The 230,686-nt window shown below is 35.4% G+C and carries 238 protein-coding genes, 19 tRNA genes, 3 rRNA genes, 1 other RNA gene and 7 pseudogenes (1 of these 268 running past the window's edge); 206 read left to right on the top strand and 62 right to left on the bottom strand.

Features of this window, described 5'->3' with window-relative positions:
* Positions 1-128: 128 nt before the first annotated feature.
* Positions 129-473 carry a YgzB family protein gene (locus tag ACTSKG_RS17125; RefSeq protein ID WP_464755754.1) on the bottom strand — a complete coding sequence of 115 codons (345 nt, stop codon included), beginning with the start codon at positions 471-473 and terminating at the stop codon, positions 129-131.
* Between the two features lie 132 nt (positions 474-605).
* Between ACTSKG_RS17125 and ACTSKG_RS17130 the strand changes: the two genes are divergently transcribed.
* The 26 genes from ACTSKG_RS17130 (at position 606) to ACTSKG_RS17255 (ending at position 12,948) form a co-directional block, all read left to right on the top strand.
* Positions 606-1,469 (top strand): nucleotidyltransferase-like protein, encoded by an 864-nt coding sequence (locus tag ACTSKG_RS17130; RefSeq protein WP_464755755.1) that lies wholly within the window; start codon positions 606-608, stop codon positions 1,467-1,469.
* Between the two features lie 466 nt (positions 1,470-1,935).
* Positions 1,936-3,489: ribosomal RNA gene (locus ACTSKG_RS17135) — 16S ribosomal RNA — on the top strand.
* Positions 3,490-3,587: 98 nt separating this feature from the next.
* Positions 3,588-3,664: transfer RNA gene (locus ACTSKG_RS17140), tRNA-Ile, on the top strand.
* A 15-nt stretch (positions 3,665-3,679) separates the two neighbouring features.
* Positions 3,680-3,755: transfer RNA gene (locus tag ACTSKG_RS17145), tRNA-Ala, on the top strand.
* A 248-nt stretch (positions 3,756-4,003) separates the two neighbouring features.
* Positions 4,004-6,929, top strand: a 23S ribosomal RNA gene (locus tag ACTSKG_RS17150).
* A gap of 128 nt (positions 6,930-7,057) precedes the next feature.
* Positions 7,058-7,173: ribosomal RNA gene (gene rrf / locus ACTSKG_RS17155) — 5S ribosomal RNA — on the top strand.
* Together the 16S, 23S and 5S rRNA genes with 18 tRNA genes alongside form the textbook arrangement of a ribosomal RNA operon.
* A 10-nt stretch (positions 7,174-7,183) precedes the next feature.
* A tRNA-Asn gene (locus tag ACTSKG_RS17160) sits at positions 7,184-7,258 on the top strand.
* 5 nt (positions 7,259-7,263) lie between these two features.
* Positions 7,264-7,355: transfer RNA gene (locus tag ACTSKG_RS17165), tRNA-Ser, on the top strand.
* Between the two features lie 28 nt (positions 7,356-7,383).
* A tRNA-Glu gene (locus tag ACTSKG_RS17170) sits at positions 7,384-7,458 on the top strand.
* A gap of 84 nt (positions 7,459-7,542) precedes the next feature.
* Positions 7,543-7,618: transfer RNA gene (locus ACTSKG_RS17175), tRNA-Val, on the top strand.
* Between the two features lie 39 nt (positions 7,619-7,657).
* A tRNA-Met gene (locus tag ACTSKG_RS17180) sits at positions 7,658-7,734 on the top strand.
* A 3-nt stretch (positions 7,735-7,737) separates the two neighbouring features.
* A tRNA-Asp gene (locus ACTSKG_RS17185) sits at positions 7,738-7,813 on the top strand.
* 256 nt (positions 7,814-8,069) lie between these two features.
* A tRNA-Phe gene (locus tag ACTSKG_RS17190) sits at positions 8,070-8,145 on the top strand.
* A gap of 7 nt (positions 8,146-8,152) precedes the next feature.
* Positions 8,153-8,228, top strand: a tRNA-Thr gene (locus ACTSKG_RS17195).
* A gap of 9 nt (positions 8,229-8,237) precedes the next feature.
* A tRNA-Tyr gene (locus tag ACTSKG_RS17200) sits at positions 8,238-8,321 on the top strand.
* A gap of 10 nt (positions 8,322-8,331) precedes the next feature.
* Positions 8,332-8,405, top strand: a tRNA-Trp gene (locus tag ACTSKG_RS17205).
* Positions 8,406-8,429: 24 nt separating this feature from the next.
* Positions 8,430-8,505: transfer RNA gene (locus tag ACTSKG_RS17210), tRNA-His, on the top strand.
* A gap of 33 nt (positions 8,506-8,538) precedes the next feature.
* Positions 8,539-8,614: transfer RNA gene (locus ACTSKG_RS17215), tRNA-His, on the top strand.
* A gap of 1 nt (position 8,615) precedes the next feature.
* Positions 8,616-8,687, top strand: a tRNA-Gln gene (locus tag ACTSKG_RS17220).
* Between the two features lie 7 nt (positions 8,688-8,694).
* A tRNA-Gly gene (locus tag ACTSKG_RS17225) sits at positions 8,695-8,769 on the top strand.
* Positions 8,770-8,779: 10 nt separating this feature from the next.
* Positions 8,780-8,853 (top strand) — tRNA-Cys (locus ACTSKG_RS17230).
* A gap of 31 nt (positions 8,854-8,884) precedes the next feature.
* Positions 8,885-8,967, top strand: a tRNA-Leu gene (locus tag ACTSKG_RS17235).
* A gap of 518 nt (positions 8,968-9,485) precedes the next feature.
* Positions 9,486-9,629: a hypothetical protein gene (locus ACTSKG_RS17240; RefSeq protein ID WP_464755756.1), complete on the top strand. Its 144-nt coding sequence runs from the start codon at positions 9,486-9,488 to the stop codon at positions 9,627-9,629.
* Positions 9,630-10,028: 399 nt separating this feature from the next.
* Entirely contained in the window at positions 10,029-11,465 is a 1,437-nt protein-coding gene (gene proS / locus ACTSKG_RS17245) for a proline--tRNA ligase (protein ID WP_464755757.1), read from the top strand.
* 123 nt (positions 11,466-11,588) lie between these two features.
* The gene (locus ACTSKG_RS17250; RefSeq protein WP_464755758.1) at positions 11,589-12,101 is read left to right on the top strand and encodes an RNA polymerase sigma factor; all 513 of its coding nucleotides are present in this window, start codon (positions 11,589-11,591) and stop codon (positions 12,099-12,101) included.
* Positions 12,088-12,948 (top strand): hypothetical protein, encoded by an 861-nt coding sequence (locus ACTSKG_RS17255; protein WP_464755759.1) that lies wholly within the window; start codon positions 12,088-12,090, stop codon positions 12,946-12,948. Before ACTSKG_RS17250 ends, ACTSKG_RS17255 begins: the two co-directional genes overlap by 14 nt.
* 50 nt (positions 12,949-12,998) lie before the next feature.
* Here ACTSKG_RS17255 and ACTSKG_RS17260 read toward each other — a convergent pair whose 3' ends face one another.
* The 3 genes from ACTSKG_RS17260 to ACTSKG_RS17270 all read right to left on the bottom strand — a co-directional run bounded on the left by ACTSKG_RS17260 (position 12,999) and on the right by ACTSKG_RS17270 (position 14,932).
* Positions 12,999-13,397, bottom strand: coding sequence for a hypothetical protein (locus ACTSKG_RS17260; protein ID WP_464755760.1), 399 nt, complete (start codon positions 13,395-13,397; stop codon positions 12,999-13,001).
* A gap of 326 nt (positions 13,398-13,723) precedes the next feature.
* The gene (locus ACTSKG_RS17265; RefSeq protein WP_464758055.1) at positions 13,724-14,239 is read right to left on the bottom strand and encodes a hypothetical protein; all 516 of its coding nucleotides are present in this window, start codon (positions 14,237-14,239) and stop codon (positions 13,724-13,726) included.
* Between the two features lie 3 nt (positions 14,240-14,242).
* Positions 14,243-14,932, bottom strand: a complete 690-nt coding sequence (locus tag ACTSKG_RS17270) for a B3/B4 domain-containing protein (RefSeq protein ID WP_464755761.1) — start codon at positions 14,930-14,932, stop codon at positions 14,243-14,245.
* 56 nt (positions 14,933-14,988) lie between these two features.
* On the opposite strand from ACTSKG_RS17270, the gene queG reads away from it, so the two are divergent.
* The 14 genes from queG (at position 14,989) to ACTSKG_RS17340 (ending at position 22,170) form a co-directional block, all read left to right on the top strand.
* Positions 14,989-16,128 carry a tRNA epoxyqueuosine(34) reductase QueG gene (gene queG / locus ACTSKG_RS17275; protein WP_464755762.1) on the top strand — a complete coding sequence of 380 codons (1,140 nt, stop codon included), beginning with the start codon at positions 14,989-14,991 and terminating at the stop codon, positions 16,126-16,128.
* 12 nt (positions 16,129-16,140) lie between these two features.
* Positions 16,141-16,614, top strand: a complete 474-nt coding sequence (gene trmL, locus ACTSKG_RS17280; protein ID WP_464755763.1) for a tRNA (uridine(34)/cytosine(34)/5-carboxymethylaminomethyluridine(34)-2'-O)-methyltransferase TrmL — start codon at positions 16,141-16,143, stop codon at positions 16,612-16,614.
* A gap of 297 nt (positions 16,615-16,911) precedes the next feature.
* Positions 16,912-17,094, top strand: coding sequence for a multidrug ABC transporter ATPase (locus tag ACTSKG_RS17285; protein WP_464755764.1), 183 nt, complete (start codon positions 16,912-16,914; stop codon positions 17,092-17,094).
* A gap of 40 nt (positions 17,095-17,134) precedes the next feature.
* Positions 17,135-17,971 (top strand): aldo/keto reductase, encoded by an 837-nt coding sequence (locus ACTSKG_RS17290; RefSeq protein ID WP_464755765.1) that lies wholly within the window; start codon positions 17,135-17,137, stop codon positions 17,969-17,971.
* Between the two features lie 241 nt (positions 17,972-18,212).
* Entirely contained in the window at positions 18,213-18,488 is a 276-nt protein-coding gene (locus ACTSKG_RS17295; RefSeq protein WP_464755766.1) for a hypothetical protein, read from the top strand.
* A gap of 13 nt (positions 18,489-18,501) precedes the next feature.
* On the top strand, positions 18,502-19,029 hold the full coding sequence (locus tag ACTSKG_RS17300) for a hypothetical protein (protein ID WP_464755767.1): 528 nt from the start codon (positions 18,502-18,504) through the stop codon (positions 19,027-19,029).
* 80 nt (positions 19,030-19,109) lie between these two features.
* Positions 19,110-19,424 (top strand): hypothetical protein, encoded by a 315-nt coding sequence (locus ACTSKG_RS17305; protein ID WP_464755768.1) that lies wholly within the window; start codon positions 19,110-19,112, stop codon positions 19,422-19,424.
* A gap of 79 nt (positions 19,425-19,503) precedes the next feature.
* A complete protein-coding gene (locus ACTSKG_RS17310; protein WP_464755769.1) occupies positions 19,504-19,635 on the top strand; it encodes an NUDIX domain-containing protein in 132 nt (43 codons plus the stop codon).
* 81 nt (positions 19,636-19,716) lie between these two features.
* Entirely contained in the window at positions 19,717-19,974 is a 258-nt protein-coding gene (locus ACTSKG_RS17315) for an NUDIX hydrolase (RefSeq protein ID WP_464755770.1), read from the top strand.
* An 88-nt stretch (positions 19,975-20,062) separates the two neighbouring features.
* Positions 20,063-20,536 (top strand): NUDIX hydrolase, encoded by a 474-nt coding sequence (locus ACTSKG_RS17320; RefSeq protein WP_464755771.1) that lies wholly within the window; start codon positions 20,063-20,065, stop codon positions 20,534-20,536.
* A gap of 150 nt (positions 20,537-20,686) precedes the next feature.
* Complete coding sequence (locus ACTSKG_RS17325) at positions 20,687-20,917, top strand: hypothetical protein (RefSeq protein WP_464755773.1); 231 nt, start codon at positions 20,687-20,689, stop codon at positions 20,915-20,917.
* A 23-nt stretch (positions 20,918-20,940) separates the two neighbouring features.
* Entirely contained in the window at positions 20,941-21,180 is a 240-nt protein-coding gene (locus ACTSKG_RS17330; protein ID WP_464755774.1) for a hypothetical protein, read from the top strand.
* Between the two features lie 101 nt (positions 21,181-21,281).
* On the top strand, positions 21,282-21,737 hold the full coding sequence (locus tag ACTSKG_RS17335; protein WP_464755775.1) for a GNAT family N-acetyltransferase: 456 nt from the start codon (positions 21,282-21,284) through the stop codon (positions 21,735-21,737).
* Positions 21,738-21,816: 79 nt separating this feature from the next.
* The gene (locus ACTSKG_RS17340; RefSeq protein WP_464755776.1) at positions 21,817-22,170 is read left to right on the top strand and encodes a hypothetical protein; all 354 of its coding nucleotides are present in this window, start codon (positions 21,817-21,819) and stop codon (positions 22,168-22,170) included.
* Between the two features lie 343 nt (positions 22,171-22,513).
* Here the strand turns inward: ACTSKG_RS17340 and ACTSKG_RS17345 are convergent, their stop codons facing one another.
* From ACTSKG_RS17345 to ACTSKG_RS17355, 3 genes are all read right to left on the bottom strand, one after another.
* Positions 22,514-23,170, bottom strand: a complete 657-nt coding sequence (locus ACTSKG_RS17345; RefSeq protein WP_464755777.1) for a CatB-related O-acetyltransferase — start codon at positions 23,168-23,170, stop codon at positions 22,514-22,516.
* Between the two features lie 258 nt (positions 23,171-23,428).
* Complete coding sequence (locus ACTSKG_RS17350) at positions 23,429-23,899, bottom strand: DinB family protein (protein ID WP_464755778.1); 471 nt, start codon at positions 23,897-23,899, stop codon at positions 23,429-23,431.
* A gap of 505 nt (positions 23,900-24,404) precedes the next feature.
* Positions 24,405-24,635 (bottom strand): hypothetical protein, encoded by a 231-nt coding sequence (locus ACTSKG_RS17355; protein ID WP_464755779.1) that lies wholly within the window; start codon positions 24,633-24,635, stop codon positions 24,405-24,407.
* Positions 24,636-25,033: 398 nt separating this feature from the next.
* Here ACTSKG_RS17355 and ACTSKG_RS17360 point away from each other — a divergent pair, with 398 nt between their 5' ends.
* Positions 25,034-25,186: a hypothetical protein gene (locus ACTSKG_RS17360; protein WP_464755780.1), complete on the top strand. Its 153-nt coding sequence runs from the start codon at positions 25,034-25,036 to the stop codon at positions 25,184-25,186.
* A gap of 301 nt (positions 25,187-25,487) precedes the next feature.
* Here the strand turns inward: ACTSKG_RS17360 and ACTSKG_RS17365 are convergent, their stop codons facing one another.
* Genes ACTSKG_RS17365 through ACTSKG_RS17375 form a run of 3 tightly spaced genes read right to left on the bottom strand, consistent with a single transcriptional unit; the run spans position 25,488 to position 27,287 of the window.
* A complete protein-coding gene (locus tag ACTSKG_RS17365; RefSeq protein WP_464755781.1) occupies positions 25,488-26,336 on the bottom strand; it encodes an RluA family pseudouridine synthase in 849 nt (282 codons plus the stop codon).
* A 52-nt stretch (positions 26,337-26,388) separates the two neighbouring features.
* Positions 26,389-26,859, bottom strand: a complete 471-nt coding sequence (locus ACTSKG_RS17370) for a thioredoxin family protein (protein ID WP_464755783.1) — start codon at positions 26,857-26,859, stop codon at positions 26,389-26,391.
* Positions 26,856-27,287 (bottom strand): disulfide oxidoreductase, encoded by a 432-nt coding sequence (locus ACTSKG_RS17375; RefSeq protein ID WP_464755784.1) that lies wholly within the window; start codon positions 27,285-27,287, stop codon positions 26,856-26,858. The genes ACTSKG_RS17370 and ACTSKG_RS17375 overlap by 4 nt, the downstream gene beginning before the upstream one ends.
* A gap of 131 nt (positions 27,288-27,418) precedes the next feature.
* On the opposite strand from ACTSKG_RS17375, the gene ACTSKG_RS17380 reads away from it, so the two are divergent.
* The 5 genes from ACTSKG_RS17380 (at position 27,419) to ACTSKG_RS17400 (ending at position 33,179) form a co-directional block, all read left to right on the top strand.
* Entirely contained in the window at positions 27,419-28,960 is a 1,542-nt protein-coding gene (locus ACTSKG_RS17380) for a GNAT family N-acetyltransferase (RefSeq protein WP_464755785.1), read from the top strand.
* Between the two features lie 18 nt (positions 28,961-28,978).
* On the top strand, positions 28,979-30,700 hold the full coding sequence (locus ACTSKG_RS17385) for a phospho-sugar mutase (RefSeq protein WP_464755786.1): 1,722 nt from the start codon (positions 28,979-28,981) through the stop codon (positions 30,698-30,700).
* A gap of 514 nt (positions 30,701-31,214) precedes the next feature.
* Positions 31,215-32,330: a GAF domain-containing sensor histidine kinase gene (locus ACTSKG_RS17390; RefSeq protein ID WP_464755787.1), complete on the top strand. Its 1,116-nt coding sequence runs from the start codon at positions 31,215-31,217 to the stop codon at positions 32,328-32,330.
* 11 nt (positions 32,331-32,341) lie between these two features.
* Entirely contained in the window at positions 32,342-32,989 is a 648-nt protein-coding gene (locus tag ACTSKG_RS17395; protein ID WP_464755789.1) for a response regulator, read from the top strand.
* Positions 32,990-32,996: 7 nt separating this feature from the next.
* Positions 32,997-33,179: a hypothetical protein gene (locus ACTSKG_RS17400; protein WP_464755790.1), complete on the top strand. Its 183-nt coding sequence runs from the start codon at positions 32,997-32,999 to the stop codon at positions 33,177-33,179.
* On the opposite strand, the gene ACTSKG_RS17405 is transcribed toward ACTSKG_RS17400, so the two are convergent.
* Both ACTSKG_RS17405 and ACTSKG_RS17410 read right to left on the bottom strand, forming a co-directional pair.
* Positions 33,158-34,036 carry a cation diffusion facilitator family transporter gene (locus ACTSKG_RS17405; RefSeq protein WP_464755791.1) on the bottom strand — a complete coding sequence of 293 codons (879 nt, stop codon included), beginning with the start codon at positions 34,034-34,036 and terminating at the stop codon, positions 33,158-33,160. The two genes, ACTSKG_RS17400 and ACTSKG_RS17405, sit on opposite strands and share 22 nt — an antisense overlap.
* Before the next feature lie 69 nt (positions 34,037-34,105).
* Positions 34,106-35,446, bottom strand: a complete 1,341-nt coding sequence (locus ACTSKG_RS17410; protein WP_464755792.1) for a hemolysin family protein — start codon at positions 35,444-35,446, stop codon at positions 34,106-34,108.
* A 259-nt stretch (positions 35,447-35,705) separates the two neighbouring features.
* Between ACTSKG_RS17410 and chrA the strand changes: the two genes are divergently transcribed.
* The 7 genes from chrA to ACTSKG_RS17445 all read left to right on the top strand — a co-directional run bounded on the left by chrA (position 35,706) and on the right by ACTSKG_RS17445 (position 44,369).
* Positions 35,706-36,839, top strand: a complete 1,134-nt coding sequence (chrA, locus tag ACTSKG_RS17415; RefSeq protein ID WP_464758056.1) for a chromate efflux transporter — start codon at positions 35,706-35,708, stop codon at positions 36,837-36,839.
* 468 nt (positions 36,840-37,307) lie between these two features.
* On the top strand, positions 37,308-39,050 hold the full coding sequence (locus ACTSKG_RS17420; protein WP_464755793.1) for an ABC transporter ATP-binding protein: 1,743 nt from the start codon (positions 37,308-37,310) through the stop codon (positions 39,048-39,050).
* The gene (locus ACTSKG_RS17425) at positions 39,047-40,786 is read left to right on the top strand and encodes an ABC transporter ATP-binding protein (protein WP_464755794.1); all 1,740 of its coding nucleotides are present in this window, start codon (positions 39,047-39,049) and stop codon (positions 40,784-40,786) included. The genes ACTSKG_RS17420 and ACTSKG_RS17425 overlap by 4 nt, the downstream gene beginning before the upstream one ends.
* 528 nt (positions 40,787-41,314) lie before the next feature.
* Positions 41,315-41,554, top strand: coding sequence for a helix-turn-helix domain-containing protein (locus tag ACTSKG_RS17430; protein WP_121445920.1), 240 nt, complete (start codon positions 41,315-41,317; stop codon positions 41,552-41,554).
* A complete protein-coding gene (locus ACTSKG_RS17435) occupies positions 41,544-41,894 on the top strand; it encodes a DUF2178 domain-containing protein (RefSeq protein ID WP_464755795.1) in 351 nt (116 codons plus the stop codon). Before ACTSKG_RS17430 ends, ACTSKG_RS17435 begins: the two co-directional genes overlap by 11 nt.
* Before the next feature lie 457 nt (positions 41,895-42,351).
* A complete protein-coding gene (locus tag ACTSKG_RS17440) occupies positions 42,352-43,599 on the top strand; it encodes an MFS transporter (RefSeq protein WP_464755796.1) in 1,248 nt (415 codons plus the stop codon).
* Positions 43,600-43,916: 317 nt separating this feature from the next.
* A complete protein-coding gene (locus tag ACTSKG_RS17445; protein ID WP_464755797.1) occupies positions 43,917-44,369 on the top strand; it encodes a hypothetical protein in 453 nt (150 codons plus the stop codon).
* 490 nt (positions 44,370-44,859) lie between these two features.
* Here ACTSKG_RS17445 and ACTSKG_RS17450 read toward each other — a convergent pair whose 3' ends face one another.
* Entirely contained in the window at positions 44,860-45,063 is a 204-nt protein-coding gene (locus tag ACTSKG_RS17450; protein WP_464755798.1) for a YheE family protein, read from the bottom strand.
* 72 nt (positions 45,064-45,135) lie between these two features.
* Between ACTSKG_RS17450 and ACTSKG_RS17455 the strand changes: the two genes are divergently transcribed.
* From ACTSKG_RS17455 to ACTSKG_RS17480, 6 genes are all read left to right on the top strand, one after another.
* Complete coding sequence (locus ACTSKG_RS17455; protein ID WP_464755799.1) at positions 45,136-45,525, top strand: ferritin-like domain-containing protein; 390 nt, start codon at positions 45,136-45,138, stop codon at positions 45,523-45,525.
* Between the two features lie 66 nt (positions 45,526-45,591).
* Positions 45,592-46,734 (top strand): DUF445 domain-containing protein, encoded by a 1,143-nt coding sequence (locus ACTSKG_RS17460; protein ID WP_464755800.1) that lies wholly within the window; start codon positions 45,592-45,594, stop codon positions 46,732-46,734.
* A gap of 15 nt (positions 46,735-46,749) precedes the next feature.
* Positions 46,750-47,094: a YlbF family regulator gene (locus ACTSKG_RS17465; protein ID WP_464755801.1), complete on the top strand. Its 345-nt coding sequence runs from the start codon at positions 46,750-46,752 to the stop codon at positions 47,092-47,094.
* Positions 47,095-47,212: 118 nt separating this feature from the next.
* Positions 47,213-47,992 carry an enoyl-CoA hydratase gene (locus tag ACTSKG_RS17470; RefSeq protein WP_464755802.1) on the top strand — a complete coding sequence of 260 codons (780 nt, stop codon included), beginning with the start codon at positions 47,213-47,215 and terminating at the stop codon, positions 47,990-47,992.
* Between the two features lie 181 nt (positions 47,993-48,173).
* The gene (locus tag ACTSKG_RS17475) at positions 48,174-48,734 is read left to right on the top strand and encodes a sigma-70 family RNA polymerase sigma factor (protein WP_464755803.1); all 561 of its coding nucleotides are present in this window, start codon (positions 48,174-48,176) and stop codon (positions 48,732-48,734) included.
* Complete coding sequence (locus ACTSKG_RS17480) at positions 48,721-49,737, top strand: anti sigma factor C-terminal domain-containing protein (protein WP_464755804.1); 1,017 nt, start codon at positions 48,721-48,723, stop codon at positions 49,735-49,737. The genes ACTSKG_RS17475 and ACTSKG_RS17480 overlap by 14 nt, the downstream gene beginning before the upstream one ends.
* Before the next feature lie 74 nt (positions 49,738-49,811).
* On the opposite strand, the gene ACTSKG_RS17485 is transcribed toward ACTSKG_RS17480, so the two are convergent.
* Complete coding sequence (locus ACTSKG_RS17485) at positions 49,812-49,997, bottom strand: YhzD family protein (protein WP_464755805.1); 186 nt, start codon at positions 49,995-49,997, stop codon at positions 49,812-49,814.
* Positions 49,998-50,136: 139 nt separating this feature from the next.
* On the opposite strand from ACTSKG_RS17485, the gene ACTSKG_RS17490 reads away from it, so the two are divergent.
* From ACTSKG_RS17490 to yhaM, 5 genes are all read left to right on the top strand, one after another.
* Positions 50,137-50,346, top strand: coding sequence for a helix-turn-helix transcriptional regulator (locus ACTSKG_RS17490; RefSeq protein WP_464755806.1), 210 nt, complete (start codon positions 50,137-50,139; stop codon positions 50,344-50,346).
* Positions 50,339-50,650: a DUF2178 domain-containing protein gene (locus tag ACTSKG_RS17495; protein ID WP_464755807.1), complete on the top strand. Its 312-nt coding sequence runs from the start codon at positions 50,339-50,341 to the stop codon at positions 50,648-50,650. The genes ACTSKG_RS17490 and ACTSKG_RS17495 overlap by 8 nt, the downstream gene beginning before the upstream one ends.
* Positions 50,651-51,014: 364 nt before the next feature.
* Positions 51,015-52,223, top strand: coding sequence for a metallophosphoesterase family protein (locus ACTSKG_RS17500; protein WP_464755808.1), 1,209 nt, complete (start codon positions 51,015-51,017; stop codon positions 52,221-52,223).
* A gap of 3 nt (positions 52,224-52,226) precedes the next feature.
* On the top strand, positions 52,227-54,938 hold the full coding sequence (locus ACTSKG_RS17505; protein WP_464755809.1) for an ATP-binding protein: 2,712 nt from the start codon (positions 52,227-52,229) through the stop codon (positions 54,936-54,938).
* A 1-nt stretch (position 54,939) separates the two neighbouring features.
* Positions 54,940-55,878 carry a 3'-5' exoribonuclease YhaM gene (gene yhaM, locus ACTSKG_RS17510; RefSeq protein WP_464755810.1) on the top strand — a complete coding sequence of 313 codons (939 nt, stop codon included), beginning with the start codon at positions 54,940-54,942 and terminating at the stop codon, positions 55,876-55,878.
* Positions 55,879-56,011: 133 nt separating this feature from the next.
* Here the strand turns inward: yhaM and ACTSKG_RS17515 are convergent, their stop codons facing one another.
* Entirely contained in the window at positions 56,012-56,941 is a 930-nt protein-coding gene (locus tag ACTSKG_RS17515; protein WP_464755811.1) for a peptidylprolyl isomerase, read from the bottom strand.
* A gap of 137 nt (positions 56,942-57,078) precedes the next feature.
* Between ACTSKG_RS17515 and ACTSKG_RS17520 the strand changes: the two genes are divergently transcribed.
* On the top strand, positions 57,079-57,183 hold the full coding sequence (locus ACTSKG_RS17520) for a YjcZ family sporulation protein (protein WP_464755812.1): 105 nt from the start codon (positions 57,079-57,081) through the stop codon (positions 57,181-57,183).
* Positions 57,184-57,364: 181 nt separating this feature from the next.
* On the opposite strand, the gene ACTSKG_RS17525 is transcribed toward ACTSKG_RS17520, so the two are convergent.
* The 6 genes from ACTSKG_RS17525 to ACTSKG_RS17550 form a co-directional block, all read right to left on the bottom strand.
* Entirely contained in the window at positions 57,365-57,550 is a 186-nt protein-coding gene (locus tag ACTSKG_RS17525) for a hypothetical protein (protein ID WP_387586201.1), read from the bottom strand.
* A gap of 69 nt (positions 57,551-57,619) precedes the next feature.
* Positions 57,620-58,165, bottom strand: a complete 546-nt coding sequence (locus ACTSKG_RS17530) for a DUF3267 domain-containing protein (protein WP_464755813.1) — start codon at positions 58,163-58,165, stop codon at positions 57,620-57,622.
* A gap of 108 nt (positions 58,166-58,273) precedes the next feature.
* Positions 58,274-58,816, bottom strand: a complete 543-nt coding sequence (locus tag ACTSKG_RS17535; RefSeq protein WP_464755814.1) for an HTH-type transcriptional regulator Hpr — start codon at positions 58,814-58,816, stop codon at positions 58,274-58,276.
* A gap of 406 nt (positions 58,817-59,222) precedes the next feature.
* Entirely contained in the window at positions 59,223-59,579 is a 357-nt protein-coding gene (locus ACTSKG_RS17540) for a YtxH domain-containing protein (RefSeq protein ID WP_464755815.1), read from the bottom strand.
* Positions 59,580-59,683: 104 nt separating this feature from the next.
* Entirely contained in the window at positions 59,684-60,208 is a 525-nt protein-coding gene (locus ACTSKG_RS17545; RefSeq protein ID WP_464755816.1) for a tryptophan transporter, read from the bottom strand.
* A 119-nt stretch (positions 60,209-60,327) separates the two neighbouring features.
* A complete protein-coding gene (locus ACTSKG_RS17550; RefSeq protein ID WP_464755817.1) occupies positions 60,328-60,753 on the bottom strand; it encodes an HIT family protein in 426 nt (141 codons plus the stop codon).
* A gap of 120 nt (positions 60,754-60,873) precedes the next feature.
* On the opposite strand from ACTSKG_RS17550, the gene ACTSKG_RS17555 reads away from it, so the two are divergent.
* The 7 genes from ACTSKG_RS17555 to ACTSKG_RS17585 all read left to right on the top strand — a co-directional run bounded on the left by ACTSKG_RS17555 (position 60,874) and on the right by ACTSKG_RS17585 (position 65,715).
* A complete protein-coding gene (locus ACTSKG_RS17555; protein ID WP_464755818.1) occupies positions 60,874-61,623 on the top strand; it encodes an ABC transporter ATP-binding protein in 750 nt (249 codons plus the stop codon).
* A complete protein-coding gene (locus tag ACTSKG_RS17560) occupies positions 61,607-62,803 on the top strand; it encodes an ABC transporter permease (protein WP_464755820.1) in 1,197 nt (398 codons plus the stop codon). Before ACTSKG_RS17555 ends, ACTSKG_RS17560 begins: the two co-directional genes overlap by 17 nt.
* A 154-nt stretch (positions 62,804-62,957) precedes the next feature.
* Complete coding sequence (locus ACTSKG_RS17565; protein ID WP_464755821.1) at positions 62,958-63,509, top strand: hypothetical protein; 552 nt, start codon at positions 62,958-62,960, stop codon at positions 63,507-63,509.
* 195 nt (positions 63,510-63,704) lie between these two features.
* On the top strand, positions 63,705-63,974 hold the full coding sequence (locus tag ACTSKG_RS17570) for a hypothetical protein (protein WP_464758057.1): 270 nt from the start codon (positions 63,705-63,707) through the stop codon (positions 63,972-63,974).
* Between the two features lie 310 nt (positions 63,975-64,284).
* The gene (locus ACTSKG_RS17575; protein WP_464755822.1) at positions 64,285-64,617 is read left to right on the top strand and encodes a hypothetical protein; all 333 of its coding nucleotides are present in this window, start codon (positions 64,285-64,287) and stop codon (positions 64,615-64,617) included.
* 208 nt (positions 64,618-64,825) lie between these two features.
* Positions 64,826-65,356, top strand: coding sequence for a GNAT family N-acetyltransferase (locus ACTSKG_RS17580; protein WP_464755823.1), 531 nt, complete (start codon positions 64,826-64,828; stop codon positions 65,354-65,356).
* Between the two features lie 104 nt (positions 65,357-65,460).
* Positions 65,461-65,715: a hypothetical protein gene (locus ACTSKG_RS17585; protein ID WP_464755824.1), complete on the top strand. Its 255-nt coding sequence runs from the start codon at positions 65,461-65,463 to the stop codon at positions 65,713-65,715.
* A 184-nt stretch (positions 65,716-65,899) separates the two neighbouring features.
* Here the strand turns inward: ACTSKG_RS17585 and ACTSKG_RS17590 are convergent, their stop codons facing one another.
* Together ACTSKG_RS17590 and ACTSKG_RS17595 are read right to left on the bottom strand one after the other, a co-directional pair.
* Positions 65,900-67,069, bottom strand: coding sequence for a M20 metallopeptidase family protein (locus ACTSKG_RS17590; RefSeq protein WP_464755825.1), 1,170 nt, complete (start codon positions 67,067-67,069; stop codon positions 65,900-65,902).
* A gap of 243 nt (positions 67,070-67,312) precedes the next feature.
* On the bottom strand, positions 67,313-67,801 hold the full coding sequence (locus ACTSKG_RS17595; protein ID WP_464755826.1) for an antibiotic biosynthesis monooxygenase family protein: 489 nt from the start codon (positions 67,799-67,801) through the stop codon (positions 67,313-67,315).
* Positions 67,802-68,002: 201 nt separating this feature from the next.
* Between ACTSKG_RS17595 and hemE the strand changes: the two genes are divergently transcribed.
* A complete protein-coding gene (gene hemE, locus ACTSKG_RS17600) occupies positions 68,003-69,055 on the top strand; it encodes a uroporphyrinogen decarboxylase (RefSeq protein WP_464755827.1) in 1,053 nt (350 codons plus the stop codon).
* A 16-nt stretch (positions 69,056-69,071) separates the two neighbouring features.
* Positions 69,072-70,004 (top strand): ferrochelatase, encoded by a 933-nt coding sequence (gene hemH, locus ACTSKG_RS17605; protein WP_464758059.1) that lies wholly within the window; start codon positions 69,072-69,074, stop codon positions 70,002-70,004.
* Between the two features lie 577 nt (positions 70,005-70,581).
* On the opposite strand, the gene ACTSKG_RS17610 is transcribed toward hemH, so the two are convergent.
* Positions 70,582-71,526: a nuclease-related domain-containing protein gene (locus ACTSKG_RS17610; protein WP_464755828.1), complete on the bottom strand. Its 945-nt coding sequence runs from the start codon at positions 71,524-71,526 to the stop codon at positions 70,582-70,584.
* Positions 71,527-71,667: 141 nt separating this feature from the next.
* On the opposite strand from ACTSKG_RS17610, the gene ACTSKG_RS17615 reads away from it, so the two are divergent.
* The 6 genes from ACTSKG_RS17615 (at position 71,668) to ACTSKG_RS17640 (ending at position 78,049) form a co-directional block, all read left to right on the top strand.
* Positions 71,668-72,612 (top strand): YncE family protein, encoded by a 945-nt coding sequence (locus tag ACTSKG_RS17615; RefSeq protein WP_464755829.1) that lies wholly within the window; start codon positions 71,668-71,670, stop codon positions 72,610-72,612.
* Complete coding sequence (locus ACTSKG_RS17620) at positions 72,609-73,283, top strand: response regulator transcription factor (RefSeq protein ID WP_464755830.1); 675 nt, start codon at positions 72,609-72,611, stop codon at positions 73,281-73,283. The genes ACTSKG_RS17615 and ACTSKG_RS17620 overlap by 4 nt, the downstream gene beginning before the upstream one ends.
* Positions 73,280-74,653 carry a sensor histidine kinase gene (locus tag ACTSKG_RS17625; RefSeq protein WP_464755831.1) on the top strand — a complete coding sequence of 458 codons (1,374 nt, stop codon included), beginning with the start codon at positions 73,280-73,282 and terminating at the stop codon, positions 74,651-74,653. The genes ACTSKG_RS17620 and ACTSKG_RS17625 overlap by 4 nt, the downstream gene beginning before the upstream one ends.
* A gap of 5 nt (positions 74,654-74,658) precedes the next feature.
* Positions 74,659-75,129 carry a FixH family protein gene (locus tag ACTSKG_RS17630; protein ID WP_464755832.1) on the top strand — a complete coding sequence of 157 codons (471 nt, stop codon included), beginning with the start codon at positions 74,659-74,661 and terminating at the stop codon, positions 75,127-75,129.
* A 93-nt stretch (positions 75,130-75,222) separates the two neighbouring features.
* A complete protein-coding gene (locus ACTSKG_RS17635) occupies positions 75,223-75,792 on the top strand; it encodes a TetR/AcrR family transcriptional regulator (protein ID WP_464758060.1) in 570 nt (189 codons plus the stop codon).
* Positions 75,793-75,859: 67 nt separating this feature from the next.
* Positions 75,860-78,049: a YhgE/Pip family protein gene (locus tag ACTSKG_RS17640; RefSeq protein ID WP_464755833.1), complete on the top strand. Its 2,190-nt coding sequence runs from the start codon at positions 75,860-75,862 to the stop codon at positions 78,047-78,049.
* Positions 78,050-79,069: 1,020 nt separating this feature from the next.
* Here ACTSKG_RS17640 and ACTSKG_RS17645 read toward each other — a convergent pair.
* Positions 79,070-79,600 carry a hypothetical protein gene (locus ACTSKG_RS17645; RefSeq protein WP_464755835.1) on the bottom strand — a complete coding sequence of 177 codons (531 nt, stop codon included), beginning with the start codon at positions 79,598-79,600 and terminating at the stop codon, positions 79,070-79,072.
* Positions 79,601-79,857: 257 nt separating this feature from the next.
* Here ACTSKG_RS17645 and ACTSKG_RS17650 point away from each other — a divergent pair, with 257 nt between their 5' ends.
* The 5 genes from ACTSKG_RS17650 (at position 79,858) to ACTSKG_RS17670 (ending at position 85,354) form a co-directional block, all read left to right on the top strand.
* Complete coding sequence (locus ACTSKG_RS17650; RefSeq protein ID WP_464755836.1) at positions 79,858-81,207, top strand: transposase; 1,350 nt, start codon at positions 79,858-79,860, stop codon at positions 81,205-81,207.
* Between the two features lie 1,558 nt (positions 81,208-82,765).
* Entirely contained in the window at positions 82,766-83,335 is a 570-nt protein-coding gene (locus ACTSKG_RS17655; protein WP_464755837.1) for a hypothetical protein, read from the top strand.
* Positions 83,336-83,603: 268 nt separating this feature from the next.
* Positions 83,604-84,320 (top strand): nucleotidyltransferase domain-containing protein, encoded by a 717-nt coding sequence (locus ACTSKG_RS17660; protein ID WP_464755838.1) that lies wholly within the window; start codon positions 83,604-83,606, stop codon positions 84,318-84,320.
* A 102-nt stretch (positions 84,321-84,422) separates the two neighbouring features.
* Positions 84,423-84,764 (top strand): hypothetical protein, encoded by a 342-nt coding sequence (locus ACTSKG_RS17665; protein ID WP_464755839.1) that lies wholly within the window; start codon positions 84,423-84,425, stop codon positions 84,762-84,764.
* 146 nt (positions 84,765-84,910) lie between these two features.
* Entirely contained in the window at positions 84,911-85,354 is a 444-nt protein-coding gene (locus tag ACTSKG_RS17670) for a hypothetical protein (RefSeq protein ID WP_464755840.1), read from the top strand.
* Positions 85,355-85,581: 227 nt separating this feature from the next.
* On the opposite strand, the gene ACTSKG_RS17675 is transcribed toward ACTSKG_RS17670, so the two are convergent.
* Complete coding sequence (locus ACTSKG_RS17675) at positions 85,582-86,817, bottom strand: IS110 family RNA-guided transposase (protein WP_464758061.1); 1,236 nt, start codon at positions 86,815-86,817, stop codon at positions 85,582-85,584.
* A 1,075-nt stretch (positions 86,818-87,892) separates the two neighbouring features.
* Between ACTSKG_RS17675 and ACTSKG_RS17680 the strand changes: the two genes are divergently transcribed.
* Entirely contained in the window at positions 87,893-88,774 is an 882-nt protein-coding gene (locus ACTSKG_RS17680) for a methyltransferase (RefSeq protein ID WP_464755841.1), read from the top strand.
* A 337-nt stretch (positions 88,775-89,111) separates the two neighbouring features.
* Positions 89,112-89,513: a hypothetical protein gene (locus ACTSKG_RS17685; protein WP_464755842.1), complete on the top strand. Its 402-nt coding sequence runs from the start codon at positions 89,112-89,114 to the stop codon at positions 89,511-89,513.
* Positions 89,514-89,654: 141 nt separating this feature from the next.
* Here the strand turns inward: ACTSKG_RS17685 and ACTSKG_RS17690 are convergent.
* Positions 89,655-90,541: pseudogene (locus ACTSKG_RS17690) on the bottom strand (IS110 family transposase).
* A gap of 138 nt (positions 90,542-90,679) precedes the next feature.
* Here ACTSKG_RS17690 and ACTSKG_RS17695 point away from each other — a divergent pair.
* Positions 90,680-90,880 (top strand): annotated as a pseudogene (locus tag ACTSKG_RS17695) (cupredoxin domain-containing protein); the annotation flags it as partial.
* Between the two features lie 292 nt (positions 90,881-91,172).
* Positions 91,173-91,907, top strand: a complete 735-nt coding sequence (locus ACTSKG_RS17700; protein ID WP_464755843.1) for a polysaccharide deacetylase family protein — start codon at positions 91,173-91,175, stop codon at positions 91,905-91,907.
* 90 nt (positions 91,908-91,997) lie between these two features.
* Here the strand turns inward: ACTSKG_RS17700 and ACTSKG_RS17705 are convergent, their stop codons facing one another.
* The 3 genes and pseudogenes from ACTSKG_RS17705 to ACTSKG_RS17715 all read right to left on the bottom strand — a co-directional run.
* Complete coding sequence (locus tag ACTSKG_RS17705) at positions 91,998-92,219, bottom strand: integrase (protein WP_464755844.1); 222 nt, start codon at positions 92,217-92,219, stop codon at positions 91,998-92,000.
* Positions 92,220-92,735: 516 nt separating this feature from the next.
* Complete coding sequence (locus tag ACTSKG_RS17710; protein ID WP_464755845.1) at positions 92,736-94,124, bottom strand: VanZ family protein; 1,389 nt, start codon at positions 94,122-94,124, stop codon at positions 92,736-92,738.
* Positions 94,125-94,260: 136 nt separating this feature from the next.
* Positions 94,261-94,923: pseudogene (locus ACTSKG_RS17715) on the bottom strand (transposase); the annotation flags it as partial.
* 940 nt (positions 94,924-95,863) lie between these two features.
* Here ACTSKG_RS17715 and ACTSKG_RS17720 point away from each other — a divergent pair.
* Together ACTSKG_RS17720 and ACTSKG_RS17725 are read left to right on the top strand one after the other, a co-directional pair.
* A complete protein-coding gene (locus ACTSKG_RS17720; protein WP_464755846.1) occupies positions 95,864-96,319 on the top strand; it encodes a GNAT family N-acetyltransferase in 456 nt (151 codons plus the stop codon).
* A 190-nt stretch (positions 96,320-96,509) separates the two neighbouring features.
* The gene (locus ACTSKG_RS17725; RefSeq protein ID WP_464755847.1) at positions 96,510-96,974 is read left to right on the top strand and encodes a VOC family protein; all 465 of its coding nucleotides are present in this window, start codon (positions 96,510-96,512) and stop codon (positions 96,972-96,974) included.
* Between the two features lie 632 nt (positions 96,975-97,606).
* Here ACTSKG_RS17725 and ACTSKG_RS17730 read toward each other — a convergent pair.
* The gene (locus tag ACTSKG_RS17730) at positions 97,607-98,560 is read right to left on the bottom strand and encodes an ATP-grasp domain-containing protein (protein WP_464755849.1); all 954 of its coding nucleotides are present in this window, start codon (positions 98,558-98,560) and stop codon (positions 97,607-97,609) included.
* Position 98,561: 1 nt separating this feature from the next.
* Positions 98,562-99,620, bottom strand: coding sequence for an LLM class flavin-dependent oxidoreductase (locus ACTSKG_RS17735; RefSeq protein ID WP_464755850.1), 1,059 nt, complete (start codon positions 99,618-99,620; stop codon positions 98,562-98,564).
* A gap of 265 nt (positions 99,621-99,885) precedes the next feature.
* Between ACTSKG_RS17735 and ACTSKG_RS17740 the strand changes: the two genes are divergently transcribed.
* Entirely contained in the window at positions 99,886-100,656 is a 771-nt protein-coding gene (locus ACTSKG_RS17740; RefSeq protein WP_464755851.1) for a DeoR/GlpR family DNA-binding transcription regulator, read from the top strand.
* A gap of 49 nt (positions 100,657-100,705) precedes the next feature.
* Positions 100,706-101,053 (top strand): NIPSNAP family protein, encoded by a 348-nt coding sequence (locus ACTSKG_RS17745; RefSeq protein WP_464755852.1) that lies wholly within the window; start codon positions 100,706-100,708, stop codon positions 101,051-101,053.
* A 326-nt stretch (positions 101,054-101,379) separates the two neighbouring features.
* Here ACTSKG_RS17745 and yhfH read toward each other — a convergent pair whose 3' ends face one another.
* Positions 101,380-101,505, bottom strand: coding sequence for a protein YhfH (yhfH, locus tag ACTSKG_RS17750; RefSeq protein ID WP_464755853.1), 126 nt, complete (start codon positions 101,503-101,505; stop codon positions 101,380-101,382).
* A gap of 123 nt (positions 101,506-101,628) precedes the next feature.
* Between yhfH and ACTSKG_RS17755 the strand changes: the two genes are divergently transcribed.
* From ACTSKG_RS17755 to ACTSKG_RS17785, 7 genes are all read left to right on the top strand, one after another.
* Positions 101,629-102,621 (top strand): lipoate--protein ligase, encoded by a 993-nt coding sequence (locus tag ACTSKG_RS17755; protein ID WP_464755854.1) that lies wholly within the window; start codon positions 101,629-101,631, stop codon positions 102,619-102,621.
* 137 nt (positions 102,622-102,758) lie between these two features.
* Positions 102,759-103,460, top strand: coding sequence for a response regulator transcription factor (locus tag ACTSKG_RS17760; RefSeq protein WP_464755855.1), 702 nt, complete (start codon positions 102,759-102,761; stop codon positions 103,458-103,460).
* A 1-nt stretch (position 103,461) separates the two neighbouring features.
* The gene (locus ACTSKG_RS17765) at positions 103,462-104,508 is read left to right on the top strand and encodes a sensor histidine kinase (RefSeq protein ID WP_464755856.1); all 1,047 of its coding nucleotides are present in this window, start codon (positions 103,462-103,464) and stop codon (positions 104,506-104,508) included.
* Positions 104,468-105,241, top strand: coding sequence for an ABC transporter ATP-binding protein (locus ACTSKG_RS17770; protein ID WP_464755857.1), 774 nt, complete (start codon positions 104,468-104,470; stop codon positions 105,239-105,241). Before ACTSKG_RS17765 ends, ACTSKG_RS17770 begins: the two co-directional genes overlap by 41 nt.
* On the top strand, positions 105,213-107,150 hold the full coding sequence (locus ACTSKG_RS17775; protein ID WP_464755858.1) for an FtsX-like permease family protein: 1,938 nt from the start codon (positions 105,213-105,215) through the stop codon (positions 107,148-107,150). Before ACTSKG_RS17770 ends, ACTSKG_RS17775 begins: the two co-directional genes overlap by 29 nt.
* 111 nt (positions 107,151-107,261) lie before the next feature.
* Complete coding sequence (locus ACTSKG_RS17780) at positions 107,262-108,824, top strand: fatty acid--CoA ligase family protein (RefSeq protein WP_464758062.1); 1,563 nt, start codon at positions 107,262-107,264, stop codon at positions 108,822-108,824.
* 610 nt (positions 108,825-109,434) lie between these two features.
* On the top strand, positions 109,435-111,411 hold the full coding sequence (locus ACTSKG_RS17785) for a S9 family peptidase (protein ID WP_464755859.1): 1,977 nt from the start codon (positions 109,435-109,437) through the stop codon (positions 111,409-111,411).
* Between the two features lie 324 nt (positions 111,412-111,735).
* Here the strand turns inward: ACTSKG_RS17785 and ACTSKG_RS17790 are convergent, their stop codons facing one another.
* Complete coding sequence (locus ACTSKG_RS17790; protein ID WP_464755860.1) at positions 111,736-113,100, bottom strand: amino acid permease; 1,365 nt, start codon at positions 113,098-113,100, stop codon at positions 111,736-111,738.
* Positions 113,101-113,228: 128 nt separating this feature from the next.
* Here ACTSKG_RS17790 and ACTSKG_RS17795 point away from each other — a divergent pair, with 128 nt between their 5' ends.
* Genes ACTSKG_RS17795 through ACTSKG_RS17810 form a run of 4 tightly spaced genes read left to right on the top strand, consistent with a single transcriptional unit; the run spans position 113,229 to position 115,984 of the window.
* Positions 113,229-113,756 (top strand): GNAT family N-acetyltransferase, encoded by a 528-nt coding sequence (locus tag ACTSKG_RS17795; protein ID WP_464755861.1) that lies wholly within the window; start codon positions 113,229-113,231, stop codon positions 113,754-113,756.
* Positions 113,753-114,478 (top strand): ABC transporter ATP-binding protein, encoded by a 726-nt coding sequence (locus tag ACTSKG_RS17800; RefSeq protein WP_464755862.1) that lies wholly within the window; start codon positions 113,753-113,755, stop codon positions 114,476-114,478. The genes ACTSKG_RS17795 and ACTSKG_RS17800 overlap by 4 nt, the downstream gene beginning before the upstream one ends.
* Complete coding sequence (locus tag ACTSKG_RS17805; protein WP_464755863.1) at positions 114,475-115,230, top strand: ABC transporter permease; 756 nt, start codon at positions 114,475-114,477, stop codon at positions 115,228-115,230. The genes ACTSKG_RS17800 and ACTSKG_RS17805 overlap by 4 nt, the downstream gene beginning before the upstream one ends.
* Position 115,231: 1 nt before the next feature.
* On the top strand, positions 115,232-115,984 hold the full coding sequence (locus tag ACTSKG_RS17810) for a hypothetical protein (protein ID WP_464755864.1): 753 nt from the start codon (positions 115,232-115,234) through the stop codon (positions 115,982-115,984).
* 244 nt (positions 115,985-116,228) lie between these two features.
* Here the strand turns inward: ACTSKG_RS17810 and ACTSKG_RS17815 are convergent, their stop codons facing one another.
* The 3 genes from ACTSKG_RS17815 to ACTSKG_RS17825 are packed head-to-tail and all read right to left on the bottom strand — an operon-like array spanning position 116,229 to position 117,921.
* Positions 116,229-116,762 carry an HAD-IIIA family hydrolase gene (locus ACTSKG_RS17815; protein ID WP_464755865.1) on the bottom strand — a complete coding sequence of 178 codons (534 nt, stop codon included), beginning with the start codon at positions 116,760-116,762 and terminating at the stop codon, positions 116,229-116,231.
* Positions 116,750-117,751 (bottom strand): S66 family peptidase, encoded by a 1,002-nt coding sequence (locus tag ACTSKG_RS17820; RefSeq protein ID WP_464755866.1) that lies wholly within the window; start codon positions 117,749-117,751, stop codon positions 116,750-116,752. Before ACTSKG_RS17820 ends, ACTSKG_RS17815 begins: the two co-directional genes overlap by 13 nt.
* Before the next feature lie 29 nt (positions 117,752-117,780).
* On the bottom strand, positions 117,781-117,921 hold the full coding sequence (locus tag ACTSKG_RS17825; protein WP_464755867.1) for a hypothetical protein: 141 nt from the start codon (positions 117,919-117,921) through the stop codon (positions 117,781-117,783).
* A 651-nt stretch (positions 117,922-118,572) separates the two neighbouring features.
* Here ACTSKG_RS17825 and ACTSKG_RS17830 point away from each other — a divergent pair.
* The 13 genes from ACTSKG_RS17830 (at position 118,573) to ACTSKG_RS17890 (ending at position 129,794) form a co-directional block, all read left to right on the top strand.
* Positions 118,573-119,055, top strand: a complete 483-nt coding sequence (locus tag ACTSKG_RS17830; protein ID WP_464755868.1) for an N-acetyltransferase family protein — start codon at positions 118,573-118,575, stop codon at positions 119,053-119,055.
* 815 nt (positions 119,056-119,870) lie between these two features.
* Entirely contained in the window at positions 119,871-120,218 is a 348-nt protein-coding gene (locus tag ACTSKG_RS17835; protein ID WP_464755869.1) for a VOC family protein, read from the top strand.
* Positions 120,219-120,588: 370 nt separating this feature from the next.
* Entirely contained in the window at positions 120,589-120,759 is a 171-nt protein-coding gene (locus ACTSKG_RS17840; protein WP_464755870.1) for a hypothetical protein, read from the top strand.
* Between the two features lie 104 nt (positions 120,760-120,863).
* Entirely contained in the window at positions 120,864-121,364 is a 501-nt protein-coding gene (locus ACTSKG_RS17845) for a GNAT family N-acetyltransferase (protein ID WP_464755871.1), read from the top strand.
* A 918-nt stretch (positions 121,365-122,282) separates the two neighbouring features.
* Positions 122,283-123,113: a sugar nucleotide-binding protein gene (locus ACTSKG_RS17850; protein ID WP_464755872.1), complete on the top strand. Its 831-nt coding sequence runs from the start codon at positions 122,283-122,285 to the stop codon at positions 123,111-123,113.
* 156 nt (positions 123,114-123,269) lie between these two features.
* Positions 123,270-123,752, top strand: a complete 483-nt coding sequence (locus tag ACTSKG_RS17855) for an HIT family protein (protein WP_464755873.1) — start codon at positions 123,270-123,272, stop codon at positions 123,750-123,752.
* Between the two features lie 134 nt (positions 123,753-123,886).
* Complete coding sequence (locus tag ACTSKG_RS17860; protein WP_464755874.1) at positions 123,887-124,693, top strand: aminoglycoside adenylyltransferase domain-containing protein; 807 nt, start codon at positions 123,887-123,889, stop codon at positions 124,691-124,693.
* A gap of 107 nt (positions 124,694-124,800) precedes the next feature.
* Positions 124,801-125,379, top strand: coding sequence for a histidine phosphatase family protein (locus tag ACTSKG_RS17865; protein ID WP_464758063.1), 579 nt, complete (start codon positions 124,801-124,803; stop codon positions 125,377-125,379).
* A 126-nt stretch (positions 125,380-125,505) separates the two neighbouring features.
* Entirely contained in the window at positions 125,506-125,928 is a 423-nt protein-coding gene (locus tag ACTSKG_RS17870) for a hypothetical protein (RefSeq protein WP_464755875.1), read from the top strand.
* A 677-nt stretch (positions 125,929-126,605) separates the two neighbouring features.
* Positions 126,606-127,244 (top strand): class I SAM-dependent DNA methyltransferase, encoded by a 639-nt coding sequence (locus ACTSKG_RS17875; RefSeq protein ID WP_464755876.1) that lies wholly within the window; start codon positions 126,606-126,608, stop codon positions 127,242-127,244.
* A gap of 12 nt (positions 127,245-127,256) precedes the next feature.
* Positions 127,257-127,727, top strand: coding sequence for an S-ribosylhomocysteine lyase (locus ACTSKG_RS17880; protein WP_464755877.1), 471 nt, complete (start codon positions 127,257-127,259; stop codon positions 127,725-127,727).
* A complete protein-coding gene (locus tag ACTSKG_RS17885) occupies positions 127,727-128,659 on the top strand; it encodes a PLP-dependent cysteine synthase family protein (RefSeq protein WP_464755878.1) in 933 nt (310 codons plus the stop codon). Before ACTSKG_RS17880 ends, ACTSKG_RS17885 begins: the two co-directional genes overlap by 1 nt.
* Before the next feature lies 1 nt (position 128,660).
* Positions 128,661-129,794: a bifunctional cystathionine gamma-lyase/homocysteine desulfhydrase gene (locus tag ACTSKG_RS17890; RefSeq protein WP_464755879.1), complete on the top strand. Its 1,134-nt coding sequence runs from the start codon at positions 128,661-128,663 to the stop codon at positions 129,792-129,794.
* Between the two features lie 477 nt (positions 129,795-130,271).
* On the opposite strand, the gene ACTSKG_RS17895 is transcribed toward ACTSKG_RS17890, so the two are convergent.
* Positions 130,272-130,517: a hypothetical protein gene (locus tag ACTSKG_RS17895; protein WP_464755880.1), complete on the bottom strand. Its 246-nt coding sequence runs from the start codon at positions 130,515-130,517 to the stop codon at positions 130,272-130,274.
* Between the two features lie 179 nt (positions 130,518-130,696).
* Here ACTSKG_RS17895 and ACTSKG_RS17900 point away from each other — a divergent pair, with 179 nt between their 5' ends.
* Positions 130,697-131,539, top strand: coding sequence for a DUF2268 domain-containing putative Zn-dependent protease (locus tag ACTSKG_RS17900; RefSeq protein ID WP_464755881.1), 843 nt, complete (start codon positions 130,697-130,699; stop codon positions 131,537-131,539).
* Here ACTSKG_RS17900 and ACTSKG_RS17905 read toward each other — a convergent pair.
* The gene (locus ACTSKG_RS17905) at positions 131,529-132,239 is read right to left on the bottom strand and encodes a class I SAM-dependent methyltransferase (RefSeq protein WP_464755882.1); all 711 of its coding nucleotides are present in this window, start codon (positions 132,237-132,239) and stop codon (positions 131,529-131,531) included. The genes ACTSKG_RS17900 and ACTSKG_RS17905 overlap by 11 nt on opposite strands.
* A gap of 218 nt (positions 132,240-132,457) precedes the next feature.
* On the opposite strand from ACTSKG_RS17905, the gene ACTSKG_RS17910 reads away from it, so the two are divergent.
* From ACTSKG_RS17910 to ACTSKG_RS17970, 13 genes are all read left to right on the top strand, one after another.
* Positions 132,458-132,820 carry a hypothetical protein gene (locus tag ACTSKG_RS17910; protein ID WP_464755883.1) on the top strand — a complete coding sequence of 121 codons (363 nt, stop codon included), beginning with the start codon at positions 132,458-132,460 and terminating at the stop codon, positions 132,818-132,820.
* A gap of 42 nt (positions 132,821-132,862) precedes the next feature.
* Positions 132,863-133,417 carry a GNAT family N-acetyltransferase gene (locus ACTSKG_RS17915; protein ID WP_464755884.1) on the top strand — a complete coding sequence of 185 codons (555 nt, stop codon included), beginning with the start codon at positions 132,863-132,865 and terminating at the stop codon, positions 133,415-133,417.
* Between the two features lie 32 nt (positions 133,418-133,449).
* Complete coding sequence (locus ACTSKG_RS17920) at positions 133,450-133,860, top strand: hypothetical protein (protein ID WP_464755885.1); 411 nt, start codon at positions 133,450-133,452, stop codon at positions 133,858-133,860.
* Positions 133,861-134,044: 184 nt separating this feature from the next.
* Positions 134,045-134,272 carry a hypothetical protein gene (locus ACTSKG_RS17925; protein ID WP_464755886.1) on the top strand — a complete coding sequence of 76 codons (228 nt, stop codon included), beginning with the start codon at positions 134,045-134,047 and terminating at the stop codon, positions 134,270-134,272.
* Positions 134,269-134,766: an NUDIX hydrolase gene (locus tag ACTSKG_RS17930; protein ID WP_464755887.1), complete on the top strand. Its 498-nt coding sequence runs from the start codon at positions 134,269-134,271 to the stop codon at positions 134,764-134,766. The genes ACTSKG_RS17925 and ACTSKG_RS17930 overlap by 4 nt, the downstream gene beginning before the upstream one ends.
* Positions 134,767-134,829: 63 nt before the next feature.
* Positions 134,830-135,147 carry a hypothetical protein gene (locus ACTSKG_RS17935; RefSeq protein WP_464755888.1) on the top strand — a complete coding sequence of 106 codons (318 nt, stop codon included), beginning with the start codon at positions 134,830-134,832 and terminating at the stop codon, positions 135,145-135,147.
* A gap of 44 nt (positions 135,148-135,191) precedes the next feature.
* Complete coding sequence (locus ACTSKG_RS17940; protein WP_464755889.1) at positions 135,192-135,407, top strand: hypothetical protein; 216 nt, start codon at positions 135,192-135,194, stop codon at positions 135,405-135,407.
* A gap of 51 nt (positions 135,408-135,458) precedes the next feature.
* Positions 135,459-136,283, top strand: coding sequence for a class I SAM-dependent methyltransferase (locus ACTSKG_RS17945; RefSeq protein ID WP_464755890.1), 825 nt, complete (start codon positions 135,459-135,461; stop codon positions 136,281-136,283).
* 170 nt (positions 136,284-136,453) lie between these two features.
* Entirely contained in the window at positions 136,454-137,191 is a 738-nt protein-coding gene (locus ACTSKG_RS17950; RefSeq protein ID WP_464755891.1) for a hypothetical protein, read from the top strand.
* Positions 137,191-137,742 (top strand): hypothetical protein, encoded by a 552-nt coding sequence (locus tag ACTSKG_RS17955; RefSeq protein WP_464755892.1) that lies wholly within the window; start codon positions 137,191-137,193, stop codon positions 137,740-137,742. The genes ACTSKG_RS17950 and ACTSKG_RS17955 overlap by 1 nt, the downstream gene beginning before the upstream one ends.
* 37 nt (positions 137,743-137,779) lie before the next feature.
* Positions 137,780-138,268: a GNAT family N-acetyltransferase gene (locus tag ACTSKG_RS17960; protein ID WP_464755893.1), complete on the top strand. Its 489-nt coding sequence runs from the start codon at positions 137,780-137,782 to the stop codon at positions 138,266-138,268.
* A 546-nt stretch (positions 138,269-138,814) separates the two neighbouring features.
* Positions 138,815-139,381, top strand: a complete 567-nt coding sequence (locus ACTSKG_RS17965) for an RNA polymerase sigma factor (protein WP_464755894.1) — start codon at positions 138,815-138,817, stop codon at positions 139,379-139,381.
* The gene (locus ACTSKG_RS17970; protein ID WP_464755895.1) at positions 139,359-140,942 is read left to right on the top strand and encodes a DUF4179 domain-containing protein; all 1,584 of its coding nucleotides are present in this window, start codon (positions 139,359-139,361) and stop codon (positions 140,940-140,942) included. The genes ACTSKG_RS17965 and ACTSKG_RS17970 overlap by 23 nt, the downstream gene beginning before the upstream one ends.
* Positions 140,943-141,036: 94 nt before the next feature.
* Here ACTSKG_RS17970 and ACTSKG_RS17975 read toward each other — a convergent pair whose 3' ends face one another.
* Positions 141,037-141,915: a LysR family transcriptional regulator gene (locus ACTSKG_RS17975; protein WP_464755896.1), complete on the bottom strand. Its 879-nt coding sequence runs from the start codon at positions 141,913-141,915 to the stop codon at positions 141,037-141,039.
* Positions 141,916-142,052: 137 nt separating this feature from the next.
* Here ACTSKG_RS17975 and ACTSKG_RS17980 point away from each other — a divergent pair, with 137 nt between their 5' ends.
* The 7 genes from ACTSKG_RS17980 to ACTSKG_RS18010 all read left to right on the top strand — a co-directional run bounded on the left by ACTSKG_RS17980 (position 142,053) and on the right by ACTSKG_RS18010 (position 147,280).
* A complete protein-coding gene (locus ACTSKG_RS17980) occupies positions 142,053-143,021 on the top strand; it encodes a DMT family transporter (protein ID WP_464755897.1) in 969 nt (322 codons plus the stop codon).
* Positions 143,022-143,185: 164 nt separating this feature from the next.
* Positions 143,186-144,220 carry an ABC transporter permease gene (locus ACTSKG_RS17985; protein ID WP_464755898.1) on the top strand — a complete coding sequence of 345 codons (1,035 nt, stop codon included), beginning with the start codon at positions 143,186-143,188 and terminating at the stop codon, positions 144,218-144,220.
* A 1-nt stretch (position 144,221) separates the two neighbouring features.
* On the top strand, positions 144,222-144,896 hold the full coding sequence (locus tag ACTSKG_RS17990) for an ABC transporter ATP-binding protein (protein ID WP_464755899.1): 675 nt from the start codon (positions 144,222-144,224) through the stop codon (positions 144,894-144,896).
* Positions 144,897-145,150: 254 nt separating this feature from the next.
* Positions 145,151-145,516, top strand: a complete 366-nt coding sequence (locus ACTSKG_RS17995) for a DUF2089 family protein (RefSeq protein ID WP_464755900.1) — start codon at positions 145,151-145,153, stop codon at positions 145,514-145,516.
* A gap of 12 nt (positions 145,517-145,528) precedes the next feature.
* The gene (locus ACTSKG_RS18000; protein WP_464755901.1) at positions 145,529-145,915 is read left to right on the top strand and encodes an SHOCT-like domain-containing protein; all 387 of its coding nucleotides are present in this window, start codon (positions 145,529-145,531) and stop codon (positions 145,913-145,915) included.
* Between the two features lie 8 nt (positions 145,916-145,923).
* Positions 145,924-146,205: a hypothetical protein gene (locus ACTSKG_RS18005; protein ID WP_464755902.1), complete on the top strand. Its 282-nt coding sequence runs from the start codon at positions 145,924-145,926 to the stop codon at positions 146,203-146,205.
* A gap of 193 nt (positions 146,206-146,398) precedes the next feature.
* Positions 146,399-147,280, top strand: coding sequence for a DMT family transporter (locus ACTSKG_RS18010; RefSeq protein WP_464755903.1), 882 nt, complete (start codon positions 146,399-146,401; stop codon positions 147,278-147,280).
* Between the two features lie 191 nt (positions 147,281-147,471).
* Here the strand turns inward: ACTSKG_RS18010 and ACTSKG_RS18015 are convergent.
* The 3 genes and pseudogenes from ACTSKG_RS18015 to ACTSKG_RS18025 all read right to left on the bottom strand — a co-directional run.
* Positions 147,472-147,711, bottom strand: a pseudogene (locus tag ACTSKG_RS18015) (FMN-binding negative transcriptional regulator); the annotation flags it as partial.
* A gap of 24 nt (positions 147,712-147,735) precedes the next feature.
* The gene (paiA, locus tag ACTSKG_RS18020) at positions 147,736-148,251 is read right to left on the bottom strand and encodes a spermidine/spermine N(1)-acetyltransferase (protein ID WP_464755904.1); all 516 of its coding nucleotides are present in this window, start codon (positions 148,249-148,251) and stop codon (positions 147,736-147,738) included.
* 26 nt (positions 148,252-148,277) lie between these two features.
* The gene (locus ACTSKG_RS18025; RefSeq protein WP_464755905.1) at positions 148,278-148,730 is read right to left on the bottom strand and encodes a MarR family winged helix-turn-helix transcriptional regulator; all 453 of its coding nucleotides are present in this window, start codon (positions 148,728-148,730) and stop codon (positions 148,278-148,280) included.
* Positions 148,731-148,843: 113 nt separating this feature from the next.
* On the opposite strand from ACTSKG_RS18025, the gene ACTSKG_RS18030 reads away from it, so the two are divergent.
* From ACTSKG_RS18030 to ACTSKG_RS18075, 10 genes are all read left to right on the top strand, one after another.
* On the top strand, positions 148,844-149,434 hold the full coding sequence (locus tag ACTSKG_RS18030) for a YczE/YyaS/YitT family protein (protein WP_464755906.1): 591 nt from the start codon (positions 148,844-148,846) through the stop codon (positions 149,432-149,434).
* A 201-nt stretch (positions 149,435-149,635) separates the two neighbouring features.
* A complete protein-coding gene (locus ACTSKG_RS18035) occupies positions 149,636-150,559 on the top strand; it encodes a DUF1835 domain-containing protein (protein ID WP_464755907.1) in 924 nt (307 codons plus the stop codon).
* 175 nt (positions 150,560-150,734) lie between these two features.
* Complete coding sequence (locus ACTSKG_RS18040; protein WP_464755908.1) at positions 150,735-150,911, top strand: asparagine synthase; 177 nt, start codon at positions 150,735-150,737, stop codon at positions 150,909-150,911.
* Positions 150,912-150,982: 71 nt separating this feature from the next.
* Positions 150,983-151,306 carry a DUF378 domain-containing protein gene (locus ACTSKG_RS18045; protein ID WP_464755909.1) on the top strand — a complete coding sequence of 108 codons (324 nt, stop codon included), beginning with the start codon at positions 150,983-150,985 and terminating at the stop codon, positions 151,304-151,306.
* Between the two features lie 116 nt (positions 151,307-151,422).
* Positions 151,423-151,857 (top strand): NUDIX hydrolase, encoded by a 435-nt coding sequence (locus ACTSKG_RS18050; RefSeq protein ID WP_464755910.1) that lies wholly within the window; start codon positions 151,423-151,425, stop codon positions 151,855-151,857.
* 19 nt (positions 151,858-151,876) lie between these two features.
* Entirely contained in the window at positions 151,877-153,370 is a 1,494-nt protein-coding gene (locus ACTSKG_RS18055; RefSeq protein ID WP_464755911.1) for an amidase family protein, read from the top strand.
* Entirely contained in the window at positions 153,360-154,106 is a 747-nt protein-coding gene (locus ACTSKG_RS18060) for a class I SAM-dependent methyltransferase (protein ID WP_464755912.1), read from the top strand. The genes ACTSKG_RS18055 and ACTSKG_RS18060 overlap by 11 nt, the downstream gene beginning before the upstream one ends.
* 12 nt (positions 154,107-154,118) lie before the next feature.
* A complete protein-coding gene (locus ACTSKG_RS18065; RefSeq protein WP_464755913.1) occupies positions 154,119-154,967 on the top strand; it encodes a hypothetical protein in 849 nt (282 codons plus the stop codon).
* Positions 154,968-155,165: 198 nt separating this feature from the next.
* Positions 155,166-155,963 carry a class I SAM-dependent DNA methyltransferase gene (locus tag ACTSKG_RS18070; protein WP_464755914.1) on the top strand — a complete coding sequence of 266 codons (798 nt, stop codon included), beginning with the start codon at positions 155,166-155,168 and terminating at the stop codon, positions 155,961-155,963.
* Positions 155,947-156,411 carry a hypothetical protein gene (locus tag ACTSKG_RS18075; RefSeq protein ID WP_464755915.1) on the top strand — a complete coding sequence of 155 codons (465 nt, stop codon included), beginning with the start codon at positions 155,947-155,949 and terminating at the stop codon, positions 156,409-156,411. The genes ACTSKG_RS18070 and ACTSKG_RS18075 overlap by 17 nt, the downstream gene beginning before the upstream one ends.
* Before the next feature lie 34 nt (positions 156,412-156,445).
* On the opposite strand, the gene ACTSKG_RS18080 is transcribed toward ACTSKG_RS18075, so the two are convergent.
* The 3 genes from ACTSKG_RS18080 to ACTSKG_RS18090 are packed head-to-tail and all read right to left on the bottom strand — an operon-like array spanning position 156,446 to position 159,523.
* Positions 156,446-158,008 (bottom strand): YndJ family protein, encoded by a 1,563-nt coding sequence (locus ACTSKG_RS18080; RefSeq protein ID WP_464755916.1) that lies wholly within the window; start codon positions 158,006-158,008, stop codon positions 156,446-156,448.
* Positions 157,998-158,609 (bottom strand): DUF4166 domain-containing protein, encoded by a 612-nt coding sequence (locus tag ACTSKG_RS18085; protein ID WP_464755917.1) that lies wholly within the window; start codon positions 158,607-158,609, stop codon positions 157,998-158,000. Before ACTSKG_RS18085 ends, ACTSKG_RS18080 begins: the two co-directional genes overlap by 11 nt.
* Before the next feature lie 11 nt (positions 158,610-158,620).
* A complete protein-coding gene (locus ACTSKG_RS18090; protein WP_464755918.1) occupies positions 158,621-159,523 on the bottom strand; it encodes a DoxX-like family protein in 903 nt (300 codons plus the stop codon).
* Positions 159,524-159,631: 108 nt separating this feature from the next.
* On the opposite strand from ACTSKG_RS18090, the gene ACTSKG_RS18095 reads away from it, so the two are divergent.
* Together ACTSKG_RS18095 and ACTSKG_RS18100 are read left to right on the top strand one after the other, a co-directional pair.
* Complete coding sequence (locus tag ACTSKG_RS18095; RefSeq protein WP_464755919.1) at positions 159,632-160,138, top strand: NUDIX domain-containing protein; 507 nt, start codon at positions 159,632-159,634, stop codon at positions 160,136-160,138.
* A 32-nt stretch (positions 160,139-160,170) separates the two neighbouring features.
* Positions 160,171-160,578, top strand: coding sequence for a hypothetical protein (locus ACTSKG_RS18100; protein ID WP_464755920.1), 408 nt, complete (start codon positions 160,171-160,173; stop codon positions 160,576-160,578).
* A 251-nt stretch (positions 160,579-160,829) separates the two neighbouring features.
* Here the strand turns inward: ACTSKG_RS18100 and ACTSKG_RS18105 are convergent, their stop codons facing one another.
* Both ACTSKG_RS18105 and ACTSKG_RS18110 read right to left on the bottom strand, forming a co-directional pair.
* Positions 160,830-161,366 (bottom strand): MFS transporter, encoded by a 537-nt coding sequence (locus tag ACTSKG_RS18105; RefSeq protein WP_464755921.1) that lies wholly within the window; start codon positions 161,364-161,366, stop codon positions 160,830-160,832.
* On the bottom strand, positions 161,366-162,781 hold the full coding sequence (locus tag ACTSKG_RS18110; RefSeq protein WP_464755922.1) for an FAD-binding protein: 1,416 nt from the start codon (positions 162,779-162,781) through the stop codon (positions 161,366-161,368). The genes ACTSKG_RS18105 and ACTSKG_RS18110 overlap by 1 nt, the downstream gene beginning before the upstream one ends.
* A gap of 379 nt (positions 162,782-163,160) precedes the next feature.
* On the opposite strand from ACTSKG_RS18110, the gene ACTSKG_RS18115 reads away from it, so the two are divergent.
* Both ACTSKG_RS18115 and ACTSKG_RS18120 read left to right on the top strand, forming a co-directional pair.
* Entirely contained in the window at positions 163,161-163,355 is a 195-nt protein-coding gene (locus ACTSKG_RS18115) for a hypothetical protein (protein WP_464755923.1), read from the top strand.
* A gap of 39 nt (positions 163,356-163,394) precedes the next feature.
* On the top strand, positions 163,395-163,883 hold the full coding sequence (locus ACTSKG_RS18120; RefSeq protein WP_464755924.1) for a HEAT repeat domain-containing protein: 489 nt from the start codon (positions 163,395-163,397) through the stop codon (positions 163,881-163,883).
* Between the two features lie 183 nt (positions 163,884-164,066).
* Here ACTSKG_RS18120 and ACTSKG_RS18125 read toward each other — a convergent pair whose 3' ends face one another.
* A complete protein-coding gene (locus ACTSKG_RS18125; protein WP_464755925.1) occupies positions 164,067-164,843 on the bottom strand; it encodes an enoyl-CoA hydratase-related protein in 777 nt (258 codons plus the stop codon).
* Positions 164,844-165,001: 158 nt separating this feature from the next.
* Between ACTSKG_RS18125 and ACTSKG_RS18130 the strand changes: the two genes are divergently transcribed.
* Together ACTSKG_RS18130 and ACTSKG_RS18135 are read left to right on the top strand one after the other, a co-directional pair.
* Positions 165,002-166,231 (top strand): EAL and HDOD domain-containing protein, encoded by a 1,230-nt coding sequence (locus ACTSKG_RS18130; protein WP_464755926.1) that lies wholly within the window; start codon positions 165,002-165,004, stop codon positions 166,229-166,231.
* Positions 166,232-166,393: 162 nt separating this feature from the next.
* The gene (locus ACTSKG_RS18135; RefSeq protein ID WP_387585510.1) at positions 166,394-166,759 is read left to right on the top strand and encodes a YhjD family protein; all 366 of its coding nucleotides are present in this window, start codon (positions 166,394-166,396) and stop codon (positions 166,757-166,759) included.
* Here ACTSKG_RS18135 and ACTSKG_RS18140 read toward each other — a convergent pair.
* Positions 166,756-167,298, bottom strand: a complete 543-nt coding sequence (locus ACTSKG_RS18140) for a competence protein ComK (protein WP_464755927.1) — start codon at positions 167,296-167,298, stop codon at positions 166,756-166,758. The two genes, ACTSKG_RS18135 and ACTSKG_RS18140, sit on opposite strands and share 4 nt — an antisense overlap.
* Before the next feature lie 176 nt (positions 167,299-167,474).
* Here ACTSKG_RS18140 and ACTSKG_RS18145 point away from each other — a divergent pair, with 176 nt between their 5' ends.
* From ACTSKG_RS18145 to ACTSKG_RS18160, 4 genes are all read left to right on the top strand, one after another.
* A complete protein-coding gene (locus tag ACTSKG_RS18145; RefSeq protein WP_464755928.1) occupies positions 167,475-167,711 on the top strand; it encodes an IDEAL domain-containing protein in 237 nt (78 codons plus the stop codon).
* Between the two features lie 118 nt (positions 167,712-167,829).
* Positions 167,830-169,812: an excinuclease ABC subunit UvrB gene (gene uvrB, locus ACTSKG_RS18150; protein ID WP_464755929.1), complete on the top strand. Its 1,983-nt coding sequence runs from the start codon at positions 167,830-167,832 to the stop codon at positions 169,810-169,812.
* Positions 169,813-169,816: 4 nt separating this feature from the next.
* Positions 169,817-172,708 carry an excinuclease ABC subunit UvrA gene (gene uvrA, locus ACTSKG_RS18155; RefSeq protein ID WP_464755930.1) on the top strand — a complete coding sequence of 964 codons (2,892 nt, stop codon included), beginning with the start codon at positions 169,817-169,819 and terminating at the stop codon, positions 172,706-172,708.
* Between the two features lie 77 nt (positions 172,709-172,785).
* Positions 172,786-173,928: a DUF4097 family beta strand repeat-containing protein gene (locus ACTSKG_RS18160; protein WP_464755931.1), complete on the top strand. Its 1,143-nt coding sequence runs from the start codon at positions 172,786-172,788 to the stop codon at positions 173,926-173,928.
* 576 nt (positions 173,929-174,504) lie between these two features.
* Here ACTSKG_RS18160 and ACTSKG_RS18165 read toward each other — a convergent pair.
* Positions 174,505-175,056: an N-acetylmuramoyl-L-alanine amidase gene (locus ACTSKG_RS18165; protein ID WP_464758064.1), complete on the bottom strand. Its 552-nt coding sequence runs from the start codon at positions 175,054-175,056 to the stop codon at positions 174,505-174,507.
* A gap of 131 nt (positions 175,057-175,187) precedes the next feature.
* Between ACTSKG_RS18165 and hprK the strand changes: the two genes are divergently transcribed.
* Genes hprK through ACTSKG_RS18190 form a run of 5 tightly spaced genes read left to right on the top strand, consistent with a single transcriptional unit; the run spans position 175,188 to position 179,069 of the window.
* Positions 175,188-176,123, top strand: coding sequence for an HPr(Ser) kinase/phosphatase (gene hprK / locus ACTSKG_RS18170; protein ID WP_464755932.1), 936 nt, complete (start codon positions 175,188-175,190; stop codon positions 176,121-176,123).
* A gap of 24 nt (positions 176,124-176,147) precedes the next feature.
* Positions 176,148-176,957: a prolipoprotein diacylglyceryl transferase gene (gene lgt / locus ACTSKG_RS18175; protein ID WP_464755933.1), complete on the top strand. Its 810-nt coding sequence runs from the start codon at positions 176,148-176,150 to the stop codon at positions 176,955-176,957.
* A gap of 17 nt (positions 176,958-176,974) precedes the next feature.
* Positions 176,975-177,913, top strand: coding sequence for a nucleoside recognition domain-containing protein (locus tag ACTSKG_RS18180; protein ID WP_464755934.1), 939 nt, complete (start codon positions 176,975-176,977; stop codon positions 177,911-177,913).
* Positions 177,910-178,566, top strand: coding sequence for a pyrophosphatase PpaX (gene ppaX / locus ACTSKG_RS18185; RefSeq protein ID WP_464755935.1), 657 nt, complete (start codon positions 177,910-177,912; stop codon positions 178,564-178,566). The genes ACTSKG_RS18180 and ppaX overlap by 4 nt, the downstream gene beginning before the upstream one ends.
* Positions 178,563-179,069 carry an acyltransferase gene (locus ACTSKG_RS18190; protein ID WP_464755936.1) on the top strand — a complete coding sequence of 169 codons (507 nt, stop codon included), beginning with the start codon at positions 178,563-178,565 and terminating at the stop codon, positions 179,067-179,069. The genes ppaX and ACTSKG_RS18190 overlap by 4 nt, the downstream gene beginning before the upstream one ends.
* A gap of 576 nt (positions 179,070-179,645) precedes the next feature.
* Here the strand turns inward: ACTSKG_RS18190 and ACTSKG_RS18195 are convergent.
* The gene (locus tag ACTSKG_RS18195) at positions 179,646-180,509 is read right to left on the bottom strand and encodes an alpha/beta fold hydrolase (protein ID WP_464755937.1); all 864 of its coding nucleotides are present in this window, start codon (positions 180,507-180,509) and stop codon (positions 179,646-179,648) included.
* A gap of 1,163 nt (positions 180,510-181,672) precedes the next feature.
* On the opposite strand from ACTSKG_RS18195, the gene sspO reads away from it, so the two are divergent.
* Positions 181,673-181,843 carry a small acid-soluble spore protein O gene (gene sspO / locus ACTSKG_RS18200; protein ID WP_464755938.1) on the top strand — a complete coding sequence of 57 codons (171 nt, stop codon included), beginning with the start codon at positions 181,673-181,675 and terminating at the stop codon, positions 181,841-181,843.
* Positions 181,844-182,103: 260 nt separating this feature from the next.
* Here the strand turns inward: sspO and ACTSKG_RS18205 are convergent, their stop codons facing one another.
* Both ACTSKG_RS18205 and ACTSKG_RS18210 read right to left on the bottom strand, forming a co-directional pair.
* Entirely contained in the window at positions 182,104-182,595 is a 492-nt protein-coding gene (locus ACTSKG_RS18205) for a DinB family protein (protein ID WP_464755939.1), read from the bottom strand.
* A gap of 119 nt (positions 182,596-182,714) precedes the next feature.
* Complete coding sequence (locus ACTSKG_RS18210; RefSeq protein WP_464755940.1) at positions 182,715-182,912, bottom strand: hypothetical protein; 198 nt, start codon at positions 182,910-182,912, stop codon at positions 182,715-182,717.
* A gap of 373 nt (positions 182,913-183,285) precedes the next feature.
* Here ACTSKG_RS18210 and ACTSKG_RS18215 point away from each other — a divergent pair, with 373 nt between their 5' ends.
* The 14 genes from ACTSKG_RS18215 to ACTSKG_RS18280 all read left to right on the top strand — a co-directional run bounded on the left by ACTSKG_RS18215 (position 183,286) and on the right by ACTSKG_RS18280 (position 196,376).
* Positions 183,286-184,464, top strand: coding sequence for an ATP phosphoribosyltransferase regulatory subunit (locus ACTSKG_RS18215; protein WP_464755941.1), 1,179 nt, complete (start codon positions 183,286-183,288; stop codon positions 184,462-184,464).
* Entirely contained in the window at positions 184,457-185,086 is a 630-nt protein-coding gene (hisG, locus tag ACTSKG_RS18220; RefSeq protein WP_464755942.1) for an ATP phosphoribosyltransferase, read from the top strand. The genes ACTSKG_RS18215 and hisG overlap by 8 nt, the downstream gene beginning before the upstream one ends.
* An 8-nt stretch (positions 185,087-185,094) precedes the next feature.
* Entirely contained in the window at positions 185,095-186,378 is a 1,284-nt protein-coding gene (gene hisD, locus ACTSKG_RS18225) for a histidinol dehydrogenase (protein ID WP_464755943.1), read from the top strand.
* Between the two features lie 11 nt (positions 186,379-186,389).
* Complete coding sequence (gene hisB, locus ACTSKG_RS18230; RefSeq protein ID WP_464758065.1) at positions 186,390-186,971, top strand: imidazoleglycerol-phosphate dehydratase HisB; 582 nt, start codon at positions 186,390-186,392, stop codon at positions 186,969-186,971.
* An 18-nt stretch (positions 186,972-186,989) separates the two neighbouring features.
* Positions 186,990-187,733 (top strand): 1-(5-phosphoribosyl)-5-[(5-phosphoribosylamino)methylideneamino]imidazole-4-carboxamide isomerase, encoded by a 744-nt coding sequence (gene hisA / locus ACTSKG_RS18235; protein ID WP_464755944.1) that lies wholly within the window; start codon positions 186,990-186,992, stop codon positions 187,731-187,733.
* Entirely contained in the window at positions 187,727-188,482 is a 756-nt protein-coding gene (hisF, locus tag ACTSKG_RS18240) for an imidazole glycerol phosphate synthase subunit HisF (protein WP_464755945.1), read from the top strand. Before hisA ends, hisF begins: the two co-directional genes overlap by 7 nt.
* Positions 188,479-189,105, top strand: coding sequence for a bifunctional phosphoribosyl-AMP cyclohydrolase/phosphoribosyl-ATP diphosphatase HisIE (gene hisIE, locus ACTSKG_RS18245; RefSeq protein ID WP_464755946.1), 627 nt, complete (start codon positions 188,479-188,481; stop codon positions 189,103-189,105). Before hisF ends, hisIE begins: the two co-directional genes overlap by 4 nt.
* Before the next feature lie 154 nt (positions 189,106-189,259).
* Positions 189,260-190,786, top strand: a complete 1,527-nt coding sequence (locus ACTSKG_RS18250; protein ID WP_464755947.1) for a tetratricopeptide repeat protein — start codon at positions 189,260-189,262, stop codon at positions 190,784-190,786.
* Between the two features lie 70 nt (positions 190,787-190,856).
* Positions 190,857-191,807, top strand: coding sequence for a thioredoxin-disulfide reductase (trxB, locus tag ACTSKG_RS18255; RefSeq protein ID WP_464755948.1), 951 nt, complete (start codon positions 190,857-190,859; stop codon positions 191,805-191,807).
* Between the two features lie 981 nt (positions 191,808-192,788).
* Positions 192,789-193,286, top strand: coding sequence for an NUDIX domain-containing protein (locus tag ACTSKG_RS18260; protein ID WP_464755949.1), 498 nt, complete (start codon positions 192,789-192,791; stop codon positions 193,284-193,286).
* Positions 193,264-194,148, top strand: a complete 885-nt coding sequence (rapZ, locus tag ACTSKG_RS18265) for an RNase adapter RapZ (RefSeq protein WP_464755950.1) — start codon at positions 193,264-193,266, stop codon at positions 194,146-194,148. The genes ACTSKG_RS18260 and rapZ overlap by 23 nt, the downstream gene beginning before the upstream one ends.
* A 4-nt stretch (positions 194,149-194,152) precedes the next feature.
* Positions 194,153-195,112: a gluconeogenesis factor YvcK family protein gene (locus tag ACTSKG_RS18270; RefSeq protein WP_464755951.1), complete on the top strand. Its 960-nt coding sequence runs from the start codon at positions 194,153-194,155 to the stop codon at positions 195,110-195,112.
* A gap of 45 nt (positions 195,113-195,157) precedes the next feature.
* Positions 195,158-196,099: a DNA-binding protein WhiA gene (gene whiA, locus ACTSKG_RS18275; protein ID WP_464755952.1), complete on the top strand. Its 942-nt coding sequence runs from the start codon at positions 195,158-195,160 to the stop codon at positions 196,097-196,099.
* Positions 196,100-196,118: 19 nt separating this feature from the next.
* Positions 196,119-196,376: an HPr family phosphocarrier protein gene (locus ACTSKG_RS18280; RefSeq protein ID WP_464755953.1), complete on the top strand. Its 258-nt coding sequence runs from the start codon at positions 196,119-196,121 to the stop codon at positions 196,374-196,376.
* A gap of 583 nt (positions 196,377-196,959) precedes the next feature.
* On the opposite strand, the gene clpP is transcribed toward ACTSKG_RS18280, so the two are convergent.
* Entirely contained in the window at positions 196,960-197,556 is a 597-nt protein-coding gene (gene clpP / locus ACTSKG_RS18285) for an ATP-dependent Clp endopeptidase proteolytic subunit ClpP (protein ID WP_464755954.1), read from the bottom strand.
* A 164-nt stretch (positions 197,557-197,720) separates the two neighbouring features.
* On the opposite strand from clpP, the gene ACTSKG_RS18290 reads away from it, so the two are divergent.
* The 4 genes from ACTSKG_RS18290 (at position 197,721) to ACTSKG_RS18305 (ending at position 200,017) form a co-directional block, all read left to right on the top strand.
* Positions 197,721-197,792 (top strand) — tRNA-Arg (locus tag ACTSKG_RS18290).
* 299 nt (positions 197,793-198,091) lie between these two features.
* Entirely contained in the window at positions 198,092-198,670 is a 579-nt protein-coding gene (locus ACTSKG_RS18295) for a LemA family protein (RefSeq protein ID WP_464755955.1), read from the top strand.
* Positions 198,670-199,482: a TPM domain-containing protein gene (locus ACTSKG_RS18300; protein ID WP_464755956.1), complete on the top strand. Its 813-nt coding sequence runs from the start codon at positions 198,670-198,672 to the stop codon at positions 199,480-199,482. Before ACTSKG_RS18295 ends, ACTSKG_RS18300 begins: the two co-directional genes overlap by 1 nt.
* A gap of 88 nt (positions 199,483-199,570) precedes the next feature.
* On the top strand, positions 199,571-200,017 hold the full coding sequence (locus ACTSKG_RS18305; protein ID WP_464755957.1) for a GNAT family N-acetyltransferase: 447 nt from the start codon (positions 199,571-199,573) through the stop codon (positions 200,015-200,017).
* Positions 200,018-200,108: 91 nt separating this feature from the next.
* Here the strand turns inward: ACTSKG_RS18305 and ACTSKG_RS18310 are convergent, their stop codons facing one another.
* Both ACTSKG_RS18310 and ACTSKG_RS18315 read right to left on the bottom strand, forming a co-directional pair.
* A complete protein-coding gene (locus ACTSKG_RS18310) occupies positions 200,109-201,272 on the bottom strand; it encodes a hypothetical protein (RefSeq protein ID WP_464755958.1) in 1,164 nt (387 codons plus the stop codon).
* Positions 201,247-201,771: an RNA polymerase sigma factor gene (locus ACTSKG_RS18315; protein ID WP_464755959.1), complete on the bottom strand. Its 525-nt coding sequence runs from the start codon at positions 201,769-201,771 to the stop codon at positions 201,247-201,249. The genes ACTSKG_RS18310 and ACTSKG_RS18315 overlap by 26 nt, the downstream gene beginning before the upstream one ends.
* 147 nt (positions 201,772-201,918) lie before the next feature.
* On the opposite strand from ACTSKG_RS18315, the gene ACTSKG_RS18320 reads away from it, so the two are divergent.
* The 7 genes from ACTSKG_RS18320 to eno all read left to right on the top strand — a co-directional run bounded on the left by ACTSKG_RS18320 (position 201,919) and on the right by eno (position 209,602).
* Positions 201,919-202,152, top strand: coding sequence for a glutaredoxin family protein (locus tag ACTSKG_RS18320; protein WP_464755960.1), 234 nt, complete (start codon positions 201,919-201,921; stop codon positions 202,150-202,152).
* Between the two features lie 368 nt (positions 202,153-202,520).
* A complete protein-coding gene (locus tag ACTSKG_RS18325; RefSeq protein ID WP_464755961.1) occupies positions 202,521-203,570 on the top strand; it encodes a sugar-binding transcriptional regulator in 1,050 nt (349 codons plus the stop codon).
* 1 nt (position 203,571) lies between these two features.
* Complete coding sequence (gene gap, locus ACTSKG_RS18330; RefSeq protein WP_464755962.1) at positions 203,572-204,579, top strand: type I glyceraldehyde-3-phosphate dehydrogenase; 1,008 nt, start codon at positions 203,572-203,574, stop codon at positions 204,577-204,579.
* Between the two features lie 236 nt (positions 204,580-204,815).
* Positions 204,816-206,000 carry a phosphoglycerate kinase gene (locus tag ACTSKG_RS18335; protein WP_464755963.1) on the top strand — a complete coding sequence of 395 codons (1,185 nt, stop codon included), beginning with the start codon at positions 204,816-204,818 and terminating at the stop codon, positions 205,998-206,000.
* 14 nt (positions 206,001-206,014) lie between these two features.
* Positions 206,015-206,776 carry a triose-phosphate isomerase gene (gene tpiA / locus ACTSKG_RS18340; RefSeq protein WP_464755964.1) on the top strand — a complete coding sequence of 254 codons (762 nt, stop codon included), beginning with the start codon at positions 206,015-206,017 and terminating at the stop codon, positions 206,774-206,776.
* The gene (gene gpmI, locus ACTSKG_RS18345) at positions 206,769-208,307 is read left to right on the top strand and encodes a 2,3-bisphosphoglycerate-independent phosphoglycerate mutase (RefSeq protein ID WP_464755965.1); all 1,539 of its coding nucleotides are present in this window, start codon (positions 206,769-206,771) and stop codon (positions 208,305-208,307) included. Before tpiA ends, gpmI begins: the two co-directional genes overlap by 8 nt.
* A gap of 2 nt (positions 208,308-208,309) precedes the next feature.
* Positions 208,310-209,602, top strand: a complete 1,293-nt coding sequence (eno, locus tag ACTSKG_RS18350; RefSeq protein WP_464755966.1) for a phosphopyruvate hydratase — start codon at positions 208,310-208,312, stop codon at positions 209,600-209,602.
* A gap of 499 nt (positions 209,603-210,101) precedes the next feature.
* Here eno and ACTSKG_RS18355 read toward each other — a convergent pair whose 3' ends face one another.
* Positions 210,102-211,640 (bottom strand): hypothetical protein, encoded by a 1,539-nt coding sequence (locus tag ACTSKG_RS18355; protein ID WP_464755967.1) that lies wholly within the window; start codon positions 211,638-211,640, stop codon positions 210,102-210,104.
* Between the two features lie 197 nt (positions 211,641-211,837).
* Here ACTSKG_RS18355 and secG point away from each other — a divergent pair, with 197 nt between their 5' ends.
* The 13 genes and pseudogenes from secG (at position 211,838) to ACTSKG_RS18420 (ending at position 221,677) form a co-directional block, all read left to right on the top strand.
* Positions 211,838-212,065, top strand: coding sequence for a preprotein translocase subunit SecG (gene secG / locus ACTSKG_RS18360; RefSeq protein ID WP_464755968.1), 228 nt, complete (start codon positions 211,838-211,840; stop codon positions 212,063-212,065).
* Positions 212,066-212,225: 160 nt separating this feature from the next.
* Complete coding sequence (locus ACTSKG_RS18365) at positions 212,226-212,972, top strand: alpha/beta hydrolase (protein ID WP_464755969.1); 747 nt, start codon at positions 212,226-212,228, stop codon at positions 212,970-212,972.
* Positions 212,973-213,014: 42 nt separating this feature from the next.
* Positions 213,015-215,324, top strand: coding sequence for a ribonuclease R (gene rnr / locus ACTSKG_RS18370; RefSeq protein WP_464755970.1), 2,310 nt, complete (start codon positions 213,015-213,017; stop codon positions 215,322-215,324).
* A gap of 46 nt (positions 215,325-215,370) precedes the next feature.
* A complete protein-coding gene (gene smpB, locus ACTSKG_RS18375; RefSeq protein ID WP_387585970.1) occupies positions 215,371-215,838 on the top strand; it encodes an SsrA-binding protein SmpB in 468 nt (155 codons plus the stop codon).
* Positions 215,839-215,964: 126 nt separating this feature from the next.
* Positions 215,965-216,318: a transfer-messenger RNA gene (gene ssrA / locus ACTSKG_RS18380) on the top strand.
* Positions 216,319-216,468: 150 nt separating this feature from the next.
* A complete protein-coding gene (locus ACTSKG_RS18385; protein WP_464755971.1) occupies positions 216,469-217,170 on the top strand; it encodes a phage integrase N-terminal SAM-like domain-containing protein in 702 nt (233 codons plus the stop codon).
* A pseudogene (locus tag ACTSKG_RS18390) lies at positions 217,155-217,325 on the top strand (tyrosine-type recombinase/integrase); the annotation flags it as partial. The gene ACTSKG_RS18385 and the pseudogene ACTSKG_RS18390, both read left to right, overlap by 16 nt.
* Positions 217,326-217,356: 31 nt before the next feature.
* On the top strand, positions 217,357-217,620 hold the full coding sequence (locus ACTSKG_RS18395) for a hypothetical protein (RefSeq protein WP_464755972.1): 264 nt from the start codon (positions 217,357-217,359) through the stop codon (positions 217,618-217,620).
* A gap of 600 nt (positions 217,621-218,220) precedes the next feature.
* On the top strand, positions 218,221-218,376 hold the full coding sequence (locus ACTSKG_RS18400) for a hypothetical protein (RefSeq protein ID WP_464755973.1): 156 nt from the start codon (positions 218,221-218,223) through the stop codon (positions 218,374-218,376).
* A 215-nt stretch (positions 218,377-218,591) separates the two neighbouring features.
* On the top strand, positions 218,592-219,824 hold the full coding sequence (locus ACTSKG_RS18405; RefSeq protein ID WP_464755974.1) for a hypothetical protein: 1,233 nt from the start codon (positions 218,592-218,594) through the stop codon (positions 219,822-219,824).
* 74 nt (positions 219,825-219,898) lie between these two features.
* Positions 219,899-220,066, top strand: a complete 168-nt coding sequence (locus ACTSKG_RS18410; protein WP_464755975.1) for a hypothetical protein — start codon at positions 219,899-219,901, stop codon at positions 220,064-220,066.
* A 156-nt stretch (positions 220,067-220,222) separates the two neighbouring features.
* Positions 220,223-220,690, top strand: a complete 468-nt coding sequence (locus ACTSKG_RS18415) for a hypothetical protein (protein WP_464755976.1) — start codon at positions 220,223-220,225, stop codon at positions 220,688-220,690.
* A gap of 135 nt (positions 220,691-220,825) precedes the next feature.
* Positions 220,826-221,677: a hypothetical protein gene (locus ACTSKG_RS18420; RefSeq protein ID WP_464755977.1), complete on the top strand. Its 852-nt coding sequence runs from the start codon at positions 220,826-220,828 to the stop codon at positions 221,675-221,677.
* A gap of 515 nt (positions 221,678-222,192) precedes the next feature.
* Here ACTSKG_RS18420 and darG read toward each other — a convergent pair.
* Entirely contained in the window at positions 222,193-223,245 is a 1,053-nt protein-coding gene (gene darG, locus ACTSKG_RS18425) for a type II toxin-antitoxin system antitoxin DNA ADP-ribosyl glycohydrolase DarG (RefSeq protein WP_464755978.1), read from the bottom strand.
* Between the two features lie 72 nt (positions 223,246-223,317).
* Here darG and ACTSKG_RS18430 point away from each other — a divergent pair, with 72 nt between their 5' ends.
* Positions 223,318-224,322, top strand: coding sequence for a DarT ssDNA thymidine ADP-ribosyltransferase family protein (locus tag ACTSKG_RS18430; RefSeq protein WP_464755979.1), 1,005 nt, complete (start codon positions 223,318-223,320; stop codon positions 224,320-224,322).
* Between the two features lie 555 nt (positions 224,323-224,877).
* On the opposite strand, the gene ACTSKG_RS18435 is transcribed toward ACTSKG_RS18430, so the two are convergent.
* Positions 224,878-226,095: a flagellin N-terminal helical domain-containing protein gene (locus tag ACTSKG_RS18435; protein WP_464755980.1), complete on the bottom strand. Its 1,218-nt coding sequence runs from the start codon at positions 226,093-226,095 to the stop codon at positions 224,878-224,880.
* A 218-nt stretch (positions 226,096-226,313) separates the two neighbouring features.
* Here ACTSKG_RS18435 and ACTSKG_RS18440 point away from each other — a divergent pair.
* Positions 226,314-226,499 (top strand): annotated as a pseudogene (locus tag ACTSKG_RS18440) (GMP synthase (glutamine-hydrolyzing)); the annotation flags it as partial.
* A 395-nt stretch (positions 226,500-226,894) separates the two neighbouring features.
* On the opposite strand, the pseudogene ACTSKG_RS18445 reads toward ACTSKG_RS18440, so the two are convergent.
* Positions 226,895-227,122: pseudogene (locus ACTSKG_RS18445) on the bottom strand (tyrosine-type recombinase/integrase); the annotation flags it as partial.
* Between the two features lie 5 nt (positions 227,123-227,127).
* Positions 227,128-228,861 carry a DNA/RNA helicase domain-containing protein gene (locus ACTSKG_RS18450; protein WP_464755981.1) on the bottom strand — a complete coding sequence of 578 codons (1,734 nt, stop codon included), beginning with the start codon at positions 228,859-228,861 and terminating at the stop codon, positions 227,128-227,130.
* A gap of 145 nt (positions 228,862-229,006) precedes the next feature.
* On the opposite strand from ACTSKG_RS18450, the gene ACTSKG_RS18455 reads away from it, so the two are divergent.
* Positions 229,007-229,891, top strand: a complete 885-nt coding sequence (locus tag ACTSKG_RS18455) for an HNH endonuclease (protein WP_464755982.1) — start codon at positions 229,007-229,009, stop codon at positions 229,889-229,891.
* A gap of 41 nt (positions 229,892-229,932) precedes the next feature.
* Positions 229,933-230,686, top strand: the 5' end (the start) of a protein-coding gene (locus tag ACTSKG_RS18460) for an AAA family ATPase (protein ID WP_464755983.1). The gene runs 1,829 nt beyond the window's last position; only the first 754 of its 2,583 coding nucleotides appear in the window; it begins with the start codon at positions 229,933-229,935; the stop codon falls past the right edge of the window.

The raw sequence follows: 230,686 nt of genomic DNA on the forward strand, positions 1-230,686 counted from the left end.
TATAGAAATTTAGCATCTGAATAATTAATTATAGTTGTAATCAAAATCTTTCTATTAAAAGTTACAACTACTTTAAATTGTGTAATCCTTAAAAATATAAACATCTTGCTAAAAGCAAGATGTTCATATTATCTCTTTCTATTTAAAGATTGATCGAATTCTTGTCCTTCAAGGTTTGGATCTAGCGTTAATGGTTCTTTGCAATACATACACATATCTACTCTACCTAATACTTTTGTATGCTTCCCACAGTTTGGACAAACAACTTGAACAGCTTTAGTAGATAGTAAACCAATCCAACCATAAACAGCGGTACTAGCTATGATAGATACTACACCGAGTATCATGAAGATAGCAACAAGTACTGGATGCTCTTTAAAAATTATTGCACCGTACATAATGATGAATCCGAAGAATACGAGACCAAGTGCAAATGAACGTATTCGATTTATTTTGTTTTTATATGGTTTCATTTTTCATCCTCCTAATTTCTACATACACTATATCATATTTTTAGTTTAAAATAAGAAATTGAACTATTATATAGAAGGAGATACAAAATAGTTGTCGAAAAACTTATAATATGAAATAAAGGAGGCGCCATTTTGGAAACATTATTGAGACCCATTTATCAAGAAAGAGCAAGTGAAGTAAATACATTAGGAATTATTTTTGTAGAAAAACGTGAAGAAGTTAGTCCGATTACAGATACGTTTGATTCCATTTTATTTATATTGACTAAGGACGCCGATCAACCTATTTTCACAAAACATTATACGTTTAACGATAAAAAAGCAGCGATGCATGTGATTACAGAGAAACAGTTAAGAAAATGGTTATTGCTAGGAACTAACCCTAAGTTAGTAGATTGGTTAATTAATGGACGGGTAGTTTTTGATCGAAATGAGTTTATAGAAAATTTAAAGAGAGAGTTAGATGAATTTCCGATTCAGGGAAGAAAAGCGAGAATGGGGATTGAGTTTGCTAAACTAAGTAGAAGATATTTAGAAGCAAAATTGTTTTTCGAACAGCTGAATTATTTAGATGCGTATAATCATATAGTAGAGTCTCTCCATCATTTAGCACGCTTAGCGGTCTTCGAACATGGAATGCATCCTGAAGTTATGGTTTGGAAACAAGTAAAACAATTAGATCCATCTATTTATAAATTATATGATGAGCTTATTTCTAGTGAAGAAACTCTAGAAAAGAGATTAGAACTTTTATTTCTAGCAAGTGAATTTTTAATTCATTCTAGAATAAAAGAAGGCTCACAACATATATTAGAAGTACTTGACTTGAAAGAATTTTGGACAATCCAAGAGATTCACGAGCAAGAAGAACTTAAAAATTACTCAGTAGATCTAGAAGTTTTTATTGAATTTTTAGTAGATAGAGGACTTATATTTATCGAAAAACGACCTACTAAAAGCAATGAAATCATGCATAGATTCTATAAAGTAAAGTAATCTAATAAAGATGAAAAAAGCGGGCAATAAATTTGTTCGTTTTTTTTGTTGACAATATTATAGAATCCATTGTATTATAATAAGCGTCGTCAAAAACGTTACAAAAATATTGACGAAAAAGTTTTTTGAAAAACTTCTTGACTCATCGGTTGAAAGATGATAAATTAGAGAAGTCGCAAAAAACGACACAACAAAAATGAACATTGAAAACTGAACATGCAAAACGTTAAGACATACAGCTTGAAAGACTAACTTTGTTAGTTTGATAGCAAAACAAAAATGACATCATTTAATGATGATGCCAGCAAAACAAAATGAGCTTTTAAACTAGTTCTATTTTGTTGATTCTCGAGACGTTGTGCAGTGCGAGGAAGCAAGTGAGAGAGGGAGGAAGCGTACTAACGTACGTGACCGACCGAACGAGCGCAGCTGACAAAAGCAATGTGCGGCGTATCGCGAATCAACTTTTATGGAGAGTTTGATCCTGGCTCAGGACGAACGCTGGCGGCATGCCTAATACATGCAAGTCGAGCGAATGACGAAGAAGCTTGCTTCTTCTGATTTAGCGGCGGACGGGTGAGTAACACGTGGGCAACCTGCCCTGTAGATTGGGATAACTCCGGGAAACCGGGGCTAATACCGAATAATCCATTTCCTCACATGTGGAAATGTTAAAAGACGGCATCTCGCTGTCACTACAGGATGGGCCCGCGGCGCATTAGCTAGTTGGTGAGGTAACGGCTCACCAAGGCGACGATGCGTAGCCGACCTGAGAGGGTGATCGGCCACACTGGGACTGAGACACGGCCCAGACTCCTACGGGAGGCAGCAGTAGGGAATCTTCCACAATGGACGAAAGTCTGATGGAGCAATGCCGCGTGAGTGAAGAAGGTTTTCGGATCGTAAAACTCTGTTGTGAGGGAAGAACAAGTACGAGAGTAACTGCTCGTGCCTTGACGGTACCTCATTAGAAAGCCACGGCTAACTACGTGCCAGCAGCCGCGGTAATACGTAGGTGGCAAGCGTTGTCCGGAATTATTGGGCGTAAAGCGCGCGCAGGCGGTCCTTTAAGTCTGATGTGAAATCCCACGGCTCAACCGTGGAAGGTCATTGGAAACTGGGGGACTTGAGTACAGAAGAGGAAAGCGGAATTCCAAGTGTAGCGGTGAAATGCGTAGAGATTTGGAGGAACACCAGTGGCGAAGGCGGCTTTCTGGTCTGTAACTGACGCTGAGGCGCGAAAGCGTGGGGAGCAAACAGGATTAGATACCCTGGTAGTCCACGCCGTAAACGATGAGTGCTAAGTGTTAGGGGGTTTCCGCCCCTTAGTGCTGCAGCTAACGCATTAAGCACTCCGCCTGGGGAGTACGGTCGCAAGACTGAAACTCAAAGGAATTGACGGGGCCCGCACAAGCGGTGGAGCATGTGGTTTAATTCGAAGCAACGCGAAGAACCTTACCAGGTCTTGACATCCCGCTGACCGTTCTAGAGATAGATCTTTCCCTTCGGGGACAGCGGTGACAGGTGGTGCATGGTTGTCGTCAGCTCGTGTCGTGAGATGTTGGGTTAAGTCCCGCAACGAGCGCAACCCTTGATCTTAGTTGCCAGCATTCAGTTGGGCACTCTAAGGTGACTGCCGGTGATAAACCGGAGGAAGGTGGGGATGACGTCAAATCATCATGCCCCTTATGACCTGGGCTACACACGTGCTACAATGGACGGTACAGAGGGTCGCAACCCCGCGAGGGTGAGCTAATCCCATAAAACCGTTCTCAGTTCGGATTGTAGGCTGCAACTCGCCTACATGAAGCCGGAATCGCTAGTAATCGTGGATCAGCATGCCACGGTGAATACGTTCCCGGGCCTTGTACACACCGCCCGTCACACCACGAGAGTTTGTAACACCCGAAGTCGGTGGGGTAACCCTTACGGGAGCCAGCCGCCGAAGGTGGGACAGATGATTGGGGTGAAGTCGTAACAAGGTAGCCGTATCGGAAGGTGCGGCTGGATCACCTCCTTTCTAAGGATAATATCGGAATACAGATTTTTATCTGTATCTTAACGTTTTGCAGTTCAGTTTTGAATGTTCATATATACATATATATGGGAATTCTAAGAGGGCCTATAGCTCAGCTGGTTAGAGCGCACGCCTGATAAGCGTGAGGTCGATGGTTCGAGTCCATTTAGGCCCACCATACCTTTTAAGTTTCGGGGCCTTAGCTCAGCTGGGAGAGCGCCTGCCTTGCACGCAGGAGGTCAGCGGTTCGATCCCGCTAGGCTCCACCAAAACTTTTTACTTGTTCTTTGAAAACTGGATAAAACGACATTGAAAGAAACAAATTCAAGAAATTCAATTTGTAATCACATTAGTGATTATTTTTTGTGTAGTAATTATTTACTAACTTTTTTGTTGGGTTTCAAGACACAAGTAATTCGAGGAAACGAGCGAAGGAGCAGCGGAGCGTACTTACGTACGTGAGCATGCGAGTGAGCGAAGTTGACGAAGAAGTACGATGTGTATTGGAAGTCAAAATGGTTAAGTTAATAAGGGCGCACGGTGAATGCCTTGGCACTAGGAGCCGAAGAAGGACGGCACTAACACCGATATGCTTCGGGGAGCTGTAAGTGAGCTTTGATCCGGAGATTTCCGAATGGGGAAACCCACTGTTCGTAATGGAGCAGTACATTTGCGTGAATACATAGCGCATCTGTGGCAAACCCAGGGAACTGAAACATCTAAGTACCTGGAGGAAGAGAAAGAAAAATCGATTCCCTGAGTAGCGGCGAGCGAAACGGGAAGAGCCCAAACCAAGAGGCTTGCCTCTTGGGGTTGTAGGACACTCTATATAGAGTTACAAAGGAATGAGCTAGACGAAGCGATCTGGAAAGGTCCGCAGGATAGGGTAAAAGCCCCGTAGTCAAAAGTTCATTCTCTCTTGAGTGTATCCTGAGTACGGCGGAACACGTGAAATTCCGTCGGAATCTGGGAGGACCATCTCCCAAGGCTAAATACTACCTAGTGACCGATAGTGAACCAGTACCGTGAGGGAAAGGTGAAAAGCACCCCGGAAGGGGAGTGAAATAGATCCTGAAACCGTGTGCCTACAAGTAGTCAGAGCCCGTTAATGGGTGATGGCGTGCCTTTTGTAGAATGAACCGGCGAGTTACGATTACATGCAAGGTTAAGTTGAGAAGACGGAGCCGCAGCGAAAGCGAGTCTGAATAGGGCGAATGAGTATGTGGTCGTAGACCCGAAACCAGGTGATCTACCCATGTCCAGGATGAAGGTAAGGTAACACTTACTGGAGGTCCGAACCCACGCACGTTGAAAAGTGCGGGGATGAGGTGTGGGTAGCGGAGAAATTCCAATCGAACCTGGAGATAGCTGGTTCTCTCCGAAATAGCTTTAGGGCTAGCCTCAAACGTTAGAATCTTGGAGGTAGAGCACTGTTTGGACTAGGGGCCCATCCCGGGTTACCGAATTCAGACAAACTCCGAATGCCAATGATTTATGTTTGGGAGTCAGACTGCGAGTGATAAGATCCGTAGTCAAGAGGGAAACAGCCCAGACCACCAGCTAAGGTCCCAAAGTATTTGTTAAGTGGAAAAGGATGTGGCGTTGCTTAGACAACCAGGATGTTGGCTTAGAAGCAGCCATCATTTAAAGAGTGCGTAATAGCTCACTGGTCGAGTGACGCTGCGCCGAAAATGTATCGGGGCTAAACAAATCACCGAAGCTGTGGATTGATACCTATGGTATCAGTGGTAGGAGAGCGTTCTAAGGGCGTTGAAGTCAGACCGGAAGGACTGGTGGAGCGCTTAGAAGTGAGAATGCCGGTATGAGTAGCGAAAGATGGGTGAGAATCCCATCCACCGTATGACTAAGGTTTCCTGAGGAAGGCTCGTCCGCTCAGGGTTAGTCGGGACCTAAGTCGAGGCCGATAGGCGTAGACGATGGACAACAGGTTGATATTCCTGTACCACCAAACCACCGTTTGAGTAATGGGGGACGCAGAAGGATAGGGTAAGCGTGCTGTTGGTTATGCACGTCCAAGCAGTAAGGTGTGAGTGTAGGCAAATCCGCACTCTGTAACATTGAGCTGTGATGGCGAGGACTTAGTCCGAAGTTCCTGATTTCACACTGCCAAGAAAAGCCTCTAGCGAGGTGATAGGTGCCCGTACCGCAAACCGACACAGGTAGTCGAGGAGAGAATCCTAAGGTGAGCGAGAGAACTCTCGTTAAGGAACTCGGCAAAATGACCCCGTAACTTCGGGAGAAGGGGTGCTCTTTTGGGTGTATAGCCTAGAAGAGCCGCAGTGAATAGGCCCAGGCGACTGTTTAGCAAAAACACAGGTCTCTGCAAAACCGTAAGGTGAAGTATAGGGGCTGACGCCTGCCCGGTGCTGGAAGGTTAAGAGGAGTGCTTAGCGCAAGCGAAGGTGCGAATTGAAGCCCCAGTAAACGGCGGCCGTAACTATAACGGTCCTAAGGTAGCGAAATTCCTTGTCGGGTAAGTTCCGACCCGCACGAAAGGCGTAACGATCTGGGCACTGTCTCAACGAGAGACTCGGTGAAATTATAGTACCTGTGAAGATGCAGGTTACCCGCGACAGGACGGAAAGACCCCGTGGAGCTTTACTATAGCTTGATATTGAATTTTGGTGCAACTTGTACAGGATAGGCAGGAGCCTTAGAGCCCGGAGCGCCAGCTTCGGAGGAGGCGTCGGTGGGATACTGCCCTGGTTGTATTGAAATTCTAACCCATACCCGTAACCCGGGTAGGAGACAGTGTCAGGCGGGTAGTTTGACTGGGGCGGTCGCCTCCTAAAGTGTAACGGAGGCGCCCAAAGGTTCCCTCAGAATGGTTGGAAATCATTCGAAGAGTGTAAAGGCAGAAGGGAGCTTGACTGCGAGACCTACAAGTCGAGCAGGGTCGAAAGACGGGCTTAGTGATCCGGTGGTTCCGCATGGAAGGGCCATCGCTCAACGGATAAAAGCTACCCCGGGGATAACAGGCTTATCTCCCCAAGAGTCCACATCGACGGGGAGGTTTGGCACCTCGATGTCGGCTCATCGCATCCTGGGGCTGTAGTCGGTCCCAAGGGTTGGGCTGTTCGCCCATTAAAGCGGTACGCGAGCTGGGTTCAGAACGTCGTGAGACAGTTCGGTCCCTATCCGTCGTGGGCGTAGGAAATTTGAGAGGAGCTGTCCTTAGTACGAGAGGACCGGGATGGACACACCGCTGGTGTACCAGTTGTTCTGCCAAGAGCATCGCTGGGTAGCTATGTGTGGACGGGATAAGTGCTGAAAGCATCTAAGCACGAAGCCCCCCTCAAGATGAGATTTCCCATTACGCAAGTAAGTAAGATCCCTCAAAGACGATGAGGTAGATAGGTTCGGGGTGGAAGCGTGGCGACACGTGCAGCTGACGAATACTAATCGATCGAGGACTTAACCAAATATGAATTTGAATTCATCAATGTCTTTTATCCAGTTTTGAGAGAATATTAAAGAGATTTTATTTAAAAAAACTATTGAAGTTTTCTCTAGTTATGGTATAATTAATCTTGTCTTTCAAGTTAATATGTCTAGTGATGATGGAGAAGAGGTCACACCCGTTCCCATACCGAACACGGAAGTTAAGCTCTTCATCGCCGATGGTAGTTGGGGGTTTCCCCCTGTGAGAGTAGGACGTCGCTAGGCGTAATAATATTCCGAAGTAGCTCAGTGGTAGAGCAATCGGCTGTTAACCGATTGGTCGTAGGTTCGAGTCCTACCTTCGGAGCCATTTTTGGAGAGCTGTCCGAGTGGCCGAAGGAGCACGATTGGAAATCGTGTAGGCGGGTAACACTGTCTCAAGGGTTCAAATCCCTTGCTCTCCGCCAGATATTTACTCTCTTATTACATAATAATGGCCCCTTGGTCAAGCGGTTAAGACACCGCCCTTTCACGGCGGTAACACGGGTTCGAATCCCGTAGGGGTCACCATTTTCAAAGTACTTAATTAGGTAAGAAACTAATTGAACGAATGAAGTTAACGCAGAAATGCGCAGCTTATTATGATTTTACCCAGGAGGATTAGCTCAGCTGGGAGAGCATCTGCCTTACAAGCAGAGGGTCGGCGGTTCGAGCCCGTCATCCTCCACCATTAAGTTTTAGAAAACTTAATTAGTAAGTATATTATTGTCGCGGGGTGGAGCAGTTCGGTAGCTCGTCGGGCTCATAACCCGAAGGTCACAGGTTCAAATCCTGTCCCCGCAACCAAATGGTCCCGTGGTGTAGCGGTTAACATGCCTGCCTGTCACGCAGGAGATCGCCGGTTCGATCCCGGTCGGGACCGCCATTTTTTAGAGATTTGAGATAAGCGAGAAGGTCGAGGAAGCGATTGAGTGAAGGAAGGAGCGTACCTGAGTACGTGACTGATTGAACGAATGAAGCTGACAAAGAGATTCGAAGCTTAGCGCAAATCGAATAGAGATTTAGGATTAGCAAGCAGATCAAGGAAGCAATCGAGCGAAAGAAGGAGCGTACCTAAGTACGTGACTGAGAGAGCGAGTGCAGCTGACGAAGAGATGCGACGCTTAGCGTAAATCGAAGTAGGCTCAGTAGCTCAGTCGGTAGAGCAAAGGACTGAAAATCCTTGTGTCGGCGGTTCGATTCCGTCCTGAGCCACCATTTTTAAGCCGGAGTAGCTCAACTGGTAGAGCAACTGACTTGTAATCAGTAGGTTGAGGGTTCAAGTCCTTTCTCCGGCACCACTGTTTAGTGGAGGGGTAGTGAAGTGGCTAAACACGACGGACTGTAAATCCGTTCCTTAGGGTTCGGCGGTTCGAATCCGCCCCCCTCCACCATTTTTATTTTAGGGGCATAGTTTAACGGTAGAATAGAGGTCTCCAAAACCTTTGATGTGGGTTCGATTCCTACTGCCCCTGCCAAATTTACAGTTAACTTGAATAATGGCGGTTGTGGCGAAGTGGTTAACGCATCGGATTGTGATTCCGACATTCGTGGGTTCAATTCCCATCAGTCGCCCCATATTCCTAATTAGTTAGCTTTTTTTTATTTGTGGCGGTCGTGGCGAAGTGGTTAACGCATCGGATTGTGATTCCGACACTCGGGGGTTCAATTCCCCTCGATCGCCCCATTGGGGTATAGCCAAGCGGTAAGGCAACGGATTTTGATTCCGTCATGCCCTGGTTCGAATCCAGGTACCCCAGTTTTTTTGCGGAAGTAGTTCAGTGGTAGAACACCACCTTGCCAAGGTGGGGGTCGCGAGTTCGAACCTCGTCTTCCGCTCCAACTATTAAATGGCGGCATAGCCAAGTGGTAAGGCACAGGTCTGCAACACCTTTATCACCGGTTCAAATCCGGTTGCCGCCTCCAATTTTTATAATAATAACATGTCTTTTATTTTGCCGGTGTGGCGGAATTGGCAGACGCGCGGGACTCAAAATCCCGTATCCTCTGGATGTGTCGGTTCGACCCCGACCACCGGTATTCAATAAAAAGCTTACAAGCGTTGATGTACAAACGTTTGTAAGCTTTTTTCATTTCATATTTTGTTTTTGAAATTAGGTTCTAACGATTAATTTTCAATTTTTTGCACAAATATGCAAAACCACCAACTTCCTATGGAAGGTAGTGTCTTTTATATGGAAGCGACAAATAATGCCCGAACTCTACCAGTATTCCAGATATGACCTAAAGTCATACTCATCAAAACTTCTAACACTTATTAGAGGTCTTTTTTTCGTTAGTAGGCAGTAAAAATAGCAATCTCGATTTTAAACAGGTGCAAATTAAGTAAGTCGAAGCAGCGTATATGAAGTTGCTGGCCTTTTACAGTTTATTAATTTGTTCCTATTTAGTCTTGGAGAACTATTTATAAATTTTAAGTTTCATTAAGAAGAAGTAAGGGAAAATACTAATATATATGTTAGCTTGGTGAAAGTGATTTACTGGATGGGTTAACAATAAAATATAATTTAATAGCAGAGAAATTGGAGGAACTAAAGATGATAAAAAAATATAACTTCATTATGGATGGAAAAATTATAGATGTATATGCTTCATCAAAAGTAGAAGCATATAAAAAAGCAAAGACTATATATTATGAAATGGGTAAGGAAGAAAGTTCACTCAAAAAGAATTGTGTTTAAATGGTTTTGAGAAAATTTTTCACTATTCGCCATATAGTCATTCTTTTGAGTAATAGGAAAGTACACATATAAAAAAACAGCACCATAAGATTCAGATTGTATTAACTTCGACTATTTGGTATATTATTAGGTATATACAATCTGCGATGTGATCAAGTAAATAAGAATTGTGAGACAGAAAATATAGCAGCTTGCTGAGAGCTATATCACCGCTTCTTGTTGAAACCTACCACGGAGATGTTATGCAAACATAACCGTTTCGTTGTCGTTATCCAACGTTTGAGATAGTTCGTTAAATTGACGGACTAATTAAAGGTGGTACCGTGTCTATCCAGTGTAAAGACGCCCTTTTTATAGGGGAGTTTTTACACTTTTTTTATTTTAAAGGAGGAAAAGTAGATGTCTACACAACAAAATGATTTTACAAAATGGTATATCGACACAATTCAAAAGGCGGATCTAATGGATTACACACCAGTTCGTGGGTGTATTGCGTTTAAACCGGATGGCTTTGAAATATGGGAACATATTCAAGATGAAATGAACAGACGTTTTAAAGAAACTGGACATCGTAATGCTTATTTCCCAATGCTTATTCCTGAATCTTTCTTCCAAAAAGAAAAAGATCATATTGAAGGATTTGCTCCAGAGCTACCATGGGTAACAGAAGCAGCTGGTGAAAAACTAGAAGAGCGTTTAGCACTTCGCCCAACTTCTGAAACGATGATTGGTCATTTGTATTCGGATTGGATTAAAAGTTATCGTGATCTACCAGTATTAATTAACCAATGGGCAAACGTGTTCCGTTGGGAAAAGAAGACTCTTCCTTTCATTCGTACTTCTGAATTTTTATGGCAGGAAGGACATACTGCTCATGTCGATGAAGAGGATGCACGTAAAGAAACAATGCAAATGCTTAACATCTATAAAGAGGTTGTTGAAGAGCTTTTGGCAATTCCAGTATACGATGGTCAAAAGACACCTTCTGAACGCTTTGCAGGGGCTGTAGATACGTTTTCGATTGAAGCAATGATGAAGGATGGAAAAGCTGTTCAAGCTGGTACTTCTCATTACTTAGGAACAAAATTTGCAGAAGCATTTGATATAAAATATTTAAATAAAGAAAACAAGCATGAGCACGTGCATACTACATCATGGGGTACTTCTACTCGTTTAATCGGTTCTGTAATTATGGTCCATGGTGATGAGCAAGGACTTGTTTTACCACCACGTGTTGCTCCAACACAAGTTGTATTAATACCAGTAGGACCTTGGAAAAAGAATCCTGCTATAATGGAAAAATTAGATGAAATCTATGCTGAGTTAAAAGCAAAAGGTATTCGTGTACGTTTAGATGACTCAGATCAGTCTCCAGGTTACAAATTTAATGAGTGGGAGCTAAAAGGTGTTCCAGTTCGTGTTGAATTAGGACCTCGTGATTTAGAAAACAACCAAGCACTACTTAAAGCACGTGATGAGAGTGATAAAGAATCTGTAGACATTCCTAATCTAGTGGAGCGTATTGAAGTAGAGCTAACATCAATGCAAACACGTTTACTAGAAAAAGCTCGTGCATTCCGTGATCTGCATTCACATACAAATGTGGATTCATTAGACCAATTAAAACAACATCTTACGGACTCGACTGAAAAGGGAGAAATTCCAGGTTGGATTCTTGCGGGATGGTGTGGCGACGATTCTTGTGAGGAACATGTGAAAGAAGAGACTAAATTTACAACACGTAATATTCCATTTAATCCACCAGTTGAAAAGGCTACATGTATTAATTGTGGAAAAGAATCAAAACATACAGTTTGGTTCGGGCGTGCGTATTAATTAAATAGTAAGAAACAAAAAATCAACCATTACATTTGATATGGTTGATTTTTTATTTATTCAAAATTTCATGTAAGATAAAAGAAATACGATCGTCTAATTTGTAAAGGAAGGGGGGATCCCTTGGAGAGGAATTTGATAGAAGAATGGTTTGATTTATACGAAAGAGATATTACAAGCTTTCTAGTGTACTATACTGGATCAATGGATGTGGAAGATCTAGTACAAGAAACCTTTCTTCGTGCATTGAACAAAATTTCAAGATTTAACGAAAAGGCACATCCGAAAACTTGGTTAATATCTATTGCAAGAAATATGGTAATTGATCACTATCGTAGGAACCGTGTCTGGAAAAAATTGAGGCACCTCTTTTTTCACGAACAATTTTTCTTGTTTGATATGGATCAGCGTATTCTTCTAAATCAGCAAAATACTTTTTTATATAAAGCTATTAATAGCCTTCCAGCTAATTATAAAGAAGTAATTATTCTTAGAGGGATTTTGGATATGTCATCCAAAGAAGTAAGTAGCATTATGAAAAGTAACGAGAACAACATAAATGTACTGTATCACCGTTCGTTAAAAAAATTGAAGATAATGTTGGAGAAGGAGGGGTATGAACATGGAGGATTTTAATAAACTGCAAGAGGAGTTAAAAAAACTTCCTAAATATTCACTTGAGATTGAACAACGAGAGAAAGTTTTACATTCCTTAAGAAAAAAGAAAACTTTCATCCTAACTCCGATTATCGCAGTCATAGGTATCTGTTCTATTCTTTTCTTTCTTCTTTTAACGTATGAGGATAATAACAAACTAAGCGCACAGATGGGTACAGTTTTTACTTTACCAGACAGAGATCAAGAAGTAGTAGGAGTAGAAGGAAAGATAGGAATTCTTGTTTTTAAGGAGCAATTTGTTGCAGAAGACATGAGAAGAGGATCAAAGATAATGCTATATTTTTGGGGAGATCCAAATAAGCTCGTTGGTAAGAATTACTTGGTTGAAGCAGAGAATAAAAAAGGGGAAAAAATTGAACTGTCTCGAGGGATTCTTTCGGCTGGCTTATACAGCGAGGATGCTCATACATTAACGAGCTTTGTCCCATTTCCAAATGAGGGGGAATGGCAGTTATCTTTTTTGATTGAAGATGAAATGCTGGAGCAATTTACTATTAACGTATTCCCACCTTTCCCTAAAACAGAGCATTATACATTACTTGATTCTCCAAAGGAAATCCCAGTTGGTGAAGAATTTGAATTATATATAGAGAGTACAATCGGCGAGAAGGAGCAAATAGAAGTCCAACTACTTGATGATAAAGGGAATATTAAACAAGAGACTATTTTTCAAGGAGAGGGATTTAATATTGATGCTAGAAGCTCACAGGATATTTACTATTATAAAGGGAAAATTACATTGAAGGAGCATGGAACTTGGAAGCTCATTATTGACGGAGAGCAAACAAGTTTATTTAAAAATTAGAATAATAAAACATCCTCGCATACCTAATAGTATAGGCAGGCGAGGATGTTTTAGCTTATAAATTTTTTCTCATTATTAATAACAAAATAAGACACAACTACTATTAGAAGTGCGCTTATAGGAATTACAGTTAAAATTCTAGCTAATATTTCTGGAGTCATTTCAAGTACAGAGAAAATAAGAGCACCGTGGACGAGTATAAAAAGAGTACCAAAGAATAAACCACTCATTAAAGTCAGGTTGACACTATTTTCGCCTATAACGCCTAACACAAAGGGGACAGCGCATAATATGAAAAGAAATAAATAATTCAAATCACCTAACCCATCGACCATTAAATATTCCCCAAAATACAATTTAAATAAAATAGCAGTTCCATACACGAGTACAAACATACCAATAATACTTTTAATTGCTAAGGCTAGTTTCTGAAAATCCAGTATTCCCATCCTTTCTTTTTATGAATATAAGGTCCGAGAATTCGCTAATAACTTATTGTATGTACTCGCAACAGTTGTTATTAAAACCTCGTTTGAGATATTAAATATAATTGTTAAACTCATAATTTTATATATTAAAACGCTCCCCCACAAAAGTGGAAAGGAGCGTTTTTCATAGTAGGAAACCAAAAAGTAAACTAATTGGTTGACGTTTGCAAAAGATAGTCATTAGTCATTAGTAACAAAGTGAAAAGTTAGAGGTCATTGGTTTGTCTAATCATTTTGAAATTGATTTCCTAACTATGCCTTGGCAAGGAGTCTCACCTTACCAAGGATTATGCATACTTTGCATCATCAAAAGGAATGCTTACGGAGTAGTTTTTTGCATTGATAATTCCTGATAATTTATTTGCATCTTTTTCGTATTGCAATGCGTTTAACCTATATTCCTCAGGGTTGAATAGAGCAACTTGGACATAGGTAGCACCTTCCCCATATCCATATTGGACTCGTTGTTTCTCAGAAGCACCCAATTGCTTGTATATCCTTGCTTGTGCACGCATTTGCGTAGCTAGTTCTATTGCTTCTACAATTGTATAATCTTTGTCTTTAAACAGTACTGTATTGCTGATGTTTGCTTCATAAATGAGTTTATCGAGCGTACGTATATCTTTTCTCGTTCCAGTTATTTCGTTGTCCACAACTGATACTGTTCTAGGTCCCACTTCAGGAATAGTATCCTTTTCTATAATTGTGAAAGCTACTCGAATAATTTCTTCTTCTAGTTCATGTACTCTTTTTAATAAGAGACTTTTTAATTTTACAGCTTCTGCTAATGAGATATTTGCCATCATTTATAACCTCCATTCTTTATTGTCATCGTTTATAATAGTAGAGAGCGCAACTCCTCCATGAATTTGGGTAAACATTGCGCCCATCGATTCAACTAGTTTGCGACTATCTTCTAAATCGCTAGAAGGTCGTAGAAAAACAATTTGTAAAGCATTTGACGTATCTTCGGTTACAGCAGTTCTTACAGAATCAACAAATGGGCTACCGAATGGACCGAGCTTATCCTTTAAAGTAAGTATATGTTGTAATTTATTCTCTCTCCCATTTAACCCTTCATACTTCATTTCCTCACTGCCAAGTGAAATAGTAATATCCCCTTGAATCTTTTCTAAATCATAAATTCCCATCGGTATTTCATATCGCATGGAAAAGAAATTATTTAGGTCAACAGCGGAATGCATTGGTGTGATATAATTTTGTTTTGCAATTCGTCGATACAATGCTTCAACAGAAGGACGGTAACGGTTAGGATCTGCACCTAGTTTTTTCCATAATGATCGCCATTCTTTAATCCCCTCAAATTCTGTTACAGACTTTTCTTCCAATTCAAAGAAAAGTTGCTCTTGAAATAATTGAAGACGTCCCTTAAGCATTTGAGGAGAAGAGGAAACAACAATTTTGGTATAATGAATAATGCCTATTTTAATAGTAGGATCAATTTGCAATAAAGAATCATCTAGTTTTACAATCATATCGACCATCCTAACACAATATTTTCTTTAGTTTAGCATAAGAAAGGGGAACAATTGTGAATATCAACCAATTTCAAGAAAAACTAATTGAATATGCTGCATCCATTGGAATTGATAAAATTGGTTTTACTTCTGCTTCTCCATTTCATGAATTAAAAAATAGATTAATTCGACAACAGGAGCTTGGGTTTGCTTCTGGTTTTGAAGAACCAGATATAGAAAAAAGATCGCATCCAGATCTTTTACTTTCTGATGCGGAAAGTATTATTTCAATTGCCATTGCTTATCCTGCTAAAATGAAAGATGCACCTTCTAGCAAAGTAGGGGCAAGACGTGGGATTTTTGCAAGAGCTTCCTGGGGAATGGATTATCATACTGTTTTACGTGAAAAACTTGCCCAATTAGAATTATTTATATTAACACATATACCTGATGCAAGGTTGCGTTCTATGGTAGATACAGGTGAATTATCGGATCGAGCTGTAGCAGAACGTGCCGGAATAGGTTGGAGTGCTAAAAACTGTGCTATCATTACTCCTGAATTTGGATCTTATGTGTATTTAGGTGAGATGATTACATCTATTCCTTTTGCACCAAGTGAGCAGATGGAGGAGCAGTGTGGGGATTGTACACTTTGCCTAGATATTTGTCCGACAGGGGCACTAATAGAAGGTGGGCAATTGAATGCACAGCGTTGTATTGCTTTTATAACGCAAACGAAAACAATGGTTCCAGATGAGTTTCGAGCTAAAATAGGGAATCGAATTTATGGATGTGATACATGTCAGACCATTTGTCCGAAAAATAAAGGGAAAGCTAATTTACATCAGGAAGCGTTTAAGCCTGACCCAGAGCTTGTAAAGCCATTATTACTACCATTATTGAGTATGACTAATCGAACGTTTAAAGAAACGTATGGGCATATGTCCGGAGCCTGGAGAGGAAAGAATCCTATTCAGCGTAATGCTATTATTGCGCTTGCCCATTTCAAGGAAGTTTCTGCCGTACCAACATTAATCGAGCTAATGGAAAATGATACTCGTCCGGTTATTCGTGGGACTGCTGCTTGGGCAATTGGAAAGATTCACACTGTTGAGGGATTGGATGCACTGAGAAGAGCTGAACAAAACGAAAAAGTAGAAGAAGTAATAGAAGAAATACGAAAAGGTCTACAGTTTTACACATTAGAGAAATAGGAAGTGGAATAGTTGAGTATTAATATAGTATTATATCAACCAGAAATCCCCGCAAATACTGGGAATATTGCTAGAACATGCGCAGGAACAGGATCAAAATTACATCTAATTCGACCGCTCGGATTTTCAACAGATGATAAAATGTTAAAACGTGCAGGACTCGATTATTGGGAGCATGTCGATATCACATATTACGATGGATTAGATGATTTTTTTGCGGCACATCCGAAAGGTGAATATTATTTAATAACAAAGTTTGGGGCGAAACCACATACAACATATGATTTTAGTGATGTGGAAAAAGATCATTTCTTTATTTTTGGACGTGAAACAAAAGGGTTACCTCGTGAGTTTATCGATGCACATCCAGATCGTGCTTTAAGAATCCCGATGAATGATAATATTCGTTCATTGAATTTATCAAATACAGCGGCGATACTTATTTATGAAGCGTTACGTCAGCAAGATTATCCTAATTTACATTAAAAAAACGGACATGTCTTTTTAGACTTGTCCGTTCTTAGTATTATTACTTGTCAGATGCACCTGGTTTGTCTTCGTATCCTGCTTTAAAAATTGCAACAAGGAACGCTACGATAACACCAAGAATAAGGATAAGATTCATATTGAGCTCCTCCTCTAATATATTCTGTACTAAGTATACCCTATTTATTATTAAAAAGAAATATTGCGGGAAAGTGAAATTATGTCTAAAATCGTTCTTTTCAAAGTTGCATCAATCGTTTTATTCTACTAGGATATAGAAAAGGAGTGATTTTTTAAATGAGCAATTTGAAAAATGGTCCAGAAAACGGTTCGATGGCAACAAATATGGAAGAAGTGAAACAGTTAGGAAAGCAAATGGAGAAGCTGAGAGATGATAATGGTTTGGAATTAGATAATCGGGTATCAGACCCAGCGCAATCAGACGATACTTCTTCCATGAAGCAAAGAAAAAACGACTGATTCATTTCAGTCGTTTTTCTCATAAGAAAGGATGAGTTCAATGAAATTACATAAGGATTCTACAAAACAGTTGGCAAATGGGGTAGAAATGCCACGTATTGGTTTAGGTGTATATAAAATGACAGAGCCAGATATAGCATTACAAGCAATTTCAACAGCTTTGGATAATGGTTATCGTCATGTCGATACAGCTTCTCTTTATGCAAATGAGCAACAAGTTGGAGAGGCGGTACGAAATTCATCCATTCCACGAGAAAATCTTTTCATTACAACAAAAGTATGGAATAAAGATCAAGGGTATGACCAGACGTTAAAAGCATTTGAAAAGTCATTGGAATTATTAGGACTCGATTACATAGATTTATATTTAACGCATTGGCCAGTAAAAGAGACTTTCATAGATACGTACCGGGCAATTGAACGTTTATATGAAGAGAAGCTAATCCGTGCAACTGGTGTCTCTAATCATCATCAACACCATCTAGAAGCAATTGCAGCAAAAGCAAATATTAAACCAATGGTCAATCAAATCGAATGTCATCCTCGGTTAACCCAATTTGACCTAAGAGAATATTGCAATGAACAAGGAATTGCAGTTACTTCATGGTCACCACTTGCAAGAGGTGGGTTACTAAACGAACCGACATTGCAACGAATTAGCGAAAAATACGGAAAATCGCCAGCTCAAACAATCATTCGCTGGCACTTACAACATGATTTAGTCGTTATTCCAAAATCAGTGACACCTGCTAGAATTGCTGAAAATCTGAATGTATTCGATTTTGAATTATCGTTTGAAGATATGAAAAATATCGATGCACTAAACTTGAATGAGCGTACTGGAGCAGATCCAGATAATTTTAGTTTTAAATTTTAAATTGAAACATTATAGTCTTGTTTTCTTCATAGTGAGAAAGCAAAGCTATAGTGTTTTTTTTTGAAAGCATTTAACAGGGAAAGTGGGAAGACTAGATGACTTAAAGGAGAATTGTACTTTTCATATTATCAAGGAATATTTACCAAATATGAAACTTTTCAACTTATACAAACGTATTATAGTGAACTGTTTGGCTTTTCTAGTTTATTAAAAAAAATAACAGTTCAGGTGAGGGTAATTTATGGGATTATTTTTTGAAAAAGTTACGAGAAAAAAGAGCGCAAAACCAATTGTTATTCTAAGAGCAGCAATGCTTGTTGCAATGTTTACATTTTTGATAATGACATTATTCAATGATTTAAATATGTACTTTCTGAGATATGTCTTAGTAATAGCAGGTGTTTTCTCTATTATGGATGGAATCGAAAGTTACTTTCATAAACAAAGTCGCAAGGTTATTCTAACTGAAATGAGTGTAGGACTAGTTTATTTCATCCTTTCAATTTCAATAAAATAGGGGGAAGTCACTTATGAAAATGAAAAAGAGATTTGGGGTATTTTGGTGTTTCATGATTAGTTTGTTCTTATTATGTGCATGCCAAGAAGGTACTGAGGAACCTGCAATTCACCTTTCAAGCGGTTCTGTACAATTAACTCCGATTTATTATGGTGATCGATATAACGAGGATGAAGCTCAAATCGAGAAGAATATTCAATACTTCATGGTGGGTAAGCGATTTGATGAACTACCAAGCGTTATTTATGGTGAACAAATTCAAATACAGGCTCAAAACTTTAGTACGAAGAACTACGAAATCTATGATTACCTATTAGATGGAAAAGGGAATATTATTTCTGAATATGAAATGGTTCCAACTGTAGTAAAGGTAATGGAACAAGGAATAGCTACCTTCACTTTTGAACCCTCTCACAATGCAGAAGAATATGCCGATTATGCAATTGATCATCAATTAGCTCATTGTATTTTAATAAGATCAAAAATTAATAAGAGCGTTTTTGCATTTGCGACTTTAATTTTAAGTGAGGAAGAAATATAAACTTTTCTATTTTAGGAGAAATAATTTATCTTGTTGCTAACAAGTTACCATCCTACAAGAACAAAGAGAGGTAGAGAATTATGACAATATTGCTTTATTTCATCGTTTTTATGATTATTAGCTTGATTGTTAGTATTGTATTATTGGTTATTTACAAAGACAATGAAAAGTTGGATAAGGGATTTGTATTTCCTTATTTTAAATTAAGTTATAGAAGAAAGACGATTCGAACACTATGGACTTTTCCTATAATTTTTGTTGGACTTATTGTTATATATCTTTATGGAGAACTAAATATTATGTGGAATCTAATTTTAATAATGGTTACTTTGTTTATTGCCTTTTTACAACTAGCGTACAATTATAAAAAATGGAAAAAATATGAACGTAGTTAATCCAAGGAACTTTTTAACTGATATGCAATATAAGTAGAAAAGAAGATTGAAATAAATCCTGTTGATAGGAGAGAATTCAATGCCAAACCAGTTTCATCATTTAGCAAGAGCGGTCTTTCTACAAAATAATAAAGTTTTAATTGCACAAGCCACAGGACATACAAATACCTTTTTACCTGGTGGACATATTGAATTTGGTGAAAGTGCATAAGATGCATTGATAAGAGAGATCGGAGAAGAAATAGGTATTAAATGTAGTGTGGTTAGTTTTCTTCGACTAGTGGAACATAAGTTGGAGAAAAAAGGTATATTAAATTGCGAAATAAACCAGGTATTTGAATTGAAAAGCGATGAATTAAGTACAAGTTATAATCCGAATTCAAGCGAATCTCATCTTAAGTTTTTCTGGTGTAATGGGGATGAATTGGATACTAAAAACCTACAGCCATATCCATTTAGGGCTCTAATAAAAAAATATTTAGAAGGAAATAAAGATGTTTGGTGGGAGAGTACATTAAACTCAGAAATTGATGATTCAAACAGAAATTGAGCAAGAGGGGAAGAACAGGTTCTAATTGTTCCAACTTGCTTGATAGTTCTAATCTAAAAAGAAAACTGTGGTCTAGGAGGCTTGCATTATGGGATACATAGAAGATTTAAGGAAAATAGTAGGTCATAGACCATTAATATTTGTAGGTGCTGTTACTGTTATCATCGATGAAATGGGCAGGTTATTAATGCAACAACGAAAGTTTCCGCATGGTTATTGGGGAATAACTGGAGGTTTAATGGAATTAGGAGAATCCACAGAAGATGTTGCCAGAAGGGAAATTTTTGAGGAGACTGGTCTAACAGTCGATAAGCTCAATCTAATAAATGTTTATTCAGGACCACAAAACTATATAAAAGCTGAAAATGGCGATGAATTTTACGTTGTTACAGTTGCTTATTATACGGAGGGGTTCAAAGGGGAATTAAACATAGATAAGTCTGAATCTATTAAGTTTGAGTTCTTTTATCCAAATGATTTGCCAAAGAATATTGTTAAAAGTCATAAAGTTATTTTAGATGAATTTTTGACTAAACATTATCTAGATGAAGTACGAACATAGAAATGAAATTATCTAACAGAAAGAGTACATGTCAATATGTAGGAGAGGTTTGATGAAAAAGGAATAACACCCATCTCTATAGAATATATCAGTATTCATGGAAATTTATTGGGAGGTAATTTTATAAAAAAACTAGTTGGTGTTTTATTAGTGATATTCGGTGTAATGGGCATTTTAATTGGCTTAATTCCTTATGTAATTAATTTTCCATATACTACTTCAGGTGAAAATTCTGGTCCTAAAAACTTTTGGGAGCTTGTTATTTACCTTTCTTATGATGGATGGTATTTACAATTTGGAATAGCAATGCTTTTCGTTGGTTTTTTATTTCTTTATAAATTAAGAAAGAATACTACTCAAAATAAGATAGTTCTTAAATAATTTTGGTTGAAGGGGGAAAATTAGTGAAGAAGAAATACAGTCCATTTTTCATTTTAGGTATTGTAGTTGGAGTTAGTGTTCCTATTATGAATGGAATACTTATATGGCTAAGGATACCTACATATGATCAGTTACTTCAAATGACACTAGGAAAACCAAACACGCTAAATATAGTGATAGCAATTCTAGTAACATGCATCCTCATTTATTTAATCTACTTGATACCTTTTAGCGTATTTAAACGAAATAAAAAATTAGTTTGAGGAGCGGCATGGAAAAAGCTTTTCTAACACAAATAACTTGTTTTTAGCTTCTCGGAAGAATATTAGAGTCATTATATAAAATCTTATGGGGGAATACATCTATGTATCAGTATTTTAATGGACTTGTTATTAGAGAGGGAACAAAAGGGATCCCCGCAGATTATGTTGAATATCTGTTTAAGGATGCAGGTTGGGTTAGAAATATACCAGATTGGCAGAAAGAAAAGTTTACCCTTATTTTTGAAAACTCAACGTGGGCTTTTACTGTGTGGGATAAGGAAAAAATGATTGGTATGGTTAGAGTAATATCGGACCAGATAATGGCAGCTAACATAATGGATTTAGTAGTACTATCTCCATATCGTGGTAAGGGTATTGGTCAAAAGCTTGTAGAGTTATGTGTTCAAAAACTTCCACATGGTGATTGGTTCGCTCATACTTCATCTAATAATTTTAGCTTTTATGAGAGATGCGGATTCGAGGTAAAGGATTTATCCACCAATGGAACTTGTGCATATTATGGATACATACAAGCTAGAAAAGATGGCCACAGATAAAAAGAGGATTTAATTATCGAGTATTTAGTAGCTATGTCAGCGTATTTATAAAGGCCATTAAAAGAGGAGAGTATTGAATATGAAATTAAAAATTTTATATTTAACAATATCGGTGTTGTCATTATTGCTGGTTGTTGGTTGTTCGAATGATAACAGTTCAGGTAATACCTTGGATAATGAAAATTATGAAAGCGTTAGAGAAATTGTATGGGATTTTATAGTAGAACAGGGTTGGGGTCATAATTACTTAAAAGATAATTGGAGTAATGCAACAGTAAAGAAAACAATTGCTGATGATCACTATAAAACTTTAGATGCATCTTATAATGGAAAAGAGATATTGATTGTTAGTTTAGAAGATGCAGTAGCATCACCATTAATATTTGTTGATCCTAAAAACAATAAAGTAATTGGCTATATGCCAGGTGAATAAATTTTATAGCTAACTTTATTTATTCAACAAACGGAGGTTAGTGCAAGAAGGCTATAATAAATAATGAAATTTTTTAGATTTTGAGTAACTTAAATAAGGGGGTATTATCGATGAAGTATCATGAACTGATACATAAATGTGATTTTGTAAAAGCAAAAGACATGGCTTTTCAGATTGATTCCAAGCAGTTTAGTTGAACTTGAGGTTTTATGTAGGATTGACAAAAACTGTGCAGTGATGAGTTTTCACTCTAAAAAAAGCCCCTTCTTAATTAGCTATTAAGAAGAGACTATGGGTTATTAAAATTATTCGTATTTATTCTATGAGATGATTTAAAAATCCGTTATGGTTTAATTTCCCTTTGATAAAAATCATATAATTGGTTGATAGAAGAACTGGACAAGATATGACTGGCACATTCAATTTTCTCACGTTCCCAATCGAACCAACGCATTTCCTTCAACTTTTCGATTTCTTTGTCTGTAAATCGTTTCTTTATCTCTTTAGCAGGGTTGCCTCCTACTATCGTATATGGTGGAACATCTTTTGCAACAACCGATCCAGCCGCAACAATGGCACCTTCACCTATTGTCACACCGGGCATAATCATTGCATTCATGCCAATCCAGACATCATTTTCGATGATTGTATCCCCTTTTGGTTTGTAAGAAGTTTCAATTTGCTCCACAAACGGATAGACGGTAATCCATTCAGAATGATGATTATGATTTCCACCCATTAAAATAATTACACCACTTGCAATGCATACGTAATTTCCTATAATCAATTTATCTAAATGCCAACCATGGTCTTCGATGGGGTTAAATAAATTTTTTGATTTTTCATCTCCCCATAAGTATCTAACACACCCATCTTCAAAATCATGATTATCGTAATAACCAGAGTAGTAGGAGTATTCACCTACTTCAATCATTGGGTTGGTGACAATATCTTTTAAATACTTAATTTCAGACCAGTGGTTAAATCGATGTTGTTTCATTTTTTTTCCCTCGCTTCTAAGTAGTATAAATCAATTTTTTACTTAGAAGCTTAATGCCGTAGCAACATTCTTAAACCGTTTCAAACGACGAACCATCGTCCTCATCCTTTTCCTATTTGTTGAGGAGATTGTAACAAATGAATCATCTGTTCGTCAAATCATATTGCAAAGTTCGACCATAAAGCGTCGTAGTAGACACAACTGTACGGTATAAAAAGTATAGGTGTACCACCTAAGTGATAACACCTGTGAGATAAATTAATCCCAAACTGAGGGTCTTGGAATGCCCGCTGTTCTTAAGTAATCAAGCAGTTGGCCAGTATGGATAGATTCATGATAAGCAACTCTTAACAACATATCACCCAAGTCTCTTATGTAGCCTACATCAGAGCGGTCAATTTTAATATTGGCTAAATCTTTTTCAGAAAATAACCTAATTGTTTCTAAGAACCGATTTCTATAAGGTTCGGCAAATTCTAATTCGGCATTCACAGTGGTAAAAGGCTGTTTTTCGAAAGGAGAATCAAACACTGACAGACTGCCCTTATTTTGGATTGCTAGATGGTAATAATGTTCACTTTCTAGAACGTGCCTAATCATTTCTAGACTAGTCATTGCTTCGTCATCCGGTTTCCATTGTAGTTTTTCTTGGGGAATAGCTGTCCAAACCTTAATACTTCTTCTTCGTACTTCGATAAAATTTAAAATAATTAATTCAACTGAGTTCAAAAATTTCACTCCTTTTATTAGTATGTTTTGAATATACACGAATAAGTGTTCGATTAAAAGGCATGATCTTAATAAATATATTATTGCGCAGTTCGAAACAAACTGGACTTGATTAAACATAAAAAGGACCTTCAGAATGAAAGTCCTTAGAACAACTAAAGGCTCGGCTCGGGCAATAGAAGGTTGGATTTATGATGCCTCACAGTTGTTAAAAACATTATATTCATTGCTTGTAAAGATATAAGAGCTGAAACCTTGAAGATAGTTCGACCAAACTGTAATAAGATATTTCCGATGTCGGGTTGAAACAAAGTTAAACTGTTTTTAAGCAAGTCGTACCGATTTGAAGAAAGTTGAACCGTTTATAAAAAAAGATGTACTGGATTATCTAAATGTCGATTTTTCTTTTCGGTCTAAAGAGGCAGGCTAGTTCAATAGTCAGTAAAGCCTTTTTAGGTGCACAAAAGCTGTTTGGATTAATATATTTAAACAGCTCATATTTACCTTAATACATTGGAGGTAATGGAGTTCCCTGCGGTCTCCACCAAGATTCAACGATTTTCCAAGAATCATTATAGCTGTAACCTTTTCCCATTAAATATCCAATAGAAACTGCTTCTGTTAATGCGTGATCAAATCCCAGGTATTGTGCTTCTCGTAATCCGTGTCTAACAGCTGGACTTATGATAGCAAGAATTTGTTGTTGAGGATTAGATGGCTGGTTGTCGATATTCATTTAATACTCCTCTCTTTTGATTATAGTAATAGCAAGTAAAGGGTTCAAAATAATTTATGCAGATATGGGAAGAATGTAATAGGCAATAAACATGTCCGTTTAATTTTCAGTATAGATTGATAACAAGTTCAGTGTAATAGCTGTCCAATCCAAAGGAGAATGAACATGACAAATCAGGAGCTTATCCAAAAAACTATGAAGAATTAGATGAATGGATGGAAGGTCAAGATAATTTAGTTCCAAGTGATAGTTTAAGAGAGTTTGAAGTAGAAATAAGCGAGCGTCGTTTGTTTATTGAACAAAATGGAAAAGTAAGTAGGATTGAACATTGTATTTTGACACAGAAGCACACTCAATAGGGGGAAAAGGTATGCCTGAAAAACTATCTTGCGTACGGAATGAGTTTTGGATTATTAGGTGGTGTACTTTTAAGTTTAGTTGGAATGATGTTAGAAAATGTATTTATTCAAGTTGGAGGCTTTGGAATAGGGTTAACATTAGGAACATTTATAGGTGCTTTGTTTTATTCTATTGAAACAAGAAAGAGGTAAGCGTAAAGTTGGCATTGTGTGAATAATTGTACTTAACCTAACCAGATATTTTAGTTCAATAAGACCCACTAAAAATAATTAAACATTTTTATAAAAACAGTTTCTAAATCACAGCTAAAGATGCCATTTTATCAATCTTATTTTCAAAAGTATTCATATATTTTATAAAAAGCACTGCAAGTCGCAGTGCTAATAAGGGTTATAAATACTATATTAATTTAGTGATAAGAGCCAAGTTCTTTTTGTACTTCTAATAATAATTGGTGATTTGAAACTAAGCCTCTTTTTCCAATACTTTTCCTTATCTTTTATCTTCCACAACGATCAATTCACCTGTAATCGGATGTACAAATTGTACTTTGAATGCGTGAAGTTCATAAGTTTTAGTAGGTGATTTCTTCGCTCCGTATAAATCGTCTCCTACAATCGGGTGACCTAGATGGGCAAAGTGCACGCGAATTTGATGGGTGCGTCCAGTTTCAAGAATTGCATGTACTTTTGTAAAATTAGGATTTCTGCCGACTACTTCATAGTGGGTAATAGCAATCTGACCTGATGGAGACACTCTCTTTCTAGTTGCATGGTGTCGATCAACGCCAATGGCAGCTCGAATTGTGCCGTGGTTGTTTTTTACCTGTCCTTCGACAATCGCTTCATACGTGCGAATGATTTCTTTATTTTCTAGCATGCGATCAAGCATCCCTTTGACGATAGGATTTTTCGCAACAACGATTAGCCCTTTTGTCCCTTCATCAATACGATGTACATGCTCTCCATAAGCTTGTCCTTTACTAGATAGATAATGATGAACCGTATTCATGAATGTGTGGTTTTGACCTGCTTCATTTGGATGTGTAGCAGCACCACGAGGCTTCGATGCAATTAGTAAATACTCATCTTCATAGGCAACGTAAAGAGGTATTTGATCGGAAGAAAGATAATTAGAAGCATCTCCCTCCCATGTAAAAACTAGTATATCTCCTTTTTGAAGCGGTGCTTTCCATTGCATTAATTCTCCATTTACATCACTAACTGCTTTTTGCATACGTAAATCATGGATAAGCTTTTTACCGAGCTTCCATTTTTGTTGAAAAATTATATCAATTGTAAGTCCATCCTCTTGTACTTCATAACGAAATGTATGTATCATTCTTCTCTCTCCCTTTAAAAAAGGCCATGTCATTTTGACACGACCGTTTCGATTATTTTAACACTACTTCATCAAAAAAAACTTGAATTTCATCATCTGGATGAGAACCAAATAATCTAGCTACTTCTTTTCCATCTTTAAAATAAATCAATGTGGGTGTAGCCTCTATTGAATAGTCATCCCAGCCTTGTTCATATTCAAGTACATTATATTTTACAATTTCTACACCATTTTTCTTTGCAAGGGGAACTAATCTCGGAGTCATTTCCTGACAGTGAACGCATTCGGGACTAAAAAAGTAAACAGTAACCGGTTTACCACTATTAATTTTTTCTTTAAGCTTATCTGGCATGATGATATTCTGGTAGTTTGGATCTTTTAGTAAATCAATAGTAGATTGTCTTAAATTAGTTTTATCATAAGGGTTGTCCGCTAATTTTGTTTTGTTTGATTGGTTCGTTAATATAATAATTAGAGCAAAAACAACAACGATGATTCCACCAAATATAGCTAATTTTTTCATACTCCAGTTTCCTCCTTTAAGCTTCTTAAAACTAATACACTACTAATAATGATTAAAATAAATGCTACAAGTGCTAAAAAGGGAATCGTAATAAATCCTAAATAATTAATATAGTCACTGGTACAAGGTACTCTACCACAAGCAGGTGCGGAATCTTGCATAAAACTTATTTTTTGAATGCTATAGTGATACGCGGAAATACAACCACCTATTATAGAGAAAATGAGCGTAGTAACTGCAATTTTCGGATTTTTTTGCGCATATGCTATTACTATAATGATGACAAGTGGATACATAAGTATGCGCTGATACCAACATAATTCACATGGCTCGTATTGCCGGATTTCCGAAAAATATAAGGAACCGAGTGTTGCAGTAAAAGCTACTGTCCACATAAATAACAATAAATTTTCAATTTTTTTTGTCATAGAATGCTCCTTTAAAATACTTTGAACTCAAATCAAAGTATACGGGTTCTTTAAAAGTATGTAAAATATTTTATCTGTTTCGGAAAGAGGGATATAATAGAGGATACTTACTTAAAAGAGGAGCGATTAGAATGTCTGAAGAATTTGATCTATCTCAATTTGAAAAAAGTATGGTTATAAGACAAACGTCTTTTTCAGATATAGATGCTATTTTAGAAATCCAACGCCTTAGTTTCCCTGGAATGGATCCGTGGGAGGTAGCTCATTTACGCAGTCACTTAACTATTTTTCCAGAAGGACAATTAGTTGCAGAACTAGATGGCAAAGTAATTGGATCTTGTTCAAGTTTAATTATTAACTTTGATGAGTACGATGATCGCCATTCTTGGTCAGATGTGACGGATGCAGGTTATATTACGAACCATAATCCTGAAGGGTATAATTTGTATGGAATTGAAGTAATGGTACATCCGGATTATCGAAGAATGAAGGTAGGGCAACGTCTATATGAAGGAAGAAAAGATATTGCCAGACAGTTTAATTTAAAATCCATTATAATTGGCGGACGTATTCCGAACTATCATAAACATGACGAAGAAATGTCACCGAGAGAGTATGTGACAGCTGTATCACGTCATAAATTATATGATCCGGTACTCACGTTCCAGTTAATGAATGGATTTACGTTAATGCGTATTAATCCAAACTATTTACCGGACGATAAAGCATCCGCTAAATACGCTACTTTGATGGAATGGAATAACGTAGATTATATTCCACTTTCCAAGCGTCATTTTAAAACGAGTTATCCTGTTCGAATTTGTGCAGTGCAATATATGATGCGAAAAATTAATTCGTTTGATGAATTTGCAAACCAATGCGAGTATTTTGTAGATGTCGCTTCTGATGCTCAATCCGATTTTGTTGTGTTTCCAGAAATTTTTACAACACAACTAATGTCTTTCTTAGATGAACCTTCACCTAGCCAATCAGTTCGTAAGTTAACGGAATATACTCCGCAATATATGGAATTATTTTCTGATTTAGCTGTGCGTTATAATATTAATATTATAGCTGGTTCACACTTTGTAGAAGAAGAAAATGAAGAAATCTATAATATTGCATATTTATTCCACCGAGATGGTTCTATAGACAAGCAGTATAAAATCCACATTACACCGAATGAACGTAAATGGTGGGGCATTAGTGCAGGAGATTCTGTGCAAGTGTTTGATACAGATTGTGGGAAAATTGCTATTCAAATCTGTTATGATATTGAATTTCCAGAGCTTGCACGAATTGCGACAGATATGGGTGCAAATATTATTTTCACTCCGTTTTGTACGGAGGATCGTCAAGGATACTTACGTGTTCGTTATTGTGCACAAGCTCGAGCAGTTGAAAACCAAATTTATACGGTCATCTCTGGTACAGTAGGAAACTTACCACAAACCGAAAATATGGATATTCAATACGCACAGTCTGCTATCTTTGCTCCTTCTGATTTTGAATTTGCAAGGGATGGAATTGTAGGAGAAACAGAACCTAATTTAGAAATGGTTTTAATCGGAGATGTTGATTTAGAAATTTTAAGACGTCAACGTCAAGATGGAACAGTTAAGCATTTGAAAGATCGTCGTCATGACGTATATGGTATAGATTATAAGAAGTAAGAAATGAGGTTTCACTAAATGTCATATAAACAGTTATTCGAACAATGGAATAGCTTCTCTGAATTAGAGCCTATTTGGAAAGAGGATCTTGAGTTATTAGCAGAAGATGAGAAACGCCTGGAGGATGCATTTTACCGTGATTTGGAGTTTGGAACTGGCGGAATGCGAGGGGAAATTGGAGCTGGAACGAATCGTATGAATACGTATACGATTCGTAAAGCTACCTCCGGATTAGCTGGATATATAAAAGCAGCAGGAGCGAATGCGATGAGTCGTGGAGTAGTCATTGCTTACGATAGCCGTAGATTTTCTCCAGAGTTTGCACGTGAAGCAGCAAATACATTAGCTTCTAATGGCATTAAAGCTTATTTATATAACGAGCCTAGAACGACTCCACAGTTGTCTTACTCGGTTCGCAAGCTACATGCATTCATGGGAATTGTTATTACGGCAAGTCATAATCCTCCTGAATACAATGGATATAAAGTATACGGAGAAGACGGTGCCCAGTTAAATTTGAGCGATGCAGATGAAGTTATTTATTATGTCAATAAAGCTGGGAATGCTCTCCAAATAAAACTTAACGCTATCGACGAAAGACTTATTATATATTTAGATGAAGAAATAGATAAAGCTTATATGAATGAATTGAAAACAGTGCAAGAAAATCCGACCCTTGCTGCTACTACTGAATTAAAAGTAGTATTTACTCCACTACACGGGGCATCCGGTCACAGTGTGAGCCAAATATTAAGTGAGTGCGGCTATAAACATATCCATTATGTAGAAGAACAAATGGAGCCAAATGGAGAATTCCCTACAGTGAATTCTCCAAATCCCGAAGAACATAGTGCTTTTGAATATGCCATTCAATATGGTGAAAAATACGATGCCGACATTCTAGTTGCTGCAGATCCTGACGGAGACCGTGTTGGACTAGCAGTGAAAACTGAAGAAGGATATAAGCTTTTAACTGGCAATCAAACAGGTGCTATTTTAATCGAATATTTATTAACACAAAGAAAAGAAAAAGGTGAAATGCCCGCTAGAGGTCGTGTTTTTAAAACGATAGTAACATCTGATTTAGGAAGAGTTATTGCAGAGTATCATGGTGCAAGTACAGAAGATGTATTGACCGGTTTTAAATTTATTGGTGAAAAGATTAAGCAATATGAAGAATCAAAAGAATATGAGTTTTTATTTGGCTATGAAGAAAGTTATGGCTATTTAGTAAAAAGCTTTGCTAGAGATAAAGATGCAATACAAAGTGTACTCGCGATAGTTGAAGCTGCTGCTTACTATAAAGAGCAAGGATTGACTCTAGTTAATGTTTTACATGCCCTATACGAAAGACATGGCTATTATTTAGAAGGACTAGTATCTGTCACGAAAAAAGGTGTAAGTGGATCAAATGCTATTAAAAGCTTACTAGAACAAATTCGTTTAAATCAAATATCTGAAATTGCAGGAGTAACTGTACTATCACATGAGGATTATTTATCTTCTCTGCGAACGTTTACAGATGGTCGAGAAGCGGAGCAGCTTTTGTTACCAAAATCGAATGTGATCAAATACTTCTTAGCTGATGGTTCATGGGTATGTGTAAGACCAAGCGGAACGGAACCGAAGATTAAATATTATTTCGGTGTGACAAGTGAGTCCGAGGCGGAAAGCATTGAAAAGCTACAAACATTAAAAATTGCATTTACTACCGAAATGAATAGATATTTAAAAGAATGAATGATGAAATCCGGGAAAGAGGTATAGTTACTCTCCCGGATTTTTTTTCAGCCAAAAGTATGATGCCTAGTTTTTACAGTCATGTAACAATAGATGTAAGATGAAATACATAGGAATGCCAAATAATTTAGAAAAACGTTGAATCGGCTCCCTTTCCGCGGGCGTTGCTTTAGCCTCCTCGCTTCGCTCCGGGGTCTTCAGCTAACGCTATTCCCGCTGGAGTGTCGCCTTTTTCAACGATTTTCTAATTAGAGTGCAATAATAGATAAAGTTTCCATTCTATTTTTTCGAGAACTTTGAAATATATTAAGTAGTGGAAGGCGGCGACTCCAGCGGGAAAAGCGTGTCCAGGTGAGACCCCGCAGGAGCTTGCGACGAGGAGGCTCACGGACCGCCCGCGGAAAGCGTCCGCCTGTAACGGTAACCACCATTATAAGCTAACATAGCCATTAGTAAATTTATTTAAAATTACATTTTTTCTGTACCCTTACCACATAAATGGAGGAATTTTTACATGCAATCGAACGAACTCTCTAACATAGAGTTATTGAAGGAAATTGCAGAATTTCTAAATGAAGAAACAGATATGGAACAAATGCTGCAAGGAGCACTTCAAAAGTTATTAGAAGGAACTGTTTTTGAGACAGGATGGATTTTCTTTATCGATAAAAGAGGAAAGCAACAGCTTATTTCACATAAAAACTTGCCGAATGCACTTAAGCAAAATGATTGCAGGCATTTGCAAAAAGGTGGATGTTGGTGTGTTTCTAGATTTCAAAATGGAGATTTGAAAAAGGCATCTAATATTATTGAGTGTAAACGAATTGTTAACGCACAAAAGAAGAAAAATGAAGCTACGGATGGAATCACGCATCATGCAACAGTTCCTCTACAATCTGGGCATGAGAGTTTTGGTCTTTTGAATGTTGCCACGCCAAATACGATTCGATTTTCAGAAGGTGAACTTGCATTACTCGAGTCCGTTGCATTTCAAATTGGATCTGCTATTAAGCGAATATATTTGACGAAACAAGAACAACAAGTTGCGCTAGCGCAGGAAAGAAATCGCTTAGCACGTGACTTGCATGACTCCGTCAATCAATTATTATTTTCGGTCACTTTAACTGCTCGTGGAGGAGTTGAAATGACGGAGCAGCAAGAAATTAAGGACACATTTAAAGAAATACAATATTTAACACAAGATGCTTTAACTGAAATGCGCGCACTTATTTGGCAACTGCGTCCGAAAGGGTTAGAAACAGGAATAATTGAAGGCATTAAAGGTTACGGCGATATATTAGGATTAACACTTAATGTTAATGTGAAAGGAGTCATAAACTTACCTGCAAGTATTGAAGAAACGTTATTTCGCATTGCACAGGAAGCATTAAACAATATCCGTAAGCATTCTGGTGTGTTAAAAGCAGAGCTTTATTTAACGGTTACTCCTACAGATGTATTGTTAGTGATAAAAGATGAAGGTTGTGGATTTCATATGAATGAATCGAAGAAATTACCTTCTATTGGTTTACAAAGCATGCGGGACCGAGCGCATTCCATTGGAGGATCGGTTGATTGGGTGACGGAATGGAATAAAGGAACGGAAATTTTAGTACGGTTACCTTATTAGGAGGGATTTACATGATTCGAGTATTAATTGCAGACGATCATCATGTAGTAAGAAGAGGTTTAATGTTCTTTTTAAAGACCCAAAAAGATATGGACATTATCGGGGAAGCGAAGAATGGAAAAGAAGCAGTAGAAATGACAGAGACCCTAAAGCCAGATGTAATATTAATGGATCTTGTTATGCCTGAAATGGATGGTATCCAAGCAACGAAGCGTATAAAAACAAAATATCCAGAAATTCAAATATTAATGCTTACAAGCTTTTCTGATCGGGATCACGTTATACCAGCATTGAGAGCTGGAGCAGCAGGTTATCAATTAAAAGACATTGAACCAGATGATTTAGCAGAAGCTATTCGTAAATTAATGCGAGGGGAAAATACATTACATCCAGATGCAACAACACAACTGCAAAAGGAATATGAACCAGTCGAATTATTACCACATGAAGAATTTTCCTTAACACCAAGAGAACAAGACGTGTTGTCAGAACTGACAAAAGGAAAAAGTAACCGTGAAATAGCATCGTCTTTATTCGTAACAGAAAAAACAGTGAAAACACATATATCTAACATATTTGCTAAGCTACAAGTACAAGATCGAACCCAAGCTGCTCTATATGCAGTAAAACATGGGCTAACAGAGCCAAGCGGGCAATAAAAACACGGTGAGCCGCAGTCATGATGCGGTGCACTGTGTTTTTTGTTATGAGAAATGGGGAATCGATCAATCATTCACGATAATCGATCAATCACTCCAAACAATCGATCAATCTTTCACGATAATCGATCAATCATTCCAAACAATCGATCAATCATCGAAAATCCATCACGATTTTTTCTCAAAGTGAGGCTCGATATGCACTTGAACAACCGAAAAAGGTTTTACTTTCATAATGTTTCTCTCAATTTCTTCGGTTATTCGGTGACTTTCAATTACATTTAGATTAGGGTCTACTGTAACAGTTAAATCAATAAGCATTAAATTTCCATGCATTCTTCCTTTAAAATCCTTTAAAGTTTCCACTCCGTGTATAAGCTTTACAACAGTCGACAGAGACTCAACTTCTTCCACATTAAATCCATCCGATAATGTATATGCTGCTTCATGAAAAATGTTATAAGCTGTCACCATAATAATAATTCCTACTATTAAAGCAGTTACACCATCTAGTATTGGAAATCCTAACATAGAACCAACGATACCAATAGTTGCGCCTATACTTACAAGTGCATCTGAACGATTGTCGTATGCGGCTGCTTTTAATGCAGAACTATTAATACGAGTACCTAATTTCAAATTGTATTTATAAACAACATACATAACTAGGGCGCTTATAAATCCTACAATCGCAGTGAAGTTAGAAGGAACCTGTTCAATTGGATTTGCTAGATGTTGTACGGCTTGAATAATTACTTGGATACCAATCGCTGCCATAATAAATGCAGCAATTAAGGAAGCGATGGTTTCTGCCCGTAAATGACCATATTGATGCTGAGCATCCGGTGGTTTTTGTGAAATTCTTAGGCCAATTAATATTGCAAGAGAGGAAATAATATCCGTAAAATTATTTAAACCATCCGCTTTTAAAGCTTCAGAGGAACCAAGAAAACCTACAATTAGCTTAAATGCACTTAACAAGAAGTAAATACAAATACTAACCCAAGCACCTTTTTCCCCTTCACGTAAATTTGTATAAAGTTCCAAAGTGTTTCCTCCTCGCAACATATTTAGGCATATGAAAACGACTCCCAGTATGGGAGTCGCTATCTATTATTATTCATTTAATGAATCTTCATCTAAGTTTTCTTCGGAAGGAGCAATTTTTATGATTTCTAGGTATTGAATATGATGTCCGTCAATATCTTTAATCATAAATTCAAAGCCTTGTTCGATTATTTTCTCACCTTTTACAGCATCAAAGCTTTTAGTCATAAACCAACCGCCAATTGTATCAATGTCCTCTTCGTCAATGTTAATGCTTAGAAGGTTATTCACATTTTCAATCAACATTTTTGCATCTACAATATAATGGTTTTCTCCGACTTTTTGAACTTCTGGAAGTTCGTCTGTATCAAATTCGTCTCGAATATCGCCGACAATTTCTTCGATAATATCTTCTATGGTAACAAGTCCAGAAGTACCACCATATTCGTCCATTAAAATAGCCATATGAATTCTTTCACGTTGAATCTTAAGTAATAAATCAGCGATAGGCATCGTTTCAATTACGCGGATAATCGGTTGCATATAATCACTCACTGGAGTTGTGGCATTCTCAGGATTTTTTATATAAGCAGTTAATAAGTTCTTCATATTAACAAGTCCAATAATGTGATCTTTATCGCCATCTGTAACTGGATATCGTGTATATTGTTCCACACCTATTAGTTCAAATACCTCATTTAATGTAAAATCTTTATCAATTGAAATAATTTCAGTTCTAGGAACCATTATTTCTTTTGCTATTCGATCATCAAATTCAAAAATTTTATTAACATATTTGTATTCGGCTTGATTAATTTCTCCACCTTTAAAACTTTCGGAAAGAATCATACGAAGTTCTTCTTCTGAATGGGCTACTTCTGATTCTGATACCGATTTTAAACCAAATACACGAACCGCTAGGAAACGTGCAGAGCCATTCATACCTCTGATAACTGGGTACATTACATGATCAAAAATAATTAAAGGTTTAGCAACAGCTAGTGCTATTTCCTCCGCTTTTTGAATAGCAAATGTTTTTGGAGTTAATTCCCCAACTACTACATGTATAAAGGTTACGAGTGAAAATGCAATGATAAATGAAAGTACTGAGGTAATACTCTCTGGAAGAACAAAAAATTCAAAAACTGGATGTAGTAATGCTTCTATGGTCGGTTCACCAAGCCACCCTAATCCTAAAGCAGTAATTGTGATACCGAGCTGACAAGCGGATAAATATTCATCCAGATTGGAAACAAGTTTTTTTGCATTTAACGCATTCTGGTTCCCTTCAGCAATAAGCTGATCAATTCTAGTCGTTCTTACTTTAACAATTGCAAATTCACTTGCAACGAAAAATGCAGTGAATGCGATTAAGACAGCAAATGCTGTCAATCGTATGGCTATGTCCAAATAATTACTTTGTTCCTAACCCAAATGGGGGGTAGAACAAAGTGTACACCTCCTGTTTTCTAAAAAATAGTTTATAGTTTTAATAATAAAATAATGCAAAGTAAAATACAAATCTTTCTGCTTACAATGGATATTTTTACATTACAACTCTTTATACAGTGAAATTTACAAAAACTTAAAACGAAGTTTACTAGTTTTGTATGATAATAAAAGAGATAGGATGGTGGGAAAATAATTGGAAAACAAATATGTTGAAATAATGAAAGCGGCAGTAAAACTTGGTCTAACATCATTTGGGGGTCCCACTGCTCATATTGGCTATTTCCGAGAAGAATATGTGAAGAAACGTAATTGGTTGGATGATAAATTATACGCTGACATTGTGGCTTTATGTCAGTTTTTACCCGGTCCTGCATCCTCTCAAGTAGGAATTTCGATTGGTATATTAAGAGGGGGATTATTAGGGGGGATTATTTCATGGCTAGGATTTACGATACCATCTGTCATAATTCTTATGTTATTTGCGATGTTTATAAGTTCTACTGGTTCATTTGATAGTGGGTGGATTCAAGGACTGAAAATTGTCGCAGTAGCGGTTGTTGCACATGCATTAATAGGAATGCAAAGGTCTCTTGCACCAGATCGTATGAGAATTTCCATTGCTATTGTTTGTGCCATATGCAACTTACTCATTCCTACTGTAGTAGGACAAATTGGAATTATTATTGCTGCAGGTTTGTTTGGATATTTTCATTATAAAAAAGAAACTGTAGAACCTGTACCTAAAATGTCACTCACTTTTGGTAAAAAAACTGGAATTATTAGTTGGATAATATTTTTTACCTTACTTATTTTATTACCAATTTTAAAGCCTTTTTTAAAATCGGATTACTTTTCCATGTTTGATATTTATTATCGTGTAGGTTCTATCGTATTTGGTGGAGGTCATGTAGTTTTACCAATTCTTCAGCGGGAAGTGAATATTTCATCGGATGTGTTTCTTGCTGGATACGGATTAACTCAAGCTGTTCCTGGACCACTCTTTACGATTGCAGGTTTTTTAGGACAAGTTACAGAAGGCGCTATAGGTGTTTTCATTGCAGTTATAGCAATATTTTTACCTTCTTTTTTGTTAGTAATTGGGACACTCCCTTTCTGGTCACATATTCGCTCCAAAAGAGGAATTCAAGCAGCATTAAAAGGTGTTAACGCTTCAGTAGTAGGAATATTACTTGCTGCATTATATAACCCAGTTTTCACAAGTGCCGTGAAAACTCCCGCAGACTTTGTCATAGTACTAATAACATTTACACTACTTAATGTGTATAAATGGGCACCTTTTAAAATAGTATTAATAAGTGCATTACTTGGAGCAGTGATGCATATCATATAACTTAATTTGGTTAAACATGGAGAAATTTTTCTTGGTAGTTGAACGAAGGAAGGAAATAAGCAATAACGAATTTGAAATTATTCCTTTTTTCAAAAAGTATTGACAATGGAAATTTCCATGTGCTAATGTTAAGGGACACTAAATAAAAAAGAAATGGAGGTATGAAAAAATGATTCGTTTAAAAGAAATAGCAAACAATTTAATAATTTCTTCATACCTACCATTTGACGTAAAATGATTGTTGAATAGACTTTTCTGGAAATGATTTTGTCTATTTTAAAGCACATTACCGTAATATGGGTAATGTGCTTTTTTGCGTTCATTCGCTTCCAAAATTTGGTGTTAATATTAGGTGAAGGAGTGTTGAATATGAGTATTCAGCGAACAAGACAAATTTTATTAAAGGAATCTTTAGAAGGTGGATAGCGAAGTCACACATAGAGAGAAAGAAGAAATGAGGGGTAGAGAATGTTTTCTGTATTATTTAAATTGAAATGGTTTTTTAAAGATCATTGGAAGCGATATACTGTCGCTGTAAGTTTACTAATTGTAGCAAGTGCATTTGAAGTGTTACCACCATGGATAGTAGGTGGAGCAATTGATACAATCACGATGGGAAAAATGACAAGTGAATCATTAATGCAATATGTATTATATTTTGTAGGAATTATTATTGTCGGTTATGGATTGAATTTTGTATGGCAATATCAATTATTTGGTGGCTCCATTACGATTGAACGTATTTTACGATCAAAGTTAAATCGAAAATTTTTGAACATGACACCAACTTTTTATGAAAAAAATCGTACGGGAGATTTAATGGCTCGTGCAACGAACGATTTAAATGCAGTTGCAACAACGGCTGGCTTTGGAATTATGACGTTAATTGATTCAACCATGTATATGGCTGCACTTATACTTGCCATGGGTTTCATTATTTCATGGAAATTAACTATTTTCGCAATCTTACCTATACCGATACTTGCATTTATCATGCAATATTTAGGTAAAATCATTCACGAAAAATATATGGTTTCACAAGATGCATTTGGTGATTTAAATGACCGAGTATTAGAATCGATTGCTGGTGTCCGAGTTATTCGGGCTTACGTGCAAGAACGAGCAGATGAAAAGAAATTTGCTGATATGAGCGAAGAAGTGTATCAAAAAAATATGGTTGTGGAACGAATTGATGCCCTGTTTGGTCCAATTACAAAAGTTGGAACTGGTATCAGTTATGTAGTAGCACTAGGATATGGTGCTTATCTGGTTTCAAGAGGCGAAATGACCGTTGGGAATTTAATCACTTTTAATGTTTACTTAGGTATGGCTATTTGGCCAATGTTTGCTATTGGGGAATTAATAAACGTTATGCAACGTGGAAATGCTTCGCTAGATCGTGTGCAAGAAACACTAGATTATGAGGCAGACGTTAAAGATCCTGTTAGTCCAGTTCACTTAAAGGATGTTACATCAATTGGATTTGAAGAGGTTGGATTCCAATATCCTTTATCTCAAGTAAAAAATCTTCAAAATCTTCGAGTGAACCTTCAAAAAGGTCAAACCCTTGGGATTGTTGGGAAAACTGGTTCAGGAAAAACAACCTTTATGAAGCAATTATTAAAGGAATATCCAATTGGGGCTGGTCAACTAACAATTGGAGATATCGCAATATCGGATCAAACAAAAGATCAAGTTTTAGAATGGATTGGATACGTTCCACAAGATCATGTTTTATTCTCTAGAACTATCCGCCAAAATATTCTTTTTGGGAAAGAGGATGCGACGGAAGAGGACCTAGAAGAAGCAATTCGACTAGCTCATTTCCAAAAAGACTTGATGAACTTACCGATGGGATTAGAAACATTAGTAGGAGAAAAAGGTGTCTCTTTATCTGGCGGGCAAAAACAACGTGTTTCAATTGCTCGGGCACTTATTAAAAATCCTGAAATTTTACTTTTAGATGATTCGCTTTCTGCAGTAGATGCAAAAACGGAAGCGAAGATTATTGAAAATATACAAAATGAACGTAGTGGTAAGACAACAATTATTACGACGCATCGATTGTCTGGAATTCAACATGCTGACCATATTATTGTTTTAGATGAGGGACTAATTGTGGAAGAAGGTACACATGAAGAACTTCTTTGTCAAAATGGTTGGTATAAAGAGCAATACGATCGTCAACAGCTTGAGGGGGTGTCGTCATGAGTACAGGAAAACGACTCTACCATTATGCGTTATTTTATAAAAAACCAATTATCCTTGGTTTAATCTTTTTAACGATTGCAGTGTTTGCAGATTTAACCGGTCCATTCATTGCAAAGAGAATTATCGACCAGCATATTACAGATGGATCTATTGATCTACAGCCAATATTAATACTATTAGGTGTGTTTTTTAGCTTAACTATTGTAACTGCAGTTTTTAGATATTTTATGTTTATTAATCTACAGGTTGGTGCAAACCGCATTGTACAAAAGCTACGAAATGATGTATTTCAACATATACAAACATTGCCAATACAGTATTTTGATAACTTACCTGCTGGTAAAGTAGTAGCACGTGTAACAAATGATACAGAAGCAATTCGTAATTTATATGTGCAAGTATTATCACAGTTTGCGACTAGTATTATTTCTATTACAGGTGTTTATGTGGCACTGTTCATATTAAATGCGAAAATGGCTGCAATGGCACTATTTGTTGTTCCAATCGTATATGTTTGGATGATTGGATATCGAAAATATGCTTCAAAATATAATCATATTGTTCGAACAAAAATTGCTGATTTAAATGCGATGTTGAATGAATCGATCCAAGGGATGTCAATTATTCAAGCGTTTAAACGAGAGAAGCAAATGGAACATGAATTTGCAGAAATGAATGAAGAGCATTACCGCTATCAGAAAAAATTACTTATGCTTGATTCGGCTACGGCTTTTAACTTAGTTAGTGTACTTCGCTCAATCATGTTTATAATGTTTATCTGGTATTTTGGAAGCCAGTCAATGGAACCGAATGCAATTGTTTCAGCTGGTATGCTCTATGCATTCGTAGATTATACGACTCGATTATTTAATCCTATTACAGGAATTGTTAATCAATTCTCTCAACTAGAGAGATCACTTGTTGCAGGAAATCGTGTATTCGGTTTACTTGATGAATCAGGAGAAACAGTGAAAGATGAACGGATGGATCGATACGAAGGAAATGTAGAGTTTCAAAATGTTTCTTTTGCTTACAAGGAAAAAGAATATGTCTTGAAAAATTTAAACTTTGTAGCAAATAAAGGAGAGACGGTGGCACTCGTTGGTCACACTGGTTCTGGTAAAAGCTCGATTATGAACCTATTGTTCCGTTTCTATGACCCAACAAAAGGAAAAATTTTAATTGATGGCATTGATATTACGACACTGCCAAGACAAACAATTCGAGATCATATGGGAATTGTATTACAAGATCCGTATTTATTCTCCGGAACAATTGAATCGAACGTAAGCCTAAATGATCCAAGAATTTCCCGGGAGAAAGTAGAAGCTGCTTTGGAAGCAGTTGGTGGCGAACGTGTGTTGAAAAATCTTGAAAAAGGATTGGATGAACCAGTTATTGAAAAGGGAAGCACATTATCTTCTGGTCAAAGACAATTAGTTTCATTTGCAAGAGCACTTGCATTCGATCCGGCCATTCTTATTTTAGATGAAGCTACATCTAATATTGATACGGAAACGGAAGAAATAATTCAGCATGCAATGGATGTATTAAAAAAAGGAAGAACTACGTTTATCATTGCACATCGACTTTCTACTATTAAAAATGCAGATCGTATTTTAGTATTAGATCGTGGAGAAATCGTTGAGAGTGGTACTCATGACGAGTTGTTACAGCTACAAGGACGCTATGAGCAAATGTATAAATTACAAGCAGGAGTACCTCAAAACGTGTAATACGTTTAGGGGTATTCCCTTTTTTTATAGGTAGCATATATATTTTTATGCAGGAATAGGCGGATTTCCGTTTCAGGTGGACGAATTCCGCGGGGTGAGCGATGAACCATCACCGCCGCTTAAGCGTCCGTTGTGATGTTTCAACTTTCTGACAGAGGAACAAAGGCTAAGAGCGCTACATCGTGTGGCAACCCCTTCGTGACCAACATCCTGTTGGCCCCCGCTGGAGTCGCCACTTTTCACACCAATCCATTAAGTGAGTAGTACATAGCAAGAAGAGTCATATAGGTAATATTATTACCCGATTGCACTACTGAATATCAAGAAATGTACCACCAAAAACCATAAATTACACCAGATCGATATGTGAACCTGACGGAATCAGAATTTCGTCAGGTTCTTTCTGCATACTGACTGTTGTTAAATCAAAGTAATTTTATTAAAAATAAAGATATTTAATTATTTTGTATAAGTTTACTTTACTTTTGTAAAAAATGAATTTATAATTTGATTTAAGAGGTGATGGTCATGAAGAAAGATTTTGGTGATTCGATATCAAATAAGGTTTATGAATATCGTGTACTTGCCAGAATGTCTCAGCAAGAATTAGCAGAGAAAGTCGGGGTTTCCAAACAAACCATCTTCGTCATGGAAAAGGGAAATTATGTCCCGACTCTGCTGTTAGCTTTTCGAATTGCCGAATTTTTTAATGTTGATGTAAACGATATTTTTACTTATGAGAAAGGAAATGATCAAAATGAAAATTAAGTCTATTTCAGATATCCCTAACGCAATTTTTAACCCTTTAAAGTCTTGGGCTGAACAATCTACAGGAAATTGGAATATTCTCATTGGAGTTGGTTTTTTACTGTTCATAGGTAGTGCGATTTTTGCTTATGTATTTTATAAGAAGATTGGGCAAGACGACGAACGGACAAATAAAATCTTTTTGAAAAGCAGTTACTTTATGCTGTGGGCAATTATTCTATGTGACATGATTTTTCCTAAAGACTATATGTGGAACATTTTTTTCTTGTTCAAATATGCGTTAGCAATTTTAGCTGGTGGAATTTACATGGCTATCCAATATAAAAAGGATTTGTCGTAGGAGAAAGAACGCGGATCAACCCACTCCAAAAGAAATTCGAGATCAGCAGATTGGTGACTTGTGCAAACAACTAAGCTTATGATATTCAGTGGTGCATTTCACGATATAGTAGCGAAGTCGCGGACGAAATTGCATCTTCGTCCGCTTTTAAATGTGTATGAAAGGATTTATTCTCTCATTATCCAAACCTAATGCATTATGTCTTTTCCTATTGCAAGAAGGCGTCGGACAAACACCCGCCACAAGATTACCGAAAAAGGCTCGTGAAGTGACGATGTCACTTCACGAGCCAAATTACTACGATAATAGTGTATTTGAGGTTTAGTCCAAAGCACTCTAGAAATAGAGAAGATAAGATGAACTTAAAAAACTTTCTCTTTTCTAAATTTTCTTGAGTTTTTCTGACGGACATCGTATATTTAGAGAGTCGAAATAAAAGTAACGGAAGAGGAACCATATGATGCAGTGGCTACAAAACTGGAAATCAAATATTACTTCATTTAATAAAAACATTCGCTTATTTATGCTGGCAAACATTCTCATTCAAATTGGAATGGGCGTTTTTTCAGTTATGTATAATTTGTATATTAAAGAGCTTGGATTTCCAGAAACGGTAAATGGGAACGTAATCTCTATGACGTCACTTGCTACTGCTATTATGTTAATACCTGCAGGGTTTTTAAGTGATCGATTTGGTCGAAAAGGTATGATTATTCTTGGAACAATTGTGACGGTCTTAACATTATTTTATCGAAGTGTAGAAGTAGGAGAAAACGCACTTATATATGCTGCTTTTTTTACAGGTCTTTTTATGGCACTCGTTCAAGTATCTGGTGTCCCATTTCTTGCTGAAAATTCGAACGCTAGTGAACGTATGCATTTGTTTAGTATTCATTTTTCTTTAATGACGATTGCAAGTGTCGTAGGGAGTTTAGGTGGAGGCGTGATAGCAGATGCTTTACATTTCTACGCGGGTATGTCTGTACAAGATTCGATTAAGTGGGTATTAATCTTTGGGACCTTTATTTTCGCTTTAGGATTATTTCCTTTATTTCAATTAAAGCCCACAGTGAAAGTGGAGGAAATTACAACAGTAATAGAGAAAGAAATACCAAGCAATTTCAAACGTAATATTACGGTTATAGTACTCTTTGGATTTGCAAATTTGCTTATCGGTACGGGATCAGGTTTAGTGATTCCTTATTTAAATTTATATTTTTCGAATCGGTTTGATGCTTCTAACTCTTACGTTGGTTTAATATTATCTTTGGGATCTGGAATGACAGCAGTTGCAATGCTTATGGGGCCAGCGCTCGTAAAAAAGGTTGGTCAAGTTCGTGCACTTGTTATTTTTCAACTTCTTTCGATTCCATTTTTATTTCTAACTGGTTATACCACTTCTCTTGTTGTAGCTTCAATCGGATTTTTACTACGACAAGCATTAATGAATGCTGGGAACCCGATTCAAAGTGCCATTGCAATGGATCTAGTTCACGATAAATATAAAGGACTCGCAAACTCGGTAAACCAAATGGTATTCAATTTAGGATGGGCTACAATGGGACCCGTATCAACAGGACTGGTGATGGCATATGGGTTTTACTGGGGTTATGCGTATACGTTTACAATAACAGGTATTTTATATATTATTGCTTCCACTTATTTTTATATTTTATTTGGAAGAAAGAAAATAGGGACTGTATAAAGAGAGCGCAAGGATTTTACTTTGCGCTTTCTTTTAAAAGTATGAAAAATTGAGTTCGGAACAAGACACTGTCCGCGGTCGAACAACCTGGCATCTTCCCATGCTTCACTTCGTTCGGGGTCTCGTCTGTCTCGCTTTTTCCGAATAGCAAATGAATAAACAATTGTAAAAAGTATGTGAAAGTATTGGTTTCACATACTTTTTTTAAAGTAAAAGGGATTTCTTTAATATATGTTGAATCACTATATGGAAAACTTAAATAAAATGTCTTTATTTAACTAAGGGGCAAGAAATAAGATAGAGAAAAGAGGGAAACATTGAAACGGAAATTATGGGGAATGGGTATTTTGTTCGCGCTCATTTTAGCTTATTTGGGGCATGAAGTATACATAAAGCTAAAAATTCAACATTTAGGAGAAGTTGCAGATGAAATAGGTATTTTAGATCTACATTCATTAAATCATATGTTTTTAGTAAAGTATCCATCAACCGATGTTTATGATACGAGGGATAAAGAGGAAGTGCAGCAATACTTAGCAAACTTTTTAGATATGAAAATTCGAACAGTGAGGAAGGTGAAAGAGACAGAAAATCATTACAAGCTGACTTTTGAAAATAAGGATGGCTATCGAATGCAATTAACGCTATATGAAAATGGCACAGGGCAAGTATCAAGTGTGTTCAAGGTGATTGGTACGACCGTGTTTATTGAAATGGAGGATGAAGCATTTACGGAGCATTTTTATCCGTTGTTTTTAAAAGCAAACTAATTTTATAATGAAAAACAATTGAATGTGGCATATGTACAAGTACGAAATGCAATAATTTATTTGTGTCTTACATAATTGGGTAGGATTGCGGAATTTTATTTTTATCTTAGTATACATTGAATCAGTGGGTAGATTATTGAGTAGGTAGAACTTGAGAAAAATAGATAGCATCCATTGATAAAGTAGCTCTGAGCGGACGAAATTGTATCTTCGTCCGCTTTTAAAATAATAGGAAAGTATCTATTCTCTCATTAACCAAAACTTACGCACCTTGTCTCTACACATTTCAAGAGGGCGACGGATAAACATCCCCCACAAGATTACCGAAAAAAATGGATCGTAAAGTGACACAGTCACTTCCCGATCCATAGCACTAACGGTAATTGTGTAGCCAAAATTCTTTTTGCGACGAGTAACCACGGAGCAAATGTTTCATCCAAAGCACTCAGGAATAGGTGATGACAAAATGCATTTTAAGGACGCGTTTTTCTTAGTCATATACATGAAATAGCATCAATTCATGAATCATTTTTTTTACTGTTTCTTCATCTGCTGGTGCTTCGCCAATCCACTTTATCGTGCCATCCGCCTCATATTCACCTGTATATCTAGTTTGTTTATAGAAGAATGAAATGGCCCAACCAGGTAATTGCTTATTTTCAAATAGAGGTTTAAAGCTAAAATGTTGTAACAAAATAATCAACCTTTCATGTGTCATAAATTGCTCGCATACATTAGTAGAAATGACTAGTGAAGGAGCATCCAATTGTTTGTTGAGAAGTTAGAAAAAGCAATCCAAAATGAATATGCTGATTATCATTACTACAAAGATATGTATAATTTAACCGATGACCCATACTGGCAAGGATTTATTCAGCATGTATATGAGGACGAGAAAAGCCATTATGAAATGTTTCAACAACTCTATTATATGCTGACGGGGACATTTGTTCAAAACTTTCAAAAACGTACTCCTTGCCTAGATTTGAAAATTTGTGCTAAAGAGGCTGTTAGAGATGAATTGGAAGGAGCAGAAGTGTACAAGGAAATGTTACTTTTAATACCTGTTCAACAAGCATATGCACCATTATTTGTCGCAATGCATGATGAAACAGAGCATGCCATCCGATTTTCTATGATGTTTAATGCGTTGTAAAATATTTTAGTGTTTGTCCTTCCTCTGCTATAATAAGTGTGAAGCTAGAGGAAAAAGGTGAAATAGATGGGGTTATTATGGACGATTGTATTTATGGCAGTAGTCGGTGCAGCTATTGGGGCAGTTACCAATCATTTAGCAATAAAAATGCTTTTTAGACCACATGAAGCAAAATATATTGGGTCTTGGCGAATTCCGTTCACACCAGGGTTAATACCAAAAAGACGTGATGAACTTGCCAAACAATTAGGAAACACAGTGATAAATCACTTATTAACTCCCGACATCTTTAAACGTAAATATTTTAATGATGAAATGCAAGATAAAACGACAAAATTAATCGTTCGTCAATTAAACGAAAAAGTTCTTCTTTCCGATAAAACTATTGAAGACTGGCTGAAGCTAGGTGGTATTGAAAACGTTTCAAGCATTGCAAATAAAAAAATCAGCGAACAAGTGGACATTCATTTCGAGCAGTTAAAAAGTCGTTTTGAACATGAAACAATTCGTCAACTAGCTCCGTTAGATTGGCAACAAAAAGCAGATAGCAAAGTAGGAGAAATAGTCACCTATATTCTTGGAAAAGGGGAAGACTTTTTTCAATCCGAAGAAGGAAAAATGACAGTAAAAAATTTAATTGATGATTTTCTTTCAACTAAAGGAACACTTGGAAGCATGATTCAAATGTTCGTTGGCGAATCTTCCTCACTTGCTGGGAAAGTGCAACCAGAAATTCTCAAATTTTTAAAATCACCTGGGACCAAAGGGATGTTAGAGAATATAGTCCGAAATGAATGGGAAAAGCTAAAAGATCGACAGATTGTGGAGATTATGGACGGTTTTGATTTTGAACCGGTTATTTCAAATATAAAGACATATTTAACAAAACAATTAGCAATTGAAGAACGATTAAGTCATAGTTTAGTTCACTATTTCCCAGAAATAACAGATTGGACGCAAACTGTACTTGTCCCAAAATTAACTTCATTTGCATTCTTAGAAGCAGAAGCAAAGCTCGAAGAAGTATTGCATAAAATGAAATTAGAAGATATGGTAAAAGAACAAGTTGATTCTTTCCCAGTTGCGCGTTTAGAAGATATCGTACTTGGTATTTCAAAACGAGAATTTAAAATGATTACTGTTTTAGGCGGAGTTCTAGGAGGTCTCATAGGAGTTGTCCAAGGATTAATCGTCTTTATTACAGGCTAAAAAGGAGCTAATAAAATGATCAATATTTATGATGATATTAATAAATTAGAAGCAACACTACGTCAAACGAATGAATTTTCTCAAGTGAAGGCAGCTGTTGAATCTGTAAAGGCTGACGCAGAGGCTTTAGCATTATTTCAAAGTTTCCGTAAAATTCAAATGTCCCTTCAAGAAAAGCAGATGAAAGGCGAGGAAATTTCCGGAGAAGAAATTGAATATGCACAAAAAACAGCTCAGCTTGCCCAAGCAAATGAGAAAATTTTTCACATGCTTCAAGCCGAAATGGCTTTAAGTCAAATAATTGAAGAAGTAAATCGCGTATTAATTAAACCCGTTCAAGAATTATATGAAGGCATTTAAATAATGAAGTATCTCCCACAAATGATTGTGGGGGATTTTTTTGTTTTAGCAGGAAAATTGTAAAGGGTGACGAATATATAAAGAATGAATACTCATTCACTTGGAAAGGAGAATAGATATGTATAAAACATTATTAGTAGAAAAAAAAGAGCGAATGGCAATTTTAACTCTAAATCGTCCCGAGGCAATGAATTCGATGAACGAAGTGATGATGAAAGAACTTGCGGATTGTTTGGAATCTATTAAAAATGACACTTCCGTTCAGGTTCTATTGATAAAAGGAGAAGGAAGGGCATTCTCTGCAGGTGGAGACATTAAAGCAATGATGGATACAGAAAGTCCATTCAATATGAATGAAGTTATGAAAGAGCTTGCTCGAATTGCAAAAACATTGTATACCCTTCCACAAATTACAATTGCTTCTGTTCACGGAGCAGCAGCGGGACTAGGGCTTAGTGTTGTACTTGGTTGCGATGTAATTATTGCAGAAGCAAGTAGTAAGCTAGCAATGAACTTTATTGGTATCGGACTTATTCCTGATGGAGGAGGGCATTTCTTCCTAAAGGAAAGAATAGGGGTACCAAAGGCAAAGCAGCTAATATGGGAAGGGGAAATATTTAAAGGAGTAGAAGCAAAGGAATTAGGATTAGTTGATAAAATCGCAACGGATGGTTTAGGCTGGTCTACAGCGTTATCTTATGCACAAGATCTACTCGAATCTCCTATTGCTGCAATGATTGCTTCAAAAGAGATTCTGCATGCTATCAAATTTAAAGAACTAGAATTGATAGTGGAAAAAGAAGCAATTAAACAAACTGCTATGCGTAATACAATAGATCATATAGAAGGAATAAATGCCTTTGTTGAAAAACGTAAACCCGAGTTTAGAGGAGAATAAGAAAATGGGGGAGATCAATGCTAGTTGGTCTCCTCTTTTTAATGGTTTATTGGGGTAAATTGAGGTTAGTTGGAAAAATTATAAGCTGAAGTAAATTCAGGGATATTATTTTTTGAAATTGATATTTAGACTGTAACAATAAGCCTAATGGAACGTTTTAAGTGGGAAGGGAGGTAGAAAGTTGAAGAAAACTAAAACTAGGCATGACGAGTTGGAAGCAGTATATTTAGCTTTCTCCAAGCCTCTCTACTTTTATTTGTTGAAACTAACTGGCTCCGACATAATGGCGGAAGAGCTTATGCAAGAAACATTTTACAGAGCAACTTTATCATTGGATTTATATGATGGTGGACAAGTGAAAAGTTGGTTATTTAAAGTAGCACGTAATGCATATATGGATGAATGGCGTAAAAAAAAAAGGTGGGGATGGGTTCCTTTTTATAATCATCTTTCCAATTCTACCGATTTTATTAGTCCTTACGGTGCTCCAGAGGATGAATTATTTGTAAAGGAAGTGGCAGATGAAGTAAAAGATATATTGGAGCTGCTCCCTGAAAATTATCGAACCATTCTTTATTTGAGAGAATATGAACAATTTACATATGAAGAACTGGCTAGGACATTAGGTATTTCTTTAGATCAAGTAAAAGTAAATTTGTACCGAGCAAGACAAAGATTTAAACAACTAGCAGAACGGTTAGGCAAAGATTTTGAAAGGGGTGGAAATGATGGAGTGGAATGATGAGAAAGCTCAACAAATTGTTGATAAACATAAGAAAAGATTTTCATGGAGGCTTTCGTTAAATATTGTACGAGTACTTATAGCTATTTTTCTTATTTATTCCGTTTATATGATTGCAATATCTATAACTTATGACAAAAGTAGTATTGGAAAACGAACAGAGTTTTATCAAAAGTTAGCAATAGACTGGACTTATCCAGGAATCTCAACTGATCTTTCTACAAGATTCTCCAATGAAATTACGCCATTTTTAACACAAAAAATAGAGTTTCCACTTGTAAAAAGAATTGGTAAGGAAGATTATGTTGTTTCACAATTAAAATTGAGAAAAACACTTATTACTGCATTTACACAAGTAGTAGTAGAGAAAACTTATCCATACAATTCAATGGAACAAGGCTTTAATTTTGATTTACCTTATAATCCAAACTCTAATCGTAAACTAGACGGAAGTGAACACCCTAGGGCTTGGGATACTTTGGAAAAAATCCACGAGGGCAATGTAGCTGAGTTGGCATTTTCTACTGAAGAGTATTTTTCTCCAAAAGAAATAGTACAGCTCTTAACCCCATATAATTTAGATATCGTTTGGATGCCTTTATATATGGGGGAAATGAAGCAATTCACAGAAGGTGGTTGGGGTGGAGGCGGTAATTCAATGAGTTTATACCCGTCCTGGGGATTGTCAGGGGCAAGAATTACTGATGCTGATTTTAATAGTAATTCTCTAACTAGAACATTGGATCTAACATCTATTGAAAATAGTCAACAAACAATGCTCGACAATATGAAAATGATGCTCAAAGGGAATAAAAAACTAGCAGAAGTACTGCTAGGCACAAATCATCTACAAGAAAGATATGATTACTTACATGAAGAAGGATTCCAAGCATACGGTGCAGTTGTTACTGGCCCGGTAAAAGAGTTATTAAAATTAAAAGAGTTAAAGGAAATTCGTAGCGTTCAATTAGGCGAAATTACTTATTGGAACTGGAATGAATAAAAGAGCACAAGGAATCATCTTGATTATAAATAAAAAATGGATGAAAACCAATTCGGTTTTCGTCCATTTGCTATTTACACATGAAATAAAATTAGCTTTCCAGCACTGTTTACTAAGCGATGTGTTGCTTCTAGCAGTCCTTTTTCTTCGATAGCCGCTTCGCCTTTTTTCTTCGCTTCGTCATCATTTTCAAATGACCAAGTCTCTTCCACAATCAGCTTCCCGGTTGGTTCAAATGCAGTAAATTTATATGTTTTCAAGAAATAACACCCCTTTATCATTCTTATTTATATTATACATAAAAAAAGCCAAATGAAAATGTATAGTAAGCTTGACAACAAAAATAAAAGTAAAGTATGCTTTACGTAAAGCTAGCTTTACAAAAAGGAATGATACTGCATGAAGAATTTTGTACGAGAAAAGAGAATAGGTTTTGGGATGACACAAGATGAACTATCAGAGAAGTTAGATGTATCTAGACAAACCATTATTTCATTAGAAAAAGGAAAGTATAATCCATCAATCACATTGGCTTTTAAACTTTCAAGACTGTTCCATTGTACGATTGAAGATTTATTTATATTTGAGGAGGATAAAAAAGATGTATGAAGAATTTGATTTGTTTTCATTTTTAATTGGATTACCTTTGGCTATTATCATCATGATTATTGTCTTCACGATAAATCGAAGAATTGGTAAGAAAAAACGTTGGTTTGATGAGCGCTACACTAAGATCAATGAAAAAGCACGATCGATTTCCTGGATTTACTCTACATTTGCTATTTTAATCGCTTGGATGATTATCATTTTTATGGAAGGACCAGGATTATCATTCTTTATAATGACGGGGATTTGGCTTGTTCATATGATTTCTTACACAATAGGGGCAATTATTGCTAATAAAGATAACTAAGTTGGGGGTTATGTATTGTGAAAAATAATACAAAATGGGCATTGATAGCTTCCATAAGTACGCTAATTGTAATTCCCTTAATATTTTTCATTATCTCATTGCTTACAGGCCAATGGAATTATCTAATATTTAGTTTACCACCTTCATTCACCGCAGGATTTACAGGGTTATTTACAGTTAGGCAAATAAAAAGAAAAAGAGTACTAAAATGATTTGCTGAAAGTTAATGGCATTATAGCCACGTTTCAATCAAAGATTATATATAACTAACTTTCTAAAAAGATTGTGCACATTCATTTGTCTACAGTCTTTTCTTTATGATAAAATAAGAACAAATATTCGTTTTTGGATAGGGGTGTATTGAATGAAAGGGATCCGTTTTCTTCATGTTGCAGACTTGCATTTGGACAGTCCATTTAAAGGAATTTCCGCTATTCCCCAAAATAGATGGAGAGATATTCGAGAAAGCACATTCCAAGCTTTTACAAATATAATAGACTATGCGCTTGATAGTAAACCTGATTTCATCTTAATTGTTGGTGATATTTACGATGGAGAGAATAGGAGCTTACGTGCACAGCATTTATTTCAAAAAGGGATGGAAGCGTTACTGACAGAGGGAATTCCTGTTTTTATATGTTACGGAAACCATGACCATTTAAGTGGAAATTGGGTGAGATTTCAGCTTCCTGAAAATGTACAGGTTTTTGGTGAGGACGTGGAAACGAAGACGCTAGAAGTGAACGGGAAAAAGGTACATATAAGTGGATTCAGTTATAAAGAAAGACATATTCGTGAAGCAAAGCATGTCTATTATCCGGTGGCAGATGGACAAGATTTTCATGTTGGTATGTTACATGGTAGTGTCGACGGTAATAACGAACATGATGTTTATGCACCTTTTCGTAAAAATGATCTGTTATCGAAACAATATGATTATTGGGCACTAGGACATATTCATAAACGTGAAATGCTACACGACGATCCTCCCATTGTTTACTCCGGTAATACACAAAGTAGACATAGAAAGGAAAAAGGGATGAAAGGATTTTACGAAATAACCTTAACAAAAGGACAAGCAGATCTTCAGTTTATACCTTCTTCTGCTTTTATTTACGATGAAATGGAAGTATCCTGCGATGGAATAATCCATGCAAATGAATTAATTGCTCGAATAGAGGAATCCATGATAACGTACAGTGCATCTAATGGAAATGCAATAATAGAACTGACGCTCACGAATATAGTCAAAGATACGGAAGAACTATTGCAATCGTCGACAATGGAAGAGTGGCTCTCTATTATTCAAGAGAGTATCCGTATAGAAAATCATTTTATCATCGTACAAAAGCTCAAATTTGATTTACCACAAGAGCCATTAAAAGAAGCAACAATGATTGTACAAATGATAGAAGAGTGGAGTACATCAAATTGGAAACATGCTTTAAAGGAACTATATCAACATCCAAAAGGAAGTAGATACCTAGATCCAATCGAAAAAGAATTCATGGAAGAAACGATAAAAGAAGTGGAACAGTTACTGACCAAAGTTGTTGCAAAAAGGAGAGAATAAAAGATGAGAATAGAAAAACTCCATATATACGGCTTTGGGAAACATGAAAACGTACAAATAGATTTAGCATTAGGAATGAACGTCTTTTATGGTGAAAATGAAGCAGGGAAATCTACTATTCAGCAATTTATTTTGCATATCCTCTTTGGTTTTCCACAAAAAAATGCACAATTATTAAGATATGAGCCTAAAAGCGGAGCTTCGTATGGTGGAAGAATTCAACTAATTGATAAGCGATTAGGTCGAGTTGTAATTGAGCGTGTGAAGGGTAAAGCGAGTGGCGATGTGACTTTATATTTTGAAGATGGAACACGTGGAGGAGAAAAAGAGTTAGAAAGCTTACTACATTCCTATAAACGTATAGATTTCGAAGCTATTTTTTCTTTTTCATTGCTTCAACTACAAGGATTTGAAAAAATGACAGAGGAAGAGCTTACTCGTACTTTGTTATCCTCTGGGACAACTGGCATGGATACTTTGTCCAACGTAGAAGCTCAATTTGTAAAAGAAATGGGAGAGCTATTTAAACCAAGTGGGAAAAAACCAATCATTAATCAAAAAATAGAGGAAATTAAAGCGTTAGAAGATGAATGGATGTCGCATTTAGAGGAAGTAGATAAATATGAGACTTCTATTAAAAGAATTAAAGAAATCGATTTACTATTGGATAAATCGAACAAGCAAGAAAATCTTATCACTACGAAATTACAGAGATTTATGCAGTGGAAGCAATTAAAACCAATCAAAGAAAAGGAAATAGAAATAAGAGCTGCTTTAGATAGAGTTCAACATCAAACCTTCCCAACAGATGGAATCCGTCGATTTGAAAGTATAAAAGATAAAGAAATAAATGTAAAAATTGCAACGGAACAATTAAGTGAAAGTCTAAAAAAATTGACTAATAGTAGTTCGATAATGTCGTTGGATCAACTAGATTCTATACAAACCTTCTTAGCATACGAAACAGAATGGCATCAATTGAAAGCAAATAGAGTACAATTAGAGGAAGAACAAACGAAGACATTGCAAAACCAAATGCAACAGTTAGCACTTCTTGGAATAGACTGGGAAAGGAATCTTAATGAAATTGTTAGAGCTGATATATCCCTTCAACAAGAAGAAAAACTAGTGTTGTTATTAAAAAAGCGGGAACAGTTAGAAAGTGAATTACAACAAGAAAAACGATTAGTTCAAATGAAATCAGAGGATCTAAGATTGCACTCAGCGCGTTTGAAAGAATTGAACCATAGTAAATCTTCTTCAACAGAGAAAAATAGTCTTAATTTCAGTAACTTTGTGTTTAGTGGAATCATTATTCTTTTAGGGCTTATCCTTAGCTTTCTAGAATCTAACTGGTTAATCGGGCTAACTTTCCTAGTAGTGAGTGTAATTGTCTTCATTGGTTTTTCTTATTTTCAAAGACTGTCACATCAGCCTAGTGATACTAGAACATACGAAAATTTATTGAAAAAAGAAGAGCAAACTTTGTTAACCCAAATTAGTCAGTTGGAGAATACAATTCGGGGGTTAGAACTGGAAAATCAAAATATCGAACAAGATATGCAATTATTTTTAAAAAGATATCATTTAAACAATCAGGTTTCACCAAATTTATTGAAGGAGTTATTTAATCGACTTCGTATTATTCAAGAGCAACAAATACAATTAGATCAAATGGAAACAAATTTGTATGGCGTAAGAAATAGAATGCAAGAACTTTTTGTACAAGCAAAAAATATTGCCAATATTTCTTTGGTCGAGGATATGCTTTTCCACCAGCTTAGAGACTACTATTTAAGCGAAAAGAAAAAGTTGGATGAGAATGAGTCAATGCTCCATAAAATAAGACAAATTTCATTAAAACAAGATGAGAATAATTCCTTACTTCATGCATATGCCCAAAATATACAAGAACTTTTCCAAGAAGCGAAAGTAGAATCAGAACAGGATTTTTACACTGCGTATAATCTTTTCGAACAAAAACTATCTTTAGAAAAAGAATACAAGCAGCTACAAATTCAACTTGGAGATAATGGGATGGCTTTGGAAGAGTTTAACGAAACATTCGAAAGTGAAAGTAAAGAACAGTTAGACGAGCTTAAAAATATTCGCAATGAATTAGTGGAAGAAAAAGCATCTTTACAATACAAAACAAATAAACTATTAGGAGAAGATCACCAAAGTGAGATTCTACAAAAGAAGGAACAGAAAAAAGCAGAACTTCAAGAATACGTAAAAAGATGGGCTGCCTATAAATCAGTCGTAGAAGCTATAAAACAAATGATGGTACAATTAAAAGAAGAACGCCTTCCGGAAGTACTTGAAAAAGCACAGGATTATTTTAAGTTGCTGACGGGGAGGGCATATGAACAACTAGTGTTAACACCAGAGGGAAGCTTTGAAGCAATAAAAGCGAACGGACAGCGTTTTATGATTATGGAGCTCAGTCAAGCTACAAAAGAGCAAGCTTATATCTCTCTTCGGATTGCACTCGCACAATCATTAAAAAATACAGCTCCTTTTCCAATTATTATGGATGATCCATTTGTACATTTCGATCGTTTCCGTTTAGAACAAGTGGTACAATTAATGCAGGAGCTACAAAAAGAACAACAACTACTGTATTTTTCATGTCATGACAATATGCAATATGTATGGAAAGAAGCGCATGTTGTACAAGTAGCGACATATAAGCCGGAAGTGGAGGAGATGTGAAATGAAAGGCATTACACAACTACGAGTAGGGGATCCAGTAGATCAATTCTTACTAATTAAACAATCAACAAAGGGTATTACTACGGTTGGGAAACCGTTTATGTCGCTTGTATTACAAGATAAAAGCGGCGATATTGAAGCAAAATTGTGGGATACTAATGATGAACATGAAAAATTATTCGCCGCAAGCCAAATCGTACGGGTTGGTGGTGAAATTCAAGATTATCGTGGAAAGTTTCAGCTTCGAGTGAAAAGTATTCGCCCAGCCAAGTCGGATGAATCAATATCGATTAATGATCTTGTTCCTTCTGCTGAGAAGTCGAAAGAAGAATTGATGGAAGAGTTAATGCAATTTTTCTTTGAAATGAAAAATCCGTTAATACAACGGATTACTCGTCACTTATTGAAAAAACATCAAATCGCATTTATGACTTTTCCAGCAGCAACAAAAAATCATCATGATTATGCATCTGGATTAATCGACCATGTTGTTTCTATGTTGAAGCTTGGAAAAGCGTTATGTGAACTTTATCCAACGCTAAACAAAGATCTATTATTTGCCGGAATTATATTGCATGATATTGGAAAGGTATTAGAACTTTCTGGACCTGTAGCTACAACGTATACAATTGAAGGTAACTTACTTGGCCATATTACTATAATGGTAAATGAAATTTCAAAGGCAGCGGATGAGCTTCAAATTGAAGGAGAAGAGGTTATGCTTCTTCAACATATGGTGCTGAGCCATCATGGAAAAGAAGAGTGGGGTAGTCCAAAACGTCCAATGGTTAGAGAAGCGGAAATCTTGCATTATATTGATAATATCGATGCTAAAATGAACATGCTGAATCGTGCATTAGATAAGACGAATCCGGGTGAGTTTTCGGAGCGTTTATTCCCGTTAGAAAACCGTTCTTTCTACAAACCAACATTTGAATAACAAAAGAAAAAAGCGTAAAGGTATATGCCCTTTACGCTTTTCTCTATTTAGAATACAATATCTCAACAAGTAAGTATTACCATATTAAGAATAAGACATCACAGCTTTTCAGAAGTGCTTTTGTTTGTAAAGCTTATTTTGAGCTTTCAGTAGTACCATCATCTTTAGTAGTACCATTGTCCGCTTCTTTTGGTGTATCTGCTGATTTTAAAATGCTATCAAGCGCTGTTTTTAAGTCTGCATCTTTAATCTTAATATCAGCATCTTTCATCATTTTTGCAACTTTAGGTAATAGAGTTGTTTTATCAGCTTTTTCAAGTTTTAATTGTTTCTCAAGTTCAGGTTTTTTATCTTCAAAAGATTCTTTAATCGTACGTTTATCTGTTACTTCAATAATGTGATATCCGAAATCTGTTTTTACTGGATTACTAATCACGTTTTTCTCTAGTTTAAATGCTACTTCTTCGAAAGCAGGAACCATTTGGCCTTTACCAAACCAACCTAATTCCCCACCAGTCGTTTGAGCTGCTTCTTCCGTAGAATATTTTTTTGCAACTTCTGCAAAGTCTTTACCTGACTCAAGTTCAGCTTTTACTTTTTTAGCAGTTGCTTCATCCTTAACTAAAACGTGACGAGCATTTATTTCATTTTTAATATTTTCGTATGCAGTTTTAACTTCCTCATCTGAAACTTTAATATCTTCAGTTAAAGCTTTTTCTTGCAATAAGTTAAGTTTTAAATATTTTTTGTATGAGTCTTCAGTATAACCTTGTTGAGCTAGCATTGCTTCGAAGTTATCGCCTAATTTTTCTTTATCTGTCTTGAATTCAGCGTCTACCTCTTCTTTTGTTACTTTATACTTTGAGTCAAGTACTTTTTCGATCATTAGAAGTTGAAATGCTTGATCACCAATAGATGATTTCATTTCTTGATACAAGTCATTTTGAGTAATATCTCCGACTTTTGAAGTAGCTATTACTTCACTGCTAGTTGCAGAATTATTACATGCTCCTAAGGCAAGAACGGATGCTGCAAGTGTGAATGTTAATACTGTTTTTTTCATGAAATTCTCTCCTAACTTCTTCGTGCTGCAGTAGTTACTATAACATAAACGAAATAAAAATAAAAATGGTTCCCATTCATTTGCCTACCGAGTTTTTTAAATATCGCATAGGATACATTGAAAAGGAGGTGTTTTAAATGGGTGGTGCATATGGCGGCGGTTATGCTGGTGGTTCAGGTTTTGCTTTGATCGTTGTTCTATTTATTTTATTGATCATTGTAGGGGCAGCGTTTATCTACTAATGAAAGGATGAACTAAGATCGTAAACTCGATCTTGGTTCTTCTTTTCATCCTCTTGAATAAAAAGAAATGACCCATCATTCTCTAAATGAATTGGGTCAATTTTTTCTCATATTACAAATAAAAAAACTTTACCTTTTCTACATTGTAAATGACCAGACTAGACAGCCTGTTCTCTTTTTCTTAAACTGTATAAACTAATTCCACGTAGAAACTAACTAGAAGTATCGTAATTAATATGTTAATTGTACGAAAAATCTTTGGATGTTTTTCTTCCGGAATTTCTTTTGACACTACTAATGCGTAGGTCATTCGATTAATTTGTAGCAAATAAAATGCTGAGAATAGAATCAACGTAAATATAATCATATCTAGACTCCCTTCATATACTAGTAAGCATATCAAAGAAGGAACATAGTTTACAAGTAGTATATATTGTTAAGAATGAGTTGGTGCGATTAATATTTCATAACCTGCATCAGTTTCTTCAATAAGTGCTTGTTTTGGTGATTTACTTAAATTTTTTACATAAATTAAATCTATTAAACAAATTCCGCAATGATAAGCTAACAAGATGGTAAAATAATGAGCAAATATAGGCGCTAGTATAGCAGCTGTAACGAGCGCTATATTGATAAAGATAAATGGAGCTAATAATGAAAAAATAAATCTATTTTTATTTATTGGTTCAAAAACTCGTAACGAGACGGTAGGTAAAATGCCATATTTTTTCTCAATAATTAATCTCACTTTATCTCGATTACGAAAAAGTGGAATATAGTGCAGTAATTTATGAAGTGGATAAATACATAAAAATGATAAAATAAATATCCAAAAATAGTCGTCCGATTTAGTTGTATCATTAATTATTCCTAATAGAACATATACGAATGAAAAAACGATAATTACTAGAAGTGAAGACAAAAGAAATAATCGGTCCAAACCATATTGTTTTTTCACATTAATTGTTTTCCAGCAGTGCAAGTTAAGCATCTCCTATACGTTGTTGGATATCTATCAGATACATACAATACGATGTTTAACAAGAAAAAGCAACACTTAAAATATTAAAATTTATATAGCGCTTTCAATTCATTGAGATTCCTCACTTTTTGTAAATGAATCATCTATATTTTTAATGGACCGTTCGAATATTTCCATAAAGTCATCTCCATAAATATTTCGTATAACAGCCATTACGTCTAAAAATTCTGGAAATTTTCCGTACAGTTCTTTCATAGGAACAGAACCATCAATTACTGAATGGGGTGTGTCATGATAATTTACATACATTTCTTCTAATAGCGCTTTCCCTTTAGATGTAACATTTACGTATGTGTTACGCTTATCATTATCTCTCTTAGAAAAAGAAAGAAAACCACGTTCTTCTAGTTTTTTTGAAAAGTTAAATGCAGTAGAAACATGCATAACTCCAAACTTTGCTATTTCTGAAATAGTTGCACCATCTAAATGATAGGAAATCCATAAAATATGGTGTTCATTAATATTCAAGTCATAAGGTTTTATCCATACTTGCCAATCCTTTTCTACTGCTTTCCATAGTGCTTTGGAAAGCTGTGCAATCCGCTGACTATAGAGCATGGCTTCTTTCATTGTATAAAGTTGTTCTGGCACGTTTTTCCCTTCCTTCTGTCATATTATCTTTCGAATATTATAGCAAGAAAGCAAGTAAGTTGAAATACATAAAAAATGTTATTATTAAGAAAATAAAAAAAGAGGTATGCACTTTGTCTAAATAGACGAAATGCATACCTCTTTTTAAAAGATAAGTATATAAAATAATACCGCGGATTTCCGTTTCAGGTGGACGCGTTCCGCGGGTTAGCGATGAGTCATCGTCGCCGCTTTCGCGTCGTTTGTGATGGCTTATCTGTCTTCGAGGAACGAAGGCTAAGAGCGCCACATCGTGTGGCAACGCCTTCGTGACCAACATCCTGTTGGCCTCCGTCTGGAGTCGCCACCTTTCACTACAATCCATTGAGTGAGTAGGAGAATTAGCCAAGCTAACTCTAAAATCAACTTATGGTTTAGGTAAAGTTTTTTCTAATTCATCGATTGCTTGTTGGATGGAATGGATTTCCGTTTGGAGCTGCTGCTGGATTGGAGCTGTTTCACTTTTCCATTCTGCAATACTCTTTTTTAATTCATCGATAGCACCTGGGACAACTTCTTTTGATTCTTTACTTAATAGACTAACTGAGTTTTTAAGATTTTGTATTTGTAATTTAACATCTGATAGTTTGTCCTTAAAATCAAGTGAAGTAGATTTTATAGATGATCGAAGTTCTCCACCAGATTGCGGAGTAGAAAGAAGTACAGTAGTTGCCCCTGCGATTGCTCCTGTTGCTATACCTAATAAGAAATGTGTTGCTTTCATTTTATTCACCCCTTGTTTATATGTATTATTCCTTTCCTTGACCTAATTAAAACATAATTTTCTATACAAAAAAAGCTTTCCTTATAAAAGGAAAGCAAGTAATTTTAAGCTGTAATGGCAGTTTCGAATTTTGTTCTTTTAATAATCTTTCCGATAATTGGATAGATAATAAAGAAAGCTACAGCATTGATAGCTATCGCTGGCAAAACTACACCAACTAAAAGCCCAACGAAAGGTATATTTGCTCCGATTATGAAAATAGCACTTGATAAGAAAACTGTGCCAGAAACTAGTGTACCCACGCATGTTAGTATAACAGCTACCGCTAATTTATTTGCAACTTTGTGAAGTAATACTACTAATCCAAAGAAAACGAATGCTGTGACAAATTTATCAATGATATTGGGAACAAATCCGCCAGGGAATGTGGAAAACAATCCGGATATAACGCCTGTGGAAACCCCAAGTAAAAAAACACTTTTCACATTTGGAAATAATAAAATTCCTATAAACATCATTGTTAACATAAAGTCTGGTTTCATCCCACCATTAAATCCCGGGATAACAATATAAAGTACTGCTCCGACACCAATTAATAATGACATTAAAACTAAATTTTTTGTATTCAATTCTCATCTCTCCTCAGCTTTTCTAAGCTATAGTTTGTAAGATTCCTCTAATGTATCCTCTTGATCATTAGCAAGAAACTTAATTAGATTGTAAGTCTTTTTAAATTTATTTGCAACCACTAATTCTTTAATTTTTCAAACAATTCAACCGCTAAATTTTGAATAACTTCGGGAGTCATAGTTTTTTCTTTTGTATTCCAAGTAGCACGGAAGCCATCTGTTTGATCATATCGAGGAATAAAGTGCAAATGAAAATGGAAGACACTTTGCCCAGCAGCAGCTCCATTATTATTTAAAAGGTTCATTCCAACGGGTCCATATGCTTCTTTCAATGCCGAAGCAATTTTCGGAACAACTTTAAATAGATTACTTGCCTCTTCTTCCGATAAATCATATACGTTTTCTTTATGATTTTTTGGAATCACAAGTGCATGGCCTTTTGTAAGAGGCATTATATCCATAAAAGCATAAACATGCTCATCCTCATAAATTTTAGCGCTTGGAATCGAGCCATTAATTATTTTGCAAAAAATACAATCACTCATGAAAAAACCTCCTATTCATTGTTACGATGAGTTTACCATATAATAAGAAAGTTGTGGATATTGAAAGAAGATTTTTCCTGCTAGCTTTGGTAAACTATCAATTAGAGATGAGGTGCAGATATGACAGTATTGGAAGTAAATAATGTCACAGGAGGCTATACAAAAAAGCCTGTTTTACATGATTTAACTTTTTCGATAGGGAAAGGTGAATTAGTTGGTTTAATTGGATTGAATGGGGCAGGGAAGAGCACAACTATTAAGCATATTATCGGCACGATGAATGCCACACATGGAGAAATTCGTTTAGAAGGAAAAACTATGAAAGAAGATCCAGCGAAATATCGTTCTTCTTTTTCATACATTCCAGAGACTCCCGTCTTATATGATGAATTAACGTTAATGGAACATCTGAAACTAACAGCTATGGCATACAACTTAGATTCATCTGTATTTGAAGCACGGAAAGATGCACTTCTAAAAGAGTTTCGAATGGAAAAGAGATTAAACTGGTTTCCAGCGCATTTTTCTAAAGGAATGCGACAAAAAGTAATGATTATGTGTGCTTTTTTAGTAAGTCCTTCTTTATATATTATAGACGAGCCATTTGTTGGTTTAGACCCTCTAGGTATTCAATCACTACTTGATCAAATGAAAGCGAGAAAAGAAGAAGGGGCCTCAGTCCTTATGTCGACCCATATTTTATCTACTGCTGAAAGATATTGTGATCGAATCTTACTTTTACACAATGGGAAAATTAGAGCCCAAGGAACAATGGATGATTTACGAGCAGTTTTTAATATGCCATATGCAACTTTAGATGATTTATATATCGAAATGACGAAGGAACAACAAGATGAAAAATTTGCGTGAAGTATGGAATAAACGTTTCGTTTTTTATATAAATGAGCTACAGAAATACTTAAAGTATATTGTTTCTGGTCATATTGCGATTGTGCTAGTTTTCGCAATCGGAGCAGCAGGATATGCTTATAGTGAATGGCTAAAAACTGTGCCAACTGACTTTCCTGCGTTTTTACTTGTTGCTTTCTTATTAAGTCTATTTCTCATGATAAGTCCGCCTGTTACGCTAATGAAACATGCAGATGGAGTCTATTTTTTACCTTTAGAAACAAAGCTGAAAGAATATTTTAAGCTCGCTTTAAGATGGACTTACTTTTCGAGTGTCTTTGTTTCGCTAGCGATTTTTGTTGTTTCTATTCCACTACTTACCAAAATAGGTGGTATGGTAAAAAATGATGTTTTTATTCTCTTTTTAGTTGTTCTAATACTAAAAGGTTGGAACATGTTTGTGGAATACAATTATCGTTGGGCAGCTAATGGAAAATATGTATGGATGGATCGATTTGTCCGGTTTCTATTATTATTCTCCGCATTATATTTTCTAATGAGTGGTTATTTTATAATTGCGATAGGAATAGCGATTATTGGAATAACTTATCTAGTTGTTTGGCAAAAGAAAAAGAAAGATGTGCCTTTTCCATTCGATCATTTCATTGAAGTGGAACAATCACGTATGATGCGTTTTTATCGATTTGCGAACTATTTCACGGATGTTCCGCATATTAAAGGCAAAAAGAGAAGAAGAAGATGGTTAGATGCCTTTTATAAATTTGCACCATACGCGCAACATAACGCACAATTTTATTTAGTGCTACGGACATTTGTACGAACAGATGATTATTTTTATTTATGGGTTAGACTAACATTTTTATCGACTTTAGGAGCTATATTCATACCGTTTCCTATCGTAGCTATAATTTTTACTAGTGCACTTGGATTTGCAACAGTTATACAGTTAAAGCATGCTTTACTATCCGGTCATGAATTCCGAATGGATTTGTTATTTCCAATTGATTCGGATGCTAGAAAGCTAGCTGTAAATAAATTACTTCGTATAATTCAATTCGTACAAGCTCTATTTGTTTTACTTGGAGTAATCATCCAAGGTAAATATGCATTATCGTGGATGATACTACCAGTAATCGTGTTTGTTATATCCGAACTGACACTTCGCATGAGTAAAAAGTAAAGAAAGGCTGTCTTTAACCGACAGCCTTTTTCTTTTGAAGTACCCGCAAAGGAAAAAGCAAATATATGGTGAAATTACTAGATAAGCTTATTCAACTAACTAGGATAGTTAAAGAACATTTAGGGTACGTTACTTTTAAAAAGGAGTAACCTAAATGAAAAATCCATTCTTAATTAGTTTGTATATGTTTTTAATTACGTGCAGTCTTTCCATGTTAATAGGAAAACCTGTTTATTCACAAACTATAACTTCAGATAAAATTGAATATTTATATCCTGCAAATAAGGAAAAATTTTTCGATGAAACTGTAGATGAATTTTACCAGGCATTAAGAGACATAAAGTATTCTGTACATCAGGAGCTTTATCAAAGATATATGCAGAAGCCAAAGCAACAGCAAAGCCATTTGGATACTGTTCTTTTTAAAGAAATGCCAAATGCATCTGTAAATGTTAGGAAAAAGTTATTGTTTAATGAGGTAGAAGGATTAAGTTACATAATTTTTGATGGAAATATTCTTCGTCCCTACCCTGATATAGATATTAACTACCATCAGACTGTTAGCCCAGATAGGCAAGTTTATTTCTTTTATTCCTTTAAAGACACAGAAAAAGAATTTAGAGGTAGATATGCAATTTATGATGTTGAAACAAAAGCAATGGTAGCAGGTGGAAGTACTTTTATGCCAAAGTCTCCAACTGACTAGGAACACTTAAGTAAAGAAGGAAAATTTATACAGGAAAAATAGCAAAAAGGTTGTGTTCGTCTTGTTCAACTCCCGAAGTGTTTTAGTAAAAGATAATTGAGCTGCTTAGTCGGCTCTTTTTTCATGTTCAACTAAAGATACAGAATAGTTCAGCAAATGAATGGGATATTAGGTAAAATATCATTAGAGGGAGGGATGGTTTTGAAAGAAAATAAACAAGCTCTGTATTTCAATATGATTTTAGGTTCAATCGGAACCATACTCATTGCTTTAGCTGCAATGAGGTATCTGGTTAAAGAAAATGATAATATAGGGAACGCATTATTACTTTTTGGTTTTATATTTATGAATGGATATATCAATTACTTAGAAAAAAGAGCAGGAATAAGTAAAAAATTAACCTGGATTAGTAGTATTGTATTTTTAATTTTGTTTATTTCTTTTTCATATTTCTTATATTTCTAGTTATTTCTTATTCAAGTAACGGGTGCTTGTGCTGCCGAGCCTAGGTCGTATCATATAGCGGGTGGGATTCCTGTCGAGAAGCTTTTTTTCTTATTGAACCAAAGGGGCAGGTTACTTGAAGAAGAAATAGTAAAATAGAGTTAATAAAAGCTGTTTTGATAAGGAGACAATATGGATAAAAATGAATTCTTTCGAGACCTTGAAGAAATTGTGGTTGACTCTTTGTTTATTGGAGATAGTAAAGATGAAATAGACCAAGAAATATCAAAACACTTGGTCCATTTCTGTTAGTAACGAATTGAGTATTCAGTTGAGTGTTAAGGATTTTATAGATTTTTTTGGAGAGGTTATTTCGAACAGAAGTAAACAAATTAAAATCTCTAATAAGGGTATGCTTTTTTATGTATGGTTCGATTGGCAAGCTGCACAATTAAAATTTAATTTAATATCGGATTATGATTCTAAGCTACCGCTCAGTTGTGAAATTGAAACCATTGATAACCTCGAACCTATCATTGAAGAATTTCTTAGTTTTCCTTATCACGATGGCTTTCCAGTTGAAGAGATTTGTGAGGAAGATGAAGGGGTAGAAGAAGATAACAATAACACCTTAAAAGTTTTCCTATGTAAAATAAATGGATAATTCTTATTCAGCTAACGAGTGCGTTCGTTAGATAAGACCATCTTTTCGATGGTCTATTTTTACGTCCAAAACATCTATTAGATATCGGCAATCCATTGTGAAATGTTATATTTAAACGAAGAAGCAGGATAGTGAAAATCTCCTTGGGGAACTATTCCATAATGAAAGAATTACTTCAAAAAATCTTTAATTGAGAGTGGGAATTATTTTGTTGTTTCAAAATGGGAATTTAAAAGTTCATAAATTAGAAGAAAAGGATAATTATCTGTTAGCAAGATGGCTTTCGAACCCGGCAGTTCTTGAATTTTATGAAGGAAGAGACAATCCTTTTGATTTAGACAAAGTTAATAAAGTTTTTTATGATTCCGAAGATGATGAATTTAAATGCATTGTAGAGTTTAATGGTAACGAAATAGGATATATTCAATTCTATCAATTAGATGATGAAACGAAAAAAGAATATGGGTATTATGATGAGAATATTTATGGTACAGACCAATTTATCGGTGAGATAGAGTATTGGAATAGAGGGATTGGAACATTACTTGTTAAATCAATGGTTAAATTTTTAATCGAACATAAAAAAGCAGACCGAGTAGTTATGGACCCTCAAATAAGAAATGCGAGGGCTGTAAAATGCTATGAGAAATGTGGTTTTAAAAAAGTTAAAATACTTGCTAATAATGAGTTACACGAAGGAGTATATCAGGACTGTTGGTTGATGGAATATCAAAAATGAATTATTTTTCCTACAAGTCACGGTGTGCTTTACTTGAGCTTCTTAGACACTCTTTTTTCTTGTGAAGGTTAATAAGAGTAAATCAATGAGAAAAGGGGATTCAAATGAATTTAAAGCATTTTCTTTCTGGTGCTTTAGTAGCGTTTGCGGTTATTCTGTTTAGACTAATTGATGAATATGTAATCGACATTCCTACATTATTAGGTGCATTTATGGTAGCTTTCTTTTCAGGGATTGTTATCAAAGTTATTCAATCTATATCAACATTAGATAGAGAACTAAAAAAAACTACGTATTTGACTTTATGGATAATAGCTTTTGTCTGTTTATTAGGTTCTTTTCATTTCTTCGATTTATAATAATAGAACTCAGTATGCAGTATTTCTATAACTAACGAATAAAAAACAGTGGCAAATTGGATTATTTGCCGCTGTTTTTTATTGCTTATAAATAATATCGCTTAACCCGAAGACCCTAGTGCAGGGGTTAGATCGGTAATAGTGTAGTGAAAATTTAGTCCAAAGCACAAGATGCACTAAAAGCTTATTGTATTTGATATTTAATAGCTGCACATCCTAATGTTTTTGCAGCAATAAGCATTGCTCGTTCATCGAAGTCGAATTTTGGACTATGATGAGGGAAAACCTCTCCTTGTGGCATAGCACCTGTGAAGAAAAAGGTTCCAGGAACTTGTTCCATATAGTACCCAAAATCTTCACCAATCATGTGAAGAATAGATTCTTCTACTTTTTCCACACCTGGCACTTCATTTGCAACCTTCTCTAAAAATTCTGTTTCCGCTAGATGATTAATGACAGGTGGGTATCCTCTGTCGTAAGAAAAAGAATAAGTACAATCAGCAGCAATACAAGTGCCTTTAATAACTCTTTCCAGTTCTTGCTCCATCAAATCACGAACTTTTGAATTAAAAGTCCGCACTGTTCCCGAAAGTTTTGCAGAATCTGCGATTATATTAAAAGCGTTATCAGCTACAAATGAACCAACTGAAAGCACTGCGGCTTCTGTTGGATTAACTCTTCTTGAAACTAATTGTTGCAAGTTTACAACTAATTGAGAAGCCACTACGATTGCATCCTTAGATTGGTGGGGATTAGCTCCATGTCCACCTCTACCTTGAATATTTATTTCAAATCGATCAGCCGCTGCCATAATAGGACCGGATTTATATTCAACCGTGCCGAGAGGAGTTAACGACCACAAATGTGTACCGAAAATAACATCCACACCCTCTAAACATCCCGCGTCAATCATTGGTTTTGCTCCACCAGGTGCATATTCCTCCGCATGTTGATGAATAAAAACATATTCTCCTGATAATTGATCTTTTAATTCATTTAACGTTCGTGCAAGAATGAGAAGAGAGGCGTTATGTCCATCATGTCCGCAAGCATGCATTACACCGTCAATCGTAGATTTGTATTCTACTTCTTTTTCATCTTGGATTGGTAGAGCATCAAAATCAGCACGAATAGCTACAGTTTTACCAGGTGATGCCCCTTTAATTCTTGCAACAACGCCATTTCCTCCAACATTTGCTTGAAAAGAAATTCCTAAATCCGTATAAAAGTCTTGAATGTACTTTGCTGTTTTCGTTTCGTGAAATGATACCTCAGGGTGCATATGTAAATAACGACGAATTGCAACCATGTCTCCGAAAGACTTCTCCAACTGTTCTATTAAAGCTACTGTCATACGTTTTCCCCTCCGTTTTTCCTTTTAATTAAATTATAGCAGATAAAAAGAATCCATTTTAATAAGAGAGCATGTGGATATTCGTCCATTGAAACTAGTGTTATTGAGATTATATAATTTTCGTACCAGCTTGACATGTTCCGAGGGTGAGCGGGAGGTTCTTGCACTTTGCTTAAGTATTTATTTAAAAAACAGTAAGCGAACTCTTCTTTGAGTTCGTTTACTGTCTAGGAAGTCTCGTATTTATTCTTCATCTGTCATTGACTTATAAGTAGAAATATAAGGAGCGCTCGTAAAAATATGTTGTTTATCAGCTACATGGTCAAAATTCAGTGAAATTGATTTCTCCCATACGTCGAAACTGTTAGGACCTGACCACTCTGTTAAAATAATATACGTATCGGTCTGTAAAGGTTTAAGTACACGAAGTGCAATAAAACCTGGTTCTTTTTCCACTGTACTCGTCAATTTGGTATACTGGAATTCGAATATAGGACGGCCTTCATCCGAAACAGGAATATGTTGCAATACGAAATAACCTTTGTCGGTAAAATTACCGTAAGATTCAAGTACTTCGTATTTCCTAGGAGCCTGAAAAATAGATTTACCAGTTGTCTCATGGACAAGAACGGAGTTACCAACTCCGTGTAGTAGAAATAGTTCTTCATTTGAATGTTTCTTTTTAATAGTTTCCATAAATTCCGGAGTTCCGGATGTCATATATAAGTTCATTAAAATTCCTCCAATCATAATTGATATTACTTTTCCCATTAAAGTCAATTTAAAAACTCATTGTCTGAAGAAAGACTGGAAATACAGGACAAATTTATGACAATTACACTATATTTATATACATTTAGGTAGAGAACGTCTATAGTGAAAACGTATATTCAAACATAGAACAGTTATATAGAAGAAAGGCAGGAAAAGAAAATGACAACTTTTAATGATACATTACTACGTGCAGCTCGTGGAGAAGCCGTAGATCACACGCCAGTATGGTACATGAGGCAAGCAGGACGTTCACAACCAGAGTATAGAAAAATTAAAGAAAAATACTCGTTAGAACAAATTACTCATGAGCCAGAATTATGTGCTTATGTGACACGTCTTCCAGTAGAGAATTACAATGTAGATGCCGCAATATTGTATAAAGATATCGTAACACCTTTACCAGGTATTGGGGTAGATGTAAAAATAAAAGCGGGTGTTGGCCCAGTCATTTCAAATCCAATTCGTACCGTACAAGATGTGTACAATTTAGGTGATTTATCACCAGAAGATGATGTACCCTTTGTGTTAGAAACGATCAAATTATTAACAACCGAGCAATTAAATGTACCATTGATAGGATTTGCAGGGGCACCGTTTACACTTTGCAGTTATATGATTGAAGGCGGTCCATCTAAAAGCTATAACAAAACAAAAGCTTTTATGGTATCAGAGCCTCAAGCATGGTTTGCACTAATGGATAAGCTTGCTGATATGATAATTGTCTATATTAAAGCACAAGTGAAAGCAGGAGCGAAAGCAATTCAAATTTTTGATTCATGGGTTGGAGCACTAAATGTAGCGGATTATCGTATTTTTATTAAACCAGTAATGACACGAATTTTCACAGAACTTCGTGAATTAGGTGTCCCACTTATTACATTTGGGGTAGGAGCAAGCCATCTAGCAATGGAATGGAATGATCTACCGGTAGATGTAGTTGGTCTTGATTGGCGCTTATCGATTGAAGAAGCTCGTGCAAAAGGTATTACGAAAACACTTCAAGGAAACCTTGATCCATCGTATTTAATCGGGGACTGGGCTGAAGTAGAGAAACGTGCAAAAGTTATCGTGGAACAAGGTGTAGCGCAGCCAGGACATATCTTTAACATAGGACATGGCGTTTTCCCTGAAGTAAATCCAGATACATTAAAACGTTTAACATCATTTGTACATGACTACAGTAGAGAACTAATTGCTGTAAAAAATAACTAAACTTTTTGAGGAGACTATTATGAAAAAAACAATGGGATTATTAGTAATGGCGTACGGAACTCCATACTCAGAAGCAGATATTGAACGTTACTACACACATATTCGTCACGGTCGTAAACCAAGTGATGAACAATTAGCTGACTTAACAGGTCGTTACCAAGCAATAGGTGGTATTTCTCCACTTGCCAAAATTACTGAAAACCAAGCAAAAGGTCTTTGCAATCGATTGAATGAAGTGCAGGATGAAATTGAATTTAAGTTATATATTGGGTTAAAACATATCGAACCTTTCTTAGAAGATGCAGTTGCTGCAATGCATAAAGACGGTATTACAGAAGCGGTTTCTATGGTATTAGCACCTCATTTCTCTACCTTCTCGATTAAATCATACAATGGTCGAATTAAAGAGGAAGCGGAAAAGCTAGGTAATTTAACAATTACTTCAGTAGAAAGTTGGTATGATGAGCCTAAATTCATTCAATATTGGACAGAAAAAGTACAAGCTGCATTTGCAACAATGTCCGAAGAACAACGTGAAAAAGCATGTTTAATCGTTTCTGCTCACTCACTTCCTGAAAAAATTAAAGAATTGGGAGATCCTTACCCAGACCAATTAAAAGAAACTGCAGATCTAATTGCTAAAGAGGCAGGCGTAAAAAATTATGCAGTTGGCTGGCAAAGTGCAGGACAAACTCCAGAGCCGTGGATCGGTCCAGATGTGCAAGACTTAACAAGAGAATTACATGAAGAAAAAGGATTTAATACATTTGTATACACTCCAGTTGGATTCGTAGCAGAACATCTAGAAGTACTGTACGATAACGATTACGAATGTAAAGTTGTATGTGATGAAATTGACGCAGCATATATTCGTCCAGCAATGCCAAATGATCAACCTCTTTTTATCGATGCAATGGCAGATGTTGTATTAAAGCATATTCGTGCATAAATCAGAAAGCCTCTAGCATTTGCTAGGGGCTTTTAGCTTCAAGAAACTAGGAATCTCAGAGTATCTCAGAAAATCTGGGGAGTATCTCAGAAAATCTCAAAGTATCTCAGAAAATCTCGGAGTATCTCAGAAAATCTCAAAGTATCTCAGAAAATCTCGGAGTATCTCAGAAAATCTTGGAGTATCTCAGAAAATCTCAGAGTATCTCAGAAAATCTCATAGTATCTCAGAAAATCTCGGAGTATCTCAGAAAATCTCAGAGTATCTCAGAAAATCTTGGAGTATCTCAGAAAATCTCAGAGTATCTCAGAAAATCTCGGAGTATCTCAGAAAATCTCGGAGTATCTCAGAAAATCTCAGAGTATCTCAGAAAATCTCGGAGTATCTCAGAAAATCTCAGAGTATCTCAGAAAATCTCAGAGTATCTCAGAAAATCCGGGAGTATCTCAGAAAATCTCAGAGTATCTCAGAAAATCCGGGAGTATCTCAGAAAATCTCAGAGTATCTCAGAAAATCCCGGAGTATCCCAGAAAATCTCAGAGTATCTCAGAGTATCTCAGAAAATCTCAGAGTATCATTAAGTATTTTTTTGATAGAAGCTTTTCCTAGCAAAGTTTAATTTATTTAGATTGATTTTTTTTAGCATATAATATGCTTCATGCGTTGAGGATAATCGAAAAAAGTCCTTACATTCGGCGGTAGTAATGGTATCTTTCACTAAGAGGAAGTAGTCGTCGATATTATGGTTAATCGGATTTCTGTCAATTAATTCACATTTTGTGCACTTCCATGTTTTGTTTGATATTTTCTTTAAAATGTTACCGCAAACTTTGCATAGTAATCCTTTGATAAGAGAATCCGGAGAAATTTTCCATCTGTCGCAAAGTGGCTTTCGTTGGACTATATATTGCATCGATTGAATTCTCCTAATTAGTTCATTAAATTGTGAAGTATTTATTCGATCTTCTTTTTTATTTAAGTCATGAATATAAGAGGGTAGGTTTTTTCTAAAGAAAATAGGCTCGTCCATTGGAATGTTTTCTAATATTAATCGATTAGAAGAAAAAACGATTGCTTTGAAAACAGGTAGAGGTAGTTTCATTTGTTGGAGAGCTTGTATATGCCTATTGATTTGCGCAATTGGGCATTCAAAAGGAGTCTTTACGCCATCTAGCGTCCGTATTGTTTGTCCACTATGCTTTTGGAAAGTCATGGTTCCAACTATATTTTTTACTTCAATAACTAGCAGATACTTTTTAGTAATAATTAGGGTATCCATCTGAACAAAGAGATGATCATGAATTTTCAATTGGACATCAGTTAACATACAACAGTGGGGAGGAAATTTTACTTCTAACAAAGTATTATCCACTAATTTTTCACCAAAATAGCCTGCCTCTATTTGATGGAACTTTTTTTCTACCTCCTTTTTACTGGAATGTGATGGCTCAAGTCGCAATAAGAGTCGACTTAACTCTATATAAGATCGAGGAAAACTACGAGATATAATTGATATCACCACCTTTCCATTATCATAACAAAAGAGTTAATTATCTCCAAATCGAGATAATTTCATTTTGAATAGATATTCCAAGCATATTCATATGCATTTCAAACTTTTTTCACATATTTTCGATAGACTAGAAGAAAAGGAGGCGAATTTTTGAGAAGAATATTGTGCTTATTATTTTTATGTGGGATTCTAGTGGCATGTACTGATTCCACACTTCCATCCATTAATTCGTCTACTGACTTTGTTGCAAGTTTAAACACAATAGAGCATTCTATTGATTTTATTTCAAAAAAACAAGAAGTGTTCAAAAGTTGGAAATTGGATGAGCCTTACACTGGCTTTACGCTTGTTTCAAAAGATTATATTTTCCTGTACGGCTATTCACTTAATAATGCAGTGCTGATCCAACTTTCTACTGGAAAAATTGTAGAAAAGTATTTTGTTCATGAAGGGACGTCTAATGCTTATGTAGTTGGGGACACCATTTATGTAACCAATGGAAAAGAAAACATGGTAACTTTATTCGACTTGAATGGAAAAGAACTAGCGAAAGCGGAAACAGGAAGCTATCCTATGTCGATGATTGCAGATGAGAAGTATTTATATGTAGTTAATTTCAAGGATACATTTTTGTCGGTTTTCACTTTAAAAGATTTACATCTTGTTAAAACATGGGACATTCCAAACTCTTCCCACGGACTCTATTTGAATGGTGATGAGATTTGGATAGGTGGACATGGAGCAGGTAGCCAGCCAAACAAAGTAATTCGTAAATATAGCTTAAAAAATGGAGAGTTGGAAGGGGAAATTGATGCTCCAATGATGCCTATTGGGTTTGCAGAAACTTCTAATGGACATATTAATGTTGTTAGTCACGGAAATAGTAATGTTCGCGAATTTACTAAAGAGGGCGAGCTAGTTTCTTCGAATAAGGTAGGGGCTAATCCATTTTCTATTAATACTTTTGATGATGCGGTAGTTGTTGCTGGGTATGATGATCACGAAGTATACTTTTTACGAAATGGAAAGATAATAAATAAGGTTCAAGTAGGAAAAGGCCCATTTCAGCTCATAACGAGGGAGGCAAGCAAATGACAACTATTTTAGTCGTAGATGATGAGCAAGACATGCGTAGACTAATCGAGATGCATTTGCACCTAGCTGGATTTCAAGTAATTCAAGCTGGAAACGGAAATGAAGCAATTGACATTCTCCAAAGTAGAATGATAGATCTTGTGCTTTTAGATGTAATGATGCCCGAAAAAGATGGTTTTACCGTATGTAAGGAAATTCGTCAATTTTCAGAGATTCCGATTATTTTCTTAACGGCTCTCGATGCAAAAAAAGATTTGGTAAAAGGGCTTCAGCTGGGTGGGGATGATTACGTTGTAAAACCATTCACTGCAGTAGAACTTACCGCAAGAATTAGTTCTATTTTGAGAAGAACGGGATTTACAATGAATAGTAAAACCATAACCAAGGGACTACTTGTAAATGATACCTTGTCGAGACAAATAAAATTAGAAAATAAAAAGATTACCCTTACGCTGAAGGAATATGAACTTATTAGACTCTTTATGGAGAATGAGGGAAAGGTCTTTTCACGCGAGCAGCTATTAGAACTTCTTTGGGGACTTAGTTATGAAGGTGGGACTCGAACAGTTGATACACATATTAAAACATTGCGTTTGAAACTCGGAGAAGTTGCCGGGAAATACATTGAAACAGTATGGGGAATAGGATACCGTTTTGAGGTAAAGGAATGAAAAAGTTATCCTTTAAAATTTGGATGCTGTTACTTGCCTTTATTTCCATTACCATTGTTTTTTTAGTAATATTCACAAATTTCCTATATGAAGAACTTTACGTGCAACGTACCGAAACGTCTATGAAAGAAGTTGCAGAAAACATCCAACGTACATATCATGGTGGGGTTGTAACAGATGATTTTATTAAGCAAACGGAGGACTATAATCGTTTTTCAGATATTGAAGTGTTTACGGTTCGGAACCCAAGAGAATTAAGTGCATGTATCCCTTTCGATATTGATTATGATAGTCTAATCGGAGCGGATGAGCGTGCAGAGTTAATTGCTGGAAACCCTGTTTCAAAGCGAGGATTTGAGAGCCGATTTAATCGAGAAGTAGTATCGGTTATTTATCCACTTGTTGATGAAAATCGATTAGAAGGAATCATTTATTTGTATGTACCATTAACAAAAATAACAGAGCTCGCATCCAGTGACGTACTCTTCTTAATAATAATCGTCTCATTATTATTAATAGGAATGGCATTCATTAGTTTAAAAAGCTTACAAAGAGTGCTGAATCCTTTAGAAAAACTAAAGCAAGCATCCATATCGATGGCAGTAGGAAAATACGAGACACGAGTAGATGTAAAATCCCAAGATGAAGTTGGCGATCTTGCAAGAACATTTAACCAAATGGCAGCATCCATTCAAGAAGAGGATGAAAAAAAGAGAGACTTTCTTTCAATCGTTTCGCATGAATTAAGAACGCCTATTAGTTATATTAAAGGGTATAGTGAAGCATTGGAGCAAAACTTAATCACCGAGGAACAAAAGGAAGAAATCTTACATCTCATTGTTCGAGAAGCAAACCGTATGCAGAAGTTGACTAATGATTTGCTTACTGTTTCAAGAGCTGAAAATATAAAGGTTGTGGAGAAAACTCCTCTTATAATAGCGGAAACTATTCGTGAAGTAACTCACCTGATACAATCGAATATAGATGCTAAGAAATTAAAATTATTAGTGGATGTAGATGAAGAACTTATATTAGTTGCAGATGAACAAATGACCAAACAAATCTTCATAAATATATTGGAAAACGCTATTCGCTATTCACCAGAAGGGTCAACTATATTTATTTTAAATAACCATAATACTATTAAGGTAATAGATGAAGGAAGCGGAATTGAAAAAGAGCACTTAACTCATATTACGGAGCGATTTTACAGAGTAAATAAAGCAAGAAGTCGATCCGATGGAGGAACTGGATTAGGACTATCTATTGCTTTGCAATTAGTTACCAGTCAAAATGGTACACTCGATTTTTCAAGTGAAGTAGGAAAAGGAACAACAGTATACATTACATTACCAATTTGGGAGGATTAACTTATATGAAAAAAATATTAACGGTATTAGCATTAACGACATTGGCTTTAGCGGGGTGCGGCGGTAAAGAAGCGACAACGCATGAAACTCACTCACATAATGAAGGAACACTTGAAGAAGTAGTAGTAAATATTCAGACTCCAGAGGCACTACCGGTAGGGGAAGAAATCGCATTATCTGCAAAAGTTACTCAAGGAGATAAAGCGGTGGACGATGCAGATAAAGTGGAATTTGAAGTTTGGGAATCTGGAATGCGTGAACATGGTACAATGCTAGAAGGTAAATTAACGAAAGATGGGGTATACGAAGCAAATTATACTTTTGATCATGATGGTGTTTACTATATGTTTGCGCATACGAACGCGCGTGGCCTACATGTAATGCCTAAACAAGAACTTAAAGTCGGCAATCCCGATATGAGCAAAGTAATGCCTGATGATAGTGATGATTCAATGAGTCACATGCATCACAAATAATCACTTGCACAAAAAACAAAATAAGCGTATTATAATGACTAGATGACTGGAATGGTTTTCTGGTCATTTTTTTATTTTAGGAGATGAGTAATGGTGGATCGTAGACAAGAAATAATTCTAGCTGCTACAAAATCCTTTTCTCTATTTGGTTTCAAAGCAACTACCATGGATCAAATTGCTAAAATTGCTAATGTAGGAAAAGGTACTATTTATACTTTTTTTGAAAATAAAGATATCCTTTTTCAAGAAATTGTACTTCGGATGATAAATGAAATGAAAACGGAAGCGCAAAATGTCTTGAAAGAAGAAGCCTCGTTTCAAGAAAATGCTCATCACGCACTAATGAAGATGCTGGAATTCCGTGAAACACATCAGCTATTTGCTAAAATTATTGCTGAAGAGAAGGAGTTGCGAACTCCCGCAGTACAGCAAGTTTTAATACAAATTGAACAAGAGATCGTTTCATTCATTCAAACGAAAATGGAAAAGGCAATTTCAAAAGGTGAAATTAGTAATGTGAATAGTGAACTTGTTGCTTATCTACTATTCAAAGCTTACCTAGCATTTGTTGTAGATTGGGATTTGACACATAAAGAACCACTCTCTGAAGAGAGTATTGCTACCTTGTTTCAGGATACTATTTTTCGTAGTCTCTTAATTTGAGACTTCTTTTTTTGAACAAAAGTGACTGGATGAGTAATATAGTCATTCGGTATTAGGGGGATCTAAAATGATAAAATCAGAATGGAAGAGTATATTTAAAGATAAAAAAATGTTGATTTCTATTATTGCTGTTTTATTTATTCCGGTATTGTATGCAGCAGTGTATTTATGGGCTTTTTGGGATCCATATTCAAACTTAAATAATTTACCTGTAGCAATTGTCAATTCCGATAAAGGTGCCGATTTCGACGGTAAACAGCTTGTTCTCGGAAAGGAATTGACAGATAAATTAGAGGAAAGTGACCAATTCCATTTTGTTTCAATGAATAAAGAAGAAGCGGAACAAGGTTTATTAAATCGAGATTATTATTTATTGATTGAAATACCGGAAAACTTTTCTCAGCATGCAACTACTTTATTAGACGATCATCCCCAAAAAATGGTGATAACATATAAGCCAAATGAAGGGTACAATTTCCTTTCCTCTCAAATTGGAGAAACTGCGATGGAACGCATTCGTGCACAAGTGAATGAGGAAGTTACTACAACTTATGCGGAGCAACTTTTTGATTCGATTTCAAAACTTGGGAACGGTTTTGCAGATGCATCAAATGGAGCAGGAAAGTTAAAAGATGGGGCATCTGAAGTCAATAATGGAGCAAGTGATTTAAAAGGATATTTAGAGCAATTGGCGAGTAGCACGATTGAGCTTCGTGAGGGAACCGGAAAAGTTGCGACAGGTATACAAACAGCAGTAACTGGTTCTTCTCAATTAAACGATGGTCTTTCTAAGCTATCTAATGGTTCTACGCAATTAACAGAAGGTGCAGGCCAAACAGCAACGGGAGCTGAATCATTAAAAACTGGTATTTCACAGTATACAGCGAATGTTGCTAAACTGAATGAAAGCTATCAACTGCTTAGTGAAAAAGACAAAGCGTTAATTGATTCATTAGCGAAATTACAAACTAGCTCTACTACTTTAAATGGCAGTGCAGAGCAGTTATCGAAAGGTTCGTCACAAGTTACAACGGGTATTCAAGCACTGTCAAAACAAATTGCGGAAATAAGCACATCACTTCCATCGGAACAAGCTACTGCCTTAACTGAAACATTAAAGCAACTTGAGAATGGAAGTACAACTGTTACGGCGGGCTTAGAAAAACTAACAGATGGGACAAAGGCATTATCAAATGGGACAGCTCAAGTACGTAGTGGAGCAGAACAATTAAGTGCTGGATATACACAAGCTAGTCAAGGTGTTGCCAAGTTAAATGAATCATCTGTTTCATTAGTAGAAGGCTCGGCTAATTTAGCAACAGGTACAAATACACTTGCTGAAAAAATGAAAGAGCTAAACACGGGAGTTAAGCAAGCGTATGCAGGTTCAAATAGCTTAGTGAGTGGTTTAAATCAGTTGAAGTCAGGTTCATCTCAATTACAAAAAGGAACAGGTACGTTAGCTGAAAAATCTGGAGAACTTGCAGACGGATCTACAAAATTATCGGATGGAACGAAAGCATTAGTAGATGGAACAAACACATTACAATCGAGTCTACAAGATGCAAGTAAAGAAGCAGGAGACGTAAATGCAAATAACTCAACTTATGACATGGTAGCCTCTCCGGTAGATGTGAAGAAGGAAGAAATAAATGCCGTACCAAACTACGGAACAGGTCTGACCCCTTATTTCTTATCGCTCGGATTATTTGTTGGGGCATTAATAATTTCCGTAGTATTCCCATTAGTGCAAACGGTTGTTAAGCCAACAAGTGGAGCCAAATGGTTTGCAAGTAAAACAACAGTCTTAGCAGTTGTTGGTGTTTTACAATCTCTAATCGTAGTGGCTATTGCATTATTTGTACTTAAATTGGAAACACAAAGCGTTGGCATGCTAATCCTTACTGCGATTATTACAAGCTTTACGTATTTAGCAATCGTACAGTTATTAGTATCGGTTTTAGATAATCCAGGAAGATTTGTTGCTATTCTCATATTGATACTACAACTATCAACAAGTGCTGGAACATTTCCATTAGAATTAATTCCACACCAATTACAAGTTTTTAATAAGTTATTACCGATGGCTTATTCAATTCAAAGTTTTAGAGCAGCAATATCCACAGGAGATACAAGCTTTTATTGGCATAACAATAGTGTACTAATAGGGTTTATGCTCGTTTCGCTAGTTCTAACATTTGGGTACTTCCTGTTATTGTTTAAAAAACGTTATTCTAAGCAATCAGCAGAAGCTTAAGGGCACTGAAAAAGTACTTAAATTCGGCTTTGTGAGATAGCTTTGTCCAATAAATAAGAAAATCGTTGAAACGGCTCCCTTTCCGCGGGCGTTGCCTCAGCCTCCTCGCTTCGCTGTGGGGTCTTCGGATAACGCTATTCCCGCAGGAGTGTCGCCTTTTTCAACGATTTTTTAATAATGAAAAACTGGTGTGTGTGTCCTATTATTTCTTAAAGAATACTTATCTTAATAAATAGATAGTTTTTCAATTCGTACACTTCGTACGGGGGCTCGCTGGTCCGTACTTCCGGAGGATTCTGTGAAGATGTCAAAACATCTATAGAATGAGAGGGAAAATGAATAACAATTCAAAAGGTCAATGAATTTTGAAATTCACCAAACCCTTTGACCTCAATCTGGAGCGCCTATCTCATGAAAGGATGAGATAGGCATTTTTAATAAAGGCTATATTAAGGGAAAGGTGATTTATCGTAAAATGCATGGTGACACTTACCCTACATCTTAATTCAAACTGGATATTTATGTTAAAATAAGATAAAGTTTGTGAAGGTTTACACTTCAACTAACGGTGGAGTTATATACAATATCAGCAATATAACGTTGATGTGTTGCACCTTTTATCATTGTTTACATAAAACCGTAGATAACGTCTAAGGACTTGACTTGGAGCCTCTGTGGGTATGATCTGTCTTGAAAGGCTGTAGGAGGGTGTTTCAACAGGCAAACAAGCCTATCATACCCACCACTCCAAGTAAAGTCCTATGTTTGTTAACGTTAATAACTATTAATATAATACTGTAGATAATGAGTCTACAAAGATAGAAAATTGGTGTTTTTGCTATCTTTACTTACGTTGAATACGGTAGAAAATCATACTGTATATAAGGTGCAGTTAGTTGAACAAGGTGATAAAAAAAGCCCTGTATCAACAATTAATTTAATCAAAGATACAGGCTTGTAATTTTGAATATTTTATTAACTAAATTTAACTTGTTTATGCTCTAGGTTTTCAAGTAGGAATTAATAATCTAATTGACGCAAATACAATAGTAGTTCATTTTCATTTATTCTTTTAATTTTATATTTACGGATTTGGCTTTCAATTTTCTTGTGCTCAGCATCTTTACTACTGAATAGGTTTGCTATTTGAAAAATTGCTTCTGCTAAAATAGTAACTGTTCCAGCAGAACCTAATTCCAATCCTAAAGTTTCTGTTTCTGAAAGTTGTGCTTCAGCAAATTTATCTATTTCCTTTTTATACTCACCCTTGATTACAATATAGGTTTCTTTATTTTTAAAAGCTAGTAGTAAATCTTCTACATTAAATACTTCAAAGTATGCATTTTCTTGTTCTAACCGTATTAACTCTTCTAAAACAGCACCTTCACTCTTCTTTACTGTTTTAGCAATTGCTTGTATCGTTTTAACTGAAAAACTGCTTACATTTTTTTTGTTTACACTTGCGAGCATTTGCTGACTTATTCCAGTTTCTTTGAATACATCGTACCGTTTCTTTCCGTTTTTTTGCAAATAAATATCTAAAAGGCTCATTTCAAACACCCTCCAATTGATAAATTATTTTTTACTAAAATTATTTTTACTCAATTATATTTTAGTATATGTGCGAGTTTTAGTTTTTGTGCAAGTAATTGTAAATAAATTTTTAGATTTATTTTTTAGTTGAATCAATTTCATAATTCTGAGCCCTTGCGGCTCTAGACCTAAAATGGCAAGAAAATAGAGCACCTCCCCAAATCCTGTATAATGAGAGTTACGACACACACATTAACAGACTGGAGAAATGCTCTATGCCTATTATACGACAAGAAAGCCTGTTTGACATGCAAGTTTTATTCGATTTGGAACCTACCCAACGTTTTAATTCGATTTTATCAGGTATTGATATTCATCCAATCCTTGATGTTGTGATGAAAAAGTCTCGACTCGGACCTAAACAATCACTGAATTACTCCGCTATGATTTATTCGTTAATCATTCGAATCACTGAACGTATACCATTCATAAAGGACCTAGTGAAACGCCTAGATACAGACTTACGATTCAAGGTAGATTGCGGTTTCCTAGTTTCCGATGAGATTCCATCGGAAGCTTCTTATTCACGCATGATTACATTGATTAGTGAATCAAATGCGTTAGAAGTTGTTCAAGAGCGACTTCTACAACAAGCAATATCGGAAGGATTTGTCTCCGATGAAACAATTGCCATTGACGCAACCCATGTTGAATCACGTGATCGTGCTCCATTTAAAACAGATAAAGTTAAAAAGGAGCCCCAAAAGCGTGGTCGTAAAAAGAAAGAAGAACGTGAACAGTGGCTACTTGAACAAGCTGAAAAAGAAGCTAGTATCCCACTTTATGGAAAGACAATTGTCGATCTACTTGATGTGCCGCTTCAGGAGCTTCGTTCCTCTATGCCAATTGAACCCAAATGGGGGGGCAAGATGAATAGTGAAGGAAAGAACGTCTTTTGGTTCGGATTTAAGTGCCATCTTGCCGTTGGGACGAAAAGCCAAAACATCCTTCAATCGCTGTTTTCTTCAGGTAGTCTTAACGATGGAAAAGCTGCAATCCCTTTATTGAAGGGTATCCACGACCGTTTGCCCTCTTTAGAAATCAAGCAGGCGACAATGGATGCTGGCTATGACTATGATTCAATTTATGAACAAATTCATCGTATCGGAGTTCAGTCTGTCATTGCCTATAATAAGAAAAATGAGCCCGAGCCAATTGGATTTGATCAGTATTTCGCACCAACATGCGTGCGAGAATACAGCTATCGATATGACAGTTATGATACGAAGTACAAAACACTAAAATATACTCGCCCAAAAGAATGTGTAGACTGTCCATTAGCCAACGATAGTCTATGTCAGAAGGTTTATAAAAAGAAAATCGCAGATGATCTTAGACGGTATACAGTACCGGCAAGAGGCTCGATGAAATGGATTGAAATCTATAAGGAACGAAGTGCCGTTGAGCGTGTAAACGCTTATCTCAAAGGGTATTTTCTATTGAATCAGATTTACCATTGTACAGGGAAGAAAGCTAAAGTCCATTTCGACTTGGTTCATATTGCGTACAACGCCTGCAAATTCGCCGTTGATCTACTGGCCAAACTTCAACTTTCCGCAGCATAATTAGCGATTTCATTCGTTTTTTTTAGAAATCATTGTAATTCTGTTTCTTTATGATTTTTTAAAAGTGCGCATTATGAAATTGATTCAGTTGCAATGGTTTTATAAAATTAGTTTGTGAAACATTGTACTTAAACTAACGCAGCAGTTTAGTTTAAGAAAGATAGGATGATTTTACCTAATGAATTTAACAACGAAAACGATTAGTATAAAAGAATGTGAATATAAAGGATTCTTTTAGAAGGGGTAAAAATGAACGATTTAATAGCTTTATGCTGAACTTTTTAGTTTTCTTCGTAATAGGTATAATAGTAAATGTAATTTTTAAACATGATTTAAACATCCTTACCGCCTTTTCAGCGGCATTTGGACTCTCTTTTGGTATTGTTTTTATTGGTAAAAATTATAAAGAAAGATGATTTATTATTAAACTACCGTGAAAATTAATTTCTTCAAGATAAGAAAAAAGACAATACTTAAGAAGACCCCTGCTTAATCGTTAAAAAAAAGAGAAGAGCGGACATTAATAAGTCTATTGTTTTCGGTAGACTATTAGTATTGACTCCACTAACCATTTTCATTCTCTGTGGTGCAGCACTATTTTGTGCTGCATAGATGGCTAACGGGTGCTTTAGTAAAACAAGACCATCAAAAATGATGGTCTTGTTTTATGTACCATGTGAAATGTTACACTTAAACTAACGTCGCAGTTTAGTTGAACAAGCAAAATACATTTTTGATAATTTAAAATGGAAAATTTAATTAAAAATGGAATCTCAATTCGTTTCAAACGTAAGTAAAGAAGCAGGTTAGTTCAATAATGATTCTTTTTGCTCGTCTAATTCGTATGCAATATAAAAATCATACCTTTTTGTATTATATAACAATTATAGAATCATAATTTCGTTTCCTACTTTATAACAACTCCAATCGATAAACTATTTATAAAATTATTCAAAGGGGTTTATACTGATGCCGACGATACCAGAATCATTTCAGCCATCAATCATCTATACTACCGCCGCTTATTTTTTTTGTTTATTCCTATTTGTTATTTTTAGAATTATCGTTTTTAATTTTGCTCTAAAAAACATTAAACGCCCACTATGTATCGCTTTCGATATTTTTCTTTTCGTCATAACAACAATTTGGTTCCTTTCTCAACATTCACAAGACTTTATTTATTACGGTTACGATTCCCCCGTATTATTAATTGTCGGTTTTGCCTATTTCGTTTCAATAGTCGATTTCATATACAATTATTTTTTATATAAAAAGATAAAATCCACGAGTTTATAAACTCGTGGATTTTTATTCTTGTCGCTTTTTTAAGTTAGTACCTAATAGCAGTCCACTGACAATCAGTATAAATATTTGTACTTCAACTAACGGTGTGCTTTAGCAAAATATGGCCATCATTTTGATGGTCAATTTTTTATGTTCAAAACATTAAAATGATCTCAGATATGCATTGTGAAATGTTACACTTAAACTAAAGAAGCAGTTTAGTTGAATAAGAAAAATATAAAATGATGTAAATAGACAAGGTGAGGCGACCAATTTGAAAATAGAGATAGCAACAAATCAGGAGATTGAAAAATTGTATTTAAAGTTTAAAAAATTCAATACCCATCTTCTTGAGGAACCAAAAAAGATATTTCCCTTTATTGGTATTATGGATGTTTATAATCAAGTTCTTACGGAGCAAGAGGCACGAGATTTACTAAGTAGTTATGAGCAACATAATTTAAAGTATGGTTCCAGATTTTTAAGTGCCTTAATCGAGATGTATCATACAGATAATGAAGTATTTGTATGTAATAAAAAAGGATTAAGCAAAGCAGAATACAAATTCATTTTAAGTTCATTAAATCGGATTGAGGCGAATATTTTTAGAAAGATATTTGCTACAAGCAATGGCATATACAAAATTGGTGATGAAGAGGCACTTCAGTTTCTTATTAATCTTTCAGTTGAGGAATTGTATTTTTCGAATTTTTTCTTCCCTTCTCTTGACACCGTTTTAATAGGGAATTATGAGCTATGTTTCCCTATATATAGTAAGACAAAGGAAGGATTTGAGATATGTCGGGAGATTATTGAGCGAAATGCTTTATTTATACGAGAGTAATCATAAAAAAATGTACATTTGGTTACTGTTCTTATTGAACTAACGGGTAGCTTTACTTCAAGAAGGAGTAAAGCCTTTTTTCTTATTGAACTAACGCCGCAGGTTAGTTCAATAAGATATTGTTTGTCCACATTATCATAGTTATATAATTAGAGGAATGCAGGAAAGGTAGGAGATTAATACGGCGATTTTAAGAGCTGGGTATGGTCTAGACCATACTGGATTTATTGAAAGCGATGTAAGCATAGATAATATTGATAATGATTACGTGCCTTGCATTCGAGATTCTGTCGAAAGTCTTAGAAATTCATTTCAAGATCAATTGCACAGTGTTTATTTGTACGGTAGCGTAGCCAGAGGTGAAGCGGTTGTTTTAAAATCAGATTTAGACCTCATTGCTATGTTTGATGGCAAACTGAGTTCCGTTAAGTTAGCGGATTTAAAGAAACTTGCTGGAGAACTGTCTCAAAAGTATCGATCTCTGGTTCGTGAAGTTGGAATAGTTGTTGCATATTACGACTATACGGTTTCCCCCTCAAATTATTACGAAAATGCCTTTCTTAAAGAACTCTGTGTTTGTGTCTACGGAGAGGATTTAAGAGACCGATTTGGTCCGTATAAACTTACATCCGAGATAGCCATTCGCTTCAATGGTGATATTTGTGAGGCTCTTACTCGGACGTTAAATAGGTTAGAAACAGCTTCTGACGAAGATTTTAAAAAGTTTTCACAAGGTTTCGCTCGCAAACTCATTCGAACATACTATTCAATGGTGATGGTGCGTTCTCAGATTTGGTCGACACGACTTCACGAGCAATCTGAAGTCTTTATCCACCACTTCCCGGATAAAGAATCTATTATTCGAACCCTGCTAAATTGGATAGATGAACCACCGACGGACCGCGAAGCTGTATATGAATTGTTTAAGATCGAGGGTGAGTGGGCTAGTGTGAACTTTACACATGAAGCCAATATTTCATCTTAAACTAACGGGTGCTTTACTTCAAGAAGGAGTAAAGCCTTTTTTCTTATTAAACTAAAGAAGCAGTTTAGTTCAATAAGCTGGTAAACCATAGGAGGTGAATTAATGAAAAGAAGGTTACTATATTGTTTTTGTATTATTTTCTTGGGTGCTTGTAACAATTACAGCGAGCCCTTAATAGATGGTGAAATGGTTAAACTCACAATTGAATGTATAAGTGGTGAGACGATTGAGATTGAGGAACAAAAAACCATTAATAAGGTACTTAAGGAAATCAGCCAATCAAGAAGAGAAGGTACACAAGAAATGGAGTTCTCAATTGAACATCGAGGTACATTTGAAAACAGTGATGGCGAGTCAGAATCTTTTCATTTTTTTAGCGGTGGGAAAGCCCTTGTGTCTGGATATTATGTTCACTCAAACATTGATGATTTTTGCGGGAAATAGTTTTGAACAGTTAGAAATTGTTTTTTTTAAAAGCCTTTTTCTTATTGAACTATAGCGGCAGGTTAGTTCAATAAATATTCTTCAACTTAATTCCAATTGGTTCGTATAAAGAAGTAAGATACAAAAAAAAAGGAGGGCGGGGGATTATGAAGTATTTCCTAATTGTTATATTGAGTTTATTGTTAGTTGCCTGTACAGATGATGAGGTTTTGTATTCAAATACTCCTGATAAGGCAATAGAGTTATTAGAATCAGAAGTTGGTTTTGTTAAAAATATGAACGTTATACAGGAAACGGATGTAAATGTTAATAGAAAAATATATGTTTTTGAAGGAGAAGGAGCAATTAGTGATAATAGTGAAAATAAAACTCAATATTTTGTAGCACTTGTTGAAAAACAAAAAAAAGGTTGGGTTGTCTTAGAATCGAATGGAATTGGAGAACCTTCAGACCGTAGTATTGCAACTGGAGGAAATTATTTTCAAGCTGGCTTTATTGACATATCCGAAAATCTACAACTGAAGAAAAATCAATATGCTCTAAATATACCTGAAAAAGATTATTCAATATGGGTAGAGTTATTAGAATAGTAATTGTAGCTTTTAAACGGAGCTACTCTCCCACAAGGACATTCTCTTTAAAATTAATGAAGCAATGTTTGTGAAAAGTTACACTTAAACTAAACCAGCCAATAGTTTGTCAATATTTATTAATGAAAAACAAAAATAGTTCATGCTATACTAAATTTGGGCATGCCAAATAGCCTTTCAAACTTCTATGTTTGGAAAGGTTTAGGCTCTTTAGTTATTTTTTAATACTAGGCCAGATCTTGGAAATCTGATTTGCTTTTTAAAAGTGCATAAATCCAATGTAAAAGTTTATTTGCACATGCTATTACAGCTACTTTAAAGGGTTTTCCTTCTTCACGTTTCTTATCATAAAACTCTCGTAACCTCATATTTCGAGGAATGAGTTCATCTGTCGTTCTCTTCTTGCGACAATCACGAATGGCACTTTTAACGGCCATATATAAGGCGTGGCGTAGTCTACTAGAACCTCTTTTGGTAATCCAATTCAAAGTACCTTTGAATGTACCAGATTCAAAAACGCTCGGATCAATTCCTGCAAAAGCAACTAGTTTTTTAGGATGATTAAACCGATCAATTTCCCCAATCTCAGAAATAATCGTTGCCGCGATTTTCTCGCCGATACCGGGGATCGATTGGAGAATCTTATATTCTTCCATGCTTTTCGCTAAAGCATCTATCTCTTCTTCCAGATTGGATAGATGTTTTTTGTATTCCAGAAGCATTTTAATATACATATTCATGCTTAAGATAAGACTACTGTATAAGGTTTTCTGGAATGGGTTGCGATCTGCGGCAGCCTTCAACTTTTCTGACTGACTGTTTGCCCATTTTTGCGAACGACTTTTACAGAATTCCTTTATTTTTTTGGCGATTGTTTCTTCACTTGTTGCCAATACTTCCTCTGAAGTAGGAAATGCTTGTAAGGAAAGTAGGGAAACATCTGAATACAGATCTCCAAAAACCCCACAGTATTCAGGAAATACTTGATCTAAAACGGATTGGAATTGCAGTTTAGTTTGTACATACATACCTGTAATATTTTCATGTTGTCTTGTAAGATTACGTAAATTTAAGAGCTGGATTCCTCGCTGTTTATAAGGCTCTAGGTCCTCTTTATAAAACATCTCGCAGAGATGACGGGCGTCAATGATATCAGTCTTTACTTTACGTAAACTTGAACTCTTTGCTCGATACGAAACGAGTGGATTAACCATGATTAATAAATATCCTCTGTCTTCGAAAAATTGGACAACTGGTGTATGATAATGGCCAGTAGATTCTAAAACAATAGGGGGCATTTCTCCTGAAACCTCTTCTATTTCTCTAATAAACTCTAAAAGAATTGTCAGCCCTTCAAGTGTATGAGCTACTTTAAAGCTCTTTTTGTACGGGTGCTTTTTATCCAAGAATGCTTGAACCTGACTCTCGCCTTTTGCCACATCCAGACCAATTACTGGATTCATCATTATTTTCCTCCTTGTCATACAATTAACCGGTAACCCCTATTCCTCCATGTAGTATCATAGCTTCGCTTGTTATACGAGATCAGAGTCCCAACCAGCCTCAATCATGTTTCTACAAGTAGGGGGCGAACTGTTTAGTTGACGGGATCACTAGTCCCACGGGTGCTTACGTTCTACCCCGGCTACCGCAATCATATATCGATATAAAAAAAGGTCAACCAGAAATATCTGGCTGACCTTATAATACGAACGGTTGCTTTAGTGAAAATCGTTGAGCTGCTGAGGCAGCTCCTTTTTTCTTATTGAACTAAAGAAGCAGGTGTGCGGCCGAGCCTAGGTCGTATCATATAGCGGGTGGGATTCCCGCCGAGAAAGAACTAGCCATTCACTCGTAGCGAGTCTTGGAGGGCTAATGGTAACATTAGCCTTTAAGCGTAGACAGTTAGGTGGCGGACCGAAAGCCAAATGGTTGAAGGGATTGAGCTCCATAATGTTAGTAAATCGAGAGGGCTGATGCTTTACCTGCAGCAGAAAGCTACATTTTATCCATCGTTAAAGGCAAGAAGGATAAAACCTCTCTGGAGTCAGAGACCTTGGCACGTCACACATGGATATGATACGGCAACTCGGGAGGCCCTACCGGTCTTTTCTTCTTATAGAAGAGTATGGTGTACAAGCGATAATAAGCAAGGAAACCAAATGCCGATGTAGGGAGTCGGATAGTAGCGTAGTACCTATGAAGTTGGGTAATGCCGATGGAGGAAAGGCCGCTACCAAGTCATCACCCTTACTAGGGACACATTTACTACACTCAGTGGTAGGGATAACAAATGGAAACAAAACTAGGAAGGATAGCAGAATTAGCAATAAATCTTTTACAAGAAGAGCTATAAATATATTTTGTGAATGGTGACTAGGAGGAGCCGTGTGCGTAAATAGCGCAAGCACGGTTCTGTGAGGGGGGAACACAATCTACCGCAAGGTAGAGAGGTTCCCTTCTACTCGACTAGTTGAGGAAGGAATTGTAGGATTTGTATAGAATATTTTCTTTAAAAGAAAAATAGGGGGGACTTAAATGGAGGAGTATTATTGGGATACCCAACTGGAATACCTCAAAAGAACGAGGGATTTATATTATAACGATGACTATTTAGAGTTTTTAGTGAATAGTGTTTGGAAGATTTCCAAACCAGTACATATTATTGATTTTGGTTGTGGATATGGGTATTTAGGGCTTAAATTATTACCTCTATTACCGAAAGACTCCAAATATACAGGGATAGATAAAGGACATCAACTTATTAATAAGGCGATAGAATATTTTCATGGTCTTCCGTATGAATCTGAATTCTTTGTAGCAGATACCAATGAGATTGAATTAGCGGGTAAGTACGACATTGCTGTTTGCCATGCTTTTTTATTACACATGTCTGAACCCAAAAAAATGCTTCAAAAAATGGTAAATTCTATTGTTAACGATGGAAAAATAATTTGTTTTGAACCACATTGGATTTCAGGTATGTCATCATACGAACTTGGAGGGTATGAACAATCACAAATTGTTCCACTTGGTATTTTGCAGAAATTATTCGAAGAGAGTACAAATAAAACTGGAAATGATGGAAATATTGGAGCAAAAGTACCTAAATATCTATCTGAATTGGGCGTGAAGAACATTGAGTGTAGAGTCAGTGATAAAGTTAACTTTCTCTATCCAGATGAGAATCAACAAGATAAGAAAAAATTGTTCTATTCGCTTAAAGAAGATGGAGTAGGTGGAGAACCTATAAATAAGGATCAGTTTATTGAAAGTTTGACAAAACGAGGGGTTACATTTAAGGAAGCACAGGAACAATTTGAGGCTGAACTACTGTTTTCACAAGTATTTAACATGGATTCCTCTTTAATATACGCACCCAGCATGAAAATTACTTTTGGAGATATAAAAAAGTGTTAATTAATCTCAACACCTTTAGTTCTTCTTCAACTACCATGAAAATTAGTTTCTACAAGAAAAGAAAAATGACAATACTTAAGAAGACCCCTGCTTAATCGTTAAAAAAAAGAGGAGAACGTACATTAATAAGTCTATTGATTTCAGTGGACTACTAGTATTGACTCCTCAAACCATTTTCATTCTCTGTGGTGAAGCGCTGGTTGTTGCGCTTCATGGATGGCTAACGGGAAGGACTAAAGCCTTTTTCTTATTCAACTAAAGCCGCAGTTTAGTTCAAGAACAACGAGTTTGAAACTATCACATTATTTTTACCTTATAAAGATAAAGGAGTGAAAATTTGAAGGGAATTACTGTTATTATTTTTTCTTTACTACTTTTAGTAGGGTGTAGCCAAAGTGGTGTTCACCAGAATACGGAATTAGAGGAATCCATTTATTCCATAGTAGAAGACAAAAATATAAGTGAAATAAACATTAACTCTTTAACAACGTTCGACTGGGATAAAGCTTTTCTATTTGCACCTTATACTCCGCAAGAAAGTATAGAGGAACAATTAGGTATTGATTTTAAAGACCCAAGCAATATAGTTATGAGGGATGATATCTATTTATTGGTTTTCGTTAATGACAATAAGGTTGTTCATTATGCAGAAATAAATCGTCAACAATCTGATTTTTCCATAGGGGAAAAAGAATATCTTACTCCTTCTAATGCTTCAATAAATATTGAAAGGTATTAAAAGAGAATTTTCTTATTGAACTACCATGAAAATAAACTTCTGTAATTTAGGAAAAAAGGCAATACTTAATAAGACGCAGCTCATTCGCTTAAAAAAAAGGGGAGAGCGTCTAATTCAATGGACTATTGTAGGTGGACTGGATTAAGATGCTTCGGATTCTTGTATCGTAACTGTATAACCTAAACTCTCAAGTCTTCGTAAGGAATGCCGAACAATGGATTGCTGTCTCTTTTTATCAAAGTAGTCTTCGCCTAAGTTTACATATATTTCTTTTCGTGTTAATAGGTAGTAAGCTATTCTCAACATGGCATGTGCTACTACAATTCCTGCTCGTTTCTTGCCTTTTCGTGCTGCTGTACGCCTATACAGTGTGCCGAGATAGTTTTTAGATCCTCTTACAGAATGAGCTGCTTCTGTTAATGCTGATCTCAGATATTTGTTTCCTTTCTTGGTTTTAGCTGATTTTCTTTTTCCAGCACTTTCGTTATGACCAGGAACTAATCCTGCCCAAGAACACATATGAGCTGCACTGGGAAATTGTTTTTTCACATCAGTACCAATTTCAGATAAAATTTGTTCCGCCATTCTTGTAGCTATTCCAGGAATAGAATCCAGTCGGTCAATATCATCTTGATGTGTGCTTACTCTTTCAGCTACTTCTTGATCTAACACTGTCTGGAATATAACTAGCTTTTAAAAGTCCATGACTAAGGAGTTTAGCAATCCATTCTTTCGTCCTTCACATCTGTTTTACGTCCAGGGACCGCCTTCATGTGTTGGGCATTCACAACTAGAAACTCAATGTCTTCAGCTTCTAATAAATTCACAATAGGTTTCCAGTAAACACTCGTGCTTTCCATGGCAACATGCGTACAGCTATTCTCTTTAATCCAGTCCACTAACTGTAATAAAAAAATAGTTTTAGTTGAAAATGTTTGAATCTCCTTTCCTTCTGGTGTGATAATGCACGCGGTTATATTGTCCTTATGAACATCCATACCACATGCTCTTTCAATGACTACCTCCATTGAAAAACATCCTTTCTACGGCTCTAATTATTATTGGAGGCTGGTGCAACAATCAGAATAGGATTAATCTACCATGTGTGCTTCCCGTAAGGGAGCGACAGTCAGTGGTGCACCATAGTTCATCGACCTTTTGCTAATGGAAGAACGACAACGTTGATATTGAAAAACAAAGGTACGAAAAAGCACACCTTCACTGTGGAAAAGCTCGGAATTGACGCCGAAGTCGAGCCGGGAACAGAAAAAACCATTACCGTAAAACCAATAAAAAATGGTACATATGATCTGATATGTCGGTACCATTTCCAGGAAGGAATGGTTGGAAAAGTAACAGTTAATTAACAAGCAGGGCCAATCGGGCCTTGCTTTTTTAATAGGCAACGGTAACTTATTTATTATTATCCAGACATAATCATAACAGCTAACTTTCCTCCACAAACGAATGTTCCTTTAAAAAGGGAAATGCTCACTTTTTGTAAAGTAAAGAGGTAGGTGAGAAAAATATTTTTGCCATATTACTAAAAAATTGAAAAAAGTAGGTAGATGGAATCAATATTGGAGAAATCATAATAGTCCTCTGTTTTTGAGGAACAATAAATTGAAAAGAAAAAAATGTTATAAAGCGAGGAGTTTTATGAAAAAGGTTGCAATGTTTTTCCTATGTCTTCTTATATTAATTCTTCCATCACAAGTTTTTGCTCAACGTAAAGTACCTATTTTAATATATCATTCGATTGACGAATTTGAAGGGCATGGTTCTAAGGAGTTATATGTAACACCGAAAAATTTCGAGAAACAAATGATTTATCTAAGAGACCATGGCTACACATTATTAACTTTTGATCGATGGCAAGACATTTATAAAGTAAACAAACCCATTTTCATTACCTTTGATGATGGGTACAAAAACAATCTGAATGCATTTGATATCTTTCAAAAACTGAAAAACGAACGTTTTAAACCAACTGGTACCATTTTTGTTATTTCTGACTTTATCGGTCGCTCCAACCGATTATCGAAATCGGATTTAAAAATGATGGCTGATTCGGGGATCATCTCAATTCAGTCTCATACTGCTACACATCCTGATTTGACGAAAATAGAAAATTATGAATATGAACTGAAAGGGTCCAAAGATAAAATTCAAAAAATAACAGGCAAACCAGTTAATGCTCTTGCGTATCCATACGGAATTTTCAGTAACAGTGTCGTAGCAGAAACGAAGAAATACTATTTGTTTGGAATTACGACAACTCCTGAACTATTTTCTGAGAAGGGCATAAAAGACGAATTCTATCTTTTACCACGGATCTATATCAAGTATTCAACTACTCTTGATGACTTTGCAAAGATCGTTGACGGAGAATAAAGGCGATTACTATACCAGGTAATCGTTTTTTCTTTTGGAACAAAGGGGTTATTCGTGTTTATAAGAAAATCGACCAACGAAAAAATGATTTCATAAGCGGATACGATACGCAAGACTCGCCGGTTTTAAATGCTTGCCGGATATAGCGAGATATTCCTTCAGTTTATTTGTATCCAGCAATTCCATCTCTATATCCTTAAAATAACCAATTAGTAGCAAAGACTGTAACTGGTAGCCCTTCAACGTTTGAGGAGTAAAGCCCTCTATTTGTTTATCGGCTTCAAACGAAGACCATGCTTTTGACAGTAACAATTCCTTTCCCCCTAAAATAGTAATATTAAAAGGATTATTGCCAACTTAATAGCATAATAGACATAAGAAGTGTTAATAGACAATAAGGTCTTATACTTTTTTGGTATACATTTAACTCAAAAAATAATAAAACGTTTTTAGGATTAATAATTTTTTGTGTTGATTATATAAAATAGAACATCTGATTACATACGTTTTGGAATGGTGAGAGTTTCATAATTTTGTGATTTATTATGGGTACTAAAGCAAGTTGTACAAACGTTTTATTGCCTCAATGTTATTGATGATTGGGATACTTATCTTAAAGAATAAGTGATGATACTACTTTACTTATTCAATGTAGTGTAGTGCTATAATTTAAAATCTCATAAATAAACGCATAGAAAAATCCCTGCTTTTAATATAAAAGTAGGGATTTTGGCGTTTTAATAGACTTAGGGATTGGTGAGAAATAGGGGAGCTTATTGAAGAAATTCGCCCGATTGTGGAAATTGGGAATATCAGCAATAAAGTTTTCTAAATTCCGGGTACTAAAATAGTCATTTCCTCTCCATCTACAGTACTATAGAAAGCATAAACAGGTTGATAATAGCCTTTGGAATCTAAATAGTAACTTATCTCTATTTTATGAATATGAAAGGTTTTTATTATTTTATTTTCAGAGTAATATTTAAATTTTCCATCTGAAATTTCTTTATGTGCTTCTTGTTCGCTTTTTATTTGAACATCTTTTACCTTGTCATAGGTTATTAATTGATTCTCAATTCCCTTCACTGTATCATCGTTATAATAATTTACCGTTAAAGAGCCATCTATTAGCTGATTTTCTATTGCCTTTTTATCTATCGTCCACTCATAAGTACCAGTATCGACTTTTTGAAAATGCGAGTCATGTGGAATATCTATGCCGAATTTTGTTAAGTTTTCTTTTAAGGTTCCTTCATCTACATCTTTTCGCTCTTTATCCTCGTCAAAGCTTGAAAAATCCGTATAACTATAACTCCCATCTAAGAATTGGAATGATAGATTAAAAGACTTTTCCCCATAAACCCTATAAACACCTAGATCCGGGTAAGATATATCCTCTATATCCGAATCAATATTTATTCTTTTAAAAAAGTCTTGTACAAACTCATCAGCAGCTACCTTTGTATAACTTGGTGCTTTATACACTGGAACTGTTATTCTATTATCGTTGAGCTTTATATCTATAGTGTTTGTTGCTTGTGTCATATCTGTTTTATGATTTGGCATAATAGGAAGATTTCCAAATTCCTTAAAGTTATAATACAAAAGCATACTTCCGAATAAGATGATTACTAAAAATAACGGAGAAAAGTAGAAAAAGGATCGCTTTATTCCCTTTTCCTTTACGGTAATGAAGCCCATGATGATGCCATATCCAATGATGGCCCCCAAAAGATTATTGAATAAATCATCAAGTTCAAAAATACCGTATCTTGTTATGAACTGGACACTTTCAATGGAAAGTGTGAGTAACGCGGCCATCCCGATTGTCCATACAGCTTTTTGAAATCGTGCATGCAATAATGGAAAAAGAAACCCGAACGGTACAAACATGAATATATTTAAAAGTATAAACTGCCAATGCCTTACACTAAAACTATACCAAGCCTCTCTGTACGATGAAAACAAAGATAATTCCATCCCGCCCTGATAGTTTTGACCTCTATTCAAAAAGGTTACGCCAATAACCATGATGATATAACTAATAAATAAACCCACAAGAAGTAGCTGCCTCTTTGGAAGATTTTTCTTCCCTCCAAAAAGTTTTTTATAGACAATGAAATACACTAGAAAAAAGATAATCCCTAAAACAATTACGGCTATTAATGCCAGAAAAAAGTACTCCTTGACTATACCAATGATTTCTTCTAACCTCATTCTCTATCTCCCTCATGCAAAACCAAGATATGTTAATCTCTTACATTAACTTTTATTTCTTTACTATATCACTTCTAAAAATTTTCCAAAATATTATATTCAATTCCTACCCAATGGTGCTCCATTAAATGGCCCTTTAGCTTAATAACAAAGGCTCTTTTTCTTCTTTAGATTTATTTAATTCAGCCAAGTTAATACCACAAGCAGCTGCATGGATAACTGGATCGTATTTAACGTTATTTTTCAGTAGAGAATAGATTAAATTAGCCAACTTACCACACAAATGACCAATTGCTTTTTTCTTACTCATTCCTTCATCAACCTTACGGTCATAATAAGCTTTAAAAACGGTAGGGTGAGTTTTACCATTTGCCAATATTATTAAGGTCATCTGGTATAGAGCACGACGAGCGTCTCGAACCCCGCTTTTAGTTTGTTTAGTCCCTTAAACAGAAGTCCCAGATTGTGTGTTTTCGGCCGATACACCTAAGTATTTCTTAAATTCTTTATATGTATTGAATCTCTCAATTTCACCAATAACACCAATTAATGTACAAGCTATATTTTCACTAACAAAGGGGAGGGACAGTAGGATTTCAGTATACGGATGGGGTAGAATTCGTTTTTCAGGTACTCCCCATAGAAGGTTATGAATTTCCTGATCTATCAGTTTTAAACTTTCTTCAAGCCGTAAGGCTTCTTCAATAACCCACTTTTGGCGGCCTACGAGATGCTCAACAGGAACGGCAACTGTATTAGGCATCACTTCTGCTAAAACTTTAGCAGCTTTTTTAGCAACATTTTACAGAGTTTCTCTAATGTGAGATCTCACGTTGAATACAAGGGTACATTGATGATTAAATTATATCTTAATTTTTCAAATTAAAAAAGCTTACCCTGTTAGCATGTAGTCTATTAAAATGACTATAACAAAAGTTAAAGCATTACAGAAAGCATTACAGAAACTAACGGTGTGCTTGTGCGGCCGAGCCTAGGTCGTATCATATAGCGGGTGGGATTCCCGCCGAGAAAGAACTAGCCATTCACTCGTAGCGAGTCTTGGAGGGCTAATAGTAACATTAGCCTTTAAGCGTAGACAGTTAGGTGGCGGGCCGAAAGCCAAATGGTTGAAGGGATTGAGCTCCATAATGTTAGTAAATCGAGAGGGCTGATGCCTTAAGCACAGCAGAAAGCTACATTTTATCCATCGTTAAAGGCAAGAAGGATAAAACCTCTCTGGAGTCAGAGACCTTGGCACGTCACACATGGATATGATACGGCAACTCGGGAGGCCCTACCGGTCTTTTCTTCTTATAGAAAAGTATGGTGTACAAGCGATAATAAGCAAGGAAACCAAATGCCGATGTAGGGAGTCGGATAGCAGCGTAGTACCAATGAAGTTGGGTAATGCCGACGGAGGAAAGGCTGCTACCAAGTCATCACCCTTACTAGAGACACATTTACTACACACAGTAGTAGGGATAACAAATGGAAACAAAACTAGGAAGGATAGCAGAATTAGCAATAAATCTTTTACAAGAAGAGCTATAGCTATATTTTGTGAATGGTGACTAGGAGGAGCCGTGTGCGTAAATAGCGCAAGTACGGTTCTGTGAGGGGGAGGAACACAATCTACCGCAAGGTAGAGAGGTTCCCTTCTACTCGACTAGTTAAGAAGGATTTGAGTGGATAGTTGAAGAATATAACTATTAATAAAAGATTTTAGGGAGGGTAAAAATTTGATTACATTAAAAGTCATGGATTCTACCGAATTTCAGCGATATTTTAGTAATGCTGTAAAAAACTACGCAGAGGAACATGTAAAAGCAGGTAATTGGGATAAACAAGAATCAGTTCAAAAGGCGACAAACGAATATAATAAGTTGTTACCCGAAGGAGAGAAAACTGCAAATAACAAATTGTTTACAATTTATGCGGATGACCAAAAGGTGGGGATGATTTGGTTGGCACTTCGTTCTAAAGAAAAAGGGTTTATTTATGATGTCCAAGTTTGGGAAGGTAACCAAGGGCGTGGCTATGGTAAACAAGCAATGAAAGAAATAGAGGAAGTGGGAAAAAACATAGGATTAAAAAGTATTGGACTCCATGTTTTCGGTCATAACAAAGTTGCACGAGGCTTATACAAAAAATTAGGATATACAGAGACTGATATCATAATGGAAAAGGTGTTATAGTTTTTTCCTTACATAACGAGGTGCTTTACTTCAAGAAGGAGTAGAGCCTTTTTTATGAACCTAAAGGTGCAGGTCAGTTGAAGAAGGATCCGAATAAGGAACATAATTAAATAATATTAGACCTTTGGATGAGGTGGAATATTTAAAAAATTGCTACCATTAATGTAATCATTCAAAAAGAGGTGTTATTTTGATAAAAGGTTTATATGAAGCACATTTGCCAGTGAAAAATTTAGATAATTCATTGGAATTTTATAAGAAATTGGGCTTAAAAATGGCTTGGCGTGGCGAAGAAACTGCTTTCTTTTGGATAGAAGAAGGTAAAAGTTGGTTGGGTTTGTGGGAAGGAAATGAAGTTCAAACTCCATACCACCCTTCTTTACGACACATTGCTTTTCAAGTTTCATATGAAGATTTAAAAGAGTCTTTAAAATGGTTAGATTCTATTAAAGTTGAGGGAGTGCCATTTGGTGGTAGAGAATCTATTGAGCCATTTATTCGACCACATCAAGGCAATGCTTCAGTTTATTTCAATGACCCAGATGGTAACAGTTTAGAATTGATGTGTTATGTTGAAGTTCCAAATAGTTTAAAACATATTACTGAAAAGTTGTCTTTTGAAGATTGGGAGAAATTAGCTAAAAATATAAAATGATAGAAGGCATAATCTATTTTTCTTACTTCTTCATTTAACTGGGCTAATCTTGAAGAGATTGAGCTACATAGGTGGCTCTTTTTCTTATTAAACTAAAGCAAGCAGGTTAGTTCAAGAGTGTTGATTAATTTGAGGTACCCTCAAATCTATAATGAAGTCTCTTAAAAGGAGTAAAACGATGTTGATATTGAAAAAGATTCCTTTATAGAAGTGAAACTTTCAAATTTATATATGCATAATTGGGATAAAAATTAAATGCTTGCTTTATAACTCTCTTCAACTAAAGGGTGATTTAGTAAAAAATACAATGAACTTGGAGATACATTTCCCAGCTCATTTTTAGTGCATTTTTATTTTCTATGAAATAACATGTATAATCTGGTACTTAGAATGCGAAGTTCCTCAGCCTTAACTTATCTGCGGTTTCCAAAGTTCCGTGAACGCACGCCAGGATAAGAAGAGGGTGAGGGTCAAACTACCGCCACAGGAATACCAAAAAAATGGATTGAGAAGTGACACACACAGTCACTTCTCAATCCACAAAAGTCCCCGGTAATAGTGTAGCCAATGTTTCGTACAAAGCACTCGGAAAATGGACGAGACAAGATGCACTTATAGGTTGCTTTTTCTTTTTACACCATTATTTTATTTTGTTCATTCAACAAAGCTTTTTCTAAAAACTTAGCTAGTTCTAACATGCCATATTTTCCGGCTTTCGCTTCTGCATCCGCATTGTAGTTTGTATTTGTATTCACATCATACGTATATACTGTACCATTTGCGTCTGATATGAATTCAATACCGGCGACAGCAATTTTATTCGCTTCCAGGAAAGACTCATATCTAGTGATTTGTTCTATATTAATAGCTTGAATAATTTCAAACTTTGGTTTTTCTTCTTTTTCTTCACCGACAGGGCAAAATAAGTCATCTATTTGGCAGGCATCTGCAGGACATAATTCAAATCCATTCGATGTATCTACACGCACCGCATATACGAACTTTCCACCAATAAATTCCGCTCTTGTAATAAAGGAAGCAGGGGATTGTATATATTCTTGGATGAGTGTAATCCCATCAACTGGGTGCTCATAGGTTTTACTATCTAAGTAGTTTTCAAGAGCTTCAATTGAATGAAATAATTGCACCCCTAATCCTTTGCCTGCACGATTATGCTTTGTTATGAACGAAGACACACCAATTTCTTTTGCCGCTCTTACTATTTGATCCCGGCCAACCGCACCAATTGTTTTCGGGGTACGTATGCCTGCCTTTTCTAATGCGAGTTGTTGATTAATTTTGCTAATTTCCAATTGCAATGCCTTCGTACCATTAAAAACTGTTTTACCGTGAAACTCTAGCCAAGTAAGAATGCCAGCAGTTAATTCGGGTGCATATCGGTGGTTTCGTGTATGTGAAGATGCACTCATTCTACTGTAAAAGACTCCATCAGGTGGTACAGAAGTTAAATCTACTATACCTTCATCTAAATGCCAAAGTTCATAGGGAAGGTTCAATTCTTCTAATCGATTAGTTAAATGCACTGTCCATTCATCATTTTCATGTATTACATATACTTTTGACATATTAAATTACCCCTTGCTTATCTCGTTTTAATTGTTCAACTAGTGGTATCACTTGCTCGGAGAAGCGTTTCATTTCGGTATGTTGTGGAGAAAATTGTAAAATTAATAAATTGACCCCTGCTTCTTCGAATGCAATAATTTTTTTAGCAATTTGTTCTGGCGTTCCGATTAAACTTGGACGTAGCCCTCGATTAGAAACCGAGTAATCTTGCAGTTGTATATCAACATTTAAATGTGACTTGCTTACAAAGTCTTGATAGCCTGCATAGCCAGCTGATCCTTCTGTTACATTAGTAATTCGTGCAAGTTCCTCCTGCACTTCTTTTTCTGTATCTCTACAAATAATGTAAGCAGCCATCCCGAAATTTTCTAAAGGCTCTTTATTTAAGTTGTGACGTCGTTGTTTCATATCTGCAATTTTTTCCGCTATTTCTTCTACTGTCCCACCGTGCATAACATAGGAATCGCATGTGTTTGCGATTGTTTGTTTTCCTGTTTCACTTTCGCCACCCGCATATAACGAGATATGTTTGTTCCCAACTGGTTTAGGCTCTAAATAAGTATTCTTGTAATCATAGAAGTTGCCTTTGAATGTATAAGGAGTTTCGGTCCATAAACCCTTTAATACGGAAATAAACTCTGCCATACGAGCATAGCGCTCATCATGTGCAGTGAAGATGCCTCCATATTGTCTTGCTTCTTCCTCCCACCAAGCAGATACAACATTTAATGACAAACGTCCCTCGCTAATATGATCGATATTAGTAGAGGTTTTTGCTAACAACGCGGGGTTGTGAAAACCAGGGCGAATCGCTGTTAAAATTTCTAGCTTACTAGTCACTGCTGCAATAGCAGCTGCAGTAGACCAAGTATCTAAAGAAGGAGCATCTATTCCTTTAATATCATTTAAATTTAATTCTGCAATTAACGTTAAGTCGTATCCCCATTGCTCCGCATTTTGAGCCAACTCTTTTACATATTCAAATGAAACGGGCATTTCCTCATTTTCCACATTTCGTAACCAACCACCGAAAATCGGTAACCAAAAACCATATCTCAAGAAATAACACTCCTCACTTTTTATATATTCAGAAACATTTAATTGATAGTAATCCTACCATAATACTTTGTTTTAAACAATAGGATATATTTTTTGTGTTTGTTGCTATAAACATGCACAAAGAAGAATAAAAACGAATAATAAAGATAAAATGTGTTGACTAAAACGAATGAACATGAAAAAATGAGAATATAATGGCAGAAATGTTAGGGGGAACTCTAATAAACATGAAATAGGAAGAATTATTTAGAAAGGGGATGAATGAATGTTTTCCGAAGAAAGACGAGGACAGATTTTAGAGAAGTTGAAAAAAGAAGGTCGTGTTTTAGCGAAAGAATTAGCAAACGAATACGCTCTTTCCCTAGATTCTATTCGTCGTGATTTATCGATAATGGAAGAACAAGGATTACTAAAAAGAACACATGGAGGGGCAATTTCCATTCCGGATGTTCGAACGATGCCCAAACCTCCTTCTAAGAGGTTTGGTGAAGGATCGGTATATCAAAACGCAATTGCAAAAAGTGCAGCAACTTTTATTAAAGAAGGGCAAACTGTATTTATCGGTGGAGCGGCAATCCATTTTGTGATGCTCAAGTATTTACCTATGGATATATCCTTCAGCGTTATTACGAATTCTGTGGAAGTTGCCTATAGTTTACGTGAGGTGGATAATATTCAACTATATTTGATTGGTGGGAAAGTAAAGAGTTCTGGAAATATGACGGATGCATTGGCTAATGAATTTGCTTGCCAGTTCACGATTGATTTATGTTTTGCAACAGGGGGTGGTTTATCACAAAAGGGCTTGAGCACAGCGACCCCTGAAGTGTCGATTTTCCATAAAACCGTTTATGACAACTCTAAAGAAGTAATAGGTCTTATTGAACACTCAAAGTTTGGAGTAGATCTCTTTAGCAGAATGTATCCGCTTCATAAAATAGATAAGATTATTACAGATGAAGAGACCAGTAATGATAGCATCGATATAATTAGTGCAAGTGGAGTTAAAGTGATTGTAGCTGAAAATCACTTATAAAATCTCAATTACTCACTGTAATCTGAAAGAACAAATAGGAGGTTTGTATATGTTTTATAGGAGGAAATTTTATACTGTAAATAGTAATTTTGTAGAGAAATTAAATGAACTTTTCAACCAAACTAATTTACCGAATCAACTAAAGTATGGAGCGCGTTTGGTTGGGAGATGGATGAAGGATAACAAAGATAATACCTTTGAAATTTTTGCTATTTGGGAATATGACAGTTATGAAGATTACATAGAAATAGAGAACAATGTAAAAAGTGACCGTGCTCACGCTAAACGAATTAATGACTGGTACGAAAAAAATGGTGGTAAAGAACATGTATTTAATAAGTATATTTTGGAAGTTAGAAACGAAGCGCTAGTCTCAACTCAAATTAAAGATAACTAATAATGAGAACTACTCTTCAACAAATGGCTTTAGTTCAATAAAGGAAAAGAAAATATTTATAATCAAATAATTAAACGCTGATATAATACTCAGCGTTTTTTTATATCTTTTGCCATCAACCCGCACGAAGCGTAGCGAATGAGGCTCGCTAGTTCGGACGCGGAAAGCATCCGCCGATAGCGGAAATCATGCTTTCACTTTAATATTGTTCGTGTTTTATGCTCTAAATTTAAATAATGAAATTGATATTTTTTAAAAGAAAAGAGACTGTAAACAAACTCGATCTTTATAGAGTTTGTTTACAGTCTTGCGCATTTCTCTATTTATTAAAGGGTATTGCATTGATCACATTGATTTCCATAGCACTCATGCTGCTCTTCAATTTTCTCACCGCATGTAGCACATTGTTTTTCAGGTAGGTTTCGAAAAAACTCAATTACGTTTTCTAACATAGTTGTTCCACCTCCATCTGTTATATAACTGTTTAAGTTATACGGATTGTAATATAACACAAGAACTTTTGTCAACATATTGAGTGGACTTTCGGTTAAAATAAAATTAAAGGAGAGATGAAGATGTATTTTATTGATAACAAAGGAATTACTGACCCACGTATTAACCTTGCAATTGAAGAGTATGCATTGAAAACAATGGATGTAGAAAAAGACTCTTTTCTGTTGTTTTATATAAACGAGCCTTCTATCATTATTGGTAGAAATCAAAACACGATTGAAGAAATTAATACTGAATTTGTGGAAAAGAACGGGATAATTCCTGTACGGAGACTTTCTGGTGGAGGTGCCGTATATCATGATTTAGGAAATCTGAACTTTAGTTTTTTAACAAAAGATGATGGGGATAGCTTCCGTAACTTTAAAAAGTTCACACAACCAGTGGTAGATGCCCTTCAAAAAATGGGTGTAGATGCAGAGCTTTCAGGACGAAATGATATTTTAGCAGAAGGTAAAAAAATCTCTGGGAATGCCCAGTTTTCAACAAAGGGCAGAATGTTTAGTCATGGAACATTAATGTTCGATACAGAAATAGATGCTGTTGTTTCTGCTTTAAAAGTAAGCAAAGAAAAAATTGAATCAAAAGGAATAAAATCAATTAGAAGCCGTGTGACAAACATTGCTGAATTACTAAAAGAACCGATGACAATTGAACAATTTCGAACTGAAATTCTTTCATCCATTTTCGGGGGAGCCGAGAATATTCAATATTGGGAACTAACAGCGGAAGATTGGGAAAATATCCATAAGCTTTCAGAAGAACGCTATCAACAATGGGAATGGAATTACGGAAAATCTCCTAAGTTTAATATGAAGCATTCTCACCGATTTCCAACAGGCGGTGTAGATGTGCGATTAGAAGTGAACAAAGGGATTATGGAAGAAGTGAAGATTTATGGTGACTTCTTTGGCGTTGGTGATATGGAAGAAGTAGAAGAATTATTGACAGGAAAACCGTATAGTAAACAGGCTATTGAAATGGCACTTGAAAGTATCGATGTTCCAAAGTATTTTGGTGGTATTTCTAAGGAAGAATTAGTTCAACTTATTTACTAATTTTAGTTAGCTTGTTTATTGAAAGTAAATTAGCGTAGGTGTATTTCGAAAATTATGGAAGAGTCTAACATATTAACGTATGTTGGGCTCTTTTTTGATATGATAGAGAGAGACTGTTTGTTAGGAGGATCCATGTGATGATACATCGAATCTTAGTTGTGGAAGATGATCGAAAAATTGCTGCATTACTTGCAGAAACATTACGTAAATATCATTATGAAGTGCATACTATACAAAACTTCGATTCCATTTTGGAGGAATTTGAAGCTTTTGACCCTCATTTAATATTATTAGATGTAAACTTACCATCTTATGATGGATATTATTGGTGTCGCCAGCTCCGTCAATTTACAACGTGTCCAATTATATTTGTTTCCGCACGATCAGGAGAAATGGACCAAGTTTTTGCTTTAGAAAACGGTGGAGATGACTTTATTACGAAACCTTTTCACTATGAAATCGTCCTTGCAAAAATACGAAGCCATTTAAGACGAACTTATGGAGAATATGCTGCAAAGCAAGAGGAACGTATTGTAAAGGTAGGAAAGCTTCAATTATTTTTAGAGAGAATGGAACTTCATATATCTTCAGAGGAAATACCACTGCAAAAGAAAGAATGTACAATTCTAGAGTTGCTTATGCGAAATTATCCTAAGCTTGTTACAAGAGAGCAGTTATTAGAAGAATTATGGGATGATCAGTCATTCGTAGATGAAAATACTCTAAACGTGAATATGACGAGAGTTCGTAAAAAACTAGCAGATTATGATGTCACATCGACAATAGAAACGGTTAGAGGAGCGGGCTATCGATTGATACTCAGTTCGGAGGAATCTTAATATGTTCCGATTGTTTATACGAGAACATTTAATCTTTCTAGTTTTTCAATTTTTATTAGTGTTATTTATAATGCTCTTATATTGGCTAGATGGGTTTAGAAACTTAGATACAGCAATATATTCAATTGTTATTAGTAGTATATTAACAATTACTTTTTTAGGAACATTATTTGTAAAGAAATATTCTTTTTATAAAAAGATACTTTCCGTACCAACAAAAATAGAAGTGGTTCTGCAACGAGAAGCGCAATCCCCTGAGATTAAACAGGTAGAAAAGTACTTGCATCATATTTATCGGCTTTATCAGAAAGAAGTGCAATTATTATATGCAAGGCAAAATAGGCATCTACAGTTTATGAATAGTTGGGTACATCAGATGAAAACACCAATTTCTGTACTCGAGCTGATGGCACAAAATGAGGATCAAATCGATTCTATGAGTGTATCGGAAGAAGCGGATCGATTAAAAAGAGGACTAGACGCTGTATTAATGAATGCAAGATTAGATACGTTCGAAGAGGATATGCAAATCGAGCAAGTGGATTTAAAGCAATTAGTTAGTCAAGTTGTGACGGAAAATAAACGTTTATTTATAGCTCATCATGTATTTCCAGTTATTTCGATTGAAGGGAATTGTATTATTACATCGGATACGAAATGGCTTCGCTTTGTCATCGCACAGTTTTTAACAAATGCAGTGAAGTATACGTTTGAGGAAAACAAAAAGGTTTATTTTGAGACGAAAATAAAGGATGAACAGGTCATCTTTTCCGTTAGAGATGAAGGTATTGGTATCCCTACTTCGGATATAAAAAGGGTAACAAAAGCATTCTTCACTGGAGAGAATGGTCGAAAAACAGGAGAATCTACAGGAATGGGTTTATACTTAGCACAAGAAATTTGTGATCGTCTTGGACATGAGATGACGATTAATACTAGAGTTGGTGAAGGAACGACCGTCTCGATCGTGTTTAAACAGCTAGAACAAGAAGAACGGAGCGAGCATGATGTCGATATTAACACTCGAAGAAGTGACGAAAGTATATGAGGGAAAGGTAGCACATCTTGCAATTAATCAAATAAGCTTTGAAGTTGAAAAAGGAGAATTCCTCGCAGTAATGGGTCCTTCAGGTAGTGGAAAAACCACGTTGTTAAATATTATTTCAACCATTGATTCACCCACTTCTGGAGATATTACGATAAATGGAACCAATCCTTTAAAACTTTCAGCGAATGATTTATCACTTTTTAGAAGAAGGCAACTTGGTTTTGTGTTTCAAGATTTTAATTTACTTCCGGCCTTAACTGTAGAGGAAAACATGGTTCTACCTTTAACACTCGATGGGCAACCTGTGGATATAATGAAACAAAGGGTAAAGGAAATTGCATCTCATCTGGATTTATCTTCTATTTTAGAAAAGAGACCAACTGAAATTTCAGGTGGACAAGCACAAAGAACAGCCATAGGTCGGGCATTAATACATGAGCCAACTATAATCCTTGCGGATGAACCTACCGGAAACTTAGATTCTAAATCGGCGAAGGACGTTTTAGAAATATTATCCCAGGTGAATAAAAAGAATCAGACGACGATCATTATGGTCACGCATGATCCAGTTGCAGCTAGTTACTGTGACCGGGTGCTATTTATAAAAGATGGGGAATATTTTAATGAAATTTACAAAGATGATCGAAGACAAACATTTTTTCAACGAATTTTAAATGTCTTGTCTTTATTAGGTGGTAACGTAAATGACCTTTCGACAATTCGCTTATCATAATGTAATTCGGAACAGTCGCGTATATGCTGCATTTTTTATGGCGAGTATTTTTTCTGTAATGGTGTTTTTTATGTATTCAATGTTAATGTTTCATCCTAACATTGAGGACAAATTTTTAAGAGATATTGCATTTGGTGGAATGCTTATTGCAGAAATTGTACTAATCATTTTTACATTATTCTTTTTGTTTTATTCGATGAGTGCCTTTTTACAAGCTCGGTCAAAAGAGTTTGGGTTATTACTCAATTTAGGGATGGAAAAAAATCAGTTAAATCGGCTGATTTTCTTAGAAACGATGATTTTAGGTGCTATCTCTATAACGGTCGGTATTTTTTGGGGATTCTCATTTTCTAAGTTTTTCTTTATGGTCATTAGAGAGTTATTTTTATTAGACAGTCTCCCACTATATTTGTCGTGGAAACCATTTGCTTTAACAATTATTGTTTTCTTATCTTTGTTCATCACTATTTCTATTAGTAGCGTAGTGTTTATTCGAAAAAAAGAAATCATTCAATTACTAAAAGGCTATTCGAAGCCTGATGAACAAGCGGAATATATAAAGTGGAAAGCGGTTTTAGGATTAGCCTTAGTTCTAGCTTCCTACAGTCTAGTTATAATATCACTTATAAAAATGTCTTTATGGCTAACAATTATTATCGCAGTATTAGCAACAATTGGAACTTACTTCTTTTTTACAGATAGTATGCTATATCTAATTATTCTAATTCGTAAAAGGAAAAACTTGTATTGGCATCCGTTTCGATTAATTGCGTTTGCAGAGGGATCGATTAAAATACGAGAAAATGCAAGTATGTTTTTTGTAGTAACAATCGTATCCACTATTGCTTTTTTGTCTGTAGGAGTAGTAACCTCTTTTACTTCATTTACTTCACAATATCGTGAATTAAATCCAGTAAGTATTTTTTACTCGAGTGAATGGAATAATCCTTTTGAAGAAAAACATATTACGGAAATCTCACAAGAGTTGCAAAGAGAAAATTTATCCTATGAGCTAGTGAAATTCAATGTCAAAAAACAAACCTCATCCAATACAAATGAAAAAGTAAACCTTATAAAAGAATCGGAAGTAAATAGTTTGGCACTTGCACTGAAATTTCCACTTGTAGATTTGAAACAAGGCGATGCATTATTAGTATCAAATACGGAAGAGGATTTTGGAATTCTTACACAGCAAGAGGAACAAACTGTCCTAGAAGAAAGCAGTGTTCCGATACATTTAATAGGGGAATATAAGAAGAATATTTTTCCATCGATAGTTATTAAGCATAGAACTATCATTATCAGTGATGAAGATTACCAACTTATAACCGAACCTCTTTTTGGTCATGGTTTTAAAGAATCTACATCAACTTTTTATGCATTTCATGTACCAGAGTGGCTTAGAACAAAAGATGTAGGAACGGAAATTGATAAAATTATAGCTGCGACGATGGGAACGACAAATATTAATCCAAATCCTTTTTACTTTGTTAATCCTGGTTTAAATTATTCCATCATTCGTTCCACATTTTCTTTATTGTTATTCACAGGTTTACTCGTAGCGGCAGTTCTTTTACTTGCTGCTGGTAGCTTCGTTTATTTTAAATTGTATACGGATTTGGAACGAGATAAAAAGCAATACGATGTTCTTAGACGAATGGGAGTAACCGACCAAGAGCTAGTGAAGATAGTTAATCGGCAACTCATTCCTCAATTCTTTTTACCATGGGGACTTGCCATGGTACATAGTACTTTTTCATTTATTTATCTACAAGCTTTGTGGGTAGACTTAGCAGCAGTATCCATTGCAAAAGAAATGCTATTCGTGTTATTAGCTTTCACAGTTATTCAAGTTTCTTATTTTTATTTAATCCGTTGGAGATATATAGCACATATTCAAGCATCATGATTTTTTCATGGTGCTTTATTAAATAAAAAAATTTTTTCTAATTATTGAATAGTCAAAACCTTTTTTATATAATGAATTTAGGGATAATGAATGAATATTCATTCAAATGAGATGGGGGACGAGAATATGAGTTTAGTTTCACGTGTTCAACAAATTGCTATTCAACATCCAGAGAAAGTTGCTTATCATTTTATGGGGAAAGATACTACTTATGCAGAATTTCAACAAGCGGTTAAACAGTTTGCAAATGCACTTCAGTTACTTGGAATTGAAAAGGGAGATAATGTTGGGTTTCTTTTAAGTAACTCTCCACATTTTCTTATTTCTTTGTATGCAACGATGCATATAGGTGCAACTGCAGTACCAATCAATCCGATTTACACTCCTGATGAGATCACCTATATAGTAAAAAATAGTGATGCAAAAGCGATTATAGCATTAGACGCATTACTGCCACTTGTTGAAAAGGCAGTAGATATATTTACAACTGTCGAAAATTATATCATCTGCGAAACACAGCCCGATACAGCAGAGAAATTAGCAGCATTACCAGATTCTCTAAAGGTTAAAGTGAAATCGTTTACATCATTAATTAGTAATAGTTCACCTAGTGCACTACCGGTAGAAGTACTCGAAGACGACAACGCAGTAATTTTGTATACTTCTGGGACAACTGGTCAACCAAAAGGTGCGATGCTTACATATAAAAATATTTATTCAAATGCTCGAGACGTGGCGGAGTATTTAAGTTTTAATCCAGACGATCGCATTATTGCAACTTTACCAGTATTTCATGTTTTTGCGCTCACTGTAGTTGTAAATGCTCCACTCTTTATGGGTGCAACCATTCTATTAGTTCCTAGATTTAGCCCACAAGACATATTCAACATAGCAAAAGAACAGAAAGCAACAGTATTTGCTGGTGTTCCGACGATGTATAATTTCTTATATCAATTCCCAGAAGGAAAAGAAAAAGATTTATCATCAATACGTTTGGCAATTTCTGGTGGATCTTCTTTACCTGTAGCATTACTTCATAATTTTGAAGAAAAATTTAAAATTCGTGTTTCAGAGGGGTATGGATTATCCGAGGCATCTCCAGTAACCTGCTTCAATCCAATTGATAGAGAACGTAAACCAGGATCTATTGGAACTAATATTGTTAATGTAGAAAATAAAGTAGTAAATGAGTTCGGCGAGGAAGTTCCAGTAGGAGAAGTTGGAGAGTTAATTGTGCGAGGACCTAATGTAATGAAAGGGTATTATAAAATGCCTGAGGAGACAGAAAATACTATACGCAATGGTTGGTTATATACAGGAGACCTAGCAAGACAGGATGAGGAAGGGTATTTCTACATTGTGGACCGTAAGAAAGATATGATTATTGTTGGAGGATATAATGTATATCCACGTGAAGTGGAGGAAGTATTATTTGAACATCCCGGTATAATCGAAGCGGCTGTAATTGGAGTTCCAGATCCTACCTTTGGAGAAGAAGTTTTGGCTTTCGTAGTGAAAAAAGACCAATCATTAACAGAAGAGCAACTTCATGATTATTGTGCTAAAAAATTAACTAAATATAAAGTTCCTAACCGCATAGAGTTTTTAGAAGAACTACCAAAAAATACGACAGGTAAAATATTACGTCGTTCATTAAAAAAACAAACTATTTAATAGAATAATAATCTACTCCTCTAAAAAAGGAGTAGATTTTTTATAGATAAAATATTTGGATTAACATCCTGGAAAACAGTGTTCTAGTACTTGAAAGAATAGACTGCAGATTTCCGTTTCAGGTGGACGCGTTCCGCGGGGTGAGCGATGAACCATCACCGCCCCTATCGGGTACGATGTGATGTTTCATCTTTCTCCGAGGAACGAAGGCTAAGAGCGCCACATCGTGTGGCAACGCCTTCGTGACCAACATCCTGTTGGCCTCCGTCTGGAGTCGCCACCTTTCACTCCAATCCATTAAGTAAGTAGTATCTAAGTAAGAGATACTTTGGCATTTTAATATTCTAGTTTTGTGTATCCAGTTAGAATATAATTCTCTACTAATGTTTATAGGATATAAATGACGTCTATCTTACGAAGCAATAATTAATTGTCCTATACACACTAGTTTATTGAAGCGGAAAGCGGCGACTGCAGCGGAAATAAGGCGGTTTTTCTACTGTTACTCATCTTAAAAAGATCGGGCCAGTTTTTCCTATGTAATAAGCAGGAATATGATTTCGAGTGTCGAAATAAATAAAGGATAGATATTGAAAGTGAGGATGTTTGAATGATAAAAAGAAAATTAGAAGCAAAAGATTTATTTAAACTGCATTCTATAACAAGCCCTGTATTTGCACCTAATGGTAAAGAAGCAGTTTTTATTCGAACACAAATGGATGAAAAGGATAATAAATATTATGCATATTTGTATCACTTAAATTTGGATACGGAAAATATTACTCAATGGACATATAAGAAAGAACGAGTTTCTTCTCCACAGTGGTCGAACGATGGAAAATATGTCGCTTTCTTATCTAATCGAGAAGAAAAGAACCAAGTTTATATTCTCCCTACAAGTGGAGGAGAAGCAAAAAAAGCGACCGATTTAGAAAATGGGGTTTCTAGTTTTCTATGGTCACCTTGTGGAACGAAAATTTGGTTTGTTGCTTCCTTAAAAGAGGGAAGAAATTGGACAGACGAACCAGAAAAAGATGAAAAAAAATTGCCAGAAGCACACGTTGTAGACAAAATGAAATACCATGCAGATGGGGCAGGTCTATTACCGAAAGATATGTATAAGCATATTGGGTGGATTAATATTGAGTCCGAAGAAATAACTCAATTTACAGAAGGTAATTTTAACTATAATTTACAAGCTATTTCACATGATGGAAAGAAACTAGTAATCGGTGTAAATCGTGAAGAAAATCAAGATTTTTCATTCCGACAACCAGTATACCTTGTAAATGCGGAAACAAAAGAGGAAACAGAAATTATAAATGAAGATGGTTATTTTGGTGGGGCTTCGTTTTCGAAGGATGATCAATATATTGCATTTGTTGGAATGCCACGAACTTTCCAAAATGCAACTCATGCAGAGGTATATGTATATGAAACAAATACTGGCAATCGTCAAATATTAACGGAAGGTATAGATGCACCAATTGGTGATTTTTCTGTAGCTGACTTCCAACAGGGGGCAAATGCACCGGATGTCATGTGGACTGAAGATAATCATCTATATTTCCAAGTATCAACAATGGGAGATGTTCGCCTCTATTTCGCTTCATTAGAAGGGGAATTGTATCCAGCTACGGGAGAAGATGAACATGTGTATGGATTTGATGTGAATCAATCTGGAACTTACGCACTTTTGACAGTAAGCAACTCTATATTTCCCGGGGAATTATTTAAGCAGAATTTGTCGACTGGTGAAAGAATTGTTCTGACTAAATTTAATGAAGAATACGTAAATGATGTCGAACTTGTCAAACCGGAAGCAATCTCATATAAAGGTGCTAATGATTGGGATGTGCACGGCTGGTTAATGAAGCCTGCAGGATTTGAGGATGGGAAAAAGTATCCTCTCATTGTGGAAATACATGGAGGACCCCATGCAATGTACGGAAATACATTTTTCCATGAACTTCAGTTATTAGCCGCAAAAGGTTATGGCGTGTTATATGTGAATCCTCGTGGAAGTCATGGCTATAGCCAGGCATTTGTTGACGGTGTTCGAGGTGATTACGGTGGAGGAGATTATGCGGATATAATGGCTGGCCTCGATCAAGTATTAAAAGAAAATGACTGGATTGATGACACACGACTAGGTGTAACTGGTGGAAGTTACGGCGGATTTATGACGAACTGGATTGTCGGTCATACAAATCGTTTTAAAGCTGCGGTAACACAACGTTCCATTTCGAACTGGATAAGTTTTTACGGAGTATCTGATATCGGGTACTACTTTACTCCTTGGCAAGTTGGAGCAGACATGACGGATATTAACAAGCTTTGGGATGCATCACCATTGAAATATGCTTCCAGTGTGGAAACACCTTTACTAATTCTGCATAGCGAAAATGATTACCGTTGCCCAATCGAACAAGCGCAACAGTTATACATTACATTAAAAGCAATGGGGAAAGAAACAAGCTTCGTCCGTTTCCCTCAAGCGGATCACAATTTATCGCGCACTGGTTTACCTAACCTACGATTGACACGTTTAGAGCAAATCACCGGATGGTTTGAGAAATACCTTTGAGAATAGAGTAAAGCCCTTCATTTCGATGAAGGGCTTTTTGTGGAATCGGATGGCCACAGCAAATAGTCAGATGATAAACGTCAATAATCGGATGATCACCTGTAAAATAGTAATCTATTGCATATGATTGACCCTATTTAGAGCAAATCAATGTAGGTTTGTGAAATATCTTTGAGAATAGAGAAAAGCTCTTCATTTCTTGTGGAAATGAAGGGCTTTTTGAGTGAATCGATCAATCTCTCAACATAATCGATCAATCCTGGCCAAGAATCGATCAATCCTTTCCAATAATCGATCAATCCCACAAGATAATCGATCAATCTACTAAGAGAATCGCTTCTTATCGAATCCTTTTTTAAAATAGACAAACACTAATCCGATAATCCAGATAGGTCCTACGATTAATGCGATTCGAGTATCTGGGAAGTACGCCATGAGACCTAGCACTAAAACTAAGAAGGCTAGTGCTACATATGAACCAATTGGGTAGAATAACGCTTTATACGTTAACCTTGAAACTTCCCCTTTAGAAAGTGTTCTACGAAATTTTAATTGGGACAATAAAATAATTCCCCAAGTCCAAACAGCTCCGAAAGTTGAAATACTCGTCACCCATATAAACACTTTTTCTGGAACCAGATAGTTTAAGATCACTCCTACTAACAATAATGCGGCGGAGAACATAATTGCTTTGGAGGGTACTCCAGTTCTACTAATTTTTTTGAAAGAAGCAGATGCTTGCTTTTGTTCAGCTAAATTGAACAACATACGCCCTGTACTAAAAATACCACTATTACAGCTCGATAATGCTGCTGTTAATACAACAAAATTAATAATACCAGCAGCCGGCCCAATTCCAATTTTCTCAAACATTAAAACGAATGGACTTCCATTATTGCCAATCTCGTCCCATGGATAAATAGACATGATAACGAATAAAGCGCCAACATAAAACAATAATATGCGCCAAAATACAGTGTCGATTGCACGAGGAATGACAGTTTTCGGATTTTTAGCTTCTCCAGCTGTTACACCAATCATTTCAACCCCTAAGTAAGCAAACATTACCATCTGTAAGGACATCAAGATTCCCTTTATTCCATTAGGTGCAAAACCACCATGCGACCATAAGTTGCTAATACCAACAGCTACTCCGCCATTTCCAAGTCCAAAAATAATGACACCTAATCCAACAAAAATCATTGCTAAAATAGCAAAAATTTTAATAAATGCGAACCAAAACTCAAACTCTCCATATGCTTTTACAGCGATTAAATTAACCAATGTCATAATGACAAGTGCAGCTAAAGCCCAAATCCAGCTAGGTGTACTTGGATACCACATTTTCATATATACACCTACTGCGGTAATCTCAGCCATGCAAGTAACTACCCATAAGAACCAGTAATTCCATCCCGTAATATATCCAGCAAGAGGCCCTAAATAATCTTTTGCGTATCTACTAAAAGATCCTGCTACCGGATTGTGCACGGCCATCTCTCCAAGTGCACGCATGATAAGTAAAATTGCAAACCCACCAACTATGTATGAAATAAGAATTGCAGGTCCTGCCAGCCTAATAGCTGTAGCGGAACCTAAAAATAAGCCGACCCCAATCGCTGCGCCTAAAGACATTAAGGTGATATGCCGTTGTTCTAAACCACGTTGTAATTGCTGATTTCCGTTCAATTTGTGTGTCACTCCTTATTATTTTGTTATATAACAATCTACCACAGTTGAGGAAATGTGGGAACAGTCTATATTATCGATATTGTGTTAAAATTATGTATATGCAAAGAGGTCAGGGGGGCTTTAAATTGAAACAAATAACTATAAAACCGGTAGTAGAAGCGGAAATTCTGCGATTATGGGAGCTTAGTGCAAAAGAATCAGCACCAGAATGGAAAAAATGGGATGCCCCTTATTTTCCTTATGAACCAAAGACCTTAGAACAGTTTTTAGAGAAAAAAGATCAGTATATAAATCAAGAAGATTTTTGGGGGATTTATGTAGACGAAGAACTAGTAGGTTCGCTTTGTTACTACTGGGAGCATGAAGCATCTCTTTGGCTTGAAGTGGGAATTGTCATATATGAACCAGCATTTTGGAGTGGTGGAATTGGAACTGCAGCCATGAGAATGTGGATTACTCATATATTTAATGAATTACCCCTTGTAAGAGTTGGCTATACGACTTGGTCAGGGAACGAGCGAATGATCAAAGTTGGTAAGAAGTTAGGGATGAAAATGGAAGCAAGACTTCGCAAATGTCGATTCTACAATGGGGTTTATTATGACTCCATACAAATGGGGATACTAAGAGAAGAATGGGAATCGCAAATATGAAGGCATTATTAGAATTAAAGAATGTAACGAAAAAACATTGGGAGATAAATGAGGACCAGAACCACCATTATTTATTTTCTCATATTACAACAACTCTTCATCAAGAAGAACGCATTGCTTTATTAGGTAAATCTGGGCAAGGGAAGAGTACTTTACTTCGTGCACTAGCATTACTTGAAGCGATAGATAATGGTGAAATTTTCTTCCAAGGTCTTGCTTCGAAAAACGCAGATTCTCGTGCTTGGCGTAAGAATATAGCTTATGTTGCACAGCAATCAGTCATGTTACCAGGAACAATTTTGGAAAATTTAAAGACGGTGAGTAAGTTACATAATCGTGGATTTGATGAAAAGTTTGCACAAGAGCTAATGCATAATGTTGGACTTGCAAATATTGATTGGGGAAAACAAGCAACCGATATGTCCGGTGGAGAGAAACAAAGAGTCGCATTAGTTCGTTCTTTATTATTAAGGCCTTCTGTTTTGCTTTTGGATGAAATTACCGCATCACTCGATCAGCATAGTAAGGAATATGTTGAAGAACTGTTAGTTAAGCTCCATAAGGAAGAAGGAACATCTTTTATTTGGGTTACGCATGATTCAGAACAAGCCAAAAAAATAAGTGAGCGTATTTGGTATATGAAAGATGGAAAGTTGGCAATAGATTCAAAGACGGAAGATTTTTTTGGAAATCAAGAATCGGTTAGTTCGGTGATCTTATGAGTTTATTAGCATTAAGTTTCACCTTATTATTTGTTGTAATTACGATGCTTGTTTCTGTTTGGCAAAAGCTTGATTTGGAAAAGGACATTGCAATTGGAACTGTTCGAGCAGCTATTCAGCTCTTAGCGGTTGGTTATGTATTGCAATTTATATTTAAATCGAAGAACTTACTTTTCATTGTAATAATTATTTGTATTATGATTGTCGTTGCTGCTTTAAATGCATCCAAAAGGGCAAAAGGTATGACAGGAGTCGTTTGGAGAATCATCCTCTCAATCGCAACTATGGAAATATTAATGATGGGGCTTTTACTTGGTTTGCAAATTATCGAAGCAACTCCACAATACATCATCCCGCTGAGCGGAATGACGATTGGTAACGCTATGGTTGCTTGTGGATTATTTTTAACTCAATTAAAACGAGAAACGGAAAGCTCCAAAGGAGAAATTGAAACATTACTTTCACTTGGTGCAACGAGTCGACAAGCGGTGCAAGATGTATTGAAACGGTCCGTCAAATTCAGTATGATTCCAACAATAGATGCCATGAAAACTGTTGGGCTTGTGCAGCTTCCAGGAATGATGACCGGAATGATTATTGCTGGAGCAGATCCAGTGGAAGCTGTTCGATATCAGCTATTAATTATCTTCGTATTTACTAGCTCATCAGCTATAACGAGTATGATGCTTAGCGTGCTGTGCTATAAAAATCTATTTACTAAGGATTTGCAATTGAAGAACTGGAGGCAATAAAATGAAGCCTATATTAATTGAAGAAACGCCTGCTAAAGTAACAGTTACATATGATCCAACACCTTTACGATTGCCATTAAATATTCGGGAGCAGCACCAAAAATTTTGGGATACTCAAATTATACAAAACCCATATTTACGTAACGGAGAAGTATTTACGATAACGCAAATCAATAAAACTCCTGAAGAACTTCATATAACAGTAATGAAAACAGACTATAAACACTATTTATATACAATTCGACATGAAAATAGTGCATTTCCTTGTAAAGTCATATTCACATGTGTAGCCGTTATCACAAACGATAATCATATAGCCTTCGGCCGGATGAATCAAAATACAGCGACACCTGGACGATTACAATTTACTGGTGGAGGATTAGATGAATCTGATTTACATGGCTCTGTATTTAATTTAGTAAATAGTATTGGAAAAGAATTAGAAGAAGAGATGGGCTTGCATATTGAATCAGCCAATACTAAATCTTTCATTCCTAAGTTTGTGAAAAGTAAAGGGACATTTGATTCTTGGGCAGTGATGTTCGAACTTAAAGTTGACTATACCGCCGAAGAACTGAAAATATTATTTGAAAAACATAATCATAGCTTAATAGAAAAAGGAGAACAACCTGAATTTGAGGAATTTCTTTTTGTCTTGTTAAATAGAGATAGCATAGAAGCATTCATTAAAAATGACTTATCATTAAAAGAAGACTACTTGGAGCCAATTTTGAGGAAGTATGTTGAAGAATGAGTTATGCACTGCAAAAAACAGGGAAGACTGGTTTCCTCCCTGTTTTTTTACGAGAAATTTTTTAGTTGGAAATTAGAGAGGTTTAGTTGGAAATATATCTGTCTAAGTTGGAATTTTAGAGCATTTAGTTGGAAAAACTGCATGGTTAGTTGGAAAAGGGTATTTTATCCAGAAAAAACGCTCATTTTTCATGAATGGTCGTTTTGTTAAAATTAGTACCTACTTAAGTTATAAGAACAGGATATCAATCAATTTTCAACAGCCACTGAACGGCTTTCAATAAATTTTCTGCAATATAATCAGGTTCTACATCTTTCCAAGCATCACGATATTGTTCTAAGGAACTTTTTCCCCAACCGGTTAACACTAATATTCTCATTGCTCCAACGGCATGAGCTGCCAACATATCAGTGTCGCCAACGTCACCAATAACAACGCATTTCTTCAGGTCTAAATTATATTTCTTAGCAGCTTCCAATAACATTCCTGGATTAGGTTTTCGACATTTGCACTTATCATGTTCACTATGGGGACAGATAAATGCGTCATCAAATCCGTATGAAAGGAACTCTTCTTGAAAATCCTGAATAGAAGCTTCTTTACGATTAATTCGATGTTGGTTCGTGAATCCAAAGATTTGTATTCCGTGATCTCGAAGTAATTGAAATGCATCTTCACTAAAGTCATAAGGTTTAAAGTTCATTGGATGAATAAAATGACCAGTACCACCAATTGTCCCATCCCGGTCTATGAAAACAGCTTGAATCATTTTATCCATTGCTCCATAACTGTGACTTCTTTATTCGTTGCATCTAGCTTCACATTTCGGCCGATTGGCAACGTTAGCATTGGATGCGTATGGCAACAATCAAAGTCTGAAAGAATGGGAATAGAGGTTCTTCCAATCGTTTCAATCAAAATATCATGTGGTTTTCTTTCAGTACCTTGATCATCAAAGAGTTCATGCTTTCCTAATATAATTCCAGAAACTCGATCGAATACACCGTTTAATTTTAGTAGGTTAAAATTCTTTTCAATAACAGAGGCTGTTTTCATCGTATCTTCTATTAAAAGAATATCCCCCTCTTGAATATCAGGCATATATGGACTTCCCCATATACCGTACATCGCATTTAAATTGCCACCGATTAATCTTCCTTGTGCAGTACCTTCGTTTACACAAATCCAATCATTGGTTCTCAATTGCTTGTCCTCTGTTTTAACTTCCCAATTTAATGGCTCATCCGTCCAATAAGGTGGTACTGGAACAGAAAAAGGAACCTGTTTTTCTTCTATTAACATGTCACGGAAATAGTCGTATGTATAATGAAGAAAAGGTTCAAATTCCCCAAAAGAAGGGACCAGAGCTGGACCATAAAACGTCGGTATACCTGTTTGTGCATAGATTCCAAGCAGAATAGTTGTTGCATCAGAATATCCAATCATGATTTTTGGATCCTTCTTAAAAGCATCATAATCAATATACGGCAAAAGTGCATTTGAATTTGTACCACCTATCGTTGACATAATACAACGAATGTTGGGATCTCTAATAAGTTCGTTTAATTCATTTGCTCTCTCCTGAATAGATCCGGAGCGATAGTGATCATGTTTCCCAGTTAAATTCCCTTCGATAATTTCAAAACCTTTCGATTCCAAAAAAGACTTTGCTCTTTTAAATCGCATTGGTGATGAATAAGTGATAGGAGACGAAGGCGAATAAATCCCAATCTTATCACCTGGTTTTAGTCGGTTTAATAGTGTCATAGTTTAGATTCTCCTAAGTATTTTTTATATTAATTATAGAAATAAAATCTAAGAAGGATGCCACCAATTCCAACACCTAAGACAATAAGAGATTTAATGTTCTTGTTTTTACTTTCCTTACGACGGCGATCTTCTCTTAGAATCGGATATTCCTTTTCAAGATTTCCCATTTTCTTTCCCCCTTGTTTTTTAAAACTTAGTTAGAGCCAAGAATATATAAGTTCCAAAGTATATGAATAATAAATGCTAAAAACAAAGATATTGAATATAAAAAATAAAGGTAAATGCAAGTGAACAAATTAAAGCGAATAAAGGATATAGTTGGTGTATAAAAGCAAATAGTACAGCAGAAAAAACAATGCAAATAAAAACAGGGACTGTGGTGCCCTGTATCCAGAAGATAAATTAGAACAAATGAATAAGTCAGTAAATATTAATATGCCGTAACAACTATTATCTTAATATATTTACCCTTCGTGAAGTCTCCTTTACAGTTGAATGCATTGTAAGTAAAGGTAAGTATTTACAATTATATACGATATAAGATAGTATTAAAATAGAATTTTCAGAAATAATGGTTTGATGTATTTCTTACTATTAATCGTATTAGCTACTATTGAAGGTGAGCGGTATTAGAAAAATACTTGGACAATAGAGAACTCTTAGTTAATGAAAAACAAATTTTTTAGCTAAGGAATCCTATTGGCTAAAGGGGGACAAGAAAGAATTAGTCATAGGATCTATTGAACAGATCTAGATAGAAGGTGCTGTGCTTGTGATAAGGAATAGTTCCATACTTACACTGAAAAAGAGGGATGATAATGGATTTTGTGATCCGTAATATGCGGAAGGAAGATATACAGGTTGTCCAACAGATTGCTAAGGTGAGCTGGCATGATACATATGAAGGTATTATTCCATTGAAAATTCAAGAAAGTTTTTTAAAATCTGCTTATAGTGACGACATGATGCTAAGGCGATTAGAAGGGTCGTTTATGTTTGTAGCAGAAGTTAGTAATGGTATTGTTGGCTTTGCGTACTACTCTCCTGTGCGAGAAGATGGAAAAGTAGAGCTTGGTGCTATTTATATATATCCAGAGTATCAAGGAAAAGGGATAGGATCTTCCTTGTTACAAACAGGAATTGATTTAGAAGGTGTGAAAGAAATTTTTATCAATGTGGAAAAAGAAAATAAGATTGGTATGACTTTTTACAAAGCAAAAGGTTTTGAAATTTTTTCTGAATTTGATGATGTTTTTGATGGACATACATTAAAAACAGTTCGAATGGTTTTGAGTATATAGCGTACGGAGGTTAAAGAAAGAGCGAAATCCTTTGTTCAAGAAAATTTAATTAAAGAGTATCTTGCTCGCACTCTTTGGACAATCACTGTGGAGGTTTCTTTTTATTAATGTAAAGAACAAACTTCGTAATAGTGACATTATAGATGAAAATTATTCTTGATTATTCCTTTTCTGAGCCAGCTCATATTTTATACGCATCTTCCATTTACTGAAGTTTGTTAGGATGTAAAACACCATGCTATAAATTCCTGCAAAGATTATTATTTCTACTAAAAATCTTAATAACGAAAGCCAATTTAAATTTTTAAATAAAGTATAATGAAAAAAATTTAGCTTATAAATTGTCGTTTCCACAATTATTTTTGTGATTATTCCTGCAAAAAAATACTTCCAAAAATTCAAAAAAACTCCGCCTTTTTATATAAAATTCTCCTAAGGATTATCTCATATATTGGAAAATAATAAAAGGGTTTCCCCGCGATCAAGCCAAGCAGTTTTGAACCATTTTTTCACAAATAAACGGTCAAATAAAACAAAGTATCATAAGAAATTTATAAACTTTTTTGCTTCACAGAAACAACGAATGTTCATTTTTATGAAAACTAATTAAAATTAATACAATTGGAAATCGAACTAGATGGTTTACATATGAAAATATCAGAAAATTTTAATATTTATAGAAATTATTGGATGCTGTTGATATAATAAAACATATTTCTGTTCTTATTATTTAGCTAACTGTGCAGAAAGTTGAAAAAAGGAAATAACAATAATCGAAAAACTATAAAAATAAAGACAGACAGGAGTTAGAGAAGATGATAAAAGGTTTTGGAGGAATATTTTGGAGAACTAAGAATCTAGAAGGTATAAAAAAATGGTACGGTGAAGTGTTGAAGATTGAAATAGATAATTGGAATGGGACTGTGATTAAACCCCAACTAGGAAATGAAACGATCTTTTCTTTCTTTACCGAGAATGACAGTTATTTTCCAACAGAACAACAAGTGATGTTAAACTTCCAAGTACATGATCTGAACGAGACTATTAAGCATCTTGAACATATTGGTGTACCTCTCGCAAAGAAAAAAGAGATTAGTGAATTTGGAAAGTTCATTTGGATTAAAGATCCTGAAGGTCGACTGGTAGAGCTTTGGGAGAGATAGTGTGTTATTAGTCATTTGCTATTATGCTAACGAGTGCATTAGTGAAAGATCGTTGAGCTGCTTAGGCGGCTCTTTTTTCTTCTTGAATTAACGAACCATTTAAGTTCAAAAAGAGTTGAATTAATAAATACCAAAATAGGTACTTTCGTCTAATTGAAAAGGAGGTTAAAGTATTGGGAAATTAAAATTCTTATATTTAACCATAACAATATTTTCGATAGGGATAATCATTGGTTGTTATAATAAACAAGTTATAGAAGAAAATACAAATGATTGGGATAACTATGGAGAAGTTAGAGCAGTAGCATGGGAATTTATTAATGAAAAAGGTTGGAATGACAGGGCTAAAGAAGATTGGCAAAGTGCGAAAGTGAAAAAAACGATTGCTGATAATAGCTATGAATTGTTGGATAAAACTTATGATGGAAAAGAGGTATTAACCGTTTCTTTTGAAGATAAAGATAGTGTTGTAATCGGTACACCTTCAATCCTCGTTGACCCCAATTCCAATGAAGTAATTGGCTATATGCAAAGTGAATAAATTAACTGTTATTAAACGAACGAACGCAGGTTAGTTGAAGAAGGAATTTCTCTAAACTTGGAAGAATTTATATTATAAAATATGTTAAGGAGCTTGTGAATTATATGGAATCCATTAGCAAAAGCGAAGTGAAGCTACGAGATATCATAGGGGAAGATCTTCCTATCTTTTTCGAACAACAACTAGATTCAACGGCGAATTATATGGCTGCCTTTACAGCTAAAGACCCCACTGATAAGGACGCATTTTTTGACCATTGGACAAAAATAATCGCTGACGAGACCATCACAATTAAGACTATATTATTCAATGGCATTGTCACTGGACACGTCTCGAACTTTGAACAGTTCGGCGAACCCGAGGTAAGCTACTGGATTGGGAAGGAATATTGGGGTCAAGGTATTGCAACTAAAGCGTTGTCAGAGTTTCTGGAGTATATTAAGGTACGCCCGCTCTATTCTCGTGCCGCTAAAGATAACCTCGCCTCCATCAGGGTATTGGAAAAATGCGGGTTTAAAATCATTTCTGAAGATAAGGGTTTTTCCAATGCAAGAGGAAAGGATGTTGAAGAATTTATTTTGAAGCTTGAACCTTATGATATGTAATTTAATACCGTACTACGATTGGAGCGATTCTTGACTAAGAAACCTTCTGCTGTTTAACTAACAGGTGCTTGTGCGGCCGAGCCTAGGTCGTATCATATAGCGGGTGGGATTCCCGTCGAGAAAGAACTAGCCATTCACTCGTATCGAGTCTTGGAGGGCTAATGGTAACATTAGCCTTTAAGCGTAGACAGTTAGGTGGCGGGCCGAAAGCCAAATGGTTGAAGGGATTGAGCTCCATAATGTTAGTAAATCGAGAGGGCTGATGCCTTAAGCACAGCAGAAAGCTACATTTTATCCATCGTTATAGGAAAGAAGGATAAAACCTCTCTGGAGTCAGAGACCTTGGCACGTCACACATGGATATGATACGGCAACTCGGGAGGCCCTACCGGTCTTTTCTTCTTATAGAAGAGTATGGTGTACAAGCGATAATAAGCAAGGAAACCAAATGCCGTTGTAGGGAGTCGGATAGCAGCGTAGTACCAATGAAGTTGGGTAATGCCGATGGAGGAAAGGCTGCTACCAAGTGATCACCCTCACTAGGGACACATTTACTACACACAGCGGTAGAGATAATAAATGTAAACTAAACTTTTGAGGATAGCAGAGTCAGTGTGAATGATGATTTGGAGGAGCCGTGTGCGTAAATAGCGCAAGCACGGTTCTGTGAGAGGGGAGGAACACAATCTACCGTAAGGTAGAAAGGTTCCCTTCTACTCGACTAGTAAAATATTATGGGGTTGCCATAGGTAATTCATATTTCTTTTTTTTATAGCGCATCATTTTATAGGGAAATGTGAATGACAAAATCTATTCACGATGGTGTGATAATTGGGTACTCAGTCGAATAGCTCAACAAGGAAAACAATAAAGTAGTGGCGAATACATAGTAAAATAAACTAAAAAAAGGAAGGTTTTATGAGAATACTTATATTAGGAGCAACTGGCTTTTTGGGCTCGAATTTATTCCAACAGGCTTCGGAGAACAAAAATCTAACAGTGTTTGGTACCTCACGTTTTCAACATGAAAACTCTAATATTATGCAAGTAGATGTTACAAACAAACGATCAATAGGAAGTGTCATTAGAAAAGTAAATCCAGAAGTAGTTATATGGTCACTTATGAGTTTTGAAGGAGAAACCCAATTAATCAATTTAGGGCTCGAAAATTTATTGTCAGAAATAGAGAGTGTGACAAAACTTATATTTCTATCAACGGATGCAGTTTTTGTTGAAGGGATAGGAGGTTACAAAGAATCGGACCCAATTGGTACCTTGCCTAAAGAAGCAGGCCTAGCTGATTATGTGAACGGTAAATATACTGGAGAAAACTTAATTCTCCATAAACATCCAAATCACGTGATACTTCGAACTGGACCACTTTATGGTAATAATGGGGATCAAGGCATTGAAAAACGAACCATACAAATCACCGAGAAAATAAAAGATAATCAGTCATTTGATGCATGGACAAATGTGTATAGAACTTTTGTAAATGTTAATGATTTATCAAGTACGATTATTGAATTGACTAATATAAGATTTAATGGAATTTTGCATGCTGGACCCATACATAAAGAGAGCTACTTTTCGTTTTATAAAAAGAGATTGGTACAACTTGGATGGAATAATAGCATTCTCCGTCCAACTATAAAATCTAAAGAAGACTCCCCTTATCTATCTTTTGATACGTCTCTAAATACAGAAAAAGCTCACCAATTGCTTAAAACTAATTTTCGCGCACTTTGACTAATTGTTATTTTTCGATTTTGAAAGGACAAGGTAATTGTTCTTCAACTATCAAGAGCGTTATTGAAAGATTGTGAGATGCTTTTTCTTATTCAATTAACGTAGCAAGTAAGTTGGAGAAATGAACAAATGGTATAAATAAAAGGAGTATGTTTTATGATTCAATATAGTCATATCCCAAAAGGTTATGTTTGCCCTTTTTGTCTTTTAGTAAAAGGTATAGAGGATGAAGAAAACAAGTTAATTCAGTCTAAACAGCAAGATATTGTATATAAAGATGAATACGTAACAGCTTTAATCGGTACATTGTGGTGGCCAAATAACGAAGGACATGTCATCATCATACCAAATAAACATTATGAGAATATCTTTGACCTACCAAATGAATATGCAACTCGAATTCACCAGTTGGCACAGAAGATATCCTTCGCATTAAAGGAGTGTTACAAATGCGATGGGATTTCTACTCGGCAACACAACGAACCTGGTGGAAGTCAAGATGTCTGGCATTATCATTTACATGTTTATCCACGATATAACGATGATGATCTTTATCGAACGGACGGTAAATTAAGTGCTCCCGAAGAAAGACATAACTATGCTGAACAATTAAGAAACTGGTTTGAAAAAATGAGATGAATAACGAGTGCTTGACTTCAAGAAGATTTCGACTAACGTGTAGGACTCGAATTAGTCAGTCCTTTTTTTTCTTAAACTAACTGGGTAGATTAGTTTAAGAAGGAAAACGAAAAATATAATGGAGGATTTTATATATGGTTAGCAGTTGGGAAACAAGTTCTTTAGAGACAAAGGATTTTGTTATTAATCTCTTGTATAAAGCTAAAGAAATTTTAAAAGAAGATTTTATTGGTTTTTATTTACACGGTTCCTTAGCGATGGGGGGATTTAGTTCTAAAAGTAGTGATATTGATGTTTTAGTTTTAACGAATAAAACAATGACTATTGGAACTAAGAGAAAGTTAGCCGAGTTATTATTAAGTTTATCTAATGAGCCTTATCCCGTGGAAATAAGTTTCGTAAATATGGAACAATTAAAAAGTTGGACACATCCATGCCCATTCGATTTCCATTATAGTGAGTTTTGGAGAGAAAGATATCAAGATGATTTGTCAAATAGTACATTTCAACATTTAAATGGAGAGGTAAGATATGACACAGATTTAGCTGCACATATTACTATACTAAATCATAGGGGGCTTAGATTAGAAGGGCCTCCTATAGATGAAGTATTTCCTTCCGTTCCACGTTCGCATTATATATCTGCCATAATGGGCGACTACCAAGAATGTTTAGAGAATATTGAAAAAGACACCGTTTATTGTGTATTAAACTTAATAAGGGTGTATTGGTACCTCCAAGAAGGGGTTATTTCATCAAAGCAAGAAGCTGGTAACTGGGGGCTATCATCTTTTCCAAAAGAGTTTGGATTTACAATTCAAAAAGTAATTAATAGTTATGCGGATGAGAAAGAACCCAATGGATTTGAGAAAAATGAACTTTTTACTCTAAAAAATTATATAAATAAGAATGTTCAAGTACTATCTAACCTATTGAGCTGACGGATGCTTTCAAGAAGGGTTAAAGAATTTTTCCTAATTGAGTTACGATCTAGTTCAAGTGCTTTTAAATAATTTAATAAAAATGTAAATAATAGAGGTGAATTAAAATTACTAGAATATGCATGATTAGACACGGAGAAACTGATTGGAATGCAATAGGAAAGCTTCAAGGAAGAACTGATATACCATTAAATGAGACTGGTATTCTACAAGCTGAGGAATGTAGTGAGTTCCTTAAATCATCACATTGGGATGTTATCATAACAAGCCCACTAAAAAGGGCAAAACAAACGGCGAAAATAATAAACAATATTCTCCATGTACCTGTTATTGAGATGGAAGAGTTTTTGGAAAGAGATTATGGAGATGCTGAGGGAATGACATATGAGGAAAGAACGTCTAAGTTTCCAGATAATAAATACCCAAATCAAGAAGAAAGAACATCCCTTAATAAGAGAATAATTGAAGGCATTGAAAAGATAAATCAAAAGTATGGAGATAATAAAATATTGCTTATCGCACATGGTGCAGTAATCAATTCTATTCTATCTATTTTATCTAATGGTGAGATAGGTTCGGGGAAAACGAAGTTAATAAATGCTTGTATCAGTAATATCTACTTGGATCAAGATAATTGGCAAATAAAAGACTTCAATCAAATTTCTCATCTTTCTAAGTACAATTAAAAAGAATATGTATAACCCTTGTTGATCTAATGGTCGTATTGATGAGTGCTATTATTTCCACTTCAAATACGAGTGCTTAGTAGGAGATATTATTTTGCATCATTCAATTTAAGGGGTGGCGATTTATTGAATAAAGTAGCTTTAATTTTTCTATCAATGTTTTTAGTGATGACTGCTTGCCAAACAACAGATTCCAAAGCGATTTCATTGGAAGAAGTGCTATCTTCGTTTGAGGAACAGGAATTGTTACTTAAAGAAAGTAAAGTAAGCGGCAAAAACAGTTTTGGAATGAAACTTAATGGAGTCAGACCTTCTGTTTATGAACTGAGTGGGAAGATGCTCTTGGTTTATATCTATGATTCATCTAAAGAACGAGAAAAGGGTTTGGATGATTTTCGTGATAAAACAGCATTTGCAAATATTGTTTCTTATAATTATTATGATGTAAAAAATGTTCTACTCTTTTATGTACATGAACTTGACCTAAGGTTAGAAGTTGAAGTTCATGAAAACATTCAAAAAGTTGTAAATGAATTAGAAAAAGATTAGTTGTTAAGCAATTGTTCTTTGTTCAACGAACGAGTGCTTTAATTATTTTTACGTAATAAAGATGAATGTGCGATAAAATAAAGCTTGTCTAGTTACACTTATTCTACGCAAGATAGTATTGAGGAACGATTTATTGGTTCTCCTCATTAACAATAAGGTTGTTCATTATGCAGAAAGAAATAAATCGTCTATCTTACTCCTACTAATGGTAAGTTAGTCAAAGATCAGTTAGCTACGTAGACTTCATTAACCATCTAACATTCGTTTGTTATTTTTCTTTTCATCCGCCTACCATAAGAAATCTTCGTCTTCCATCAAATCATTGAGTATGATTTCGACTATATCTTCTCTTGTATGTTTACTGAATTCCGAAAAATGTTTCAATATGTTTTGGGAACGTTTGGGTATTTGCCAGTCCTCCTCTATATAATCACTTTTATCCTTTACCATTAATTTAACCTCGCAATCTTGGCATATCAATAAAAATAGACATTCAATTGTATTACTAATTGGATGTCTATTTTAGGTTTTCTTAAGTGATTCAAAACTGAATGGCTAATCCGCCTAGGAGGAGCTTTTTTATTTGACAATTGTCCTTATTATGTTATAACTATTAATATTAAGCCTAAAACAAAGTATTCAACTAGGAATAATATGTTTCTAAAAGGAGTCTGATGATGGGTAGAGAATTTGTAGAAATTTTTGATGAATGGGCACACTCTTATGATGCTTCCGTTTCTGGTGAAGATCCGGAATATCGCGATGTATTTGAAGGTTATGAAACTATTCTTAGTGAAGTAGCTAATCGTGTTTCGGGCACAGTTATTGAATTTGGAACAGGCACAGGAAATTTAACTGCAAAACTAATCGAAGCAGGTAATTCGGTTATTGGTATTGAACCTAATTCGAAGATGCGTCAAGTAACCGCAGATCGATTTCCTGCGACGAAAATAATAGATGGAGATTTACTTCAATTTAATGTAGCAACTGAAAATATAGATGCAATTGTAAGCTCATATGTTTTTCATCATTTAACGGATGAGGAAAAAGGAGAAGCTTTAAGGACATATGCACAGCTTTTATCTACGAACGGAAAAGTAGTATTTGCGGATACTGCTTTTATTACAGAGGATGCAAAAAATGATCAAATTATAAAAGAAAGAAATCGTGGTTTTCATAACGTGGCTGACGACTTATTAAGAGAATACTATACTACTATCCCTATCCTAACAAAGTTATTTGATGATGCAGGATTTCAAGTAAGCTTCCTAAAAATGAATGATTTTGTTTGGTTAATGGATGCCACAAAAAAATAAGGAGCGTTGAAAATGAAAAAAATGAATGTAGAAAGTTTTAACTTAGATCATACGAAAGTAGTAGCACCGTTTGTACGTTTAGCAGGAACAAAAGTAGGCATTCATGGCGATGAAATTTATAAATATGATATCCGGTTTAAACAACCAAACGAAGAACATATGGAGATGCCTAGTTTACATTCACTGGAGCATTTGATGGCAGAAAATATTCGTAACCACACGGAGCAAGTAGTAGATATTAGCCCAATGGGTTGTCAGACTGGGTTTTATTTATCAGTTATTAATCATACAAACTATGATGAAATCTTAGAAATAATTGAAAAGACATTACAAGATGTGTTGGAAGCAACAGAAGTTCCAGCTTGTAATGAAGTGCAATGTGGCTGGGCTGCTAGCCATAGCTTAGAAGGTGCAAAGGAAATTGCTGCTGAAATGCTTACGAAAAAAACTGAATGGCGACAAATTTATAAAGAGGAAGTCTAATGAACATTTATAGTAATGTACAAGAATTAATAGGAAACACACCTGTTGTAGAAATTACGCATATTCCAATTCCTAATAATTGTCGGATATTTGCAAAGCTAGAATATTTAAATCCTGGGGGAAGTGTGAAAGATCGTCTCGGTATTTCATTGATTGAAGACGCAGAGAAATCTGGAAAACTATTGCCTGGAGGAACGATTATTGAGCCAACTGCGGGGAATACGGGAATAGGAATTGCCTTAGCAGCAGTCGGAAAAGGATACAAAGTGATATTTGTTGTTCCTGAGAAGTTTAGTGTAGAGAAGCAAACATTGATGCGTGCTTTAGGTGCAGAAATAGTAAATACAGATACAGCACTTGGAATGAAAGGCGCCATTGGGAAAGCACGTGAATTAGTCAATGAATTACCAAATGCATTTTCACCATCTCAATTTTCGAATCCTGCCAATCCTGCCACCTATATAAAAACTCTCGGTCCAGAATTGTGGCGTGATTTAGATGGCAAAATAGATGTATTTGTTGCAGGTGCTGGTTCAGGTGGAACATTTATGGGAACTGCTACTTTCTTGAAAGAGCAAAAAACAGATGTAAAAACAGTCATAGTAGAGCCAGTTGGTTCAATTTTAAATGGTGGGGCTGTAGGATCTCATTTGACCGAAGGAATCGGAATGGAATTTTTACCGGACTTCATGGATCGATCTTATTTTGATGCCATTCATACAGTGAGTGATGAAGATGCATTTGCACAACTACAAGCTTTGGCGAAAGAAGAAGGTTTGTTAGTTGGAAGTTCTTCAGGAGCAGCTTTTTATGCGGCAATGAAAGAAGCAGAAACTGCAAATGAAGGAACTCATATTGTAACAATATTCCCAGATTCGAGCGAGCGTTATTTAAGTCAGAAAGTATATGAATTATTTAAGGAGGACAAATAATATGCGTGCAAAAACGAAACTTATTCATGCAGGAATTGTAGGGGACGAGGCAACAGGTGCTGTATCGACACCCATTTATCAAGTAAGTACGTATAAACAAGAAGCAGTCGGAAAATTTAAAGGCTATGAGTATTCACGTACTGGCAATCCTACTCGTCATGCGCTAGAAGTATTGATTAGTGATTTAGAAGGTGGCGTGGCTGGTTTTGCATTTGCATCCGGTATGGCTGCAACAAGCTCGATTATGATGCTTTTTAGCAAAGGTGATCACGTTATATTAACGGATGATGTGTACGGTGGAACATACCGAGTCATGACAAAAGTATTAAACCGTTTCGGTATTGAAGCGACATTTGTAGATACGAGTGATCTAACCAATGTGGAAGCAGCTATTTTAGAAAATACGAAAGCTATTTTTCTAGAAACCCCAACGAATCCTTTATTAAAAATTACTGACATACAAGAAATTGCGAAGCTTGCTAAAGAAAAAGGGTTACTTACAATCGTGGACAATACGTTCATAACTCCTTATTTCCAACAGCCAATAGCACTTGGTGCTGATATTGTTGTGCATAGTGCAACGAAGTATTTAGGTGGACATAGTGATGTTGTAGCGGGGCTAGTTGTTGTGAACTCAGAACAACTTGCTACGGACTTACATTTTGTACAAAACTCAGTTGGTGCAGTGCTTGGACCTCAAGATTCATGGTTACTAATGCGCGGCATTAAAACGCTTGGTTTACGAATGGAAGAACATAATTTAAACGCCCAGCGAATTGCAGAGTTTTTAAATAACCATGAAGCTGTTGGAAAAGTCTATTATCCAGGTCTAGTTAATCACCCAGGTCACGAATTGATGAAAAAACAAACGACTGGCTTTGGCGGAATGATTTCCTTTGATGTTGGAAGTGAAGAAAAAGCAGATGCACTACTATCGAAGCTTCGTTATTTCACACTAGCTGAAAGCCTTGGAGCAGTTGAAAGTTTAATCTCGGTTCCAGCAAGAATGACTCATGCATCCATTCCACGTGAGCGTCGTTTGGAGCTAGGAATTACTGACGGGCTTGTACGGATCTCGGTTGGAATTGAAGATGTAGAAGATTTATTGGAAGATTTAGTTCAAGGATTAGAATAAATAAACACGGTACACCACTTTCGAGAGTGGTGTGCCTTTTTTGTTGACTAAACTCGGAAAACGCTGAGTATCTCAGAAAATCCGGGAGTATCTCAGAAAATCTCAAAGTATCTCAGAAAATCTCTGAGTATCTCAGAAAATCTCTGAGTATCTCAGAAAATCTCAGAGTATCTCAGAAAATCCCGGAGTATCTCATAAAATCCCGGAGTATCTCATAAAATCCGGGAGTATCTCAGAAAATCTCAGAGTATCTCAGAAAATCTCAGAGTATCTCAGAAAATCCCGTGAGTATCTCAGAAAATCACATGAGTATCACAGAAAACACAGAATATCTCAAAATATCTACTTATGGCTTTTAGATTTTGAAAAGCATAGAAATACTAAAAAGGGAACGGAGTAATGGGAGAACCTATTCCCTTTTTAGTTATAATTTGAGTTTGTGTAATCCGAAAGTTGAATTGCATAGTATAGAATATCTTACCAAAAAAATGCTCCAGCAAGGGCAATTCCTGTAATTGCACCCAAAGCAATACCAAATCCAAATCCATCTCCCCAATAGTAACCGTAACCATAGCCGCCAAGACCTTGGGAAGGTCGAATCCAAACCATTTGTCTATTAACTCTAGTAATTTTCCCTAAATGAACTCTACCATCTCGAGTAGTAATTCTTACATTTTGCCCATGATATCTACAACAATGATTATAGTAATTAGATTGACTCATTTTCATCCTCCTTTCAAGACTTTCTACATACAAGTATGTTCTATTAACATATGCCATTAATAATGTTGCATAATAGACATTTGTCTAGTAAATCGCGAACAATGATAACTTCAAACTTTAAAAAACAATGAGTAAACAAATGCATATGATATAAGAAAAATTGAAAAAGGATGGGAAATATGTCGGTAATTCAAACACATGCTTGGCTTTATAATTTTGTAGAATTATGTGAGAAAGAGTCTGAAAAAGATAAATCTTACATACAACGTGAGATAATATGTGACCCTCTTAAGGAATGTTTTCCTAAAATAAATTCAGAAATTGTGCAATATGAACTTTTAAGGCAAGGATTATTTGAGCCAGAGGAATGGTTAACGGTAAAAAATACGGTTAAGGAAATGGAGTCAAAGAAGGTTTGGCAATTAGTGAAACAAGAATATAAATATTTAAGAAAGTTATGGAAGGGTCCGAAGGTTTCCATCTACATTTTTCCGCTAAAAAAAGCTAATCAAAAATCAGGAGAGCAAATACCTACAAAGAATGGTGTAGCGTATAGAAATGCACTTTTTTTATTTTTATCAACAGATCTTTCGGAAGAGGAGATAAAGGCACTATTAGCACATGAATATAATCATGTTTGTCGATTAAAACTTTTAGATTTGGGGCCAGATGAAATTTCATTGAAAGATTCACTTATTATTGAAGGACTTGGAGAGTATGCGGTGAAGGAATTACACGGTGAAAAATTTTTAGCTTCATGGACAAAACATTATTCGTATGAAGAGGCTGTTTATTTTTGGAAGAAACATTTTATACCTTCACTAAATGTTATGGGAATTAAAAATCATCATCATTTTTTATTTGGTAAAGATAAAAGTAGGCTTCCAGTGTGGATCGGTTATCATTTGGGTTATCATATTGTAAATAGCTATCAAGAAAACCAAGGCCCGTTTCATAAAGGTGAATTATATACAAAATCTGCTGATGAAATAATTGCAGGCTCCAACTTTCCTATTTTGTGAGGTGACATTTATATACACGATAACCTATTAAATGATGGTTATGATATAAAAAATTATTATGTTCCTCCCATAAGTCATAGAAATCTACATGTATGTTTTCCGAAAGATTCATGTCATTAATTTCACTTGGAACAAGCTCAGTTGGGGTATTAATAATTTCAATTTGAGTAAACCCTGCATCCTGTAATCTCGATATCCACTCTTCCTCATCTAAAACTTCATTTATGCCGTAAAGATTGCAAACTTTTCCTCGTAATTCTTCAGACAGAATTTGTTCAGCAGTCATTTCAATGATTAACATTCTTCCTCCACTTTTTAGCACTCTGGATAGTTCGTTTAACGTCTTTGAAATATCCGTAAAAACGATAACTGACTCTGCGATAATAAAGTCAAAAGTACTATCTGAAATATTTAAATTTTGGGCATCCCCTTCCATCACATTGACAATGAAGTCACTCTCTTTGAATCGTTCTTTAGCTTTCTCTATCATTATTGGGTGATTATCAATGGCAGTCACATGAAAATCAAATTTTTCGGCTAAGAAAGCTGCTGTCTGTCCCGTTCCACAACCAATATCTAGTACAGTTTCAGTAGGCGGTATGTTTTCATCTTGCAATAATGTTTTGGTTAATGAGAAACCTCCAGGGTGCGCTCCGCCAATTCCGAAATAAGCTAATAAATCTAAATAAGCTTTTGACAATTAGATTACCTCCTATTTTTTTATACAGCTATAATATGCTAAAAAAATTACTATAGATGTATAGGGGACTCACTAATCTAAACACTTACGGATTTCTAAGCATTTGTATTTGAGATGAATAAAAAAGAGTACCAATTCGGTGCTCTTTTTTATTAGGAGCAGATTAAAGGAGATAATATCAGTTTTGGAGAATACAATTAGTTAAGAGGAGTGAAATTATGAGTAAACATTTTTTATCTGTCTCAATTGTTTTATTGAGCATAGCTATTTTTTTCTTTGCTTTTCAACTTGGGAAAAGTGTTAACGTATCATTAGACGCTAAAGCCCCGACACATAAAGTAGAAGTACTAGAAAATGGATTAATCACAGCAAAAGAAGTTGCAGTGTATTTAAGTATGGATGTTGAACAATTTAATAAACTAATAACAAATCAAAATCTTGAAAGAGCAGATTATTCAAGCTTTGATACATATAAATTTATACCTTATATTCAATTGAATGGAGAAAAGTATTTTACTAAAAAACAAGTGGATGAGTGGATAAATTATAATGCTACTATTTGGGGAAATATTCATTTTTAAGAAATCGACAGGAAAATAATATGTGCTTGCGAGGGATAAGGTATGCGAGAAATTTTAATAAGTGAGAGAGTATTTTTGCGTGAAATGGAAGAAAAAGATTGGATAGGTGTTCATGAATACGCTTCAAATAAATTGGTTTGCCGATATCAACCATGGGGTCCAAATACCGAGTTGGATTCAAAGGAGTTTGTAAAGCAAGTTCTGTTGGATGCTAAAAGAGAAGTAAGGACACGATTTGTTTTTGCGATAGTTGAAAAGGAAAATGAGAGATTGATTGGTGCAGGAGAGTTTAATATTCGAGACAATCGAAATAAAACAGGGGAGATTGGGTATATTATCAATCCAAATTTTTGGGGTAAAGGAATAGCGACAGAAGTGGCAAAACACTTGATAGGATTTGGCTTTAAACAACTTCAACTTCATCGTATTTATGCTACTTGTGACCCTCGCAATATTGCATCATCCAAGGTATTAGAAAAAGTTGGTATGACTCTAGAAGGTAGAATGCGTGAAGATTTATTAATAAAAGATGGTTGGAGAGATTCTTCTATATACAGTATCTTAGAGCAGGAGTGGGAATCCTTGTTTAATGAGTAACAGGAATCGGAGAAAAAATGAGGGGGATAATAATGAAAAGCAAAGGCAATTTACTGGATTCAGTTAAATATTTTACTAAAATACATGATGATTTTTTGAAAGAATGGGATCTTGCAATGCTCACGGGAGATACTTCTAAGATAGAAATTATGTCAGATAATTATGTTGTCACGTTTTTTAACAGAAAGGATAACAAGCCTTCTACTTTAGATCGGGAAGAAGCTATTGATGGAATGCGTCAATCTGTCAAAGCACTTTTAGGAGCTAAAAAACGATTTGAAAATAGAATAATTCGAATGAGGAATCTTGAAAGTTTTGTTGTATTTTATGAACTAATTATTGAAAAAGAAAGTAGGGAACTAGCAAGAATTTTTACAATAGAAAATTGGGAGTACAAAGATAAAAAATGGGAGATAGTTCGTGAGTTAGAAGAACACGTTTAAAGAACTATCTATTCCAAAGAGTGTTGTGGTTGAGAAATTAGATAGGTTTGGGATTAGAATTAATACATTATCACTTCCCTAAAATAAGAATGGAACTTTTAACTCCTAATTCCTCTCGTACTTATTATGAGAACCGAAGTTTTAGAGGGTTTTATGGATTAGGATAATATTGGAGGAATCGTGAATGAAAAACAAGGAGAATTTGCTCAAGGGTATAACTTTTTTTATTTGGGGAGTTATATTTCTATATATCTCAAATTTCGTTGACATTCAAAAAAATAATATTGCGTATTTCCTAATTGGTTTTCCCTTGTTTTTGGGAGGTGGGTTACTAATTTTTTATGTATTTGAAAGAAAATCGAAAAATAATCCTTCTGAAGAAGCAATCTCAAAGGGAGAGAAAAGAGTATGACAACAACCTATGTCCAATGGGGTGAATCAAAAGTAAAATTAACTTGGAAACGTGATAATCGACTTCCCGAGCAAAGTTTTATTACAAGTGTCCATGGCTTTTGTTTTCACAATAACAAACTATTATTAGTCGATTTAAATCATAGGGGATGGGACTTTCCTGGAGGTCATATTGAGTCAGATGAAACTTCTGAGGAATGTTTTAAAAGAGAAGTGATGGAAGAAGGCTATGTCGATGGTGAATGTCATCTTTTAGGTTATATGATAGTTGACCACCATGATAATCCTAAATGGGATGAAGAGAGTCCATATCCAAAGGTAGGATATCAGGTATTCTATCGAATGGATATTACCGAAATACATACATTTGATGCTGCTTTTGAGTCAGCACAAAGGGTCTTTATAGATCCCAACGAAGTTGAAGATTATTATCGTGATTGGCAAGAACTCTATCAAGAAATGCTGAAAGATGCTTTGAATTTCCAATTAATGTAAAAGCTTTTTATGGTTGTTTTGGATGTGACCAATTTAAATATTGAATAAAAAGGGCGATATATAATGGCTACATTGAAAATGTCTTTTTTTCTTGCTTCCGAAATGTTGGTTTATTTAATTCTTGGTTTGGTTTTAACTGTAAATGGTTTAAGAGTCATTTATGAAAATTCGGGTATTCCTTTTTTGGGGAATGTCTGGATAAATTGGTTTGGAGTTTCGTACCTGTTGTATTTTTTCTACACAATGATACGGATGCTATTCTTCCAAAAAAAGAATGGATTTTATAGAGAACGAACAAAGGCTATTATTTTTTGGGTGCTTTTTATCGTATCTGTAGTTGTGGTTTTTATTCCATTCTATCTAGGGGGAAATCCGTTTTAATTCTGATGTTTTGTTAATTACATTACGGGCGGTAGGTTATAAAATTGCCTTATGAAGTATTAACAAGACAACTTGCTGTTGTAATTACACTTGCAATTGGGGCATTATTGATTGCACTATACCCCCTTTTACATAAAGAAAATCGATACTTTGCATGGTTTAGTTTGACTACGGGAGTTATTGTTTGGTTGTTATTGATATGGTTTACGTTTGGTGATGAAGTGATTAGATATCAAATATTAAAATATGGGCTTCATTAAAAAGTTAGTAGGAATTGTTGCCGCAAGTAACTATAAGGGATGGGTGGATGTATGAGTAACATTATTAATTACTATCAGAAATTTGATGAATGGGGACGACTTGATAGAGAACCAATTGAATTTCAAGTGAATTGGCATTACATTAAAAAATATATGCCTAAAAATGGTTGTGTATTGGATAACGGTGCAGGACCAGGAAAGTATTCCATGGAACTAGCTAAAGAAGGCTATAAGGTTACATTAACTGATTTAACACCAAAGCTAGTTGAAGTTGCTGAAAATAAAGCAACTGAGCTAGGGTTAAAAGAGCAGTTTAATGGATTTTATGTTGCCGATGCTAGAGATCTTAATAAACTGGAAGAAAATGAGTTCAATGCGTCACTAATGCTTGGTCCTATGTATCATTTACAAGAATCAGATGATCGTGTTAAAGCAGTGGAAGAATTATATAGAGTTACAAGAAAAGATGGGATTGTTTTTGTAGCATTCATGTCTCGAATTAGGCATATTTTTTCATCACTTTTATCTCCAGAGAATTGGAAACCAAACAATAACATGGATTCCATCACTCAGTTTTCGCAAACGGGCTGTTTTAATCATGCAGATGAAGGACGTTTTACAGGTGCTTATTATTTTAATATTGAAGAAATAAAACCGTTTATGGAAGCACAAGGATTTGAAACACTAGAGTTAATTGGATCAAATGTTGGTGCAATTTTAAATAATGAAAGTTGGAATTATTGGCGAGATAAAGGAGAAAATGAGGTAGAAAAAGTTATTGATTTAATTATAAATAATGCAGCAGACCCTCATATTCTAGGAGTATCCTCTCATTTGCTTTATGTTGGTAGAAAAAGTAATTTGTTAACACGCTGAAAAGGAGATAGTAATTTTAGAGGTAGATTCGGTAGAAGAAGCGCAAGATTTTGCTAATAGATCCTGCAGTACTGTAATAGAATTTGAGGCGAAGATTTATCCATGGGAACCTTTAGAGGGAATTTTCAATCAATAAGTTGGTTGTAGCGTTATAGGAACGGGGGGACTAAATGCTTGTTGATAAAATAATGAAACCAATTTTATTTCTATTAGTAATTACCATTATGTCGGGTTGTGCCAACAAAGAAGTTGGACCCAGTTTAACAAAGGTTAAAGGAGATGGTCTGACCTATAGTGAGTATTTTAAGATGGTCGATGAACTCGATAAGAGAGAAAATATAACCTATTATAAGCCTTTGCCAATTGCTGAAATGATGCAAGTTGCACCTGATTCTATTAAGAATACCGTTCACCCTATTGATTCGAAAAAGGTACCTTTTGAAGTAAATAAACAACTGGCATATCTTGTTACTTCAAAAGATAAAAAGGGAAATTTACAAAATCAAGTACAGTTTACCTACTCTCACAAAAATGAGTATGCTCAAACAGACGAATTTTTCATCCTATCCGTTACAGAACTAGATGAAAATCCACTAGAAAAATATGATTTTTCAAAACAACAAATCGATACCGTTGGGAATGAGCTAAGAAAAGAAGTCTTAACAGACGGAATACCAATTTTTCATCAAGTGATTACTACTAATAGTGCACTTATTTATGGATACTATTCGTACGATGAAAAAGAAAAACGTGTATTAACTGTGGGAACTAAAGCCAATGAATTGTACGGTTATTATAACGGCTACTTATATCACGTAGGTTATTACTTAATGAACGATAAAAATACGAAAGAAGTACAAGATGCAATTCTTCAACTAACTCGCGAGTTTATATTGGGGGCATCGTAATGCGAATTCTATTGAGTATCCTTACAGTTCTACTTCTGTTGTCGGGTTGTTCTAGCAAATCATCTCTAGAACTAATAAGTTCTTCAGTAGAAATAAATGATGGTGGGTCCATTCATATTAATTATGGGGAAAAGGAAAGTAAATACATAGATTGTACCCAACTTAGTTATCATTTCGTATTAAAGAATACTGGTATTAGGACAATTGGAAAAGTAGGGAAACTTAATAACGAGACCTATGAGGATAAAATAAGAGTAGTTATTGAACCTAATAAAGGATTGCAAGCGGTTAGCGAAGAGGTGTTGGGTTCTAACCTTTATACTGTAGGAGGAATTTCTGGGTTGGGTTCAACGATGAGCCCAATTATTAAACCAAATAAAGAAGGAGAATACACTTTTGATTTTAATCTGGGTGCAATAGAGAAAAACCCTGCAATAAGTCTTGCACCTTCACAAGAAAAATTAAATAAGTTACTAGAAAATGCCATGGACGCTACATTGGTTGTATATATTGGGGATAAGGAAATAGCACGTTTTGATCTTACTAAATGATCTAGACTCAAGTAATTATTCTAAAGGGGAAATGAAATTGACCGTCGATCTTCAACTAGTTTTAGAAACAGAAGCACCTATTTTACGTAATTTATATGCACTTTATCTTCATGATCTTTCAAGATTCACAACAAATATTGATATTGGAATAGATGGTTTTTTTCATTTTGAGGATTTAGATTCTTTTTGGAATGTAGAAGGAATTTCACCCTATTTCATAAAGAACGAGAATAATATTATTGGTTTTTTACTACTATTAGAAAGACCTTTTCTGAAAAAGGAATATGATTTCGGAGTGAATGATATTTTCATACTAAATAAGTACAAAGGAAAAGGATTCGGTAGCAAAGCTTTAGAAAAATTATTTAAAGAAAAGCGCGGCAAGTACTTTGTAATAGAGCTTGAAGAAAATCTTCCAGCAGTTTCATTTTGGAAGAAGATTTATGAGCAACTAAATATTGAATTTGATGAAAAAAAAGAAATAGTGGATGATGAAAACTGCTTAGTACAAACATTTACAATTTAATTTACAATAAATAGTTGAGTTGTATTATTAGTAAATTGCGTCTGGATGGAAATACTACATGCTATTAAAATACTTAATAGAACATACGTGTGGTATAATTAAAGGATAATAGATTGGTAGCTCAAGGGTGGTTAGCTCACTCCCGTACGAAAGGGGGTGGTGCTAGTGTCAGTATTCGAAGCATTGATGTTCGCAGTAGCTTTTGCAACATTGGTCGTAGTAATTCTGTCATTTAACCATAATAAATAACCCATCCTTGAGTTTAGAGCTCGATGGGTTATTACCTAACAATAGCCAATCCCCCTTGAAGGGAACCACTATTATATTTGGCCGTTTGATGTTAGCGCATCAAACGGTCATTTTATTTTATTCAAATATTACCTTTATTATACGTTTGAATTGTTTGTTTTTCAAGTAACCAGATTTAGATGATTGAAAATGGATTATATTTTCAACAAAATGAAATTATTAAGCAGGTAAACTCGTTATGATAGATGAGTAAGAAAAACGAGACATGCGCATGATCGTTTTAGCAAGGGGGTCAATATGGAAGAAGAGCTGCAATGGATTCAAGAAGTGTTAGCTGGCAATAAACAGGCCTATGCACACATTATTGATAAATATAAAAATCCGCTTTATGCGACGATTTTACGAATGACAAGAAATTCTGAGAATGCACAGGATTTAGTACAGGAAGCATTCATCAAAGTGTATCATCAGCTGGATAAATATGATCAAAAGGGCTTGTTTGCCAGTTGGATTTATCGTGTAGCAATCAACCATTGTATGGATGAGTTTCGTAAAAAAAGCTACAAGATGAAGCAAGTAGAAATTAACGAAGAAAAGGTTGTAAATACTAATCATCCTGAAATCATCTTTTTGAAAAGGGAGAAAAGTAGACAACTAGAACGACTTATATCAACCCTACCAGAAGATGAACGAATGATTATTCTTTTGCGCTATGTGAATGAATTAAGCTATACAGAAATTTGTGAGCTTGTTGAAATACCTCTATCAGACGTTCGAAATAAACTTCATCGGGCGAAGAAAAAAATGAGAGATACCGTAAAACGAGAAGGAGGCTATTTTTATGAACTGTCCGAAGGCAGATAAACTTTCTGAGTTCGTTGATAACCTGCTTACAGAACAGGAGCATACTCTATTAGACATACATTTAAAAACTTGTGATAATTGTAGAGGTATTGCTCAATTGTTTAAAGAGGAACATGAATTTTTACTAGAGACATTACAAACACCAACTTTACCTGATAACTTTGCATCTCTTGTTTTGGAACAGCTTGAACCATACGACCCGAAGATAGAACGTAGAAAAGGTCACCCTTGGAAAAGAATTTTACTTTTGGCAGGGGGAATTGTGTTTGCACTTGGTCTAACAGCTACATTAAGCCCTACCTTTGCTCAGTTTATAGGTGGCATGTTTAGTACCGAACAAGTAGATAAAGGATTGAGAATGGCCTCAGAAAAAGGTTTGGAAGAAAGAGTAAACTTAGAAGTAAATGACCAAGGTCTTACTCTTAAGGTAGAGGATATATTTGTTGATTCTTCTCGTGTTGCAATATCAATTCAAATGATAGATGAAAATGGCATAGCCCAGAGACCAAATATAAATTATCATAATCGAAACAATAGTATTTCTGTTTCTGGTTATAATGGAAAAAGCAATATAGATATTGGATATATTATGAATAGAGGCCTTGATTATAATTTAATTCAAGTTCCTCTAAATGAAGATGATTTAGAGAATATAACAATCAAGTTAAATTTTGTTGAGATGAATGGTAAAATTGGAAAATGGAAACTAGAGGTGCCAGTGGATTTAACTGATAGCAGTTTATACACGACCACAACCCTTTTAAATAATATGACAAAAAATATTGATGGAATTACCATTAATTTAAAAGAAATTCAATTTGCTTCTTCGTCGACTACATTGTTATATGAAACTTCCTTCTTAATGGAAGAACAAGCAGTAATAGATGAACAAGTCAAATCGATAGTAGAAAAATTTGGAGAAGATGTAAGCACTTTTGGTATTTATAATACGTTTATTCACTACCATCTAGAAAACGAACAAAATAAGTCTATCTTTAAGCATCACCCCTTTTTCACAAATCAACCGCCGGACAATGGACTTATTCTAAGTTCTGGTCGTAACGGAGGATTATTAGGCTATACAGTATGGAAAGAATCTTTTGTACCTCAGAAGGTTGATAGCAAACTTACCTTTGTCTTAGACGGTGTTTACAAATCGATTCCTAGCAATTACTCTGTTAAATTTAATCCTAAAAAAATTAAGGATGTTCCTGTTTCATTTGAATATGAAGGTAATTTGATTAGTATTACAAAAGCTGAATTACAGACTAGCGTCAAGCAAGGTGATTCAGCAATCCTTCAAATTGTAATGGAAGGCAGTAAAGAAGATGATGCCGCAGAACTGGGTGTGTGGGCATTAATGGATGATACAGGTAAGTCTTATGTTAGGTTAGAAAATGACTCTACAAAGACTGAAAAAGAAAACAATAATAGCTATAAGCGGACCATTAACTTCCTAACAGATGGTTTAGAAGTAACCCCAGAAGAACTGACTTTACATTTACTTTCTGTGTCTCGTTATCAAGAGCTCCAAGATAAATGGAAGGTTCCATTATATTAAACGAATTTAACTTATATTGAAATTTATAAATTAGCGTCTTCTTCTACGGTTCAACCTTTGTAGAAAGAAGACGCTTTTGTTTTTTGTGATAAGGCTAGAAAGTCATCAACTCAGATGTTTCACCTTTGCTAAGTTCAATTGTTTCGATAAACTTTTCGACGGTCGTTGTTAGGTATGTATTAGATCGTCTTATAAAAACGGTTTTAATTTTACTATATTTTTCTGGTAGAGAATGGCATTTTATTAATCCTCTTGCTTGCAAGTGGGAAACCGCTGATTTTGGCACAAATGTAATACCAAGACCAGCCACAACGCTGCTTAAAATGGTTTCCAATGTACCGAATTCCATTACTTTTTTAGGGGTAATATTTTCGTCAGTGTACCACGCTTCGAGTCTTGCTCGGTATCCGCAACCCTTGCTAAAACATAAGAATGGTTCGTTCTTTAATTGTTCGATGGACATCGTGTTCATATCCGATATTAAGACAAGCTCTTCTTGAAAAACATCGTGAGCTATTAAATCGGGGTGGATGTCTGTCTCCGTTACAAAAGCACCGTCCAAACGGTGGTTCAACACTTTCTCTTGCAACTTTTCTGTTACTCCTGAGAAAAGAGAAAAATCAACGTTTTTATACTTTTTCGTATAAGTAGATAGGATAGTAGGTAGCTTGATGACAGTTTCTACTGTGCCAATTTCTAATTTTCCAGACGGTTCTTCTTTGCTTTGCACCACTTTTTTCATTTCATTTGTTAACGATAGTATTTTCTCGCAATATACTAATAGTTTTTTTCCTTCAGGTGTTAAACTCATTCCGCGGTTGTGTCGGTTAAACAAAGGTGTATTAAGCTCCTTTTCGAGCTTATGAATTCTCGATGTGATATTTGATTGTACATAACTTAATTCTTTTGCAGCTTCTGTGACAGTCCCTTTTTCAGCGACTTTTTGGAAAATCTCCAAATCTTTAAACTCCATTTTTTATCCCTTTCTAACTTCCGTTTTCTTTATGGTATCACGAATAATGATATCAAACATCAATATTACTCATTTTACAAGATAGTGGTTATGAAGTTTAATGTATAAGGGAAAACGAAGAAGGAGATTTTAGTTTTATGAAAAATAATATTTTACTAGGTACTTTTTTATGTTTTATTGCGAGTGTGTCATGGGGTGCTATGTTTCCTGTAGCGCACGATGCTTTTAAATATATTGATCCGTTTTATTTTACTATTTTCCGTTATGGAACAGTAACGATTATTTTGGTAGTGATTCTTTTATGGAAAGAAGGAAAACAAGCATTTCGATTTGAAGGAAAAGGAATACTATTGTGGTTTTTCGGGACGATGGCTTTTGCTGTATATAACTTACTAATCTTTTTTGGAGAAAATCTCTTAGGAGGGCCAGGGGTAATGGTTGCTTCTATTATGGAATCTTTAATGCCAATGATATCTATAGTAATATTTTGGATTCTACATAGAAGAAAACCATTTACGTTCACATTAGTATGTGTATTACTAGCTTTTATTGGTGCTTTGCTCGTTATTACGAAAGGAAATTTTAGTGCATTCTTATCGGCAACAGATAATATTATTCCATTTTTCCTTATCTTATTAGCGGTTATTGGATGGGTCGTATATACAATGGGAGGAAATAAGTTTAGAGGTTGGTCTGCGTTGCGCTATTCAACTTTAAGCTGTCTGTTAGGAACAGGAACTGCAGCTATAATTGTTTTCATATTAACTCTTTCTGGAAATGTTAACTTACCGAGTATGGAAACAATCCAAATTGTTAGTCCGCATTTAGCTTTCATGATTATTTTCCCAGGAATTATTGCATTGTTAGGATGGAATATTGGAGTTAGTATACTCTCTCCTTTAAATGGTCTATTATTTATTAACTTTGTGCCTGTTACAACGCTTGTTATTTCCGGTATTCAAGGTAATCAAATTACATCTTATGAAGTAATAGGTGTCGGGCTCATCATATTCGCTTTAATTTCCAATAATATTTTTGTTAGAACGCGACAGAAGTTAGAAGCTCCTAACCATGCCAAAAGAAGCCTGCAAGAAAGTGTTTCTTAAATTTAAAAGTGTTTTCTTCTACGGATAATATTCTGTAGAAAGAAGACACTTTTTTTTGAATTCAGTATGATAATTTTCAACCGATAAAGCGTAACACTGAGTTCATCTTCCGTTCACCTAGCGATAATATACTCTAGTTATCAAGAAAATACGGAGGGGTAAAAATGAATATTGCATGGAAAGAAATGAAAAAGAATAAAGCAAAGTTTACGATATTAGGATCGATCATATTTCTAGTTAGCTTTTTAACATTTATCATTTCTGGATTATCAAACGGACTATCCCAAGATAATGCGGCTTTGATAAAGGATCTACCAGAAGGACAATTCTATATGAATGCGGATGCGAATGAAACGTACAATCTTTCGAGAATAGATGTAGATGCACAAGCAGACATATTAAATAAAAATAAAGAGGCAATGGCATTTTCGATTCAAATGGGCTTTGTGAATGATACCGAAGACAAGCAGCATAGTGTCGCTTTTGTCACTTCAACAGATTCGAAGTTATTTAAAACTGTTGGTAAAGGGGAGGTAATCCTTGATCGTTCAATGGAAGATGACGGTATAAAAGTCGGAGATATCTTAACGAACAATCAGTTTAATGGAGAATTTAAAGTGATGGGATTTGTCGATCAACAAAAATATAGTCATGCCCCTGTTGCTTTCATTAATATGGAAGACTACAAAGAAATTTACCGTGCAAATGAAATGCAATTGATTTTCATGCCGGGTAAAGAGAAAGTACAAGATATATCGGGTTTACAATCATTTTCTAATAAAGAATTCCTTAATACGATTCCAAGTTACAATGCAGAACAAATGTCACTCAATATGATCGTTTGGTTTTTGGTCGTCATTAGTGGAATGTTGTTCGCAATATTTTTCTACATGATGAACGTTCAAAAGATTGGGCTATACGGAATCTTGAAGGCGCTCGGTGTTAAAACAAGCCGATTGTTCGGTATGATGTGGTATCAAATGATTGTCATCACCGTGATTGCACTTGTATTGTCTGTTGCGTTAAGCCAAGGTTTTGCAACGATTGCGCCTGTTGGAATGCCTTTCAGTTTAACACTCGCTACAACTATTCAATTATCGATCATTTTTATAATCATCGGATTTATAGGCGCAACGCTTTCTGGGCTTCAAATTAAAAAAGTGGAACCACTGCAAGCTATCCAACAAGGAGAGGTGTAATATGACAATCTTTACAATAGATGAAGTAACAAAAACGTTTACAAATGGCGAAGTAGAAGAACAAGTATTAAAAGGCATTAACCTTTCTCTACAAGAAGGTGAAATAACAGCCTTAGTAGGTGCATCTGGATCTGGTAAAAGTACAATCCTTACCATTGCGGCAGGACTTCAACGCGCATCTGATGGCAAAGTAATCTTCCAAGGAAAAAATATGACCAATATGAACCAGGAGCAGATTCGAAAAATCAGAGCGAGCGAGTTTGGATTTGTCTTTCAATCATCCCATCTCGTCCCTTTTCTCACAGTAGAGGAGCAATTGATGCTAATGCTAGACGTGTCAGAGACGAAGATGAGTAAACGAGTACAAAAAGAAGAAGTGGAAAAAACACTCAAATTGGTAGAAATGGATCATCGGAAAGAAGCCTACCCCGCATCATTATCAGGTGGAGAAAAACAACGAGTAGCAATTGCCCGTGCAATAATCCACAAGCCTAAAATGCTATTTGCCGATGAGCCAACAGCAAGCCTTGACTCAAAAAGATCGAAAGACGTTATGAAATTAATTCGAGCGTTGACGAAGTCGTTGAAAATCACTACATTGATGGTAACCCATGATGAAGAGATGCTTCCTTACGCGGATCATATTATTACAATGAAAGATGGATTAGTTTTATAATCCGAATTTAATACAGTCCACGAGAACCGTAAAATTTGTATCAAAGCATCTTTAACTACAGAAATTTTTGTAGAAAGAAGATGCTTTTTCATTTACTTCTTTATCAATGCATCAATAAATACAATTATTTTTACTTCAACATTAACATTATTTATTAATTATTTTAAAATTATTCATTTATTTAATTTAAATATTGATTTTATAAATACGTTGTTATATGATGAATACAAATGAAAGGAGGAATTAACTGTTTTATGGGATATCCAGTTATTAGTCATTGCCCTGTCTGTAGTGAAACACTAAAAATTACGAAGTTACATTGCTCTCACTGTCAGACAACAATTGAAAATGAATTTGAATTATCCAAATTGGCTTCCCTTTCAAGTGAGCAACTTCGATTTGTAGAGGTATTTTTAACGTGCAGGGGCAATATTAAGGAAGTTGAAAAGGAACTAGGAATTTCTTATCCAACAGTTCGGGGAAAACTGAATGAGGTTGTTAGTTCTCTTGGATTCGAAACAAAGAAGAAAAACGAAGTGGATGAGAAAAAAGTTATTGAAATGTTAGAAAACGGAGAAATAACTTCAGAAGAAGCGTTGAGGCTTTTAAAAGATGAATAGGGGGAATTAGAGATGAATACAGAAATTGAAAAAGTTTTAACAATGGTACAAGAAGGAAAAGTGGATGCAGCGAAGGCTTCTGAACTCATTCAAGTATTAAAAAACAGAGAATCTGGAAGCTCAATTGCACCAAAGTCTTCTAACTATGCAGACAAAATGTTGAAAGTCCGTGTTGTATCAGCTGAAAATGATAATGTTAATGTCAATTTGCCAATTAAGCTTGTGAAAGTTGTGTTACTAGCTGGACATAATATTGCTTCAAGTATTCCTCAGACCGAAAAATATGTAAAAGACATCGATATTAGTTTAATTATAGATGCTATTGAAAATGAATTAGATGGACAAATAGTCGATGTTAGATCTGCAAATGGCGACACAGTTTCCGTTACGATTGAATAGAGTCCCATATGTTAAACGTAAAAGTGAAATCAAAGGCAGTAAGAATTTCTATTCCAGTTCCTTATCTAGTGTTAAACATTGGTATTACAATACTTTCTTCACAATTGTTGAATAAACTGATTAACAAATGGACGATAGAAAGTATGAAGGAAAAAGAAATACCATTTACAATTCCACAATTAAATAAAATGGAACTGAAAGAAATTGTGAAAGAACTGAAAAGACATAGAGGGCTTAATATAGTCGACGTTAAAGCAAAAGATGGAACAGAAGTTTTTATAAGGTTGTAAAAAGCTAATATAAATTATGCGATGAAAAGACCAATTTAATTCTGGTCTTTTTTTATATGTTCTTATGTATTAGATAATAAAGTACTATGTAAAAGTTGAGTTCTAAAATTTTTTTGAATTGTTATAAATCATGTCTCTTTTTTGAATTTAATTAAGCTATACTTAGAATATTGAAAAAAGGCTGGTGGATTAAATGCAAAAATATATTGGTGAAATATTGCTGATTGTAACAGCAATTATATGGGGAAGTGGATTTGTTGCAAGTGCCGTTTCCTTAGAATACTACACTCCCTATCAAATCCTTGCGGGACGGTTTCTAATAGGTGCTGTAATATTAAGTATTTTATTTTACAAAAAGCTGAAGAAATTAAATAGAAGTACAATGATAAAAGGAGCACTTTTAGGAATTTTTCTATATCTTGCTTTTGCACTTCAAACTGTAGGATTGCAATTTACAACACCTTCTAAAAATGCATTTTTAACAGCAGTAAATGTTGTGATTGTCCCATTTATAGGATTTTTGTTTTATAAAAGAAAAATTGATGTATTTGAGTTAATGGGAGCAGTCTTGGCCATAATTGGTGTGGCAGTGTTATCTCTTAAATTGTCTTCGGAGGTTAATATAGGAGATTTACTAACCTTATGCTGTGCAGTTGGTTTTGCGTTCCATATTTTTTATACAGCTAAGTTTGTAAAAAATGAGGATCCTGTTGTTCTGACGATTGTTCAAATGGTCGTTGCAGCTGTTGTAGGCTGTGTAGTTGTTCTCTTCAGAGGAGAATCTTCTTTTTCATTGGAAACAGAAGGGATGATGAATCTCCTATATTTAGGTATTTTCTCAACAACTATCGCTTTTTTAATGCAGACAGTTGCTCAAAAGTACACTACCGAAACAAAGGCAGCAATTATATTGTCAACAGAATCTTTCTGGGGGATGGCGTTTTCAGTTGTCATTTTAAGTGAAGTGATGACTTATAAAATGATAATAGGAGCAATTCTTATACTTTGTGCAATAATTATTTCTGAAACCAAATTTGGATTTTTGAACAAGAAAAGAATTGAAGAAATAACCTGAGAGCGTTTCTGTAACTGATTTACCCTTTCAGTTGAATGGTACATAATACAAAATAAGGAACGAAATAGACCGCCAATTCGTAAAGGAATTAGCGGTCTTTAAAATGCCTATAAATTAAGGCTTGCATACAAATCGTGCTTATTTCAACAACCAGGATGAATGGAATATAATATTCCGTATAAAGCATCCTTGTGTTGCTCTTGAAACATAACCAACATATCTTCACAGGTTTCGAATGTTCTCCAATGAGGGGTTCCGTATGCCGTATGTCGTTATATAATAAGTACCTCAGTACCTCCTTCTATTTAACTGCAATAGCAAATAAGTGGCAATTGGTCTTCCTTGTTCTGTTGTGACAATCGTTCCAAAAGAGTTGTTACAAAACTCCATATTTCATTATCATTTGTTACCCTAAAATATTTCAAGAATATACATAATTATCTTCCTATCAAAAATTATAAAAGTGTTTTCACCATTATAAAGTCCATTTGCTCTTCATCACCCATATAAAAGTGGTGGGCTCCAGTTTGAACAAATCCCATTTTTAAATAAAAAGCAATAGCATTTTCATTTTTTTCCCATACGCCTAGCCAGATTTTCTTTTTATTAGATTCAAGCGCAATTTCCATAGCTTTATTTAGCAGATATTTACCAAGCCCATGTTTTTGAAATTTGTTCTTTATATAAATCCTCTCGATCTCAAGTGATTCATCACCAATATCTTCAGACTGAGCATCATTAGTATTGACCTTTAAATATCCAGCGATTTCGTCCTTAAAATAAACAAAAAAGAATTCAGAAGAAATATTGGATAATTCTTTTTCTACTTGTTGTAAGTTAAATGCCTTTTCCAAATAGGCATTCATATTTTCGGACGAATTCTGGTGCTTAAATGTGTCATTAAATGTTTCGTAACTTACTTCTTGTAGTAGGTGTGAATCTTCAAGCGTACACTTTTTTATTTTTATCATAATAATTTTCTAGCTCCTTTATATAATTAATAATTTCTCTTGTTTCCCTTTTTTACAAATTCCCAGTCTATTTCGATATTTTTTCTAACTCTTTGAAGAAGAGTAAAAATGGTTTCTATTTCTATTTCGGAAAAACCAGCTAATGCTTCCGTATTGGAATAATCATTTTCTCTTTTTATGAAAGGATAAACATTTTTCCCTTTCTCTGTTGGAAAAAGTTTATTAATTTTTTGGTTATGTTTATCATCTCTTTTTTCAATAAATCCATTTATTTCAAGTTTTCGTATAGCACGAGATGCTGTTGTTCGGTCTACTTTTATCAATTCAGCTAACTTTTCTTGAATTATGCCTGGATTTTCACATATTCTTACAAGGTACAAGTACTGTCCTTTTGTAAGGTCATACTCTTTAAATTCTATATTACTTATAGAATCTAGCGCCCTAGCTATCATTCCAATTTCACGAAGTATATTCTTCATAATTAACCTCCTAGTACATTTTTTGTTGCAAATGCAATAAAAATGGTATAAATTAAATTTAGCATAACTTTGTTGCATTTGCAACAAAAATAATGATGAAAAGGGCGAGTGAAGTGAAATATGTTCATTATGTATTAGGAATTCTAATATTAACTCTTGGTATTTCATTCAGTATAAAATCAGACCTTGGAACTTCACCTTTTGATGCACTTTTGGTAGGACTGTCCAAAAAAGTGGGGCTTACTGTTGGAAGTTGGGAAATAATAATAGCTTTAATATTGATTTGTTGTAATTCATTTTTAAAAAGACAAAGACCAGAAGTATTAGGGTTGTTAACAGCATTTATAACAGGTATAGGTATTGATATGTGGCTTTTTTTTATGAACAATTTGATAACTCCTGACCTATGGTACGGAAAAGTTATTTGTTTTGGATTCGGCTTAGTTCTTATAGGATTAGGAACTGCAACATATTTACTGACAAATTTTGCACCGATTCCTGTTGACCGATTAACATTAATCCTACAAGAATTAACTCGAACAAATATATTTTTTTCGAGAACAATCATTTACTTCTTATTCTTGATAACGGCAATAATTTTTAATGGACCAATTGGCGTGGGAACTTTATTAACCGTTTGTTTAGGGGGACTAATACTTAATTACTTTATGCTTTTACGGAAAAAGTATTGGACCGCATATTAACAAATCTAGTACATCATCAAATTATGATAAAAATAAAAAGCATTCACTATAGATAGAGCGATGGTTCGTCCACGGATAGCGAGGTTGTGGAAATTGTCTGGCTATACAGGAAATATGACGGTAAATTCTTAAAAAGGTTAAATCTTAACTTTTGGAGAATTAAAAGAAAAGAAAAACGGATAGAAATAAAGGAGGATGTAAATGATACATATTGTGAATGGAGATGCAGTGGGAAATAAGATTCTAGGAATAAGTGGGGAAATTATTGTTTGGAGAGAAATGTATGATTTTGGTCCTTTAAGTTTAGATTGGTCACAAACGGAGCAAATACAAAGGCGTGCTCTTTTTTTCGAAGAGAAACTAGGTATTCCTTCAGCATTTTTTATTACCAACTGTGAGAAACAAAATCAGCTTTTAAATGGTTTATCGCCAAAAGACGAAATTGTTCTTTGGTTCGAGCATGATAGATATGACCAAACGATGCTTATGTATTTATTGACAGAATTATCATTAAAGCGATTCGAAAAACTATTTATGATAAGTATTGACCAATACCCTGGCATTTATCCTTTCCATGGATTAGGTCAGTTATCTTCCGAACAATTAATGGCACTAGTGAATGAGAAAAAAGAGATAACAAAGGAGCAAATTAATGAGGCTGTTTCGGGCTGGATTGCATATAACTCGAATAATATTGAGGATATTGAAAGATGGATACGAACAGAACAGCATTTCCTTCCTTTTCTGCTTCAAGCTTTGAAAGAGCAGAAAAGTTATTTTCCATCCCCAATAAATGGTCTAAATGAAGTAGAATTTTTATCGCTACAACTAATTAATGAAGGTGTATGCCAATTCGACGAATTATTTAAAAGCTTAACTGAAAAAAGAATAAATGATGGAATAAGTGATTTGCATTTTGCAGCAATTTTAAACGAATTAATTAAGGGAAAAAATCCTTTGCTCTCAAGTGACATTTCTTTGCCAAGTTTTTCTCATTCCTTTCCAAAAGCAAAGTTGGAAGTAACATCTCACGGATTAGATGTGTTGAATGGGCGGGTAAATAGGTTGGAATTGGTAGGAATGGATTGGTGGGTTGGAGGAGTTCATATCCAGAAGGAAAAATAGTCGATAACCTCTCATAAAGGTTATCGATTTTTTCATTTATAGAAATCCGTTTTAGAATAAAAAATCGATTTTTTAACATAATAATAAAAGCTTAAATTGTATTGGTCTGTATTAAACGACTATTTATTGCGAAAGATAAGGACGAATCTTAGCAATTAGCGAAAGGAGTGTTTTTATGGAAAATATACGAGAAGGATTAATCCCCACAGTACTTGGAACAGCCGTAACAACTACAGGTATGGTATTGCGTAATAGTAGAAACATTTCACCGTTAATAACGAGTTCGATTATTGGTTTTGGTTTAGCTCATATCGTATTGGGAACAATCGATTTATTCGAACATCGTCGCTAATGATTCGTATGGGAAGGTATGCGTCCTTCCCTTAATCTTGATCCGTATAAAAAATAAGGAGGTGTTAATCCATGAGAATTATTTCTCGGATTGCTTTAGTCTTAGTTATAATTGGTGCGATCAACTGGGGTCTAATTGGGTTTTTCAGGTACGATTTAGTCTCCTCCATATTTGGTGGAGAGACTACAGGATTATCTAGAATAATTTTTAGTCTTGTTGGACTAAGTGGACTATTATCTTTACCACTTCTGTTTGACCCTGTTGGAGACGTAGACGTAGTTTCAGACAGAGATCAAAGAAGCTACCGAAATCCTAATTTAGGAACTGAACTTGGTGAGGAACCAGACTTTACAGATGTAAAGGACGTTTCTAAAAAGGACTTTGATAAACATTAGTCTCCGGATAAAAAACTGATAACCCTAACTCTAGGGTTGTCAGTTTTTTTGATTTTGTAAATAAAAAGGAAATATCTAACCATGTGCCGAAGATTACATAAGGAAGGTGAATGTAAATGTTTTTTATAAATGTGGAAGGTGCAGTATTTAGAGAAGATAAGTGGCTCCTAATTAGAAGGAGTAAAAAGGAATTCCATGCTGGAGGAGAGTTGGCTTTAGTAGGTGGAACAGTAGATCATGAGGGTGATTCGCAAGATATTTTGGAGAGAACACTTCGACGTGAGTTGTTTGAAGAAGTTGGTGTTGAAGTGAAGGAACCTATTCTATATGTACGGAATACTTCTTTTGTATTGGCGAATGGCAAAGAAGTTGTGGACATTGTATTTCTATGTGAATTTGATAGGGGAGAACCATACGCAAAAAGCCCGGATGAAGTTGAGTCTATTCATTGGATGACGACGGATGAAATTATTAATCACAAGGAGATACAACATTATGTGCGAGACAGTATAATTGCGGCAGATGTTTTGAGGAACAGAGAGCTATTTTAGATAACAGAGGAGAGTTTTAATGGAAATCAAATTTAATAAATTTCTCAGAGAAGAATTAACCATTCAAGAAATACAAGTAAGAATGGAAGATGGAGAAATAACTTCAAAAGAATTAGTAATGTACTATTTACATAGAATCGCAAAATATGATCAAGACGGTTCAAGGATTAACTCTGTTTTGGAAATAAATCCTGATGCCATTTTCATCGCAGAAGCATTAGATCATGAAAGAAAAGTAAAGGGATCGAGAGGACCTTTACACGGAATTCCAATTTTATTGAAAGATAATATTGAAACAAAGGATTCCATGCATACGAGTGCAGGAACTATAGCTTTAGAAAATTATATTAGTGCTCATGATGCTTTTCTAGTTGAACAACTTCGTAACGCGGGAGCAGTCATCTTAGGAAAGACTAATATGACAGAATTAGCAAATGCAATGTCTTCTGGAATGTGGGCTGGCTATAGTGCAAGAGGTGGACAAGTAAAAAATCCTTATGGTGACGAGAATCTTTTTGTTGGAGGTTCAAGTTCCGGCTCTGCTGTGGCAGTTGCTGCTAATTTCACTGTATTATCGGTTGGTACAGAGACAGACGCTTCTATACTTAGCCCGGCTATTCAAAACTCGGTAGTTGGTATTAAACCTACTGTTGGTTTAATAAGCCGAACAGGTATTATTCCTTTTACATATTCTCAAGATACAGCCGGACCATTTGCAAGAAATGTTACAGATGCAGCTATTTTACTTGGAGCATTAACTGGCGTTGATACATTAGATATTGCAACGTCTAAAAGTGAAGGGAAATCTCTGCAAGATTATACTACTTATTTAGATAGTAATGGATTAAAAGATGCAAGAATTGGTGTGTTCAATCTTGCTTCTAATGAATCGGATGAATATGATAATGAATTATTTCATTCCGCTATTCAAACAATTGGTGACAAAGGAGCAATAGTCATTCAAGATATAGAAATCCCTTCTTTCCATAGAGAATGGAGTTGGGGAGTGTCATTATATGAGCTGAAGCATAGCTTGGATAATTATCTTTCAAAATTACCACCTCAATTACCTGTTCATTCTTTAAGTGAGTTAATTCAGTTTAATAAAAGAGTGGGAGAAAAAGCATTAAAATACGGCCAAGATAAGCTAGAGAAGAGAGAACATTTTCCTAATACATTAAGAAATCCAGAATATTTGAATGCAAGATTGGAGGATTTGTACTTTTCTCAAGAACAAGGAATCGATTTTGCTATTAAAAAATATAATCTAGATGCAATTCTTTTTCCTTCATATATTGGTTCTACCATATGCGCAAAAGCTGGATATCCGTCTATAGCTTTACCTGCGGGATACATGAAAAGTGGAAGACCTTTTGGAATAACCTTGGCAGGAACTGCTTTTAGTGAAGGTATTTTAATTAAACTTGCATACGCATTTGAGCAAGCTACAGGGCATCGCGAAAGTCCAAGCTTAATAGAGGAAAATGATGGGGGTTTTAAGGATGAACGTTAAGTCATTAGAAACAAACAAACATAGTTGGGAAGCTGCAGCAGAACGTTTTTATGGAAGAAATCCACTTCCTGAGTATGGTCCAATGGCGCCACTTGAAGATGATCTTAATCTATTTGGTGATATTACGAATTTAAAAGTGTTAGACATTGGATGTGGTAGTGGGCATTCATTACAATATATGAATAAGCGAAATGCAGCTGAACTATGGGGCTTAGACCTATCTGAAAAACAAATAAATTCAGCTAACCAATTACTAGAGAATTGTGGTTCACCTGTCCAACTATTTCAATCACCAATGGAAGTTAATCCTGGGTTGCCACATAACTATTTTGACATTGTGTATTCTATTTATGCACTTGGTTGGACAACTGATTTGGATAAGACATTATCCAATATTAATAAATACCTGAAACAAGGAGGGCTTTTTATTTTTAGTTGGGAGCATCCATTGCATAATCGAGTAAGTAATGAAGATGGAGTCTTAACTTTCAATAAATCCTATCATGAGGAAGGTCCATATGACCATGATGCATGGGGGAATCCCGCAATTATGCAGCAGTTTAGAATTAGTACTTATATTAATACGTTAATTAATCACGGATTTCAGATTGAAAAAGTAATTGAAGATGTCTGGTGCTCTGAAGATGATATAAAAAGGCATGAAAATAGATGGTACTCTTATGAAAAAGCAAAATCTATACCAACTACGTTAATTATTAAAAGTAGGAAACTTTAGGAGGATAACTAATTGAAAATCTATGATACAGCTGAGTACTTCTTAAATAGTTTTGAACCCTCCATTGATTTTTTAAGAAGTTATTATGAAAAGTATCCGGATATCTTTGCAGATTATTTTGATTCCCATTGTAAAGACACAGACGAAAGACATAATGAATCAATTCGAAAATATCCTCCATATTTTACAGCTATAAAGCAAGTGTACGAAAATATTCTACCTATTATTGATGAAATAGCTAATGAATATTGGAAGCTTTATCAAATTTCTTTTCCAGTAGATATCAACCTGATCATTGGGGGTTTTGGTTCAAATGCCTACTATACGTATCGTCAAACCATTCCGAACATCACATTTGCTTTAGAAAAGTTATCACCGAATCCTGACCATTTGAGAGTAATCGTTGCACATGAATTTGGTCATTTGGCACAAAACATTCTATCGGATCAAGCAGGAATAGATTGGACTAAGATTCAATGGAATAGCCCACTTATTGGGATTTATCAAGAAGGAGCAGCAACACATTTATCTCGAAAGACAGTTTTAAATGTACATCCTTCTATCTATTTTTCCTATAACAATGAGGGCTATGACTGGCTAGCCTTTGCAGAAGTAAATAGGAGCGAAATAAAGAAGACATTTGCAAATGATTATTTATCTTTAACACGGGATGAACTGTTTCATGAGTGGTTTTCCATCAACGGAGGAAAAACATTTGGTCACAGTAGACTAGCCTATTTCATTGGAGATTGGTTTTTCCAAAATGAAATAAACCAACTAGGTGAAATGGCTACAATAGTAGCATGGAAAGACAAGGACTTCGAAGAGCAAGTGAAACAATGGTTGTTTCAAAAAGAATAGAATGCATTTTTTAAGAGGATAGGAAAATGAATGTATCAATTAGAACTTTATCTGAATATAAAGTGGCATTTGTTAGACGTATCGGAAGTTATTTTGAACCTCAAGATTATTGGGGGAGATGATCCAGAAGAAAAGTGCATAGTTGATTTATATGTACCGATAAAAGACAAGTGAAGTTTAATGATTAAGGAGAATCTCATGACAAATACAATAATGAATGACAATCTAGAAGAATATGATGATCCAGTTTCCTATGATATCGAAAATAATGCTTATGTGGGGGAAATCCCTTTTCTAATGGAGTGGGCTTCAAAGAAAAGTGGTCCTATCATTGATTTAGCTTGTGGCACAGGAAGAATAACGATTCCCTTAGCACAAAAAGGCTTTAACTTAATTGGGGTTGACCTACATGCGGGTATGCTTGAACAAGCTAAGAAAAAAGCAGACGAACTTCAATTACAGATTGAATGGTTGGAGCAAGACTGCACTCAACTAAGTTTAAATTGTAAGAGCTCATTAATATATATGGTTGGAAACTCTATTCAACATTTTCATACGAATGAGTCACAAAACATGCTTTTATCTTCAATCTATAAACATTTAGAGGAAGATGGAGTTTTTATCTTTGGAACGAGATTCCCTAGCGCTGAAGAGTTATTGCAACCGAGTATCGAAGAATATTGGAAAACGTATAATGATACAACTTGTAATAAAGAAGTAGACGCTTATACGATTAGTAACTATGATGCATTGAGTCAAATTCAACACTATATTACTATTAGAAAGTTTAAAAATACAGATGGTACTATAGTAGATGAAAAAAGAACAAGTATAAGCTTGCGATATACGTACCCAAAGGAAATGGAAAGGTTATTATTAGACAGTGGTTTTGATATTTTACAAGTGAATAAGGATTGGAAAGGAACACCTATTAGTAATGATAGTTATGAAATGATCTATGTTTGTAGAAAGAGGAAGTATGAAAAAGAAAAATAAAATATATTTAATATTACTCATCGCAGTTATTGCAGTTTATTCATTCAACTATTGGAATGAATATCGTGAAAGAGATTTAGATGATTTAATCCGATTGAAAAAAAGTGATTTTATAGGGTTTTCATTTACTAAAACTGGCGTTCCTATTCCAGATGACAAAGTTGATGGGTGGGGAACTCAAGATTTAGAACCTGTAGATGAACTTCTAGAATTTTTAAGTAAGTATCGAGTGAAGAAGCAAAGAGAGAACTTTTTTAATCCTAATTACGAAGGAAAGAGATTTGGATTCACAATCCATCACGAAAAGTCCAATCCTACTATGGTTACAGTAGAAGAAAATTATGTTCATATTTATTCTGGGGATTATTATAAAGTAGTGAACGACACAATTGATATCGGTTGGTTGAATGCATACTTCGAAAAATATCAGGAAATGTACAATGAATAGCAAGTTAAAAGGAGCTCTCTTAACGGAAAGCTCCTTATATAAATTTCTCTCTTCTATTAATGACATAATTAATCGTTAAAAATGGCAAAGAGAATATTCGCATCTTATGTTTTGCGCTAAGCTCTCCTTCTTTTATTTCCTCAATTAGAAATTGCTCTTGTAATGGTAATTTGAATACGTGTTGGCGAAATGCTAAGTAGATTCCAGCATCTGAACTACTAGCTCCTTTACTTGTTAAGACAAGCTTCTCTCCTTGTTGATGCAGTTCTAGTATTCCAGTCATGGATGACCAAGGAAGTGGCAGGGAAATATTCATATAGGTTTTATTGTTATTTTGATGGGAAGAGTAAAGGGCAACGAAAATTACTTCTTTATCTATTTTTCGTATCCATGCTCTCGTATTTATGCGACCATCATCCATTGCTACTATGTCACCAGTCATTTCCATTTGTTTATTAGAGTAAGGAAGATTGAGCTGTTGTACTTGTCTACTAATAAGTTTATAGACAGCTGCAAATGGCTTAAACCAAGTTTGCCAGTGTACTTCCGAAAATAGTTTGTACTGCATCGTATTTTCATAAAAATCGATAATCGTAGAAGGGGTTGATTGGCGATCAATGTACATTTCCATATTATCCACAAGACCATTGTAACTAGCAGTTCCTAAGTAATCCGATAATATCTTTTCACCGTTAAAAGATTTTCCTCTAATGTTGCTAATCGGAAACTGCCATCCTTTATGTTTAGAGGGAGGTATGCTTATAGCCCACCCAACAACTCCACATAAAGCGAACAAAATACAGTTGAAAAATCCATGAAAGCGGAGCATAAAGTCAATGCCGACATTAAAAACGCCTGTTGCATACATGAAAGAAAAAATTATCGTAACGCCTAAAGATCCGAATGATATAAACACTAAGACTTTTTGAAGAGCACTAGGAAAAGTTGCTTTTATTGCTAATACAATAAATCCGTAAATTCCAATAATATAGAGAAGTACAGATACTATCTCCAGCCAAGGAGAGATGGCAATACCAAGTGCAACGACAATCGGTGCTATTAGAATGATTGTGCAGATAACTTTGTACGCAGTAGTTTTATATAAACGTCCAAGGAAACCAATGAAAATTGGTAATAAAAAAGCAGAATAATGAAAGTGGATTCCCGTTAACCATGTAAGTATAGGGGAAAATCCAGTATCGATCTCTGCAACAGAAGCAAAAAACCAAACCCCCCCGATGAATAAATACATCATCCCTGCATCAATTGAAAATTCCTCTAAATGAGCAAATCCACGTCGGATAAAACGTCCAAAACCATAAACAGCAACTACGAAAGTAAATAGTAGGTAGATAGCAGCAAGTAATACATCCCACTTCGTATTGACAGTCATTTGTAAAATGGCGACAGCTATAAAAGCTGGAATAGCGAAATAATAATATAGTCGATTTTCTTTTATTAAGATTAATCTTAAAATGAGTGGTACAAATAAAAGCTGTGCCACTGTCAACATTAAAAAGTACCAAGGAGTAACACTAAAAAACAGTACAACTAGAAATATTATAATATGTAATAAGGCAATTCTCTTAAAAGTCATTTGCTTCGAACTCCCCCTCGTATTCAAATAAAGTGCCGAATAAAGGATTATTAATGACGACATGTATAGAAAAAACATCTCTTTCTTCTATATAATATTCGGTTACGTGAACAATCCCTTGAAATGTTTTTGGTAATGGAATCTCAAGCTTTCCAATAACAAAACGCTGTTTTCTCGATTCAATGTGCATATGCCCTTTTTCTGAAACAAAGAAAACAAGTTCAGAGTAAAATAAACTCGGCTCTCCTAAATAGTCTTTTACGACGTTTTTGTCCTGATCCAAGCTCATAAGTGCATTAAAATATCTTGTTTTCTGCTTAAAATAAAAAGTCCTTTCCCAATGGACCTGGCTCTCGCCGGATGGTCCTATTTTTGTTGTATTAACAATCGTAAAAGGAATATTTTCTCCATGTTCAGGGAATAAAAACTTCCAGCACGTACCTATTAAAAATAAGGGATATAACCATTTCGGACCTCTACTTATCTTTTTCATAACTCCCGATGCCCTAAAAGGTTTTTCATCAGGCAATGCATATCGTTTTTGAAGCATAGGCTGGAGATGCTGAAATCGTTCCCCTAATATTTGTTTATATATAGACATGAAAGAGCTCCTTATCTCGCACGTTTGCAGCTTTTTGCAGACGGAATATCTTTTTCTATTAAAAATCCTATAATGGAAAGGACGAATAAAGTTAAGTTAAAAGTTAAAGGGTTGAATGGATGACTTAGAGAAGTTGGTTCCACGAAAATAGCCGATAAGGTTAACAAAGGAAAAAGGAGCATCTGCAAACCTAGCAATCTGCTTTTATTTTTATAAAATAACCAAATTAATCCGAAAAGTACTTCTGCTGAACCTATTCCAATAACGGCTAGAGAGGATTGGCTGGTTGACAATAAGAGCAAACTCTTTGTCATCGAGATTTCCTCGGGATGCATTGTAATTAACTTAGGAACTAACCCTTGATAAATCCAAACAAAGGAGAACAAGAAAGTAACCATCCAATGAGTAAAGAATCGTACGTATTGCGAGGATGGAGAATCTCCTTTTTCAAGCCATCTCTTTAATACATCGAAACTTAGTGCAGTTGCCCATCCTATAAGCGGTCGAAAAACTAACAGGTCAAAAAATCTTCCAATAGCACCAAAATTAGTTTCATAATCGTATTGTGTAAGAAATTTAATCGAATTTTGATTAGGTTGATACTTCCAGTAACCTTTTCCTTCACGAATGATTGAAATCGCTTGGTCCGTCCCAAAGTGCAAGGAAGATGTTCTTGAATCGTCTTTTGCATGAAATGTTCCAACGCTTTTCCCCCACCCAGCAATGCTCAATCCAAATCCGATATTCGTTTTATATTCAAAATGTTGCGGTTGATTTTCTTCTTTTGGTAAGTAGGTGATAGAAGAAAAGCGTAGATCCCATTGCTCATGCAGATCCGGTTTCTGAGTGGCTTCCCATAACTTATCTATTTCAGATTCGATGGTTATTTCTACATATATTGGCTTTCTCTTCATTATTTTCACCTCAAATCAAGCTTATCATAATATGGAGGTGTTTTCGCTAGTGATGAAGAATAGATTCAAAGAGAAATAATTTGTTTATGTGATAGGAGATTATCTAAAATGGGAATTAAAAATTTAGCACAAAAAGCGATAGTGAAAATATTTAAAACTGGAATAAGAAATTCAGCAAAAGCAGTTATAGTAAAAGATGGGAAGCTATTAACTATTAAACTACATGAAAATGGTGGAACATATTATATTCTACCTGGTGGTGGACAAAAGCATGGTGAAAATCTTCATCAAGCATTAACAAGAGAGTGTAGAGAAGAGCTAGGAGCAGAAGTGGAAATTGGAGAATTGATATTTGTAAGAGAATATATTGGAAAAAACCATGAACTAGCTGCATATCATTCTCATGCGCATCAAACGGAATTTATGTTTTTATGTAACGTTAATCAACATATATTTACTAATGGAAATAACCCAGATAAGGGTCAAGTAGGGACGGAATGGTTACCAATTACTGAGTTGTTAGATTATAAACTATTTCCTCAAGCGTTAAGAACACATTTAATTTCTTATTTTGAAAGTGGAAAGGCTACTTGCTATGTAGGTGATATTAATTGAACTGGCATTCTATTTGGAAGGAGTGATTTTTGATGAAACGATTTATGTATTATTTTGGTTGGTCCTTATTTATTGGTTTTATCTGTTATTTAGGTAGCATGTATTATATGAGTTTAAAATCCTATGCCGAAGCAACGTTTGACTACAAAAGAATATTTATTTTCAATCTTGTGTTTCCTATAATAATTGGAATGTTTTTTAAGCTACCTACATTCGTCAAGGACATTCAGCAACAGAAAAAATGGACGTTCGATTGGGTAAAATTATTAGCTATTGGTATCCCATCGATATATATAGCGACTTCTCCACTTTGGACTTATACCTCAATTGGGGAACACTTTTTGTTTGCAAATTATTTAAGAATGACAATTAGTACTCCATTCACAACAGCAGCAGGAATTGTACTTGGTTACTGCTTGTTAGATATTCTAAAAAAGTAAAACAATTAATAATCATCGGTGCTACTTAAAACATCCTTTGGGGAAGGAGATCAGATGAAAAAGAATAAAACAGTTAAACAACAGTTAGTTACTGGATGCATTTTTCTAGGAACCTAGGCCGGGTACCACATAACCCAAACTGAGTACCACATAACTAAGTCCGAGTGCCACAAACCGATCTGATTACCACATAAACTGGGCGGGGTACCACATAACCTAAACTGAGCACCACATATCCATCAATCTAGTACTCAAGACTTTTCCAATTTCATCATATAAAACCCACTCCAAGCAAATACAATGGAAGCTACATAAAAGATACTTCCAATCGTCAGAAAGTCAACTAAATATCCAGTTACAATAACCGCTAAAGCAGCACCAACTGATGTCCATATATGATAGCGTCCAATTTCTTTTCCTGCCGTCTCTTTTTGAACCGTACGAGCTAGAACTGTTTTTTCAGAGTTTTTCTGAACTGCCCCAAGTAAACCCATTACAACTTGAAGGATATAAACATGCCAAATTTCATATGAAAGCGGAAAAATGAGCAAAATCAGTGCCATTCCCCAAGAATAAATGATTAATAGAATTTTATCTCCCGTTTTATCAGCGAGCTTACCAATCACGGAATAGCTTATTGCTGCAGTCAGTGCAAATAATCCGTATGCCCATCCAAACTGTGAGTAGCTAGTGCCGACATTTTTTAACAACAACACATAGAAAGGAAAAATCATGCTTGCTGCCATACCTATAGTGCTTTGATAGACAATAAATCTTCTGTAATTCATCAGTGATACTCCTTATAGAAAAGATTCATGAAACGGTGATTAGGATCATACTTTTCCTTCATTTTAAAGAATTCATCTGCTCTAGGATATGCCTCTTCCAACTGTGCTTTCGTAGGATAGTTATAGTAAGGAAGATAATAGCTTCCATCATGAGCTAATGTAATATCAATCATCTTTCGAACAACTTGACCTGTTTCTGCAATACTGTCTTTACTGGTTCCTTGATTTATAAGTAAAACGAGGGCAAACATGTCTTCTTTTGCATAAGACAGGACTGCTTCATCATTCTTCTTCACATATCGAATGGTAATGTTCAGCAAATTAAAGTCTTTTTCATTTTGGAGCATTTCTCTTAAGTCATCGATATAGTTGGTAAACTCATTTATTGGTACGAAATATTCTTGCAGCACTTCCGTTTTATTTGTATTGTCATACTCCATAAATGTTGATTCGGAACGCATGACATTATTTCTTGAAATTAATGAGCCATCGATCTTCTTATTGTATGTTTCTTGCGTTTTCCAAAACATATTCTTTCCCCAATCATTTATACGGGAAAGACCAAGAAAGAATTTTGGGACAGCAATGATACTTTCCCGTTTTAATTTAGTGTATTTGTTAAAAAGTAATTGATCATTTGCTGTGAAATAATTAGTTATATACATATCCGTCAAAAAGTTATCCGGTGCAACCGAAATTCTTGCTAGATGCATTTTTATAGTGTCATTTCCAAGAACATTATTAGTGAAATAGGAACTGTACTCATCGTAAGCTAGCGATTTAGTTTGAACTTGATAGAGTTCGTCATCTCTCAATTGCAAAGTTACATCAAGAATTACACCGAATAACCCGTAACCCCCAATGACCAGACGAAAGAGTTCAGGGTTTTCTTCACGACTGACATGAATAATATCCCCTTCTGCATTAAGTAATCTAAATGATTTTACGGATTCAATTAAAGAAGTATTTCTAATGTCACGGCCGTGAACATTCACACTTAATGAACCACCCACAGTGAAAATATTTTGCGATTGACTAACCATTAAAGCAAGTCCATACGGATTAATATAGGATTGTATGTCAGCCCAAGTTACTCCACTTTGAACAGTGATGAGTTTATTCTCTTTATCTAGTTCTAGAATTTTATTATAGTTTTTCATATCGAGTTGAATTCCATTTGGATAGAGGGTTTGACCACCTTGACTATGCTGCATGCCTGCAATAGAAATTGAATCATTATGCATATTCGCTTGTTCAATAATTTTACGGAGTTTCTCCTCATCATCACTTGATTTCACTGCCTTCATCTTGGTAGGTAAAAGTCTCCCATAATCCTCTACAATTGGATGGGACAATTGAAAATGAAATATTTTAAAGGAGCAAATTAATAAGACTATATATAAAATAAAAACCAAATAACGATTTTTGAAAATTTGTCTCGCCTCCTTTTACAAATGCAACTATACTTTAACATCTGAAGTGGTATTTTAATAGATAGTATTCTTATGGATGAAACAGATTGGTCTTAGATAATTTAGTGTCATTAATATTTGTTGTAAAAAGGAAAGGATTATTATCTCGACATTAATTGAAATCCCGTTCAAAAAGGCAAAAAAATAGCATATAACCCCATTAGGAGGACTGAATATTAAGCCATTAGAATTTTTACAATCCTATGATTTACATGATAGTCTTGTAGAATCAATTCAATTTAATTCCGCTGAAAATATGCTCTTAATAAAGGTAGAACTAAATAATTGGAAACAGAACAATTATAATGAAGTAGAACCAGAGATGTTAAAATGTCAACTGGTGTTTAATGGTGTTTCTACTTTTGAAATGCAACCCAATACAAATGTTGATTTTGATGAAATTTTGGAAATAGGGTTAATAGACGATTTTGGAAAAATTAAAATTGTTTTAAGCAGTAACGAAGATGTTACAGTTCTAATATTTAATGCAAAAGAAGTAAACTTTATAAAAAGATAATAGGTAATCAGGGTACAGTAAAGTAGAGGTGTAATAGTTATGCTAGGAAAACTAGATAGTAAAATAGCTGATAATAAAATAGATGAAGCTGTTGCTATAGTAGAAGAACTAGGTAGTAAAAAGATAGTTGAAGCAGTTCATCTTTTGATTCATCATGTATTAACTACAAAAAATGTTATATTGAGAAATGCAATTGCTATAGCATTAGCTGACATTGGAAGTAAGGAAGCTATAGAGCCTTTGATAAGTTTACTGAAAAACCCAAATACAATTGGTGCTAGAGGTACAATATTGTATGCTTTGGAATCTTTTCAGTGCGCAGAGTATATAGAACTGTTTGCTGAATTGTTAGGTGAAGATAGTTTTGAGGTGAGCAGACAGGCATTTATTTTGATAGATTCTCATTCAGAAAATATCTCAAGTGAAACAAAGGAAAGTTGTATAAGAATCATTCAGAAAAAAATTGATCGCATAACTGACCAGAAAGAATTTTTAATTGATTCTTTGGAAGAATTAGGATGGGAATAAGAGTGCCATTTAAAGACAACTGAATACCACATAACCCGAATTGAGCACCACATAACTCAGTCCGAGCAACACATACCAGAAAACAAACAAACATTCCCACGAAATTATCAAAAAAAGGATAATGAAGTGACTCAGTCACTTTCACTATCCTAAAATATTCTATGTTAATAGTATAGACTTTTCTTATTTTCCTTTAAACACTGGTTTTCTTTTTTCACTAAACGCGTTTAATGCTTCTACTCGATCTTCTGTTGGAATAGTGATTTCGTAAGCTTTACGTTCAATGTTTAACCCCGTATGTAGGTCTACATTCATGCCGTGTTTGATAGCAAACTTTGCTTGTTGAAGGGCGATTGGTCCATTGCCAAGCATTAATGCTGCAAAATTTTCTGTTTCTACTATTAATGTTTCACGCGGTGTAACCTTTGTTACTAAACCGTATGCAAGTGCTTCTTCTGCTTTTAGTCTTTTTGCTGTTAAAATAAGCTCTAGTGCTTTTGCTTCTCCGATAAGTCGTGGTAGACGTTGAGTACCACCTGCACCTGGAATAATGGCTAAACTTGTTTCAGTTAACCCTAATTGAATATCATCTGCTGCAATTCGAAAATCACATGCTAGTGCAAGTTCTGTACCTCCACCAAAGGCGTAACCATTTAGCATGGCAATCGTTGGTTGCGGAAGATTTTCTATAGCAGAGAATACTTCTCCAATTTTATAAATATTTCTTTTTACTTGTTGATCGGTTAAATTTTTTCGTTCTTTTAAGTCTGCCCCTACACTAAATGATTTTACTCCAGCTCCTGTGAAAATCACAACACGGATATCTGGATTTATACGGATCGATTCCGTGATATCCCCTAGCTCTCGAAGCATCTCGTAATTAAATGCATTTAGTGCTTCGGGTCTATTTAGTGTTACATAAGCCAAATTTCCGTGCTGTTCATAATAAATCGATTTCATTTCATTTCCCCCTAAAAAATACAATTATTTCCCCATACAAAACATATCATTTTACTAGTAGTCTGTCATCTATAGAAATGTATTCAAAATAGGTCGATTTTCCTTTTCCAGTTTGGTACAATTATGTTATTGAAATCACAAAGATTTGAGGAATTCACGTGGACATTTTTGTTGCGAGACAACCTATTTTTACTAAAAATGAGCGCATTTTTGGTTATGAATTATTATATAGAGATGGTCAAAGTGATTCTTTCCCCATTCTAGAGGGTGATACCGCTACTTTAGACGTGTTGGTAAATTCGTTCCTTACGATTGGAATTAATGAATTAGCAGGAGAAAAAATTTGTTTTATTAACTTTACAGAAAATTTGTTAGAGGAAGATATATTTGCGAAATTTCCATCGAATCGAATAATAGTAGAAATATTAGAGGATATTCCTATTACGGTTTCTTTACTTCAAAAAATACGGAAAATAAAATCTCTTGGTTTTTTAATTGCTCTAGATGATTTTGTCCTTCAAAAAAATGTTACTTTGTATGATGAGCTATTTTCTATTGTTAACTTCATAAAGGTAGATTTTCTTTCAAGTACAACTAAAGAAAGACAAGCTATAGAACAAATTGTTAAAGCGAATTATCCAAATGTTGTTTTGCTTGCGGAGAAAGTGGAAACACGGGCCGAATTTTACGAGGCTAAAGAGGCAGGATATAAGCTCTTTCAAGGGTACTTCTTTGCTAAACCGGAAATTATTAAAGGTACTGAAATACCAACTAATATGGCGCAATATTTTCGAATCATTAACTTATTGAGAGATAAATCTGCTTCAATTGAGGAGGTTGCAGATGAAATCGAACGGGATGTTTCTCTATCATTCAAAGTGTTAAAGATGATTAATTCTCCTGCTGTTCGTACGAAATCAAAGGTTCGTTCTATTAAGCAAGGCGTGCTCATGCTTGGTTTAGAAGAATTAAATCATTGGTTATATGTTTTAATGCTTCGGGAAACAAAGATAAATCATTCAGGAGATGGATTGGCTCTCATTGAAGCATCATTATTTAGAGCAAAGTTTTGTGATTTACTCGCAAGACGTAAGCTTTTACCAAATGCTTCTGAATATTTCATAATAGGGATGTTTTCTTTAATTGATACATTATTGCACCGTTCCATGAATCAATTATTAAAGGAGCTACCTCTTTCAGATGAAGTGGCAGAAACACTGAGTGGCACGAAAACCGAAATGACACCTTATTTAGAATTTACCATTGCTTGTGATGAAGTTCGATGGAACGACATAGTAGCTGGAGCGGAAGTGCTTGGTATTGAGCACGCTACAATAAATGATTTTTACTTAGAAGCACGTCGTTGGGCTGCTGAAATTATAAAATAAATAACGATAATAAAAGCCTCGATGAGCTTGTAATTTGCTCATCGAGGCTTTTACTTTTAGTTCATTAAATTGGAAGAAAATATTTGTTCTAGAATGTTGCGTTTTCCTACAAAAGATGTACAATTAGGATAGAACAGGTGTTCTTAAAAAGGAGAATGCGACATGCCACTAATACCGGAAGAATCAATACCATATTTAGAAAACATGATCTATCTCCCAATGGTATTAACTATTTTAGAGAAAGATCGAACGATTTTTGAGCAAGCTCCCTTTAAGTTGAAGCGGCCGTATATATCCATGGTTGAAGAAGCTGCAAAGCATGTACAAAAAGAATTAAAAGAAACGCATATTTATATGAAGCGACATAGTATGAAAGTTCTTCGTGGGGAAGGGGATGATATGTTCACAGAATATGTTTTTTTTCATGGTGGGTATGAGGAACATCGTCGTTATCTAAACGTCCGCCTCCGCAACAGAGTGGAAGAACTACTTTCTATGTACTTCGCTCTAGTAGAAAAAATTCGTTAGTCTTGGAAATATTTCTGAGAAAATTGATTGCGTGATGTTAAGAATTCAGTATGTGATAGACGACTCATTCTTTTTAAAAAATGCATTTTTAGAAGATTTGCAAACCCCACTTGTTTACTTAACGTAATGGTGGAGGAGTTTACTGCAATCTTTTTGCCATTTATTAATACTACCGTACAACCATCCTCACTTGGTTCAAACCTGTCAATAGCATTAAGTGCAAACCAAACATTTAAATCCGATTTAGGAGACAAAAGTGGTATTAAAATAAATGGACTTCCATAGTCATGAGCCACAACTATAGGGAGTTTAAGATAATTGCCAAGCGTATCTTTTGAAAAATCTTTAGCTTGTTGAAAAGAAGAACCGTAATAGGCACATGATTGACGAACAATATCATAAGGCTTCTTACCTATTAGAATGGGCTCTCCCGTAATATTAGTAACCTTTGTATAAATCTTGTTATTTATTCGAACTGGCTGCAATACCGCAGTTTCAAATGAAACTAGGAAGGATTTATCATCTGCTTTTTTTGACATAATATTCACTCCTTAGTAGTTTATACATCAATTATAGTTAAATTTGGAAGTAAATCAAGTAAATATAACGAATTTTAAAAATCTTTGAATTAATCTCAAATTCACAATTTTCTCAAAATGATTGCAACTCTTGTTTTACTTTTATATAATGGATAAAAGGCATCGGGGTGATGGAGATGGACAAACAATATTCATATGCAGATTTTTTGAAAGCAATGGGTCAAACCGGTAAAGAAAGTTCTGCCGAGAAATTGTTGAATGAAATATATCTTGATATGTTTTTGAACATTATCCACCGGGAACAAAGTAGTTATCGATTATTAAAGTTGATTGATGAAGCTCTTGATAAAAGAGATCAGGTAACATTTATGAAGTATACGAAGGCATTACAACAATTACAAAGTACAAAGTAAAAGCCGCTTATGCAGAGCGGCTTTTCTTTTCTAATTCAAAAAAACATACGTTCGTTTTCTTCGTTTTTAAAAACGAATTATGTTAAACTAAAAACATCTAAACCGTAGGAGGCATACTATGGATCAACTATTCGATTTACAAGCTCCATATGACCCAGCAGGGGATCAAATAAAAGCAATCGAACAACTAGTAGAAGGTGTGCGAGAAGGAAAAAAACATCAAACGTTGCTTGGGGCTACTGGTACCGGAAAGACGTTTACAATATCAAATGTTATTCAACAAACAAATAAACCAACACTTGTGATGGCGCATAATAAGACACTTGCAGGACAGCTATATAGTGAATTTAAAGAGTTCTTTCCAAATAATGCAGTGGAATATTTCGTCAGTTATTATGATTATTATCAACCGGAAGCGTACGTACCACAAACGGACACATATATAGAAAAGGATTCAAGTATAAACGAAGAGATTGATAAGCTTCGTCACTCGGCGACATCTTCTTTGTTCGAAAGAAAAGATGTCATTATTATTGCGTCAGTTTCTTGTATATATGGCCTCGGAAATCCAGAGGAATATAAAGAAATGGTCGTTTCGCTTCGAACGGGCATGGAAATAGAAAGGAACCAGCTCTTGCGAAAGTTAGTTGATATTCAATATGAGCGAAATGATATTAACTTTACGAGAGGGACATTTCGCGTAAGAGGGGATGTTGTGGAAATTTTTCCTGCCTCTCGCGATGAAAAATGTCTACGAGTAGAATTTTTCGGAGATGATATCGATCGTATACGTGAAGTAGACGCATTGACAGGTGAGATATTAGGGGAACGAGATCATGTAGCAATATTTCCAGCTTCCCACTTCGTTACACGTGAAGAAAAAATGCTCCTAGCTATTGAAAATATAGAAAAAGAACTAGAGGTACAACTTAAAATTTTACGAAGTGAAGACAAGTTACTAGAAGCACAACGTTTGGAACAACGGACAAACTATGATTTAGAAATGATGCGAGAAATGGGTTTTTGTTCAGGAATTGAAAACTACTCTCGTCATCTGACTCTACGTGAAGCAGGGGCAACACCATATACGTTGCTCGACTATTTTCCGAAAGACTTTTTAATAGTAGTAGATGAAAGTCATGTTTCGTTACCCCAAGTAAGAGGAATGTATAATGGTGACCAAGCAAGAAAGTCGGTCCTAGTAAATCATGGGTTCAGATTGCCATCTGCTCTTGATAACCGACCACTTACTTTTAGCGAATTTGAAGATCATGTTCATCAAGCTATCTTCGTATCAGCTACTCCAGGTCCATACGAATTAGAACATACTCCGGATATGGTCGAACAAATTATTCGTCCAACAGGGTTATTAGATCCAATTATTACAGTGAAACCAATTGAAGGTCAAATAGATGATTTAATCAATGAAATACATGAGAGAACCTTAAAAAATGAACGAGTGCTAATTACAACATTAACGAAGAAAATGTCAGAGGACTTAACCGATTATTTAAAAGAAATTGGAATTAAAGTTCAATATTTGCATTCAGAAATAAAAACACTAGAACGAATTGAAATAATAAGAGAACTCCGTTTGGGGACGTATGATGTATTGATCGGCATTAACTTACTTCGAGAAGGTATTGATATTCCAGAAGTATCCCTTGTCGCAATATTAGATGCAGATAAAGAAGGATTTTTACGCTCCGAACGTTCCTTAATTCAAACGATTGGAAGAGCTGCACGGAACTCCCATGGAGAAGTAATTATGTACGCAGATAAAATGACCGATTCTATGCGTAAAGCAATTGATGAAACAGAACGCCGACGTACCATTCAAATAGAATACAATGAAAAGCATGGAATTACACCGAAAACTATCGAGAAGAAAATTAGAGAAGTTATTCGTGCATCACAAGTTGCAGAAGAAGAGGCTACTTATGCACAGCAGTTAACGAGTGGTAAACCATTAACAAAAGAAGAGAAGGCAGCGTTATTAGTAAATCTTGAAAAAGAAATGAAGGAATCGGCCAAAGCGCTTAACTTTGAACGTGCAGCAGAATTACGTGATGCAATCCTGGAATTGAAGTTGGAAGGATGATAGTGTGAAAAATCAAGAGATTGTTATACAAGGTGCACGAGCACATAACTTAAAAAATGTAAGCCTAAAAATACCGAGGGATAAGCTTGTTGTGATGACAGGCTTGTCTGGATCTGGAAAATCATCTCTAGCATTTGATACGATATATGCGGAAGGACAACGACGTTATGTGGAGTCCTTATCAGCGTATGCACGTCAATTTTTAGGGCAGATGGATAAACCAGATGTGGATGTTATTGAGGGACTTTCACCTGCAATTTCTATTGACCAAAAAACGACTAGTAAGAATCCACGTTCCACTGTAGCGACTGTAACGGAAATTTACGATTATTTACGTCTATTATTTGCTCGAGTAGGAAAACCGATATGTCCAACCCACGGAATTGAGATTAGCTCACAAACGATTGAACAAATGGTTGATCGTTTGAGCGAGTATCCGGAAAAAACGCGTATGCAAGTATTAGCTCCCATCGTCTCTGGTAGAAAAGGTACGCATGTAAAATTGTTAGAAGATATGAAAAAACAAGGATATGTACGTGTCCGAATAGACGGTGAGTTAATCGATTTAGATGATGATATTAATTTAGATAAAAATAAAAAACATAATATAGAAGTAGTTATTGACCGGATTGTGATGAAGGAGGGAGTAGCGCCTCGTTTAAGTGATTCGTTGGAATCCGCACTGCGAATTGCTGATGGAAGGGTATTAATTGACGTGATGGAACATGAAGAAATTTTATTTAGTGAACATCATGCTTGTCCGATTTGTGGTTTTTCTATAGGTGAGTTAGAACCGCGGATGTTTTCTTTCAATAGTCCATTCGGTGCATGCCCAGAGTGTGATGGATTAGGAACGAAACTAGAAGTGGATCCCGAATTAGTAGTTCCAGATAAATCACTAACACTCGAAGAAGGTGCAATTATTGCTTGGCAACCAACAAGCTCACAGTACTATCCCAAATTATTAGAAGCAGTATGTAAACACTACAAAATAAAAATGAATGTACCCGTAGAGAAATTGCCGATAGATCAGTGGAATAATATTATGTATGGTTCTAGAGAAGATAAAATTCATTTTCGCTATGAAAATGAATTTGGACAAGTACGGGACAACAAGATTCAATTTGAAGGAGTTCTATCCAATATAGAACGAAGATATAAAGACACATCCTCGGATTATATTCGGGAACAAATGGAAAAATATATGGCTCAACATAATTGTCCAACTTGTAAAGGATATCGATTAAAAGAAGAAACACTTGCGGTAAAAGTGGATTCCTTACATATTGCTCAAGTAACGGAGTTTTCAATAGAAGAAGCAAACCATTTCTTCAATCAGTTGACGTTATCAGAAAAAGATATGCAAATTGCAAGATTAGTTTTAAGAGAAATTCACGAACGTCTAGGCTTTTTAGAAAACGTTGGACTTGATTACTTAACATTGAATCGTGCAGCAGGTACATTATCAGGAGGAGAAGCACAGCGAATCCGTCTTGCTACTCAGATAGGATCAAGGCTTACAGGGGTTTTATATATATTGGATGAGCCTTCGATTGGTTTACACCAACGTGATAATGATCGATTGATCGAGACATTAAAAAATATGCGAGATATCGGTAACACGCTAATTGTAGTAGAACATGATGAGGATACCATGATGGCGGCCGATTATTTAATCGATGTTGGACCAGGTGCTGGAATTCGTGGCGGCGAAATTGTAGCTGCAGGAACGCCTGAACAAGTAATGAAAAATAAAAAATCATTAACTGGGCAGTATCTAAGTGGAAAAAAATTCATTCCTTTACCAACCGAGAGAAGAAAACCAGATGGACGTTTTATCAAAATTAAAGGGGCATCTGAAAATAATTTGAAAAATGTCAGTGTAGATATTCCTTTAGGAGTATTTACAGCAGTAACTGGTGTTTCTGGATCTGGGAAAAGTACGCTTGTAAATGAAATTCTATATAAATCGCTTGCACAAAAGCTGAACCGGTCAAAAGTGAAACCGGGAGCGAACAAAAGCATAGAGGGAATAGAAGAATTGGAGAAAGTAATTGATATTGACCAATCTCCAATTGGTCGTACACCAAGATCTAATCCAGCTACCTATACAGGGGTATTTGATGATATTCGTGACTTATATGCTGCTACAAACGAAGCAAAAGTAAGAGGCTATAAAAAAGGAAGATTTAGTTTTAATGTAAAAGGTGGACGCTGTGAAGCATGTCGCGGAGATGGCATTATTAAAATTGAAATGCACTTTTTACCAGATGTGTATGTACCTTGTGAAGTTTGTCACGGAAAACGGTATAATCGTGAAACATTGGAAGTACAATACAAAGGGAAAAATATTGCAGAAGTTTTAAAAATGACAGTAGAAGATGGATTAGCATTTTTTGAAAACCATCCGAAAATTAGCCGTAAATTACAAACTATTGTCGATGTGGGTCTTGGATATATGGAGTTAGGTCAACCTGCTACAACATTATCAGGTGGAGAAGCCCAACGTGTAAAACTTGCATCGGAATTGCATAAACGATCAAACGGAAAATCATTTTATATTCTTGATGAACCAACAACTGGTTTGCATGTAGATGATATTGCCCGCTTACTTATAGTGCTACAGCGTCTCGTAGAAAATGGCGACTCTGTGCTAGTCATTGAACATAATTTGGATGTTATTAAGACAGCAGATTATATGATTGATTTAGGTCCTGAAGGCGGCGACAAAGGTGGAACAATCGTTGGAGTGGGGACTCCAGAAAAAATAGCTACAACAAAAGGATCTTACACAGGAAAATATTTAAAAACAATTTTGGAACGCGACCGTGAGAGAATGGATGAAGTAGTTTCAAAAGCAACGAAAAAGAAAAAAGTTGCAATAGAATCCAAATGAAACTTTTTTTCCCTTTAATCGTATTAAGTAGTGTAAGAAGTTAAACAGACTTTTAACTTAAGAGGAGGCCTTTCACTATGCAAGAGGAACGTAAACGTATTTTAGATATGGTTGAAAACGGCACAATTTCTGCACATGAAGCATTAGTCTTATTAGAAGCACTTGGCAAGCAATCAGCACCTGTAACTACACCGGTAAAAAAAGAGCAAAAACAGGAATACTCATCTACGGAACAAGCGGATTCTCAATCGCACAACAAGCAACAGAGCTCTGATTTTATAGAAGACTTAAAAAGAGATTTTACGGTAGTAGGAGAACGTTTTATGCAGTTTTTACAAGGAACCGTAGATAAAATAAAAGAATTTGATTTTGAAATGCCTTTTGGTGAACCTGTAGTTTTCCAAGAAAAGTTAGTAGTAGAAGAAGCGCAATTTGATGATATATCTATAGATATTGCAAATGGTAAAGTTGAAATCTTTCCAACAGAAGAATCTGATACACACGCAGATGTAACCGTTAAATCATATAAAAACACGTCAGAAGAAGAAGCGAAAAATCGTTTTCACTCGGATTTTCTTTTTAAAACAGAAGGAAATAAATTACGTATATATAGTGATATGAAAACAACATCTGTTCAAGTTGCGCTATATGTCCCTAAAAAAGCTTATAATGATATATCAGCTCGTTTATTTAATGGTGATTTTAGTGCAAAGAACATCGAAGCAAATTCGTTTAAAGTGAAAACAACAAACGGAAAAGTGAAATTGGAAGAATTACAATTTGGAAGAGCAGATATTGAAACGGTAAATGGAACGGTTCAAGTACAACAAGTCATAGGTGATTCCATTGAGGTAGAAACGATTAATGGGCGCATTTATGTAGATGGAAAGTTGAAGGAAGTAGAAGGCTCTTCTGTCAGTGGGCATGTTATTTTAACGACTAAAGATAAGGAAGCACGTAAAATTGAAGGAACTGCAGTCGCAGGAACTGTCGAATTATATGTACGGAAAGATGTTTCGTTAAAAGGAGAAGCTACTTCTCAACTAGGAAAAATAGATGTGCAGCTTGCAGATGTCACACAACTAAACCAATCAGAACAATTATTAAATAAAAAAGTAGGATTCACGAAAATAGTAGAATCTGAAGGACAGCCTCTAAGAGTATACGGTGATGCAAAAACCGGAACTGTCCTTGTACGTTATACATTAGAAAGTGAATAAATAAAAAAGCTGACAAAGAGCTAAATGCTTCTGTCAGCTTCAGGCTGCAGATAAACTCAATTAAAACGAGTTAATCTGCAGTCTTTTTTTTTAGAATGAAATAATAACGCGGATTTCCGTTTCAGGTGGACGCTTTCCACGGGGTGAGCGTTCCAAGATCTTGATTAGCTTTCTAATCCCCTAGGAGTCGCTGCCTTCCGCTCCAATCAACATGGCTAATAAGATAATCAAGATGCTTCGCCTAATAATGAACTGGTACTTTCCTAGGTTTATAATAGGAAAAGTGGACATAGAGAAAAATAGCTAGTATCCATTAATAAAGTAGCGAAGTCGCGGACGAAATTGTATCTTCGTCCGCTTTTAAAAGAATAGGAAAGCATCTTATCTCTCATTATCCAAACTAAATGCATCATGACTTTACATACTACAAGAGTGCGACGGACAAACACCCGCCACAAGATGACCAAAAATGGATCGTGAAGTGACGCAATCACTTCACGATCCATAGTTCTAACGGTAATAGTGTAGCTAATGTTTCGTCCAAAGCACTCTGGTAAAGGTGAGGACTAGATGTACTTAGAGGGAATCTTGCATTTTACGAGTCCAACATAGGATAGCACTAGAAATAGCATTTGCGCAAAGTCTTCTATAAGAAGCAGTTTGTAATAATAATGCTTCTGCTTTATTTGTCATAAAGCCACATTCTACTAAAACGGCAGGCATTTTAGTATCGCGAAGTACGGCGAAATTGGCTTGTTTCACTCCACGATTGTTTCGCTTTGTAATAGAGCACAAAGAGTCTTGAATAAACTTTGCAAGTATTTTAGAATCCTCGGAAGGCTTCGTATAAGTAAAAGTTTCAATTCCACTTACTTCATTCCACGAATAGCCAAACGCATTTGCATGAACGGAAACAAATGCATCTACTTTTAGCTGATTTGCTAAAGCAGTCCTTTCGTTAAGTGGGACATCTGAAGTTCCGATATGGCTTAGAATGACGATTAACCCATATTCCTGTAGTTCCTCTTTTATTTGAAGTACAACTGCCTGATTGAATTCAAATTCTCTCATCTTACCATCAGGTGTTCGTTTTCCCGGTGTTTCTGGTCCATGACCAGCATCAAGCATAATTTTCAACGATAATCTTCTCCTTTCTAATAATAAATAGAAAGAGAAAAGATAAATGGATACTATAAAATAGAATAATCATGCTAAAATAAATACTATGTGAAACAGTAGTGCGAAAGGAGACTTATTGTATGCCTCATGTGACGACAAAGGATGTAAAAGAAAAGTTCAATCTTACATTAGTAAGTGGGGAAGAAGGAATTGGTCGGCATATTGCAATTAGTGATATTTCTCGTCCAGGGATTGAAATGGCTGGATATTTCATGCATTACCCATCCAATCGCATTCAGCTTTTAGGGAAAACAGAAGTTTCCTTTTTTCAGCTTTTAACACCAAAAGAAAAAGAAGAACGAATGATGAAGTTATGTGCGCAAGATACACCAGTCATTATTATTTCGCATGGCATGGAAGTTCCAGAAGAGTTAATCGAAGCTTCCAATAAAAATTCCGTTCCAGTGTTAACAACAAATATGCCAACGACAAGATTTTCAAGTAAGCTTACAAATTTCTTAGAAAGTCGGCTAGCTCCAACAACAGCGGTCCACGGAGTATTAGTGGATATATACGGAGTTGGCGTACTAATCACTGGAAAAAGTGGTGTTGGTAAAAGTGAAACCGCTCTAGAACTAGTCAAAAGAGGGCACCGATTAGTAGCAGATGACTGTGTAGAAATTAGGCAAGAAGGAGAAGATACACTAGTTGGTAGTGCTCCAAAACTAATCGAGCATATGCTTGAAATCCGTGGGATAGGCATTATCAATATCATGACTTTATTTGGTGCTAGTGCAATTCGTAGTTATAAACGTATCACTCTAGTAATCGAACTAGAATTATGGGAGGCCGAAAAAACGTATGATCGGCTTGGGTTGGAAGAAGAAAAGATGGAAATTATCAATACCTCTATAACAAAACATACCATTCCAGTACGACCTGGACGAAACTTATCTGTAATTATTGAAGTAGCAGCAATGAATTATCGTTTAAAACGGATGGGTGTCAATGCAGCAGAGGACTTTGCAAAACGTTTAGACGATGTGATAAGCCAGAATGAAGAAAACGAATATTAAAGAGATGGTAGAAGGGAGTTACATATGATTTTATTACAAGCAATTAATCCAGTGGCTTTTTCTCTTGGACCGATTGATGTTAGATGGTACGGGATAATTATTGCATGTGGCATTATATTAGCGTTTATAGTGGCACAACGGGAAATGGTGAAGCGAGGGTTTGATCAAGAATATTTAACAGATTTGCTTATTTGGGCAGTGCCTTTAGCAATTGTGGGTGCCAGAATATATTATGTTACCTTTAAATGGGACTTTTATAGTCAAAATCCAGAAAAAATTATTCAAATATGGAATGGTGGAATTGCAATTCATGGTGCATTAATTGCATCATTTCTAACTGCTTATTTCTTTACTAAAAAAAGAGGAACTTCTTTCTGGAAACTAACCGATATATTGGCACCAAGTTTATTAATTGGCCAAGCAGTGGGGCGGTGGGGAAACTTCATGAACCAAGAGGCGCATGGAGGAGAAGTAACTAGAACATTTTTAGAAAACTTAAAGCTTCCAAACTGGATTATTGAGCAAATGAATATTGAGGGTAAATACTATCATCCAACATTTTTATATGAATCACTATGGAATATTATAGGGGTCATAATACTGATTTTGCTTCGTAAAGTAAATTTACGTAGAGGCGAAATGTTCCTGTTCTATTTAACATGGTATTCAGTAGGACGTTTCTTTATTGAAGGAATGCGTACAGATAGTCTATATTTAATAGGGGAATTAAGAACCGCTCAAGTAGTATCGTTACTAGCAATTGCAATTTCAATTATTCTATTTATATACAGAAGAGTAACGATTAAACCTGCAGTTCGTTACCTAGATAAGTAAAGAAAGTAGGGTAAGCTTTGGGAATTATAAAAAGGGGTTTGTTAGCTGGTTTAAAAACGACATGGACATTAAGTAAAATAATATTTCCAATCACATTAATTATTGTCATTTTACAATATACACCTGTTTTACCTTGGATAATTCAGTTCATAACTCCTTTTATGGAGTTAATAGGACTTCGAGGGGAAGCTGCAATTCCGTTAGTACTAGGAAATGGACTGAATTTGTATGCAGCAATCGCAGGTATACTTTCAATGGATTTAACTGTGAAAGAAGTATTTATATTAGCGACGATGCTTTCTTTTTCTCATAATATTTTTATCGAAACGGGAGTTGCTCTTCGAGTAGGGGTAAAACTTTGGATAGTGTTAGTCGTACGATTTGGTTTAGCTATTCTTTCTGCAATTATTATTAACCTTGTTTGGCATGGTGGTGGGGAAATAGCTAAATATGGAGGAGCAACGGCAACTCAGTATATACCAAATGGATGGGGAGAGATTGTGTTCCTTGGCTTACAAAAAGCAACTTTTGGAGTTTTACACCTGGCCGTTATTGTCATCCCATTAATGATTATTATCCAATATTTAAAAGAAAAGAATTATTTACAAAAATTCTCAAAAGCAATTAGTCCTTTTACTAAAATAATTGGATTGAAGCCAAATGCCTCCTTAACATTAGTTGCTGGACTTATTACAGGGTTAGCCATTGGAGCAGGTGTAATGATTCAAGCGGTCAAAGAAGACGGTGTAAGTAAAAAGGATGCAACGATTGCTTTTATCTTCTTAGTTGCTTGTCATGCTGTTATAGAGGATACGCTCATCTTTATTCCATTAGGAGTACCGATTTTGCCATTATTTTTAATCAGGATATTGACAGCATTTATTTTGACGATTATTGTCGCCTTTATTTGGAATAAAGCCGATCAGAGAAAACAAGAGGAAGTGGTAACTTCATGATTAGAGACCCTTATACTGCAATATTGTTTGATTTTGATGGAACGCTATTAAATACAAATGAATTGATAATCGAATCTTTTTTACATGTTTTAGGAGAAAAATTTCCTGGGAAATACGATAGAGAAAGTGTCCTGCCTTTTTTAGGACCAACTTTAGCTGAGTCATTTAACACGATCGACCCTGCTCTATCCGAGTCATTAATCGAAGCTTATCGCACTTGGAATATTAACATGCATGATCAAATGGCGGTTCCTTTCGATGGCGTTGTAGATACTTTATACAAACTAAAAGAGCAAGGATATAAGCTAGCAGTCGTATCGACAAAAAGACGAGTTATGATTGATCGAGGCATTAAACTGATGAAATGTGAAGATCTTTTCGACACAATTGTTGGATTAGATGATGTAAAAAAGACTAAGCCAGATCCAGAGCCAATTGAGTTAGCATTAACAAGACTTGGTGTCGAAAAAGAGCAAGCATTGATGATTGGTGACAATATGCATGATATTGTTGGTGGTCAACGGGCTGGTGTAGATACAGCAGCTGTAGCATGGTCCCTGAAAGGAGAAGCGTTTCTAGCTACCTTTTTTCCAACGTATATGATTCATCATATTAGTGAATTGCTTACTATAGCAAAAGGTCAAACTGTATGAGGAAAACAGAAAGATATCCTGTAAGTGGAGCAAATTCACTGTGGCATGTGTACGATACAGTTCCTTTTTGGAAAGTAGTAAAGAATTTCATATTCATACAAGCTGCGAGATACTCACCATTTTTAAGTTGGAAGAACTTTTTCTACCGAGTTTTTCTCAAAATGAAAATTGGGGAAGAAACATCTTTTGCGTTAATGGTAATGGTTGATGTAATGTTCCCAGAGCGCATTAAAGTCGGTAACAATTCGATAATCGGTTATAATACAACCATATTAGCCCATGAATATTTAATCGATGAGTATCGCATTGGAGATGTAATTATCGGCGATCGAGTACTAATAGGTGCCAATACAACTATACTTCCTGGAGTAACGATTGGTAATGATGCCATAGTTTCTGCAGCAACACTTGTGAACCGAGACGTTCCGGAAGGGTGTTTTGTTGGAGGGAATCCAATGCAAGTAATCTTTACAAAAGAAGAAATGTTAGAACGAAACAAATAATACAAAGAGCTATCTTTCTAAAGGATAAGCCGTTCAGTTTTGATCACGAATTAGTAATAAGAACACAAATAGACATTCAATTATCACTACAATTGGATGTCTATTTTTTTATTGTCATATCAACGTTATTTTTATTGTTATTTTGACTGCTAAATCGAAGCTTAATTCAACAAGCTACAATTATCATTGCAGTAGCTCTACATAGACATCTAAACGTATGAATAGTACACTTCCAAATTGGCGAATATTTAGGTAAATAAAAAACGCCAAACTATTTGTTCGGCGTAAAGGTATTAATGTGCTTATTTAACTAAAGCACCACGTTAGCATAAGTACAATTCTTCACAACCCCTGTCTTTCAATAAGAAAAAGGCATAAAGCCTTAGCTATAAATTTTTTATTTATCCCCGTGTATATATTAATAAATTGTAAACCGCACGTACAATTGTTGTTGACCATAATAACTGTGTTTTTTAAAGAGACAACCCAAAACGAAAGCTACTCGTTTAAGTAGAATTATTCACAACCTAAACAATATTAACCATAGTTTTCGGCTTCACCGTTAAAATTCACTTGTTAGCTTAACGATTTTTTAAGTATTTCATCCCAATGAGATAAATAAAGTAAGTGTCCTTCATTATTAATAAAAGAATATGTGGAATTAGGGTATTTCTCAAGAAGGTAATTAGAAGTCTCCGAAGTCCAAATAGTATCTTTTCCTCCTTGCCAAATATTAACATTCACATCAAGTAAAGGGTTGCTTATATGCTCTATTGCTTTACACAATGAAAGAGCATCGTAATAAACCCCGATCCCCCCATTACTATATGCTTCCACTGCACCTTTCATCATAACTGTCCGAATTAGCGGGTCATTTACCACTTTCTGGTCGCTTTCAACCATTTGTTGTATAGACTCTTGCATTGTACCATCCAAATTATTGGATAATTTCTTACTGAGACTTTTAAAATAAAACTTTGTCATGATGGGGATGTACCTGTTCAAATTAGAAATCATTTTCCAATTTGAAGGTAGAATCTTTTTGGTTTCAGTACTATTTAGAGGTATTGCACTACTAACTAAATTAAGAGACGTGACTTTTTCGGAATATTTATCAGCGAAAACCTGGCTATATAATCCACCAGCTGACCAACCAATAATCGAAACCTTTTGAATTTCTTTAGCAATGAGAAAATCATTTATAAAATCTGCAAAGTCCTCCATAGAATATTTCAGCATCAAATCTGAGTCTCCATAACCTGGACGATTAACGGCAAAAAAACGAACATTATATTTATCTAATATTTTTGTATCGGGATGAATGGAACTAACCGATGAACCAAATCCATGAAAGAAGATAACTGTATTTTCATTTGTATCCCCATAACTTATATACGATAATTTTCGATTATCTTGTAAAAAAATAAATGAGTCTTGCAAGAATATATACCTCTTTTCTTCTTTTTCTATTTAATATTCGGCATCGGAAATTAAAATCCTTCTTAATACAGATAGGTAAGCTTTTGAAGTTATCGCCAGCTTTTCCCCCCGTTCACACCGTACATGAAACTTTCACTTCATACGGCGTTCCAACTAATCCAATTCGATTTAATCATTAACACATTAGTAGATTAACGCCATCTGTGTCTCAATCCATCCGTTTCAATAAGTCGGTCCCTCCCGTGGGAGGTGAACCTCTATTAGTCTCACGAGAACCTTATTAACCGATAATGATTTGCCTTGCATGAATAAATGATTTTTCATTAGTCTAGTGGCTATCCCTCCATGTGGATTAGACATTTCACTGGTACTGTACCACCACTTTCACTGATATAAAGACAAGTTATACAACTACTAATATCATAATTATTTTCCTTGCCAACGTTTCGTTGGGAGTAAGCCCTCCACGTTATCAGCTTACAACGTTGAATTATATCTATTATAGAATGAACTTAGGTGCTTCCTGTAAGCCTGTTAGCATTCATACGCCTGTAACGTATCATGGATTTTCATATTAGTTAGTCTTACTCATCCACATCTAACCTCACAATTTGGTGATATACACATTTCTATGTATCGCAGTTTTAGACCCGTACATTCAGATATTCGTCAGCTTAACCTTTTCTTTTAGGTTTATTCGCATTCTCACCATATTCATTCAACTCAAGCATCATGAATTACACCACCCCCGCGGGTAGGATTTCGTCAGCCAAAGCTGTTACGGTAATTTCTCACGCCTTTTCACCGAGCTTATAACACAATCATTCTTACTAAATCCAGTGCTACTCGACTAAGAGAGAACCCCTCCGAGCGTTACTTCTTCATTTGATTCTTCGATATAATCCTTCAATTCCATAAGGAATTGCCTAGCCTTTACCAGAGAGATGTAACCATCCTCTATTTATACTAGGAACATTTCGCACAACTAAACTACTGCGTTAGTACAATAGGATATCACAGAAAGAAGTAACTTTTTTACATTCTATAAATGCTGCGAAGGAGAGAACCTAGTAACCGCATTCGAAGAGATAATCAATTACAAAACAATTACCGTAATACTTAACAAAATGCATACTAAGGACACCAAGTGGCAAACTAAAATCATGGAGGTGTATATAGTGAGCAACAGCCCAAAGAACAATTTAAGTGGTAACGCTAGTGATGAGCAAGCGGCTAGGAAGAATTTATCAAGGGAGTTTGATCATGAACTTGCAAACAAACCCTTGACACCGGCAGAGAGACATAATAATAAGAAAACGAAGAAGCGGCAATGAGCTAAATGATGTAAGCCCGAATTAATAAGCGCACTTAAATCAAAGTTTTAAAATTTAAAGATTCCTATTATCAAACAAACCATACTAAAAGCCCAAATAATTCAAGCAACCACTATTTGTAATGAATTTTCTTCAGATGCCATTACGTGTTCATAATCAAAGGCGTTGTTAAGTAGAATTGTTGTTTTTCAGGTATAAAATATGGGAATGTCCGATTTGGACGTTCCCGTTCTTATTCCATTAAAGCTAATGAAGTTTTTTTAATAGATGCGTTTAACTGCCCAAGCTCCTTGCATTTTACTAAGGAATACAATTTGCCCAATATGATATGCGTCGTGCATTGCTAAACTCTTCAGTTCAAGCACTAATGTTCTTTCTCCAGGGATCTGTCTATACAAATCTTCATGTTCTGATTTTGCTAGTATTTTTTCAAGTTCACGATGAACATAAAAGTATTCTTGTTTTGTTTCCTTCCAATTTTGAAACGTCTCAGTTGGTAATCGAAATGTAGATTCATTATCTTCTGCCTGGGGTTCATTCGCTGTTTCTCCAAGAAATCGCATCAGAAGTCTCTTTTTATAGAAAAGTAAATGACAAACTAATTCCCAAATGGAATTCATTGCCCCATCAGCTGGTTTCCAAATTGCCTGTTCAAAAGTGATATCCTCTAGCACTTTTTCAATTGGTGGAAACCAGTCTTCTTCATCTAAGCAGCTTGCCCATTGCTGTAACAAAAGTGTCTTTACGTCCATTTTCTATTCCCTCCAATTTTATATCTCCATTTATACATACTAATTCGATTCACTTATCTAAACTCCTTCTTGTTCAACCAAACTCCTGCGTTAGTGCAATAAGGTTTTTTAGTATTAAATTATCGTTCAGGCGACTCATTAATCTTCTTTATATCTTGTTCCTTCATAAAGTTAATAGCTTTTTCAACTGTTAATATATCATTTTCCATCCAATTATTTCTGATTTCCAAAACTAATGATTGAACAAAACCTTTGCCATTAGCCACCTTCCATTCCAACAAAAATGCGATTAAGAAGACAATATGTTTAGTCGACATAATGAAATGGTACTTCTATGTCGTTTATCCATATGGCAAGCGGAACCAAAGAAAAATAGTATCTACCGAGCTACCGAAATGGTATCTTCGGAAGCTATAAAAAAGAGTAGTGAAGTATTTTTTCTCTAATTAGCCAAACCAAACGCATCATGTCTTCACAAATTCTAAGAGGGCGATGGACACCTTAAAGTAATGCAATCACTTCAAGGGCATTTTTAAGGAGCAAGAGACCTTAGGTGTACTTGCGCATTTTTTTCTTATAAGTTGGGGATGAATGTATAGTGTTGACGAATAGAAGGAAATAGGTTAAAATTTTAAATAATTTACCGTACTAGTACTCTAGTGTATTAAAGTGAAATTAGGAGTGAATCGAATGGGTAAGATTCAAATGTTTGAGAAGCCTTTAGGAATGAGAGATTCTTTTCCGGAAGTAAATGAGCAAAAAGAATATATTCGTTCGATAGCGAGAGATTTTATTCGCAGCAAAGGATACGACTTTATAAAAACTCCATCGGTTGAGTATTTTGAAACGATCGGAAAAGCTTCTGCTATAGATGAGTCATCTTTATTTAAATTAGTAGACAATCAAGGGGAAATGCTCGTTTTACGTCCAGACATGACTACGCCGATTGCAAGAATAGCTGCTTCCAAACTATTAAAAGAAAAAAATCCCTTACGTTTAGCATATTTCGCAAACGTATTTCGTGCACAACATAGAGAAGGTGGAAGACCAGCGGAGTTTGAACAACTGGGGCTAGAATTGATTGGAGATTTTAGCGCATATGGTGATAGTGAAATAATCCATACAGCAGTTGAACTTGTTAAAGAACTCGGGGTAGAGAGCTTTCGAATTACTATTGGACATGCAGGAGTACTGTCAGCAATACTAACCAATAATACAAAAACAGAAGAACAAGTGGACTCTTTGAGACAACTGTTAGTAGAGAAAAATCTTGTTGGTTTTGAACAAAAGGTAGAAGAAATGCAACTATTGGACAAACAAAAAAAGAACCTCATAAAACTGATTGATTATACAGTGGACTCTAAGGAATTAGAGAATTTGCGACCATTCTTAACGGACGAGCAGCAATATTTAATGGATCAAGTGGACCAATTGCAACGTTTATTAGAAATACAATTAAGCGATTCTTCTATTGTTTCTTTTGATTTTACGCTAGCGAGTCATATGAGTTATTACACAGGTATGCTGTTTGAAATTCATGCTGAAGGTAGTGGGTTTCCTATTGGTAACGGCGGTAGATATGATGAACTATTTAAACAGTTTAATGAAACAGTTGGAGCTATTGGATTTGGGCTAAGGGTAGATAGACTCTTAGAGGTACTACCTCGAAAAGAAATAAAGGAAAAACATACACTCTTTTTATTTCAAGCAGGACTTTATTCTAAAGCAAATAAGCTTGCAGAAGAAAGAAGAAAAAAAGCGGAACGAGTAACGCTTCAATATGTAGAAAGTGTAAATGATTTAAATGCATATACTAAAAGTTTTGATGAAGTAATAATCGTTTCAGAAGGTGGTTCTTTGCGTGAATGAACTAACAATTGCAATGCCAAAAGGGCGCATATTTGAAGAAGCATATAAATTGTTTGTGGAAGTAGGTTTTGATTTACCTAAAGAAATAAATGATTCGAGAAAGTTAATCGTGGAAGCTCCGAACGAGCGAATTCAATTTATACTAGCTAAACCAATGGACGTACCTGTATATGTTGAACATGGAGTTGCAGACATCGGGATTGCTGGAAAAGATGTATTGTTGGAGCAGAAGCGCGATGTCCATGAGTTACTTGATTTGTGTATTAGTAATTGCTACATCGCTACTGCTGGACTTCCAAATACGAAAATGAATGAAATAGCACCAAGAGTTGCAACGAAATATCCGACCATAGCAACGAACTTTTATAAGGAAAAAGGGGAGCAAGTGGAGATCATTGAGTTAAATGGTTCTATTGAGTTGGCACCAATGATTGGGTTAGCGGATCGAATAGTTGATATCGTTTCTACAGGTCGAACGTTAAAAGAAAATGGACTAGTTGAATATGAAAGAATTGTAAACATATCATCTCGACTAATTGTTAATCCTGTAAGCTATCGAGTGAAACGAGAACGAATAAAAGAATTCGTTGCACGATTAAAAAATGAATTGAACAAAAGGTAGGGAATCCTATGAAAATAGCAAAGCTGTCCAATACAATTTCATTACAACGTTCAGTAGAACAAGCAAATGTGGATCATGTCACAACTGTTCGTCAAGTGATTGATCATGTTCGTCAAAATGGGGATAAGGCGCTTTTTGACTATACAGAGAAATGGGACGGAGCAAAGCTTTCAAACCTACAAGTGACGAAAGAAGAGATAGAAGAAGCATTTAACAACTTTGACCCACAATTGGTTAAAGACTTAGAAGAAGCGGCAGCTAATATTCGAGCATTTCACTCGCTGCAAGTACATCCAAATATTGATTTCCCATTGGAAAAAAGTTCTTATATAAAATATAAAATTACACCTTTAGATGCAGTTGGATTGTATGTCCCTGGAGGTACTGCTGCTTATCCGTCTTCTGTATTAATGAATGCTATTCCAGCAATGGTTGCTGGAGTTAACCGAATAGTAATTGTGTCACCACCATCAAAAGAAGGAAAACTTCCTGCTTCTGTCCTTGTAGCAGCTCATATTGCTGGAATAACAGAAATTTATAAGGTGGGAGGAGCTCAGGCAATTGCAGCTCTTGCTTATGGTACTGAAACAATTAGAGCGGTAGATAAAATAACAGGTCCAGGCAATAGCTATGTAGCTCTTGCAAAAAGAGAAGTGTTTGGAAAAGTAGCGATTGATATGATTGCGGGTCCGAGTGAAATAGCGATCATTGCGGATCATACCGCTTTTGCGGATGAAGTTGCATCTGATTTGTTAGCTCAAGCAGAGCATGATCGATTTGCTAGTTCGGTTTTAATTACAACGAGCGAAAAACTCGCAAAAGAAGTCCAATTGGAAGTAGAAAAACAATTAAAGCAGCTTCCTCGAGAAGAAATTGCGAGAGCTTCGATTGAAAACTTCGGTCTTATTTATATTGCTGAAACTTTAGAACAAGCAGTAAATGCAGTTAATGAGCTTGCACCGGAGCATTTAGAAATTATGACGGACCAGCCAGAAAAAATCAGTGAACAAATAAAGCATGCTGGAGCAATTTTTATCGGAAGATTTAGTAGTGAACCAGTTGGGGATTATTTTGCGGGGACTAATCATGTACTTCCTACAAATAGCACGGCTAGATTTTCAAGTGGATTATGCGTGGATGATTTCGTGAAAAAAACAAGTATTGTATATTATTCGGAAGAAATGTGGCAAGAACAATATCCAAAAATTGCTCGTTTAGCAAGATTGGAGCAATTAGAAGGGCATGCCCGTTCAGTCGAATCACGAAGCTGGAGTAAGGAGGAATTCAATTGATAAATAAAAGAATGGCTAAAATTGAAAGAATGACAAATGAAACAAAGGTACTTGTTGAAATAGATTTAGATGGTGAAGGAAATGCAGTGATTGATACTGGAGTTCCTTTTATGGACCATATGCTCGATTTATTTACGAAACATGGATTATTCAATGCAACAATAAAAGCAAATGGCGATACACATATCGATGATCACCATACTACAGAGGACATTGGAATCGTTTTAGGTCAGGCTATGAAAGAGGCATTAGGCGATAAAAAAAGTATAAAGCGATATGGGAATGCATTTGTACCAATGGATGATGCACTAGCACAAGTGGTAATTGATATCTCAAATCGACCGCATTTAGAATTCCGTGCTCAATTTCCAACACAAAAAGTAGGAAATTTCGATACAGAACTTGTACATGAGTTCCTATGGAAATTTGCACTGGAAGCCCGTATGAATGTGCATGTCATTGTTCATTATGGCATGAATACACATCATATGATTGAAGCAATTTTCAAAGCATTAGCACGTGCAATTGATGATGCCATTACAAAAGACGAACGTGTGAAAGGTGTCCCTTCCACGAAAGGACTACTTACATAATAAAGGGAGAGTACCGATATGACGACCATTCAAGTTTACCCAGCGATTGATATGAAAGGTGGAAAATGTGTCCGTCTATATCAAGGCGATTATGAGCAAGAAACTATTTACGGAGAATCTCCATTTGATATGGCTAAAAAGTTTGCAGATGAGGGGGCGACTTGGATCCATCTAGTCGATTTAGATGGTGCAAAAGACGGTGAGAAAATTCATGCTCAGGAAGTAATTCGAATTGCAAAAGAACTTCCTGTGAATGTGCAAATTGGAGGAGGAATTCGTTCGAAAGACGATGTCCGATTTTATTTAGAAAATGGAGTGAATCGTGTTATTATTGGCAGTCTTGCTATATCACAACCAGAAATAGTTGCCGACTTAATCAATGAGTTTGGTGGAGAAAGAATTGTTATTGGACTTGATGCTAAAGATGGAATGGTGGCTACACATGGTTGGTTAGAAACATCTACACAATCAGCCGTTGAAGTTGGACAGTATTTTGCCTCAAAAGGTGCTAAACATGTCATTTTCACTGACATTGCAACAGATGGTACGCTTCAAGGACCAAACTTAGTTGCAAACAAAGAGCTTGCAGAAGCAACTGGACTTTCCATTATCGTCTCGGGAGGAATTAGCTCGCTGGAAGATATCGGAGAAGTTGTAAAGCTAGCTAAAGAAACAACAGTCCGTGGAGTAATAACAGGAAAAGCATTATATAATAAGCGGTTTTCTTTGACGGAAGCTTTGCAGGAGGTTACAAAATGGTAAAGAAAATTATTCCTTGTCTTGACGTGAAAGATGGACGAGTTGTTAAAGGGGTTCAATTTGTAGGACTAAGAGATGCTGGGGATCCTGTGGAACTAGCTGCATTTTATGATAAAGAAGGTGCGGATGAGCTAGTTTTTTTAGATATATCGGCTTCGATTGAAGGCCGCGAAACTATGATTGATGTCGTGAAAAAGACAGCAGAAAAAATTTCAATTCCTCTAATCGTTGGTGGTGGAATTCGTACGACAGAAAATATGCAGCAATTATTAGATGCGGGAGCAAGTAAGGTTTCGATTAATAGCGCAGCAATTAATAATCCATCTATAATTACAGATGGTGCAGAACTATTTGGTTCTAATAAAATAATTGTCGCAATCGACGTAAAATGGTCCGAGAAGGATCAAGATTGGTTTGTTTACACACATGGTGGACAAAAGAAAACAGAATGGAAAGTACTCGACTGGTCAAAAGAAGTAGAAAATCTCGGAGCTGGTGAAATTTTACTCACAAGTATGGATTGTGATGGTGAAAAAAATGGCTACGATATTGCAGTTACTAAACTTGTAAAAGATGCTGTTTCAATTCCTGTTACGGCCAGTGGTGGAGCTGGAAATGTGGAACATATCTTAACTGCCTTTACAGAAGCTAATGCGAATGCTGCACTAGCTGCTTCCATTTTTCATTTTAAAGAAACAAGTGTCCGTGAAGTGAAAAATTACGTCCGTGAAAGAGGAGTAGAGGTAAAATGAAAAAATTGCAGTTTGATGAAAAAGGACTTATCCCTGTTATTGTTCAACATGCTCTAACAAGAGAGGTATTAACCCTCGCATATATGAATGAAGAAGCGTATACAAAAACAGTAGAGACGAAGGAAACTTGGTTCTTCAGTAGAAGTAGACAGGAATTATGGCATAAAGGGGAAACTTCCGGAAATACGCAACAAGTCATTACGATTCGAAAAGATTGTGATTCAGATGCGTTAGTGGTCGAAGTAATACCAAATGGAGCAGCTTGTCACACTGGGGAAGAAACTTGCTTCCACAATACAGTAGAGAAGTTCGCTGATACTGTTGGGTACAATGTAATTACTTCTTTGATTCAGATCATTGAAGAAAGAGAAAGAGAAATGCCAGAAGGGGCATACACCACTTATTTATTTGAAAAAGGTGTAGATAAAATATGTAAAAAGATTGGGGAAGAGTCTGCTGAGGTGATTATCGCTTCTAAAAATAATGACGGCGAGGAATTGAAGTGGGAAGCAGCGGATCTTATTTATCACATGCTAGTGCTCTTACAAAATCAAAAAGTAAGCTTCTATGACCTTTTACAAGTATTGCAAAAAAGACATGAGAGTAAAACACATAAAAAATAATTGTTTATGATATACTGAAGAATATACTGATAAGGGACGTTAAAGCTTCTAGCTGGTGGATGCTACTAACTTTTATCAAGCAAGGTTGATAAAAAATGGGCTCACATACGCAAGGTGTTGAGATACGTTCCTTATTATTTTTCGGAGGATTATCTTGAATAAAAAAAGTAAAAAGATTTTAAAAGAAAATATTATTTCATTTTTGCCTACAGGCGAATACTACTATAAAAAAGCATTAGATGAGCTTCAAAAAGAACAATACGAAAAAGCACATAAATATTTAAAAAGAGCTGTAGATTTAAGTCCGGATGATCCATTAATTTTAATGCAATATGCCATCTTACAAATGGAATTAGATAACTTTGACTTTGCACATGAACTTCTAAGAAAAGCATACGATGTTGATCCTAAAGAGTCAGAAATTGTTTTTTTCCTGTCCGAAGTAAATGCACATTTAGGGAACTTTATGGATGCCAATCGATTTGCAAAAATGTATTTAGAAATGGATATTCGCGGAGAGTATACAGAAGAAGCAATGGAGATAGTAGACTTTACAGAGCAAGAAGATATGGAATCTATGGAAATGGGAAGTCCGTCTAGTGAAGCTCTTTTTCTTCAAGAAAAATCACGACGTTTAATGGAGCAAGGAAAATTTCAAGAAGCTGTAGAATTGCTGGAATCATTGATCATTGATAATCCGGACTTTTGGGCAGCTTACAATAACTTGGCGCTAGCTTATTTCTATATAGGAGAAGAAGAGCAAGCAAAAGCCTTACTTCATCAAGTTTTAAGTGAAAATAGAGGGAATATTCATGCGCTTTGTAATTTAGCTGTTATTCATTATTATGAAAAAAATACAGAAGAATTAGAAGAAATTAGTGATTTCCTATCTAAGATTAATCCCTACTTTATCGAGCATCGATATAAAATGGGTGCAACTTTTGCATTGATTGGAAAATATGAAGAGGCATTTAAATGGTTACGGAGCTTACAACGAAAAGGTTTTGAAGGGGACCCAGGCTTTTATTTTTGGTTAGCTCATTCCGCATACTTTGCAGGGCATGAGGAAATTGCCCGGAATGCTTGGAAGACACTTCTCAAATTAGACCCAGAAAAAGCGGGATTCGAGCCATGGTTACCTCAAATGAAAGATATCAACTCCCATGGGTCAGAACATCAAAAGGAATTCATTTTGGAAAAGCTTCAAAGTAAACATGTAAGTGAACGAATCTTTGGCTTTTATTTGTTAGGAAAATCAAAACATCGGCAAGAAATAATTTCTCATCCGCAATGGATTAAGGTAGAAGAATTAAATACAATGGAAAAATTATTTTTAGCACAATCCTTAGGACATTCATTTGATGAAAAGTCTGTCGCAGAAAAAGCTTTTTTACGAGCAATTGCAGCAACAGATTTGTTATATGAAAAATATAAACCCCTTGCACAATCAGCTACTTACTTGTTTCAAATGTGGTTTATGTTGATAGAACGTGCATTAGAAAAGGGATATGGCTTCAAAAATCCAAAAGCATTAGCAGCTGCAACTGAGTATATGTTTGAATCATCACGTTCCAAAAATGTGACGAAAAAGTATTTTGCGGATCAGTACGGGATTACTACAAATACCTTAACCAAATATGTCAATGAACTAATTCAGTTTTTGCCGCTATTTAATGCATAAGCAAAATAGTTGAAGCAAGTACAAAAATCCTATAGATTGAGTGTTAGTAGAATTGTAGGGGGAATTAGCAATGACTGAAGAAAAAATTTATGATGTAATAATAATTGGAGCTGGGCCTGCTGGAATGACTGCCGCTGTATATACTTCTCGTGCAAATCTTTCAACACTTATGATTGAACGCGGGATTCCTGGTGGACAAATGGCGAATACAGAAGAAGTAGAAAACTATCCAGGTTTTGAAACAATTTTAGGTCCTGAACTTTCTACAAAAATGTTCGACCATGCAAAGAAATTCGGTGCTGAGTATGCATACGGTGACGTTGCAGAAATCGTAGATGGCGAACAATATAAAACAGTAAAAGTTAGTGGGAAAGAATATAAAGCATTAGCAGTAATTATTTCATCTGGTGCTGAATATAAGAAAATGGGAATTCCAGGTGAAACGGAACTTGGAGGACGCGGAGTAAGTTATTGTGCGGTATGTGATGGTGCATTCTTTAAAGGAAAAAGACTTGTTGTTGTAGGCGGCGGAGACTCTGCCGTTGAAGAAGGTGCTTTTTTGACTAAGTTTGCGGAAAAAGTAACGATTATTCACCGTCGCGATGCGTTACGTGCTCAAAAGATACTACAAGATCGTGCATTTGCCAATGAAAAAATCGACTTTATTTGGAATACTACAATTAAAGAGATTAATGGCAAAGACGGAAAAGTAGCTGGAGTAAAATTGGTCTCTACAATAGATAATTCAGAACGAGAATTGGAAACAGACGGAGTTTTTGTTTACGTAGGAATGTTACCTTTAACAAAACCATTCAAAAGCTTAGGTATCTTAAATGATAATGGATATATCGTTACGAATGAAAAAATGGAAACATCGGTTCCTGGAATTTTCGGCGCTGGGGACGTGCGCGAAAAAATGCTTCGACAAATTGTTACTGCAACTGGAGATGGCAGTATAGCTGCTCAAGCTGCACAACATTATATTGAAAATCTTAAAGATAAAAATACTGCAAACGTATAATTTAATGTTATTTTAATCCATTTGTAACCTAATTGAAATAAATAAGGTGTATATTAAGGAGTATAAATACCCCTTTTTATATAAGCAATATTTGAACAGGCTGTTTCTCGATTTTAATCGATGAAGCAGCCTCTTTTTGAGTGTTAATAGAAAATGTAAACTATTCTACTAAGTAATTGTCATACTCAAAAGTATCCGCCTATGCGAGAGCGTAAACGGTCAATACGAGAGCACTCATCGCTAATACGAGAGCAATCCGCTTTAACGAGAGCATTAACGGCCTATACGAGAGGAATCATCGTCAATACGAGAGCAATCCGCTTAAACGAGAGCGTAAACGGCCTATATGAGAGCACTCATCTCCAATGCGAGAGCAATCTGGCTTTACCGAGAGCGTAAACGGCCTATACGAGAGCAATCCGCTTTACCGAGAGCGTTAACCACCTATACGAGAGCACTCATCGCCAATGCAAGAGCAATCTAGCTTTACCGAGAGCGTAAACGGCTGATACGAGAGCACTCATCGTCAATGCGAGAGCAATCCGCTTAAACGAGAGCGTAAACGGCCGATACGAGAGCACTCCGCGCCAATGCGAGAGCAATCCGCTTAAACGAGAGCGTAAACGGCCGATACGAGAGCACTCATCGTCAATGCGAGAGCAATCCGCTTTACCGAGAGCGTTAACCACCTATACGAGAGCACTCATCGGCAATGCGAGAGCAATCTAGCTTTACCGAGAGCGTAAACGGCCGATACGAGAGCACTCATCGCCTATACGAGAGCACTCCTCTTTAACGAGAGCGTTAACGACCTATGCGAGAGCACTTTCCGCCAATACGAGAGCACGCCAGAGCAAATATTTCATCCAAAGCAATCGGGTAGGGAAAAACAAGAGGTTCTTAAAGGGCACATGCGCATTTCAAATGAATTTCATGTATAATATTTAATAATAAGTAAAGATAGTTTTGGAGTGATTATTCTTGCAGCGAATCGCAAATTTACTCATATGCAAAGATGGGCAAGTTCTTTTATTAAAAAAGCCTAGAAGAAATTGGTACGTTGCCCCAGGTGGAAAAATGGAAGTTGGTGAGTCCATTCTGAATTCTGCTATTAGAGAGTTTACAGAAGAGACGAATACGATTCCAATCGACCCCCATTTAAAGGGTATTTATACAATGGTCATTGAAGAAAATGGTAACCAAATAGATGAGTGGATGCTATTTACATTTGTCGCAAAAGATTTAGAAGGAACTCCTTTTCAAGAAACAAATGAAGGCATCCTAGAATGGCATCCAGTAGAAGACTTACATGTATTACCTATGGCTGAAGGAGATCGAACGAATCTGTTATTTGCTGTTCAAGAGCAAGGAATACAATATGGTACATTTGTATACACACCCGACTTTACGCTAATAAAAGAAACGATTCAACAGTCAGTGGAGGGAGAAGTAAACAATGGAAAGTCAGCAAAAGCTTGAAACTGAAGTGGTTATTATCACTGGTATGTCAGGAGCAGGAAAGACAGTAGCAATTCAAAGCTTTGAAGACCTAGGCTATTATTGTATCGATAATTTACCTCCGGAACTTTTAGGAACATTTATCAATTTAATGATAGATTCCAATAAACAACCTCGTAATATTGCAGCGGTAATGGATTTGCGAGGGGGGGAAATGTTTCATACTTTAGTTGATTCGGTTAATAGTCTTCAGGAAGCAACTTCTGTTACTCCTAAAGTTTTGTTTCTAGACGCAGAAGATGAAGTTTTAGTGAGAAGGTATAAAGAGACTAGAAGATCGCATCCACTAGCGAACTCTGGACTTCCTTTAGATGGGATAAAAAAAGAAAGAGAGTTATTATCTGATTTAAAAGGAAGGGCACAATTCATTTATAATACTTCCAAAATGAAACCTCGTGAATTACGTGAAAAAATACAAGATGAATTTTCTGCAAAAGGAAGTAAGATTTTTACTGTAAATATTATGTCATTTGGCTTTAAACATGGTATTCCTATTGATGCGGATTTAGTATTTGACGTTCGTTTTCTACCCAATCCTTATTATATAGAGGAATTAAGATTGAAATCGGGGTTAGATGAGGAAGTTTCTAGTTACGTCTTAAAATGGGTTGACACAAAAACGTTAATCGAAAAGTTAACAGACTTGTTTTTATTTATGATTCCCCAATATAAACGGGAAGGTAAAACTCAACTTGTCATTGCATTTGGATGTACCGGTGGACAACATCGTTCAGTTACACTTGCAGAATACTTTGGAAAACAACTAAAAGCAGACGATAAAACGATTATTACGCACAGAGATGTTACAATAAGAAAGGAATGAAGTAATGAATCGTACACAACACCAAAAGAAAATAGTTATAATTGGTGGGGGTACGGGATTATCAACTTTACTTCGTGGTTTAAAGAAATTTCCAATCGATATTACAGCAATTGTTACTGTAGCAGATGATGGTGGAAGTTCTGGGCGATTACGAGATGAATATGATATTCCACCACCTGGTGATGTTCGAAATGTTTTAGCTGCACTATCAGATGTAGAGCCTCTTGTGGAGGAAATGTTTCAGTATCGTTTTTCCAATTCTACTGAATTAGAAGGTCATTCTTTAGGTAACTTAATGTTAACTGCATTAACTTCTATTACCGGAGATTTTGCCAATGCAATCCGGGAAATGAGCCAAGTATTGAAAGTGCATGGAAAAGTACTTCCGGCTGCAAACCAGCTAGTAACACTTCACGCGCAATACGAGGATGATACAATAATTAGTGGAGAATCCAAAATTCCGAAGTATGATCAGAAAATAAAAAAAGTATTTATTACTCCCGAAGATGTGAAACCGTTACCGGAAACACTTAAAACCATTGCAGAAGCAGATATCATAGCAATTGGACCGGGAAGCCTTTATACGAGTATTCTTCCTAACTTATTAGTAGAAGATATAAAAAAAGCAATAATAAACTCTAAAGCAAAAAAAGTATATATTTGTAATTTAATGACTCAAGCAGGGGAAACGAGTAATTATACTGCTTCAGATCATGTTCAAGCACTTATCGATCATATGGGAAAAAATTTCATCGATACAGTCTTAATTAGCAAGGAAGAGATTCCTGAAAACGTGCAATATTTATATAAACAAGAAAAAGCTTCTCCTGTTAAAATAGATGTGGAAGTATTAGAAACATTAAATATAGAAATCGTAAAGAAAGATATTTCAGTTGTGTATGATGGTGCAGTTCGCCATGATTCCATAGAAGTCGCAAAATGGCTAGTAGAGTATGCGGGTTAATAGAATAATCGTTAGCAGTCTCTAGCAAGAAAGGGGGAAACGGATATGTCGTTTGCTTCTGAAACAAAAAAAGAAATGACGCAAGAAGAATCGAAACCATGCTGTGCAAAAGCTGAACTTTCCGCACTTATTCGGATGAATGGTTCTTTGTCATTTAGCAATAAAATGCTTAGTTTAGATGTTCAAACAGAAAACGCCGCAATAGCAAGAAGGCTATATACTTTGATAAAATCTTTATACCCATATCAAGTAGAATTGCTTGTTCGAAAAAAAATGAGATTGAAAAAAAATAATATATATATTTGTCGTGTTCGTGAAGGTGCAAAGAATTTACTAGAAGATTTGAAAATATTAAATGAGGGCTTTCAATTCGAATATTCGATTTCAAAAGAACTTGTGAAAAAGAATTGCTGTAAGCGTGCTTATTTAAGAGGAGCTTTCTTAGCAGGAGGATCCGTTAATAATCCTGAGACGTCTTCCTATCATTTAGAAATTTATTCATTATATAAAACACATAGTGATGCACTCGTAGACCTGATGAATGAATTCGAGCTAAATGCAAAAACGATCGAACGAAAAAAAGGCTATGTTGCTTATTTAAAGGAAGCAGAAAAAATTTCCGATTTCTTAAGCATTGCTGGTGCACATCATGCATTATTGAAGTTTGAGGATGTTCGAATTATACGAGATATGCGAAACAGTGTAAATCGTCTCGTTAACTGTGAAACGGCGAATCTAAACAAAACGATTAGTGCCGCTATTAGACAGGTTGAAAATATACGATTTATCGAGAATTCGGTTGGTTTAGATCAACTACCAGAAAAATTAAGAGAAATTGCAAGGTTGCGTGTTGAATATCAAGATGTTACATTGAAAGAATTAGGTGAAATGGTTTCGACTGGGAACGTAAGTAAATCCGGTATTAATCATCGTTTACGAAAAATAGATGAAATTGCAGATGCACTTCGTAGAGGCGAGACAATTTAGTGAAATGGAGCGTATAATCATGACAGAAAAACATGTGGAAGTGAAATTACCAGCAGGGTTGCAAGCAAGGCAAGCAGCATTATTTGTTCAAGAAGCTAATCGTTATATTGCTGATGTTTACTTAGAAAAGGAAGATAAAAAAGTAAATGCAAAAAGTATTATGGGAATTATGAGCTTAGCAATAAGCAAAGGAATAACTGTAAACTTAAGTGCTGATGGCTCGGATGAAGAAGAAGCAGTAGAAGCGCTAGCAAAATTTATCTCAAATGAAGCATAGAAATTAACGCCTCCCTCGTCATTCCGGACGAAAAGGCGTTTTTTTTTCGTTGATAAGTCACATAGTTCGGAAAAGCTGTTTACGTCTTGTAAGGTAGGTGCTTATGGCGCCGGTTTAGGTGCTGATGACATCTAGTAAGGTGCTTATGGCGAGGGTTTAGGTGCTGATGACCTCTAGTAAGGTGCTTATGGCGCCGGTTTAGGTGCTGATGACCTCGGTAGGTGCTTATGGCGGCGGTTTAGGTGCTGGTGACCGCGGTAGGTGCTTATAGATACGGTTTAGGTGCTAATGACATCTAGTAGGTGCTTATGGCGGCGGTTTAGGTGCTGATGACATCTAGTAGGTGCTTATGGAGACGGTTTAGGTGCTGATGACCTCGGTAGGTGCTTATATGTGGTGCTCGGGCTAGGTTATGTGGTACTCGTACCTATTTATGTGGTACTCAGACTAGGTTATGTGGTGCTGGTTCCAATTTATGTGGTGCTCAAACTGGGTTATGTGGCACTCAGAATGTGTCCAAAAGTAGCTATCCTTCGCAAAAAAATACCCAAGGAAATTGGAGTTTCCCTGGGTACAATTGTTATTAAGCTTTTTTCATTTCGCTACGGGAAATGATATGGTCGATTAAACCGTATTCTTTAGCACGTTCTGCAGTCATGAAGTTATCACGATCTGTATCTCTTGAAACGACTTCTAAAGGTTGGCCAGTACGTTCTGCCATAATGCCATTTAACTTGTCGCGTAGATATAAGATACGTTTAGCAGCAATTTCGATTTCAGTTGCTTGCCCTTGTGCTCCACCAAGTGGTTGGTGAATCATAACTTCTGCATTAGGAAGCGCATAACGTTTCCCTTTTGCTCCAGCAGTTAGTAAGAAAGCACCCATAGAAGCGGCCATACCGATACAAATCGTTTGTACATCTGGTTTGATGAACTGCATTGTATCGTAGATTGCCATACCAGAAGTAATGCTTCCGCCTGGGCTATTAATATAGATGGAGATATCTTTTTCTGGATCTTCTGCTTCTAAAAATAATAGTTGGGCAACGATGGAGTTAGAAACATTATCGTCAATAGCGCTTCCAAGCATGATAATACGGTCTTTTAGTAATCGTGAATAAATGTCATATGCGCGTTCCCCACGATTTGTTTGTTCAATAACTGTAGGAATTAAATTCATCCTGATTGCCTCCTTCAAAGGTGGTATTGTAAGTTGTTTACTGAGAAATATTCTCTCAGTTGTAACTTTATCATACACATTATGGTCAAGGAAGGTCAAATTTTAAGCTTCAAAATGATAGGTTGAATTTTGCACGTTCTATTTGTATAATAGATAAGTCGCTTGTCCTCGTAGTGTAATGGATAACACACAAGCCTCCGAAGCTTGGAATGTGAGTTCGATCCTCGCCGAGGGCATCAATACAATAAAAACATGGAACACTTTAATCATGGTATCACATGGTTAAAGTGTTTTTTATTCAACGTAAGTTCGATGCCATCTATTTTAATTTTTTGTTCTGTTGGTATAGGATCATGATGGTCCCTAATATTATCTATTCTAAACGTAAACTATTCTATTCATCTTTACCCTACAATCTTTATATTAATCAAAGCATTTTTTGAAACCATTTAATGTTTTTTTCGTATAGATAAGTAGGTTTCGCATTTTAGTTTTAAAGGTAGAAATATAATATACTTAATTAGAGGTGAATGAGATGAAGAAATTATTAGGACCGCTAGTAATTATTATTGTGATTATTGCTTTTTTTGCGGCTATATTAGTACCGAGCTATAACGGTTTTGTAAATGGAGAAGAAGATGTCAACCAAGCATATGCTCAAGTTGAAAACCAATTACAACGTCGTATGGATTTGATTCCAAACCTTGTGAATACAGTAAAGGGCTTTGCTTCACATGAAAAAGAAGTACTTAGTAATATCGCGGATGCACGTTCGAAATTAGCAGGGGCGAATACACCGGCGGAACAGGCAACTGCGAATGATCAGTTATCTGGAGCACTGAGCAGATTGTTAGTAGTAGTAGAAAATTATCCTGCTTTAAAAGCAGATGCAAACTTCCGTCAATTAATGGATGAACTTGCTGGAACAGAAAATCGTTTATCCGTTGCAAGACAAGACTATAATGAAGTAGTTTCAAACTACAATAAAAAAGTAAAACGTATGCCAGGAAGTATTGTTGCTTCTATTTTTGGCTTCGATCAAAAAGAATATTTTAAAGCAGACGCAAATGCGAAAGATGCCCCTGTCGTTGATTTTAAAGGAGATGGCAAGTAATGAAAAAAGTTGCGCGAATGCTCATAGTTGCGCTACTTTTATTTCTTTCTATCCCATTAGTAACGGTAGCTGCATCTGATATACCAAAACCTATTCCTGGTGAATCCTACGTGCAAGACTATGAAGGATTTTTGTCTCCATCGACAAAAAAACAAATAGAAGAGCTTGGACTCAAATTAGATAAAGCAACTGGTTCACAAATTGTCGTCATGATTATCAATTCACTAAATGGGCAAGACGTAAATCAATTTAGTGTAGATGTCATAAGAAAATTTGGAATTGGGGATCCAAAGAAGAATAATGGTGTTTTATTTGTAATAGAAACAGATCCTACTAAAAAAGGTAATAGAGATGTATATATTTCAGTCGGCCAAGGCCTTGAAGGGGCATTACCTGATGGGAAAATTGGGCGTATACTGGATGAATATACGTATCCATTTTTAGAACAAGGTTCTGTCAATGAAGCAGTTCTTTCTACGTATCAAGTGCTCTATAATGAAGTAGCAAAAGAATATGGATTAGAAGGCGAGCTCTTGGAACCGCAAAATCCATCTTCATCAGATGAAGGTTTCTCGTTTTCCACTATTATTGGAATTGTGGTTGTAATTTATTTCATATATACAATCATGAGAAATGGTGGAGGCGGCGGAGGTAGTAACGGTAGAAGACGTCGCTCTATTATGTTTGGTCCGGGAAGTTTCGGAGGTGGCTTTGGTGGCGGCTTCGGAGGCGGTGGAAAAGGATCAGGCGGAGGTTTCGGTGGCTTCGGCGGTGGTAGTTCCGGAGGCGGCGGAGCTGGACGTAAGTGGTAAATTATAAATGGAAAAGGCCCTTAGTTGGGCTTTTTCTTTGTTAGAATTTCTTTTTGTGTACCCAAAGTAATGAATGGGGGATTTGGGAATGAAACTAGTAGAGATCAACAAGGATAACTGGCTTCAGACGGTTTTTTTGACGACTAATGTGGATGGGAAGGCGTCCATAGTAGAAAAATTTGTAGCCTCCAATGCGCTATCTATTGTGCAATCCATTTACGAGACTGGATGGATTGTTCGAGGAATAGAGTTAGATAACAAGATTATTGGTTTCACGATGTATGGATTAGATGAAGATACTAAGAATTATTGGATATGTCGATTAATGATTGATTACGCCTGTCAGGGGAAGGGCTACGGCAGAGAAGCAATTCAGTTGATATTGGACGAGATGAAGCAATTGGATGGCTGCGAAACGATCTATCTATCAACCGAGCCAGATAATGAAGTAGCTATAAAACTATACGAAAGCTTCGGATTCCAAAAAACAGGTAAGATCAGTGAAGGGGAAGCGGAGTTTGTTTTGAAATTATGAGTGGGGAGAGAGCGAAGACTCTTCTTTTTTTTATGTCGCAAAAAATCTAGCTTTCAACAAGAAAAAACCAACAATCAGTTGGTTTTTTTGATTATTGTTTTTCAGCTAATTCATCTAGCATCGTCTTGATCCCATCATATATTACGACATGTGGTCCAGTAGTGATGTCGCCATGAAATCCTAAATCAAAACCTGGAGCAAACATTAGCACCCCATCCTCATATAATGTAATGGTATACAAAGTTGTTCCTTTATCTACCTCGTTTGTTAGGAGAATGTGATAATTATCAATTCGGAGAAGAGCTTCAGACCTCTCTTTGATTTCTTGCTCTGATGCCTCTTTGATAGGAAGAAGATCAATAGGTGCCAAAATAGAATTTATTTGTTTTCTATTGGATGTACATCCATGGAGATTTCTCTCTGTATTATCATTCTCGTAAATCTTACCAGTGAAGCAAAGAGTGTCAAAGGATATGGTATCTCTAAAAGATGGTGTTCTTACATCATTGTCTCCAACATATGCGCTAAAATTCTTTATTTTCTCTATAAGCTCCATGCTTCCCCCACCTTTAAAACTATTATATCTACCTATTTTTCCAGGTTCAGAAGTAGAAAAAATAAATTCTTCTCGCAATGTATGATAAATTTTCTGGCCTTGGCTATTCGTTAAGGAAACCTCTATTAATGGGCGATAGATATTCGGATGATCTTTTTCCTGTTTAATCTCTACGTCCTCTAAATGCATCTCTATATCTGTATCTTCTAGGTAAAAATGATATTTGAACACTAGATTGGAACTAATTAAGGATGGCAGAAATCCTTCAGTAAAGTATTCACCAAAAGTGGTTTGATAATAATCCATTAGGTCGGTGTATTCCTTTGATTTTACAAGTTGATCATACTCCTCTTGGTTCTTCGTTACCGTTTTGCTTTGGAGGTTCCACCAATCGTTAATTAAGCGCAAAAGCTCTCTATCCGGTCCGTTATATTCACGCTCTAGTACTGCCATGATAACCTCTTCATTGGTAAGAGGCTTAGTCGATTGCTCTATCTCTGTAGGAAGAGAGTAGGTAATGATTAAAAAAGAGGCGATCGCTATTACCGCTAATGAAATAATTGCTGGAAAGACTTTTCGTCTTCTCTTTGATTGCATTCTTTTCTTTAGGGCTAACCATGTGTGACGCCTTGCTTCATCTGAACGCTCCACATCTTTCATTTCCTCGAAAAGCTCATCGAATTCTTTTGATGGTTCCATTTGCATGACCTCCTTCCTGATGAAACTCCTTTTTAAGTGCCTCAAGTGCTCGTGTCATTTTCATCTTTACTTTTGCCTCGGTCCAGCCAAGTATATAGGCTGTTTCTTGAATCGAACATTCTTGTATCTTGCGAAGGAGCAAGACTTCCTGATAGTCTTTTTTTAGTTTACTTAAGGAGACATACATCCTAGAAAGTTGCTCCTTTTGTTCAAATCGACTTTCTGGTGATCGTGCGTTTATTTCTAAATCATGCTCTTTATCAAAGGAGAAAAATTGAATAACTCTTTTCCTTCGAAAATAGTCATAGGTCACATTACGTGCTATTTTTAATAGCCAGGTGGCAGTTGAAGCTTGCTTATTAAAGGCTTCTAGCCCTTTATATGCTTTATAAAATGTTTCTTGTGTGAGATCTTCGGCACATTCTCTATGACGGACAAGTAAGTATATATAGCTGTAGACTCGATCGCTGTGCTCTCTGTATAGCTGTTCCATTTCCATCTTCTGACCTCCCCTTATTGCTATAGACGAAGGAATAAATAAAAAGTATCACTTTTATTTTACCTTTTTTAGGATAAGTGTTCCTCCAGTCTAAGTAAAAGACTATAATTAAATGTATAATATTATTTTTTGGAGGGATGATATAAAATGGTTGTCCAATTCTACACTAGACCAGGTTGTCATTTATGTGAAGAGGCGAGGCTTATGCTGAAACTTGTACAGGAAGATGTAGCGTTTGAGATACATGAAGTGAATATAGAAGAAGATGAGGAACTTCATGAAAAATATATGCTGATGATTCCAGTTGTTGAATTTGAAGGTGAAATTATTCAATACGGACAAGTAGATTACGCAACAATACTGGAAACATTACTTAAATAATGTTCCAGACTTTTTTAAAAGATTTACTTCGAATCGCAATTTATCTGCAATAAATCGCAAGATAGGAACTTAGAATCGCAAGTTCACCTTTCCGAATCGCAAGATCACTACTCTAAATCGCAAAATCACGACTCCAATTCGCAAGATAAGCACAAAATCGAGATACCTCTTCAAATCGGAACTTCTTTACGATAATTCGCAAGTTCTGCATATTATTCTCACAATATTTCCCAAAAACAATGCATTAGTATTGCTTATCTGAATATAATATTGTATGATGATTTTAGAAATTCACTTTTTTTTTAAGTTACTGGGACAATTTTTAGTTAAGCGGGACAAATACGTACCAACTAGTCAGGGAGTGAAAAATGGAGTCTTTACTCACAGCCCAATTAAAGCTAATTCCTGAAATGAGTGATTTGTTACAAAAAAGGTATCAAATACTTCAGATGATTCAACTTTCCAAAGGGATTGGTCGTCGTGTTTTAGGGGAACAATTAGGTTTGTCGGAACGAGAAACTCGAAAAGAAATAGATGCATTAAGAAAACAAGGATTAATTGATATATCACGTGATGGAGCAGCAATTACTCCTGGAGGTACAAAAATTTTAATGGAATTGAAAGAAGTAGTTCGCGAGTGGTCAGGAAGATTACAACTTGAACAAACACTTTCCAAAATTTTTCAAATAAAAGAAGTAATTATTGTACCGGGAAATGTAGATACTAATACGAATGCAGCTATGCTTTTATCACAAGAAGCAGCAAAGTTCTTAGAAAGCATTTTGACGGATGACCAAATAATTGCGGTAACAGGTGGCTCTACCATTGCATCCATTTCTAACTTTGTTCATGAAACAACGAAATTTCAAAATCTAATGTTTATCGCAGCACGCGGCGGAGTTGGAAAAGACGTAACATTCCAAGCAAATACGATTGTTTCTCTTTTCGCAAACAAAATGAATGGATCTTATCGGACCTTGTATATGCCAGATAGTTTGAGTGAAGAAGCATATATTACGATGAAAAAAGAGCCATTTATACAAGAAATGATGGACCTATATGAAAGAACAAATATTGTTATTCATGGTATAGGTGATGCCGAAGAAATGGCTAGAAGAAGAAATTCTAGTGAAGATGAAATCGAGCGTTTGAAAGAGAATGGTTCTGTTAGTGAAGCATTTGGCTACTATTTTAATGACCAAGGCGAAGCAGTCCACCGTATAAGAACAATTGGAATTCAGTTAAAACAATTAAAAAATATAGACCATCTACTTGCAGTTGCAGGTGGAGCCAAAAAAGCAAAAGCATTATTATCTTATTTTAAACAAGCGCCTGAACAAACTGTGTTAGTGACAGATGAAGGTGCTGCAAATGAAATGATGAACATAATTTCACAAACCAATTTAGGAGGAAAATAAAATGACAGTAAAAATAGCGATTAACGGATTTGGACGTATTGGACGTAAAGTATTCAGAGAAGCATTAGAACAGAAAGACATAGAAGTAGTAGCAATCAATGACCTAACGGATGCTGCAATGCTTGCTCACTTATTAAAATATGATTCAGTTCATGGAATTTTCAATGCAGATGTATCTTCAGAAGGAGACTTTTTAGTTGTAAACGACAAAAAGATCCGTGTTTTTGCTGAGAAAGACCCATCTGCACTTCCTTGGAAAGAACAAGGGATAGATATCGTTATTGAATGTACAGGGATTTTTAGTACTACTGAAAAAGCTGGAAAACATATTGAAGCTGGAGCTAAAAAAGTAATTTTATCTGCACCTGCTAAAGATGATATGCCTACATTTGTTATGGGTGTAAATGCTGAAAAATATAACCCAGAAACGGACCATGTTGTGTCAAATGCTTCTTGTACAACAAACTGTTTGGCTCCTGTAGCGAAAGTGTTACAAGATCAATTTGGTATTAAGCGTGGAATGATGACAACTGTTCATTCATATACGAACGATCAACGAATTTTAGATTTACCGCATAGTGATTATCGTCGTGCTCGCGCAGCAGCTGAATCTATGATTCCAACTACAACTGGAGCAGCAGTAGCGGTTGCAAAAGTACTTCCAGAGCTAAAAGGAAAATTAGATGGAATGGCAGTTCGAGTTCCAACACCGAATGTTTCATTAGTAGATTTTGTTGCTGAGTTAGAAAAAGATGTGACGGTTGAACAGGTAAATGATGCATTAAAACAAGCAGCTGAAAATGAATTAAAAGGAATTCTTGCATACAATGAGTTGCCTCTTGTTTCGATTGATTATAACGGAAACACATCTTCTTCAACCGTCGACGGATTATCAACAATGACTTTAGGCGGTAATTTGGTGAAAGTAATATCATGGTATGACAATGAATCAGGATACTCTGCACGTTGTATCGACCTTGCACTTCTTATGATGAAAAAAGGCTTATAACAAGTAAATTCTATCGATTTTAAATAGCGATTATGTGTAATAACCTCTATAATAGGAGAGGGTAAAAGGAGCAAAGGATTACCCTTTTGCTCCTTATTTTTTTACAGATAAGATTTAACCGTGGGTATGCACGTATCGTGCCTTGCATCCGACAGATTAGGATACATTCCCCCGATATTTACTGTCGAGGTTAAGCTGAAGCTATGCTGATTTCTTAATATAAGGAGGCTATTCTCATGAATGAAAAACAAACGATGAAAGATGTTACTTTACAAGGTAAACGAGTATTTTGCCGTGTAGACTTTAACGTACCTATGGAAGATGGCGCAATTACAGATGACACACGAATTCGAGCAGCATTGCCGACAATCAATTATTTAATTGAACAAGATGCAAAAGTAATTTTAGCTAGTCATATGGGCCGCCCAAAAGGCGAAGTAAAAGAAGAACTTCGTTTGACAAAAGTTGGAGAACATTTAGCAAAATTATTAAACAAACAAGTGAAAAAATTAGATGAATCAATTGGTACTGAAGTGGAACAAACTGTTTCTGAAATGAAAAATGGGGACATTATATTATTGGAAAATGTTCGTTTTCATGCAGGAGAAGAAAAAAATGATGCAGAGCTTGCAAAAGCATTTGCTGCCTTAGCAGATGTGTATGTAAATGATGCATTTGGAGCTGCTCATCGTGCGCATGCAACGACAGAAGGCATTGCTAAATTATTACCAGCTGTTTCTGGACTATTAATGGAAAAAGAATTAGATGTATTAGGGCAAGCTCTATCTAACCCGGAACGACCTTTTACTGCAATTATTGGCGGAGCTAAAGTAAAAGATAAAATTGGTGTTATCGATCATTTATTAGATAAAGTTGATAATATTCTAATTGGTGGGGGATTATCGTATACGTTCACAAAAGCGCAAGGACATGATATTGGAACGTCTCTTTTAGAAGAAGATAAAATCGAGTTAGCACAATCTTTTATTGAGAAGGCGAAAGAAAAAGGTGTTTCTTTTTACTTACCAGTAGATGTTGTCGTAGCAGATGAATTTTCAAAAGATGCCAATACGAAAGTTGTCGATATAGACCAAATTCCATCTGACTGGATGGGGTTAGATATTGGACCGAAAACCGCTGCATTATATGCGGACGTCATTAAAAATAGCAAGCTAATCATTTGGAACGGACCTATGGGTGTGTTTGAAATGGATGCATTTGCAAGTGGTACAAAGGGTGTAGCAGACGCAATGGCTGAAACGACTGGATATACAATTATCGGTGGTGGAGATTCAGCAGCAGCTGTTGAGAAATTCAATGTTGCAGATAAAATGGACCATATATCCACTGGTGGAGGAGCTTCCCTTGAATTTATGGAGGGGAAAGACTTACCTGGGGTTTCTGCTTTAAACGACAAGTAATGGAGGAGATTCATATGCGTAAACGCGTAATAGCAGGGAATTGGAAGATGTATAAAACACTTTCTGAAGCGAAAGAATTCGCTCTACAGCTTAAAGAAAAACAAGTGGATAGCAGCAAAGTGGAAACAATTATATGTGCGCCTGCATTATTTTTAGATCAACTTGTACATGTTACAAATGATTCTTTTATTTCTATCGGTGCACAAACGATGCATGAGGAAAAAGAGGGAGCATTTACAGGAGAAGTTAGTGGACATCAACTACAAGATCTTGGTGTAAGCCATGTGATTATTGGTCACTCCGAAAGACGTCAATACTTCAATGAAACAGATGAATCGGTCAATAAAAAGGTTAAAGCTGCTTTTTCAAATAATTTAACTCCGATTATTTGTGTAGGAGAAACATTAGAACAACGTGAACAAAACGAAACGGAAAGCATTGTTTCCAAACAAGTAATGACAGCTTTAGAAGGACTTTCAGAAGAAAATGTTATGAATTCTATTATCGCTTATGAACCAATTTGGGCTATCGGAACTGGTAAAACAGCTACTGCAGACGATGCGAATGATGTATGCCAAGCAATTCGTGAGACAGTTCTAGATGGATTTGGAGAAGAAGTTGCAAGCGCTGTTCGTATTCAATATGGTGGCAGTGTAAAACCAGATAATATTGAAGAATTGCTTTCAAAAGAACATATTGACGGCGCATTAGTAGGCGGAGCAAGCTTACAAGTAGACTCGTTTGTAAAACTATTGGAGGCTGGGGAAAATGTCTAAAAGTCCAGTAGCTTTAATCATCCTCGATGGATTTGGATTACGACATGAATCATATGGAAATGCAGTAGCACAATCGAACAAACCTAACTTTGACCGTTATTGGGCGGAGTATCCAAATGCTACTCTTACGGCATCAGGTGAAGCGGTTGGCTTGCCGGAAGGACAAATGGGTAACTCGGAAGTAGGACATTTAAATATCGGTGCTGGAAGAATTGTCTATCAAAATCTAACTCGAATTCATAAATCGATTCGTGATGGTGAATTCTTTTTAGAACCGGAACTTCTTGCTGCGATTGAACATGTAAAGCAAACAGGTGGTAAGCTTCACTTAATGGGACTACTTTCGGATGGTGGCGTTCATAGTCATTATTCTCATCTATTTGCTTTATTGAAATTAGCAAAATCAGAGGGGCTTCAAGATGTGTTCGTTCACGGATTTTTAGATGGACGAGATGTTGGGCCACGTACTGCAATTGGTTATGTGGAAGAAACTGAAAAACAAATGAAGGAAATCGGTATAGGGAAGTTTGCTTCTATTAGTGGTCGCTATTACGCAATGGATCGTGATCGTCGCTGGGATAGAGTAGAACTCACGTATCATGCACTTATCGATGGAATTGGAAGAACTGCCGAATCTGCTACGGAAGGAATTTTAAAATCCTACGAAGAAGATGTAGCAGATGAATTTGTACTTCCATTCGTCATTGAGGAAAATGCAAAGCCAGCAATTACAATTGACTCTGGAGATGCGGTAATTTTCTTTAATTTCCGACCTGACCGTGCGATTCAATTATCTCTTGCCTTAAATACACCAACATTTGATAGTTTTAAGTTAAGTGAAAAGCATCCAACAAATTTAAAGTTTGTGACATTCACACATTATAGTGATGAGGTTGTTTCGGATGTTGTTTTTGAAAAAGCGAACTTGTCTAATACAGTTGGAGAAGTACTTTCTAATCATCATAAATCACAACTTCGGATTGCAGAAACTGAAAAGTACCCACATGTGACATTTTTCATGAGTGGTGGGCGCGAAGAAACGTTCCCTGGTGAGAAAAGAATTTTGATTAATTCTCCTAAGGTTGCAACATACGATTTGAAACCTGAAATGAGTGCGTATGAAGTAACAGATGCACTTCTAGCTGAAATTGCAGCCGATAACTTTGATGCAATCATTTTAAATTTTGCTAATCCCGATATGGTTGGTCATAGTGGAATGCTAGAGCCAACGATTAAAGCAATAGAAACAGTTGATGAATGCTTAGGTAAAATAGTAGATGCCATTACTGCAAAAGGTGGCTATGCGATTATTACAGCCGATCATGGAAATTCTGATGAGGTAACTACTTTAGAAGGTCAGCCAATGACAGCACATACAACTAATCCTGTTCCTGTCATTGTTACGAAGAAAAATATCACCCTTCGTCCTGACGGAATTTTAGCCGATTTAGCACCAACCATGTTACACTTATTAGGGATAGAAACACCGCCTGAAATGACAGGTAAAACACTAATCGAAACGGAGAGTTAAAAATGCCAATTATTACACAAATTCAAGCTCGTGAAGTATTAGATTCACGTGGAAACCCAACAGTAGAGGTAGAAGTTTTTACAGAAAGTGGCGCATTTGGTCGTGCAATCGTTCCATCTGGTGCATCTACTGGTGAATATGAAGCGGTAGAACTTCGTGACGGTGACAAAGCAAGATACCTAGGTAAAGGTGTTCTAAAAGCAGTAGATAACGTAAATAACATAATCGCAGCAGAACTAGAAGAGAACTTTTCTGTATTAGATCAAGTAGAAATTGATCATGCAATGATCGAATTAGACGGCACAGAAAATAAAGGAAACCTTGGTGCAAATGCAATTTTAGGTGTTTCAATTGCTGTTGCCCATGCTGCAGCAGATTATTTAGATATTCCACTATATCAATATTTAGGTGGATTTAATGCAAAACAACTACCAGTTCCAATGATGAATATTGTTAATGGTGGAGAACACGCAGATAATAATGTAGACATTCAAGAATTTATGGTAATGCCAGTTGGAGCAGAATCATTCCGCCATGCACTTCGCATGGGCGCAGAAATTTTCCACAGCTTAAAAGCAGTATTAAAAGAAGCAGGATTAAACACTGCTGTTGGCGACGAAGGTGGATTTGCACCAAACTTAAAATCAAATGAAGAAGCCCTTTCTACTATTATGACGGCTATCGAAAGAGCTGGCTACAAACCAGGCGAAGATGTCCTTCTAGCAATGGACGTTGCATCTTCAGAGTTGTTCAACAAAGAAGATGGTAAATACCATTTATCTGGTGAAGGTGTAGTAAAAACTTCGGAAGAAATGGTTGCTTGGTATGAAGAACTTTGTGAAAAATACCCAATCATCTCGATTGAAGATGGCTTAGATGAAAATGACTGGGCTGGACATAAATTGCTAACGGAACGTTTAGGTAAAAAAGTACAACTAGTTGGTGACGATTTATTCGTAACAAATACGAAGAAATTAGCACAAGGAATTGAGCAAGGTGTTGGAAATTCAATCCTTGTAAAAGTAAACCAAATTGGTACACTTACAGAAACTTTTGATGCAATCGAAATGGCTAAACGTGCTGGTTATACTGCAGTAATTTCTCACCGTTCAGGTGAATCAGAGGATGTTACAATTGCCGATATCGCAGTTGCAACAAACGCTGGTCAAATTAAAACAGGTGCACCATCTCGTTCGGATCGTGTAGCAAAATACAACCAATTACTACGTATTGAAGATCAGTTGTATGAAACTGCTCAATATTTAGGTAAAAAAACATTTTATAACTTAAAATAATGCAAAAGCTACTTAACGAGAAAATCGTTAAGTAGCTTTTTTAATAGAAAGTATATAAATTGCCATGAACAGTTTGATTTCCGCTGCAGCCGGACGCTTTCCAGGGGGCAAGCATCAAGCCGCTTCCTTCGCTACGCTCTGTCCAGGGTCTTGATTTGCTTGCTAATCCCCTAGGAGTCGCCGCCTTCCGCTCCAATCAACAGTGCAAATAAGGAACTAGTACTCCTCAGGAATTAGTGAAGCCAAATGCTCTTAAAAGGCGCTTGCGCTATTCTTAATAAAAAGTATAAAACAATCAATAACACTTGAGAGTTAGTAGTGTCCAAAAAATGGTTATTCCAACTTAGTAGATGATTTTTCCAACTAAATCATGCATAATTCCAACTAAACCATGAATTATTCCAACTAAATCTTCCGTTTTTCCAACTAAATCGAAATACCCTTTAAAAAAGAGGATGTAACCCTGCAGAACGGAAGGCTTAATGTTTTGATACTCTAATTAAAATAGGTAAGGCCCGACTAAGAAAAATAAAACGATTAAATTCATAAACGTTGTATATACTACAAAAAGATTGAAAGTATCTTCCAATAGCTTATAACGGAGAAGATACAATGGAATGATAGAAAGAATCATAGAGATCACTAATAAGACTGCAAACTCCCAGCTCGCTGATATATAAGGAATTTTGTAAATAATAGATTCTATATCAGTAAAATTATAAATGAAATACGTTTGAATACTAAATAACGTAATAATATGAACTATAAATGCCGTTTTATGAGAATGAGCAAATCTTCGTTTTTGCAATAATAGTACTGTTACATAGGATACGATAAAAGTAATAATAATCCATACAAATGAGAATAGGATAAGTATAAAACCATTAAACAATTTACCAAGTAAAGTAAAACCTGCTTCTTTATAATCTCCCGCCAAAACCCCATTACTTTCCTTTTTCTTCAATTGATCAGATGAAGAATATTCAAGAAAGCGGTTTGCCCCTTTCATTTTAAAATAGGCAACTGTTTGTTCATCTAAAAAGATAGGACGTTCATAACGGTTAGGAGTTTTAGTTAGAGCATTCACTTTAATGGTATTTTCTGAGAAATTACCTGCAAAAACTTTCGTAACTTTTTCTCCAGTTTCATCAAAAAAGGTAGATGAAAATGTAATCATTGGTCCGGATGTTCCTTGGTAGAAACTTGGAGAATAAATATCTTTTAAGGCTAGTCCAGATTGTTCCTCAACAAATGACAGCATGCTGTAAGTAGGTTCTTGATTGAGGGTTAGATTAAATAGCGCTGTTTCTATTTTAGTCGTACTAGAACCACCAGCTATTATTTTTTTATCTTGTATTAGAGAGAAATTGTTATCGTTTAGCTGAATAATATCTAAAGATGATAGAATTTCTTGTGAACTTCCATTGAATTGAAAGAGCTGGGAAAGTTGATCTGTTAAGTTGTATACAGTATAAAGATCCTCTTTGTCTTTTCTGGTTATAATAAAGATTTTATTGTCCAATATTTTCACGAAGTATACGGGATCGTTTAACTTGAAGCGTTGCTTTTCGTTAGAAAATGGACTGTTTAAAACAACAATCTCTTGGTCCTCTGTCCAATATACAAGTGTATTTTCGGTTTTGGAAAAATTTGAGACATTCGTAGCTACTTCTGTTTGTTCAGCTGAAATATTGGAGTGAACTAGTGCATTGTCTTTTATAAAGTAAGAATCGGTTTTATCGCTCCAACTGTTTTTGTATGTATTTAATAACTTGTGTGTACGATTTTCATTACAAATCATATCTTTATCACAGGATAAAACAATTAGCTTCTTGAAGTCTAAAAGGCTGATCGTGTAGCCGTTTTCTTCTTGAACACTTTGAAGAGTGGAAAAGTTACTCACATCTGTATTAACAGGATAGGAGCGACTCCATTCTTTGGAGGGAAGTTCCCTTTGAGCTTGCAACGTAAACCAGAATAGAAATCCTACGATACATACTATAAATAGGATGCTTATTGATAATAACTTGTTTTTCATCATGTACCTCTCTTTTCTTTAGTACAAATAATTTCTATCTATTTCCTTTAATTCTATCAATTGTATGATTATTCGTAAACAAAAAACAGAATATTATATTTCTTGAAGTATTATATTATTGATAGACTGTTGAAACTTCTAGTTGTTTTTGGTAAAATTAAAGTTGTTGTGGACGTTCTTATCAGGAGGTGGAATAAATGCATGCGTTTCTATTAACTTTACTTGTCATCGTATCGCTCGCATTAATCGTTGTTGTATTGTTACAATCGGGGAAAAGTGCTGGTCTTTCGGGAGCCATCTCTGGTGGGGCTGAACAACTTTTTGGAAAACAAAAAGCTCGAGGTATGGACCTTGTATTACATAGAGTGACGATTGTTCTAGCAGTGTTATTTTTTATCTTAACGATTGCTATAACTAAATTTTAAAAACAGATCGCCTGACCGACTTCTGATTGGTTAGGCGTTTTCTTTTAAATTTTACATACATTCATATTTTTAAATGTCATGATGCATCGCCTTTTTGTCCATACTTTAGTTGTGGGGAAAAGATAGGTGAATGTGCATTTTTGATTGGAGGATTTAATTTATGCGAATTTCAACGCCAAAACCTTTTTTCTTTGAAGCTGGGAAACGTGCAGTATTACTTCTTCATGGATTTACAGGTAATTCGTCTGATGTTCGAATGCTCGGACGCTTCTTAGAGAAAAAAGGATACACATCAATAGCACCTCATTATAAAGGACATGGTGTACCACCTGAAGAGCTTCTAGAAACTGGTCCAATCGATTGGTGGCAAGATGTAATTGGTGCTTATGAACGTTTAAAGGCTGCAGGATATGACGAGATTGCGGTTGCTGGTTTGTCACTTGGAGGCGTATTTTCATTGAAAATAGGGTATACAGTTCCTGTGAAAGGAATTGTCACCATGTGTTCTCCAATGACCATGAAGACGACAGACATTATGTTTGAGGGCGTATTAAAATATGCGAGAGAATATAAGAAGTATGAAGGAAAAACAGAGCAACAAATTGAAGAAGAAGTAGAAGCAATTCGTGAAACACCAATGGAGACATTAGCAGACTTAAGAGAATTTGTTTATAATGTTCGCGATCACGTCGATCATATTTATGCTCCACTCCTTGTTACGCAAGGTAAGAAGGATACAGTGATAGATATAAATTCGGCGAATATTATTTATGATAACGCGGAATCCATTGATAAAAAAATTAATTGGTACGAAAATTCAGGTCATGTCATAACACTTGGCTCGGAAAAAGAGCAATTACATGAAGATATATTAAACTTTTTAGAGTCACTTGATTGGAATGTGTAAAACAACCTAAAAGTGCACACGCTGAAAAAGGAGGGATGTACTATGGAAAATATGAAAGAAACACTACTTGAATTAATGCGCTCGGAAGAGTATAAGCCATTAACGGTTAAAGAAATTGAGAAACATTTTGGTTTAACTCATTCAGAGGAATTTAAAGAATTAGTTAAAACACTTGTTCAAATGGAAGAGAAAGGTCTTGTTGTTCGTTCGAGATCCGATCGATATGGTATTCCAGCGCGTATGAACTTAATAGTTGGAAAGTTTATTGGGCATGCAAAAGGTTTTGGATTTGTTGCACCAGAAGAAGATGGGATGGATGATATTTTCATTCCACCTACTGAAGTGAATGGAGCAGTGAATGGAGACAAGGTGCTTGTTCGAGTTTCTCTTGAATCTTCAGGTGACCGAAGAGAAGGTTCGATTATTAAAATAACGCAAAGAGGTATTACCAGTGTAGTTGGAACATTCCAGGATAATAAAGGATTCGGATTTGTTATTCCAGATGATAAGAAAGTTCCAATGGATGTATTTATTGCAAAAGGAGATACACTTGGAGCGATTGAAGGACATAAAGTAGTTGTAGAAATTACAGATTGGCCAAATGAAAGAAAGTCTGCAACTGGGATTGTCACACAAATTCTTGGACATAAAAATGATCCAGGGGTAGATATATTATCCATTATTTATAAACATGGTATTACGATTGATTTTCCAGAGGAAGTAATCAATCAAGCGGAATCTGTGCCAAATGAAATTGATGAAAAAGACTTGGAAAATCGTAGAGATTTACGAGAAGAAGTAATTGTAACGATTGATGGAGCAGACGCAAAAGATTTAGATGATGCGGTTACCGTAACTAAATTCCCAGATGGCACATACAAACTTGGTGTACATATTGCCGATGTAAGCCACTATGTAACAGAGGGGTCACCTCTTGACCGTGAAGCGTATGATCGTGGAACAAGTGTGTACTTAACGGATCGCGTTATTCCAATGATTCCACATCGTCTGTCAAATGGTATTTGCTCGCTGAACCCACAAGTGGATCGTTTAACATTATCATGTGAAATGATTATAGATGGATCAGGTATGGTTACATCTCACGAAATTTTCCAAAGTGTTATCCGAACAACGGAACGTATGACTTATGCCGATGTGTTTAAAATTTTGGAAGAAAAAGATGCAGAGTTAATCGAGCGATATGAGCCACTTGTACCAATGTTTGAAACGATGGCAGAGCTTGCATCTGTTCTTAGAAAAAAACGTGAAAATCGTGGAGCAATTGACTTTGATTTTCCGGAAGCAAAAATTCTAGTAGATGAAGATGGTTGGCCGACAGATGTTGCAATTCGTGAACGAACAGTCGCAGAACGACTTATTGAGGAATTCATGTTAGCTGCTAATGAAACAGTCGCAGAGCACTTCAAATGGATGGATGTTCCGTTTATTTACCGTATTCATGAAGATCCAAAGCCGGAAAAACTTCAACGCTTTTTCGCATTTTTAACAAACTTTGGCCTTGTCGTAAAAGGAACAGGAAACGATATACATCCAAAAGCACTTCAAGAAATTATTGAGTCCATTGAAGGAATGCCTGAAGAACCCGTTATTTCTACCATGCTGTTGAGATCACTTCAGCAAGCAAAATATTATTCGGAATGCTTAGGACATTTTGGATTATCAACCGAATACTATACGCATTTTACTTCTCCAATTCGTCGTTATCCAGATTTAATCGTTCATCGATTAATTCGTACGTATTTAGTAGAAGGTGATGTAACACAAGCTACTATTAATCACTGGGGAGCTATTATGGACGATATCGCAGAGCATACGTCTAAACGTGAACGTCGTGCAGTAGACGCCGAGCGTGACACAGATGCGCTGAAAAAAGCGCAATATATGGCGGATAAAATCGGCGAAGAGTTCGAAGGTATTGTTAGCTCCGTTACAAACTTTGGTCTGTTTATCGAGCTTCCGAATACAATAGAAGGACTTGTGCACGTTACGAATATGACAGACGATTATTATCGTTTTGATGACCGTCAAATGATGATGATTGGTGAGCGCTCAGGTAAGCAATTCCGAATCGGAGATGAAGTAACGATTCGAGTAGCTGCTGTCAAACCGGAAGAATCAGCAGTAGACTTTGAAATCGTAGGAATGAAAAAAGCATTTCACCGTACTAGAAAAGAAGCACCAAAAGTAATTCACGCGCAGAAAAAAGATAGTTCTCCTACTAAAAAAGGAACTTCTCAACCAGGTCCGAAAAAAGGTGTAAAACAGAAAAAGAAATTTTACGAAGCAGTTGCGAAAAAATCGCAAAGACGTAAAAGACCGAAGAAAAAATAAAGGGGCGATTTAGTCGCTCCTCTCCAGCTTTTGAGAGGTGAATGAGATGGCAAAAAAGCATGATGATAAAGTACTGGCACAAAACAAAAAAGCGAGCCATGATTACTTTATCGAAGAGACAATTGAAGCAGGAATTGTACTGCAAGGTACCGAAATCAAATCGATTCGAAATGCAAAAGTACAATTAAAAGATTCCTTCGTACGAATTCGAAACAACGAAGCATGGATTTCCAATATGCATATAAGCCCGTACGAACAAGGAAATCGATTCAATCATGACCCATTACGATCACGAAAACTACTTTTACATAAAAAGCAGATTAGTACATTAATCGGAGAAACAAAACGAGATGGTTACTCCATCGTTCCACTTAAAATGTATATAAAAAATGGCTATGCAAAAGTACTAATCGGCGTCGGAAAAGGGAAGAAAGATTACGACAAACGAGACGTCTTAAAGAAAAAAGAAGCAAAACGAGACATCGAAAGAGCATTCAAAGAGCGCAATCAGTAAAGTACTGCCATGATGTGGCATTACATGGCACTTGAAATTTGACCTAATTTGATGTATAGTAAGCTATGTAACAAAGTTCAGCGTTGCAAACTAGCGTTTGTCAACAGTCTGACTTATTCCATAAACGGGGACGTTATGGATTCGACAGGGATAGTCTGAGCTTGAGTTGCGCGTCGGAGGCTCGGCTCCGTAAAAACGGACCTTATAATAACAGGCAAAACAAACAACAACTTAGCATTCGCAGCGTAAGCTCGGATCTGCTTTATCTATCCATCGCCCATGTGGCTAGGTAAAGCTCAACTTTAGTGGGATACGGTTGGCAGTGCAACTTGAGCTGTCAGCAAGAGATTTCCAAGTTAGCGTACAAGACGCCCGCTTGTCGGCATAATGCTACGCGAATCCTAAATAGGCAAGATACACGCGTAGAAGCTTAAGCGTTAGAGTTTCTGGACGCGGGTTCAAATCCCGCCGTCTCCATATAATAAACTACTATAAACGTAGTGGTATCAAAGGTTTTAACAACAAGGGAGTTTGAACGGGTGTTGAACTAGGGAAGAAACTCCCTAATAAACTCCCTATCGAATTTGCGACAATGACCTTCTAATTTATTAAAATTAGGAGGTTTTTTATTTGGGCAGAAAACATGGTATTTTTTCCATTCAATCAGAAGAAATTAACATCTCTACAAAGAAAAAAACAGTTAAAAGAAACGGTATAACTATTTCACAAGCACTAGAAACCATTTATCAGCAAATGCGAATCGCAGGAAATCGAATCCGAACAATTGAAAGCTACGACTATATTTTTAATCAATTCGTACAGTTCAATAAACTGGAATATGTAGAGGATATTACAGCTGATAGCATTTACGAGTACTTAGGTTCATTAGAGGTCGCTCAACAGACGAAATTAATACGTCTAAAATCGATTAAGGCTGTATTAAGCAAATTTCATAACAACGGTTGGATGAAGCAGAAGTTCTGGAGTACCATTAACATCAAAATTGATAAGCAAGTTAAAAAGGGTGCTAAGGCAAATGATATTGAAACGCTTATTGAACTAATTGACCAAAACACTTTCATTGGCTTTCGAGATACAGTATCTATTCTTACAATGTATAAGACTGGCATTCATATCCAAACATTAGGCGAGTTGAAAGAGAGACATATTGATTATGAAAACCTTTCCTTAAACCTAGACGGTTCTATTTTGAAGAATCATAAGTTCTTAAAACTGCCAATTGACCAAGAATTAGCCGACCTTTTCAAAGTATTGATTATGCAAAATGATAAGATTCGAAGCTACTACAACACGGCGGAACTCATACTATGAGAAAAACATTTGGTTACACTTACTATAATGAAACAAAAGACATTGCAACACTAATGAAAATCTTTAATCACTCATCACAGAAAACAACATTACGATACATCGGAATTACGGAGGAAAGAATCGAAAACAGTATTAAAAGAGTATCGTTCTTTTAAAAATATTACCCAAACAAAGGGAGCGTATCAAATGGAAAATGAATCACTCTATTACCTCAATGGTTTAACTAATCTAAATGCCGAGAAATTCATTGAGCATCTTAAATCTATTCATAACCAACTTGAAAATGATATTGAAATGATTTCAACGAAAGATATAGAGGATATAAATTTTGAGGATGTGCAAGATGTACAGAAGCGATATGTAAATGATTTGCTTCAGATGAATGAAATAGTTAATGACTTTACAATGTATAAATCTCGCTTTAATGGTGCTAAGTGTAAAAATGAATAAACGTATCAATTTAATTATGAATGTATAGAACACTTCAATTGTTGAGGTGTTCTTTTATTATTGTTAATGTTGTGTAGATTCAGTAATGATGCCGATATACGATGCTCCATTATTAGTTAATATCACAATAAAGTTTTGTTTTTAACTTAATGTCTAATCATGAGATGTTATACAGAATCGTTGATTTTACTATATCAATTGAAAAACAAAAAATATTAAAGTATACAGAATTAATGTTTAATGTATAGGGGGGGTATAAAAACATAATAGGTGTAGATTCGCTATTTGAATAGATCATAAGCTCTTACAGTCACACGTAATAATTATTTTAATGATATTCGAAATTAAATATCAAAAAATTCCTCTATTATTGAAAGAACAAAACTGGCTTAAAGAGATATTTGAAACATACAAAATAAATAATAATACCCCACTTCCTTAATATTTGGTTGTTGGGATTTGTCGATTTAAAGTATGGTTTTATATTAACATAAATTTATAGATTAAAACGCATAGAATAGTATATATAGGTATAATTTGCAGAAATATGTAATATAATAGATTGTGAATGATATAAAAAGTCAAAGGGGATTATTGGCTATGAATCAGAAGAGATATACAGTGACATATAGAGTCAACGCTGGAAATGAAAAAACAGAAATTATCTGGATTGATACTTTTTATAGCATAGAAACTGAGTATATGATTAAAATTGAACTAAATAAATCGAAAGAAAGTAATATCGGAATTGATTAGATTGAAATACTTTCTTATAAATAATATCTAATAAAAAATCATTTAATAGTTAAGAGGTAATGAAGTGTCAAATGAAAAATTAATGGGAATTATATACACAGTTATAGTATTGGGGTTTCTTATCTGGATAGTATTATATTTCCTCAAGAAAAACAGATGATAAAAGAATTGATTAAGTGTTAAATAACAAAAAATGAGCGGTGGAGGAGTAAAAAGTGCATTATAAACCAGATTTATTATTTAATACCAAAATATTATCAGATTTTATAAATTTAATAAAAACAGAAATTATTCAAGAGATTAATAAAGAAGATGAAAGCTATATATTAAACATTGGAGAAGAGGCTTATATTAGTCATTTATATGAAAAATATAGCATTGAAAACATATCCTTAGATGTAGATGGTGCATATGTTGAACCGGTTGAGGAATATATCCGTGCTGAGGATTTTCCAAGCGGATATAATGTTTATTCTGGCAAGTCATATTCTAAACCAGTGTATTATTTTTATTTACCTTTTGTTGGTACAAGTGATTTATTATTTATGCAAGCTTCAACATTTACTTTTAATCCACCTACAGCATTTATTAAAAATAATACAATAATTTATAAATATATTCAGTTCGATAATGACATTGAAAAAGTTAACACTCTTTTTTATTCTTTTATTGACGATATTTCTAAGACATTAAAATATACCACAGATGACGTAGAAAGTTTTAATGGTTCTCTAGAATCATTTATTAAAGGTAACTTTTCTAAAAGAAAAGAAGAGTTAGTAAATAGGCAGGTTCAACTAGAATCTTTAAAAATGCCAATAAAGAAAAGAGGAGAAGTGCCTTCAACTTTTGCGATACCATCTCCAAACATTAAAAAGAAAATAGCTGTAAAACCACAACAAACATCTAAGGAATTATCACTTGATCCGACTCTTGACAACGAAACGTATATGGATGTATTAAAAATCATTAACGATATGGGGAAGGAATTCGAAAGGAAACCTTCAGTGTACTCTAATAAAGGAGAAGAAGATTTAAGAGATCACTATTTAATGATGCTAGAACCAAATTTTGAAGGTAGTGCCACTGGAGAAACATTTAATAAATCTGGAAAAACTGATATATTATTACGCTATCAAGGAGCAAATGTTTTTGTGGGCGAATGCAAGTTTTGGAGTGGACAAAGTGGTTTTCTAAAAACAATTGATCAGCTTTTAGCATATTTAACATGGAGAGATTCTAAAACAGCAGTTATCATGTTTGTAAAAAATATAGACTTTTCAAATGTTGTGAAAATAGCGAAAGAAGCAATTCAAAATCATCCGAATTTCGTGAAATACAATAATGATTTTGATGAATCCTGGTCAAATTACACATTTCATATTAATGGTGATGTAAACAAAGAGATTAAACTTGCTCTAATGCTATATCATACGCCTAAGTCATAAAATTTTGTCCCAATTAATATAACACCGAGTCGAAAATGAAGCCACAGTTTTAATTGATTGAAGAGGGGTTTGGAATGCTAATATCACCTTTTGATACAATTGACGAATTTACGGATGAGTTTACTAGTAATGACTTTTCAATAATAGATGACATGGTAGAGAATATTAGATATTGTAAAGAAACAAATTTGTTTAGCTTTTATGATTTGGAAAAAGACATAGGCTTCTGGTATGAACATTAACTAGAAAATAAGAAGGAAAATAGATATTCTAGCGGATTTGGCTCTAATGTAATCCAAACTCACTTTATTTTTTACAATTTATATAAGCTAATTGAAAATGAAGAAAAAGCATTAGAACATTTAGAGTTAGCGCATCAACATTACAAAAAGAATACATTGTCTTATCAATGGGAAAACGTTGTTTATAACGCATTTAGAGTTCTTTATGGTCAATCAGTTGTTCCTGATTGTGTCTTACCTAACAATAAAAGACCTGATTTAGTTATCAATCCAACTTACAATGAATATAAGTATCATCCAAGAGGATCAAGAATCATCAAGGCTGATAAAATTATTGATATGAAAACAAACACCTACGGAGTAAAAAAAGAACTCAAATATTATAAAGATTACTGTGATGAATTAATAGTGGTTCATCTAGAGGATGTTAGTGAAAAGGAACATGAGAGTGTAACGTTTATTTCTTCAGACATGTTAATAGAAATGACATCTGATAAGGAGAACGTTGAATTTATTAAAACAATTCAATCCAAAATAAAAGTTGAATATATAAAAAATGAATTCGATAGACGTATAACATATCTTCAAAAAGAACTGAAAAATAATAATAGTGATTGGAGATAGTCTACAATGTCTGATAATGAAATTCCTATAGTGAAATATATATAAGAGCAACTTGAATTAAATAGAAAAACTTTACTACCAGTCAGAAAAAGAATTGCAGAAATACAACGGCAACAGACATCTTGGGCAGAAGAAATGTCTAAACAATGGCAAATTTCTTCTAAAATTATTGATCATTCAATGTTAAGTATAAGTCAAAGGATAGTGGAAACTACCTCACAATTAAGAAACATTCTTATTCCTCACATTGATATCACTCAAATAACTAAACAATGGGATAACATACGCCATGGGATATTAGAAACAGAAGAAGATATTAAAGTTTTTAAGGCTGCAATGGTTGATATGGGATACCCTCCGCATGATGGAATGAATATTAGACAAATGAGGATAATAGCAAAAAGATATATTAATGATAGTAGAGAAGTAGAAGATAGCATTGATGAGATTATGACAAGTTTGTATAGTCCAGAAAAATTGAGAAACATACTTCTCAATTGGGAAAAGTCGAAAATAATTAGTAAACGCCTATCTTTACTACGAAATGCAATTATGGGACATAATTTAGGGATGTATGATTTGGTTGTACCTTCTGTTTTATCTCAAATGGAAGGATTACTAGTAGATATTATTAAAGTTAGAGGTAACGTAACTGGAGAAATTCAAAAGGTTCTACTAAAAAATATACTATTAAATGATATAGAAATGGACTATTCATTCAGTTTTGATTCCTCAATTCATAAATATTATTCAGAAAATATTTTAGTAAACTTTGAACATGGTAAAATTTCAAAATCTGATTTAAGTCGTCATGCTATTTTACATGGTTCACATACTGGATTTGGCAAGCAGACAGCTTCTTTAAAAGTGCTTTTGTTATTTGATTATTTGGTAACAGCATCTAAAAATATTGAAGAGGTAGATATTAAAAAGACTAAAAATGAAGTTGCTAGAATTAGAAAAAGTAGATATAAACGCAAGAAATGAAACAGTGATTTATTAAAGTAATTAAAAAAATTGTAGCAAAACGATATAAAAAAATGATTGGATAGCGTCCTTGAAGAAATAAAATAAATTAACTACTGGAGTAGTCATCAACTAGAATTTGGTGAACTACTTCTTTTGTTTATTTCGATAAAATATTGTTTTCATTTCAATTAGGAAATTGATATTGAATAGGTACTAATTGATTGAAATCCATTCGTTTAAGGCGTTTTACTACTTCATATGAACACTAACTACAAATCGGGCTAGAGGGTTTGTAGAGCAGGATATGAATTATGGGGGGCGGTAGCTAAACATTGAAAGTGAAATTAACTTTTCTAGATAAGCCGTAAGGTCTTCTATTTCCATAGAAGGATAATTATATTACCAACATATTGATAATTGTTTGTTCACAGGGCGGTGTCAATACATTTGAATATGGAGCAGTTTAATACGGTTTCATTTAAATAACGAGATTAAACACTCACAAAACATAAAGTTTTATGAGTGTAATTTTATTATAAATCTAGAGTGAGGTTTTCAGAATGGGAATAGATCTTTTCAATTCTATTTATAGCTTTTTCTATTAAATGTGCATTTGGCGTATGGTTATTATTTTTCAGCCAAGAGATAGTTTCGATATCTAAAGAATTAATTTCTACTTTGTCATTAAATTTTAGCCAATGTGAAACAAATAAAGTTAAAAGTCCCGAATAACTTTCGAATCCGCCTATTAAAGATTTTACTAATAAATAGTCTCTATCCGATATAATTTCTTTTTTCTGTGGGAAATCAATATTCAAAATGTTGATTTGTTTAGGTATACCGAAACCTGAATTTTCGATGGGTTCAAGGTAGAATTCGCTAAGTAGTAAGATAAGATTATTAATTTCCTTCAAAAACGGTCCATTATGTCTAAGTTCGAATTTCATTTTTGGGTTTTTATGATATAAAAAATAACTAATGATGTGTACTTGAACATAAGTTAATAATTGCCCTTGAGTGTTTGTATTATAGTCATTCATAAGTAACAGTAATTTTTTCCGATCTTTAGTTAATCTTGGTTTAGTTTTTGTTTTATCTGCAAATGATGTTTTCTTGTTGCCATTTAAAATAGATGGTTCAAATATTATTACTTTTATATCACTATGATTTTCAAATTTTTTTATTATTAATGGTTTAACAACATCCCAATCTAAATTACCGTTACCACAGCCAAGTGCTGGAATAGCAATCGATTTAATATCGTAGTCACTTAATATATCTATTAGATTATCTAACCCTGCTTCGATATATTCTAATTTTGATGGATGACGCCAGTGTTTTTTTGTAGGGAAGTTGATAATAAATTTAGTTTGATTTGAAGTAGGTAATTGGTAAATAAAACTCTTACCTATTGTTAACTCCTTACTAGTGCATTTTTCTTTGTAGCGTAAAAAATTTTCAGGGAATCGTTTTTTAAATTCCAAAGCAATACCTTTTCCCATTACTCCTACACAATTCACAGTATTCACAATCGCTTCAACTTCATCATATTTATTAAATAGATTACCTTTTTCGAAAAAAATCATATTTTCACACTCCTATTAGATTATTATATGGTATTATTTTGAATATATATATACATTATTTTACAGAGGGAGATGGGAAAAATAGAAATCGTAAAATCGTCTAGGGAATTGCTAGTAAGTCCTCAAGTAATAAGACACTTACCAACAGGGTGTAGTTGGTGGTCTAAATATATATATCATTTTAGTCACGTTACAAACGTGGCAGCTATATTAAATGATGGTTTATTAAGGTCTAGAAAGCAAGTGGAAGATATTAAAAATGAAACTTTAAATGATAATGCTAGTGGTGATGTTATTGATGGCACTGAGGATGAATATAAAGATCATGTTAGATTTTATTTTAGACCATTAACTCCAACACAATATCATAACGAAGGAATACGTGCCCAAAATGAAATTACAGAACTTCGGGCACATTGTCCAATCCCAATTTTTTTATTATTTGATACTGAGATGTTAGATGAACCAAATGTTTTTTTTTCTTATGAAAGTTTAGCTTCTCATTACGATGTTCCATTGCAACAAGGGGTTCATAAGTTAGCTAAAGCACCATTTAAGTATATTTATCACAATTCTAGTACTTATAATTTAGATGGAAATAAAATAAGAAAACATCGTCAAGCGGAAATTGTTGTTAAGGATCAATGTAGCCTAATATATTTAAAGAAAATTGTTTGTAGGACAAAACCAGAATCAGATACCTTAAAGTCATTACTAAATTTATCGGCATATACGCTATTTAGCGATAAAATTTGTGTGATTGGTGATGAAGGTTTTGATACTAAAGATAAAAGTACAATCTTCAATAGTAATTACCTAGAAATTATTGAAGTTCAACAAACAAAGACCGAATTGTATATACTTTTCAATAAACCAGATAGGTCACAGAGAAAAGTTGAGTTGTATTGGTTAAACAGAAATGATGAAGTAATATGTGAATTTGTTAGAGATAATTATAAATTAGGCGGAAAAGGTATAAGTTTTAATTTATTTGATAATTTAAAAACGCATGACTTTGTCAAGCTCCAAATAAAATTAGATGGCACAATAATTTATTGTAATAAATTTAGTATATAACTTCTTGAGCCAATACCCTATATATTTATAAAGTACTATGTATCAAACAATTTAATAATACAGAGGAGTATAGTTGAGAAATTATATAATTATCTAACCAAGTTAGTAAAAGGTTAGACTCTCTTAGCAAACGTAGACGTACCTAAATTCTTCGGTGGTGTTACAAAAGAAGAGCTTGTCCAATTAATTTATTGATCAAAGGGAGAGAGTCTGACGTATATTGGGGTTTTTTTAAAATTTCAAACAGGAATTATGGTCGTTCATTAGAATACAGGACATTGAGAACGAAATCATAACCACAAATTTTATGAGATGATAGATGAAAGAATCAAAGATAAGACAGACGAATTTTTAAATGAAATAAAAAAAGAACTATAATCAAGAGGAACTAAATTAAAAATGTATCTGTACCATCGAATGAAAGAATGATTTCAATTAAATATTTTACATTGTTTAAAGCTGTATAGATTGGGTATTTTAATGTTAATGGATATCAAAGAAGAATAATGTAATATAAAAAAAGAAGGCTTAGTTTTAATCAAAGCCTTCTTTTTATCATTGAAGTAATTGGAGAACAGTTTCAGGTTGCTGATTTGATTGAGCAAGCATAGATTGTGCAGCTTGCATTAATATATTATTTTTAGTGAATGCCATCATTTCTTTTGCCATATCAGTGTCACGAATTCTAGATTCGGCAGATTGGAGATTTTCAGAAGTATTCATAACGGAATTATAGGTATGTTCCAACCGATTTTGGTAAGCTCCAAATTTACCACGTTCTGATGAAACTTTCGCTATTGCTTCATCAATTTTTAAAATTGCTGATTCTGCACCTTGTCTAGTTGAAAGGTCAATAACGCCTATGCCCAATGCAAAAGTTCTTGCATCGGTAAGTTCGACAGTGAAACTATCTCCAGAGTTTGCACCAATTTGCAAATTCAACCTTTTATCAACATCATTATTGAGAACACCATCATTATTTCCCACCGTTAATATAATATTTCCTTGATGCGTATTTCCAGTCCCATTAAAAGGATAAGAAAAATTGCTTAAATCGAAAGTCATTCCATTATATTCAAATGGAGTAATTGGATGATTATCTACCACTGTATAACCGTCTGTATTCATGATATTAAACCTTACGAGTTCTCCATCAACAATATCTACATATAATTGCAACTTAGTGTACAACCGATTATCTAGGTCATCTACAACCTGTTCACCTTGATTTAGTTTTACCATAGCTCCATAACTACCTACGTTAACCCATCCGTCTGAAGCTGTATGACCAGAACCCCCTCCAGTTGCGGAAATAGTAGATTGCGGGGTTGGAGGATTCGAAGAAAATATTGCCGAACCGTCTAACAAGTTAATCCCATTAAAATGAGTGTTATTCGCAATATCATTAATACCCTTCTTAATCTGCTCAACTTCCTTTTGAATTAGTTGTCTGTCTGCATCTGTTAAAGTATCATTAACGGATTGTATTGCCAGTTCTCTTAGTCGTTGAAGGTTCGGGTCTTGAATATTACCCAATCCACTCTCTGCCGTCTGTATAAGTGAAATTCCGTCTTGAACATTTTTTCCAGCCACATCTAAACCACGAATTTGACCACGCATTTTTTCGGAAATAGCAAGACCAGCAGCGTCATCGCCAGCACGATTAATTTTAAATCCAGATGATAATTTTTCGAGATTTTTAGCAGTCTTATCTCTATTAATTTTTAGTTTATTATTTGTATTTAATGATGAAATATTATGTTTAATAATCATTAAAATAACCCCTTTTATATACTCTCTCATTATATCGGTATTGTAGTTGGGTACTTTAGTATATTTTACCAAAAAGTCTAGCGTAATCGCTATGCTCTTTTATTGCTTACTTTTATAGGAAAAAGAATTGTAATTAGTAAATTCTCATGATACTATTGAATTACAAAAAACACGAATAATCGAGTTTTATAATTTTATAGAAATCAATAGTGAATGTGTCTTACGACTACGCAATCGGCATTCGTGCTGTTACTTCTATCGATGGTATAACTTCTGACTGGGCACGTATCCCATGGGATGTACTTGAAAAAGTAAGTATCCGGCTTGTAAACGAAGTACCTCATATCAACCGCGTAGTGTATGACATTACGAGTAAACCACCAGCAACGATTGAGTGGGAATAATATTTGATGAATTTTTAATGAGAATCTTAATAAAGGATTCTCTTTTTATTTTGCAACTATATGTTATATACTAGTATTAGAAGGTCTTTGAACCAAGTTCGTAAGTATATAATACTACCTAGCGAGTAAAACCGTAAAATAAATAAGTATGGAAATGGCTCAAACGCTTATGGTTCTAAGTGTCGGCATAATGCTACGCGAATCCTAAATAGGCAAGATACACGCGTAGAAGCTTAAGTGTTAGAGTTTCTGGACGCGGGTTCAAATTCCGCCGTCTCCATATTACGAAATCATATGATTTCATACAGTGTCAAAACCCTTGAATATCAAGGGTTTTTTCTTTTTGTCTATATCATTTAGTTTCATACAATATCAAATGAACGTAGTCAAAAACATTACATGTTCAAATAGCTTGAGAACTTTAAAATAGCTTCTTCTTTCGCTTTCTGGGTAACGTGTGTGTAAATGTCCATAGTTGTTTTTACATCAGAATGACCTAAACGAACCTGAACTTCTTTTAAGCTAGCCCCCGCTTCAAATAGTAAAGAACAGTGTGTATGACGCAAACCATGTGTTGTGATTGTGCCAAGCTTATATTTGTCTTGAACATGTAAAATCCACTTACCCCTTAAGATTTCACTATAATAACCCCGTCACGCCCGCGAGTTAGCAGCACGCGATAAGCATTGAGCTTCATTTGAATTGGATTTTCAGCTTGGCGATTCAGTGCGTATTGATTAAACTGCCAGCCGTTTTGTCCCCATGTTAAATCATCGCCCCAGACGACAATGGCCATATCTAATTCTAAACCTTGTGAGTGGAATTCAGTCACCGCATATTGTAAATTTTTACAGTAGTACTGTGAGCTTGGATCGTTGTAATAAGCAATATGTGGCTTGATTCGATCACGCGGTTGCGAAAAGGGAATTTGCTGTACTGCACGATTTTTTGAAGAGGTCACAAGTCCGTATGTTTTATTGGAGTCTTGATACACTTCTCTTACATAGCGCTTTGCTTCATTCAGCGAAGTCATGCGTTTTAAAATAAATCGCTCTTTTTGAAGTTGCTGTTCAATCGAGCGGTAAGTCGCTTGATCTCCTGCTAAAAATGTTTCTACCCATTTGAAATACTGTAAAGCGTTATGGGTACGTAGTGAGGTATTCAAATGTAATTGGGAATTTCCATAATATTGTATTGCATTAGGAAATGCTTCCGGATTGTGTTTGGCGTGGACAGTAAAGTTTTGTCCAGCAATCGCATCATTCCATAAACGAATGCCTTGCTCTTCACCAGTATGAATCTCTTGCCCCTCACCTATTAAACCAATTACTACAGACCAAGGCTTTTGTTTCGCAATTTGAATCATCACATCCGGCTCGCTAAAAGGACCTTTCATTTTTATAGCGTCCCATGCTCTTTGGGCCTCATCGAAAATTAAGACGTGTTCATTTAATGGCAAGCCGTTTTTAAAATCACCTTTGTAATTGCGCAAAGCTTGTACAAAGGTGGTCGTTTTTAGTGCATCTTGTAATACATCAACTAAAGGAGCGTTTCCTGATAAATAAACAGCGCTTGGTGATTCATAGGCAAGTGTCAGGCCAACAAACGTTTTGCCGGCACCAGGAACGCCAGAAATTAATACTAAATGATGTGAATTCGTTTGCTGTGCTTGCTGGATAATGGCGTGGACATTATGAATAACCGCATCAAAATTGCTGCTTTTAATATTACGAATTTCTTCAAGTGGCTTATTGTGAAAAATATACCGCGCGGATTCAATGATCGACGGTAATGGTTGATAAACACCTTGTAAAAATTCTTCTGGTGTCACACAAATTCCTTCATGATTAAATTTCTGAATCACCGTAGACAAGTGATTATTGGGTACTAAATAAATTTGATATTTAAAATCTGGCTTTATATCAGTATTAGCATTTGTTGTATAAACAATCGTGCCACGAACATTTAAATCATAACCTTGAACCGCAGAGTGATATTCAGTTAAATCACGTACATAAAGAGAAGCTTGATGTTTTTCAGCATCACTAATTGCATCATAGCCTTTAAACTCTAATACAAGTAATTCACCAGGAAGTAGCATTAGCACATCGGGACGACGACCACCGCTGCGGGGGATCTCATATTCAAAAATGACATAGCCATTTACATCTTGAAACGTCTGTAATTGTTGCTTTAAATCTTGAATAGAATTTTGCCAGGCTCGGATTTGTGAGAGAGTGCTTGATTCTTTTGGGTGCAACAGTGCTTCTGCATAAGTTTGTTTATAGATTGCTGAACATAGTGTATTTAATAAATCTCCAGGTTCGAGGTTCAAAAATTGACGAATACTACCATACCACATAGAAATCACCTCTACTATATATTTGGCAGAAATCCTATACTGCTAGAATGTAAATATGGACTTTTCTTTATATTATAGCCCAATATTTCCCACTATAGTACAATGGATTTAATAACAAGAACGAGATAAATTTGGGGGCTATTCTATGTCGATGACACGTGCATTAGCAATAAATGACGTAGTAAATAATCAGCAGCTATGCGAGGTTTTTTTATGTGCGCCGCAGGGAGGCATGCGTAAGTCGAATCGTACTAATACGTTGACGCTTATTTCAGATAAGACGAAGCTTTATGATGACCGGGTTGATGGGGATATTTATCATTACACAGGTATGGGACAGAGTGGGGATCAAAAAATGGCTGGTCAGAATTTAACCTTAGCTGAATCAGATCGTAATGCCGTTGAGATTCATTTTTTTGAAGTAAAGAGGCCAAGAGAATATACATATCTAGGTCAAGTCGAGCTTGCGGGTGAGCCATATCAGGATCGTCAAAAGGATCAAGATGGCAGACAGCGTCTTGTTTGGATTTTTCCGCTGCGATTAAAGACAAGTGATGCGAAGTTTACAAAACTACCATCCGCAACGAATGATATGCATGAGCTGCAAGAAGAAATTGAAGAAATTCAACAAGTTGAAAATCTGCCAATAACACAAACTGAAAAAGAACGTTTGATCAAAGCACGCATTGGCCAAGGGAAATTTAAAAAGTTACTGATTAAACGGGAATGCAAATGTGCATTATGCGGTGTAACAGATTCACGTATTTTGATTGCAAGTCATATTAAACCATGGAGCGCATCTACAAATGAGGAACGACTTGATGTGAATAATGGATTATTACTTTGCCCGAATCATGATGCGTTGTTTGATAAACAGTTGATTTCGTTTGATTTGCAGGGGAAAATTTCTATATCGCAAACATTAGATGAAACAGCTCGAATATTTATGAATGTAAATGAGGGGTTGCGTGTTGAGTTAACTGAAAAGCAGTTGGTTTATATGGAGGATCATCATCAAAGTTTAATTTAATGAAGTTACAAAAATACAATGAATATAAGTAGGTGCTTAAAATGAATTTAACCGTAAACCAAGCAGTTTGGTTAGCCGCAGCTATGATGACTTATGAACGATTTAAAAATAATGAAGTAAAATCGATGGCAGATATAGCACTTGTACAAGCAGATATTAAAAAGAGAGCGCAAAGTTTAACAGATAATAATGTGGAGAGTGCTAGAATTTCTCAGCATTTTAATGGGGATCATCAAAGTAATACTCAAAATTTTTTTAGAACTATGAATGAAAATAACAGAAGGCTTAGTTACCCAGGTGAGTTCAATGAAATAAAAGAAAGACCGGATTTAAATTTACAAGATTCATTGATATTATCTAGTGGCGAACAAATCACAGTAGACCAGTTAGTTAATTTCGTTGAAACTGAATACCGTACTTTCTTTGATAATAAAGAGTCGGCTGTTCTTGGCACTGAAATTGATTTCCAAAAAATAATAACGCATCTAAATACTAATGCAAATCATGACTATAAAAACCCACATCAATTAGATGAAAAAGAAAAGCAGATTTATTTATCCATCCGGGAAAGTGGAAGCACAGCAGTCAATGAACTAAACAAATTAGCAGATAGTTTTGCGGCTAAGTATGGCTTGAAAAATAGCAATAAATCGAAATGGCTTACTGGTGGAAATGACGTTGTTCGAAGATACTTATGGAATCAGCTGAAATATGAAGAATATGAGAATATATTAACGAGTATTTCAATTTTTGCAGAGAAAAATACTGAAGAAGTACAACTTAGAATATCGATTG

Source organism: Psychrobacillus syltrankelensis, from assembly GCF_055454035.1.

Excerpts from the sequence above, each read along its gene's own strand:
- ACTSKG_RS17760 (WP_464755855.1), top strand. The coding sequence starts at position 102,759 with ATGATACATCGAATCTTAGTTGTGGAAGATGATCGAAAAATTGCTGCA.
- ACTSKG_RS18450 (WP_464755981.1), bottom strand. The coding sequence starts at position 228,861 with ATGTGGTATGGTAGTATTCGTCAATTTTTGAACCTCGAACCTGGAGAT.
- ACTSKG_RS18000 (WP_464755901.1), top strand. The coding sequence starts at position 145,529 with ATGAATACAGAAATTGAAAAAGTTTTAACAATGGTACAAGAAGGAAAA.
- ACTSKG_RS17355 (WP_464755779.1), bottom strand. The coding sequence starts at position 24,635 with ATGAATATCGACAACCAGCCATCTAATCCTCAACAACAAATTCTTGCT.
- ACTSKG_RS17920 (WP_464755885.1), top strand. The coding sequence starts at position 133,450 with ATGAAAAGCAAAGGCAATTTACTGGATTCAGTTAAATATTTTACTAAA.
- ACTSKG_RS17710 (WP_464755845.1), bottom strand. The coding sequence starts at position 94,124 with ATGAGGTTAGAAGAAATCATTGGTATAGTCAAGGAGTACTTTTTTCTG.
- chrA (WP_464758056.1), top strand. The coding sequence starts at position 35,706 with ATGAAAGCGGCAGTAAAACTTGGTCTAACATCATTTGGGGGTCCCACT.
- ACTSKG_RS17345 (WP_464755777.1), bottom strand. The coding sequence starts at position 23,170 with ATGAAACAACATCGATTTAACCACTGGTCTGAAATTAAGTATTTAAAA.
- ACTSKG_RS17810 (WP_464755864.1), top strand. The coding sequence starts at position 115,232 with ATGAAGCCTATATTAATTGAAGAAACGCCTGCTAAAGTAACAGTTACA.
- ACTSKG_RS17830 (WP_464755868.1), top strand. The coding sequence starts at position 118,573 with ATGGATTTTGTGATCCGTAATATGCGGAAGGAAGATATACAGGTTGTC.
- ACTSKG_RS18310 (WP_464755958.1), bottom strand. The coding sequence starts at position 201,272 with ATGGAACCATCAAAAGAATTCGATGAGCTTTTCGAGGAAATGAAAGAT.
- ACTSKG_RS17525 (WP_387586201.1), bottom strand. The coding sequence starts at position 57,550 with ATGATTATATTTACGTTGATTCTATTCTCAGCATTTTATTTGCTACAA.
- ACTSKG_RS17820 (WP_464755866.1), bottom strand. The coding sequence starts at position 117,751 with ATGACACTATTAAACCGACTAAAACCAGGTGATAAGATTGGGATTTAT.
- secG (WP_464755968.1), top strand. The coding sequence starts at position 211,838 with ATGCATGCGTTTCTATTAACTTTACTTGTCATCGTATCGCTCGCATTA.
- hisB (WP_464758065.1), top strand. The coding sequence starts at position 186,390 with ATGGCTAAAATTGAAAGAATGACAAATGAAACAAAGGTACTTGTTGAA.
- ACTSKG_RS17800 (WP_464755862.1), top strand. The coding sequence starts at position 113,753 with ATGAAGGCATTATTAGAATTAAAGAATGTAACGAAAAAACATTGGGAG.
- ACTSKG_RS17815 (WP_464755865.1), bottom strand. The coding sequence starts at position 116,762 with ATGGATAAAATGATTCAAGCTGTTTTCATAGACCGGGATGGGACAATT.
- ACTSKG_RS18395 (WP_464755972.1), top strand. The coding sequence starts at position 217,357 with ATGGAAAATGAATCACTCTATTACCTCAATGGTTTAACTAATCTAAAT.
- ACTSKG_RS18215 (WP_464755941.1), top strand. The coding sequence starts at position 183,286 with ATGGGTAAGATTCAAATGTTTGAGAAGCCTTTAGGAATGAGAGATTCT.
- ACTSKG_RS18210 (WP_464755940.1), bottom strand. The coding sequence starts at position 182,912 with ATGTCGACTAAACATATTGTCTTCTTAATCGCATTTTTGTTGGAATGG.
- ACTSKG_RS17730 (WP_464755849.1), bottom strand. The coding sequence starts at position 98,560 with ATGTCAAAAGTATATGTAATACATGAAAATGATGAATGGACAGTGCAT.
- ACTSKG_RS18090 (WP_464755918.1), bottom strand. The coding sequence starts at position 159,523 with ATGAAGAGAAAGCCAATATATGTAGAAATAACCATCGAATCTGAAATA.
- ACTSKG_RS17755 (WP_464755854.1), top strand. The coding sequence starts at position 101,629 with ATGTATTTTATTGATAACAAAGGAATTACTGACCCACGTATTAACCTT.
- smpB (WP_387585970.1), top strand. The coding sequence starts at position 215,371 with ATGGCAAAAAAGCATGATGATAAAGTACTGGCACAAAACAAAAAAGCG.
- ACTSKG_RS18410 (WP_464755975.1), top strand. The coding sequence starts at position 219,899 with ATGCTAATATCACCTTTTGATACAATTGACGAATTTACGGATGAGTTT.
- ACTSKG_RS17835 (WP_464755869.1), top strand. The coding sequence starts at position 119,871 with ATGATAAAAGGTTTTGGAGGAATATTTTGGAGAACTAAGAATCTAGAA.
- ACTSKG_RS18300 (WP_464755956.1), top strand. The coding sequence starts at position 198,670 with ATGAAAAAAGTTGCGCGAATGCTCATAGTTGCGCTACTTTTATTTCTT.
- ACTSKG_RS18085 (WP_464755917.1), bottom strand. The coding sequence starts at position 158,609 with ATGTCTATATATAAACAAATATTAGGGGAACGATTTCAGCATCTCCAG.
- ACTSKG_RS17370 (WP_464755783.1), bottom strand. The coding sequence starts at position 26,859 with ATGAAAAAATTAGCTATATTTGGTGGAATCATCGTTGTTGTTTTTGCT.
- tpiA (WP_464755964.1), top strand. The coding sequence starts at position 206,015 with ATGCGTAAACGCGTAATAGCAGGGAATTGGAAGATGTATAAAACACTT.
- ACTSKG_RS18335 (WP_464755963.1), top strand. The coding sequence starts at position 204,816 with ATGAATGAAAAACAAACGATGAAAGATGTTACTTTACAAGGTAAACGA.
- proS (WP_464755757.1), top strand. The coding sequence starts at position 10,029 with ATGTCTACACAACAAAATGATTTTACAAAATGGTATATCGACACAATT.
- ACTSKG_RS18080 (WP_464755916.1), bottom strand. The coding sequence starts at position 158,008 with ATGACTTTTAAGAGAATTGCCTTATTACATATTATAATATTTCTAGTT.
- ACTSKG_RS17465 (WP_464755801.1), top strand. The coding sequence starts at position 46,750 with ATGATCAATATTTATGATGATATTAATAAATTAGAAGCAACACTACGT.
- eno (WP_464755966.1), top strand. The coding sequence starts at position 208,310 with ATGCCAATTATTACACAAATTCAAGCTCGTGAAGTATTAGATTCACGT.
- hisIE (WP_464755946.1), top strand. The coding sequence starts at position 188,479 with ATGAAAAAATTGCAGTTTGATGAAAAAGGACTTATCCCTGTTATTGTT.
- ACTSKG_RS18315 (WP_464755959.1), bottom strand. The coding sequence starts at position 201,771 with ATGGAAATGGAACAGCTATACAGAGAGCACAGCGATCGAGTCTACAGC.
- ACTSKG_RS17895 (WP_464755880.1), bottom strand. The coding sequence starts at position 130,517 with ATGAGTCAATCTAATTACTATAATCATTGTTGTAGATATCATGGGCAA.
- ACTSKG_RS17265 (WP_464758055.1), bottom strand. The coding sequence starts at position 14,239 with ATGGCAAATATCTCATTAGCAGAAGCTGTAAAATTAAAAAGTCTCTTA.
- rapZ (WP_464755950.1), top strand. The coding sequence starts at position 193,264 with ATGGAAAGTCAGCAAAAGCTTGAAACTGAAGTGGTTATTATCACTGGT.
- ACTSKG_RS17850 (WP_464755872.1), top strand. The coding sequence starts at position 122,283 with ATGAGAATACTTATATTAGGAGCAACTGGCTTTTTGGGCTCGAATTTA.
- ACTSKG_RS17480 (WP_464755804.1), top strand. The coding sequence starts at position 48,721 with ATGGAGTGGAATGATGAGAAAGCTCAACAAATTGTTGATAAACATAAG.
- ACTSKG_RS18320 (WP_464755960.1), top strand. The coding sequence starts at position 201,919 with ATGGTTGTCCAATTCTACACTAGACCAGGTTGTCATTTATGTGAAGAG.
- rnr (WP_464755970.1), top strand. The coding sequence starts at position 213,015 with ATGGAAAATATGAAAGAAACACTACTTGAATTAATGCGCTCGGAAGAG.
- ACTSKG_RS17460 (WP_464755800.1), top strand. The coding sequence starts at position 45,592 with ATGGGGTTATTATGGACGATTGTATTTATGGCAGTAGTCGGTGCAGCT.
- ACTSKG_RS17625 (WP_464755831.1), top strand. The coding sequence starts at position 73,280 with ATGAAAAAGTTATCCTTTAAAATTTGGATGCTGTTACTTGCCTTTATT.
- ACTSKG_RS17260 (WP_464755760.1), bottom strand. The coding sequence starts at position 13,397 with ATGGGAATACTGGATTTTCAGAAACTAGCCTTAGCAATTAAAAGTATT.
- ACTSKG_RS17925 (WP_464755886.1), top strand. The coding sequence starts at position 134,045 with ATGAAAAACAAGGAGAATTTGCTCAAGGGTATAACTTTTTTTATTTGG.
- ACTSKG_RS17885 (WP_464755878.1), top strand. The coding sequence starts at position 127,727 with ATGAACATTTATAGTAATGTACAAGAATTAATAGGAAACACACCTGTT.
- ACTSKG_RS17500 (WP_464755808.1), top strand. The coding sequence starts at position 51,015 with ATGAAAGGGATCCGTTTTCTTCATGTTGCAGACTTGCATTTGGACAGT.
- ACTSKG_RS18070 (WP_464755914.1), top strand. The coding sequence starts at position 155,166 with ATGACAAATACAATAATGAATGACAATCTAGAAGAATATGATGATCCA.
- ACTSKG_RS18280 (WP_464755953.1), top strand. The coding sequence starts at position 196,119 with ATGACAGAAAAACATGTGGAAGTGAAATTACCAGCAGGGTTGCAAGCA.
- ACTSKG_RS17255 (WP_464755759.1), top strand. The coding sequence starts at position 12,088 with ATGGAGGATTTTAATAAACTGCAAGAGGAGTTAAAAAAACTTCCTAAA.
- ACTSKG_RS18045 (WP_464755909.1), top strand. The coding sequence starts at position 150,983 with ATGAGAATTATTTCTCGGATTGCTTTAGTCTTAGTTATAATTGGTGCG.
- ACTSKG_RS17955 (WP_464755892.1), top strand. The coding sequence starts at position 137,191 with ATGCGAATTCTATTGAGTATCCTTACAGTTCTACTTCTGTTGTCGGGT.
- ACTSKG_RS17295 (WP_464755766.1), top strand. The coding sequence starts at position 18,213 with ATGGGATTATTTTTTGAAAAAGTTACGAGAAAAAAGAGCGCAAAACCA.
- ACTSKG_RS18455 (WP_464755982.1), top strand. The coding sequence starts at position 229,007 with ATGTCGATGACACGTGCATTAGCAATAAATGACGTAGTAAATAATCAG.
- ACTSKG_RS17565 (WP_464755821.1), top strand. The coding sequence starts at position 62,958 with ATGAAAAATCCATTCTTAATTAGTTTGTATATGTTTTTAATTACGTGC.
- ACTSKG_RS17300 (WP_464755767.1), top strand. The coding sequence starts at position 18,502 with ATGAAAATGAAAAAGAGATTTGGGGTATTTTGGTGTTTCATGATTAGT.
- ACTSKG_RS17860 (WP_464755874.1), top strand. The coding sequence starts at position 123,887 with ATGGTTAGCAGTTGGGAAACAAGTTCTTTAGAGACAAAGGATTTTGTT.
- ACTSKG_RS17775 (WP_464755858.1), top strand. The coding sequence starts at position 105,213 with ATGACCTTTCGACAATTCGCTTATCATAATGTAATTCGGAACAGTCGC.
- ACTSKG_RS17770 (WP_464755857.1), top strand. The coding sequence starts at position 104,468 with ATGTCGATATTAACACTCGAAGAAGTGACGAAAGTATATGAGGGAAAG.
- ACTSKG_RS17425 (WP_464755794.1), top strand. The coding sequence starts at position 39,047 with ATGAGTACAGGAAAACGACTCTACCATTATGCGTTATTTTATAAAAAA.
- ACTSKG_RS18435 (WP_464755980.1), bottom strand. The coding sequence starts at position 226,095 with ATGATTATTAAACATAATATTTCATCATTAAATACAAATAATAAACTA.
- ACTSKG_RS18270 (WP_464755951.1), top strand. The coding sequence starts at position 194,153 with ATGAATCGTACACAACACCAAAAGAAAATAGTTATAATTGGTGGGGGT.
- ACTSKG_RS17745 (WP_464755852.1), top strand. The coding sequence starts at position 100,706 with ATGTTTTATAGGAGGAAATTTTATACTGTAAATAGTAATTTTGTAGAG.
- ACTSKG_RS18035 (WP_464755907.1), top strand. The coding sequence starts at position 149,636 with ATGATACATATTGTGAATGGAGATGCAGTGGGAAATAAGATTCTAGGA.
- ACTSKG_RS17515 (WP_464755811.1), bottom strand. The coding sequence starts at position 56,941 with ATGAAAAAAACAGTATTAACATTCACACTTGCAGCATCCGTTCTTGCC.
- ACTSKG_RS17620 (WP_464755830.1), top strand. The coding sequence starts at position 72,609 with ATGACAACTATTTTAGTCGTAGATGATGAGCAAGACATGCGTAGACTA.
- ACTSKG_RS17780 (WP_464758062.1), top strand. The coding sequence starts at position 107,262 with ATGGGGGACGAGAATATGAGTTTAGTTTCACGTGTTCAACAAATTGCT.
- ACTSKG_RS17550 (WP_464755817.1), bottom strand. The coding sequence starts at position 60,753 with ATGAGTGATTGTATTTTTTGCAAAATAATTAATGGCTCGATTCCAAGC.
- ACTSKG_RS17985 (WP_464755898.1), top strand. The coding sequence starts at position 143,186 with ATGAATATTGCATGGAAAGAAATGAAAAAGAATAAAGCAAAGTTTACG.
- ACTSKG_RS17590 (WP_464755825.1), bottom strand. The coding sequence starts at position 67,069 with ATGACAGTAGCTTTAATAGAACAGTTGGAGAAGTCTTTCGGAGACATG.
- ACTSKG_RS18165 (WP_464758064.1), bottom strand. The coding sequence starts at position 175,056 with ATGCTTGATGCTGGTCATGGACCAGAAACACCGGGAAAACGAACACCT.
- ACTSKG_RS18325 (WP_464755961.1), top strand. The coding sequence starts at position 202,521 with ATGGAGTCTTTACTCACAGCCCAATTAAAGCTAATTCCTGAAATGAGT.
- ACTSKG_RS18050 (WP_464755910.1), top strand. The coding sequence starts at position 151,423 with ATGTTTTTTATAAATGTGGAAGGTGCAGTATTTAGAGAAGATAAGTGG.
- ACTSKG_RS17670 (WP_464755840.1), top strand. The coding sequence starts at position 84,911 with ATGAAGTATTTCCTAATTGTTATATTGAGTTTATTGTTAGTTGCCTGT.
- ACTSKG_RS17430 (WP_121445920.1), top strand. The coding sequence starts at position 41,315 with ATGAAGAAAGATTTTGGTGATTCGATATCAAATAAGGTTTATGAATAT.
- ACTSKG_RS17420 (WP_464755793.1), top strand. The coding sequence starts at position 37,308 with ATGTTTTCTGTATTATTTAAATTGAAATGGTTTTTTAAAGATCATTGG.
- ACTSKG_RS17665 (WP_464755839.1), top strand. The coding sequence starts at position 84,423 with ATGAAAAGAAGGTTACTATATTGTTTTTGTATTATTTTCTTGGGTGCT.
- gpmI (WP_464755965.1), top strand. The coding sequence starts at position 206,769 with ATGTCTAAAAGTCCAGTAGCTTTAATCATCCTCGATGGATTTGGATTA.
- ACTSKG_RS17285 (WP_464755764.1), top strand. The coding sequence starts at position 16,912 with ATGAGCAATTTGAAAAATGGTCCAGAAAACGGTTCGATGGCAACAAAT.
- ACTSKG_RS17270 (WP_464755761.1), bottom strand. The coding sequence starts at position 14,932 with ATGATTGTAAAACTAGATGATTCTTTATTGCAAATTGATCCTACTATT.
- ACTSKG_RS17640 (WP_464755833.1), top strand. The coding sequence starts at position 75,860 with ATGATAAAATCAGAATGGAAGAGTATATTTAAAGATAAAAAAATGTTG.
- ACTSKG_RS18145 (WP_464755928.1), top strand. The coding sequence starts at position 167,475 with ATGGACAAACAATATTCATATGCAGATTTTTTGAAAGCAATGGGTCAA.
- ACTSKG_RS17555 (WP_464755818.1), top strand. The coding sequence starts at position 60,874 with ATGACAGTATTGGAAGTAAATAATGTCACAGGAGGCTATACAAAAAAG.
- ACTSKG_RS17915 (WP_464755884.1), top strand. The coding sequence starts at position 132,863 with ATGCGAGAAATTTTAATAAGTGAGAGAGTATTTTTGCGTGAAATGGAA.
- ACTSKG_RS17935 (WP_464755888.1), top strand. The coding sequence starts at position 134,830 with ATGGCTACATTGAAAATGTCTTTTTTTCTTGCTTCCGAAATGTTGGTT.
- ACTSKG_RS17900 (WP_464755881.1), top strand. The coding sequence starts at position 130,697 with ATGTCGGTAATTCAAACACATGCTTGGCTTTATAATTTTGTAGAATTA.
- ACTSKG_RS17375 (WP_464755784.1), bottom strand. The coding sequence starts at position 27,287 with ATGACAAAAAAAATTGAAAATTTATTGTTATTTATGTGGACAGTAGCT.
- ACTSKG_RS17805 (WP_464755863.1), top strand. The coding sequence starts at position 114,475 with ATGAGTTTATTAGCATTAAGTTTCACCTTATTATTTGTTGTAATTACG.
- ACTSKG_RS18010 (WP_464755903.1), top strand. The coding sequence starts at position 146,399 with ATGCAAAAATATATTGGTGAAATATTGCTGATTGTAACAGCAATTATA.
- ACTSKG_RS18075 (WP_464755915.1), top strand. The coding sequence starts at position 155,947 with ATGAAAAAGAAAAATAAAATATATTTAATATTACTCATCGCAGTTATT.
- ACTSKG_RS17700 (WP_464755843.1), top strand. The coding sequence starts at position 91,173 with ATGAAAAAGGTTGCAATGTTTTTCCTATGTCTTCTTATATTAATTCTT.
- ACTSKG_RS17360 (WP_464755780.1), top strand. The coding sequence starts at position 25,034 with ATGAGTTTTGGATTATTAGGTGGTGTACTTTTAAGTTTAGTTGGAATG.
- ACTSKG_RS17875 (WP_464755876.1), top strand. The coding sequence starts at position 126,606 with ATGGGTAGAGAATTTGTAGAAATTTTTGATGAATGGGCACACTCTTAT.
- ACTSKG_RS17965 (WP_464755894.1), top strand. The coding sequence starts at position 138,815 with ATGGAAGAAGAGCTGCAATGGATTCAAGAAGTGTTAGCTGGCAATAAA.
- ACTSKG_RS18205 (WP_464755939.1), bottom strand. The coding sequence starts at position 182,595 with ATGGACGTAAAGACACTTTTGTTACAGCAATGGGCAAGCTGCTTAGAT.
- ACTSKG_RS17630 (WP_464755832.1), top strand. The coding sequence starts at position 74,659 with ATGAAAAAAATATTAACGGTATTAGCATTAACGACATTGGCTTTAGCG.
- hisD (WP_464755943.1), top strand. The coding sequence starts at position 185,095 with ATGAAAATAGCAAAGCTGTCCAATACAATTTCATTACAACGTTCAGTA.
- ACTSKG_RS18115 (WP_464755923.1), top strand. The coding sequence starts at position 163,161 with ATGTTAAAATGTCAACTGGTGTTTAATGGTGTTTCTACTTTTGAAATG.
- clpP (WP_464755954.1), bottom strand. The coding sequence starts at position 197,556 with ATGAATTTAATTCCTACAGTTATTGAACAAACAAATCGTGGGGAACGC.
- ACTSKG_RS17335 (WP_464755775.1), top strand. The coding sequence starts at position 21,282 with ATGTATCAGTATTTTAATGGACTTGTTATTAGAGAGGGAACAAAAGGG.
- hemE (WP_464755827.1), top strand. The coding sequence starts at position 68,003 with ATGACAACTTTTAATGATACATTACTACGTGCAGCTCGTGGAGAAGCC.
- ACTSKG_RS17595 (WP_464755826.1), bottom strand. The coding sequence starts at position 67,801 with ATGAACTTATATATGACATCCGGAACTCCGGAATTTATGGAAACTATT.
- ACTSKG_RS17890 (WP_464755879.1), top strand. The coding sequence starts at position 128,661 with ATGCGTGCAAAAACGAAACTTATTCATGCAGGAATTGTAGGGGACGAG.
- ACTSKG_RS17970 (WP_464755895.1), top strand. The coding sequence starts at position 139,359 with ATGAACTGTCCGAAGGCAGATAAACTTTCTGAGTTCGTTGATAACCTG.
- ACTSKG_RS17310 (WP_464755769.1), top strand. The coding sequence starts at position 19,504 with ATGCCAAACCAGTTTCATCATTTAGCAAGAGCGGTCTTTCTACAAAAT.
- ACTSKG_RS18355 (WP_464755967.1), bottom strand. The coding sequence starts at position 211,640 with ATGAAAAACAAGTTATTATCAATAAGCATCCTATTTATAGTATGTATC.
- ACTSKG_RS18125 (WP_464755925.1), bottom strand. The coding sequence starts at position 164,843 with ATGAAATCGATTTATTATGAACAGCACGGAAATTTGGCTTATGTAACA.
- ACTSKG_RS18025 (WP_464755905.1), bottom strand. The coding sequence starts at position 148,730 with ATGAAGAATATACTTCGTGAAATTGGAATGATAGCTAGGGCGCTAGAT.
- ACTSKG_RS18040 (WP_464755908.1), top strand. The coding sequence starts at position 150,735 with ATGGAAAATATACGAGAAGGATTAATCCCCACAGTACTTGGAACAGCC.
- ACTSKG_RS18400 (WP_464755973.1), top strand. The coding sequence starts at position 218,221 with ATGAATCAGAAGAGATATACAGTGACATATAGAGTCAACGCTGGAAAT.
- ACTSKG_RS17930 (WP_464755887.1), top strand. The coding sequence starts at position 134,269 with ATGACAACAACCTATGTCCAATGGGGTGAATCAAAAGTAAAATTAACT.
- ACTSKG_RS18305 (WP_464755957.1), top strand. The coding sequence starts at position 199,571 with ATGAAACTAGTAGAGATCAACAAGGATAACTGGCTTCAGACGGTTTTT.
- ACTSKG_RS17585 (WP_464755824.1), top strand. The coding sequence starts at position 65,461 with ATGAATTTAAAGCATTTTCTTTCTGGTGCTTTAGTAGCGTTTGCGGTT.
- ACTSKG_RS17845 (WP_464755871.1), top strand. The coding sequence starts at position 120,864 with ATGGAATCCATTAGCAAAAGCGAAGTGAAGCTACGAGATATCATAGGG.
- ACTSKG_RS17470 (WP_464755802.1), top strand. The coding sequence starts at position 47,213 with ATGTATAAAACATTATTAGTAGAAAAAAAAGAGCGAATGGCAATTTTA.
- lgt (WP_464755933.1), top strand. The coding sequence starts at position 176,148 with ATGATTTTATTACAAGCAATTAATCCAGTGGCTTTTTCTCTTGGACCG.
- ACTSKG_RS18420 (WP_464755977.1), top strand. The coding sequence starts at position 220,826 with ATGTCTAAACAATGGCAAATTTCTTCTAAAATTATTGATCATTCAATG.
- ACTSKG_RS17650 (WP_464755836.1), top strand. The coding sequence starts at position 79,858 with ATGCCTATTATACGACAAGAAAGCCTGTTTGACATGCAAGTTTTATTC.
- ACTSKG_RS17995 (WP_464755900.1), top strand. The coding sequence starts at position 145,151 with ATGGGATATCCAGTTATTAGTCATTGCCCTGTCTGTAGTGAAACACTA.
- trxB (WP_464755948.1), top strand. The coding sequence starts at position 190,857 with ATGACTGAAGAAAAAATTTATGATGTAATAATAATTGGAGCTGGGCCT.
- hisF (WP_464755945.1), top strand. The coding sequence starts at position 187,727 with ATGGTAAAGAAAATTATTCCTTGTCTTGACGTGAAAGATGGACGAGTT.
- ACTSKG_RS17320 (WP_464755771.1), top strand. The coding sequence starts at position 20,063 with ATGGGATACATAGAAGATTTAAGGAAAATAGTAGGTCATAGACCATTA.
- ACTSKG_RS17950 (WP_464755891.1), top strand. The coding sequence starts at position 136,454 with ATGCTTGTTGATAAAATAATGAAACCAATTTTATTTCTATTAGTAATT.
- ACTSKG_RS17520 (WP_464755812.1), top strand. The coding sequence starts at position 57,079 with ATGGGTGGTGCATATGGCGGCGGTTATGCTGGTGGTTCAGGTTTTGCT.
- ACTSKG_RS18430 (WP_464755979.1), top strand. The coding sequence starts at position 223,318 with ATGGGAAAAATAGAAATCGTAAAATCGTCTAGGGAATTGCTAGTAAGT.
- ACTSKG_RS18140 (WP_464755927.1), bottom strand. The coding sequence starts at position 167,298 with ATGTCAAAAAAAGCAGATGATAAATCCTTCCTAGTTTCATTTGAAACT.
- sspO (WP_464755938.1), top strand. The coding sequence starts at position 181,673 with ATGGAGGTGTATATAGTGAGCAACAGCCCAAAGAACAATTTAAGTGGT.
- darG (WP_464755978.1), bottom strand. The coding sequence starts at position 223,245 with ATGATTTTTTTCGAAAAAGGTAATCTATTTAATAAATATGATGAAGTT.
- ACTSKG_RS18005 (WP_464755902.1), top strand. The coding sequence starts at position 145,924 with ATGTTAAACGTAAAAGTGAAATCAAAGGCAGTAAGAATTTCTATTCCA.
- uvrB (WP_464755929.1), top strand. The coding sequence starts at position 167,830 with ATGGATCAACTATTCGATTTACAAGCTCCATATGACCCAGCAGGGGAT.
- whiA (WP_464755952.1), top strand. The coding sequence starts at position 195,158 with ATGTCGTTTGCTTCTGAAACAAAAAAAGAAATGACGCAAGAAGAATCG.
- ACTSKG_RS17385 (WP_464755786.1), top strand. The coding sequence starts at position 28,979 with ATGTCATATAAACAGTTATTCGAACAATGGAATAGCTTCTCTGAATTA.
- ACTSKG_RS17975 (WP_464755896.1), bottom strand. The coding sequence starts at position 141,915 with ATGGAGTTTAAAGATTTGGAGATTTTCCAAAAAGTCGCTGAAAAAGGG.
- ppaX (WP_464755935.1), top strand. The coding sequence starts at position 177,910 with ATGATTAGAGACCCTTATACTGCAATATTGTTTGATTTTGATGGAACG.
- ACTSKG_RS17910 (WP_464755883.1), top strand. The coding sequence starts at position 132,458 with ATGAGTAAACATTTTTTATCTGTCTCAATTGTTTTATTGAGCATAGCT.
- ACTSKG_RS17880 (WP_464755877.1), top strand. The coding sequence starts at position 127,257 with ATGAAAAAAATGAATGTAGAAAGTTTTAACTTAGATCATACGAAAGTA.
- ACTSKG_RS18365 (WP_464755969.1), top strand. The coding sequence starts at position 212,226 with ATGCGAATTTCAACGCCAAAACCTTTTTTCTTTGAAGCTGGGAAACGT.
- ACTSKG_RS17290 (WP_464755765.1), top strand. The coding sequence starts at position 17,135 with ATGAAATTACATAAGGATTCTACAAAACAGTTGGCAAATGGGGTAGAA.
- ACTSKG_RS17855 (WP_464755873.1), top strand. The coding sequence starts at position 123,270 with ATGATTCAATATAGTCATATCCCAAAAGGTTATGTTTGCCCTTTTTGT.
- hprK (WP_464755932.1), top strand. The coding sequence starts at position 175,188 with ATGCCTCATGTGACGACAAAGGATGTAAAAGAAAAGTTCAATCTTACA.
- hisA (WP_464755944.1), top strand. The coding sequence starts at position 186,990 with ATGACGACCATTCAAGTTTACCCAGCGATTGATATGAAAGGTGGAAAA.
- ACTSKG_RS17570 (WP_464758057.1), top strand. The coding sequence starts at position 63,705 with ATGGTTTTGAAAGAAAATAAACAAGCTCTGTATTTCAATATGATTTTA.
- ACTSKG_RS18120 (WP_464755924.1), top strand. The coding sequence starts at position 163,395 with ATGCTAGGAAAACTAGATAGTAAAATAGCTGATAATAAAATAGATGAA.
- ACTSKG_RS17825 (WP_464755867.1), bottom strand. The coding sequence starts at position 117,921 with ATGGGAAATCTTGAAAAGGAATATCCGATTCTAAGAGAAGATCGCCGT.
- ACTSKG_RS17675 (WP_464758061.1), bottom strand. The coding sequence starts at position 86,817 with ATGAATCCAGTAATTGGTCTGGATGTGGCAAAAGGCGAGAGTCAGGTT.
- ACTSKG_RS17540 (WP_464755815.1), bottom strand. The coding sequence starts at position 59,579 with ATGAAAGCAACACATTTCTTATTAGGTATAGCAACAGGAGCAATCGCA.
- ACTSKG_RS18135 (WP_387585510.1), top strand. The coding sequence starts at position 166,394 with ATGCCACTAATACCGGAAGAATCAATACCATATTTAGAAAACATGATC.
- ACTSKG_RS17980 (WP_464755897.1), top strand. The coding sequence starts at position 142,053 with ATGAAAAATAATATTTTACTAGGTACTTTTTTATGTTTTATTGCGAGT.
- paiA (WP_464755904.1), bottom strand. The coding sequence starts at position 148,251 with ATGATAAAAATAAAAAAGTGTACGCTTGAAGATTCACACCTACTACAA.
- ACTSKG_RS18105 (WP_464755921.1), bottom strand. The coding sequence starts at position 161,366 with ATGAATTACAGAAGATTTATTGTCTATCAAAGCACTATAGGTATGGCA.
- ACTSKG_RS17490 (WP_464755806.1), top strand. The coding sequence starts at position 50,137 with ATGAAGAATTTTGTACGAGAAAAGAGAATAGGTTTTGGGATGACACAA.
- ACTSKG_RS18100 (WP_464755920.1), top strand. The coding sequence starts at position 160,171 with ATGAAACGATTTATGTATTATTTTGGTTGGTCCTTATTTATTGGTTTT.
- ACTSKG_RS17305 (WP_464755768.1), top strand. The coding sequence starts at position 19,110 with ATGACAATATTGCTTTATTTCATCGTTTTTATGATTATTAGCTTGATT.
- ACTSKG_RS17340 (WP_464755776.1), top strand. The coding sequence starts at position 21,817 with ATGAAATTAAAAATTTTATATTTAACAATATCGGTGTTGTCATTATTG.
- ACTSKG_RS17990 (WP_464755899.1), top strand. The coding sequence starts at position 144,222 with ATGACAATCTTTACAATAGATGAAGTAACAAAAACGTTTACAAATGGC.
- ACTSKG_RS17380 (WP_464755785.1), top strand. The coding sequence starts at position 27,419 with ATGTCTGAAGAATTTGATCTATCTCAATTTGAAAAAAGTATGGTTATA.
- ACTSKG_RS18055 (WP_464755911.1), top strand. The coding sequence starts at position 151,877 with ATGGAAATCAAATTTAATAAATTTCTCAGAGAAGAATTAACCATTCAA.
- yhaM (WP_464755810.1), top strand. The coding sequence starts at position 54,940 with ATGAAAGGCATTACACAACTACGAGTAGGGGATCCAGTAGATCAATTC.
- ACTSKG_RS17125 (WP_464755754.1), bottom strand. The coding sequence starts at position 473 with ATGAAACCATATAAAAACAAAATAAATCGAATACGTTCATTTGCACTT.
- ACTSKG_RS18295 (WP_464755955.1), top strand. The coding sequence starts at position 198,092 with ATGAAGAAATTATTAGGACCGCTAGTAATTATTATTGTGATTATTGCT.
- ACTSKG_RS17505 (WP_464755809.1), top strand. The coding sequence starts at position 52,227 with ATGAGAATAGAAAAACTCCATATATACGGCTTTGGGAAACATGAAAAC.
- ACTSKG_RS17740 (WP_464755851.1), top strand. The coding sequence starts at position 99,886 with ATGTTTTCCGAAGAAAGACGAGGACAGATTTTAGAGAAGTTGAAAAAA.
- ACTSKG_RS18095 (WP_464755919.1), top strand. The coding sequence starts at position 159,632 with ATGGGAATTAAAAATTTAGCACAAAAAGCGATAGTGAAAATATTTAAA.
- gap (WP_464755962.1), top strand. The coding sequence starts at position 203,572 with ATGACAGTAAAAATAGCGATTAACGGATTTGGACGTATTGGACGTAAA.
- ACTSKG_RS18160 (WP_464755931.1), top strand. The coding sequence starts at position 172,786 with ATGCAAGAGGAACGTAAACGTATTTTAGATATGGTTGAAAACGGCACA.
- ACTSKG_RS18190 (WP_464755936.1), top strand. The coding sequence starts at position 178,563 with ATGAGGAAAACAGAAAGATATCCTGTAAGTGGAGCAAATTCACTGTGG.
- ACTSKG_RS17560 (WP_464755820.1), top strand. The coding sequence starts at position 61,607 with ATGAAAAATTTGCGTGAAGTATGGAATAAACGTTTCGTTTTTTATATA.
- ACTSKG_RS17945 (WP_464755890.1), top strand. The coding sequence starts at position 135,459 with ATGAGTAACATTATTAATTACTATCAGAAATTTGATGAATGGGGACGA.
- ACTSKG_RS17645 (WP_464755835.1), bottom strand. The coding sequence starts at position 79,600 with ATGAGCCTTTTAGATATTTATTTGCAAAAAAACGGAAAGAAACGGTAC.
- ACTSKG_RS17495 (WP_464755807.1), top strand. The coding sequence starts at position 50,339 with ATGTATGAAGAATTTGATTTGTTTTCATTTTTAATTGGATTACCTTTG.
- ACTSKG_RS17680 (WP_464755841.1), top strand. The coding sequence starts at position 87,893 with ATGGAGGAGTATTATTGGGATACCCAACTGGAATACCTCAAAAGAACG.
- yhfH (WP_464755853.1), bottom strand. The coding sequence starts at position 101,505 with ATGTTAGAAAACGTAATTGAGTTTTTTCGAAACCTACCTGAAAAACAA.
- ACTSKG_RS17390 (WP_464755787.1), top strand. The coding sequence starts at position 31,215 with ATGCAATCGAACGAACTCTCTAACATAGAGTTATTGAAGGAAATTGCA.
- ACTSKG_RS17785 (WP_464755859.1), top strand. The coding sequence starts at position 109,435 with ATGATAAAAAGAAAATTAGAAGCAAAAGATTTATTTAAACTGCATTCT.
- ACTSKG_RS17440 (WP_464755796.1), top strand. The coding sequence starts at position 42,352 with ATGATGCAGTGGCTACAAAACTGGAAATCAAATATTACTTCATTTAAT.
- ACTSKG_RS17365 (WP_464755781.1), bottom strand. The coding sequence starts at position 26,336 with ATGATACATACATTTCGTTATGAAGTACAAGAGGATGGACTTACAATT.
- ACTSKG_RS17395 (WP_464755789.1), top strand. The coding sequence starts at position 32,342 with ATGATTCGAGTATTAATTGCAGACGATCATCATGTAGTAAGAAGAGGT.
- ACTSKG_RS17435 (WP_464755795.1), top strand. The coding sequence starts at position 41,544 with ATGAAAATTAAGTCTATTTCAGATATCCCTAACGCAATTTTTAACCCT.
- ACTSKG_RS17765 (WP_464755856.1), top strand. The coding sequence starts at position 103,462 with ATGTTCCGATTGTTTATACGAGAACATTTAATCTTTCTAGTTTTTCAA.
- ACTSKG_RS17240 (WP_464755756.1), top strand. The coding sequence starts at position 9,486 with ATGATAAAAAAATATAACTTCATTATGGATGGAAAAATTATAGATGTA.
- ACTSKG_RS18060 (WP_464755912.1), top strand. The coding sequence starts at position 153,360 with ATGAACGTTAAGTCATTAGAAACAAACAAACATAGTTGGGAAGCTGCA.